Annotated in this window: 218 protein-coding genes, 2 pseudogenes and 1 riboswitch (1 of these 221 cut by a window edge); of the genes and pseudogenes, 116 read left to right on the top strand and 104 right to left on the bottom strand. The window is 74.0% G+C overall.

What is annotated here, in order from left to right:
* The 4 genes in view from OP18_RS04730 to OP18_RS04715 are tightly spaced (at most 9 nt apart) and all read right to left on the bottom strand, a layout consistent with a single transcriptional unit that may run on beyond the window.
* Positions 1 to 464, bottom strand: partial view of an oxygenase MpaB family protein gene (locus OP18_RS04730; RefSeq protein ID WP_033357445.1) — the 5' portion only. Its footprint begins 445 nt before the window's first position; only the first 464 of its 909 coding nucleotides appear in the window; it begins with the start codon at positions 462 to 464; its stop codon lies beyond the left edge, outside the window.
* Positions 464 to 1,597 carry an acyl-CoA dehydrogenase family protein gene (locus OP18_RS04725; protein WP_033357444.1) on the bottom strand — a complete coding sequence of 378 codons (1,134 nt, stop codon included), beginning with the start codon at positions 1,595 to 1,597 and terminating at the stop codon, positions 464 to 466. The genes OP18_RS04730 and OP18_RS04725 overlap by 1 nt, the downstream gene beginning before the upstream one ends.
* Before the next feature lie 9 nt (positions 1,598 to 1,606).
* Positions 1,607 to 2,635 carry an LLM class F420-dependent oxidoreductase gene (locus OP18_RS04720; protein WP_033357443.1) on the bottom strand — a complete coding sequence of 343 codons (1,029 nt, stop codon included), beginning with the start codon at positions 2,633 to 2,635 and terminating at the stop codon, positions 1,607 to 1,609.
* Positions 2,635 to 3,753 (bottom strand): CaiB/BaiF CoA transferase family protein, encoded by a 1,119-nt coding sequence (locus OP18_RS04715; RefSeq protein ID WP_033357442.1) that lies wholly within the window; start codon positions 3,751 to 3,753, stop codon positions 2,635 to 2,637. Before OP18_RS04715 ends, OP18_RS04720 begins: the two co-directional genes overlap by 1 nt.
* Positions 3,754 to 3,831: 78 nt before the next feature.
* Between OP18_RS04715 and OP18_RS04710 the strand changes: the two genes are divergently transcribed.
* Together OP18_RS04710 and OP18_RS04705 are read left to right on the top strand one after the other, a co-directional pair.
* Positions 3,832 to 4,494 carry a GntR family transcriptional regulator gene (locus OP18_RS04710; protein WP_033357441.1) on the top strand — a complete coding sequence of 221 codons (663 nt, stop codon included), beginning with the start codon at positions 3,832 to 3,834 and terminating at the stop codon, positions 4,492 to 4,494.
* 185 nt (positions 4,495 to 4,679) lie between these two features.
* On the top strand, positions 4,680 to 4,931 hold the full coding sequence (locus tag OP18_RS04705; protein WP_245635255.1) for an acyl-CoA dehydrogenase family protein: 252 nt from the start codon (positions 4,680 to 4,682) through the stop codon (positions 4,929 to 4,931).
* Between the two features lie 13 nt (positions 4,932 to 4,944).
* Here OP18_RS04705 and OP18_RS04700 read toward each other — a convergent pair whose 3' ends face one another.
* The 3 genes from OP18_RS04700 to OP18_RS04690 form a co-directional block, all read right to left on the bottom strand.
* Positions 4,945 to 5,670, bottom strand: a complete 726-nt coding sequence (locus tag OP18_RS04700; RefSeq protein ID WP_033357439.1) for a permease-like cell division protein FtsX — start codon at positions 5,668 to 5,670, stop codon at positions 4,945 to 4,947.
* 64 nt (positions 5,671 to 5,734) lie between these two features.
* The gene (locus OP18_RS04695; RefSeq protein ID WP_033357438.1) at positions 5,735 to 6,502 is read right to left on the bottom strand and encodes an SDR family oxidoreductase; all 768 of its coding nucleotides are present in this window, start codon (positions 6,500 to 6,502) and stop codon (positions 5,735 to 5,737) included.
* Positions 6,477 to 7,628, bottom strand: a complete 1,152-nt coding sequence (locus tag OP18_RS04690; protein WP_033357437.1) for an acetyl-CoA C-acetyltransferase — start codon at positions 7,626 to 7,628, stop codon at positions 6,477 to 6,479. Before OP18_RS04690 ends, OP18_RS04695 begins: the two co-directional genes overlap by 26 nt.
* Positions 7,629 to 7,674: 46 nt before the next feature.
* Here OP18_RS04690 and OP18_RS04685 point away from each other — a divergent pair, with 46 nt between their 5' ends.
* The 4 genes from OP18_RS04685 to OP18_RS04670 are packed head-to-tail and all read left to right on the top strand — an operon-like array spanning position 7,675 to position 11,909.
* A complete protein-coding gene (locus tag OP18_RS04685) occupies positions 7,675 to 9,165 on the top strand; it encodes a FadD3 family acyl-CoA ligase (protein ID WP_033357436.1) in 1,491 nt (496 codons plus the stop codon).
* A gap of 1 nt (position 9,166) precedes the next feature.
* On the top strand, positions 9,167 to 9,838 hold the full coding sequence (locus tag OP18_RS04680; RefSeq protein WP_033357435.1) for an SDR family NAD(P)-dependent oxidoreductase: 672 nt from the start codon (positions 9,167 to 9,169) through the stop codon (positions 9,836 to 9,838).
* Between the two features lie 14 nt (positions 9,839 to 9,852).
* Positions 9,853 to 11,055 (top strand): acetyl-CoA C-acetyltransferase, encoded by a 1,203-nt coding sequence (locus OP18_RS04675; RefSeq protein WP_033357434.1) that lies wholly within the window; start codon positions 9,853 to 9,855, stop codon positions 11,053 to 11,055.
* Positions 11,055 to 11,909, top strand: a complete 855-nt coding sequence (locus OP18_RS04670) for an SDR family NAD(P)-dependent oxidoreductase (RefSeq protein WP_033357433.1) — start codon at positions 11,055 to 11,057, stop codon at positions 11,907 to 11,909. The genes OP18_RS04675 and OP18_RS04670 overlap by 1 nt, the downstream gene beginning before the upstream one ends.
* A gap of 7 nt (positions 11,910 to 11,916) precedes the next feature.
* On the opposite strand, the gene OP18_RS04665 is transcribed toward OP18_RS04670, so the two are convergent.
* Entirely contained in the window at positions 11,917 to 12,639 is a 723-nt protein-coding gene (locus OP18_RS04665) for an SDR family NAD(P)-dependent oxidoreductase (RefSeq protein WP_033357432.1), read from the bottom strand.
* A gap of 93 nt (positions 12,640 to 12,732) precedes the next feature.
* Here OP18_RS04665 and OP18_RS04660 point away from each other — a divergent pair, with 93 nt between their 5' ends.
* Positions 12,733 to 13,581: a LysR family transcriptional regulator gene (locus tag OP18_RS04660; RefSeq protein ID WP_033357431.1), complete on the top strand. Its 849-nt coding sequence runs from the start codon at positions 12,733 to 12,735 to the stop codon at positions 13,579 to 13,581.
* Positions 13,582 to 13,594: 13 nt separating this feature from the next.
* Here the strand turns inward: OP18_RS04660 and OP18_RS04655 are convergent, their stop codons facing one another.
* Entirely contained in the window at positions 13,595 to 14,185 is a 591-nt protein-coding gene (locus OP18_RS04655) for a TetR/AcrR family transcriptional regulator (RefSeq protein WP_033357430.1), read from the bottom strand.
* 171 nt (positions 14,186 to 14,356) lie between these two features.
* On the opposite strand from OP18_RS04655, the gene OP18_RS04650 reads away from it, so the two are divergent.
* From OP18_RS04650 to OP18_RS04585, 14 genes are read left to right on the top strand one after another with little or no spacing between them, the layout of a single operon-like run.
* Positions 14,357 to 15,172: a CoA transferase subunit A gene (locus tag OP18_RS04650; protein WP_033357510.1), complete on the top strand. Its 816-nt coding sequence runs from the start codon at positions 14,357 to 14,359 to the stop codon at positions 15,170 to 15,172.
* An 8-nt stretch (positions 15,173 to 15,180) separates the two neighbouring features.
* Positions 15,181 to 15,957 carry a CoA-transferase subunit beta gene (locus tag OP18_RS04645; protein ID WP_033357509.1) on the top strand — a complete coding sequence of 259 codons (777 nt, stop codon included), beginning with the start codon at positions 15,181 to 15,183 and terminating at the stop codon, positions 15,955 to 15,957.
* The gene (locus tag OP18_RS04640; protein ID WP_211273444.1) at positions 15,954 to 17,003 is read left to right on the top strand and encodes an NAD(P)H-dependent flavin oxidoreductase; all 1,050 of its coding nucleotides are present in this window, start codon (positions 15,954 to 15,956) and stop codon (positions 17,001 to 17,003) included. The genes OP18_RS04645 and OP18_RS04640 overlap by 4 nt, the downstream gene beginning before the upstream one ends.
* Complete coding sequence (locus tag OP18_RS04635; RefSeq protein ID WP_211273443.1) at positions 17,003 to 17,644, top strand: gamma carbonic anhydrase family protein; 642 nt, start codon at positions 17,003 to 17,005, stop codon at positions 17,642 to 17,644. Before OP18_RS04640 ends, OP18_RS04635 begins: the two co-directional genes overlap by 1 nt.
* 2 nt (positions 17,645 to 17,646) lie before the next feature.
* Positions 17,647 to 18,420 (top strand): SDR family oxidoreductase, encoded by a 774-nt coding sequence (locus OP18_RS04630; protein WP_156089296.1) that lies wholly within the window; start codon positions 17,647 to 17,649, stop codon positions 18,418 to 18,420.
* Between the two features lie 9 nt (positions 18,421 to 18,429).
* Positions 18,430 to 18,855: an FAS1-like dehydratase domain-containing protein gene (locus OP18_RS04625; RefSeq protein ID WP_033357428.1), complete on the top strand. Its 426-nt coding sequence runs from the start codon at positions 18,430 to 18,432 to the stop codon at positions 18,853 to 18,855.
* Positions 18,852 to 19,223 (top strand): MaoC/PaaZ C-terminal domain-containing protein, encoded by a 372-nt coding sequence (locus OP18_RS04620; protein ID WP_033357427.1) that lies wholly within the window; start codon positions 18,852 to 18,854, stop codon positions 19,221 to 19,223. Before OP18_RS04625 ends, OP18_RS04620 begins: the two co-directional genes overlap by 4 nt.
* Before the next feature lie 11 nt (positions 19,224 to 19,234).
* A complete protein-coding gene (locus tag OP18_RS04615; RefSeq protein ID WP_033357506.1) occupies positions 19,235 to 19,951 on the top strand; it encodes an enoyl-CoA hydratase family protein in 717 nt (238 codons plus the stop codon).
* A complete protein-coding gene (locus OP18_RS04610) occupies positions 19,948 to 21,099 on the top strand; it encodes an acyl-CoA dehydrogenase family protein (protein WP_211273442.1) in 1,152 nt (383 codons plus the stop codon). Before OP18_RS04615 ends, OP18_RS04610 begins: the two co-directional genes overlap by 4 nt.
* 13 nt (positions 21,100 to 21,112) lie before the next feature.
* On the top strand, positions 21,113 to 22,003 hold the full coding sequence (locus tag OP18_RS04605; RefSeq protein ID WP_052386227.1) for an acyl-CoA dehydrogenase family protein: 891 nt from the start codon (positions 21,113 to 21,115) through the stop codon (positions 22,001 to 22,003).
* The gene (locus OP18_RS04600) at positions 22,000 to 22,845 is read left to right on the top strand and encodes an enoyl-CoA hydratase (protein WP_033357426.1); all 846 of its coding nucleotides are present in this window, start codon (positions 22,000 to 22,002) and stop codon (positions 22,843 to 22,845) included. The genes OP18_RS04605 and OP18_RS04600 overlap by 4 nt, the downstream gene beginning before the upstream one ends.
* Positions 22,845 to 23,570, top strand: coding sequence for an SDR family NAD(P)-dependent oxidoreductase (locus OP18_RS04595; protein ID WP_033357425.1), 726 nt, complete (start codon positions 22,845 to 22,847; stop codon positions 23,568 to 23,570). The genes OP18_RS04600 and OP18_RS04595 overlap by 1 nt, the downstream gene beginning before the upstream one ends.
* On the top strand, positions 23,563 to 25,113 hold the full coding sequence (locus OP18_RS04590; RefSeq protein ID WP_033357424.1) for a class I adenylate-forming enzyme family protein: 1,551 nt from the start codon (positions 23,563 to 23,565) through the stop codon (positions 25,111 to 25,113). Before OP18_RS04595 ends, OP18_RS04590 begins: the two co-directional genes overlap by 8 nt.
* A 10-nt stretch (positions 25,114 to 25,123) precedes the next feature.
* Complete coding sequence (locus OP18_RS04585; protein WP_033357503.1) at positions 25,124 to 26,476, top strand: lanthionine synthetase LanC family protein; 1,353 nt, start codon at positions 25,124 to 25,126, stop codon at positions 26,474 to 26,476.
* Here OP18_RS04585 and OP18_RS52040 read toward each other — a convergent pair.
* A complete protein-coding gene (locus OP18_RS52040; protein ID WP_052386226.1) occupies positions 26,463 to 27,080 on the bottom strand; it encodes a thioesterase family protein in 618 nt (205 codons plus the stop codon). The two genes, OP18_RS04585 and OP18_RS52040, sit on opposite strands and share 14 nt — an antisense overlap.
* Positions 27,081 to 27,156: 76 nt before the next feature.
* Here OP18_RS52040 and OP18_RS04575 point away from each other — a divergent pair, with 76 nt between their 5' ends.
* The 8 genes from OP18_RS04575 to fxsT all read left to right on the top strand — a co-directional run bounded on the left by OP18_RS04575 (position 27,157) and on the right by fxsT (position 39,721).
* The gene (locus tag OP18_RS04575; RefSeq protein WP_211273441.1) at positions 27,157 to 28,755 is read left to right on the top strand and encodes a class I adenylate-forming enzyme family protein; all 1,599 of its coding nucleotides are present in this window, start codon (positions 27,157 to 27,159) and stop codon (positions 28,753 to 28,755) included.
* 219 nt (positions 28,756 to 28,974) lie between these two features.
* Entirely contained in the window at positions 28,975 to 30,036 is a 1,062-nt protein-coding gene (locus OP18_RS04570) for a hypothetical protein (protein ID WP_156089295.1), read from the top strand.
* A gap of 274 nt (positions 30,037 to 30,310) precedes the next feature.
* Positions 30,311 to 31,183, top strand: coding sequence for an alpha/beta fold hydrolase (locus OP18_RS04565; protein WP_033357422.1), 873 nt, complete (start codon positions 30,311 to 30,313; stop codon positions 31,181 to 31,183).
* Between the two features lie 128 nt (positions 31,184 to 31,311).
* Positions 31,312 to 31,506 carry a hypothetical protein gene (locus OP18_RS04560; protein WP_156089294.1) on the top strand — a complete coding sequence of 65 codons (195 nt, stop codon included), beginning with the start codon at positions 31,312 to 31,314 and terminating at the stop codon, positions 31,504 to 31,506.
* A 14-nt stretch (positions 31,507 to 31,520) separates the two neighbouring features.
* The gene (locus OP18_RS04555) at positions 31,521 to 33,836 is read left to right on the top strand and encodes an FxsB family cyclophane-forming radical SAM/SPASM peptide maturase (RefSeq protein WP_033357420.1); all 2,316 of its coding nucleotides are present in this window, start codon (positions 31,521 to 31,523) and stop codon (positions 33,834 to 33,836) included.
* 136 nt (positions 33,837 to 33,972) lie between these two features.
* Entirely contained in the window at positions 33,973 to 34,629 is a 657-nt protein-coding gene (locus OP18_RS04550) for a TIR-like protein FxsC (protein ID WP_033357419.1), read from the top strand.
* Between the two features lie 9 nt (positions 34,630 to 34,638).
* The gene (locus tag OP18_RS04545; RefSeq protein ID WP_033357418.1) at positions 34,639 to 35,856 is read left to right on the top strand and encodes a TIR-like protein FxsC; all 1,218 of its coding nucleotides are present in this window, start codon (positions 34,639 to 34,641) and stop codon (positions 35,854 to 35,856) included.
* A gap of 16 nt (positions 35,857 to 35,872) precedes the next feature.
* A complete protein-coding gene (fxsT, locus tag OP18_RS04540) occupies positions 35,873 to 39,721 on the top strand; it encodes an FxSxx-COOH system tetratricopeptide repeat protein (protein WP_052386225.1) in 3,849 nt (1,282 codons plus the stop codon).
* Positions 39,722 to 39,745: 24 nt separating this feature from the next.
* Here the strand turns inward: fxsT and OP18_RS04535 are convergent, their stop codons facing one another.
* Positions 39,746 to 41,167, bottom strand: coding sequence for a class I adenylate-forming enzyme family protein (locus OP18_RS04535; protein ID WP_033357416.1), 1,422 nt, complete (start codon positions 41,165 to 41,167; stop codon positions 39,746 to 39,748).
* Positions 41,164 to 42,267, bottom strand: coding sequence for a zinc-dependent alcohol dehydrogenase (locus OP18_RS04530; RefSeq protein WP_081970350.1), 1,104 nt, complete (start codon positions 42,265 to 42,267; stop codon positions 41,164 to 41,166). The genes OP18_RS04535 and OP18_RS04530 overlap by 4 nt, the downstream gene beginning before the upstream one ends.
* A gap of 77 nt (positions 42,268 to 42,344) precedes the next feature.
* Between OP18_RS04530 and OP18_RS04525 the strand changes: the two genes are divergently transcribed.
* The 5 genes from OP18_RS04525 to OP18_RS04505 are packed head-to-tail and all read left to right on the top strand — an operon-like array spanning position 42,345 to position 45,682.
* A complete protein-coding gene (locus tag OP18_RS04525) occupies positions 42,345 to 42,896 on the top strand; it encodes a 2-oxoacid:ferredoxin oxidoreductase subunit gamma family protein (protein WP_033357415.1) in 552 nt (183 codons plus the stop codon).
* Positions 42,893 to 43,954: a hypothetical protein gene (locus tag OP18_RS04520; RefSeq protein ID WP_033357414.1), complete on the top strand. Its 1,062-nt coding sequence runs from the start codon at positions 42,893 to 42,895 to the stop codon at positions 43,952 to 43,954. Before OP18_RS04525 ends, OP18_RS04520 begins: the two co-directional genes overlap by 4 nt.
* Positions 43,951 to 44,721 (top strand): thiamine pyrophosphate-dependent enzyme, encoded by a 771-nt coding sequence (locus tag OP18_RS04515; protein WP_052386223.1) that lies wholly within the window; start codon positions 43,951 to 43,953, stop codon positions 44,719 to 44,721. The genes OP18_RS04520 and OP18_RS04515 overlap by 4 nt, the downstream gene beginning before the upstream one ends.
* The gene (locus OP18_RS04510) at positions 44,718 to 45,428 is read left to right on the top strand and encodes a GntR family transcriptional regulator (protein ID WP_052386222.1); all 711 of its coding nucleotides are present in this window, start codon (positions 44,718 to 44,720) and stop codon (positions 45,426 to 45,428) included. Before OP18_RS04515 ends, OP18_RS04510 begins: the two co-directional genes overlap by 4 nt.
* Positions 45,425 to 45,682 carry a 4Fe-4S dicluster domain-containing protein gene (locus OP18_RS04505; protein ID WP_245635254.1) on the top strand — a complete coding sequence of 86 codons (258 nt, stop codon included), beginning with the start codon at positions 45,425 to 45,427 and terminating at the stop codon, positions 45,680 to 45,682. The genes OP18_RS04510 and OP18_RS04505 overlap by 4 nt, the downstream gene beginning before the upstream one ends.
* A 23-nt stretch (positions 45,683 to 45,705) precedes the next feature.
* On the opposite strand, the gene OP18_RS04500 is transcribed toward OP18_RS04505, so the two are convergent.
* The gene (locus tag OP18_RS04500; protein WP_052386221.1) at positions 45,706 to 46,761 is read right to left on the bottom strand and encodes a hypothetical protein; all 1,056 of its coding nucleotides are present in this window, start codon (positions 46,759 to 46,761) and stop codon (positions 45,706 to 45,708) included.
* Positions 46,762 to 46,959: 198 nt separating this feature from the next.
* Between OP18_RS04500 and OP18_RS04495 the strand changes: the two genes are divergently transcribed.
* The 10 genes from OP18_RS04495 (at position 46,960) to OP18_RS04450 (ending at position 59,702) form a co-directional block, all read left to right on the top strand.
* Positions 46,960 to 47,778, top strand: coding sequence for a class II aldolase/adducin family protein (locus OP18_RS04495; protein ID WP_081970346.1), 819 nt, complete (start codon positions 46,960 to 46,962; stop codon positions 47,776 to 47,778).
* Between the two features lie 12 nt (positions 47,779 to 47,790).
* The gene (locus tag OP18_RS04490) at positions 47,791 to 49,041 is read left to right on the top strand and encodes an amidohydrolase family protein (RefSeq protein WP_033357412.1); all 1,251 of its coding nucleotides are present in this window, start codon (positions 47,791 to 47,793) and stop codon (positions 49,039 to 49,041) included.
* Positions 49,042 to 49,053: 12 nt separating this feature from the next.
* A complete protein-coding gene (locus OP18_RS04485) occupies positions 49,054 to 49,827 on the top strand; it encodes a FadR/GntR family transcriptional regulator (RefSeq protein WP_033357411.1) in 774 nt (257 codons plus the stop codon).
* Positions 49,828 to 49,915: 88 nt separating this feature from the next.
* On the top strand, positions 49,916 to 51,151 hold the full coding sequence (locus OP18_RS04480) for an ROK family transcriptional regulator (RefSeq protein ID WP_033357410.1): 1,236 nt from the start codon (positions 49,916 to 49,918) through the stop codon (positions 51,149 to 51,151).
* Positions 51,152 to 51,320: 169 nt separating this feature from the next.
* Positions 51,321 to 53,411 carry an Hsp70 family protein gene (locus OP18_RS52035; RefSeq protein ID WP_052386220.1) on the top strand — a complete coding sequence of 697 codons (2,091 nt, stop codon included), beginning with the start codon at positions 51,321 to 51,323 and terminating at the stop codon, positions 53,409 to 53,411.
* 173 nt (positions 53,412 to 53,584) lie between these two features.
* A complete protein-coding gene (locus tag OP18_RS52030; protein ID WP_162189744.1) occupies positions 53,585 to 55,498 on the top strand; it encodes a sensor histidine kinase in 1,914 nt (637 codons plus the stop codon).
* Between the two features lie 158 nt (positions 55,499 to 55,656).
* Positions 55,657 to 56,346, top strand: a complete 690-nt coding sequence (locus OP18_RS04465) for a hypothetical protein (RefSeq protein WP_052386218.1) — start codon at positions 55,657 to 55,659, stop codon at positions 56,344 to 56,346.
* 34 nt (positions 56,347 to 56,380) lie between these two features.
* On the top strand, positions 56,381 to 57,388 hold the full coding sequence (locus tag OP18_RS04460; protein ID WP_033357409.1) for an NAD-dependent epimerase/dehydratase family protein: 1,008 nt from the start codon (positions 56,381 to 56,383) through the stop codon (positions 57,386 to 57,388).
* A 71-nt stretch (positions 57,389 to 57,459) separates the two neighbouring features.
* Positions 57,460 to 58,464: a glycosyltransferase family 2 protein gene (locus tag OP18_RS04455; protein WP_211273440.1), complete on the top strand. Its 1,005-nt coding sequence runs from the start codon at positions 57,460 to 57,462 to the stop codon at positions 58,462 to 58,464.
* Complete coding sequence (locus OP18_RS04450) at positions 58,461 to 59,702, top strand: ATP-grasp domain-containing protein (RefSeq protein WP_033357408.1); 1,242 nt, start codon at positions 58,461 to 58,463, stop codon at positions 59,700 to 59,702. Before OP18_RS04455 ends, OP18_RS04450 begins: the two co-directional genes overlap by 4 nt.
* Here OP18_RS04450 and OP18_RS04445 read toward each other — a convergent pair.
* Positions 59,686 to 60,969: a phenylacetate--CoA ligase family protein gene (locus OP18_RS04445; RefSeq protein ID WP_033357407.1), complete on the bottom strand. Its 1,284-nt coding sequence runs from the start codon at positions 60,967 to 60,969 to the stop codon at positions 59,686 to 59,688. The genes OP18_RS04450 and OP18_RS04445 overlap by 17 nt on opposite strands.
* 58 nt (positions 60,970 to 61,027) lie before the next feature.
* A complete protein-coding gene (locus tag OP18_RS04440) occupies positions 61,028 to 63,823 on the bottom strand; it encodes an AfsR/SARP family transcriptional regulator (RefSeq protein WP_033357406.1) in 2,796 nt (931 codons plus the stop codon).
* A gap of 201 nt (positions 63,824 to 64,024) precedes the next feature.
* Between OP18_RS04440 and OP18_RS04435 the strand changes: the two genes are divergently transcribed.
* The 5 genes from OP18_RS04435 to OP18_RS04420 all read left to right on the top strand — a co-directional run bounded on the left by OP18_RS04435 (position 64,025) and on the right by OP18_RS04420 (position 67,514).
* Positions 64,025 to 64,480, top strand: a complete 456-nt coding sequence (locus OP18_RS04435; protein WP_033357405.1) for a hypothetical protein — start codon at positions 64,025 to 64,027, stop codon at positions 64,478 to 64,480.
* A gap of 142 nt (positions 64,481 to 64,622) precedes the next feature.
* Positions 64,623 to 65,351, top strand: a complete 729-nt coding sequence (locus tag OP18_RS04430) for a winged helix-turn-helix transcriptional regulator (RefSeq protein WP_052386217.1) — start codon at positions 64,623 to 64,625, stop codon at positions 65,349 to 65,351.
* Positions 65,352 to 65,637: 286 nt separating this feature from the next.
* A complete protein-coding gene (locus tag OP18_RS04425; RefSeq protein ID WP_033357404.1) occupies positions 65,638 to 66,567 on the top strand; it encodes a hypothetical protein in 930 nt (309 codons plus the stop codon).
* A gap of 80 nt (positions 66,568 to 66,647) precedes the next feature.
* Positions 66,648 to 66,809, top strand: a complete 162-nt coding sequence (locus OP18_RS56785; protein WP_156089291.1) for a hypothetical protein — start codon at positions 66,648 to 66,650, stop codon at positions 66,807 to 66,809.
* 36 nt (positions 66,810 to 66,845) lie between these two features.
* Positions 66,846 to 67,514: a class I SAM-dependent methyltransferase gene (locus OP18_RS04420; RefSeq protein ID WP_052386216.1), complete on the top strand. Its 669-nt coding sequence runs from the start codon at positions 66,846 to 66,848 to the stop codon at positions 67,512 to 67,514.
* A 202-nt stretch (positions 67,515 to 67,716) separates the two neighbouring features.
* Here OP18_RS04420 and OP18_RS04415 read toward each other — a convergent pair whose 3' ends face one another.
* On the bottom strand, positions 67,717 to 68,307 hold the full coding sequence (locus OP18_RS04415; protein WP_156089290.1) for a hypothetical protein: 591 nt from the start codon (positions 68,305 to 68,307) through the stop codon (positions 67,717 to 67,719).
* Between the two features lie 89 nt (positions 68,308 to 68,396).
* The gene (locus OP18_RS04410; RefSeq protein WP_033357402.1) at positions 68,397 to 68,747 is read right to left on the bottom strand and encodes a DoxX family protein; all 351 of its coding nucleotides are present in this window, start codon (positions 68,745 to 68,747) and stop codon (positions 68,397 to 68,399) included.
* 112 nt (positions 68,748 to 68,859) lie between these two features.
* Here OP18_RS04410 and OP18_RS62445 point away from each other — a divergent pair.
* The 5 genes and pseudogenes from OP18_RS62445 to OP18_RS60305 all read left to right on the top strand — a co-directional run.
* Positions 68,860 to 68,943: pseudogene (locus tag OP18_RS62445) on the top strand (LacI family DNA-binding transcriptional regulator); the annotation flags it as partial.
* A gap of 99 nt (positions 68,944 to 69,042) precedes the next feature.
* Positions 69,043 to 69,186, top strand: a complete 144-nt coding sequence (locus tag OP18_RS60315) for a hypothetical protein (protein WP_245635253.1) — start codon at positions 69,043 to 69,045, stop codon at positions 69,184 to 69,186.
* Positions 69,187 to 69,413: 227 nt separating this feature from the next.
* Entirely contained in the window at positions 69,414 to 70,019 is a 606-nt protein-coding gene (locus OP18_RS04405) for a VOC family protein (RefSeq protein ID WP_033357489.1), read from the top strand.
* Positions 69,965 to 70,546, top strand: a pseudogene (locus OP18_RS61750) (Hsp70 family protein); the annotation flags it as partial. The gene OP18_RS04405 and the pseudogene OP18_RS61750, both read left to right, overlap by 55 nt.
* Before the next feature lie 148 nt (positions 70,547 to 70,694).
* On the top strand, positions 70,695 to 71,180 hold the full coding sequence (locus tag OP18_RS60305; protein WP_033357401.1) for a WD40 repeat domain-containing protein: 486 nt from the start codon (positions 70,695 to 70,697) through the stop codon (positions 71,178 to 71,180).
* Positions 71,181 to 71,183: 3 nt separating this feature from the next.
* Here the strand turns inward: OP18_RS60305 and OP18_RS58540 are convergent, their stop codons facing one another.
* Positions 71,184 to 71,630: a hypothetical protein gene (locus tag OP18_RS58540; RefSeq protein WP_033357400.1), complete on the bottom strand. Its 447-nt coding sequence runs from the start codon at positions 71,628 to 71,630 to the stop codon at positions 71,184 to 71,186.
* 148 nt (positions 71,631 to 71,778) lie between these two features.
* Positions 71,779 to 72,126, bottom strand: coding sequence for a PadR family transcriptional regulator (locus tag OP18_RS04390; protein WP_052386231.1), 348 nt, complete (start codon positions 72,124 to 72,126; stop codon positions 71,779 to 71,781).
* A 108-nt stretch (positions 72,127 to 72,234) separates the two neighbouring features.
* Between OP18_RS04390 and OP18_RS04385 the strand changes: the two genes are divergently transcribed.
* Both OP18_RS04385 and OP18_RS04380 read left to right on the top strand, forming a co-directional pair.
* Complete coding sequence (locus OP18_RS04385) at positions 72,235 to 72,594, top strand: PadR family transcriptional regulator (protein ID WP_033357487.1); 360 nt, start codon at positions 72,235 to 72,237, stop codon at positions 72,592 to 72,594.
* On the top strand, positions 72,591 to 73,967 hold the full coding sequence (locus OP18_RS04380; RefSeq protein ID WP_033357399.1) for a permease prefix domain 1-containing protein: 1,377 nt from the start codon (positions 72,591 to 72,593) through the stop codon (positions 73,965 to 73,967). The genes OP18_RS04385 and OP18_RS04380 overlap by 4 nt, the downstream gene beginning before the upstream one ends.
* Positions 73,968 to 73,977: 10 nt before the next feature.
* On the opposite strand, the gene OP18_RS04375 is transcribed toward OP18_RS04380, so the two are convergent.
* The gene (locus OP18_RS04375) at positions 73,978 to 74,556 is read right to left on the bottom strand and encodes a DUF488 domain-containing protein (protein WP_033357398.1); all 579 of its coding nucleotides are present in this window, start codon (positions 74,554 to 74,556) and stop codon (positions 73,978 to 73,980) included.
* A gap of 57 nt (positions 74,557 to 74,613) precedes the next feature.
* Between OP18_RS04375 and OP18_RS04370 the strand changes: the two genes are divergently transcribed.
* The 3 genes from OP18_RS04370 (at position 74,614) to OP18_RS04360 (ending at position 76,464) form a co-directional block, all read left to right on the top strand.
* Positions 74,614 to 74,964, top strand: coding sequence for an ArsR/SmtB family transcription factor (locus OP18_RS04370; protein ID WP_211273439.1), 351 nt, complete (start codon positions 74,614 to 74,616; stop codon positions 74,962 to 74,964).
* Complete coding sequence (locus OP18_RS54380; RefSeq protein ID WP_081970340.1) at positions 74,957 to 75,988, top strand: TIGR03086 family metal-binding protein; 1,032 nt, start codon at positions 74,957 to 74,959, stop codon at positions 75,986 to 75,988. Before OP18_RS04370 ends, OP18_RS54380 begins: the two co-directional genes overlap by 8 nt.
* Before the next feature lie 167 nt (positions 75,989 to 76,155).
* The gene (locus OP18_RS04360) at positions 76,156 to 76,464 is read left to right on the top strand and encodes a hypothetical protein (RefSeq protein ID WP_156089289.1); all 309 of its coding nucleotides are present in this window, start codon (positions 76,156 to 76,158) and stop codon (positions 76,462 to 76,464) included.
* Between the two features lie 608 nt (positions 76,465 to 77,072).
* Here the strand turns inward: OP18_RS04360 and OP18_RS04355 are convergent.
* Complete coding sequence (locus OP18_RS04355) at positions 77,073 to 77,390, bottom strand: hypothetical protein (RefSeq protein WP_156089288.1); 318 nt, start codon at positions 77,388 to 77,390, stop codon at positions 77,073 to 77,075.
* A 417-nt stretch (positions 77,391 to 77,807) separates the two neighbouring features.
* On the opposite strand from OP18_RS04355, the gene OP18_RS04350 reads away from it, so the two are divergent.
* Positions 77,808 to 78,071, top strand: a complete 264-nt coding sequence (locus OP18_RS04350; RefSeq protein ID WP_033357394.1) for a hypothetical protein — start codon at positions 77,808 to 77,810, stop codon at positions 78,069 to 78,071.
* Positions 78,072 to 78,092: 21 nt separating this feature from the next.
* Here the strand turns inward: OP18_RS04350 and OP18_RS04345 are convergent, their stop codons facing one another.
* Positions 78,093 to 78,653 (bottom strand): hypothetical protein, encoded by a 561-nt coding sequence (locus OP18_RS04345; protein ID WP_033357393.1) that lies wholly within the window; start codon positions 78,651 to 78,653, stop codon positions 78,093 to 78,095.
* 183 nt (positions 78,654 to 78,836) lie between these two features.
* Between OP18_RS04345 and OP18_RS04340 the strand changes: the two genes are divergently transcribed.
* Positions 78,837 to 79,376 carry a hypothetical protein gene (locus OP18_RS04340; protein WP_033357392.1) on the top strand — a complete coding sequence of 180 codons (540 nt, stop codon included), beginning with the start codon at positions 78,837 to 78,839 and terminating at the stop codon, positions 79,374 to 79,376.
* Here the strand turns inward: OP18_RS04340 and OP18_RS51080 are convergent.
* Genes OP18_RS51080 through OP18_RS61745 form a run of 5 tightly spaced genes read right to left on the bottom strand, consistent with a single transcriptional unit; the run spans position 79,339 to position 84,850 of the window.
* Positions 79,339 to 81,957, bottom strand: a complete 2,619-nt coding sequence (locus tag OP18_RS51080; RefSeq protein ID WP_052386215.1) for a tetratricopeptide repeat protein — start codon at positions 81,955 to 81,957, stop codon at positions 79,339 to 79,341. The two genes, OP18_RS04340 and OP18_RS51080, sit on opposite strands and share 38 nt — an antisense overlap.
* Before the next feature lie 52 nt (positions 81,958 to 82,009).
* The gene (locus OP18_RS04330) at positions 82,010 to 82,450 is read right to left on the bottom strand and encodes a hypothetical protein (RefSeq protein ID WP_052386214.1); all 441 of its coding nucleotides are present in this window, start codon (positions 82,448 to 82,450) and stop codon (positions 82,010 to 82,012) included.
* Positions 82,447 to 82,758, bottom strand: coding sequence for a hypothetical protein (locus tag OP18_RS04325; RefSeq protein WP_033357391.1), 312 nt, complete (start codon positions 82,756 to 82,758; stop codon positions 82,447 to 82,449). Before OP18_RS04325 ends, OP18_RS04330 begins: the two co-directional genes overlap by 4 nt.
* A gap of 23 nt (positions 82,759 to 82,781) precedes the next feature.
* Positions 82,782 to 84,680, bottom strand: a complete 1,899-nt coding sequence (locus OP18_RS04320; protein ID WP_033357390.1) for a S8 family serine peptidase — start codon at positions 84,678 to 84,680, stop codon at positions 82,782 to 82,784.
* Positions 84,681 to 84,727: 47 nt separating this feature from the next.
* Positions 84,728 to 84,850: a hypothetical protein gene (locus OP18_RS61745; RefSeq protein ID WP_260709459.1), complete on the bottom strand. Its 123-nt coding sequence runs from the start codon at positions 84,848 to 84,850 to the stop codon at positions 84,728 to 84,730.
* 221 nt (positions 84,851 to 85,071) lie between these two features.
* Between OP18_RS61745 and OP18_RS04315 the strand changes: the two genes are divergently transcribed.
* Positions 85,072 to 85,272 carry a hypothetical protein gene (locus OP18_RS04315; protein ID WP_033357389.1) on the top strand — a complete coding sequence of 67 codons (201 nt, stop codon included), beginning with the start codon at positions 85,072 to 85,074 and terminating at the stop codon, positions 85,270 to 85,272.
* Positions 85,273 to 85,847: 575 nt separating this feature from the next.
* Positions 85,848 to 86,717, top strand: coding sequence for an AraC family transcriptional regulator (locus OP18_RS04310; protein ID WP_033357388.1), 870 nt, complete (start codon positions 85,848 to 85,850; stop codon positions 86,715 to 86,717).
* A gap of 19 nt (positions 86,718 to 86,736) precedes the next feature.
* On the opposite strand, the gene OP18_RS04305 is transcribed toward OP18_RS04310, so the two are convergent.
* Both OP18_RS04305 and OP18_RS04300 read right to left on the bottom strand, forming a co-directional pair.
* Positions 86,737 to 87,510, bottom strand: a complete 774-nt coding sequence (locus tag OP18_RS04305) for a hypothetical protein (protein ID WP_033357387.1) — start codon at positions 87,508 to 87,510, stop codon at positions 86,737 to 86,739.
* A 127-nt stretch (positions 87,511 to 87,637) separates the two neighbouring features.
* Positions 87,638 to 88,573 (bottom strand): helix-turn-helix transcriptional regulator, encoded by a 936-nt coding sequence (locus tag OP18_RS04300; protein WP_033357386.1) that lies wholly within the window; start codon positions 88,571 to 88,573, stop codon positions 87,638 to 87,640.
* A 64-nt stretch (positions 88,574 to 88,637) separates the two neighbouring features.
* Here OP18_RS04300 and OP18_RS58535 point away from each other — a divergent pair, with 64 nt between their 5' ends.
* The 5 genes from OP18_RS58535 to OP18_RS04275 all read left to right on the top strand — a co-directional run bounded on the left by OP18_RS58535 (position 88,638) and on the right by OP18_RS04275 (position 91,089).
* Positions 88,638 to 88,826 carry a hypothetical protein gene (locus tag OP18_RS58535; RefSeq protein ID WP_162189743.1) on the top strand — a complete coding sequence of 63 codons (189 nt, stop codon included), beginning with the start codon at positions 88,638 to 88,640 and terminating at the stop codon, positions 88,824 to 88,826.
* 132 nt (positions 88,827 to 88,958) lie between these two features.
* On the top strand, positions 88,959 to 89,501 hold the full coding sequence (locus tag OP18_RS04290) for a DNA-3-methyladenine glycosylase family protein (protein ID WP_052386213.1): 543 nt from the start codon (positions 88,959 to 88,961) through the stop codon (positions 89,499 to 89,501).
* Positions 89,502 to 89,533: 32 nt separating this feature from the next.
* The gene (locus OP18_RS04285; protein ID WP_033357384.1) at positions 89,534 to 89,848 is read left to right on the top strand and encodes a PadR family transcriptional regulator; all 315 of its coding nucleotides are present in this window, start codon (positions 89,534 to 89,536) and stop codon (positions 89,846 to 89,848) included.
* Positions 89,842 to 90,864: a hypothetical protein gene (locus OP18_RS04280; RefSeq protein ID WP_033357383.1), complete on the top strand. Its 1,023-nt coding sequence runs from the start codon at positions 89,842 to 89,844 to the stop codon at positions 90,862 to 90,864. Before OP18_RS04285 ends, OP18_RS04280 begins: the two co-directional genes overlap by 7 nt.
* A 9-nt stretch (positions 90,865 to 90,873) precedes the next feature.
* Positions 90,874 to 91,089 carry a zinc ribbon domain-containing protein gene (locus OP18_RS04275; protein ID WP_033357382.1) on the top strand — a complete coding sequence of 72 codons (216 nt, stop codon included), beginning with the start codon at positions 90,874 to 90,876 and terminating at the stop codon, positions 91,087 to 91,089.
* A 159-nt stretch (positions 91,090 to 91,248) separates the two neighbouring features.
* On the opposite strand, the gene OP18_RS04270 is transcribed toward OP18_RS04275, so the two are convergent.
* The 3 genes from OP18_RS04270 to OP18_RS04260 all read right to left on the bottom strand — a co-directional run bounded on the left by OP18_RS04270 (position 91,249) and on the right by OP18_RS04260 (position 93,528).
* Positions 91,249 to 91,980 (bottom strand): CbtA family protein, encoded by a 732-nt coding sequence (locus tag OP18_RS04270; protein WP_033357381.1) that lies wholly within the window; start codon positions 91,978 to 91,980, stop codon positions 91,249 to 91,251.
* A 15-nt stretch (positions 91,981 to 91,995) separates the two neighbouring features.
* Positions 91,996 to 92,211, bottom strand: coding sequence for a CbtB domain-containing protein (locus tag OP18_RS04265; RefSeq protein WP_033357380.1), 216 nt, complete (start codon positions 92,209 to 92,211; stop codon positions 91,996 to 91,998).
* Between the two features lie 279 nt (positions 92,212 to 92,490).
* On the bottom strand, positions 92,491 to 93,528 hold the full coding sequence (locus tag OP18_RS04260) for a type III secretion system chaperone family protein (protein WP_156089287.1): 1,038 nt from the start codon (positions 93,526 to 93,528) through the stop codon (positions 92,491 to 92,493).
* Between the two features lie 116 nt (positions 93,529 to 93,644).
* Between OP18_RS04260 and OP18_RS04255 the strand changes: the two genes are divergently transcribed.
* From OP18_RS04255 to OP18_RS04240, 4 genes are all read left to right on the top strand, one after another.
* The gene (locus tag OP18_RS04255; RefSeq protein WP_033357378.1) at positions 93,645 to 94,436 is read left to right on the top strand and encodes a YbaB/EbfC family nucleoid-associated protein; all 792 of its coding nucleotides are present in this window, start codon (positions 93,645 to 93,647) and stop codon (positions 94,434 to 94,436) included.
* A 4-nt stretch (positions 94,437 to 94,440) separates the two neighbouring features.
* Complete coding sequence (locus tag OP18_RS04250; RefSeq protein WP_033357377.1) at positions 94,441 to 94,773, top strand: cupin domain-containing protein; 333 nt, start codon at positions 94,441 to 94,443, stop codon at positions 94,771 to 94,773.
* A gap of 214 nt (positions 94,774 to 94,987) precedes the next feature.
* The gene (locus tag OP18_RS04245) at positions 94,988 to 99,184 is read left to right on the top strand and encodes an AAA family ATPase (RefSeq protein ID WP_162189742.1); all 4,197 of its coding nucleotides are present in this window, start codon (positions 94,988 to 94,990) and stop codon (positions 99,182 to 99,184) included.
* The gene (locus OP18_RS04240; RefSeq protein WP_052386212.1) at positions 99,181 to 99,693 is read left to right on the top strand and encodes a hypothetical protein; all 513 of its coding nucleotides are present in this window, start codon (positions 99,181 to 99,183) and stop codon (positions 99,691 to 99,693) included. The genes OP18_RS04245 and OP18_RS04240 overlap by 4 nt, the downstream gene beginning before the upstream one ends.
* Before the next feature lie 48 nt (positions 99,694 to 99,741).
* Here the strand turns inward: OP18_RS04240 and OP18_RS04235 are convergent, their stop codons facing one another.
* The 3 genes from OP18_RS04235 to OP18_RS04225 are packed head-to-tail and all read right to left on the bottom strand — an operon-like array spanning position 99,742 to position 101,593.
* Positions 99,742 to 100,581 (bottom strand): WXG100 family type VII secretion target, encoded by an 840-nt coding sequence (locus OP18_RS04235; RefSeq protein WP_033357375.1) that lies wholly within the window; start codon positions 100,579 to 100,581, stop codon positions 99,742 to 99,744.
* A 15-nt stretch (positions 100,582 to 100,596) separates the two neighbouring features.
* Positions 100,597 to 100,926 carry a hypothetical protein gene (locus OP18_RS04230; RefSeq protein ID WP_033357374.1) on the bottom strand — a complete coding sequence of 110 codons (330 nt, stop codon included), beginning with the start codon at positions 100,924 to 100,926 and terminating at the stop codon, positions 100,597 to 100,599.
* A 49-nt stretch (positions 100,927 to 100,975) separates the two neighbouring features.
* On the bottom strand, positions 100,976 to 101,593 hold the full coding sequence (locus OP18_RS04225) for a hypothetical protein (RefSeq protein WP_033357373.1): 618 nt from the start codon (positions 101,591 to 101,593) through the stop codon (positions 100,976 to 100,978).
* A 72-nt stretch (positions 101,594 to 101,665) separates the two neighbouring features.
* On the opposite strand from OP18_RS04225, the gene OP18_RS04220 reads away from it, so the two are divergent.
* Entirely contained in the window at positions 101,666 to 102,073 is a 408-nt protein-coding gene (locus OP18_RS04220) for a hypothetical protein (protein ID WP_156089285.1), read from the top strand.
* Here OP18_RS04220 and OP18_RS04215 read toward each other — a convergent pair.
* The 6 genes from OP18_RS04215 to OP18_RS04195 all read right to left on the bottom strand — a co-directional run bounded on the left by OP18_RS04215 (position 102,052) and on the right by OP18_RS04195 (position 105,822).
* Complete coding sequence (locus tag OP18_RS04215) at positions 102,052 to 102,837, bottom strand: pentapeptide repeat-containing protein (protein WP_156089284.1); 786 nt, start codon at positions 102,835 to 102,837, stop codon at positions 102,052 to 102,054. The genes OP18_RS04220 and OP18_RS04215 overlap by 22 nt on opposite strands.
* 12 nt (positions 102,838 to 102,849) lie before the next feature.
* Positions 102,850 to 103,089 (bottom strand): hypothetical protein, encoded by a 240-nt coding sequence (locus OP18_RS56765; RefSeq protein ID WP_156089283.1) that lies wholly within the window; start codon positions 103,087 to 103,089, stop codon positions 102,850 to 102,852.
* A 59-nt stretch (positions 103,090 to 103,148) separates the two neighbouring features.
* The gene (locus OP18_RS04210; protein WP_033357370.1) at positions 103,149 to 103,904 is read right to left on the bottom strand and encodes a DUF899 domain-containing protein; all 756 of its coding nucleotides are present in this window, start codon (positions 103,902 to 103,904) and stop codon (positions 103,149 to 103,151) included.
* A complete protein-coding gene (locus tag OP18_RS04205) occupies positions 103,897 to 104,850 on the bottom strand; it encodes a sigma-70 family RNA polymerase sigma factor (RefSeq protein ID WP_033357369.1) in 954 nt (317 codons plus the stop codon). The genes OP18_RS04210 and OP18_RS04205 overlap by 8 nt, the downstream gene beginning before the upstream one ends.
* Positions 104,851 to 104,914: 64 nt before the next feature.
* Positions 104,915 to 105,151 carry a hypothetical protein gene (locus tag OP18_RS04200; protein WP_033357368.1) on the bottom strand — a complete coding sequence of 79 codons (237 nt, stop codon included), beginning with the start codon at positions 105,149 to 105,151 and terminating at the stop codon, positions 104,915 to 104,917.
* 146 nt (positions 105,152 to 105,297) lie between these two features.
* Positions 105,298 to 105,822, bottom strand: coding sequence for a GrpB family protein (locus tag OP18_RS04195; protein ID WP_033357367.1), 525 nt, complete (start codon positions 105,820 to 105,822; stop codon positions 105,298 to 105,300).
* A 34-nt stretch (positions 105,823 to 105,856) separates the two neighbouring features.
* On the opposite strand from OP18_RS04195, the gene OP18_RS52025 reads away from it, so the two are divergent.
* Positions 105,857 to 106,894 (top strand): hypothetical protein, encoded by a 1,038-nt coding sequence (locus OP18_RS52025; protein ID WP_156089282.1) that lies wholly within the window; start codon positions 105,857 to 105,859, stop codon positions 106,892 to 106,894.
* A 25-nt stretch (positions 106,895 to 106,919) separates the two neighbouring features.
* On the opposite strand, the gene OP18_RS04185 is transcribed toward OP18_RS52025, so the two are convergent.
* From OP18_RS04185 to OP18_RS04175, 3 genes are all read right to left on the bottom strand, one after another.
* Positions 106,920 to 107,501, bottom strand: a complete 582-nt coding sequence (locus OP18_RS04185; RefSeq protein WP_033357366.1) for a hypothetical protein — start codon at positions 107,499 to 107,501, stop codon at positions 106,920 to 106,922.
* A 62-nt stretch (positions 107,502 to 107,563) separates the two neighbouring features.
* Positions 107,564 to 108,307, bottom strand: a complete 744-nt coding sequence (locus OP18_RS04180) for a maleate cis-trans isomerase family protein (RefSeq protein ID WP_033357365.1) — start codon at positions 108,305 to 108,307, stop codon at positions 107,564 to 107,566.
* A complete protein-coding gene (locus OP18_RS04175) occupies positions 108,304 to 108,882 on the bottom strand; it encodes a TetR/AcrR family transcriptional regulator (RefSeq protein ID WP_033357364.1) in 579 nt (192 codons plus the stop codon). The genes OP18_RS04180 and OP18_RS04175 overlap by 4 nt, the downstream gene beginning before the upstream one ends.
* Positions 108,883 to 108,971: 89 nt before the next feature.
* Between OP18_RS04175 and OP18_RS04170 the strand changes: the two genes are divergently transcribed.
* From OP18_RS04170 to OP18_RS04145, 6 genes are all read left to right on the top strand, one after another.
* Complete coding sequence (locus OP18_RS04170) at positions 108,972 to 109,865, top strand: DUF4437 domain-containing protein (RefSeq protein ID WP_033357363.1); 894 nt, start codon at positions 108,972 to 108,974, stop codon at positions 109,863 to 109,865.
* Between the two features lie 186 nt (positions 109,866 to 110,051).
* Positions 110,052 to 111,527, top strand: coding sequence for a DUF1996 domain-containing protein (locus tag OP18_RS04165; protein ID WP_033357362.1), 1,476 nt, complete (start codon positions 110,052 to 110,054; stop codon positions 111,525 to 111,527).
* 171 nt (positions 111,528 to 111,698) lie between these two features.
* A complete protein-coding gene (locus tag OP18_RS04160) occupies positions 111,699 to 112,991 on the top strand; it encodes a ferredoxin reductase family protein (protein WP_245635252.1) in 1,293 nt (430 codons plus the stop codon).
* A gap of 143 nt (positions 112,992 to 113,134) precedes the next feature.
* Positions 113,135 to 113,989 (top strand): LLM class flavin-dependent oxidoreductase, encoded by an 855-nt coding sequence (locus OP18_RS04155; RefSeq protein ID WP_052386210.1) that lies wholly within the window; start codon positions 113,135 to 113,137, stop codon positions 113,987 to 113,989.
* Positions 113,986 to 115,248: a cation:proton antiporter domain-containing protein gene (locus OP18_RS04150; RefSeq protein ID WP_052386209.1), complete on the top strand. Its 1,263-nt coding sequence runs from the start codon at positions 113,986 to 113,988 to the stop codon at positions 115,246 to 115,248. Before OP18_RS04155 ends, OP18_RS04150 begins: the two co-directional genes overlap by 4 nt.
* Complete coding sequence (locus OP18_RS04145; protein WP_052386208.1) at positions 115,235 to 116,869, top strand: NAD(P)/FAD-dependent oxidoreductase; 1,635 nt, start codon at positions 115,235 to 115,237, stop codon at positions 116,867 to 116,869. Before OP18_RS04150 ends, OP18_RS04145 begins: the two co-directional genes overlap by 14 nt.
* Before the next feature lie 5 nt (positions 116,870 to 116,874).
* Here the strand turns inward: OP18_RS04145 and OP18_RS04140 are convergent, their stop codons facing one another.
* The 4 genes from OP18_RS04140 to OP18_RS04125 form a co-directional block, all read right to left on the bottom strand.
* Positions 116,875 to 117,753 carry an LLM class flavin-dependent oxidoreductase gene (locus tag OP18_RS04140; protein ID WP_033357360.1) on the bottom strand — a complete coding sequence of 293 codons (879 nt, stop codon included), beginning with the start codon at positions 117,751 to 117,753 and terminating at the stop codon, positions 116,875 to 116,877.
* Positions 117,754 to 117,955: 202 nt separating this feature from the next.
* Positions 117,956 to 119,419, bottom strand: coding sequence for a hypothetical protein (locus tag OP18_RS52020; RefSeq protein WP_052386207.1), 1,464 nt, complete (start codon positions 119,417 to 119,419; stop codon positions 117,956 to 117,958).
* 183 nt (positions 119,420 to 119,602) lie between these two features.
* Positions 119,603 to 120,286: an SHOCT domain-containing protein gene (locus OP18_RS04130; RefSeq protein ID WP_033357359.1), complete on the bottom strand. Its 684-nt coding sequence runs from the start codon at positions 120,284 to 120,286 to the stop codon at positions 119,603 to 119,605.
* A 48-nt stretch (positions 120,287 to 120,334) separates the two neighbouring features.
* Positions 120,335 to 120,739, bottom strand: coding sequence for a GNAT family acetyltransferase (locus OP18_RS04125; protein ID WP_052386206.1), 405 nt, complete (start codon positions 120,737 to 120,739; stop codon positions 120,335 to 120,337).
* A 55-nt stretch (positions 120,740 to 120,794) separates the two neighbouring features.
* Here OP18_RS04125 and OP18_RS04120 point away from each other — a divergent pair, with 55 nt between their 5' ends.
* Positions 120,795 to 121,211, top strand: a complete 417-nt coding sequence (locus OP18_RS04120) for an SRPBCC family protein (protein ID WP_033357358.1) — start codon at positions 120,795 to 120,797, stop codon at positions 121,209 to 121,211.
* Here OP18_RS04120 and ahcY read toward each other — a convergent pair.
* From ahcY to OP18_RS59490, 4 genes are all read right to left on the bottom strand, one after another.
* Positions 121,205 to 122,665: an adenosylhomocysteinase gene (ahcY, locus tag OP18_RS04115; protein ID WP_033357357.1), complete on the bottom strand. Its 1,461-nt coding sequence runs from the start codon at positions 122,663 to 122,665 to the stop codon at positions 121,205 to 121,207. The two genes, OP18_RS04120 and ahcY, sit on opposite strands and share 7 nt — an antisense overlap.
* A gap of 119 nt (positions 122,666 to 122,784) precedes the next feature.
* Positions 122,785 to 123,567: an SWIM zinc finger family protein gene (locus OP18_RS04110; RefSeq protein ID WP_052386205.1), complete on the bottom strand. Its 783-nt coding sequence runs from the start codon at positions 123,565 to 123,567 to the stop codon at positions 122,785 to 122,787.
* A complete protein-coding gene (locus OP18_RS61740) occupies positions 123,560 to 127,402 on the bottom strand; it encodes an SNF2-related protein (protein ID WP_052386204.1) in 3,843 nt (1,280 codons plus the stop codon). Before OP18_RS61740 ends, OP18_RS04110 begins: the two co-directional genes overlap by 8 nt.
* Before the next feature lie 46 nt (positions 127,403 to 127,448).
* Positions 127,449 to 128,105, bottom strand: coding sequence for a hypothetical protein (locus OP18_RS59490; RefSeq protein ID WP_063745427.1), 657 nt, complete (start codon positions 128,103 to 128,105; stop codon positions 127,449 to 127,451).
* Between the two features lie 146 nt (positions 128,106 to 128,251).
* Between OP18_RS59490 and OP18_RS04095 the strand changes: the two genes are divergently transcribed.
* Positions 128,252 to 129,523: an MFS transporter gene (locus OP18_RS04095; protein ID WP_033357356.1), complete on the top strand. Its 1,272-nt coding sequence runs from the start codon at positions 128,252 to 128,254 to the stop codon at positions 129,521 to 129,523.
* Between the two features lie 76 nt (positions 129,524 to 129,599).
* Here OP18_RS04095 and OP18_RS61735 read toward each other — a convergent pair whose 3' ends face one another.
* The 3 genes from OP18_RS61735 to OP18_RS04080 form a co-directional block, all read right to left on the bottom strand.
* Positions 129,600 to 131,639 (bottom strand): prolyl oligopeptidase family serine peptidase, encoded by a 2,040-nt coding sequence (locus OP18_RS61735; RefSeq protein WP_156089281.1) that lies wholly within the window; start codon positions 131,637 to 131,639, stop codon positions 129,600 to 129,602.
* 4 nt (positions 131,640 to 131,643) lie between these two features.
* Positions 131,644 to 133,935, bottom strand: a complete 2,292-nt coding sequence (locus OP18_RS04085; protein ID WP_052386203.1) for a putative bifunctional diguanylate cyclase/phosphodiesterase — start codon at positions 133,933 to 133,935, stop codon at positions 131,644 to 131,646.
* An 81-nt stretch (positions 133,936 to 134,016) separates the two neighbouring features.
* Entirely contained in the window at positions 134,017 to 135,387 is a 1,371-nt protein-coding gene (locus OP18_RS04080; protein WP_033357355.1) for a dihydrolipoyl dehydrogenase family protein, read from the bottom strand.
* Between the two features lie 225 nt (positions 135,388 to 135,612).
* Here OP18_RS04080 and OP18_RS52010 point away from each other — a divergent pair, with 225 nt between their 5' ends.
* Positions 135,613 to 137,547 carry a S8 family serine peptidase gene (locus OP18_RS52010; protein WP_162189741.1) on the top strand — a complete coding sequence of 645 codons (1,935 nt, stop codon included), beginning with the start codon at positions 135,613 to 135,615 and terminating at the stop codon, positions 137,545 to 137,547.
* A 116-nt stretch (positions 137,548 to 137,663) separates the two neighbouring features.
* On the opposite strand, the gene OP18_RS61730 is transcribed toward OP18_RS52010, so the two are convergent.
* A complete protein-coding gene (locus OP18_RS61730; protein ID WP_260709457.1) occupies positions 137,664 to 137,798 on the bottom strand; it encodes a hypothetical protein in 135 nt (44 codons plus the stop codon).
* Between the two features lie 27 nt (positions 137,799 to 137,825).
* On the opposite strand from OP18_RS61730, the gene OP18_RS56760 reads away from it, so the two are divergent.
* Entirely contained in the window at positions 137,826 to 137,993 is a 168-nt protein-coding gene (locus OP18_RS56760; protein ID WP_156089280.1) for a hypothetical protein, read from the top strand.
* Between the two features lie 58 nt (positions 137,994 to 138,051).
* On the opposite strand, the gene OP18_RS04070 is transcribed toward OP18_RS56760, so the two are convergent.
* The gene (locus tag OP18_RS04070) at positions 138,052 to 138,858 is read right to left on the bottom strand and encodes a serine hydrolase domain-containing protein (RefSeq protein WP_033357354.1); all 807 of its coding nucleotides are present in this window, start codon (positions 138,856 to 138,858) and stop codon (positions 138,052 to 138,054) included.
* A gap of 10 nt (positions 138,859 to 138,868) precedes the next feature.
* Positions 138,869 to 140,488, bottom strand: a complete 1,620-nt coding sequence (locus OP18_RS04065; RefSeq protein ID WP_033357353.1) for a chitinase — start codon at positions 140,486 to 140,488, stop codon at positions 138,869 to 138,871.
* A gap of 130 nt (positions 140,489 to 140,618) precedes the next feature.
* Here OP18_RS04065 and OP18_RS04060 point away from each other — a divergent pair, with 130 nt between their 5' ends.
* The gene (locus OP18_RS04060; RefSeq protein ID WP_033357352.1) at positions 140,619 to 141,176 is read left to right on the top strand and encodes a hypothetical protein; all 558 of its coding nucleotides are present in this window, start codon (positions 140,619 to 140,621) and stop codon (positions 141,174 to 141,176) included.
* A gap of 183 nt (positions 141,177 to 141,359) precedes the next feature.
* Positions 141,360 to 142,208 (top strand): NAD(P)H-binding protein, encoded by an 849-nt coding sequence (locus tag OP18_RS04055; protein WP_033357351.1) that lies wholly within the window; start codon positions 141,360 to 141,362, stop codon positions 142,206 to 142,208.
* Here OP18_RS04055 and OP18_RS04050 read toward each other — a convergent pair.
* The 10 genes from OP18_RS04050 to OP18_RS04005 form a co-directional block, all read right to left on the bottom strand.
* The gene (locus OP18_RS04050; RefSeq protein ID WP_033357350.1) at positions 142,180 to 142,461 is read right to left on the bottom strand and encodes a hypothetical protein; all 282 of its coding nucleotides are present in this window, start codon (positions 142,459 to 142,461) and stop codon (positions 142,180 to 142,182) included. The two genes, OP18_RS04055 and OP18_RS04050, sit on opposite strands and share 29 nt — an antisense overlap.
* Before the next feature lie 102 nt (positions 142,462 to 142,563).
* Positions 142,564 to 144,741, bottom strand: coding sequence for an MMPL family transporter (locus OP18_RS04045; RefSeq protein WP_033357349.1), 2,178 nt, complete (start codon positions 144,739 to 144,741; stop codon positions 142,564 to 142,566).
* A gap of 48 nt (positions 144,742 to 144,789) precedes the next feature.
* The gene (locus OP18_RS04040) at positions 144,790 to 145,332 is read right to left on the bottom strand and encodes a TetR/AcrR family transcriptional regulator (RefSeq protein ID WP_033357348.1); all 543 of its coding nucleotides are present in this window, start codon (positions 145,330 to 145,332) and stop codon (positions 144,790 to 144,792) included.
* 151 nt (positions 145,333 to 145,483) lie between these two features.
* Positions 145,484 to 146,464 carry an N-acetylglucosamine kinase gene (locus tag OP18_RS04035; RefSeq protein ID WP_033357469.1) on the bottom strand — a complete coding sequence of 327 codons (981 nt, stop codon included), beginning with the start codon at positions 146,462 to 146,464 and terminating at the stop codon, positions 145,484 to 145,486.
* Positions 146,461 to 147,702: a 6-phospho-beta-glucosidase gene (locus OP18_RS04030; RefSeq protein WP_033357347.1), complete on the bottom strand. Its 1,242-nt coding sequence runs from the start codon at positions 147,700 to 147,702 to the stop codon at positions 146,461 to 146,463. Before OP18_RS04030 ends, OP18_RS04035 begins: the two co-directional genes overlap by 4 nt.
* Positions 147,699 to 148,520: a carbohydrate ABC transporter permease gene (locus OP18_RS04025; RefSeq protein WP_033357346.1), complete on the bottom strand. Its 822-nt coding sequence runs from the start codon at positions 148,518 to 148,520 to the stop codon at positions 147,699 to 147,701. The genes OP18_RS04030 and OP18_RS04025 overlap by 4 nt, the downstream gene beginning before the upstream one ends.
* Positions 148,517 to 149,428 carry a carbohydrate ABC transporter permease gene (locus tag OP18_RS04020; protein WP_245635251.1) on the bottom strand — a complete coding sequence of 304 codons (912 nt, stop codon included), beginning with the start codon at positions 149,426 to 149,428 and terminating at the stop codon, positions 148,517 to 148,519. The genes OP18_RS04025 and OP18_RS04020 overlap by 4 nt, the downstream gene beginning before the upstream one ends.
* Before the next feature lies 1 nt (position 149,429).
* Positions 149,430 to 150,731, bottom strand: coding sequence for an ABC transporter substrate-binding protein (locus tag OP18_RS04015; RefSeq protein ID WP_033357345.1), 1,302 nt, complete (start codon positions 150,729 to 150,731; stop codon positions 149,430 to 149,432).
* A 156-nt stretch (positions 150,732 to 150,887) separates the two neighbouring features.
* Positions 150,888 to 152,027 carry an ROK family transcriptional regulator gene (locus OP18_RS04010; protein ID WP_033357344.1) on the bottom strand — a complete coding sequence of 380 codons (1,140 nt, stop codon included), beginning with the start codon at positions 152,025 to 152,027 and terminating at the stop codon, positions 150,888 to 150,890.
* Positions 152,028 to 152,099: 72 nt separating this feature from the next.
* Complete coding sequence (locus OP18_RS04005; RefSeq protein ID WP_033357343.1) at positions 152,100 to 152,480, bottom strand: DnaJ family domain-containing protein; 381 nt, start codon at positions 152,478 to 152,480, stop codon at positions 152,100 to 152,102.
* A 14-nt stretch (positions 152,481 to 152,494) separates the two neighbouring features.
* On the opposite strand from OP18_RS04005, the gene OP18_RS04000 reads away from it, so the two are divergent.
* Positions 152,495 to 153,088, top strand: coding sequence for a DedA family protein (locus OP18_RS04000; protein WP_033357342.1), 594 nt, complete (start codon positions 152,495 to 152,497; stop codon positions 153,086 to 153,088).
* A 6-nt stretch (positions 153,089 to 153,094) separates the two neighbouring features.
* Here OP18_RS04000 and OP18_RS58530 read toward each other — a convergent pair whose 3' ends face one another.
* Positions 153,095 to 153,733 (bottom strand): hypothetical protein, encoded by a 639-nt coding sequence (locus tag OP18_RS58530; RefSeq protein WP_033357341.1) that lies wholly within the window; start codon positions 153,731 to 153,733, stop codon positions 153,095 to 153,097.
* 193 nt (positions 153,734 to 153,926) lie between these two features.
* Here OP18_RS58530 and OP18_RS58525 point away from each other — a divergent pair, with 193 nt between their 5' ends.
* Complete coding sequence (locus OP18_RS58525) at positions 153,927 to 154,520, top strand: chaplin family protein (protein WP_033357340.1); 594 nt, start codon at positions 153,927 to 153,929, stop codon at positions 154,518 to 154,520.
* Between the two features lie 120 nt (positions 154,521 to 154,640).
* On the opposite strand, the gene OP18_RS03985 is transcribed toward OP18_RS58525, so the two are convergent.
* The 3 genes from OP18_RS03985 to OP18_RS03975 all read right to left on the bottom strand — a co-directional run bounded on the left by OP18_RS03985 (position 154,641) and on the right by OP18_RS03975 (position 157,103).
* Positions 154,641 to 155,480 (bottom strand): PhzF family phenazine biosynthesis protein, encoded by an 840-nt coding sequence (locus tag OP18_RS03985; RefSeq protein WP_033357339.1) that lies wholly within the window; start codon positions 155,478 to 155,480, stop codon positions 154,641 to 154,643.
* Positions 155,481 to 155,630: 150 nt separating this feature from the next.
* The gene (locus OP18_RS03980; RefSeq protein ID WP_033357338.1) at positions 155,631 to 156,038 is read right to left on the bottom strand and encodes a hypothetical protein; all 408 of its coding nucleotides are present in this window, start codon (positions 156,036 to 156,038) and stop codon (positions 155,631 to 155,633) included.
* Positions 156,039 to 156,218: 180 nt separating this feature from the next.
* Positions 156,219 to 157,103 (bottom strand): dihydrodipicolinate synthase family protein, encoded by an 885-nt coding sequence (locus OP18_RS03975; protein WP_033357337.1) that lies wholly within the window; start codon positions 157,101 to 157,103, stop codon positions 156,219 to 156,221.
* A 72-nt stretch (positions 157,104 to 157,175) separates the two neighbouring features.
* On the opposite strand from OP18_RS03975, the gene OP18_RS03970 reads away from it, so the two are divergent.
* The 3 genes from OP18_RS03970 (at position 157,176) to OP18_RS03960 (ending at position 160,862) form a co-directional block, all read left to right on the top strand.
* Positions 157,176 to 158,051, top strand: coding sequence for a LysR family transcriptional regulator (locus OP18_RS03970; protein WP_033357336.1), 876 nt, complete (start codon positions 157,176 to 157,178; stop codon positions 158,049 to 158,051).
* Positions 158,052 to 158,154: 103 nt separating this feature from the next.
* Positions 158,155 to 159,585 (top strand): DUF1800 domain-containing protein, encoded by a 1,431-nt coding sequence (locus OP18_RS03965; RefSeq protein WP_052386201.1) that lies wholly within the window; start codon positions 158,155 to 158,157, stop codon positions 159,583 to 159,585.
* A gap of 5 nt (positions 159,586 to 159,590) precedes the next feature.
* On the top strand, positions 159,591 to 160,862 hold the full coding sequence (locus OP18_RS03960) for a DUF1501 domain-containing protein (protein ID WP_052386200.1): 1,272 nt from the start codon (positions 159,591 to 159,593) through the stop codon (positions 160,860 to 160,862).
* Positions 160,863 to 160,865: 3 nt separating this feature from the next.
* Here OP18_RS03960 and OP18_RS03955 read toward each other — a convergent pair whose 3' ends face one another.
* Positions 160,866 to 161,864: a protein kinase family protein gene (locus OP18_RS03955; protein ID WP_033357335.1), complete on the bottom strand. Its 999-nt coding sequence runs from the start codon at positions 161,862 to 161,864 to the stop codon at positions 160,866 to 160,868.
* 110 nt (positions 161,865 to 161,974) lie between these two features.
* On the opposite strand from OP18_RS03955, the gene OP18_RS03950 reads away from it, so the two are divergent.
* Positions 161,975 to 163,027, top strand: coding sequence for a hypothetical protein (locus tag OP18_RS03950; protein ID WP_156089278.1), 1,053 nt, complete (start codon positions 161,975 to 161,977; stop codon positions 163,025 to 163,027).
* A 101-nt stretch (positions 163,028 to 163,128) separates the two neighbouring features.
* Positions 163,129 to 163,223: riboswitch (glycine riboswitch) on the top strand.
* Between the two features lie 71 nt (positions 163,224 to 163,294).
* Positions 163,295 to 166,123: an aminomethyl-transferring glycine dehydrogenase gene (gcvP, locus tag OP18_RS03945; protein WP_033357334.1), complete on the top strand. Its 2,829-nt coding sequence runs from the start codon at positions 163,295 to 163,297 to the stop codon at positions 166,121 to 166,123.
* A gap of 21 nt (positions 166,124 to 166,144) precedes the next feature.
* On the opposite strand, the gene OP18_RS03940 is transcribed toward gcvP, so the two are convergent.
* Positions 166,145 to 166,354 carry a DUF5999 family protein gene (locus tag OP18_RS03940; protein ID WP_033357333.1) on the bottom strand — a complete coding sequence of 70 codons (210 nt, stop codon included), beginning with the start codon at positions 166,352 to 166,354 and terminating at the stop codon, positions 166,145 to 166,147.
* A gap of 132 nt (positions 166,355 to 166,486) precedes the next feature.
* Here OP18_RS03940 and OP18_RS03935 point away from each other — a divergent pair, with 132 nt between their 5' ends.
* Positions 166,487 to 167,701, top strand: coding sequence for a chorismate-binding protein (locus OP18_RS03935; RefSeq protein ID WP_033357332.1), 1,215 nt, complete (start codon positions 166,487 to 166,489; stop codon positions 167,699 to 167,701).
* Positions 167,702 to 167,740: 39 nt separating this feature from the next.
* On the opposite strand, the gene OP18_RS03930 is transcribed toward OP18_RS03935, so the two are convergent.
* The gene (locus OP18_RS03930) at positions 167,741 to 169,459 is read right to left on the bottom strand and encodes a substrate-binding and VWA domain-containing protein (RefSeq protein ID WP_033357331.1); all 1,719 of its coding nucleotides are present in this window, start codon (positions 169,457 to 169,459) and stop codon (positions 167,741 to 167,743) included.
* Between the two features lie 163 nt (positions 169,460 to 169,622).
* Here OP18_RS03930 and def point away from each other — a divergent pair, with 163 nt between their 5' ends.
* Entirely contained in the window at positions 169,623 to 170,120 is a 498-nt protein-coding gene (gene def, locus OP18_RS03925) for a peptide deformylase (RefSeq protein ID WP_033357330.1), read from the top strand.
* On the opposite strand, the gene OP18_RS03920 is transcribed toward def, so the two are convergent.
* A complete protein-coding gene (locus OP18_RS03920; RefSeq protein ID WP_245635249.1) occupies positions 170,107 to 171,267 on the bottom strand; it encodes a type III PLP-dependent enzyme domain-containing protein in 1,161 nt (386 codons plus the stop codon). The genes def and OP18_RS03920 overlap by 14 nt on opposite strands.
* A gap of 21 nt (positions 171,268 to 171,288) precedes the next feature.
* Between OP18_RS03920 and OP18_RS03915 the strand changes: the two genes are divergently transcribed.
* Positions 171,289 to 172,485: a hypothetical protein gene (locus OP18_RS03915; RefSeq protein ID WP_033357328.1), complete on the top strand. Its 1,197-nt coding sequence runs from the start codon at positions 171,289 to 171,291 to the stop codon at positions 172,483 to 172,485.
* 346 nt (positions 172,486 to 172,831) lie between these two features.
* Here the strand turns inward: OP18_RS03915 and OP18_RS03910 are convergent, their stop codons facing one another.
* Positions 172,832 to 174,298, bottom strand: coding sequence for an IucA/IucC family protein (locus OP18_RS03910; protein WP_052386199.1), 1,467 nt, complete (start codon positions 174,296 to 174,298; stop codon positions 172,832 to 172,834).
* Positions 174,299 to 174,532: 234 nt separating this feature from the next.
* Between OP18_RS03910 and OP18_RS03905 the strand changes: the two genes are divergently transcribed.
* From OP18_RS03905 to OP18_RS03880, 6 genes are all read left to right on the top strand, one after another.
* On the top strand, positions 174,533 to 174,862 hold the full coding sequence (locus tag OP18_RS03905; RefSeq protein ID WP_156089277.1) for a hypothetical protein: 330 nt from the start codon (positions 174,533 to 174,535) through the stop codon (positions 174,860 to 174,862).
* A gap of 336 nt (positions 174,863 to 175,198) precedes the next feature.
* Complete coding sequence (locus OP18_RS52005; protein ID WP_052386198.1) at positions 175,199 to 175,972, top strand: dihydrodipicolinate synthase family protein; 774 nt, start codon at positions 175,199 to 175,201, stop codon at positions 175,970 to 175,972.
* Between the two features lie 81 nt (positions 175,973 to 176,053).
* Positions 176,054 to 176,425: a nuclear transport factor 2 family protein gene (locus OP18_RS03895; protein ID WP_052386197.1), complete on the top strand. Its 372-nt coding sequence runs from the start codon at positions 176,054 to 176,056 to the stop codon at positions 176,423 to 176,425.
* A 106-nt stretch (positions 176,426 to 176,531) separates the two neighbouring features.
* Entirely contained in the window at positions 176,532 to 176,858 is a 327-nt protein-coding gene (locus OP18_RS03890) for a PadR family transcriptional regulator (protein ID WP_033357326.1), read from the top strand.
* Entirely contained in the window at positions 176,855 to 177,211 is a 357-nt protein-coding gene (locus OP18_RS03885) for a DUF1048 domain-containing protein (RefSeq protein WP_033357325.1), read from the top strand. Before OP18_RS03890 ends, OP18_RS03885 begins: the two co-directional genes overlap by 4 nt.
* Position 177,212: 1 nt before the next feature.
* Entirely contained in the window at positions 177,213 to 177,521 is a 309-nt protein-coding gene (locus OP18_RS03880) for a DUF1048 domain-containing protein (protein ID WP_033357324.1), read from the top strand.
* A 9-nt stretch (positions 177,522 to 177,530) separates the two neighbouring features.
* Here OP18_RS03880 and OP18_RS03875 read toward each other — a convergent pair whose 3' ends face one another.
* The 5 genes from OP18_RS03875 to OP18_RS03855 form a co-directional block, all read right to left on the bottom strand.
* Positions 177,531 to 178,478, bottom strand: coding sequence for a pyridoxal-phosphate dependent enzyme (locus tag OP18_RS03875; protein ID WP_245635248.1), 948 nt, complete (start codon positions 178,476 to 178,478; stop codon positions 177,531 to 177,533).
* Positions 178,479 to 178,507: 29 nt separating this feature from the next.
* The gene (locus OP18_RS03870) at positions 178,508 to 178,780 is read right to left on the bottom strand and encodes a hypothetical protein (RefSeq protein ID WP_033357322.1); all 273 of its coding nucleotides are present in this window, start codon (positions 178,778 to 178,780) and stop codon (positions 178,508 to 178,510) included.
* 86 nt (positions 178,781 to 178,866) lie between these two features.
* Positions 178,867 to 181,098: an ATP-binding cassette domain-containing protein gene (locus tag OP18_RS03865; RefSeq protein ID WP_033357321.1), complete on the bottom strand. Its 2,232-nt coding sequence runs from the start codon at positions 181,096 to 181,098 to the stop codon at positions 178,867 to 178,869.
* Positions 181,095 to 182,093 carry an endonuclease/exonuclease/phosphatase family protein gene (locus tag OP18_RS03860; RefSeq protein WP_052386196.1) on the bottom strand — a complete coding sequence of 333 codons (999 nt, stop codon included), beginning with the start codon at positions 182,091 to 182,093 and terminating at the stop codon, positions 181,095 to 181,097. The genes OP18_RS03865 and OP18_RS03860 overlap by 4 nt, the downstream gene beginning before the upstream one ends.
* 10 nt (positions 182,094 to 182,103) lie before the next feature.
* Positions 182,104 to 183,279, bottom strand: a complete 1,176-nt coding sequence (locus tag OP18_RS03855; RefSeq protein ID WP_033357320.1) for a winged helix DNA-binding domain-containing protein — start codon at positions 183,277 to 183,279, stop codon at positions 182,104 to 182,106.
* A gap of 257 nt (positions 183,280 to 183,536) precedes the next feature.
* On the opposite strand from OP18_RS03855, the gene OP18_RS03850 reads away from it, so the two are divergent.
* Genes OP18_RS03850 through OP18_RS03840 form a run of 3 tightly spaced genes read left to right on the top strand, consistent with a single transcriptional unit; the run spans position 183,537 to position 185,659 of the window.
* Entirely contained in the window at positions 183,537 to 184,178 is a 642-nt protein-coding gene (locus tag OP18_RS03850) for a class I SAM-dependent methyltransferase (protein ID WP_033357319.1), read from the top strand.
* 12 nt (positions 184,179 to 184,190) lie between these two features.
* Positions 184,191 to 185,147: a tyrosine-type recombinase/integrase gene (locus tag OP18_RS03845; protein ID WP_033357318.1), complete on the top strand. Its 957-nt coding sequence runs from the start codon at positions 184,191 to 184,193 to the stop codon at positions 185,145 to 185,147.
* Positions 185,144 to 185,659, top strand: coding sequence for a GNAT family N-acetyltransferase (locus OP18_RS03840; protein WP_033357317.1), 516 nt, complete (start codon positions 185,144 to 185,146; stop codon positions 185,657 to 185,659). Before OP18_RS03845 ends, OP18_RS03840 begins: the two co-directional genes overlap by 4 nt.
* Here OP18_RS03840 and OP18_RS03835 read toward each other — a convergent pair.
* From OP18_RS03835 to OP18_RS03815, 5 genes are all read right to left on the bottom strand, one after another.
* Complete coding sequence (locus tag OP18_RS03835) at positions 185,652 to 187,313, bottom strand: acyl-CoA dehydrogenase family protein (RefSeq protein ID WP_033357316.1); 1,662 nt, start codon at positions 187,311 to 187,313, stop codon at positions 185,652 to 185,654. The two genes, OP18_RS03840 and OP18_RS03835, sit on opposite strands and share 8 nt — an antisense overlap.
* Positions 187,314 to 187,342: 29 nt before the next feature.
* Positions 187,343 to 187,987 carry a thymidine kinase gene (locus OP18_RS03830; protein ID WP_052386228.1) on the bottom strand — a complete coding sequence of 215 codons (645 nt, stop codon included), beginning with the start codon at positions 187,985 to 187,987 and terminating at the stop codon, positions 187,343 to 187,345.
* Between the two features lie 95 nt (positions 187,988 to 188,082).
* Positions 188,083 to 191,052 carry an AfsR/SARP family transcriptional regulator gene (locus OP18_RS03825; protein WP_033357315.1) on the bottom strand — a complete coding sequence of 990 codons (2,970 nt, stop codon included), beginning with the start codon at positions 191,050 to 191,052 and terminating at the stop codon, positions 188,083 to 188,085.
* Positions 191,053 to 191,097: 45 nt separating this feature from the next.
* On the bottom strand, positions 191,098 to 192,486 hold the full coding sequence (locus OP18_RS03820) for an MFS transporter (RefSeq protein WP_033357314.1): 1,389 nt from the start codon (positions 192,484 to 192,486) through the stop codon (positions 191,098 to 191,100).
* A 48-nt stretch (positions 192,487 to 192,534) separates the two neighbouring features.
* Entirely contained in the window at positions 192,535 to 193,293 is a 759-nt protein-coding gene (locus tag OP18_RS03815; protein ID WP_033357313.1) for a glycerophosphodiester phosphodiesterase family protein, read from the bottom strand.
* A gap of 137 nt (positions 193,294 to 193,430) precedes the next feature.
* Between OP18_RS03815 and OP18_RS03810 the strand changes: the two genes are divergently transcribed.
* On the top strand, positions 193,431 to 195,020 hold the full coding sequence (locus OP18_RS03810; protein WP_052386195.1) for an Hsp70 family protein: 1,590 nt from the start codon (positions 193,431 to 193,433) through the stop codon (positions 195,018 to 195,020).
* Positions 195,021 to 195,129: 109 nt separating this feature from the next.
* On the opposite strand, the gene OP18_RS03805 is transcribed toward OP18_RS03810, so the two are convergent.
* The 4 genes from OP18_RS03805 to OP18_RS03790 are packed head-to-tail and all read right to left on the bottom strand — an operon-like array spanning position 195,130 to position 200,181.
* Positions 195,130 to 195,882 (bottom strand): hypothetical protein, encoded by a 753-nt coding sequence (locus OP18_RS03805; protein ID WP_033357312.1) that lies wholly within the window; start codon positions 195,880 to 195,882, stop codon positions 195,130 to 195,132.
* Between the two features lie 12 nt (positions 195,883 to 195,894).
* Positions 195,895 to 197,811: a dynamin family protein gene (locus OP18_RS03800; RefSeq protein WP_052386194.1), complete on the bottom strand. Its 1,917-nt coding sequence runs from the start codon at positions 197,809 to 197,811 to the stop codon at positions 195,895 to 195,897.
* Positions 197,808 to 198,644 (bottom strand): nucleotide exchange factor GrpE, encoded by an 837-nt coding sequence (locus OP18_RS59485; protein WP_063745426.1) that lies wholly within the window; start codon positions 198,642 to 198,644, stop codon positions 197,808 to 197,810. Before OP18_RS59485 ends, OP18_RS03800 begins: the two co-directional genes overlap by 4 nt.
* 25 nt (positions 198,645 to 198,669) lie before the next feature.
* Positions 198,670 to 200,181: a dynamin family protein gene (locus tag OP18_RS03790; RefSeq protein WP_033357311.1), complete on the bottom strand. Its 1,512-nt coding sequence runs from the start codon at positions 200,179 to 200,181 to the stop codon at positions 198,670 to 198,672.
* 242 nt (positions 200,182 to 200,423) lie between these two features.
* Between OP18_RS03790 and OP18_RS03785 the strand changes: the two genes are divergently transcribed.
* The 3 genes from OP18_RS03785 (at position 200,424) to OP18_RS03775 (ending at position 204,208) form a co-directional block, all read left to right on the top strand.
* The gene (locus OP18_RS03785; protein WP_245635247.1) at positions 200,424 to 202,952 is read left to right on the top strand and encodes a helix-turn-helix transcriptional regulator; all 2,529 of its coding nucleotides are present in this window, start codon (positions 200,424 to 200,426) and stop codon (positions 202,950 to 202,952) included.
* A gap of 118 nt (positions 202,953 to 203,070) precedes the next feature.
* Positions 203,071 to 203,622 (top strand): helix-turn-helix transcriptional regulator, encoded by a 552-nt coding sequence (locus OP18_RS03780; RefSeq protein WP_033357310.1) that lies wholly within the window; start codon positions 203,071 to 203,073, stop codon positions 203,620 to 203,622.
* Positions 203,623 to 203,716: 94 nt separating this feature from the next.
* Entirely contained in the window at positions 203,717 to 204,208 is a 492-nt protein-coding gene (locus OP18_RS03775) for a GNAT family N-acetyltransferase (protein ID WP_033357309.1), read from the top strand.
* On the opposite strand, the gene OP18_RS03770 is transcribed toward OP18_RS03775, so the two are convergent.
* The 5 genes from OP18_RS03770 to OP18_RS59480 form a co-directional block, all read right to left on the bottom strand.
* Positions 204,165 to 204,977, bottom strand: a complete 813-nt coding sequence (locus OP18_RS03770) for a lysophospholipid acyltransferase family protein (RefSeq protein WP_081970360.1) — start codon at positions 204,975 to 204,977, stop codon at positions 204,165 to 204,167. The two genes, OP18_RS03775 and OP18_RS03770, sit on opposite strands and share 44 nt — an antisense overlap.
* A gap of 675 nt (positions 204,978 to 205,652) precedes the next feature.
* Positions 205,653 to 206,486 carry a hypothetical protein gene (locus OP18_RS03765; protein WP_033357308.1) on the bottom strand — a complete coding sequence of 278 codons (834 nt, stop codon included), beginning with the start codon at positions 206,484 to 206,486 and terminating at the stop codon, positions 205,653 to 205,655.
* 93 nt (positions 206,487 to 206,579) lie between these two features.
* Positions 206,580 to 206,972, bottom strand: a complete 393-nt coding sequence (locus tag OP18_RS03760; protein ID WP_033357454.1) for a hypothetical protein — start codon at positions 206,970 to 206,972, stop codon at positions 206,580 to 206,582.
* Between the two features lie 5 nt (positions 206,973 to 206,977).
* The gene (locus tag OP18_RS03755) at positions 206,978 to 207,238 is read right to left on the bottom strand and encodes a ribbon-helix-helix domain-containing protein (protein ID WP_033357307.1); all 261 of its coding nucleotides are present in this window, start codon (positions 207,236 to 207,238) and stop codon (positions 206,978 to 206,980) included.
* A gap of 107 nt (positions 207,239 to 207,345) precedes the next feature.
* A complete protein-coding gene (locus OP18_RS59480) occupies positions 207,346 to 208,149 on the bottom strand; it encodes a hypothetical protein (RefSeq protein WP_052386192.1) in 804 nt (267 codons plus the stop codon).
* 104 nt (positions 208,150 to 208,253) lie between these two features.
* Between OP18_RS59480 and OP18_RS59475 the strand changes: the two genes are divergently transcribed.
* The 4 genes from OP18_RS59475 to OP18_RS03735 all read left to right on the top strand — a co-directional run bounded on the left by OP18_RS59475 (position 208,254) and on the right by OP18_RS03735 (position 210,321).
* Positions 208,254 to 208,769 (top strand): transglutaminase-like domain-containing protein, encoded by a 516-nt coding sequence (locus OP18_RS59475; RefSeq protein WP_211273438.1) that lies wholly within the window; start codon positions 208,254 to 208,256, stop codon positions 208,767 to 208,769.
* A gap of 90 nt (positions 208,770 to 208,859) precedes the next feature.
* The gene (locus tag OP18_RS59470; RefSeq protein WP_211273437.1) at positions 208,860 to 209,069 is read left to right on the top strand and encodes a hypothetical protein; all 210 of its coding nucleotides are present in this window, start codon (positions 208,860 to 208,862) and stop codon (positions 209,067 to 209,069) included.
* Between the two features lie 323 nt (positions 209,070 to 209,392).
* The gene (locus OP18_RS03740) at positions 209,393 to 209,611 is read left to right on the top strand and encodes a nuclear transport factor 2 family protein (RefSeq protein WP_033357306.1); all 219 of its coding nucleotides are present in this window, start codon (positions 209,393 to 209,395) and stop codon (positions 209,609 to 209,611) included.
* Between the two features lie 41 nt (positions 209,612 to 209,652).
* The gene (locus OP18_RS03735; protein WP_033357452.1) at positions 209,653 to 210,321 is read left to right on the top strand and encodes a class I SAM-dependent methyltransferase; all 669 of its coding nucleotides are present in this window, start codon (positions 209,653 to 209,655) and stop codon (positions 210,319 to 210,321) included.
* A gap of 256 nt (positions 210,322 to 210,577) precedes the next feature.
* Here OP18_RS03735 and OP18_RS03730 read toward each other — a convergent pair whose 3' ends face one another.
* From OP18_RS03730 to OP18_RS03720, 3 genes are all read right to left on the bottom strand, one after another.
* Positions 210,578 to 212,878 (bottom strand): HelD family protein, encoded by a 2,301-nt coding sequence (locus OP18_RS03730; protein WP_081970313.1) that lies wholly within the window; start codon positions 212,876 to 212,878, stop codon positions 210,578 to 210,580.
* Positions 212,879 to 213,014: 136 nt separating this feature from the next.
* Positions 213,015 to 213,803 (bottom strand): ABC transporter permease, encoded by a 789-nt coding sequence (locus OP18_RS03725; RefSeq protein WP_033357305.1) that lies wholly within the window; start codon positions 213,801 to 213,803, stop codon positions 213,015 to 213,017.
* Between the two features lie 85 nt (positions 213,804 to 213,888).
* Positions 213,889 to 214,770: an ABC transporter ATP-binding protein gene (locus OP18_RS03720; protein ID WP_033357304.1), complete on the bottom strand. Its 882-nt coding sequence runs from the start codon at positions 214,768 to 214,770 to the stop codon at positions 213,889 to 213,891.
* Positions 214,771 to 214,917: 147 nt separating this feature from the next.
* Here OP18_RS03720 and OP18_RS03715 point away from each other — a divergent pair, with 147 nt between their 5' ends.
* From OP18_RS03715 to OP18_RS03705, 3 genes are all read left to right on the top strand, one after another.
* Complete coding sequence (locus tag OP18_RS03715; RefSeq protein ID WP_156089276.1) at positions 214,918 to 216,096, top strand: sensor histidine kinase; 1,179 nt, start codon at positions 214,918 to 214,920, stop codon at positions 216,094 to 216,096.
* Entirely contained in the window at positions 216,093 to 216,791 is a 699-nt protein-coding gene (locus tag OP18_RS03710; protein WP_033357303.1) for a response regulator, read from the top strand. The genes OP18_RS03715 and OP18_RS03710 overlap by 4 nt, the downstream gene beginning before the upstream one ends.
* A gap of 66 nt (positions 216,792 to 216,857) precedes the next feature.
* The gene (locus OP18_RS03705; protein ID WP_033357302.1) at positions 216,858 to 217,544 is read left to right on the top strand and encodes a DUF4386 family protein; all 687 of its coding nucleotides are present in this window, start codon (positions 216,858 to 216,860) and stop codon (positions 217,542 to 217,544) included.
* Here OP18_RS03705 and OP18_RS03700 read toward each other — a convergent pair.
* The 5 genes from OP18_RS03700 to OP18_RS54755 all read right to left on the bottom strand — a co-directional run bounded on the left by OP18_RS03700 (position 217,507) and on the right by OP18_RS54755 (position 224,574).
* The gene (locus OP18_RS03700; protein ID WP_063745425.1) at positions 217,507 to 219,036 is read right to left on the bottom strand and encodes an MFS transporter; all 1,530 of its coding nucleotides are present in this window, start codon (positions 219,034 to 219,036) and stop codon (positions 217,507 to 217,509) included. The two genes, OP18_RS03705 and OP18_RS03700, sit on opposite strands and share 38 nt — an antisense overlap.
* Positions 219,037 to 219,083: 47 nt before the next feature.
* The gene (locus OP18_RS03695; protein WP_033357301.1) at positions 219,084 to 219,554 is read right to left on the bottom strand and encodes a MarR family winged helix-turn-helix transcriptional regulator; all 471 of its coding nucleotides are present in this window, start codon (positions 219,552 to 219,554) and stop codon (positions 219,084 to 219,086) included.
* A 73-nt stretch (positions 219,555 to 219,627) separates the two neighbouring features.
* Positions 219,628 to 222,213, bottom strand: coding sequence for a hypothetical protein (locus OP18_RS03690; protein ID WP_033357300.1), 2,586 nt, complete (start codon positions 222,211 to 222,213; stop codon positions 219,628 to 219,630).
* Between the two features lie 127 nt (positions 222,214 to 222,340).
* Entirely contained in the window at positions 222,341 to 224,443 is a 2,103-nt protein-coding gene (locus OP18_RS03685) for a 3-hydroxyacyl-CoA dehydrogenase NAD-binding domain-containing protein (RefSeq protein WP_033357299.1), read from the bottom strand.
* 17 nt (positions 224,444 to 224,460) lie between these two features.
* Positions 224,461 to 224,574: a hypothetical protein gene (locus tag OP18_RS54755; RefSeq protein WP_245635256.1), complete on the bottom strand. Its 114-nt coding sequence runs from the start codon at positions 224,572 to 224,574 to the stop codon at positions 224,461 to 224,463.
* Positions 224,575 to 224,578 lie beyond the last annotated feature (4 nt).

Here is a 224,578-nt window from a genome sequence, read left to right as displayed (position 1 = left end):
TCCCGGATGCCCATGCGCCGGCCGACCGCCCGGTAGAACTCGAACGCCGCGACCCGCTCGTGGTCGGTGAGGGGGCGCCAGCCGAACCGGTCGATCCAGTCGATCGGGTCGTACACGAACGTCGACAGCACGTAGCGCAGGTCGTCGTTGCCGATCGCGTAGCGGCCGTGCGCCCGGTTGATGACCCGCAGCGCCTCGCGGCCGCGCGGCGAGTCGTAGCCGTGCGCGGCCAGCTCCGCCATGAGCAGGGCGGTGTCGTCGTAGCGGCGCTGCGGCCGGTCCCGGAACTCGCCGGTCGCGTCCAGCAGCGCCGAGATGCTCGGCACGCAGTACGTGCGCAGCAGCGCGAGCTCCAGTGCCCGCTGGTAGTCCCAGGGAAACTCGTAGCCGGCCGAGATCCGGTAGATCTCGGCGTGGTCGGCGACGGGGTCGAGCTGCAGGATCCGGCGGGTCCAGCGGCGCATCACAGCTCCAGCGATCGGCCGACGACTTCCTTCATGATCTCGGTGGTGCCGCCGTAGATGGTCTGCACCCGCGCGTCGAGGTAGGCGCGGGCGACCGGGTACTCCAGCATGTACCCGTAGCCGCCGTGCAGCTGCAGGCACCGGTCGACGACCCGCAGCTGCAGCTCGGTGCACCACCACTTGGCCATCGCGGCGTCCTCGACGCTCAGCCGCGGCTCGGTGAGGCACCGGTCGACGAAGACCCGGCCCAGCTGCAGCTCGGTGCGCAGCTCCGCCAGCACGAACCGGTTGTGCTGGAACCGGCCGATCGGCTGGCCGAACGCGGTGCGGCTGCGGCAGTGCTCCAGCGTCAGCTCGAACACCGCCTCGGCGGCGGCCATCGCCGCGACCGCGATCGACAGCCGCTCCAGCGGCAGGTTGCGCATGAGGTACTGGAACCCCTTGCCCTCCTCGCCGAGCAGGTTCGCGGCCGGGACCCGCACGTCGGTGAAGAACAGCTCGGCGGTGTCCTGCGCCTTCTGGCCGATCTTCTCCAGGTTGCGGCCGCGCTCGAAGCCCGGCATGCCGCGCTCGACCGCCAGCAGGCTGAAGCCGCGGTGCCCGGCGGACGGGTCGGTGCGGGCCACGACGATCACCAGGTCGGCGAGGATGCCGTTGCTGATGAACGTCTTCTGCCCGTTGAGCACGTAGTGCTCGCCGTCGCGCACGGCGGTGGTGCGCAGCCCCTGCAGGTCGCTGCCGGCGCCCGGCTCCGTCATGGCGATCGCGGTGATCAGCTCGCCGCGGCAGAACCCGGGCAGCCAGCGCTCCCGCTGCGCGTCGTCGGCCAGGCCGGTGAGGTACGGCCCGATGATGTCGTTGTGCAGGCCGAACGCGGGGCCGGTCGCGCCGGCGCGGGCCAGCTCCTCGGTGAGGATCGCGTGGTAGCGCAGGTCCCGCACGCCGGCGCCGCCGTGCGCCTCGTCCACGAAGAAGCCGAGCAGCCCGGCCCGGCCGGCGGCCAGCCACACGTCGCGGTCGACGACCCCGGCGGCCTCCCAGCGCGCGTGGTGCGGGGTGACCTCCTTGGCGATGAAGGTGCGCACCAGGTCGCGGAACGCGTCGTGCTCGGCGGTGAAGATGTCGCGCCGCATCGGTCCTCCTCAGTCCAGCATGGCTTTGACGGCGGCGAGCTGCCGCTGCGGGTCGGGCCCCAGCGGGGTCACCGCGAGCGTCGTGACACCGGCGTCCTTGAAGGCCGCGATCCGGTCCTTGACGTAGCCCTCCGGCCCGATGAGGCCCGACAGCTCCAGCAGCTCGTCGGGGACCGCGGCGGCCGCGGCGTCCTTGTGCCCGGCCAGGTACAGGTCCTGGATGCGGTCGGCCGCCGCGCCGAAGCCGTAGCGGGTGACGACGTCGTGGTAGAAGTTGCGGCCGCGGGCGCCCATCCCGCCGACGTACAGCGCGATCGTGGGGCGGGCCAGCTCGCGCAGGTGGGTGACGTCCTCGCCGATCGCCAGAGGCCCGCCGGCCACGACGTCGAGCGGGCCGAGGGCCGGGTCCCGCTTGGCGGTGCCGGCGGCGATGGCGTCGCCCCACACCTGCGCGGCGCGCTCCGGCAGGTACAGGAACGGCAACCAGCCCTCGGCGAGCTCGGCGGTCATCGTCACGTTGCGGTCGCCGAGCGCGGCGAGGTAGATCGGGATGCGGTCGCGGACCGGGCGGGTGAGCAGCTTGAGCGGCTTGCCGAGGCCGGTGCCCAGCTCGGGCGGCAGCGGCAGGCGGTAGGCGCCGTCGTGCACGAGCGGCTCGCGGCGCCAGACCTGCCGGCAGATGTCGATGATCTCGCGGGTGCGCACCAGCGGCCGGTCGTAGGGCACGCCGTGCCAGCCCTCGACGACCTGCGGGCCGGACGCGCCGAGGCCGAGCATGGCCCGCCCGCCGGACAGCGCGTCCAGCCCGGCGGCGGTCTGGGCGATCAGCGCCGGGGTGCGCGAGTAGATCGGCAGGATCGCCGAGCCGATCGCGAGCCGCTCGGTGCGGGCGGCGAGGAAGCCCATGATGGTCGGGGCGTCGAACCCGTACGCCTCGGCGACCCAGACGGCGTCGAGCCCGGCCGCCTCCCAGCTCGCGGCCTGCTCGGCGGCGGCGCGCGGGTCGGCGGCGTACTGCAGGTGCGTGGCGAGTCGCATCAGTGGACCTCCAACGGGGGGACGCCCCAGTCCTCGAGGATGTCCCGGCCGTGCTGGCCGGGCAGTGGCGGTGGGCCGGACAGCTGTGCGGGGGTGGCGGAGAACCGCGGGGCGGGCGCGGGCTGGACCGTGCCGTGGTGCTCGACGAACGTCCCGCGGGCGGTCAGGTGCGCGTCGGTGGCGGCCTCGCCGAGCGTGTGGACCGCGGTGACGCACGCGTCGCTGCCGGCGAAGTGCGCGGTCCACTCGGCGCGGGTCCGGGTGGCGAAGCGCTCGGCGAACCGGTCGCGCAGCCGCGGCCAGCGGGCCACGTCGTACTGGGCGGGCAGATCGGGGTCGCCGTCGAGGTCCAGACGGCGCAGCAGCTCGGCGTAGAACTGCGGCTCGAGCGCGCCGACCGCCATGTGCCCGCCGTCGGCGGTCTCGTAGACGGCGTAGAAGGGCGCGCCGCCGTCGAGCAGGTTCGCGCCGCGGCGGTCCTGCCACAGCCCGGCGGCGCGCAGGCCGTGCAGCAGCGTGGTGAGGTGCGCGGCGCCGTCGACGATCGCGGCGTCCACGACCTGGCCGCGGCCGGTCCGGTCGGCCTCGCGCAGCGCGGCGAGGATGCCCACGACGAGGTACAGGGAGCCGCCGCCGAAGTCGCCGACGAGGTTGATCGGGACCTGCGGCGGGCCGCCGGCCGGGCCGATCGGGTCGAGCGCGCCGGCCAGGGCGATGTAGTCGATGTCGTGCCCGGCCCGGGCGGCGAGCGGGCCGTCCTGGCCCCAGCCGGTCATCCGGCCGTAGACCAGCGCCGGGTTGCGGGCCAGGACCGCGTCGGGGCCGACGCCGAGCCGCTCGGCGACGCCCGGCCGCCAGCCCTCGATGAGCGCGTGCGCCCGGCCGGCGAGGGCGAGCACCGTCCGCACCCCGGCGGGCTGCTTGAGGTCGACCGCGATCGAGCGCTTGCCGCGGTTGAGCAGGTCACCGGCGGGGTCGGCGGCGATCGGTGAGCCGCCGCCGGTCCGGTCGACCCGGACCACGTCCGCGCCGAGGTCGGCGAGCAGCATCGCGGCGAACGGTCCGGGGCCGATGCCGGCCAGCTCGACGACGCGCAATCCCTGCAGGGGCCCAGCCATACGATCTCCCGCCGCTTCCGGGCCTGCGCCCGATAGTTTGATATTTGATACAGTAAGCCGCTTTCGGGAGGAGGCACCATGGCCGTCGAGCGGCCGCAGCTGTCCGACGAGGTCGTCGCGCACCTGCGGGACCGGATCATGTCGGGCGAGCTGCGCCCCGGCGAGCGGATCCGCCTCGAGGACGTCGCCGAGCAGCTCGGGGTCAGCATCACCCCGGTGCGGGAGGCGCTGCTGACCCTGCGCGGCTACGACATGGTCGAGCTGCAGCCGCGCCGGGGCTACGTGGTGGCGCCGCTGTCCCGGCAGGACATCCTCGACGTCTTCGCGTTGCAGGCGCACATCGCCGGCGACCTGGCCGAGCGGATCGCCGAGCGGGTGACACCGGGGGAGCTGGCGGAGCTGACCGCGACGCACCGGGCGCTGCGGCGCGCCGCGCAGGGCAAGCGGCCGGAGATCGCCGAGCTGGAGCGGCTGGAGTTCGAGTTCCACCGGGCCGGCAACCGGGTCGCCGGGGCGCGCAAGCTGTCGTGGCTGCTGCACTGGGCGACGCGGTACACCCCGGCCCGGTTCCTCGCCACGGACCCGGCCTGGCGGTCCGGGATGCTCACCGACCACGAGGCGCTGCTCGCCGCGCTGGCCGGGCACGACGCGCAGGCCGCCCGCGCGGCGATGGCCCGGCACTTCACCGACGGCGCGGACCGGCTCGTCAAGCACCTGGACGACCTGGGTATCTGGGCCTGAGCGGCTCCTCATCCGCGCCCGTGCGCTTCCAGGCGAGCGGGGTCCGGCGCCGGCCGTCCCAGCCGAGCCGGGCCCACCAGCCGGCCGCGGCCCGAGCCGTGTCGACCGCGTCCTGCACACCCCGCTGGTCCGCAACGGTCCGCGTCGGCATGCGCACCTCCGTCGCGCCAGATTTGATATTTGATATGCTACGGTCGCTGTCAATCCCCGGGCAGGACCCCGGCACGGTGCTGCCCCGCGAGACGTCGATGGTGAAGCTCACGGCCACCGAGACCGCCCGCCGGGTCGCCCTCGACGCGATGCAGATGATGGGCGGCTACGGCTACGCCACCGAGTACGACATGGAGCGGCTCGTGCGCGCCACCGTCGTGTCCACGGTGTACGGCGGCACCAGCGAGATCCAGCGCGAGATCATCGGCAAGACCTACGGCCTGTGACGGCCCCGGCGGGTCACAGCAGCTCGACGGGGACGAACACCATCGACGCGACCCCGTCGAGGCGCTGAAGGTCCGCCAGCTGCGGGATCTTGCCGCCGTGCAGGCCGACGCGGAACCGGAACGAGGCGGGGACGGCGTGCGCCGGGACCGCGTCCAGCGACGTGGCCAGTGCCGCCGTGGCGTCCTTGGCCTTGCACCGCTGCAGCAGCCGGGCCTTGGTCCGCTCGCCGGTCTCGTACCGGACCGACTCCGTGCGCGGCAGTCCCTTGATCAGCCGCTCGATCGCGCCGCGCGGCTCGTCGCCCACCCCGGACTCCAGCCGCACGAGGACCCCGGCCTGCTCCTGCTTCGTGACGTCGCCGCCGCCGACGGCAAGGGTGGTCCGGCTGACCCCGTCGAACGCGTCGATGACCAGCTGCACCGCCTCGGCGACCGGCGCGTCGGCGACCAGCACCTCGAAGTACTCCGGCGCGGTCTGCGGTGTCACGCCGCCGGCCAGCGCCGGGTCGCTCTGGAGGCTCTTGGCGAGGCGCTCGTACGCCTCCTGCCGGCTGACGAACGCGACGCTGGTCACCGCCGGCAGCCCCCGGACGCGCGCCTCGAGCGCCGGCCGGTCCGCCTCGGGCCTCAGGAAGGCGGAGATCCTGACCGGCAACGGGTCGGTGTCGCCGCCGGTGCACCCGGACAGGGGCACGGCGAGCAGGGTGAGCACCAGCACGGTCGCGAGGTTGCGCAGCACCGGTGCACTGTAGACAGCCGGCACCGTGGCCCGCTGTCCCGTGGCGGGGCGAGGTGAGGGATGGTCAGGTGGCTCCCGGGCGGGCGGTGTCGGCGTACCGGGGCAGCTGCCCGCCGCCGTCGACGAGGAGGCTCGCCCCGGTGAGGTACGCCGCGAGCGGCGAGGCCAGCAGCAGCACCGCGTCGGCGATGTCGGCGGGGGTGGCCATGCGCCCCATCGGGACGGTCGCGGCGACCGCGGCGAGGGCGGCCTCGTCGCCGTAGTGGGCGGTGTTGTCCTCGGTGCGGACCACGCCGGCGGTGACGGTGTTGACCCGGACCTTCGGCGCCCACTCCAGGGCCAGGGCGCGGGTGAGGGTCTCCAGGCCGGCCTTGGCCGCGGCGTAGGCGGCGGTGCCCGGGGCCGGGCGCAGCGCGGAGACGCTGCCGATGTTGACGATCAGCCCGCCGTCCGGCTGGCCCTGCATGACCGTGTTGGCCGCTTGCGCGACGAAGAACGGGGCGAGCAGGTTGAGCCGCACGACCGCGGTGACCAGGTTCGGTGACGCCGTGGCGGCCGGGGCCGCGGGGGAGCCGCCGGCGTTGTTGACCACCAGGTCGAGCCGGCCGAACCGGTCCACGGCGGCCGCCACGAGCTGCCCGGCCGCCTCGGGCTCGCGCACGTCGGCGGCGGTGAAGGCGACGCCGTCGGGCAGGTCGGCGGGGGCGCGCCGGCCGCAGGTCAGGACCCGGTAGCCGGCGGCGGCCAGGCGGGCGGCGATCTCCCGGCCGATGCCGCGGGTGCCGCCGGTGACGATCGCCGCGGGGTCAGAGCCGCTCGATGATGGTGACATTCGCCGTGCCTCCGCCCTCGCACATGGTCTGCAGCCCGTACCGGCCGCCGGTGTCCTCCAGGGTGTGCAGCAGCGTCGTCATCAGCCGGGCGCCGGTCGCGCCGAGCGGGTGGCCGAGCGCGACGGCGCCGCCGTTGACGTTGACCCGGGACAGGTCGGCGCCGGTCTCCCGCTGCCAGGCCAGGACGACCGGCACGAACGCCTCGTTGATCTCGACCAGGTCGATGTCGTCGATGGTGAGGCCGCTGCGCCGCAGCGCGTGCGCGGTCGCCGGGATCGGGCCGGTGAGCATGTACACGGGGTCGTCGGCGCGCACGCTCAGGTGGTGCACGCGGGCGCGGGGGCGCAGGCCGTGGGTGCGCACCGCGGCCTCGGAGGCGACCAGCAGCGCCGCGGCACCGTCGGAGATCTGGCTGGCCAGGGCGGCGGTGACCACCCCGCCGGGGGTGAGCGTGGGCAGCCCGGCCATCTTCTCCAACGAGGTGTCCGGGCGGGGGCCCTCGTCCGCCGTCACGTCGCCAAGGGGGACGATCTCGCGGGTGAACCGGCCGGCGGCCCGGGCGGCGACGGCCCGGCGGTGGCTGTCCAGCGCGTACCGCTCCATCTCGGCCCGCTCCAGCGACCACTTCGCGGCGATCAGCTCGGCCGCGCGGAACTGGCCGATCTCCTGGTCGCCGTAGCGGGCCTGCCAGCCGGCGCTGCCGCGGAACGGGTCGTCGAAGCCGTACGCGCGGCCGGCCAGCATCGCCGCGGAGATCGGGATGGCGCTCATGTTCTGCACCCCGCCGGCCACCACCAGGTCGGCGGTGCCGGACATGACGGCCTGGGCGGCGAAGTGCAGCGCCTGCTGGGAGGAGCCGCACTGCCGGTCGACGGTGACGCCGGGGACGGCCTCGGGCAGGCCGGCGGCGAGCCACGAGGTGCGGGCGATGTTGCCGGCCTGCGGGCCGATGGCGTCGACGCAGCCGAAGATGACATCGTCGACGGCGGCGGGGTCGACGCCGCCGCGGTCCATGAGCGCGGTCAGCACGTGCGCGCCGAGGTCGGCGGGGTGCACGCCGGCGAGTCCGCCGCCCCGCCGGCCGACCGGGGTGCGCACCGCTTCGACCAGGTAAGCCTCCGTCATGCCAGGCACCTTACCAAGCGAGCGCTTGGTTGGTAAGGTGCCTGGCATGGAACCGTTGCGGGCTCGGACGCTGCCGGAGCTGGTGCGGGCCGGTGCCGAGCACCACGGCGACCGCGAGGCGATCGTCGACGGGCCGGTCCGGCTCACCTACGCCGGGCTGGCCGAGGAGGTGGCCCGCTTCGCCGGGGCCCTTGCCGCCAGGGGTGTCGGCAAGGGCGACCGGGTCGCGCTGTGGGCGCCGAACTCGTGGCGGTGGATCGTCGCCGCGCTCGGCGTCGTCACCGCCGGGGGCGTCCTCGTGCCGCTCAACACCCGGTTCAAGGGCCCGGAGGCCGGCTACGTCCTCCAGCGCAGCGGCGCCCGGCTGCTGCTGGTCGACGACGGCTTCCTCGGCAACCGCTACGTGGACTCCCTGGCCTCGGAGGATCTTCCGGATTTGTCCGATATCGTACCGCTGGCCGAGTGGGACGCGTTCGTCAGCCGTACCGCCGACGTCACCGCGACCGTGGACCCGGACGACCTGTCGGACCTCTTCTTCACCTCCGGCACGACCGGGCGGCCGAAGGGTGCCATGCTCACCCACCGGCAGAGCACCCAGGTCTACGTCGCCTGGAGCGAGCTGGCCGGCCTGCGCGCCGGGGACCGCTACCTGCTGGTCAACCCGTGCTTCAACACGTTCGGCTACAAGGCCGGCGTCATCGCCTGCCTGCTGCGCGGCGCCACCATCGTGCCGCAGCCCGTCTTCGACGTCGCGGCCTCGCTGCGGCTCATCGAGCAGGAGCGCATCACGGTGCTGCCCGGGCCGCCCACGCTGTACACCTCGATGCTGGACCACCCCGACCGGCACCGGCACGACCTGTCCAGCCTGCGGGTCGCGGTCACCGGCGCCACGACCGTGCCAGTGGTCATGATCGAACGGCTCCGGGATGAGCTGCGGCTGGCCACCGTGCTCACCGCCTACGGCCTCACCGAGTCGTGCGGCACGGCGACCATGTGCCGCCCCGACGACGACCCCGTCACCGTGTCGACCACCTGCGGCGCCGCGATCGACGGCGTCGAGGTGACCGTCGACCCGGACAGCCGCGAGGTCCTCGTCCGCGGCTACAACGTGATGCGCGGCTACTGGCAGGACCCGGCGGCGACCGCCGACGCGATCGACGCCGACGGCTGGCTGCACACCGGCGACGTCGGCGCCCTCGACGAGCGCGGCTACCTGCGCATCACCGACCGGCTCAAGGACATGGTCATCGTCGGCGGGTTCAACGTGTACCCGGCCGAGATCGAGCAGGTCCTGGCCCGGCACGACGGCGTCGCCGAGGTCGCCGTCATCGGCGTGCCCGACGCGCGCCTGGGCGAGGTCACCCGCGCCTACGTCGTGCCCCGGCCGGACCGCGCCCCGACCCAGGAGGAGCTCACCGTGTACTGCCGCGACCGCCTCGCCAACTTCAAGGTGCCCCGCTCCTACGTATTCCTGGACGCGCTGCCGCGCAACGCCAGCGGCAAGGTGCTCAAGACGACCCTGCGCGGGCAGGCCTGACATGCACACCGGCACCGACACCGTCATCGTCACCGGCGGCGCCAGCGGCATCGGCGCCGCGGTCGTCCGCCTCGCCGCCGAGCAGGGCCTGCGCCCGGTCGTGTGGGACCTGGCGGCGACCGACGGCGGCCTCGTCGTGGACGTGCGCGACCCCGCCGCCCTCGCGGCCGCCCTCGCGGCCACCGGCCCGGCGCGGTACCTGGTCAACAACGCCGGACCGGCCAGCGGCGGCGCACCGCTGGACTTCGGCGCCGGGCTGCTCGGCACCGCCGGCAGCGTCGAGGCCGTCACCACCGCCTGGCTGCGCACCGGACCGCCCGAGGGCGCCGCGGTGGTGAACGTGGCCTCCGTCGCCGGCAACCTCGTCGGCACCGACTCCGCGTGGTACAGCGCCGGGAAGGCCGCCATCGCCGGGTACACCCGGCACCTCGCCACCCGCCTCGCACCCGCCGTCCGCGCGAACGCCGTCGCGCCCGGCTTCATCGACACCCCGCGGATGGCGGGCTTCGCCGACACGCCGCTCGGCCGGGACCTCATCGCCCGCAACCCGATGCGTCGCGCCGGGCGCCCCGAGGACGTCGCCGCCGCCGTGCTCTTCCTGCTGTCCCCGTCCGCCGCCTACATCAACGGTGTCCTGCTGCCGGTCGACGGCGGCTGGACGGTCACTCAATGAAAGGGGCTGCGCAGATGCCCGAAGCCGTCATCGTCTCGGCCGTGCGCTCGCCGATCGGCCGCGCCCACAAGGGCTCCCTCACCGGCGTGCGCGCCGACGACCTCGCCGCGCAGATCGTGCGCCTCGCCCTCGACCGGGTCCCGGCGCTGGATCCGCGGACCCTCGACGACCTCATGCTCGGCTGCGCCCAGCCGGCCGGCGAGCAGGGGTACAACCTCGGCCGGCAGGTCGCCATGCAGCTCGGGTACGACATGGTGCCGGGCACCACCGTCAACCGCTACTGCGCGTCGTCGCTGCAGGCGATCCGGATGGCGTTCCACGCGATCAAGGCCGGCGAGGGGCACGCGTTCGTCGCCGCCGGCGTGGAGGTCGTCTCGCACTACGCGGCGGGCAAGGCCGACGGCATGCCCGGCACCCGCAACCCGCGCTTCGACGGCGCCGGCGGGGCCCGGCCGGGCGTACCGTGGTCGGACCCGCGCGAGCGCGGCGAGCTGCCCGACGTGTACATCGCCATGGGTGAGACCGCCGAGAACGTCGCCGAGCTGTGCGGCATCAGCCGGCGCGAGCAGGACGAGTTCGCGGTGCGCAGCCAGAACAACGCGGAGAAGGCCCTCGCCGACGGCTTCTGGGAGCGCGACATCACCCCCGTCACGCTGCCCGACGGCACCGTGCTGCGCGCCGACGACGGCCCGCGCGCCGGGGTCACCCTCGACAAGGTCGCCGCCCTGCAGCCGGCGTTCCGGCCCGACGGCACCGTCACCGCCGGCAACTGCTGCCCGCTCAACGACGGCGCCGCCGCGCTGGTCGTGCTCAGCGACACCCGCGCCCGCGAGCTGGGGCTGACCCCGCTCGCCAGGATCGTCAGCACCGGGGTGTCCGCGCTCAGCCCCGAAATCATGGGCCTCGGCCCGGTCGAGGCGTCCCGCCGCGCCCTGGCCAACGCGGGCATGGCGATCGGCGACATCGACCTGGTGGAGATCAACGAGGCGTTCGCCGCGCAGGTGATCCCGGCGTACCGGCAGATCGGTGCCGACCTGGACCGGGTCAACGTGCACGGCGGCGCGATCGCGGTCGGCCACCCGTTCGGGATGACCGGCGCGAGGATCGCCACCACCCTGCTCAACGGCCTGGTGCACCGCGACGCCCAGTTCGGCCTGGAGACCATGTGCACCGCCGGCGGGCAGGGCATGGCCATGATCGTCGAGCGGCTGAGCTGATGGCGGCGCTGGAGGGCAAGGCGGTCGTCGTCACCGGCGCGGGCCGGGGCCTCGGCGCCGCCTACGCCCGGCTCGCCGCGGCCGAGGGCGCGGCGGTCCTGGTCAACGACGTCGACGCCGGTCTCGCCGAGGCGGTCGCGGCGGACATCACCGCGGCCGGCGGCCGGGCCCTCGCCGCCGCCGGCACGATCAGCACCTGGGACGGCGCCGGCGCCGTCGTCGCCCGGTGCGTCGAGGCGTTCGGCGCGATCGACGGCCTGGTCAACAACGCCGGGATCTTCCGCCTCGCCCACCCGGCCGAGCAGGACCCCGACGAGTTCCGCGCGGTCGTCGAGGTGAACCTGCTCGGCACCGCGTACTGCGGGCTGCACGCGATCCGGGCGATGCTCGCCCGGGGCGGCGGCTCGGTGGTGAACGTGACGTCCGGCGCGCACGCCGGCTCCGCCGCGATGGGCGCGTACGGCGCCAGCAAGGGCGGCGTCGCCTCGCTCACCTACTGCTGGGCCGCCGACCTGATCGGCACCGGCGTGCGGGTCAACGCCGTCTCCCCGAACGCGCACACCCGCATGGCGGACGCGTTCGAGGCGTACCTCGGCGCCGCCGCCCAGGGGCAGAACGTCCACAAGCCGCCGGAGCAGAACGCCCCGGCCGTGATCTACCTGTTGTCCGACGCCGCCGCGGCCGTGCACGGCCAGGTGGTCCGCATCGACGGCGACGAGCTGTCGATGATCGCCCACCCGGTCGTGCAGGGTGACGGCGCCCGCGACCCGCAGTGGTCCGTGGCGAAGGTGGCGGCGGCGTTCGCGGCCGGCACGGTCGGCCCGGTCAGCCCCGTCGGGCTGCACCGCGCCTGAGCCCGGCTCACCAGGGCACGGGACCCTCGTCGTTGAAGAACCCGCCGGTCGGGCCGCCGTCGGGCAGCGTGGCCAGGCGGACCGCGGTCGCCGCGGCCTGCTGCGGCGGGCGGCCCTGGAAGCCGGTGAAGTCGGTCGCGACCAGCCCCGGGCAGACCGCGTTGACCAGGACGCCGGTGCCGGCGAGCTGCCGCGCGTAGTGCACGGTGACGGCGTTGAGGTACGACTTCGTCGGCGAGTACGCCGCCATCACCGGGCCGACGTCCACGGCCGGGTCGCTCTGCCAGGTCAGCGACCCGACGCTGCTGGAGACGTTGACGACGCGCGGCGCCGGCGAGCGCCGCAGCAGCGGCAGCAGCGCGTTGGTCACCCGGATCACCCCGTAGACGTTGACGTCCACGACCGCCCGCACCACGTCCAGGTCGAGGGCGGTCGGGTCCTGCACCCAGCCCGGCCCGGTCGGTCCGGAGACGCCGGCGTTGTTCACCAGCACGTCCAGCCGCTGCAAAAGGCCGGCCGCCTCGGTGACGCTGCGGTCGCTGGTGACGTCCAGCGGGACCAGGAACGCGTCCACCCCGGCGGCGCGGAGGGTCTCCACCGCCGCCTCGCCACGGGCCTCGTCGCGGGCCCCCACCGCCACCCGGTGTCCGTGCGCGCCCAGGCCGGCCGCGATCTGGTACCCGAGTCCCTTGTTCGCGCCGGTGACCAGCGCGATCTTCGTGTCGTTCATGCCGGCGATCCTGGCTCGGCGGGTGGGTCCGTCGTGACACCGGTTCGGTGCCGTGCTCATACCCCGGCGGTATCACCGCAGTATCGTCGGACGGTGGACACGCTCGAACTGCGCGAGCTGCGCTACTTCGTCGCCGTCGCCGAGGAGCTGCACTTCGGCCGCGCGGCGCGCCGGCTCGGCATCGCGCAGCCGCCGCTATCGCGGGCCGTACGGCAGCTGGAGCGGCGCATCGGCGTGACCCTGCTGGACCGCGACCGGCACGGCGTCGCGCTCACCGCCGCGGGCGGGGTGCTGCTCGACGAGGCCCGCGCCATCCTCGACGCGACGGCCGCCGCGGCCCGCCGCACCCGCCGTGCCGCGGCGGCCACCGGCCGGCTGATCCTCGCCACGAAGGCCGGCGCCAACCACGAGCTGCTGCGCAAGCTCCTCGACGCGCACGCCGCCGAGCCGGACGCGGCGGCGGTCGAGGTGGTGCTGTGCGGGCTGGGGGAGCAGGCGCGGATGCTGCGCGACGGCCGCGCCGACGTGGCGCTCATGCAGCGGCCCTTCGACGCGCTCACCGGGTTCGACACCGAGGACCTGCTGACCGAGCAGCAGATCGCGATCCTGCCCGCCGGGCACCCCCTCGCCGCCCGCCCGGCGCTGTCCATGGCCGACATCAGCGACCTGCCGGACCTGCCGCTGGCCCGCTGGCCCCGCCCGGACGGCACCTACGCGCCGGGCCCGGGCCCGCAGATCCGCGACCAGTCGCAGCTGGCGCAGCTCATCGCGCTCGGGCACACCGCGGCGGTGCTGTGCGCGTCGTCGCGGGCCTGGCTTTGGAACGCGCACGCCGCCGTGCCGCTGACCGACGCGCCGCACGTCACCACCGTGCTCGCCTGGCCCGCGCACAGCCGCTCCCTGGCCGTGGCCGGGCTGGCGCGCACCGCGGCGCGCCTCTGAGACGTCCCCGCGCTCAGCGGGTCTTCGCCAGGCCGTCCAGGAACAGCGACGTGCAGTCCTCGGCGAGGCGGGTGATCGGGTACGCCGCCGTCGGCTTGAACCAGCGCACCGACAGCCACACGGCGTCACGCATCAGCCGGTAGAGGATCTTGGGGTCCAGGTCGTCGCGGATGACGCCCTCGGCGATGCCCGCCTCGATCACCGACAGCCAGGTCTGCTGGACCTCCTTGCCGGCGGTGCGCAGGTATCCGAACCGTTCGATCTGGGTCAGGTAGTTGACGTCGTTCTGGTAGATCTCGGTGGCGTGCGGGTGCGCCTCGACGACCTCGAGCGAGGCGACGATCAGATCGTGCAGGCGGGTCCTGGGGTGGCTGTCGCCGTCCAGCACGCGCTTGTACCGGGTGCGCAGGTCTTCCAGGTAGGAGGTCACGATCTCGTCGACCATGGCCTCCTTGGACTCGAAGTGGTGATACAGGCTGCCGGACAGGATGCCGGCCTCGTCGGCGATCTCCCGCACCGTCGTGGCCGAGACGCCCTTCCGGGCGAACAGCGCCGCGGCGCTGGCGAGAATGCGCTCGCGTCGGTCCCCAGGCTCTCGCGCCATCCTGCTCTTCCTCACCCGTGTCGTGATGCAGCTTCGTCTATCCCGTTCGCCACAGGAGTGTACGTGTGCCGCGGCCGTGAGATACGGCTCGCCAGCGAGTGTAGCGTAATCAAGCAAGCGCTTGGTACGTTCACCGGGCAAGGTCCAGCCGGCGCGGTGAAGAAGGCGGCGATGGCGAACAAGCAGATGACCGAAGACGAGGTCGTGGCACAGCTGCGCTCCGGCATGACGATCGGGATCGGCGGCTGGGGTTCCAGACGCAAGCCGATGTCACTGGTGCGCGCGATCCTGCGCTCCGACCTCACGGACCTGACCGTTGTCAGCTACGGCGGCCCCGACGTGGGGCTGCTGCTGGCCGCGAAGAAGGTCCGCCACCTGGTGTACGGGTTCGTCTCCCTGGACACGATCCCGCTCGAGCCGCACTTCCGGGCCGCCCGGCAGTCCGGGGCGGTGGAGGTGACCGAGTACGACGAGGGCATGCTGCGCTGGGCGCTGTACGCCGGCGCCTGCCGGCTGCCGTTCATGCCCAGCCGGGCCGGGCTCGGCTCCGACGTGCTGCGGGTCAACCCCGGCCTGCGCACCGTCGCCTCGCCGTACGGCGAGGAGGAGCTGCTGGCGATCCCGGCGGTGCGCCTGGACGCGGCCCTGGTCCACCTCAACCGGGCCGACGTGCACGGCAACGCCCAGTACCTGGGCCCGGATCCGTACTTCGACGACCTCTTCTGCTCCGCCGCGGACCGCGCGTACGTGTCGTGCGAGCGCGTCGTCGACACCGCCGAGCTGACCCGCGACGCGCCGGTGCAGTCGCTGCTGCTGCAGCGGTGGATGGTGCACGGCGTCGTCGAGGCGCCCCGCGGCGCGCACTTCACCTCCTGCGACCCCGACTACGGCCGGGACGAGGCGTTCCAGCGCGAGTACGCCACCGCCGCCGCCGACCCGCAGGCGTGGGCCGCGTTCTACGACCGGTACCTGGGGGCCCTGACATGAGCACCGACATGAGCACCGACACGGGCAGCGACACACCCACCGTGACCCGCGCCGAGATCTGCGTGGTGGCCTGCGCCGAGGTGTGGCGCGGAGACGGGGAGATCCTGGCCAGCCCGATCGGCGTCGTGCCGAGCATCGCCGCCCGGCTGGCCCGTGCCACGTTCGCCCCCGACCTGCTGCTGTCCGACGGCGAGGCGTACCTGACCCAGGGCACCTGGGCGATCGGCGGCACCCCGCCGGTCATCGAGGGCTGGATCCCGTTCCGGGCCGTGTTCGACCTGCTGTACACCGGCCGCCGGCACGTGATGATGGGCCCCAGCCAGATCGACCGCTACGGCAACGCGAACATCTCGGCCATCGGCGACTTCACCCGCCCCACCCGGGCGCTGCTCGGCGTGCGCGGCGCGCCCGGCAACACCGTCAACCACCCGACCAGCTACTGGGTGCCCCGGCACGGGCCGCGCACGTTCGTCGCCGCCGTCGACATGGTCAGCGGCGTCGGCTACGACCGGGCCGCCGCGAACCCCGCCGCCGGCCGCTTCCACGAGATCCGCCGGGTGGTCAGCAACCTCGGCGTGTTCGACTTCGGTACCGACGACCACCGCATGCGCCTGGTCTCGGTGCACCCCGGCGTCACGGTGGACGAGGTGACCGCCGCGACCGGCTTCGATCTGGCGATCCCGGACGACGTGCCGCTGACCCGGCTGCCGACCGACGCCGAGCTGGCCCTGATCCGCGACGTGATCGACCCCGGGTCGGTGCGCTCTCGCGAGGTGGACGGATGACGGCGCTGGTCACGCCGATCTGCGAGCTGTTCGGCGTGCGGTACCCGATCGTGCAGACCGGCATGGGCTGGGTCTCCGACGCGCGGCTCACCGCGGCCACCGCGAACGCCGGCGGGCTGGGCATCCTCGCCAGCGCCACGCTGTCGTACGAGGACCTGGCCACCGCGATCGCCGACGTGCGCCGGCTGACCGACGCGCCGTTCGGGGTCAACCTGCGCGCCGACGCCCCCGACGCGGCGAAGCGGGCCGACCTGCTGATCCGGGAAGGGGTACGGGTCGCCTCGTTCGCCCTCGCGCCGAAGCCCGAGCTCATCGAGCGGCTCAAGGCCGCCGGCGTGGTGGTCGTGCCGTCCGTCGGCGCCCGCCGGCACGCGGAGAAGGTCGCCGCCTGGGGTGCCGACGCGGTCGTCGTGCAGGGCGGCGAGGGCGGCGGGCACACCGGCCCGGTCCCCACCACCCTGCTGCTGCCGCAGGTCGTCGACGCCGTCGACATCCCGGTCATCGCCGCCGGCGGCTTCTACGACGGCCGCGGCCTGGTCGCCGCGCTCGCCTACGGCGCCGCCGGGATCGCCATGGGCACCCGCTTCCTGCTCACCAGCGACAGCCCGGTCAGCGCCGCGGTCAAGCAGCGCTACCTCGACGCCACCGTCACCGACACCGTGGTCACCGCCGCCCTCGACGGCGTGCCGCAGCGGGTGCTGCGCACCCCGTTCGTCGACGGCCTCGGCGACACCGGCGCGCTGCGCAGGCTGCCCCGCGCGGTGCGCAACGCGCGGGAGCTGCGCCGGCTGTCCGGCCGGTCGTGGCTGGGCATGCTGCGCGAGGGGCGGGCCATGCGCGGCAGCCACGACCTCAGCCTCGGCCAGCTCGTGCTCGCGGCCAACACGCCGATGCTGATCCGCGCCGCGATGGTCGAGGGCCGGGCCGACGCCGGCGTCATGGCCACCGGCCAGGTCGCCGGCCTCATCGACGACCTGCCCAGCTGCGCGGAGCTCATCGAGCGGATCATGGCCGAGGCCGCGGACGCGCTGAAGCGGCTCGCCTGATGCCCGCCTACGCGATCGAGGGTGTCGTGCCGGTCGTGCACCCCACCGCGTACGTGCACCCCACCGCCGTGCTCATCGGCGACGTGCACGTCGGCGCCGGCTGCTACGTCGGCCCGCTCGCCAGCCTGCGCGGCGACTTCGGCCGGATCGTGCTGGGGGCCGGCGCCAACGTCCAGGACTGCTGCGTGCTGCACACCTTCCCCGGCACGGTCCTCACGCTCGGTCCCGACGGGCACGTCGGGCACGGCGCGGTCCTGCACGGCTGCCGGGTCGGCGCCGGCGCCCTCATCGGCATCAACGCCGTCGTGCTCGACGACGCGGTCGTCGGCGAGTACGCGTTCGTCGGCGCCCATTCCCTGGTCCGGGCCGAATTCGTGGTGCCGCCGCGCACCCTCGCGGCCGGGTCGCCCGCCAGGGTCGTGCGAGACCTCACCGAGGTCGAGCTGGCCTGGAAGGCCCACGGGACCGGGGTATACCAGGCTCTGGCGGTGCGCAGCCGGGAGTCGCTGCGTCCGGTCGAGCCCCTCGCGGCGGCGGAGCCGGACCGGCCGCGCCTGTCCACGTCGGCGGCCACCGCGGTCCCGATCGACCGGGCCCGGCGCGCCTCTAGCGAACCAAGCAAGCGCTTGGTAGAGTCGTGAGCATGCCGAACTCGCCGACCGTCCCGCCCAGGACCGAGGGCCACGGCCTGCTCGCCGGGCGCACCGTGCTGGTCACCGCCGCCGCGGGCACCGGCATCGGGTTCGCCACCGCCCAGCGGTGCGTCGAGGAGGGCGCCACGGTCGTCATCTCCGACCGGCACGAGCGCCGCCTCGCCGAGGCCGCCGACCGCCTCGGCGTGCCCGGGGTGCCGTGCGACGTCACCGACCAGGCGCAGGTGGAGCACCTGTTCGCCGCCGCCGTCGAGCTCCTCGGCGGCGGGCTCGACGTCCTGGTCAACAACGCCGGGCTCGGCGGCACCGCCACGGTCGTCGACATGACCGACGAGCAGTGGAGCACCGTGCTGGACGTGACGCTCACCGGCACCTTCCGCTGCACCCGGGCGGCGCTGCGGCACATGATCCCGCGCGGCACCGGCGTCATCGTCAACAACGCCTCCGTCATCGGCTGGCGCGCCCAGGAGGGTCAGGCGCACTACGCGGCGGCGAAGGCCGGTGTCATGGCGCTCACCCGCTGCAGCGCCCTCGAGGCGGCGCCGGCCGGGGTCCGGGTCAACGCCGTCGCCCCCAGCCTCGCCATGCACCCGCACCTGGCCAAGGTCACCACCGACGAGCTGCTCGCCGAGCTGTCGACCCGGGAGGCGTTCGGCCGGCCCGCCGAGCCGTGGGAGGTCGCCAACGTGATCGTCTTCCTGGCCAGCGGATACAGCTCGTACATGACCGGCGAGGTCGTCTCCGTCAGCAGCCAGCACCCCTAGGAGGCCCGCATGGTCGACGACAGCGCCGTCGGGGTCACCGGCGCGCCGTTCACCCTCGACGTCGAACGCGGCAAGATCCGCGAGTTCGCCCGCGCCACCGGCTCGGCGAACCCCGCGTACCTCGACGACGAGCACCCGGTGATCCCGCCGACGTTCCTCACCACCGCGTTCTTCTGGCAGTCCGGCGACGCCGACCCCTGGCAGGCGGTCGCCATGGACCAGCGCAAGGGCCTGCACGCCGAGCAGGAGTTCGTGTTCCACGGCCCGCCGCCGCGCGCCGGCGACCGGCTCACCGGGGTGTCCCGGATCGAGTCGGTCACCCGCAAGGAGGGCCGCAGCGGCACCCTCACCTTCGCGGTGATGGTCACCGAGTTCCACGACCAGACCGGCCGGCACGTGGCCACCGCCCGCCTCACGGGAGTCGAGACGGCATGAGCGTATTCACCTACGGGCCGCTGACCCGCACCGACCTGGTCCGCTACCAGGGGGCGTCCGGGGACTTCAACCCGATCCACCACGACGAGCCGTTCGCCCGCTCGGCCGGCATGCCGGCGCCGCTGTCGCTGGGCATGCTGCAGGCCGGGTTCCTGGCGACCTGGGCGACCGACACGTTCGGCGCCGCGGCGATCCGCTCCTTCCGGGTCCGCTTCGCCGCCCAGGTGTTCCCCGGCGACACCGTCACCTGCGACGGCCGCGTCGTGCGGCGCGACGAGGACGGCTTCGACGTCGAGATGACCTGCACCACCCAGGACGGCACCGTCGCCGTGTACGGCTGGGCCACCTTCAGTTTGGAGACACCGTGATCGAGTCCACGATGGACGACTTCGGGGTGGCCGAGATCGTCATGGCCAACCCGCCGGTGAACGCGCTGCCGGTCGCCGGCTGGTTCGCCCTCGCCGCGGCCCTGGACGCCGCCGGCGCCGATCCCGCGGTGCGGGCCGTCGTGCTGCGCGCCGAGGGCCGCGGCTTCAACGCCGGCGTCGACATCAAGGAGCTGCAGGCGGCCACCGGCTACGGCGCCCTGGTCGGGGTCAACCGTGGCTGTGCCGCCGCGTTCAGTGCCGTCTACGACTGCCCGGTGCCGGTCATCGCCGCCGTGCACGGCTTCTGTCTCGGCGGCGGCATCGGCCTGGTCGGCAACGCCGACGTCATCGTGGCGGCCGACGACGCCACGTTCGGCCTGCCCGAGGTCGACCGGGGCGCCCTGGGCGCCGCCACCCACCTGTCCCGGCTGGTGCCGCAGCACAAGATGCGGGCCATGATGTACACCTCGGCCACCGCGACCGCCGCCGAGCTGCACGCCTTCGGCTCCGTGCTCACCGTGGTGCCCCGCGACGAGCTGCGCGCCGCCGCGTTCGCCGTCGCCCACGACATCGCCACCAAGAACCCGGCCGTCATCCGCGCCGCGAAGGAGTCCCTCAACGGCATCGACCCGTGGGACCCCAAACGCAGCTACCGCTACGAGCAGGGCTTCACCTTCGAGCTGAACCTCACCGGCGTCGCCGACCAGGTGCGGGACGAGTTCCGGTGACCGGCATCGACCTCACCGACACCCCGCAGGAGGCGGCGTTCCGCGCCGAGGCCCGGGACTGGCTGCGGGCCAACGTCCCCGGCCCGCTGCCCTCCGGCGACACCCGCGACGGCTTCGCCGCCCACCTGCACTGGGAGCGCGCGCTGTTCGACGCCGGCTGGGCGGTCGTGTCCTGGCCGCGCCGGTACGGCGGCCGCGACGCCACCCTGTGGCAGTGGCTGATCTTCGAGGAGGAGTACTACGCCGCCGGGGCGCCGCAGCGCGTCACCCAGAACGGCATCTTCCTGCTCGCCCCGACGCTGTTCGAGTTCGGTACCCCCGAGCAGCAGGACACGCTGCTGCCCCGGATGGCCGCCGCGCGGGACCTGTGGTGCCAGGGCTGGTCCGAGCCCGGCGCCGGCAGCGACCTCGCCGCCATCAGCAGCCGCGCCGAGCCGGTCGCCGCCGACGCCGGCGGCGGCTGGCGGCTCAACGGCCAGAAGACGTGGACGACCCGCGGCGCGTTCAGCACCCACCTGTTCGGGCTGTTCCGCACCGACCCGGCCGCCGCCCGCCACCGCGGCCTCACCTACTTCCTCGTGCCGCTGGACGCCCCCGGCGTCACCGTGCGCGGCTTCGGCCGCCTCGACGGCGACGAGGGCTTCGCCGAGGTGTTCTTCGACGACGTGCACGTGCCGGACAGCGCGGTCCTCGGCGAGGTCGGCAAGGGCTGGCAGGTCGCGATGTCGACGACCGGCTCCGAACGCGGCCTCACGCTGCGCTCCCCGGGCCGGTTCCTGCACACCGCGCAGCGGCTCGTCGCGCTCGCCGCCGCCCAAGGCGACCGGCTGCGGCCCGCCCTCCGGGAGCGGGCCACCCGGGCCTGGCTGCACGCCCGCGCCTACCAGCTGTTCACCCTCAACCAGGTCACCGACCTCGTCGAAGGGCGGGCACCCGGCGCCCGGTCCAGCCTCAACAAGCTGTACTGGTCCCAGCTGGACATCGAGCTGCACGAGCTGGCCCTGGAGCTGCTCGGCGGCGACGCCGCGCTCGACTCGCCGTGGACGCGCGGCTTCCAGTTCTCGCTCGCCGGCCCGATCTACGCCGGCACCAACGAGATCCAGCGCAACATCGTCGCCGAGCGGGTGCTCGGCCTGCCGCGGGCGTGAAAGGGGAGCCACCGTGCGGTTCGCGTTGACCGAGGACCAGGCCGCCCTGCGCGACGCGGTGCGGGCGCCGCTGGCCGCCGCCGACTGGGACGCCCTGGCCGGCATGGGCGTGTTCGCCGCCATGACCGACCTCGGCCTGGACGAGACCGACCTGGTGCCGGTGCTGGAGGAGGTCGGCGCCGCCGCCGTCGCGCTGCCGGTGACCGCGACCGCGTTCGTCGCCGCGCCGCTGCTGCTGGCGCTCGGCGACGACCGGGCCGCCGCCGGGTCGCTGCGGGTCGCCGTTGCCGGGCCGGGCGGCCTGACCCCGTTCGGCGCGCACGCCGGCCTGGTGCTGCACCTCGACGGCGATGCCGTGCGCGCCGGCGCCGCGACCGCCCCGGCGTCCACTGTGGACACCAGCCTCGACGCGGTCGTGTCCACCCCCGGCGAGGTGCTCACCGACGACCCGGCGCTCGTCGCGGCCGCCGCCGCCCGCGCCGCTCTCGGCCACGCCGCCGAGCTGGTCGGCCTGGGCCGGCGGATGCTCGACCTCACGGTCGGCTACGTACGGCAGCGCCACCAGTTCGGGGCGCCCGTCGGCAGCTTCCAGGCCGTCAAGCACCAGCTCGCCGACGCCTACCTCGGCCTGGAGTTCGCCCGCCCGGCCGTGCTCGCCGCCGCCTGGGCGCTGCGGGAGGGCGCCGAGGCCGGCGCGGGCGTCGACGGCGCGGTCGTGCTCGCCGCCGAGGCGGCGCACGCCGCCAGCCGCACCGCCATCCAGTGCCACGGCGCGATCGGCTACACCGTCGAGTACGAGCTGCACCGCTACGCCAAACGCGCCTGGGCCCTCGCCGCCCTGGCCACCCCCGGCGACCGCCTCGACGCGCTCGCCGCCACCATCGGCCTGCAGGAGCGATCATGAACGAAGAGGACGAGGTCGTCCGGTACCGCACCGAGGGCCCGGTCGCGGTCGTGACGATGCACCGGCCGCAGTACCGCAACGCGCAGAACTCCGCGATGACCTACGCGCTCGACGACGCGCTGTACCGCGCCGCCGACGACGACGAGGTCAAGGTGATCATCCTGGCGGGGGAGGGCAAGCACTTCTCCGCCGGGCACGACATCGGCACCCCGGGCCGGGACGTCGACACCACCTTCCCGCGCCGCGCCGGCCTGTGGTGGGACCACGTCGGCAAGCCCGGCGCGGAGAGCCGCTACGCCCGCGAGTCCGAGGTGTACCTCGGCATGTGCCGGCGCTGGCGGGAGCTGCCGAAGCCGACGATCGCCGCGGTGCAGGGCGCCTGCATCGCCGGCGGGCTCATGCTCGCCTGGTGCTGCGACCTCGTCGTCGCCGCCGACGACGCGTTCTTCGCCGACCCGGTCGTGCGCATGGGCATCCCCGGCGTCGAGTACTTCGCCCACCCGTGGGTGATGGGGCCCCGGCACGCCAAGGAGTTCCTGTTCCTCGGCGAGCGCGTGTACGCCGACCGGGCCCTGCAGCTCGGCATGGTCAACCGGGTCGTGCCCCGCGCCGAGCTGGAGACGGCGACGATGGACCTGGCGGTGCGCATCGCGCAGATGCCCCGCCTGGGCCTCGCCCTGGCGAAGAAGGCCGTGAACCAGGCCGAGGACCTCATGGGGCTGCGCGCCGGGATGGACTCGGTGTTCGGCCTGCACCACGTCGCCCATGCGCACAACGCCGAGGTCGGCCAGGACGCCCTCGGCGGGCACGACGCGCGCTCCATGCGCGACGGCGGTCGCTGATGCCGCACCGGTACGACGGCCGCGTCGCCCTCGTCACCGGCGCCGCCTCCGGCATCGGGCGGGCCACCGCGGCCCGGCTGCGCGACGAGGGCGCCCGCGTCGCCGGCCTGGACACCGCACCCGTCGACCTCGACGGCGTGCACGGCATCCGCTGCGACCTGCGCGACGAGGAGCAGGTCACCGCCGCCGTCGCCGCCGCCGTGGCCCGGTTCGGCCGGCTGGACCTGCTCGCCAACGTCGCCGGGGTCGCCGCCGCCGCGCGGACCACCGACGTCACCCTCGCCGAGTGGGACCGGATCCTGGCGGTGAACCTCACCGGCACGTTCCTGGCCTGCCGGTCCGCGCTGCCGCACCTGGTCGCCACCAGGGGCGCCGTGGTCAACGTCGCCTCCCTCGCGGGGGTGCGCGGCTGGCGGTACAGCGCCGCCTACTCCGCCGCGAAGGGCGGGGTCGTCGCCCTCACCCGGGCCCTGGCCGTGGAGTACGCGCCGGACGGGGTGCGGGTCGCCTGCGTCTGCCCGGGATCGGTGGACACCCCGCTGCGGCGCGGCATCGTGCCGGTGCCGGACCAGGACCCACGGCTGGCCGGGCACGCCCGGGCGCTGCTCGACCCGCCGGTCGCCGAGCCCGATGAGGTCGCCGCCGCGATCGCCTACCTCGGCTCCGCGGAGGCCCGCTTCGCCACCGGCGCCGTGCTGCGCCTCGACGGGGGCGCCGGTGTCTGAGTACCCGCCGGACGTCGTCGCCGCGCACCACGCCACCGGCGAATGGACCGCCGAGACGATCGCCGCCATGGTCGCCCGCAACGACCGGGACCGCGTCGCGTTCGTCGCCCCCGAGGGCACCGTCACCTGGGGCGAGTACGACACCCTGTCCTCCCGCCTGGCCCGGGCCTACCTGGACGCCGGGTTCGCGCCGGGGGACCGGCTCGCGGTCCTGCTCACCGGCGGGGCGCTGACCCACGTCGCGTACCTCGCCGCGCAGAAGGCCGGCCTGGTCACCGTCGGCATCGGCCCGCGCGCCGGCGACGCCGAGATCACCCACATCCTGGCCAGGAGCGGCGCCGCCGGCCTCGCCACCCGCGCCACGCACCGCGGCCGGCCCGGCGCCGACATCGCCGCCCGCTGCGGCGCGCCCCGGCACGTGCTGCTCGACCTGGACACCCTGCCGGCGGGCGGGCACGCCGGCCCCGGGCTCGGCGCCGACGAGCTGTTCTTCGTCAACTCCACGTCCGGCACCACCGGGCTGCCCAAGTGCGTGCGGCAGACGATGAACAACCGCAAGTACTTCGGCCCGCTCGCGCACGCCGCCGGCCGGTTCGGCCCCGACGAGGTGTTCGCCAGCGTGCTGCCGGCCCCCTACGGCTTCGGCCTGTGGAGCGCCCACGTCGTGCCCGCCATGTACGGCTACCCGACCGTGCTGACCGCCGAGTTCGACGCCGCCGCTACGCTGCGCCTCATCGAGCGGCACCGGGTCACCGTCCTGTGCGCCGTCACCGCCCAGTTCATCATGCTGCTCAACGACCCGGCCTTCGCCGGCACCGACCTGTCGTCGCTGCGGGTCATGTTCACCGGCGGCGAGCGCGTCCCGGTCGCCCGGGCCCGCGAGTTCGAGGAGCGCACCGGCTGCGCGGTGCTGCAGTTCTACGGCTCCAACGAGGCCGGACCGCTGTCGGTGACCACCGTCGACGACCCGCGGACCGCCCGGCTCACCACCGCCGGCCGGCCGATCCCCGGCGCGCACCTGCGGTTCATCGCCGACGGCGCCGACGTCCCCGGCGGGCCGGGCCAGGTCGCGGCCAAGGGGCCCGGCTGCACCCCCGGCTACCTCGACGACGACGCCGCCAACGCCGCCCTGTTCCGCCCCGACGGCTGGCTGCTCACCGGCGACGTCGCCACCGTCGACGCGGACGGCTACCTCGCCATCACCGGCCGGATCGCCGACTTCATCATCCGCGGCGGCCACAACGTCAGCGCTCTCGTCGTGGAGGAGGCCGTCGGCGGCCACCCCGCGGTCGCGCAGACCGCCGTCGTCGCCGTCCCCGACCCCGTCCTCGGCGAACGGGTCTGCGCCTACGTCGTCACCCGCGCCCCGCTCACCCTCGACACGCTGCGCGTGCACCTGGACGCGGCCGGCGTGTCGAAGCAGAACTGGCCCGAGTACCTCGTCGCGCTGCCCGACCTGCCCCTCGGTACCGGCGGCAAGATCGACAAGGCGGCGCTGCGCCTCGACGCGGCCCGCCGGTTCGGTGACACCGTGACCCGATAGCGTGCACGGCATGGGCGATGCTGCGACGTACCGGGAGCTCGGCGAGGCGGCGTGGGCGTGGACGCTGCACCACGTGCGGCAGGACGACGGGCCCTGGCTGCCCGAGACCGTCACCGGCGGCGAACCGGAGCCGGCCGCCGACCGCGACTGCTTCTACGCCGGGATCGGCGGGCTGGCGCCGGTCCTCGCCGAGCTGCGCCTGCACCGGCCGCTGACGGACGCGGAGACCGCCCTCGCCGACGGCATCGTGGCGCGGCTGGCGGCCCAGGCCGCGACCCGCGTCGAGCCGTCCCTGTACGACGGCCTCGCCGGCGACGCCACCGCCCTGCGGCTGCTCGCCCCCGGCCGCGAACGGGTCGCCCTGGACCGCCTCGAGCGGCTGCGCACCCCGGACGGCTGGCCCACCACGTTCACCATCCGTCCGGACAGCAGCGCCCCGCTGACCGACGTCGTCATGGGCAGCGCCGGCATCGTGCACGCCGCCACCTGGACCGGTGACGCCGCGCTCATGACCACCGGCGGCGAGGCGCTGCTGCGCGCCGCCGAGCCCACCGCCGCCGGCCTGGACTGGCGGATGTGGCCCGGGTACCGCTCCAGCTCGCCGAACTTCTCGCACGGCACCGCCGGGGTGGCCGCCGCCCTCGCCGTCGCCGGGCACGCGCTCGGCCGGACCGACTTCGTCGACGCCGCCCGGCGGGGCGCCGAGCACGTGCTGTCGGTGGGCGACCTGTCCGGCGGCGGGTTCGTCGTGCCGCACACGATCCCGCCCTCGCAGCGGGAGGTCGAGCCGGTCACGTACAACTGGTGCCACGGCCCGGCCGGCACCTCGCAGCTGTTCCCCGCCCTCGCCCTCGCCGGCGTGCGGCAGGTCGGCGGCCTCGACGTCGCCGACCTGCGCCGCCGCTGCCTGCACTCGGTGCTCACCTGCGGCCTGCCGGCGCGGCTGCGCCCGGGCTTCTGGGACAACGACGGCCGCTGCTGCGGCACCGCCGGCGTCGGTGACATCCTGCTCGACGCCGCCCAGGACGCGGCCTGGTCCGCCGGACGGGCGCCGGACGGGTCACCGGCGGGCGGCGACCCGGAGGCGGCCGAGCCGTTGCTGGCCGGCGCGCGCACCATGGCCGGCGCCCTGGTCGAGCGGGCGCTGCACGACGGCACGGGCGCCTGCTGGCGCTTCATCGAGCACCGCGAGGACCCGCCGCTGCTGCCGCCCCGGACCAGCTGGATGCAGGGCACCGCGGGCATCGCCGCGTTCCTGCTGCGCCTGGCCCGCGTCGAGGAGGAGGGCCTCACCGCCCCGGTGGTGGACCGCCCCGACCAGTGGTGGACCGTGCCCGCCCCGCTGCGGCTCAGCGGCCGATGAGCGTCTGCGCGACCTGGCCGTCGCCGATCGGCCGGCCGGCGAGGGTGGCGCGGACGTCGAAGAGGTAGCGGCGGCCGCGGACGTCGGCGAGGACGGCGGTGACCTCGAACGCGTCGCCGGTGCGGGCGGGGCCGGTGTGCCGCACGCCGATCCAGGTGCCCAGCGACGCGGTCGCCGGGGCGAAGTGCGGGCGCAGCACGTCGGCGGCGGTGTCCTCGAGGCAGGCGATGAGCGCCGGGGTGCTCAGCACCGGCTCGGTGTCCGGCACGTGGTCGGTGGTCAGGTCGGCGGTGACCGTGAAGGTGCGGGTGCACGAGGCGCCGGGGCCCAGTCCGGTGCGCAGCAGCCCGTGCGGCGTCGGGTGCCGGGGCGCGCCACGGCGGACCCGCAGGTCGGCGAGGAGCCGGTCGCCGCGCAACAGCCGCAGGGTCGCCACCCGGCGGGACGGGTCGAGGTCCGTCTCGACCAGCCGCAGCGGGCCGTCGCCGGGCGCGTCGCCGTGCCAGGTGAGGTGCTCGACGTGGGCGTCCGGCGGGATCGGCAGCAGCGCCAGCAGGCGGAGGTCGGCCGGGGTGCCGGCGGGGGCTGTCCAGAGGTCCGGCACGCGACGCTCCCTACCTTGACATGCTCGAAGGGCCGGGAACAGAATGACACAACCAAGCGCTTGTTTGGTAGAGGTCTTGGGGGTCTTCGTGCACGACCTGTTCCCCGCCGGCGCCGCGCCGGCGCCCGGCAGCGTCCACGAGCGGTACGTCGCCGACCGCCTCGCCGGCGTGCGTGACGGCGAGACGCTGCCCGACGTGGTGCGCCGGCACGCCGTGCGGCAGCCCGACGGGATCGCCTTCGTGGCCGGCGACGCCCGGCTCACCTGGGCGCAGTTCGACGCCCGCTCCACCGCGTTCGCCCGGCGGCTGGCCGACGCCGGCCTGCCCCGTGGCGCCCGCGTCGGCGTGCTGCTGCCCGACGGCGTCGAGGTGCACGTGGTGTACCTCGCCGCGATGAAGGCCGGCATGATCGTGGTCGCGATCGGGCCGCGGGCGGCCCGCCTCGAGGTGCGCCACCTGCTCACCGTCGGCGGCGCCACCGCCCTGGTCAGCCGGGCGGAGCACCGGGGCGAGCCGGTCAGCGCGATGGTGGAGGGCCTCGGCATCGGCGTACACCTCGAGATCGACACGCTCACCGACGGCGTCGTGGCGCCGAAAGGGCCCCATGAGCTGGGCCGCGGCGAGATCCACCTGCTCAACTCGACGTCGGGCACGACCGGCATGCCCAAGTGCGTCGTGCACAACCAGGACCGCTGGTTCTACTACCACGAGCTGGCCCTGGAGTGCGGCGACCTGCGCCCCGACGACGTGTTCCTGACCCTGATCCCGGCGCCCTACGGCTTCGCCCAGTGGACCGCCAACTTCACCCCGACGATCCTCGGCGTGCCGACCGTGGTCATGCCCCGCTTCGACGCCGACGAGGCGCTGCGCCTCATCGAGCGCGAGCGGGTCACCGTCGTGTGCTGCGTCAGCACCCAGTTCATCATGATGCTCAACTCGCCGGTCGCGTCCACAGTGGACCTGTCCTCGCTGCGGGTCATGTTCACCGGCGGCGAGGCGGTGCCGTTCGAGCGGGCCGCCGAGTTCGAGCGCCGCACCGGCGCCAAGGTGCTGCAGTTCTTCGGCTCCAACGAGACCGGCGCCCTGTCGCGCACCTCGGTCACCGACACCACCGACCAGCGGCTGCGCACCGCCGGCAAGGTGATCGACGCGATGCGGGTGCGGCTGTTCGCCGAGGACGGCACCGATGTCACCGCGGCCGGCGGCCCCGGCCAGGCCGCCTGCGCCGGCCCCGCGACCTGCCTGGGCTACTTCGCCGACCCGGCGGCCAACGAGACCCTGTTCACCCCGGACGGCTGGATGCTCACCGGCGACATCTGCACGATCGACGCCGGCGGCTACCTGCGGGTCGTGGACCGCAAGTCCGACTTCATCATCCGCGGTGGCAAGAACATCAGCGCCGCCGCCGTCGAGGACCACGTGGGCTCCCACCCGTCGGTCGCCATGGTCGCCGCGGTGGCGGTGCCGGACCCGACGTTCGGCGAGCGCGTCTGCGCCTTCGTCGTGCTGCGCGAGGCGGCGACCCTGGACCTCGACGGGCTGCGCGAGCACCTGGACGCGCGGGGCGTGTCGCGCGACAACTGGCCGGAGCGGCTTGAGGTCGTGGCCGACCTGCCCCGCGGCTCGGGCGGCAAGATCGCCAAGGCCCAGCTCCGGCAGCGCCTGCGCAACTGAGCGGCCGCGCCGTTCGACAGGTCCGGCGCGCCGACGTAAGGTGATGCGGCCCGGGCGGCGCCACGGCGGCGGTCAATACGACAATCGGCCCACCGGTTGCGGCCGAACGCCCCGCAGAGCGGATCCGGCCCGCCGGTGGATACTGTCGCCGCACGCGCCGCAGCATTCGTCGACACAGGTTGGAAGATGGTCGGACCGACACGCAGGCCACTGATCGCCGTGGTCGGAAGCCTTGACCCGGCGCGGGACTACGACCAGCCGCTGCGCGGCGACCTGGCGGTAGCCCGGTCCGCCTGCGAGCAGATCGGCGGCGAGCTGCTGCGTCACGGGTTCGACCTGCTGGTGTTCTCCAGCGCGCCGCAGCACGCGGAAGGGTTGTTCGTGGCCGGCTACGTGGCTGCCGCCTCGCCCGGGACCCCGGGGCGGATCGTCGCGCGCCCGGCCCGGCACCAGGAGTTCGTGCCGGGCTCGCCCCACCACGCGTCGGTGGAGCTGCTGGTGCTGCGGGACCCCAGCGCCGAGTGGGAGGTCGCGTACTACCGCTCGGTGCTGTCGGCGGACGCGGTCGTGCTCGTCGGCGGCCGGCGCTCGACGCGCATCGCCGGCATCGTCGCGATCTCGCAGGGCGTGCCGGTGCTGCCGCTCGCCGCGTTCGGCGGCGGGGCGGAGCAGGTGTGGGACTACCTGGACCGGGACCGGCACGGGGTCGCCGAGAACGACGTGGCGATGCTGGGCGCCCCTTGGACCGACGGCTCCGCCGCGCGGCTGGCCGGCTACCTGCGCCGGGAGATCGACCGGCGGGAGCGGGAGCGGGCGCGGGAGCTGCGCGCCGCCACGCACCGCGCCCGGGCGGCCCGGCTGGGTCTGGCGGTCGCGGCCGCCGCGCTCGTCGGCGCGCTGGCCACGATCGCCCTGGCCGGCGGGCCCGGCCCGGCCGGGGCCAAGGCGGTCGGGCTGCTGCTCGCCGGGCCGATGCTCGCCGCGGTCGCCGGCGCCGTCATCCGCGACTCGCTCGCCGCCGAGCAGCGGTGGGGCCGGGCGGCGGTGCTCGGCCTCGGCGCCGGGGTCGTCGCGGTGCTGCTGTACGTGGCGTCGCAGCTGTTGACCGTCCCGGACCTGCTGGACCACCTGGACGCCCGGCGGCTGCTGTTCTTCGTGGTGCCGGTGGGTTTCGCCGCGGGCTTCACGTTCGATCTGGTGTACGAGCGGATCCGCGCCGGACAGGACCCGATGTCGGGTATCACGCCGCCGGCTGTGGCGCCGGACCGGCCCGTGCCATGATGCGGCCTCGCTCACCCGTGCGCGGTGAGGCCGCGCCGGCGGCCGGACCCTAGCGTGGTGCCCGAAGTGCGGGACGGCGATACCGCTGGGCAGGACGGCCGCACCCCTGAAGTGTTGTCGCACAAAAGGACGACAAACATCACATGATGCTCGTCGTTGTCTATGTATGGTGCCCGCCGGGCAATTGGCGTTATCGTGAGAAGCTGTTTGCGTTTTGACACGACAGGCAGCGGGATTCAGGGGGTGTCCGGTGCCGGAAGGGCCAGCGCCGCACATGACGGTGCGCCATGCCGGCCGCGAGCTTGCCGTGGACGTCTCCGGTGATCCCGACGGGGTCCCGATCCTGTTGATGCACGGCACCCCGGGCAGCAGGACCGGACCGAAGCCGCGCTCGATCGTGCTCTACCGCATGGGCATCCGGCTGATCACCTACGACAGACCGGGCTACGGCGGATCCGACCGGCACCCGGACCGGCGCGTCGTGGACGCCGCCGACGACGTCAAGGCCATCGCCGACGCGCTCGGCGTGGACCGGCTGGCCGTGGTCGGCCGCTCCGGCGGGGGGCCGCACGCGCTGGCCTGTGCCGCGTCGGACCAGCTCGCCGGACGGATCACCAAGGTCGGGGTGCTGGTGACCCTCGCCCCGCCGAACTCGGCGGGCCTGGACTGGTACCGGGGGATGGGCACGTCCAACCTGGAGGAGCACTCGTCCGACCCGGCGGCGCTCAGCGACGCGCTGATCGAGCGGGCCGAGCACACCCGCCGCGACCCGCAGAGCCTGCTGGACCGCCTCGCGCCCGATCTCACCCCGGCCGACCGCCGGGTCGTCGACGACGTCGCGATCGGCGCCCAGATCAGGGCGAGCTACGCCGAGGGCGTGCGGCCCGGCGCGTATGGCTGGATCGACGACGACCTGGCGTTCCGCTCGCACTGGGGCTTCGACCCGGCCTCGATCAAGCTGCCGGTCCGGCTGTGGCACGGTGCGAAGGACGCGTTCTCCCCGGCGTCGCACGCGCAGTGGCTGGCCAAGCAGATGCCCTTCGCCGAGGCGGTGGTGCAGCAGGACGCGGGGCACTTCAGCGCCGTGGAGATCCTGCCGACGATGCTGCGCTGGCTCGCCACCCCGGAGCATATCGAGGTTTGTTGAATATCGCGGATTTGTAAGGTGACATCACCGCGCGTGCTGCTTATGCTACCTACAACGACCGGCGTTGATATCATAGTCATGCACTTCTATGAGTATCGGCGTCTGTGCGCCGGGCCTGGGGGGACCACATGCAGCAGACCGAAACCGCGTCGAACGCGCCGACCGCCGCCGTCCGTGAGGATGTCGCGGCGCTCGCCGGCCTCCGGGAGACGCCGCTGTCCCAGCTCACGCCCGACCGTGTGAAGGCCGCCGCCGACCGGATCAAGCAGCTGCACCGGCGGCGGGCCGCGGTCCCCGTGGCGAAGTTCAACTCCGGCGTCTAACCACCCGCCGCGGTATGCCGCAGGCCGACGCGATCACCGAATACGTGCTGAAGGTGCACAGCCGGTGTGACCTTCGCTGCGACCACTGCTACGTGTACGTCCACCGGGACCAGACGTGGAGCGACCGGCCGAAGCTCATCGACCCGGCGGTCGCGCACCGGGTCGCCGAGCGCATCGCCGAGCACGCCCGCGCCCACCGGCTGCACCGGGTGCGGGTCGTGCTGCACGGCGGCGAGCCGCTGCTGCTCGGCCCGCGTCGGCTCGACGCGCTGCTCACCGACCTGCGCGAGACGGTCGGCCCGGTGGCCGCGCTCGACCTGGTGCTGCAGTCCAACGGCGTGCAGCTGACCGAGGAGCTGTGCGGCGTCTTCGTGCGGCACGGGGTGCGGGTCGGCATCTCCCTGGACGGCGACGCCGAGGCCAACGACCGCCACCGCCGGTTCGGCTCCGGCGCCAGCAGCCACGCCGCCGTCCTGCGTGCCCTGGAACTGTTGCGCAGGCCCGAGTTCCGGCCGGCGTACGGCGGGATCCTGTGCACCGTCGACGTCGCCAACGACCCCGACCGGGTCTACACCGCGCTGCTGGCCGAGCGACCGCCCCGCATCGACTTCCTCCTGCCGCACGCGACCTGGGACGACCCGCCGCCCCGTCCCGTGTCCACAGTGGATGGCGGCACCCCGTACGCCGACTGGCTGCTGCGCATCTACCACCGCTGGCTGCGCGACGGGCGCCCCGTGCCGGTGCGGCTGTTCGACTCGCTGCGCTCCACGGCCGTCGGCGGCCCCAGCCAGACCGAGTCGGTCGGCCTGGATCCGGTGGCGCTCGTCGTCATCGAGACCGACGGCGCGTGGGAGCAGGCCGACTCGCTCAAGACCGCCTTCCACGGCGCCGCGGGCACCGGCATGTCGGTGTGGACCCACTCGCTGGACGAGGTGGCCGCCCACCCCGACATCGCCGCCCGCCGCGACGGCGCCGCAGAGCTGTGCGCGACCTGCCGGGCCTGCCCGGTGCTGCGCCAGTGCGGTGGCGGGTTGCGGGCCCACCGGTTCCGCACCGGCAGCGGGTTCGACAATCCGTCCGTGTACTGCGCCGACCTCAAGGAGCTGATCCTGTCGATGCGAGCAGAACCTGAGGTCGGCACGGCCCCCGCGACCATGGAGCCGGGCCCGCGGCTCGACGCGCTGCTCGACGACCTCGCGTCCGGAGCGGGATCGGCGGGCACCACGTCGTGGCTGCTGGAGCAGGGGCAGCTGTACGCCAAGGCACTGCTGATGGACGTCGTGGGGTCGCTGTCGCTGCCGGCGCCGCTCGCCGAGGCGTGGCAACTGCTCAACCAGCTCGCCGAGACCGCGCCGGACGCGTTCGGCCGGGTGCTGCGGCAGCCGTGGCTGCGCCAGTGGCTGCTGTCCTGCCTGCCGGACGCGGAGGCGCCCGCCGACCTCGGCTACCTCGCGACCCTCACCGGCGCGGCCGCCGTGCACGCCGGCGCGGACGCGCGGCTGTGGGTGCCGGTCCGCGACGGCCGGGTCCACCTGCCGGGCCTCGGCAGCGCCGTGACCGGCCCGGCGCCCGGCGGCGCCACGCTGCGCGTCACCCCGGACGGCTTCACCGTCACCGCACCGGGCTCGCCGGCGGTCGCCGTGCGCCACGGCCGGGCCGGGGAGCCGCCCGGCTGGCTGCCGGCCCGGCACGCCGGACCCGACGACTGGCCGGTGCTGCTCGACGACCTCGACGCGCACCGCGACTGCCAGGAGTGGCCGGTCGCCGACCGGCTCGACGACGCGGCGGCCCGGGCCTGGGACGCCCGCCTGCGCGGGGCGTGGACCGTCCTGACCCGGGAGGCGCCGGACTACCTGCCGGCACTGCGCGGGGCGGTGCACACCGTCGTCCCGCTGCGCGACGACCCCGCCGGCGAGCAGCGCAGCTCCACGCGGCGCGAGGCGTTCGCCGCCGTCGGGCTCGCGGCGGCCGACGACGCCGCGACCGCCGTGCTGCTCGTCCACGAGCTGCAGCACGTCAAGCTCGGCGCGCTGCTGGACCTGTGCGAGCTCGGCGAGCCCGACAACCTCACCACCGTCACGGTGCCGTGGCGCGACGACGAACGGCCGGTGGAGGCCGCCCTGCAGGGGCTGTACGCGCACCTCGCGGTCGCCGACCTGTGGCGCCGCCGCACCGGTGCCGAGGCGGCCGGCAACTTCCGCCGGTACCGGACCTGGGTCTCGACGGCGGCCGCCGGCCTGCGGCGCACCTCGGCGCTGACCGGCGCGGGCACGCGGTTCGTCGCCGGGATCCAGGCGACCGTGGACGGCTGGCCCGCCCCGGACCCGTGAGACCGGTGCGGGCCGGCCGGGCCGGCCAGGCGCGCCCGGCTGGACGGCCCGCCGATCGCCGACCGAAGCGGGATGGCGGCGCGTCGATCGCTGTGCTTCTCTGGATCCACCAACCGATGACGGACAGGAGCGACGCGTGCCCGAGGTCGAGCCGGACCTGGATGCGACCGCGCCCCTGTTCTTCCTCAGCTACGCGCGGATGACCCGGCTGCGGCGGGGACCGATCGCGCAGCCGGATCCGAACCTGCGGGTCAAGCAGCTGTTCACCGACCTGTCCAGCCACCTCAACAACCTCGTCTACCGGGAGACCGGCGCGGATCCGGGGTTCATGGACCTGGCCATGACCGGTGGTGAGGAGTGGCGCCCGGAGCTGCTGCACGCGGTCGGCACCTGCCAGGTGTTCGTCGCGCTGCTCTCCCCGGCGTACATGAAGAGCGAGTACTGCGCCCTGGAGTGGAACGCGTTCACCGAGCGGCCGATCCACCGGCGGCCCGGCGCACCCGGCCACCACGAGACGTCGGTGATCCCCGTGGTGTGGCTGCCGTCCCAGTCCGGCACGGTCCCGGCGGCCATCAACAAGATCCAGCGGTTCACGCCGCAGCGGCTGCCCGACGAGAACCTCGCCCAGCAGTACGCCGACGAGGGGCTCTACGGCCTGCTCACACTCGGCGCGGAAGGCACCGACGGCATCATCCTGCGCCTCGCCCAGCAGATCCGTGACCTGTGCTGGAGCCACCAGGTGGAGCGGCGGGTCCTGCCGGACACCAAGAACATCTCCCGGACCTTCAGGTAAGGAGGGGCCGTGCATCCCGCGTACCAGGCCGGCGCCACGGGGCAACCCACCGGGCAGACGTACTTCTTCCTCAGCTACGCGCACCTCTCGCCGCTGCAGGGGCTCGCCCCCGACCCCGACCTCGAGGTGCAGCAGTTCTTCGGGGACCTGTCCGCCCAGCTGCGCCCGCTCGTCGGGGCCGCGCCCGAGCACCGGGTCGGCTTCCTGGACACCGAGCTGCCGCCGGGCACCGACTGGAACGAGGCCCGCACGCTGGCACTCAGCGCGGCGCACGTGTTCGTGCCGCTCTACTCCGCGACGTACTTCAAGAACGCGTGGACGCAGAGCGAGCTGGAGTCGTTCCGGGCCCGGCTCAAGGCCACGCCGGTCGCGGGCTCCCACCGGCACATCCAGCCGGTGCTGTGGGACCCGCTGCCGCCGTGGGAGCAGCGCCCGGAGGTCGCCGCGGCGCTCGCCGTCGCCCCGGAGATCGAGGCGTACCAGAAGGACGGGCTGCGCGCCCTGTCCCGCTTCTCGATGTACCGCGACGAGTACCGCAACGTCCTGGCCCGAGTCGCGGCGGAGATCGCCGACGTCGCCACGCACCACCCGCTGCCGCCGTCGCCGGCGCCGCCGCCGACCCCGGAGCCGATCCCCAGGGACCAGGCGCAGTTCGTGGTCGTGGTGGCCGCGCCGGTCCGCGCCGAGGTGTCCTCCGGCGCCGACCCCGAGGACTACACCGACGACGCGACCCAGTGGCGGCCGTTCCACGACGCGGACGCGCTGCCGGCCGCCGAGTACGTCGCGTCGTCAGCCGAACGGCTGAATCTGGCCACGTACGTCACGGACGTGCCGACCGTCGGCAACCTGCTGGACACCCGCCCGGCCGTGCTGCTCATCGACCCGTGGTACATCGACGGCGCGGGACTGGACCGTGAGCTGGCCGGCGTGCTGCGGGTCCTGCCACCGTGGGCGATCCCGGTGATCGCGTTCGACGCCGCGGACCGCCGCACCGCGGATCAGGGGGCCCGGTTGGCCGGGCGGGTGGAAGATATGCTGCAGCAGATGGATCGCCCGCCGGCCAGGCAGCTGCGCGGTCTGGCCGAGTTCGTGTCGGACATGCCCCGGCTGATCAGCGAGGCACGCCGGCAGTATCTGAAGAACGCACCGATGTTCCCCTCGCACCAGCTCCCGTCGCCGCGGCTGCGCCTGCCCACCGGCGACCAGTCGTCCGAGCCCACCTTCTGAGAGCGTGTCGATGATCATGGATCGCAACGGCCAGGTGATCACCTTCTACTCGTTCAAGGGCGGCACCGGCCGGACCATGGCCCTGGCCAACGTCGCCTGGATCCTCGCCGAGCGGGGCATGCGGGTGCTGGTGGCCGACTGGGACCTGGAGTCACCCGGCCTGCACCGGTTCTTCAACCCGTTCCTGGACGCCGCGGCGGTCCGTCAGCACGCCGGCGTCATCGACATGATCCGCGACTTCGAGAACAAGGGCATCAACGCCCAGCAGCCGCGGCAGCTGCCCGACGGCTGGGAGCGGCACTTCGCCAACACCCAGCGCTTCGCGTTCCCGATCCAGTACGACTTCGCCGAGGGCGGCAGCATCGACTTCCTGTCCGCCGGCCGGCAGAACCAGGACTACAAGCCGACCGTCGGCTCGCTGGACTGGGACGTCTTCTACGACAAGCTCGACGGCGGCAAGCTGTTCGACGCGCTGCGCGCCGACATGAAGGCCAACTACGACTACACCCTCATCGACAGCCGCACCGGCCTCAGCGACGTCGCCGACATCTGCACGATCCACCTGCCGGACGTCCTCGTCGACTGCTTCACCTTCAGCGAGCAGGGCATCGACGGCGCCGCGACGGTCGGCCAGGCCGTGAGCGGGCAGTACCAGAACCGCAAGATCCGGGTCCTGCCGGTGCCGATGCGGGTCGACCCCGCCGAGAAGGAGAAGGCCGAGGCCGGGCGCTCGCACGCGATGCTGCGCTTCGCCGGGCTGCCCAGCGGGCTGACCGAGGCCGAGCGCGACCGCTACTGGTTCGACGTCGAGGTGCCCTACCTGGCCTGGTACGCCTACGAGGAGACGCTCGCGACCTTCGGCGACCAGCGCGGGGCGAAGACGTCGCTGCTCACCGCGTACGAGAACATCACCGCGGCGATCACCGACGGCAAGGTCACCTCCATGCCGAAGCTCGACGACGCGCTGCGGATGCGCTGGCGCGAGCGGTTCCAGCGCAAGCAGGTCGTGCGCACCGCCGGGGTCGTGCTGCGGCACGCCCCGCGGGACCAGGTGTGGCACGAGTGGATGGAGCGGCTCCTCGCCGCGATCGGCGTCACCGTGCTCGACCCCGCGCAGGCGGAGCGGTCCGCCCGCCCGCCGCGCTCGCTGATCATCGCGTCGTCGTCCTACGTGGAGGCCGGCCTGCCGCTGGCCGAGGGGGCGCTCGCCGTCTACGTCGACGAGACCCCGCCGCTGCCCGGCATCGCCGCCGATTCCTCGGTGTTCCTGTCCGGCCTGCCGGCCCGGGAGGCCATCGCGAAGATCACCGCGCTGCTGGGCCGGCCGGCCCTGGACGCCGGCGCGAACCCCGACGGCGTCGCCGGCCGCTACCCGGGCCGCGGCCCGGACGTCACCAACGCGCCGGTCGCCAACGTCCAGTTCACCGGCCGCGACGCGACGCTCAACGCGCTGCGCGTGGCGCTGCGCCAGTCCCGTCCCGGGGCGCCGGCGCTGGCCGTGCTGTACGGGCTCGGCGGCGTCGGCAAGACCCAGGTGGCGCTGGAGTACGTGCACCGCTTCGGCGCCGCCTACGACCTCGTCTACTGGATCAACGCCGAGCCCAAGGTGCTCATCGACACCGCCTTCGCCGACCTCGGCGAGCGCATGGGCCTGCCCCGCCAGCAGAACGTGGAGCTGGGCATCCGCGCCGTGCAGGAGGCGCTGAGCCGCACCACCGAGTACGCCCGCTGGCTGATCGTCTTCGACAACGTCGACGAGTTCGCCGACATCGAGCGCTTCCTGCCCTCCGGCGGCCACGGCCACGTGATCGCCACGACCCGCAACCAGACCTGGGGCGACAGCGCCGAGGCGATCGCTGTCGACGTGTTCACCCGCGAGGAGAGCAAGGCGCACCTGCGCCGCCGCGTCAAGACCATCTCCGACGCGGAGGCCGGCCAGATCGCCGAGCTGCTCGGCGACCTGCCGATCGCGGTCGCGGTCGGCGGCGCGCTGCTGGCCTCCAGCGGCACGACCCCGGCGCAGTACCGCGAGCAGATCGCCGCCGGCGAGACCGACGCCACGGTCAACGCGGTGTGGGACGTGTCGCTCAACCAGCTCGAGGAGAGCTCGCCCGCCGCCTACCGGCTGCTGGAGATCTGCTCCGTGCTCGCCCCCGACATCGCCCTGGACCTGCTGAACAACAACGCGATGCTCGACCTGCTGCGCCGCGTCGACGCGACCCTGCTGCGCCGCCCCAGCGCCGCCAAGCTCATCCAGCAGCTCAACCGGCTGGCCCTGCTCAAGCTCGACAACGGCGCCCGCCGCATCCAGGTGCACCGGATCCTGCAGAACGTCGTGCGCGGCCGGATGTCGCCGGAGCGGGTCGAGGAGACGCAACGCGACGTGCTGCGGGTCTTCGTCGCCGTGCGGCCCGAGGACGACGTGGACAACGCGACCACCTGGGACCGGTACCGGATGCTCTGGCCGCACCTGGCGGAGTCGCGGACCGGGTCGCTGTTCGAGATCGCGCTGGCCTCCGACGAGCCGGCCGTGCTGGAGCTGATGGTCGACCGCATCCGGTACGTGTGGATCCGCGGCTCCGTCGACCAGAGCCACGCCCTGGCCAAGCGGATCGAGGCGGCGTGGCGGACCCGGCTGCAGGCCACCACGGACCCGGCGGCACGGGAGCGGCTGCTGGTGCCGCTGCTGCGGGCGCAGTTCAACCACGCCAACGCGCTGCGCGAGCTCGGCCGGGTCCAGGAGGCGCTCGCCCTGGACACCGAGACGCTGCGCCAGCAGACCGACCTGCTCGGCGAGGCCGGCGCCGACACCCTGATGACGGCCGGCGGCCTCGGTGCCGACCTGCGCGCCCTCGGCCACTACGGGCAGGCGATGGAGCGCGACCGCACCACGTTCGCGACCTGGTCGCAGGAGTACGGCGAGGAGTACCCGCGGACCCTGGCCGCGCAGCACAACCTGGCCTCGTCGCTGCGCCTCGCCGGGCACTTCGACCTCGCCCGGGAGCAGGACGAGCTGGTGATCCAGCGCCGCGAGCGGGTCCTGGGCCGCCGCACGTTCTTCACCCTGTTCTCGCAGGGCTCCCTCGCCCGGGACCTGCGCGAGCTCGGCGACTACGACCGGTCCATCGCGCTGCTCAACGAGGTCGTGGCCGGCTACACCGACATCCGGGGCACGGAGTCGGTGTGGACCCTCGGGGCCCGGGTCAACCTCGCCGTGTCGATCCGCAGCGCCGGCCGGGCCGGTGACGCCCAGCCGATCCTGGACGAGTGCTACGAGGCCCTGGATCGCCAGTTCGGCGCGGAGCACCCGGAGACCCTCGCCTGCCGGCTGAGCCGCGCGACCAACCTGCTGTCGGTGGGGCGGATCGACACGGCGCGGGCCGAGACGGAGGCGGTGCGCACCGAGTACACCCGGCTGCTCGGCTCCACGCATCCGCACACCCTCGTCTGCGACAACAACCTGTCCGCGATCGAGCGGGCGCGCGGCGACCTCGACGCCGCCCTGGCGGCCGCGGAGGCGGCCTGCGCCGGGCTCACCGACGCCCTCCACGACCGGCACCCGTTTCTCCTCGCGGCACGGATGAACCGGGCGATCATCCTGCACGAGCAGGACCGCGCCGAGGAGGCGGTGGCGATCGCCGGCCCGGTCGCGGCCCTGACCGCGGAGGTGCTCGGCGCCAGGCACCCCGACGCGCTGCGGGCCCGCGCGAACGCCACCCTGATGGAGCCGGCCGACGGCACCAGGGCCGCCGACCCGCAGGTCGTCGCCGACCTCGCCGCCGCCCTCGGCGAGGCGCACCCGGCGGTCAAGGCGCTGCAGGAGGGCCGGTTCCTGCACCGGGTCCTGGACCCGCACCCGATCTGACCCGCCGCGCCCGCCGGTCCGCGCTCAGCGGACCGGCGGGCCGGTGAGCAGCTCGCGCAGCCGGCCGCGCTGGATCTGGCCGGTCGCCGGGGTCCGCGGGATCGTCGCCGCCGTCGCGACCCGGCGGGGCACCTTGAACCCGGCGAGCCGGCCGTCCACATGGGAGCGGACCTGCGCCACCGTCGGCGGTGGGGCGCCGTCGGGCAGGACGAACACCGCGCACACGACCTCGCCCCAGGTGGCGTCGGGCAGGCCGACGACCGCGACGTCGAGGACGCCCGGCAGGTCACGCAGCGCGTGCTCGACCTCGGCGGGGCCGACGGACTCGCCGCCGGTGCGGATGACCTCGCGGGTGCGGCCGGTCAGGAACAGGTAGCCCTCCTCGTCGAGGTGGCCGAGGTCGCCGGAGCGGTACTCGCCGGTGAGCGGGGCGGCGCCGAGGTAGCCGTCCATGAGGGCGGGGCCCGCGACGCAGACCTCGCCGTCGGCGGCCAGCCACAGCGCGTTCGGGGTCGCGGGCCGCCCGACGCTGCCGGGCTTGCGGGCCAGGTCGTGGTCGTGCAGGGCGGCCATCCGCCCGGCCTCGGTGGAGCCGTACAGGATGGTCGTGGTCGTGCCGGGGAGCCGGGCCTTGATCCGCTCGACGAGGTCGGCCGCGACGGCGGAGGTGCCCGTGTCGGCGTGCAGCAGCGAGCGCAGGTCGGCGCGGTGGTGCTCGGGGTCCAGCAGCCGCTCCCAGACGGCCGGGATGCAGTACAGCGCCGAGGGGCGCCGCCGCTGGACCACGTCGATCACGGAGCCGGCGTCGGCGCGGGGGACCAGGTGCACGGCGGTGCGGTGCTGCCAGGCCTCCATCACGTAGTGCCAGCCGCCGTAGTGGTACAGGGGGAACGTGCACACCACGCCGCCGGGGCCGCGCAGGCCGCTGGTGAACGTGCCGCCGCCCGGTGCCGACCGCAGCCAGCTCGCCCGATGGCTGACCAGCGCGCCCTTCGGCGTGCCGGTGCTGCCGCTGGTGAGGTAGACGATGTGCGGGGCGCGGTCGTCGACCGGCCGGCGCGCGAAGGTGCTCGCGCCGCCGTCCAGCGTCGCGTGGTGTACGACGTCCGCCTCCCGCCACCGCTGGTCCGACAGCACGAGCCGCGGGTCCAGATACCGCCGGACGGCGTCGCGCTCGGGCTCCGGCAGCCCGGGGTTGAGCGGGGCGAACACGGCGCCGAGCCGGGCGCAGGCGACGAACACGTCCAGCGAGCGCAGGGTCAGCGCGGCGCACCACAGCACGACGTCACCGGCGCCGACGCCGTGCCCGGCGAGGGCGTTCGCGGTCCGGTTGGCGGCCGTGTCGAGCTCGGCGAACGTCAGCGCGTCGGGACCGAGGGTGGCGGCCGTCTGCCGGGGCACGGTCAGCGCGGCGAGGGTCACGATGTCCCCGATGAGCAGGCTCATGACCATCCCCACGGGCCGACGGTGACCTGGGCCGGGCCGGCCGCGCCGTGGGCGGCCTTGTCGCGGGTGATGTCCAGGGCCTTCGGCAGCGCGTCCACGCCGTCGAGGCGGTGGGTGACGAGGCGGTCGACGTCCACGTCGCCGCGGCGGATGAGCCGCAGCGCCTGCTCGAAGGCGCCACCGCCGGGGGAGTAGCCGCCCGCGCCGGAGCGCGGGTGCAGCAGCGCCACCGCCCGCTCCCGGAGCAGGCCCAGCGGCGCGGTCGCCCGCCGGGGCAGGACCGCGACCATGACGATCCGCCCGCCCCGGCGCACGCAGCGGGCGGCGAGCTCCAGCGTGGACGTGCCGGCCAGGCCCGCGCCCGGGGTGCCGCCGGCGGTCTCGAACACCACGTCGGCGCCGATGCCGCCGGTCGCGTCGAGGACCGCGGGGAGCACGTCGTCGGCCGCGTCGAGGACCAGGTCGGCGCCCGCCTCGAGGGCCAGGCGCCGCTTGGCGGGGCTGCGGCCGGTGACGATGATCTGGCCGGCGCCCCCGTGCCGGGCGACCTGCGTGTGCAGCACGCCCATGACGCCGGCGCCGAGGATCAGGACGCTGTCGCCGGGCCGGACCTCGGCGATCGCGTGCCCGTGCAGCGCCCCGGCGAGGGGTTGCACGGCGGCGGCCTGCGACGCGGTGACCCCGTCCGGCACCGCGACGAGCGACGTGGCGGGCACGGCGACCTTCTCGGCGAACGCGCCGGGCCGGGTGAAGCCGAGGACCGCCGGGGACGGGCAGGCGTCGGGCCGGTCCCGCCGGCAGGCGGCGCACGCCCGGCAGGCCGCGGTCTCCACGGCCGTCACCCGGGTCCCCGGCGGGAACGGTCCGGGACCGTTGACGACGCCGGCGAACTCGTGGCCGCCGAAGCGGGTCGGGCCGGCCGCGAGCCGGGCGGCGAGCACGTCGTGCATGGCGACCGGGTCGCCGGCGATCAGCATGCACTCCGTGACGCTCGGCTGGACGCAGGCGACGTCGACGACGACCTCGTCCGGCCCGGGGACCGGGTCCGGGACCTCCTCGACGGTGGCGTCGCCGAAGCCACGCAGTACCAAAGCCCGCATCTGCTGCTCTCCTCGACCGCTTGACGGTGCGATCAGATTTTGTATTCAATATTCAAATCTCGTCAAGGGAGGCACGGATGGAGCGGGAGCTCATCGTCACCGGGGTCGGCGGGCAGGGCATCCAGCTCCTCGCCAAGACCCTCGCCCTCGCCGCCACCCGGGAGGGCCGCTACGCGATGCTCGCCGCGGACTACGGCGGCGAGATGCGCGGCGGACCGTCCAAGGCCGGCGTCGTCGTCGGCGACGCGCCGCTGCGGGCCCTGCCGATCCTGCCGTCGGCCTGGTCGGCGATCTTCGCCCACCACCGCTTCGCCGAGGGCGTGCAGGACCGGGTGCGCACCGGCGGCATCGTCGTGGCCAACACCCCGCTCGTCGACCCCGACGGCTTCCGCGCCGACCTGCGCGTCTTCGAGGTCGACGCGATGGGCACCGCCAAGGCGGTCGAGGCGCCGCAGGCGTCCGGGTTCGTGCTGCTCGGTGCCTACAACGCCCTGACGGCGATGGTCGAGCCGGCGTCGCTGACCGCGGCGATGGAGGAGCTGCTGCCGCCGTACCGGCGCCAGCACGCGCCCGCGAACGCCCGGGCCATCGAGGCCGGCGCCGCGGCGGTGGCGGGGGTGGCCGCATGACGCTGCAGCTGCTGGAGGGCGGCGCCGCCATGGCCGAGGCCGCGATCGCCGCCGGGTGCCGGTTCTTCACCGGCTACCCGATGTCACCGTTCACCGGCCTGCTGGAGGAGATGTCCCGGCGGCTGCCGGCGGCCGGCGGGGTGTGCCTCAACGCCGAGAGCGAGATCGAGGGCGTCAACATGACCCTCGGCGCCGCCGCCGCCGGGGCACGCGCGGCGACCGGCTCGTGCGGGCAGGGCATCGCGCTCATGCAGGAGGCGATCGCCGAGGCCGCGCTCAACGAGACCCCGTTCGTGGTGTTCAACCTGGCCCGCAACCAGCAGGACTACTTCCAGGCCACCCGCGGCGGCGGGTGGGGCGACTACCGCACCATCACCCTCGCCCCGAAGGACATCCCGGAGGCGGTCGAGCACACCCAGCTGCTGTTCCACCTCGCCGACAAGCACCGTGCGCCGGTGATGCTGTACGGCGACCCGCTGCTCGCGCAGACCCGCGTCGGGGTCGACGTCCAGCCGCTGGACTTCGGCCCGCTGCCGGAGAAGAACTGGGCGCTGGACGGCACCGGTGGCGGCACCGGCCGCAGCCGCCAGATCTGGACCTGGGCCATGGGCAAGGCGAACGACCCCGGCCCCGGCCCCGACGGGCACTGGCGCGCCATCGCCGACAAGTTCGACCGGATCGCCGCGCTCGAGCAGCGCCACGAGGAGTCCATGGTGGACGACGCCGAGACCGTCGTGGTCGCGTTCGGCACCGCGGCGAAGTTCGTCGAGCACGTCGTGGAAGGGCTGCGCGCCGAGGGGCACCGCATCGGCTGGTTCCGCCCCGTCACGCTGTGGCCGTTCCCCGGCGCGGCACTGCGCCGGGCCACCACCGGCGCCCGCAACGTCCTGGTGTTCGAGCTCAACGCCGGGCAGATGCTCGACGACGTGCGCATCCACGCCGCCGACCGCGACGCCGTCCGGTTCGTCGGCGGGGTCAGCATCGCCGAGTCCGGCCTGTCCTACGGCCCGCTGCTCGACGCCCCCGTGATCCGCGAGCGAATCCTAGGTGCGACATGATCATCGACACGTCCGGCCCGCCGGTCGTCCCCGCGAAGCAGGTCGCCGACTTCAAGCCCAGCCTGCTGCTCGGCGAGCACTCGCTGTGCCCCGGCTGCGGTGAGCCGGTCGCCCTGCGCATCCTGCTGGAGGTGCTGCAGGAGCTGGACATTGTGCAGCGCAGCATCGGCGTCGTCGGGCACGGCTGCTACGGCAGCTTCGTGCGCATCATGGACGTCGACGTGCTGCAGTGCCTGCACGGCCGGGCGCCCGCCTGCGCCACCGGCATCAAGCGGGTCCGCCCAGGGGTCGCCGTGTTCACCCTGCAGGGCGACGGCGACATGGCCAACGAGGGCCTGCAGGAGGTGCTGCACGCCGCCGCCCGCGGTGAGAACATCACCTGCGTGATGCTCAACAACGGGGTCTTCGGCGACACCGGCGGCCAGCAGACCGCCACCACCGTGCTCGGCCAGCGCACCAAGACCAGCATCGACGGCCGCGACCCCGAGGCGCACGGCTACCCGATCCCGGTCGCCGACCTCGTCGCGTCGCTGCGCGGCACCGCCTACGTGGCGCGCGGCGCCGTGTCCACCGCCGCCGGCGTGCTGCAGGCCAAGCGGATGCTGCGCAAGGCGTTCCAGGCGCAGCTGGACGGCGCCGGCTTCAGCCTGGTGGAGATCCTCACCATGTGCCCCACCGGCTGGTTCGTCCCGACCGCCGAGGGCCCGGCCTACCAGCAGGGCACGATGGAGCAGACGTACGGCATCGGCGAGCTGGTGACCCGGTGAAGCTGCAGCGCGCCAACACCAGCGAGGCGGTCGCCGCGCACGTGCTGGACCTGCTGTTCGCCGGCGAGCTGCGCAGCGGCCAGCGCCTGGACCTCGACGAGATCGCCGAGACGCTCGGGGTCAGCCGGGTGCCGGTGCGCGAGGGCCTCATCCAGCTCGAACGCGACGGCCTGGTGGAGCGCGCCCACTACCGGCGGGCGTTCGTCGGCGAGTTCGACGACGCCACCGTGCGGGAGGCGTTCGAGCTGTACGGCATGCTCAGCGCGCTCACCAACCGCCGCGTCGCGGCCCGCCGCGACCCGGCGGTCCTGGAGGCCCTGGAGAAGCTCGACGAGCGGCTCGCCGGCTGCGACGACCCGGCCGAGTTCGAGTCCATCGCCCGCGAGTTCCGCCGGGTCGTCAACGTCGCCGGGGCGCGCAGCCACCTGCGGGCGCTGCTGCGCACGTTCAGCGGCCTGGTCCCGGCCGCGGCCCGCTTCTCCATCGACGACGCGCTGCCCGCCGAGCGGGCCGCGCTGCACGCCGAGTACGCCGCCATCCGCGACGGCGACGTCGAGGCCGCCGGCGCGGCCGCCCTGGCCCACCTGCGCCTCACCGCGGACAACGCCGTCGCCGCGCTGCGCCGCCGTGGGGTCTTCCCACCCTCCGATGAGGACAGTGCCGAGTGGACGGACGCGGCGGCCGTCCTGAAGGGAGCGCGGGCATGAGCGGGTCGCCGCGCGGCGAGGGGCCGCGAAGCATGAGCCGCGGCACGTTGGTCATCGACACGGAGCGTTGCAAGGGCTGCGAGCTGTGCCTTGCCGCCTGCCCGCCCGACGTGCTGAGCATGTCGGCGACGGTCAACGAGCAGGGCTACCGGTACCCGGAGCTGCACGACGGCTGCACCGGCTGCACCGCCTGCCAGATCGTGTGCCCCGACTTCGTCTTCGCGGTCTACCGGTTCACCCCGCCGCCGGCGTGACGGCGGGGTGAACCGGCGGACGGTCAGTTCGCGGAGTTGGCGCTGATCAGGAAGCCGGTGTCCACCCGGGCGCCGCCGCTGTCGTAGCAGGCGACGTCGCGCACGATGATGTCGGTCGGGGTGTGCGCCCACGGCGCGAGCAGGTTGCAGAAGGCCGACGTGCCGCCGGCCGCGGTCACCTGGATGTTGTCGGGCAGCACGGCCAGCCGCGGGAACGTGACGAGCGACAGACCCGTGCCCACGCCCAGGAGGGTGTTCGCGCCGAAGCCGAGCTGCGAGTTGAAGTTGGTGGTCGGCGGCCCCACCGGCGGGCGGAGCCACAGGTACCCGAAGTACTTCGGCGGCCACCCGGCGCCCCACAGCGACTGGTTGTACTGGTACGTCAGGGTGAACCGGGTCTTGAACGGCGCGCCGGTCGAGGTGAAGCAGGCGACGTAGGCGACCTGGCCGCCCGGGCCGGAGGTCCAGTTGCGCACCTTGCAGCGGGCGGGCGTGCCGTTGACCGCGGTCACCTGCAGGCCGCCGTCGATCGCGCCGGCGGTGCTCAGGCCGGGCAGCTTCACCTCGTACAGGCCGCCGCCGAGCGGGGTGACGCCGTTGAGCGCGCCGACGGAGTTGTACTGGTCGACCATCGTGCCGGTCGAGTCGTCGAAGTCGACGTAGCCGAACTCGCCGTTGATCGGGCCGGACGGGCCGGAGCTCGCCTCGAACACGGCGCTGAACGCGGTCGGCACGAGCGCGCCGCCGGGCTGCGAGCACAGCACGACGGCGATCTCGTCCAGCCCGGACGGACCCCACTTGACCGCCTGGCAGAAGCGCGGCCCCGAGTTGACGGCGGTCACGTGGACGACGCCGCCCTTGGCGGCCTGACCGGGGAACTTGATCGTGTAGACGCCGGCCGGGCCGGCGGCGACCGAGGTCGCGGCGGGCCAGGTCCCGGACGGGACGGTGGCGGCACCGTTCCACAGCACGAACCCGTGGGCGTCGGGCAGCGCAGCGGCGGCGGGCGAACCGGTCGCGGCGACGCCGGCGACCGTGACGAGCAACGCGGCGACCAGTACGCGGAGGAGTCTGCGCACGTGGGCCCCCCTTCTGGCGGAAAGGAGCGGACATGACCCCCGAAGACAATCACGCCCATCGATTGAGTGGCTCCGCTGCGACGCGATGCCGACAGTGCCGACCTCCCGCCCGGCCCGGGTCGCGCAAAAACAACCAAGCGATTGCTTGATTTGGTGGTGCCGGCGCGCTTAATCTTCTAAAAGATTTGGAGGTGAGCCGTGACACTCACGACAGCGCCGCCCGGCTCGACGGACGCGCCCCTGCGCGACGGCGGGACCGCCACCTGGTCGCCGCGGATCAGCCCGCCGATCGGGGTCGACCTCACCGAACGGCAGGCCCTGGCCTGTGCGTTCCGCATCCTCGGGCACAGCGGCTTCAGCGAGAACATCGCCGGGCACATCACCATGGTCAGAAGCGACGGCCCTGCCGACGGCCCCGACGGCGCCATGTGGGTCAACCCGTGGGGCCTGTGGTGGGAGGAGATCGCGGCGTCGGACCTGTGCGTGGTCGACCGGGACGGCACCGTCCTGGAGGGCCGGTGGGACGTCACCCCGGCCATCCACATCCACACCGAGCTGCACCGCGTGCGCCCCGACGCCCGGGTCGTCGTGCACAACCATCCCTACTACGTGACCGTGCTCGCCGCGATCGGTGTGCTGCCGCAGATCGTGCACCAGACCGGGTGCATGTACGACGGTGACCTCGCCCTCGTGCACGAGTACACCGGCGAGGTCGACGACGCCGCGCTCGGCGCCGACCTGGCCCGCCGCATCGGCGACAGCTCCGTGGTCATCCTCGCCAGCCACGGCATCATCGTCACCGCCCCGACGATCCAGGAGGCGACCTACCGCTCGGCGAGCATCGACCGGGCCTGCCGCCTCGCCTACGACGTGATGCTGCTGGGCCGTGACCCGCTGCAGATCGCTCCCGGGCTGCGGCACGGGATGAAGAAGTCGCTGCTGGAGCGCGGCACCGACGTGTTCTGGGCCGGCGCCGTGCGCTCCCTGCTGCGCCGCGAACCCGACGTACTCGACTGAAGGGCACCGCCAATGGCATCGATCGACGAGCTGCTGCAGAACACGGCGTTCACCGTCGCCGACCGGTCGAAGGTGACGTTCCTGCCGGACCCGCCCCGGCAGCCGCGCAAGTACACGTTCATCTCCGTCGACGACCACATCGTCGAGCCGCCCGACGCGTTCGACGGCCGGATGCCGGCGAAGTTCGCCGAGCAGACCCCGCGGGTCGTCGAGCGGGACGGCAGCCACGTGTGGATCTACGACGGCAAGGAGTTCCCGAACGTCGGCTTCAACGCCGTCGTCGGCCGGCCCGTCGACGAGTACAGCATGGAGCCGAGCCGCTTCGACGACATGCGCCGCGGCTCCTGGGACATCCACGAACGCATCAAGGACATGGACCTCAGCGGCGTGTACGCCTCGCTGTGCTTCCCGTCGTTCCTGCCGGGCTTCGCCGGGCAGCGGCTGCAACTGTCCACGAAGGACACCGAGCTGGCGCTGGCCGCGACCCGCGCCTGGAACGACTGGAACATCGAGGCGTGGTCCGGCGCGTACCCGGACCGGATGATCCCGTGCCAGCTGCCGTACTTCCTGGACCCCGAGGTCGGCGCGCGGGAGATCTACCGCAACGCCGAACGCGGCTTCAAGGCCGTCACCTTCACCGAGGCGCCGCACCTGCTGGGCATGCCGTCGCTGCACACCGGGCACTGGGACCCGATCATGCGCGCCTGCGAGGAGACCGGCGCCGTCATCAACCTGCACATCGGCTCGTCCGGCACGTCACCGTCGACGGCGCCGGACGCCCCGCCGGACGTCGTCGGCGTGCTGTTCTTCGGGTACTCGATGTTCTCCGCGGTGGACTGGCTGTACTCCCGCATCCCGGTCCGGTTCCCCGACATCAAGATCGTGCTGTCGGAGGGCGGCATCGGCTGGGTGCCCGGCCTCGTCGACCGGCTCAACCACATGCTCAGCTACCACCAGATGTACGGCACCTGGCAGGGCATCGAGCTCACCCCCGCCGAGGTGCTGCTGCGCAACTTCTACTTCTGCGCCGTGGAGGACCCGTCGTCGTTCGCGCTGCGCGACGTCATCGGCGTCGACCACATCTTCCTCGAGCAGGACTACCCGCACTGCGACTCGACCTGGCCGCACACCCAGCGCACCATCGAGGAGGAGATCGGCGGGCTGCCCGAGGCCGACGTGCGCAAGATGACCTGGGAGAACGCCTCCCGGGTGTACCGGCACCCGGTGCCACCCGCGGTCCAGGCCGACCCGGACGCTTACTAAACTGCCGGAGCCATGACCGATGCACCGCGGGGCGACCGGCTCGCCGAGCAGGTGGCCGATCACATCCGCGGGCAGATCCTGCGCGGTGAGCTCGCCGACGGCGCGCCGCTGCCCAAGTCCGAGGAGCTCATCCAGCGGTATCCGGTGAGCATGCCGACGTTCCGCGAGGCGATGCGCATCCTGGAGGCCGAAGGGCTCATCACGGTGCGCCGGGGGCGCCTCGGCGGGGCCGTGGTGCACCGCCCGTCGGCCGCCAACCTCGGCTACAACCTCGGCCTCGTCCTCGCCGCCCAGCACACGGACATCGACGACGTCGCCACCGCGCTGCGCCACGTCGAGCCGGCCTGCGCCGCCCTGTGCGCCGGCCGGCCCGACCGCGCCGAGACCGTCGTGCCGGCGCTGCGGGCGCTGCACGAGGAGTACCTCGCCCGCATCGACGACCTGGTCGAGGTCGTCGGCGTGTCCCGCCGCTTCCACGAGGCCCTGGTGAGCCTGTGCGGCAACCCGCCGCTCATCGTGCTCGCCGGGGCCCTGGAAGCGCTGTGGTCCAGCCACGAGCAGGACTGGGCCACCCGGATCCGGGAGACCACCGGGGTGCCGCTGCGCGTGCGCCGCGCCGCCGGCGAGACCCACGGGCGCATCCTCGCCCTCATCGAGCGCGGCGCCGCCGACGAGGTGCACCGGCTGGTCACCGAGCACCTCACCGACGCGCAGCGCAACCCCAGCCCGGCCGGCCCCTCGGCCGTGATCGACGCCGCCCTCATCCGCCGCCGGCCGCAGCCGTAGTCTTTCGAAAAGTGGTCCGATCCGCGGCCTCCGGCGCCACCATGCTGTGCGGAGGACGTGACGTCGGCTGGAGGCAACGATGGTGAGCATGACCGCGGCGGGACCGGTCCCGGAGCCGGTCGACCAGCTCGCCGTGCGCCGGATCAACCTGAGCCGCACCCTGCGCCACATCCGCGTCAACGGCCCGGGCTCCCGCGCCGCGATCGCCGCCGGCACCGGCCTGCACAAGACGACCGTGTCGAGCCTCGTCGAGGAGCTGCTCGCCCGCCGCCTGGTGCGCGAGACCGGCCTGGAGCGCTCCGGCACCGCCGGCCGCCCCGGCCGCGGCGTCGCACTGTCCCCGCAGCTCGGCGCCGTCGGCATCGAGATCAACGTCGACTACCTGGCGGTGCACGGCTGCGACCTGACCGGCCGCACGGTCGTGGAGCGCCGCCTCGCCTTCGACGTCCGGCGCCGCGACGTCGACGGCTGCCTGGCCGACCTGGCCGCCGCCGCGGACCGGGCGCTCACCGAGCTCGCCGGCCGTGGGGTCACCCCGGTCGGCCTCACCGTCGCCGTGCCGGGCCTCGTCGACGTCGCCCGCGGCGTGGTCGTCGTCGCCCCGAACCTCGGCTGGCGCGACGTGCCCGTCGTGTCCCGCCTCGCCGCCGGCCTGGACCCGGCGCTGCAGGTCGGCGTCGACAACGACGCGAACCTCGCCGCCCTCGCCGAGCACACCTGGGGCGTCGCCGCCGGCACCGACGACCTGGTGTACCTCACCGGCTCCGTCGGCGTCGGCGGCGGCGCCATCACCGGCGGCCGGCTGCTGCGCGGCGCCGACGGCTTCTCCGGCGAGATCGGCCACCTGCCGGTCGAGCCGGACGGCGACCCGTGCGGCTGCGGCCGGACCGGCTGCTGGGAGACCAAGGTCGGCCTCGCCGAGCTGGTCCGCCGGATCACCCCCGAGTTCGCGTACGGCCTCGGCGACGGCCCCGTCCCCGACCCGCGGGAACGCGTCGCGGAGGTCCGCCGCCGCCTCGACGCGCGGGACCCGGCGGCACTGGACGCGGTCGCCGGCATCGGCCGCTGGCTCGGCCACGGCGGCGCGATCCTGGTCAACCTGTTCAACCCGCGCGTCGTGGTGCTCGGCGGCTACTTCGCCGACCTCGCCGACCACCTGATCCCCGCCGCGCAGGCGCAGCTCACCCGCCTCGCCATGGCCTCACCCGCGGACCGCTGCCACTTCGTCGCCTCCGACCTCGGCTTCACCGCCGCCGCCCGGGGTGGCGCCGGCGCCGTGATCGAACGCATGATCGACGACCCGTCCGCGGTGCCGTCCGGATAGCGCCCTTTCAGGCAGCGCCCGTCCGCGGTGCCGTCCGGATGGTGACCTTTGGGCAGCGCCCGGCCGGGGTGCCGGCCGGACAGCGGCCGCCGCGGTGCCGAGTGGATGGCGGCGCGGTCGGCCGAACGGACCTTCAACGCCGTGGGCCGCCGCACCTAAACTTCGTGCCGTGACCGGGTCGGCAGTCCTCGGTGTCGACTTCGGCACATCCAACACCGTCGCCGCGCTGCGGACCCCGGCCGGTGAGGCGCGGCTGGTGCTCTTCGACGGCTCGCCGCTGCTGCCGTCGGCGGTCTTCGCCGACGCCGGCGGCCGGCTGATCGTCGGGCGGGACGCCCAGCAGCGGGCCGCGGCCCGGCCCGCCGCCTACGAGCCGAACCCCAAGCGGCACGTCGTGGACGGCTCTCTGCTGCTGGGCGAGGTGGAGGTGCCGGTCGTCGACGCGGTCACCGCCGTCCTGCGCCGGGTCGCCGTCGAGGCCGGGGGCACCGCGGACCGCACGGTGCTGACGTACCCGGTCGCCTGGGGCGCCAGCCGGCGGGCGGTGCTCGTCGACGCGGCCGCCGCCGCGGGACTGCCGGACGTGACGCTGGTGCCGGAGCCGGTCGCGGGCGCCGCCTACTTCCTCGCCAGCACGCCGGCCGGCCTGGTCGAGGGGCAGACCGCGCTGGTCTACGACTTCGGCGCCGGCACGTTCGACGCGTCCGTCGTGCGCCGCACCGACGGGCAGCTGCAGGTGCTCGCCTCGCACGGGCTCGCGGACGCCGGAGGGCTGGACATCGACGCGGCGCTCGTCGCGGCCATCCACGCCCAGCTGCGCCCCGCCGACCCGGCCTGGACCAGGCTGCACCACCCGCGCACCCCCGCCGACCTGCGGGCCCGCCTCCAACTGTGGGACAACGTGCGGGCGGCGAAGGAGTCACTGTCCCGCAACGGCGCGACCTTCGTGCACGTGCCGCTGCTGGACACCGAGGTGCCGCTCGGCCGGGAGCAGCTCGAGGCCCTGGCGATGCCGATCCTCGACCGGACCGTCGGCGCGGCCCGGGCGGCGCTGCGGGAGGCGGGGGTCACCGCGGACGCCCTGTACCGCGTCGGCGGCTCGAGCCGGGTCCCGCTCGTCGCGACGCTGCTGCACCGGCAGTTCGGGCTGCCCGCGGCACCGGTCGACCAGCCTGAGCTGGCGGTCGCCCTGGGCAGCCTCACCGCGCCGCACCCGCCGCCGCAGCCACCGGGCCCGATTGCCGCGCCGGCCACGGTGCCGGCGGACGCCGCCGTGCACCCGGTGCCCGCCGATCCGCTGCCGGAGCCGTCGGTGGCGCAGGAGTGGCCGGCGGCCCCGGCCTGGGCGATGGTGCCCCATGAGCCGGAGCCGGCACCACCCGGCCCGACGACCGGATCCGGACCCGCGGCGGCCGGACCCGCGGCGGGACCAGTCGTGGCCGGGCCCGGGACGGCCGGAGCGGCAGCCGGGCCGGCGGCAGTCGGAGCGGCAGGCGCGCCGGGGACGGTCGGAGCGGCAGCCGGGCCGGCGGCGGCCGGAGCGGCAGGCGCGCCCGGGACGGTCGGAGCGGCAGCCGGGCTCGTGGCGCGGCTGCGCGGACTGGCCCGGCCGGTCCCGGTCGCCGCGGCCGGTGGGCTGCTCGTCGTCGCCGCGCTCGTCGTGACGCTGGTCGCCAACGGTGCCGCCGACGCCGGCGACCGGGCGGCGGACGGCCGGTCGCCGTCGCCGGCCGTCACGTCGCGCAGCGCCTCACCGTCGCCCGGCCCGTCGCCCACGCGGGCGTCACCGACCCCCGCGGTGCCGACCGGCGACCTCGCCCTGGCGCTGGTCAAGACCGGCGCCCCGTGCCACGTCGGCACCTGGGACGACACCGCCCCGGGCGACGTGGTGATCTGGGTCGCGGTACGCGGCGTCGTCACCGGTGTGATCAAGTCCGGCAGCTCCGGCTTCGGGCTGCGGTTCGCCGCCGCCGGCATCGAGGGCGACGTACGGTACTTCGACGACGACGGCGACCTCAACGGCATCACGACGTCGTTCGACGACAACCCCGGGGTGTCCTACGGCTCGCTCCAGCTGCCCGCGGCCAAGGCACCGCAGGTGCTCGGCCGCAAGACCATCGTGACGATCGTCGCCGACCCGCTCAAGTTCGTCGCCGAGACCGACGAGACCAACAACATCCTGCAGGTCCAGGTCGACATGCCGGCGAAGGTCACCGACCACGGGTACGCCGAGGAAGCCGGCTGCCGCGTGTCGGCGTAGCGACCGGGACCGCCGCCATCGGCACCATCCCCGGCGTCACCCGCGGCGTCGGGCCGGTGCCGTCCGGCGACCCGGCGGCGCGCCAGGGGGAACCACCCACCCGGATGGCGCGAAGAGGCGTGAGCGGGACCGTCCGGGGCATGGGCGACTACCGAGGACGTCGGAGGTCACTGGTGAACGTGCGTGGTGGGCAGGGTGGGCTGATCCGCCGGATGGTGCTGGCCACCTGCGCGCTGCTGCTGTTCGTCGGCGGGGCCTTCGGCACGCTGTTCGTGTCGATCGGCGAGGACCGCGAGACGTCCCGGCTGTCGCGCCGCTCGCACGAGCTGTTCGCCGTCGCCGACGAGGTCCACCGGCACGTCATGGACCTGCAGGCGGCGCAGCAGGCGTACACCCTGTCGGGCGACAGCAGGTTCCTGGACCGGTGGCAGGCGGCGCAGAGCGCCCTGCTCGCCGCGAACGCGCAGCTGACCCGGCTCGCCACCACCGTCGCGCAGCGGCGGCAGGTCGCGCAGATCACGCACACCAGCACCGCGTACGTGCAGGAGTACTCGCGCCCCGCGCTGGACGCCGCCCTGCGCGGCGACCCGCAGCCCCGCAGCGTGGCCACGCTGCTGGACGGCGAGCGGCGCGTCGATCAGCTCCGCGAGGACCTGACCGAGTTCAGGATGTCCGAGCGCGACGTCATCATGGCCCGCGACAAGCACGCCGAGACGACGGGGAACCGGGAGATGACCGCGATCCTCGTCGGGCTGGCGGGATCGGCGATCATCATCGCGCTCGTCGGCGGCTACCAGACCAGGCTGCTGGTGCAGCCGATCCGCCGGGCCGCGACGATGGCCGACCGGCTCGCCCGCGGCGACCTCGGCACCCGCATGCCGGAGACGGGCAAGGCGGAGATCGGCCGGCTGGAGCGGTCGTTCAACGTGATGGGCGACTCCCTGCAGCGCAGCCACGACGAGGTCGGGCAGTTCGCCGAGACCCAGACGGCGCTGCGCCGGGTCGCCACCCTCGTCGCCCGGGGCGGCTCACCGAGCGAGGTGCTCGCCGCCGTCGTCGAGGAGCTCGGGCAGCTCATGGACGCGGGCGCGGCGCGGATCGTGCGGTTCAAGCCCGACGGCACCGGCACCGTCGTGGCCGCCTGGGGCACGCCCGACCTGGCCCTGCCGGTCGGCACCGTGGTACAGCTGCACGGCGACAACGTCACGGGCACGGTGCGGCGTACCAGTGCGGCGGCGCGGATGGACTCCTACGAGGGGGCGACCGGACCGCTCGCCGCGTACGTGCGCTCCCGCGGGGCGCGCGCGTCGGTCAGCGCGCCGATCCACGTCGAGGGCCGTCTCTGGGGCGCGGTCACCGTGTCGACGATGGGGGACCGGCAGATGCCGCCGGAGGCGCAGGCGCGGCTCGCGGAGGCCACCGACCTCATCGGCACCGCCGTGGCGAACGCGCAGGCCCGCGACGACCTCATCGCCTCCCGCGCCCGGGTGGTCCTCGCCACCGACCAGACCCGCCGCCGCATCGAGCGCAACCTGCACGACGGCGTGCAGCAGCGGCTGCTGTCGCTCGGGTTGGACGTGCGGCGCATCCAGCTGACCGTCCCGCCGCAGCTGCCGCAGCTGCGGGAGGAGCTGTCCGCGGTGGTCGCCGGGCTCAACGGCACGGTCGACGACGTGCGGGAGATCTCCCGCGGCGTGCACCCGGCGATCCTGACCGAGGGCGGTCTGCGGCCCGCGTTCAAGGCCCTGGCCCGCCGCTCGTCGGTGCCCGTGGAGCTCGACCTGGACCTGCCGGGCCGGCTGCCCGAGCCGGTCGAGGTCGCCGCCTACTACACGGTCGCCGAGGCGCTCGCCAACGCCACCAAGCACGCCAGGGCCAGCGTGGTGCGGGTGCGCGCGGCGGTGCGCGACGGGCACGTCGAGGTGTCCGTCAGCGACGACGGCGCCGGCGGCGCGGATCCCCGGCGCGGGTCCGGCCTCGTCGGCCTGACCGACCGCATCGAGGCGCTGGGCGGCACGATCCACCTGGAGAGCCCGACCGGCGGCGGCACCCACCTGGACGTCCGGCTGCCGGTGGACCGGGACTGACCCGCGCCCGCGCCCGGGGACCCCCTTGCATGACCCCTCGATCATTTGCTGGCGTCAATTGCATCCCGTGCTGACGCAGTGACGGACGCGTATGCTTCGGGCGGGTTCGCAGCCGTAGCGCCGTCGCGTTTCGGGCACCGACCGGAAGGGGGCAGCCGATGAGCCAGGTTCTGCGCCGGAATGCGGCGTTTCTCGTCCTGCTGGCACTGGCCGCCGGCACCGCCGCCGTGGTGTGGTTCGCCCTGCCGCACGACCGCGAGGTCAAGTCGCTGGGGATCTTCCTGTTCAAGCTGCTGCCGTTCGTCTTCGCCACCGAGGCGATCGCCCGCCTGGACGTGGAGCTGGCCCGGCGGCTGCACCTGGTGCGGATTCTGGTCCCGATCACGTTCTGCGTGTTCTTCCTGTACTTCGTGCCGAAGATCTTCTTTTTCCTGGACGATTTCCCGACCGTCTACTACCACATTCTCGTGCTGACCCCGATCGTCATCGTGTCGCTCACCCTCGCGTACCGGCTCGGTGGCGGCACACCCGGCAACGCCCGGCGGGTCGCCTACGCGATGCTGCTGATCATGGTGTCGGGTCTGGAGGACCTGGCGTTCCTCACGGTCAACGACCACACCGACCCGCGGTGGAGCACCATCCCGGACGTGTGGACCTGGGCGTCGCACATCAAGGTGTTCCTCGGCCACTACCCGAGCAAATACGAGGCGTACGCCTTCATCGCCGTGCACGTGGTGCTCGTCGTGCTGGTGCTGGCGGCGCCGACCCGGTGGTTCACGCTCCCGCGCTCCTGGCGCCGCGGCGACCCGGCCACCGCCCGGACGGAGCAAGTCGAGGCCCGGATCTGACACCGGCGCGGCGACCGGCGGAAGGAGACCTCATATGGCGACGGCGCTGGTCACCGGCGGTGCCGGGTTCATCGGGGCGAACGTGGCCCGCGCGCTGCTCGCCGACGGCCACCGGGTCGTCGTCCTGGACGACCTCAGCGGCGGCTCCCCGCACAACGTGCCCGACGGCGCGGTGTTCCGGCGGGGTGACGTGTGCGACGCGCCGGCCGTCGCCGCGCTGTTCGCGGAGTTCCGGTTCGACTACGTGTTCCACCTCGCCGCGTACGCCGCCGAAGGGCTGAGCCACTTCATCAAGCGGTACAACTACACCAACAACGTCATCGGCAGCGTCACCCTGATCAACGCCGCGGTCAACGCGGGCACCGTGCGCTGCTTCGTGTTCACCTCATCGATCGCCGTCTACGGCAGCAACCAGGTGCCGATGAGCGAGGACCTGGTGCCCGCGCCGGAGGACCCGTACGGCATCGCCAAGCTCACCGTCGAGCAGGAGCTGCGGGTCACCCACGAGATGTTCGGCCTGCCGTACGTCATCTTCCGCCCGCACAACGTCTACGGCGAGTACCAGAACATCGGCGACCGGTACCGCAACGTCATCGGCATCTTCATGAACCAGGCGCTGCGCGGCGAGCCGTTCACCGTGTTCGGCGACGGGGAGCAGGTCCGCGCGTTCACCCACATCGGCGACGTGGCACCGGTGCTGGCCCGGTCGGTGACGAACCCGGCCGCCTACAACGAGACGTTCAACATCGGCGGCGACACCGTCTACTCGCTCAACGAGCTGGCCCGCGCGACCGCCGACGCGATGGGCGTGCCGCTGCGGGTCACCCACCTGCCGGCCCGCAACGAGGTGCGGCAGGCGTACGCCGACCACGACAAGGTCCGCAAGTGCTTCGGGCTCACCGGCGAGACACCCCTGGCCGAAGGGCTCGCGGCGATGGCCGCCTGGGTGCGCCGGCACGGCCCGCGCGAGCCGTCGGTGTTCGACGCGATCGAGGTGCGCCGCAACCTGCCACCGTCGTGGCTGGCCGTGCTGCGCGACTGAAGTGCTGTCCGGAGTCGAGGAGGTCGCATGCGCCGCACATCCACCAGCGGTCCCCGCCCCTGGCCGCCCCGGTGACCGCCACCCGCCCGGCGGTGCCGAGCCAACGCACCGGCGGTGACCCGCCACGGCCGCCGTCGCTCACCGCGTTCATCCCCTGCTTCAACGAGGAGGGGCAGGTCGACGAGGTCCACGCGACCATCGACGCGGCCCTGTCCGGCTACCCGGACCTGGAGATCCTGTTCGTCGACGACGGCTCCACCGACGGCACCCTCGACAAGGTCAAGGCGCTCAGCGCCCGCGACCCCCGGGTGCGGTACGTGTCGTTCTCCCGCAACTTCGGCCTCGAGGCCGCCCACGGCGCCGGGTTCCGCTACGCCCGCGGCACCTGGGTGGTGCAGCTGGACGCCGACCTGCAGTCGCCGCCGGCCGAGGCGCCGAAGCTCATCGCCAAGGCCCTCGAAGGCTACGACGTGGTCTACGGCATCCGCCGGGAACGCCACGACCCGCTGTTCCGCCGCCTCGGCTCCGCCGTCCAGCAGCGCCTCGCGCAGCGGCTGTTCGGCGTCGACCTGGTCTACGGCTCGTCGGTGTTCCGCGTGGTCCGGGGCAGCGTCGCCCGCCGGGCCGTCGACCTGCGCCTGGCCACCCCGTACTTCGTCGCCACCATGCCGCTGCTCGGCGCCCGCTGGGCCACCGTGGACGTCGCGCACCGGCAGCGGCAGGACGGCGGGTCCCGGTGGGCCGTGTGGCGGCTGTTCGCGCACAGCGCCGAGCTGTTCTTCGGCTTCTCGCTGCGCCCTCTCGTCTGGGTGTACGCCGCGGTCACGCTCGCCGTCCTGGTCGTGCTCGCCGCCGGAGCCGCCGTTGCCGCCGGGGCCGGCGGGGCCTTGGCCGGTGCGCTCGCCGGCGAGGTCGTGCTGCTCGGCGCCGTGGGTGTCCTCGCCGCGTACGTGCACCGCTTGGTGCGTGGCTCGGTGCGCCCGGCGCTGTTCTACGTGCGGGAGGCGAACATCCCGATCGCGCCGGAGGACTCGCTGTACGCCGACGCGCCCGCCGTGCGGGAGCCGGCCCGATGATGCTCATCCTCGGGGCCAGCGAGGACCAGCTGCCGGTCTACCTCGAGGCCCGCCGCCGCGGCATCCCCACCATCGGCGTCGACGTGCGCCGCGACCGGCCCGCGTACCCGTACGCCGACGTGTGGCTGCCGGTCAGCATCAAGGACCACGAGGGCATCGTCGCCGCGCTCGACGGCCGCCGCCCCACCGCCGTCGTGGCCGCCGCCAGCGAGGCCGGGCTGTGGAGCTGGCACGAGCTGAGCCGGCGCTACGAGCTGCCGTACCGGTTCCCGGCCGGCGCCGCCCGCGCCTCGCTGGACAAGTCGGAGTTCCACCGGATCGTGCGCGCGACCGGGGTCCCCGGGTACCGGTGGCACGAGGGCGGCGACCGGGCCGCGCTGACCCGCGCCGCGCACGACATCGGGTTCCCCGTCGTGGTCAAGCCGCCGGACACCTCCGGCAGCAAGGGCATCAGCTTCGTCGAGGATCCGGCGGACCTGCCGGCGGCCCTGGACTACGCGGCCCGCTTCACCACCCCCGGCGGGCCACTGCTGGTGGAGGAGTTCCTCGCCGGGCGCAATCTCACCGTCGACGTGTTCATGCGCGCCGGGCAGGTCGCGTTCGCCGGCATCACCGAGAAGCGCCTCGTGCCCGGACCGCGCTTCGTGATCGGCGGGCACACCGGCCCGGCCGCCGTCGCCGCGGCCGTCCGCGACCGGCTCGTGCTGGCCGCCGGGCGGCTGTGCCGGGCGATCGACCTGACCGACGGCCCGGCCAACTTCGACGTCATCCTGCGCGCCGACGGCTCGTTCGCCGTGCTGGAGGCCAACGCCCGGCTGTGCGGCAACGCCTTCCCGCTGCTCATGCGGCACATGTACGGCGTGGACACCGTCGCCGCGCTGGTGTCGCTGGCCCTGGGTGAGCCGTTCGACCTCACCCCGTCGCGCGACGACGCCGGCATCATCCACGTGCTGGCCTCGCCGCTGCCCGGCGACGCGGTGCTGACCGCCGTCGATGGCGTGGCGCGGGCCCGCGCGCTGCCCGGCGTCGTGTGCTGCGAGGTGTACGCCGAGCCGGGCGCGGTCGTCCGCCCGTTCGACCAGTCCGCGAACAAGATCGGCTACCTGGTGGTGACCGGCCCCGACACGGCCACCGCGCAGGCGCGGCTCGCGGCGGCCCTGGACGTGCTCGTGCTGCGGTTCGCCCCGGCACCCGCCGAGCCCGCCGCCGAGCCCGCCGGGGTCAGTCTGCCCGGTTGACCGCCAGCGCCGGCGCGTACTCGCTGCGCACCAGCTGGCCCTTGCCGCCGGGGGTCAGCGGGATGCGGTCGCTGAGGTGCATCCGCAGCGGCACCGGCGCGCCGGCCCGCTCCTGCAGCGTCCGTTCGGTGCCGGCCAGCACCCGCTCGGCCGGCAGCGAGCCGTCCGGCACGACGTACACGCTGATCGTGCCGGCGGCGTCCTGCCGCACGTACATCTCCGCGACGCCCGGCTCGTACATCGCCACGCCCAGGAACACGTCGCCGAAGAGCTTCCGCCCGTCCGGCAGGACCACCGCGTCGTTCATCCGCCCGCTGGTCAGCGTCATCGTCCGGAACCGCCGCCCGCACCGGCACGGCTCCGGCGAGATCGTGCCGATGTCACCCAGCGCGTAGCGCACCAGCGGCATCGCCCGCTCCCAGAACGCGGTCACCACGATCTGTCCCTCGGTGCCGTCGGGCACGACGTCGCCGTGCTCGTCGAGGACCTCGACCCAGACCCGGTCCTCGGCGATGTGCCGCCCGCCGAGGTGGCACTCGAAGTAGATGTTCAGCGTCTCGTAGGCGGAGTACTCGTCGCGGACCGGCACCCCGAAGCCCTCCTCGAGCAGCGCCCGGCACGCCGGCACCAGCAGCTCCGACTCGGTCAGCACCAGCCGCAGGTCCTTGCGCAGCGCGGCCCGCTGGGCGGGGGTCATCGTGCGCACCAGCTCCCGCAGGTGCACCGGGTAGCCGATGAGCACCTTCGGGCGGTACGCGAGCAGGTCCGCGATCCACTCGGCGGGCGGCGCCGTGGTGAGGATGACGTGCCGGCGGAACAGGCCCACCTTCTCCACCAGCCGGCCCGGCATCGGGAACGGCTTGAGGTGCGCGAGCCGGTCCCACGGCAGGTACCGGCGGGTCGCGAAGAACCGCCGCACGCAGGCGGCCATGTGGTAGTCGTGGGCGTTCATGTCGTGCCAGCCGGTGACCCGGTGCCCGGTCGTGCCGCTACTGGACCACTCCAGGCAGGCGCCGGTGTCCACGCCGTCGGCGACGAACCGCCGGTTCGGGGTGGCGCGCATGACCGCCTTCGTCACCAGCGGCAGGCGGGCCAGGTCGGCGAGGGACTCCAGGCGCGGCAGGGTGCCGCGGTAGTAGGGCACGTGCGCGTTCGCGTGCGCCAGGAACCGGTTCAACCGGCGCAGCTGGAACCTGCGCAGCGCCGCGCGGCCGCCGTACTGCCGCAGCAGCGTCACCGGCACGTACGCCATCTCCCGCAGCAGCATGGCCGTCCTCCTCGACGCCGTCGACCACGTCCAGTCTGCCCAACCCATGCGCGTACGTCTATGCATGCGGCGGTGCCGGCGCGGGCGGCGCGGCCTTCGCCCGCACGGCGCCGGCGTCGGGGTGGCCGAGCGCCGCCAGCAGCCCGGCCGAGCGCCGCCACGCCGCGCGGGCCTGCGCCTGGTCGCCGAGCGCGGCGTACACGTCGCCGAGGTGCTCGGTCACCACCGCCTCCTGGTAGCGGTCGCCCTGCTCGCGCAGCAGCGCCGCGGCCCGCTCGTAGCAGCGCACCGCCTGCCCCGGCAGGCCGCTGCGGTGCCGGGAGTACGCCAGGGTGTCCCAGGTGAGCCCCTCACCGTGGCGGTCACCGAGGCGCTGCTGCAGCGCGATCGCCCGGGCGCAGCAGCGCACGGCGTCCTCGTGCGCGCCGAGGTGCGCCAGGTGCCAGCCCAGCGCGTTCAGCGTCTGCGCGCGACCGTGCTCGTGCCCGGCCGCGTCGAACATCGCCAGGGCCCGGCGGTCGTCGGTGAGCGCCCGGTCCGGCCGGCCCTGCCGGGCCGACACCCGCGCCAGGCTGCGGTACACGAACCCCTGCCCCGCCTCGTCGCCGAGCCGCCGGTACGCGGCCAGTGCGGCCGCCAGCTCGGCCCTCGCCTCGTCGAAGCGGCGCAGCCACGTGTACACCCGGGCGAGCCCCCGGTGCGCGTGCGCGAGCGCCGTGTCGTCACCGAGCCGCCGGGCCGAGCGCACCGCGGTCACGTGCACGTCCACCTGGCCGTGCCAGTCGCCGTGCTGGTCCAGCACGTACACCATCGCCCACGCCAGCTGCCACGCGTGCCGGTCGAAGCCGGCCCCGCCGGCGAGCCGCACGGCCGCCGGCAGCACCTGCTCGTGCGCCTCGAACCAGGCCGCGGCGGCCCGCCGGTCACCGAACGTCTCCGGCCGCACCCCCGGCAGCGGCGGCGGCAGCGGCAGCGGATCCCGCAGCGGCTCCAGCAGGCCGGCCGCCGCGCAGGCGCTGTGCACGTAGTGATCGAGCAGCCGCCGCACCGCACCCCGGGCACCGGCGCCGGCCAGCTCCATGCCGTACAGGCGGACCAGGTCGTGCATCCGGAACCGCCCCGGCGGGTCCTCGGCGACCAGCCCGGCGTCGAGCAGCTCGCGCAGCTCGGGCCAGCGCCCGGCCGCCGGGCGACCGGCCAGGCTCGCCGCCGCCGGCCCGCCGATGTCCGGGCCCGGCCCGAGACTGAGCAGCCCGAACAGCTCCGCGGCGGGGGCCGTCAGGTGACGCACCGAACCGGCCATGACCGTGCGCAGACTCATCGCCAGGTCACCGGCGTCCAGCGCGTCCAGCCGGGTCCGCCGCGCGGTCAGCTCCGCGACCAGGGTGCCCAGCCGGCCGTGCGGGTCGGTGGCGGCGCGGGCCGCGACGATGCCCAGCGCGAGCGGCAGGCCCGCGCACAGCGGCAGCAGCGCCGCGGCCGCCGCCGGCTCCGCCGCCAGCCGCGCCGCCCCCAGCCGGGCCCGCAGCAGCTCGGCGGCCTCCGCGGCGGTCATGCAGCCGAGCAGGACCGGGCGGGCGCCGTGCGCGGCGACCAGCCCGGTGAGCCGCCGCCGGCTGGTGACCAGCACGGTCACCGTCGGCGAACCCGGCAGCAGCGGCACCACCTGGGCGCTGTCGCGGGCGTCGTCGAGCACCACGAGCATCCGGCGGCCGGCGAGCAGCTGGCGCAGCAGCGCCTGGCGCTCGTCCGCGTCGGCCGGCAGCGCCTCCGCGGCGACGCCGAGCGCGGCCAGGAACCGCCGCGTCGCGGCCTGCGGGCACAGCGGCTCGGCGGCCGGGTCGAAGCCGCGCAGGTGCACGTACAGCCGGCCGTCCGGGAACCGGTCGCGGTACTCGTGCGCCCAGCGCAGCGCCAGCCACGTCTTGCCGACGCCGCCGGGACCGCCGATGACCACGACCGGTCCGGCCGCGGAACCCCCGCCGGTTGCTCGCACGGCCGCGGTCACCTCGGCGAGCTGGGCGGCCCGGCCGGTGAACGCGGCCGGCGGGGCCGGCACCTGCTGCGGCCCGCCGGCCGGCCGGGCCACCGCCGGCAGCTCCCCGGCGGGGCGCACCATCCGCCGGTGCAGGTCGCGCAGCTCGTCGCCGGGTTCGACGCCGAGCTGCTCCGCCAGCTGCCGGCGCAGCTCCGCGTAGCGGGCGAGGGCCTCCGACCGCCGGCCGCACCGGTGCAACGCCTGCAGCGCCGCCCCGGCCAGCCGCTCGTCCAGCGGGTCGGCGTCGGCGCGGGCCAGCAGCGCGTCCAGCACCTCGGCGTGCCGGTCCAGCCGCAGCGCCAGCTCGGCGTGCCAGTGCTGCGCGCCGCGCCGCCGGCGGTGCAGCTCCCGGCGGACCCCGTCGAGCCACGGCGTGTCGAGCCCGCCGAACGCGTCCCCGGTCCACAGGCCCAGCGCCGTGCCGAGCAGGTCGAAGGCGCCGCCGTCGGTGGCGGTACCGGCGCGGCGGACGAGATCGTCGAACAGGTGCAGGTCGACGTCGAGCGGGTCGACCTGCACCACGTAACCGGACGCCCGCCGCAGCACCGCACAGCCGCCGCCGGCCAGCGCCGCCCGCAGCCGCGACAGGTAGCTGTACAGGGTGTCGCGCGGATGCCGCGGCAGCCGCTCGCCCCAGGCGCGGTCCAGCAGCACGTCGGCGGGGACGGGCCGGCCGGGCTCCACCAGCAGCGCGGCCAGGACGCACCGCTGCCGCTCGTGGCCCAGATCGACGGCCACCTCGCCCTGTCCGTGGTCGATGCCCGCCGTGACGCCGCCCAGCAGCCGGATGCGTATCCGACCGGCCGAGTCCGCCATGGCAGTCACCCCCTCGGCAGCAGTGTCGCCCCGGCGGCGAGCCGCGGTCCAAGTCGTTTTGCCAGGACAACCGGCCTGTGTCGGCAAGCCGACGCGGCATCGACGGCCGTCGCAGGTCCGTCGCAAGGTCCGTCGCAAGGTCCGCCGAAGCCCGCCCCCGGATGGTGGCAGCACGAAACCCCGTCACCGGAAGGGAACACCATGATGATCGGAAGGCACCGGGTCCGGGCGTTGACCGCGACGCTCGGGCTGCTCGCCACCACCGCGCTCGCCCTCGTCGTGCCCGGCACCGCGCACGCGGGCTGTGTCGCCGGCACCGAGTTCACCCACTCGCTCACCGTCAACGGCACCGTCTACGTGACCGAGAACCCGGTCAACGGCACCTGCAACGACAACAACTACTACCAGACCTACTTCACCAGCCAGTTCGCCGGCTGGCGGGCCTCGGAGCACATCCAGAACGACGGCGAGTGGGAGAGCCACTACGGCGGCTACGACACGAACTCGTACTACCTGTCGTACACCGACAACAACTCCCACTCGCTCATCACGCTGTGCCTGGACAACGGCAGCGTCTGGTACTGCGGCTGGGGCAGCAACTACACGTACACCTCCGGCTTCGACCACACCTACAGCGGTGTGAACACCGGATTCTGACCCCGGGGCCCGGCCCGGCGGTGCGGTCACCGCCGGGCCACCGGCCGGTGTGGGCTTCGCCACGTGCGGCCCGCACGTTTCCGGAACCGAAACAATCGTCGTGAACGCTGACCGGCATCGGCAGGGCGAGAGGTGGGACGGCGTGGAGATCCTGGTAGTGACGGCCCAGTCCGCGGGCGGTCCGGCGAGCCGCGTCCTGCCGGCCCTGGACCTGCTGGCCCACGCGCGGCGCTTCGCCGGGTACGACGTGACCGCCTGCGCCACCGGCCCCGACCCGGACGTGGTCCTGGTCGACGCCCGGCACCGGCTCGCCGACGCCCGCGCCTTCTGCCGGCTGCTGCGCACGACCGGCCTGCGCGCCCCGGTGATCGCGGTCGTCGAGGAGTCCGGGCTGGTCGCGGTCTCCGCCGACTGGGGCATCAGCGACGTCGTGCTGGCCGGCGCCGGCCCCGCCGAGGTCGACGCCCGGCTGCGGCTGGCCACGCAGGCGGCGTTAGCGGCCGCCGGGGCGTCCAGCAACGTCATCACCGCCGGCGGGCTGCGCATCGACCCCGACACCTACGCCGCCAAGCTCAAGGGCCGCCCGCTCAACCTCACCTACAAGGAGTTCGAGCTGCTGCGGTACCTCGCCCAGCACCCCGGCCGGGTCTTCACCCGCGACCAGCTGCTGCGCGAGGTGTGGGGCTACGACTACTTCGGCGGTCACCGCACCGTCGACGTCCACGTGCGCCGGCTGCGCGCCAAGCTCGGCACCGAGCACGAGTCGATGATCGGCACCGTCCGCCAGGTCGGCTACACGCTGGTCCTGCCGCCCCGCACCGAGCAGCAGCCCGTCGTCGCCGAGGCCGAGGCCCTCCTGCAACCGGTGTGACCCGGCGCCGTCAGCGGCACGGCCGGTGCCGGGCGAACTCCTCCGGCGACATGAGGCCGCTCCAGTGCCGCACCCGGCCGCCGGTGGGCGACACCTGGGGTCCTGCCAGCCGCGCGCCCGCAGCGGAGTACCACGGCGAAACCCATGTCGATCCGACGCCTGGCGCGCGCCCGTAGTTCCACCGGCGCGGCCGGGTCCTCCTGGAAGCTGACGGCGGTCAGTCGCTGGGCGGACGACGGCGCGCCGGGCACGTCCTACGGTGCCGGGAACGGATCGGAAAGGTGCCATGGACGACGTGTCGCACGACCCGGCGCGCCCGGGGATCGTGGTGCGGGGGAGATACTCGCTGCTGTCCGCCGCACAGCAGGAGCTGCTGCGGGCGGTGAGCGTGTTCGCCGGCGGGTTCACCGGGCCAGCCGTGGACGGGCTGGTCGCCCGGCTCGACCCGCAGCGGCGGGCGCGGCTCGCGTCGCGGGGCGGGCGGGCCGGCCACCTCGGCGCACTGGAGGCGCGGTCGCTGGTCGTCCGGGAGGCCGGCGGGCGGCTGCGGCTGCCCGGGGCCGTGCGCCGGTTCGCCGCGGGGGAGCAGGGCAGCGTCGAGCGGGACGCGACCCGGCGCGCACACCTGCGGTGGCTGGTCGACCTGGCCGAGGAGGCGGCCACGGCCGGCTGGGACACCGGCCGGGACACGGGCTGGGACGCCTGCGGGGACGACCGGCTGGCGCACGAGGGCGACAACATCCGGGCCGCGTTCGACACCGCCCGCGCCGTCGGCGACCTCGAGTCGGGGCAGCGGCTGGGGGCGGCGCTGGTGCGGCACTGGCACCGGCACGGCGCCGTCGCCGAGGGCATCACGCTGCTGCGCGAGTTCCTCGCCCGGGCCGGCCGCGACGGCGTGCCCCTGACCGTCACCGCGCGGGCGTGGCTCGCCCTGGGGACCCTGCACCACCTGGCCGGCGACAACGGCGAGGCGCACCGGCTGACCACGCTCGCCGGGGACCTCGCGTCCCTCGCCGGTGACGTGGCCACCGAGGCCCGCAGCCTCGGCCGCGCCGCGCACCTGGCGGTCCTCGCCGGCGCCGACCGGCACCGGGCCGTCGCCGCCGCGGAGCGCGGCGCCCGGCTCGCCGCCACCCTCGGCGACGACCGGGTCCGGACCGAGTCGGCCGCGGCGCTACGGCTGGTGCGGGAGCTGGTCGCGGCCGCGCGGCCGTGAGGGGCGCCCGGCCGGGCCGCCACCACCGAGACGTTCGCCAGGCTGCTCGCCGGTGAGGTGGACGGCACCGACCTGTTCGAGTGCGACTTCTCCACCAGCACCGGCACGGCGGCGACCCGTCGCCCGGGCCGGTGCCGGACGGCGCCGTCGTCGTCGGCCTGTCCGTGCACGACGACACCGTCGAACGCCTCGAGTACGCCCTGCGGCCCGGCGGCGCCCTGCTCGCGGTCACCCCAGCCTGATTGCGCCGGCGGCCGCCCGCGGCGAGAATCAGGCGCGTGCCAGAACAGCGGCCCGGAGGCGGCGCGGGACAGGAACGCTTCGCGCGGGCGTTCGCCGCCGCGGTCCCGCGCATGGACGCCCGCGGTGCCGCCGCCCACCGCGCCCGCCTCGTCGCCGGGCTCAGCGGCACCGTCGTGGAGGTCGGCGCCGGCACCGGTGCCTGCTTCGCGCACTACCCCGCGCAGGTCACCGCGGTGCTGGCGGTGGAGCCCGACCCGTACCTGCGCGACCTCGCCACGAAGGCGGCCACCGGCGCGCCGGTCCCGGTCACCGTCGTGGCCGGCACCGCCGAGTGCCTGCCCGCGGAGCCCGGCACGTTCGACGCCGCCGTCTGCTCGCTCGTGCTGTGCAGCGTCGCGGACCCCGACGCCGCCCTGGCCGAGATCCGGCGGGTGCTGCGCCCCGGCGGGCAGCTGCGCTTCTACGAGCACGTGCGCTCCGAGCGGCGCCTGGTCGGGCTGCTCGAGGACGCCGCGACCCCGCTGTGGTCCCGCCTGGCCGGCGGCTGCCACCCCAACCGCGACACGGCCGCGACCATCGCCCGCGGCGGCTTCACCATCACCGACCTCGACCGGTTCGGGTTCGCGCCGGCCCCCCTCACCCCGAGGACCGCGCACCTGCTGGGCCGGGCCGAGCTCACCGCGGCCGGACCCGGCACGCCGTGAGCCGGCCCGGGCAGCCGCCTCCGCTGAGGCTGTCCGGTCCGGGAGCCGGGCCGGGCGGCCGCGGCTACTCCGGCCCGGACCGTGCGCCGGGCCCGGCCGCCCGCGCGAGCCGCCCTGAGCCGCCCACGCGAGTCGCTCCGAGCCGGCCGGCGCGCCGCTTCGGGCCGGTCCAGGCGCGCCGTCCCGCGCCGTCCCGGGCCGGTCAGGCGATCGCCATCGGGCCGGTCGTGCCGGTGACCTGCCAGCCGTCCCCGGCGGCCTGCTGCACCACGTAGGTCAGCCAGGTCGCGCCGAGGCAGGCGACGTAGCCGTACACACCGACCTCCACCCGGTCGGCGCCGCCGGTCACCGGCCCGAGCGTGACGAGGATGCCGCCGTCGCGCACGGTGGCGCAGCCGTCCTGCGCCACGAGCACCGACTCCCGGTCCGCGACGAACGCCACCGGCCCGACGTCGGCCAGCGCGTCGGCGACCGCCCGCTGCGTGCCGGCCGGGATCGGCTCGCCGGCCGCCTGTGCGGCCTGCGGGTCGCCGGCGCCCCGCACCGCCCGGTCCAGCACGTACACGTGCCGGAACGTGCGGTCCGGGAACGAGTTCTCGGCCGGCGTGCCCAGGTATCGGCGCAGCACCTGCGTGTAGACCGCGGCGTCCCGGTCCGGCCCGGCGGTCACCGGCGCGCCGGAACCCCCGGGCGCCGGGTCCCCGGCCATCGCCTGGCGCGCGCAGCCCGCCGCGGTGACCAGCACCAGTCCGGCCGTCAGGCCCGCGACGATCCGCCCGTATCTGCTTCGCACGCTGCACTCCATCCGGTAGGGGACGTTCGCCGGTTCGACGCACGCCGCCCGCCCCCGGATCCGCCCGGCCGGCGAAAACCCGCCGAGTTTCACCAGGTATGCGCGACGTTCACCCAGAGCGCCGCCACGGCGGTCACGAAGAACACCGCCCACCCGACGAGCTGCCGCGACCCGACCCGCAGGTGCGCGACGAGCGCGCCGGTGAAGTACAGCACCAGCCCCGTTGCGGCGAGCACGCCCAGCACCGGCACTGCGAACCCGGCCAGCAGCCCCACCGTGCCCGCCGCCAGCAGGGCGCCGAGCACCGGCACCCACGACCGCGGCACCCGCTTCATGTCGGCCTGCGCCTTCGGGTAGTCGTGCCCGATCAGGTACGTGCCGGCCGCACCCCCGTTGAACACCACGGCGACGGTGGTGACGATGACGTACGCAGCGAACATGGGCTCCCCTTCGACGATGTGTGCGGCAAGGACGCGCCGGCCCCGCGGAACGTGACAGCCGGCCGGCAGCGGGGGAAGTGCGGGGTGATCCGGTGGGCGCGTCGAGCCGACGATCGAGGGCGTCGCGCGGGCGGCGGGGATGTCCCGCGCGGCCGTGTCGCGGGTGATCAACAACGAGCCGGGCGCGTCGGCGCCGGTCCGGGCGCGGTCAACGAGGCGGTCGCCGCCCTCGGATTCCTGCCGAACCCGACGGCCAGGGCGCTGGCGTCCGGCCGGCAGCGGCGGTTCGCTCGGCATGGGCCTCACCGCGTGGAGCCCGGCTGCCCGCCGACGCTCGGCGGCCGCCTGGACGAGGCCGACGCTCGGCGGCCGCCTGGACGAGGCCGACGCCCGGCGCCGCCTGGACGAGGCCGGCGCGCCGCAGCCGGTGCCGCCGTAGGCGATGTTCGCCCCGCAGTACCAGTCGTGGCTGGTCGGCCCCGGCCTCGGCGTCGGTGACAAGCCCGCCGGCCACGCGCCGCCGGTGTTCAACGGCTGACCCGGGGCCGACCCGGGGACCGGCCAGGGAGCCGGCCAGGGACCTGCCCTGGGGCGAGCGCGGGCCGCTCGGACGACAGTCGGTGTCAGGTGCCGCACGGCATCGCTGGTACCACGAAGGAGCACACGATGACGGACTTCAAGCTCGAGGTGGTCGTCCTGCCGGTCTCGGACGTCGACCGGGCCAAGGACTTCTACACGAGGATCGGCTTCCGCGAGGACGTCGACTTCGCCGGTCCGGACGGCTTCCGGGTCGTGCACGTCACCCCGCCCGGGTCGGCGGCGTCGATCCTGTTCGGCTCGCGGGTCACCGACGCCGCGCCCGGCTCGGCGCAGGGCGTGCACTTCGTCGTCGACGACATCGTCGCCGCCCGGGAGCACCTGGTGGCCGCCGGCGTCGAGGTGAGCGAGGTGTTCCACGACGCCGGCGGGGTGTTCCACCACGCCGGCACCACCGGGCGGGTCGCCGGCCCACAGCCGGACCGGCGGTCCTACGGCTCGTTCGTGTCCTTCCAGGACCCGGACGGCAACGGGTTCGTGCTGCAGGAGGTGACCCGGCGGCTGCCCGGGCGGACCGGGCAGGTCGTGTACGGCTCCGTCGCCGAGGTCGAGCGGGCGCTGCGCGACGCGGCCGCCGCGCACGGAGAGTACGAACAGCGGCTCGGCCACGAGGACACGAACTGGCCGGCCTGGTACGCCGGGCACATGGCCCGGGCCGCGGGCCTGGACACCTGACCGGGCGGGTCGCCGGTGCGGCGCGCCGCACCGGGCGGCGGCCGGAGATCGCGGCCCGGCCGCGGCCGGACATCCAGGAGGAGCCGTTCACCCGCACGCTGACGAGCGAGGGCGCGCGGACCCGGGCGCGGATCGTCCTCGGCGGGGCCGAGGTCGCCGCCGTGGACCTCGTCGCGGCCGTGTTCGGCCGGGTCGCCGACGAGGCCGTCCGGGTCGCCGGCGGGCCGCTCGGCGACGTCACGGTCACCTGCCCGGTGGGGTGGGGCGCGAGCCGCCGCGCGCTGCCGACCCCCACCGCCGCCGCCACCGCCGCCGGGCTCGGCCCGGTCACCCTGGTCGCGGAGCCCGTCGCGGCCGCCCACGCGTTCGCCGGCGGTCTGGCCGTCGATGCCCATGTCGTGGTGTACGACTTCGGCGCCGGCACCTTCGACGCCTCCGTCGTGCGCCGCACTGCCGACGGGTTCGAGGTCCTCGCCGAGCGTGGTCTGGCCGACACCGGCGGGCTGGACGTGGACGCGGCCGTCGTGGCGTACCTCGGCACCGTCACCGCGGCCCGCGCTACCGTCCGCACCGCCGGCGACGCCCCGGAGCGGTCCGTGTTCCTGGCCGGCGGAGCGTCCCGGACCCCGCTCGCCGCGACGCTGCCGCACCAGGCGCTCGGCATCGTGCCCGGTCGTGCGGGAGGCCGCCGCGCCGGCCGTTTCGCCCGGGTTCCGGCAGGCCGCGGTGACCGACGACAACGACAGCTACGTGACCGGGGTCAGCTTCACCCCCGACGGGTCGCGGTACGTCACCGGCAGCCTCGACGGTCGGGTGCTGCTGCACCAGCAGGGCAGGGCCGGCGCGGAGCTGCTCCACCAGACCGGCAACGCCGTGGCGCTCAGCCCGAACGGCCAGGTGGTCGCGTTCGCGGTCGACGGCGGCGTGACCGTCAAGGACGTCGCGTCGAAGGCGCAGCTCGGCCGGATCAAGGGGGTACGCGGGCCGCAACGACTCGATCTGGTTCAGCCCCGACGGCACGACGCTCGCCGTCGCCCGCGCCGATGGCGGGGTGGCCCTGTTCGGCCCGACCGGCAGGGCGTTCGTCACGATCACGTACCGCGACAACAAGCTGCGGCTGTGGGACGCCAGGACGTACGCGCTGCTGGCGACCGGCTGTGACGGTCAGCGGTCGTTGCGCGCCTCGACGGCGGCGACCGTGCCGCGCAGTCCCTTGCGCAGCTGCCCCTTGGCGACGGTGCCGAGCAGCAGCCCGATGACCCGGCCCTTGAGGTTGCGGCCCTCGCGGACCACGACCGCGTCGATGAGGGTCGTGCCGTCCGGCCGGCGGGTGAAGGTGTACGTGTGCCCGGACGCGCCGCCCCACACGTTCGAGTCGACGGTCGTCATCACCACGCGGTGCGGGTCGGACCAGTCGTAGCGCAGCCGCTCCCAGACGCCGCCGGAGCCCTCCGTCACGTCCGCCCGGTCCGGACCGAGGTCGTGCACGGTGAGGTACTCGTCGCTGCTGTTGGCGAACAGCTTCGAGCGGCCCGGCCCGAAGTCGGTGAGGCTCGCGACGAACTGCGCCGGGGTCACCGTGGTCGTCGCGCTGAGGTGGATCGTGGGCATGTCGCGCTCCTGTACCGAGGTCTGCTGCTGACTGCCCACAGCGTGCCGGGCCGGGACCCGGGTCCGGACCCGTGGAACACCCGGGCCGGCACACTGGTGCGTCGTGGCGCAGCACGCGGGTGACCGCGACGACCGCAGCGACGCTGCCTCAGGCGCCGGCGCCCGCGGCGGTGCACCCGCCGTGGGCGCGCAGCCGGGCCGCGGCCATCGACGCGGCCGCGCGCATGCGCACCACCTCGGCGCCGAGGGCCGCCGAGCCCGCCTCGGTCAGCCGGTAGTAGCGGCGCAGCCGGCCCTGCAGCGCCTCCTCCCGGTCCACCGCGAGCAGACCCTCGGTGGTGAGCCGGTCCAGGGCCGCGTACAGCGTGCCGGGGCGCAGCGTCACGCGGTCCCCGGACAGCCGGGCGACGGTCTGCATGACGCCGTAGCCGTGCTGCGGGTGCTCGGCGAGGGCGGTGAGGATGTAGAAGGTCGGCTCGTGCATCGCCATGTCCACCACCCGTATCGGCCATCGGTACATGCGAACCATAGGTGGTCCGGCGGCCGATTGTGCGCCCCTATACCTAGCAGTACTATGCATCGTACTTCGAGGGGTGTGATGGTCGTGAAGGTCGCGAAGGACCTCGTCGCCGCGTCGGCCACGCCGATGGTGCTCGGCATCCTGGCCGAGGGCGAGAGCTACGGATACGCCATCCTCAAACGCATCCACGAGCTGTCCGGCGGCGAGCTCGACTGGACCGAGGGCCTGCTGTATCCGCTGCTGCACCGGCTGGAGCGGCTCGGCCACGTCGAGTCGACCTGGCACGCGGTGGCGGGGGAGCGGCGCCGCAAGTACTACCGCATCACCGAGCAGGGCCTCGGCGAGCTCGCCGAGCAGCGCCGCCAGTGGGACACCGTCGTGGGCACCCTCAAGGAGATCTGGCGCGCGCCGTTCACCGTCGTCCCCCAGGAGTGCCCGTCATGACCGCACCCGACAGCCAGGAGGGCCTCGAGGCCCAGATCGCCCAGTGGCGGCAGTACGTGCAGCGCCGCCGCGAGCTGCGCACCACCGACGCCGACGAGCTGGAGGACCACCTGCGCGGCTCGGTCGACGAGCTCGTCGCGGCCGGCCTGAGCCACGACGAGGCGTTCCTCGTCGCGGTCAAGCGGATGGGCAGCCTCGACGAGCTGTCCCGCGAGTTCGCCCGCGAGCACTCCGAGCGGCTGTGGAAGCAGCTGGTGCTCACCGGCGCCGGCGACACCGGTACCGTCGCCGACTCCCGCTCCCGCCGCACGCTGTGGGTGATGATCGGCTGCGCGGCCGGCGCCGCCGCCTCGATCAAGGTGCCGGAGCTGTTCGGGCAGCACCTCGGCGACGACGGCGTGTTCTACGCGACGAACATCGGCCTGTTCACGCTGCCCTGGCTGGCCGGGTTCCTCGCCTGGCGGCGGCAGGCGCCGCGGGTGGTGCTCGCGGTGCTGGCCGCCCTCTTCGCGCTCGGCGCGGTCGCCGCCAACGTCTACCCGCTGGGCGAGGAGTCGCAGTCGCTCGTCATCACCACCATCCACCTGCCGATCGCGCTGTGGCTGGTGGTGGGCGTGGCGTACGTTGCCGACGACTGGCGATCCCCGCGCCGGCACATGGACTTCATCCGCTTCACCGGCGAGGTCTTCGTCTACTTCGTGCTCATCGCCCTCGGCGGCGGCGTGCTCGTCGCGTTCATGTTCGGCACGTTCGAGGCCATCGGCGTCAAGCCCGACACGTTCATCGGGCAGTGGCTGCTGCCGTGCGGCGCGATGGCCGCGGTCGTCGTCGCGGGCTGGCTGGTGGAGGCCAAGCAGAGCGTGGTGGAGAACATCGCCCCGGTGCTGACCCGGCTGTTCACCCCGCTGTTCACCGCGGTGCTGCTGGCGTTCCTGGTCGCGGTCGGCGTCACCAGCTCCCGCATCGACGTCGAGCGCGAGGCGCTGATCCTGTTCGACCTGCTGCTCGTCGTGGTCCTCGGGCTGCTGCTGTACTCGATCTCCGCCCGCGACCCGTTCGCCCCGCCCGGCGGGTTCGACAAGCTGCAGCTCGCGCTCGTGCTCAGCGCGCTGGCGATCGACGCCCTGGTGCTGCTGGAGATCACCGGGCGGGTCACCGAGTACGGCACCACCCCCAACAAGGCCGCCGCCCTCGGCGAGAACGTGATCCTGCTGGTGAACCTCGCCGGCTCGGCGCTGCTGCTGTGGCAGTTCATCCGCCGGCGGCGCCGCTTCGCGGCCCTCGAGCGCTGGCAGACCGGGCACCTGCCGGTGTACGCCGCCTGGGCGTGGATCGTCGTGTTCGTCTTCCCGCCGGTGTTCGGCTACGTCTGACCGCGCCCGCTCACAGCCCGGGCAGGGCCGGCTGGGCCGGTTGGGCCGGCTGGGCGTCGTACACCGGCCAGCCGTCCGCGCCCCGGCGGACCCCCTGCGTCGGCCGGTGCGGCTGCCGGCTGCCGACCTCCAGCAGGTGCTCGACCCGCGCGCCCCGCATGGTCAGGGCGTCCGCGACGAGCATCCGGTGGCAGTGCCACCACAGCGTCTCGGCGCACAGCACGGCGGGCAGCGCGGTGCGGGCCTCGTCGATCAGCTGGTCGACGGCGGTGCGGAAGACGGGGGTGTCCATGTGGTCGGCGTACGCGGCGAACGCGGCGTTGCGCAGCGCGGTGTGCCGCGTGCCCGGGACGCCCCGCCGCCGCCCGCCGAGCGTCTCGCCCTGCCAGGTGTACCGCAGCCCGGCGCCGGTCACGGCGGCGGCCAGGGCGTCCCGGCCGTACTGCGGATGCCGCCGCGACCCGGGGAACCGCCGCACGTCGACCAGCACCTCGACGCCCGCGTCGAGCAGGACCCCGAGGAACGCCTCGATCGGCCGCGCGCCGTGCCCGACGGTGCAGATGCGCACCGCCGGCCTCTCCTCGTCCACTCCTGGCACGGTACCCGCGCTTGACCGGTAGGAAATTTCCTACCTATATTGGACCGCGTGCACCCCACCGATGATCCGGTGTTCGCGGCGCTGGCCAGCCCCGTGCGCCGGGAGACGCTGCGGCTGCTGCGCGTCCACGGCCCGCAGCCGGTCGCCGAGCTCGCCGGCCACTTCGCCATGTCCCGCCCCAGCTTCTCCGAGCACCTGCGGGTGCTGCGCGAGGCCGGCCTGGCCAGCGAGACCAGGGTCGGGCGGCAGCGGCTGTACCGCCTCGAGGCCGGCCCGCTGACCCAGGTCCGGGACTGGCTCGGCCCGTTCGAGCAGTTCTGGCGGGAGCGCCTCACCGACCTCGGCGCGGTCCTGGACACCCTGGACGACACCGGCGCCCCCGAGGACGACCGTGTCTGACTGCGTGCACGTCGACCAGTTCCTGCCGCACCCGCCGGGCAAGGTGTGGCGGGCGCTCACCGAGCCGGACCTGATCGCCCGGTGGCTCATGCCCGGCGACTTCCGCCTCGAGGTCGGCCACCGGTACACCATGCGCACCGCGCCACTGCCCGCCGCCGGCTTCTCCGGCACCGTCGACGCCGAGGTCCTCGCCTTCGAACCGGCCCGGATGCTGCGCGTGCGGTGGCGCGACGCGGCCGGGACCGGCGACGGGTGGACCATCACCTGGACGCTGCACCCCGAGGGCACCGGCACCCGGCTGTTCCTGCTGCAGGAGGGCTTCGACCCGGACAACCCGCTGCACCGGCGCGCCCGCGACGTCATGGCCGACGGTTGGCGCACCCGCACCGCCCGCCGCCTCGCCGACCTGCTGACCGAGACAGGACCCACCATGAACGACACCGCCACCAACTACCGCGTCCTCGCCGACGGCCTGCTCGCCCGGATCGAGGCCACCCCGCCCGCCCGCTGGGACGCCCCAAGCCCGTGCGACGGCTGGACCGCCCGCCAGGTCGTCGGCCACGTCGTCAACGGCCACCGCGGCATCCTCGCCATGGTCGACCGCCGCCCGCCCACCCCCGCCGACGGCGTCGGCATCGCCCCCATGGCCGACGCACCCCCGGTCGAGCCGACCGCCGACCTCGCCACCGCGTTCCGGCGCTGCCGCGACGACATGCTCGCCATGCTGCACGACCCCGCCCGCGCCGCCACCCCGCTGCCCGGCGGCCCGCTCGGCCCCGTCCCGGTCGAGCAGGCCGTCGCCGTCATCGGCAGCCTGGAGCTGCTCGTGCACACCTGGGACCTGGCCCGCGCCGTCGGCGCCGACGACGCCCTCGACCCCGCCCAGGTCACCCGCACCCACCAGGCGCTGCTGCCGCACGCCGAGGGCCTGCGCCGCACCGGCGCGTTCCGCCCCAGCGTGCCACCCCCGCCCGGCGCCGACCCGCAGACCGCCTTCCTCTGCTTCACCGGCCGCCACCCCTGACCAGCCGCCGCCGTGGCGTGCCTGGTCTGTCCGAGCGACCGCGGGCCGTCCGCCTCATTGCACCAGGCATGACCATTCCCGCCCGCGCGTCCGGCGGGCTGATCGTGCTCCTGGCCTACCGTCTCGCTTCCGGACCTGGACCCGTGTCGGCTGGTTCGCCCGCTGTCGTGCCCGCACCCGTGTCCGCCGCCGAGCCGTCCCGCCTGGCCCGCGCGTGGGTCGTCCTGGCCGGCGCCGTGGTCGCGGCCCTGCCGGTCCTGCTCGGCGCCTGGTCCGGCGCCACGCTCAGCGCCGTCGGCCAGTTCGCGATGTGGTGGTCGATCCCGTGGGGTCTGGGTATCGCTGGCGCGGGCGCCCTGCACACCGGCCAACCGGGGCACCGCGACCGCCGACCCGCCGGGTCGGCGGGCAAGCCGGTCGTAACCGCCGAACCCAGCCCGGGCGCGGCGTTGGTGACCGTGACGCCCGGGCATTGACGGCAGTGAAGGTGCCCGAGGACCCTGGAACACCCTCGGCCCGCGCGGTGGTGGTGGTGGTCAGCATCAGCACGGCCTGCAGTGCCCGCACGTCGCGCCCGCGACCGAGCGCATCGAGCACCGCCAAGGCCACCGGGGCCGGTGCGGACCTTCTACGCGGACGGGACGGGGCAGTACTTCGCGGCCTCCGTGGTGGCCCCTTGTCCAGCTCGGCATCGAAGGCCGGCGGGAGAAGCCACTCGTGGCCGCCGAACCCAACCGGGCCGGTCGTTGCGGCTGTGCTGGCGCCACGGTGGTGGTGCCCGGGAACGCGGAGCACCCTCGTCCCGCGCGATGACGGTGCTCAGCGTCAGCACCGCCGGTGGCCCAGGTGCTCAGCGTCAGCACCACCGGCGGCCCCGGTGCGGTGCCCCGGGACCCCGCAGCCTCGCGGCCGGTGCCCCATCGTGGTCCGCGCCGCCACGGGCCCGCGGTGCGGCCACCCGCCGGCAGCGACCAGCCCCGCGCACGTCGCGCACCCGGACGCGCTCGCGACCGAGCGCGGCGAGCACCGCCAAAGCCACCGCCCCCGGTGCAGGCGCCGGGGCCACCGCGGCCGGTGCGGGCGTCTATGCGGACAGGGCGGGGCAGTACTTCGCGGCCTCCGTGGTGGCCTTGTCCAGCTCGGCCTGGAAGGCCGGGTCGTCGAGGCTCTCGCCCTGCAGGACCTTCGCGAACGTCGCCACGAACTTCTGGATGGCCGCCTTCGCGGCGGGGTCGGTGGCCTTCGCCAGCTCGGCGTCGACGGCCTTCGTGAGGCGGGCCATCACGACCTGGCCCTTGGCCTTCGCGGCGGCGACGCCGGCCTTGTCGTCGCGGGCGCCGGCCGCCAGCATCTCGCCGAGGGCACCGACCAGCTCGCCCTTCTCCTGATCGTAGGCGGCCACCACGCCCTTGCACACGGCCTCGGTGTTGCCCGACCCGGCCCCGGAAGCGCCTCCGGAAGAACCTCCGGACGAGCCACCGGACGGGCCCGCAACGGAAGCACCGGCCGATGTACCGGCCGAAGCGCCAGCGGAGGCGGCGCCCGAAGCACCACCGGCCGTGGCGGTGGAGGACGCGCCGGCGGTGCCGGTCGGGTCATCGCCGCACGCCGCGGTCAGGCCGACCGCCGCGACCAGGGCGCATGCCAGAACGATCCGTCGCAGCCGCATCTCGTGCTCCCCGTGTGGTGTGACCAAGCGAGCCGAGCATAAAGACCCCCACCGACATTTTCCCCGCCGCCTGGCAGTGACGGATCCCTCAGCCGGCGCCGCACGGCTCCGCCGTGCCGGGTGGCAACCTTGCGCGTAGGCTCGCCGCTCGTGACCGTTGACATCGCAGCTGAGACCCCCGAAGCCGACGCCGAGGAAACCTTCGAGCCCGCCGGCGACGTCGCCGACGGGCCGTCGATCATCTACACCGCCTACTTCACGGCCGCCGAGGAACTGGTCGAGCACATCCGGGCCGCGGACGTGCTCAACCTCGGGTTCCGTGTCGAGTCGTACCTCGTCGCACCCGAGGAAGGGTCCGACCCGCCGCAGATCGAGTTCGAGTTCACGCTGCTCAGCGAGTTGCCCGAGCGCTGAGCGAACAGCCCCGTCCCCGGCTCAGCCGCCGCCGCCCGCGTCGGCCGGGCCGGGGCTGGACGGGAACTGCGGCTGCACCTGCGGGCTGGTCTCCACCACCGTCACGCACGCGTCGCAGCCCTCGATGAGCAGCGCCGCGGCGGCCAGTAGGAGCAGGGCGACGATGCCGCCGCCGGTGTCGTACGCCTGCCGCTCGGTCAGACCGATGCCCTGCAGCGCGCTCGCGGCCGAGCGGATGCCGTCGACGTCGGTCCGGCCGCCGGTGACCAGGTCGAGGGCCTGGGTGAGCACCTCGGGGTGCTTGCGGATCGCCTCGCGCAGCAGCTCGCAGTCGCGTTCGGCGCGGGCCAGGTCGACCGCGGAGGGCTGCACGGCGCCGAAGTCGAGCAGCGCGCGGTCCATCGCGAAGGCGGTGCCGATGGCCGTACGCCCACCGCCGCCATCCTCGTCGTGCCGCGACGCGGTCGGCGAGAACTGCATCTTGAACGCGTGCCGAAGTCCGGCGGCGGTGCCGTCGAAGACGCCCGGCGTGGACAGGAACACGCCGTCGGTGCTGACCTGGTCGCGTGGTTGCCTGGACATGGTGTGGGTCCCCCTTCTCCCGGGACCGGCTCGTCCGGCCCCGCAAGCAGTCTTCGACCGCCGCGGGAGGCGTTTACGACTCCGTACGGAACTGGCCAGGCGGGATCCGGCCAATTTCGTCAACCCCGCTCCCGCCGCCCCGAGAATGAAGCCATCGAGGCCGATGACGGGACGGAGCGCACGATGAGCCACAGCAAGGACGTCAGCACCGCGCACAGCGAGAACGTGGGCGCCGCGCACAGCAAGAACTTCGGCACCGGGCACAGCAAGGACCTGGCGGTCGTGCTGACCGCGCAGGAGCAGCAGGAGCTGGTCCGCGACGTCGTGGTCACCTGGGGTCAGGTGGAGGTCGCCACGCTGCGGGACGCCCCCCTCGCGGCGCTGGTGGGGATGGCGACCCGGGCGGTGATGGCGCTCGCCGACGCGAAGGTGCTCAGCACCGACCAGAGCGCCGAACTGCAGGGCAGGATCCAGGCGCTGCAGGCCCTGGCCGCGCCCGCGGAGTTCTCGATGCTGGTGACCGGCGCGCTGCCGACCACGGCGTTCGACGCGCTGTCCTCGACGCTGCCCGACGCGAGCCTGGTCACGTCGTGGAACGTGCTGCTGACCGCGGTCACCGCGTCCGCCGCCGTCCTCGGCGCCACCCTGACCGGCCGCGACGGCGCCGACACGGCCGCCGCGCACATCATGGTCGTCTGGCCGGCCTGGCTGGCCCCGCTGTGAGCAGCGCCGCCCGCACGGTGTCGGCCTCCGGTACGCCGAGCCGCTCGAACAGCGCCAGGGCGGCCCGCCAGTGCTCCGCCGCCCGCCCGGGCCGGCCGGCGTCCGCGGCGCAGCGGCCCAGCCCGTCCAGGGCCCTCGCCCGCTGGTACGGGTCGCCGGTGACCTCGGTGGTCGCCAGCGCCGCGCGGTAGCTGCCGGTGCCGTCCTTGCCGGCGTGCCGGTGCACGTGCCCGAGGTCGATGAGGGTGGCCGCCTCGATGTCCGTGTCGCCGACGCGCCGGCCGAGGCGCAGCGCGTCGTCGAGCAGCGCGAGGCCCTCGCCGGCCTCGCCGAGGTGCGCGAGGGCCAGCCCGAGGCCCCGGCGGGCGTCGGCGAGGCCGGCGAGGTACCCGACCTGTTCGCACGCGTCGACGGCCTGCCGGAAGTGTTCGGCCGCGTCCTGCCAGCGGCCGGCGCGGGCGGCGAGGTCGCCGAGGTTGGCCCGGGCGACCCCGACGCCGGCCCGGTTGCCGGTGGACCGCGCCAGCTCGAGGGCCTCGGCGAGCACGGCCGACGCCCGTTCGTGCGCGCCGAGCCGCACGCACAGCACGCCCATGTTGTTGGCGGCGCGCCCCATCGGCAGCCGCAGGCCGAGGTCCCGGTACCCGGTGTACGCCCGCTCGTGCTGCTCCAGCGCCTCGGTGAGCCGGCCCAGTTGCATGAGGGCGATCCCGCGGCGGTTCGCGGCGGCCGCCTCGCCGGCCCGGTCGCCGAGGTCGCGGAAGATGCCGGCGGCCCGGCCCAGCTCGTCGCTGCCGAGCTCGTTGTGGCCCTGCCGGACGTGCACCGCCGCCATCGCCTGCAGCGCACCGGCTATGCGGGACGGGTCGCCGAGCCGTTCCCCGATCGCCAGGGCCTCGGTGGCGGCGGCGAGGGAGTCGGTGAGGTCGCCGGCACGGCGCAGGACGTCGGCGAGCCGGCACAGGGCGGCGCACAGCGGCCCGTCGTCGCCGCGGCGGCGGGCGACGTCGATGGCGGTGCGCTGCACGGCGATCGCGTCGCTGTAGTGGCCGGCGCCCTCCAGGTACCCGTGCAGCAGCTCGGCCAGCTCCAGGCACGGCCCGGGATGGTCCTGCGCGGCGGAGCGGGCGACGGCGACCAGTGACGAGCGGTGCCGCCGCAGCCAGCCGGGGTCGCCGTCGGGTCCGGCGGCCCGCCGGCACGCGGTCACGTAGTGCTGGAAGAGCCGCAGCCGGGCGGCCCGGCGTTCGGTCTCGGGCCGCTGCGCGGCCAGCTCCACCACGTAGTCGCGGAGCAGGTCGTGCAGCCCGACCGTGTCGTCGCGGCGCTCGACGAGGTGGGCGCGCAGCAGCTCGGCGACGGCGGCGGCCCCGGCCGCGGGTCCCGCGCCGAGCAGCGCGGCCGCGGCGTCGTCGTCGAGGTGCCGGGCGGGGCTGAGCCCGAGCAGCTCGAACAGCGACCGGGCCGGCGCGCTGAGCCGGCGCAGCGACCAGGAGAAGACGCTGCGAACGGCGGTGCGTTCGTCGCCGCCGGCGTCGAGCAGGTCGAGCCGGGCGGCGCGCCGGTCGAAGCGGGCCACCTGCTCCGCGAGCGGCTGGCGGGGGTCCTGGGTGACGACCTCGGCGGCGACGCGCAGCGCCAGCGGCAGGTGCGCGCAGCGCGCGGCCAGTGCCCGTACCGCGGCAGGATCGGCGGCGGCGGGGGCACCGAGGAGCCTGGTCAGCAGCTCCGCGGCAGCGGCAGGGTCGAGCCGGTCGAGCAGGATCCGGCGGGCGCCGGTGCGGGCGACGAGCCCCGGGATGCTGTCGCGGCTGGTGATGACGACGAACGACGAGGCGGTGCCGGGCAGCAGCGGCCACACCTGGTCGGCGGAGTGGGCGTTGTCCAGGACCAGCAGCAGCCGGCGGCCGGCCAGGTGCGAGCGCAGCAGCGCCGACTTCTCGCTCAGCTCCCGGGGCAGCGCCGGGGCCTCGACGCCGAGGCGGCGCAGGACGGCGTCGGCGGCCGCGGACGGGGTACGGGGGCGGCTCACGTCATAGCCGCGCAGGTCGAGGTGCAGCTGGCCGTCCGGGTGCCGGTCAGCGACGGTGTGGCTCCATGCGACGGCGAGGGTGGTCTTGCCGACGCCGGGCGGGCCGGCGATGAGGACCACGTTGGACGCCTCCCCGGCGCCGGCGGCCGCGAACGCCTCGTCGAGCTGGGCGAGCTCGGCGGACCGGCCGATGAACGGCGCGGCCGGCGCCGGCAGGTCGCGCGGCGTGACGTACGTGAACGCCGGTGGTGCCGCGGGCGCCGCCGGTGCCGCGGCGGCCTCGTCGGGGTCGGCCTGGGTCGCGGCGATCCAGCCGGCGCGGAACTGCTCGGGGTCGCCGCCGAGCGCCTCGACGATCAGCTCCAGCAGCCCCCAGCGCGGTGGCCGGGGGCCGCTGAACGCGGTGGCGATGGTGGTGTGGCTGCACCCGACCTCGGCCGCCATCCGCCGCAGGCTCGGCCAGCCGGCCCGGTGGTGCAGCTGGTGCAGCTCGTCGAACAGGTCGGCGAGGGGTCCCGGGGGCAGCGTTGGCCGGGGCAGCGCGCGCACACGCGAAGTGTCCCCCGGCGGCCCGCCGCTTGGAAACCGGCCGGCCGGCCGCTCACCCGACCGGGTCGTCGGGCGCGGGGCGCCGACCGGCGGCGTCGTCGCGCCAGGTGTGCACGACGGCCGGGCAGATCCGGCAGGCGTCGGCGCCACGCTGCGCCCACCACCGGCACGTCGCCCGGATCGCGCACGGCGCGAGCCCCGCCGCGTCCGGGTCCGGCAGCGCCGCCGCGCGGTCGGCGATGAGGTCGGCGACGCCGCAGCGCTCGCCGGTCCACTGCCGGCACCGCGACGTCACGCACGGCCCGGCGAAGCGCATCCGCGCCTCCGGCACGCGGTCACCGGCCTGGGCTCGCCGCACGAACGTCTCGTCCACCTCCAGCGGCGGGCGCAGCTGCGCCATGGTGCCGTCGGGGCGCACGATGCCGAGCAGGAGGTTCCCCGGCGTGCACGAGCTGCTCGGGCACGTGCGCGCCGGGGGCGGCGTGGCGTTCATGCGACGATCGGCCCGTCGATGTCGGGCAGGTCCGGTACGTCCGGCACCTCCGGCAGCAGCGGCCCCTCGCCGGGCAGGAACCAGAAGCCGAGGATCGGCACCAGCGGCGGGATGAAGTCGGCCACGCCGACGTCCTCGCTCGACGGCGCCGCCGGCGGCTGCAGCGGCAGCTGCCGCAGGCGCGGGCCGAGGTCGACGTCGGCGAGCTCGTGCAGGACCGCCCGGCGGACGGCGGCCGCGATGCGCTGCATGATCTCGTCGGGCAGGTCGCCCTGGACCACGGCCCGCACGCCCTTGACCTGTTGCATGGTGGGTACCTCCTGGGTTCGGTTCAACTGGGTGCTGGTGCGAGGTCGCCGGTGACGGCGAGGGCGTAGCCCTGGCCGGGGTTGCCGACGTGCACGGCGGTCGCGGTCACGCGGACCGTCCACCGGCCGGGGACCGGCTGCCGGACCAGGACCCGCTGGACGGTGTCCGGCCGGGCCGGCGCCGGGCCGGGGGTGGAGAAGCCGCCGGCGAACACGTTGCCGGGCAGCGGCGGACGCCCGCCCGGCGGCACGACGGTGAGGCCGAGGGCGTTCACCGCGGGCGCGTCCGACCCGGCCATCCCGGGCGGGTCGGTCCACACGAGCGTGACGGTGAGGGGCCGGCCCCCGCCGGCGACGTCGACCTGGAGCTCGGCGCTCTCCCCGGTGTCGAGCCCGTCGGCGTGCCGGACGTCGCGGATGCGCAGCGGCCCGCGCAGCGTCTCCTCGACCCGCGCCACGCCCCAGCCGCCGGTGTCGCTCGGGTACTGCCCGCCGCCGTCCGGCAGGCAACCGGCGATGAGGGTGGCGCGCAGCAGCGCCCCGGACGGCACCAGCGGCCCGCCCGGGTGGTGGCCGTCGACGTAGTACTGGCGGACCAGCGCGGCGAGGCCGGCGACCGCCGGGGTGGCCCAGCTGCTCGCGCAGATCGGCGTGCGGCTGACGAAGACGTTGCGGTCGAGGTCGACGCCGGCCTGCGTGCCGACGACGGTGGAGCGGATCGAGCAGCCGGGCGCCATGAGCTCCGGTTTGTGCCGGCCGCCGGCGGCCGGGCCGGTCGCGCCGTCGCCGAAGCCGGCCGGGGCCGGTCCCCGCGAGGCCGCGACCGACAGGACGTTCTTCGCCGTGCCGGGCGGCCCCATCCGCTCGGTCCGGTTGCCGGCGGAGCCGAGGACCAGGTGGTCCTCCCGCTGCCAGGCGAACGTGTCGAGGTCCGCGGACAGCTGGTCGTACTGGATCTCGGGTTCGTCGTGCCAGCTGTTGCTGTGCACGTACGCGCCGTCGCCGGCCGCGGCCGCCAGGTACGCCAGCACGCCGGTGCGCTCCAGGTCGTCGGCGTTGCCGTAGGTGAGCCGAGCGGCCCACGCGACACCCCGGTCGGGGTGCCCGCCCGGCTGGTCCGGGTCGTCGCCGGCGGCGATTCCGGCGACGAACGTGCCGTGCCGGGCGGGCTGCTCCTCGAGGGCGTTGCGGTACCCGGTGACCTTGCGGTGCGCCGGGCCCACCGGGTGCCGCGGGTCGGCGAAGAACCGGTGGCCGAGGTCGATCGGGCTGTCCATGACCCCGATGACCTGGCCGGCGCCGGTGAGCCCCAGCGCCCAGATCGGCCCCGCCCAGGCGCGGGCGGTGGCCGGTGCCGCCGTCACCGGGCCCGTGTCGAGCTTCGGCTCGCCGACCTCGTCGACCCACCGCACGTCGTCGAGGGCCGCGATCGCCGCGAGGGCCGGCTCCGCCGGCTCCGGCAGGGCGAACCGGACCTTGACCGCCCCGCCGTGCGGCCGGTCGTCGACCACCACGGGCTCGCCGGCGCCGTGGCCCGCCAGCCCGGTGAGGACCGCGGGCAGGTCGGCGTCCGGGAAGAGGCTCACCTCGTACCGTGGAGACCGCCGCCGCACCAGGGTCCTGCGCCCACCCGTGGCGGACCGGCGCAGGTCCGCGCCGAACGCCATGACCGCCCGGACCAGCGGGTCGCCCTCGACGGCGGCGAGCCGCCACGACGGCAGCCGCTCGACGAACGCGTTGTCGGGCAGGTAGTCCGTCAGCGCCAGGCCGTGCTCGCGCCGCATCCGGTCCCGCTCCGCGCGGGTCAGCGGCCGGTGGAACTGCACGACGCCGCGCCCGCCCTGCCCGGTGGCCGGTTCGGTCCGCGGGTCCAGGCTGCGACCGGCGTGGCGGATCAGGGACGGCTGGTCGGGCTCGCTCATGGTGGCCTCCGGTGGGTCGTCGCGGGTGCGGGCCGGCTGGTGCCGTCTCAGCCTGACGTGCCGCCGTCGCCGGGGAATCCACCGTCCGGGGCACCCGCGTCGGGGACGCCCGGCGCGGGGTCCTCGCCGCCCTCGGACTGGTGCGTGACGTTCCGTTCGACGATCGTCATCAGGACCTCCACGTGCCCGATGGACCGCCACCGCGGCGGCCCCGTGCTACGAGCCTCGGCCCACCCCACCCGCCGTTAACGGAACTTGACACAACTGGCCACCCGAGCCGTTCATCCCTTCGGGTGAGCACGGCGGCGGCGCCGGTGGGCAACGGTTGCAGAATGGGGCGGTGCCTCCATCAACGCTCCGAGTCGGAAGCGGAGGAGCGATGAACACAGCGATGAACGCCTTGTACAGCGAGCCCACGTGCCTGCACGACCTCAAACACGTCGTCCTGGCCGAGCTGGTCATGGTCGGCCAGCCGGAGCGGACCGCCGGCGTGCCGCTGGAGGAGCTGCTCTTCGACCGGGTGGACGCCGACCGGTACGAGCTCGGCCTGCACTGCCTCCTCGACGCGGTCGTCGCACTCGAGCGAAGGTGAGCGTTCCCCCGGCAGACCTGTTCGGCCCAGAGGAACATCTGCGTCCCGGCACATCTGGCCGGCCTCGGCGGACGGCACGAACCAGCGGCCGCTGACCACCGCCGGCGTGCCGGACGGGGGGCCGGTGTGCTCACCGCACGGCGATCTCGTGCGGTTCGGCTCGGGGCCGGGATCCAGCGCGTCGACATCGCCACCGGGCAGGTCACCGACGTCCCCAGCACCTCCGCGACCCGCGGCACCGGGCCGCTGTTCATCACGCCCCGAAGTCCCTCGACCCGCGGACGAGGGCGGAGACCGACCGGGTCCTCGGCGGATCCGGCACCGTCCACCTGCCCGGCGACGCGGTCGCGGTGCCGGGACAAGGTGCCGGGACAATCGGTCTACCTGGAGTCGACGGCGACCTGGGAGCCGTCGCAGGCCGCCCGGTCGTCGCCGCGCCGCGCGGACCCGCCGCCGCGGCACGGCGACACCCGCCGCGTCACCCGGCCGCCGGCCGCCGGCCGATCGGATCGGGCCAGCACTGTCGGGCGCGGACGGCACCCCGTCGGCCAGGGTTGACGGTGGAAGGAGGCCCCATGATCTCGGCCCTCAACCGGCTGGTCGACCTCGTCGAGGAGCACCTCACGGAGGAGCTCGACGTGCCCGCGGTGGCCAGGGCGCTCGGCACGACCGAGTACCACCTGCGCCGGATGTTCTCGTCGCTGGCCGGCATGCCGCTGTCGGAGTACGTGCGCCGGCGGCGGATGACCGTCGCGGCCGGCGCGGTCGTGCGCGGCGAGGACGACCTGCTGGGCATCGCCGTCCGGTACGGGTACGGCTCGACGGAGGCGTTCGGCCGCGCGTTCCGGGCGGTCCACGGCGCCAACCCGGGCGACGTCCGCCGCGACGGGGGCCCCCTTCGCACACAACCACAGATCAGGTTCCGCCTGACCGTCGAAGGGAGCATCCCCATGGACACCCGCATCGTCGAGCGGCCCGCGTTCCGGCTCGTCGGACACGCCGCCCGGGTACCGCTGATCCACCACGGCGTCAACCCGCACATCCAGCACCTCATCACCGCGTTACCGCAGGAGGAGCACGTGCGGCTCAAAGCGCTCAGCGACACCGAGCCGGCGGGCCTGCTGCAGATCAGCGACGACGTCGACCCCGACAGCACCGAAGGCAGCGCCCTCACGTACGTGCACGGGGTCGCCGTCTCGCTGGACACGCCGGCCCCCGAGGACCTGCACGCCATCGAGGTGCCGGCCGGCATGTGGGCGGTCTTCCGCGTCGCCGGGTCGTACCCGCAGGCGCTGCAGCAGGCCTGGGCCGCGACCGCGACCGAGTGGTTCCCGTCCAACCCGTGGCGCCTGCGGCCGGCCCCGTCGATGGTCTCGGTCCTGGAGCGCGCCGCCGACTTCAGCACCGCGACCTGCGAGCTGTGGCTGCCCGTCGAGCCGACCTGACCGTGGTCCGCGGCCCGCGCTACCGGGCGAGGGAGGCGACGAGGAAGACCGTCCCGGCGATGACATTGCCGGGTGCCAGGTCGGCGGTGCCGGCGTCCACGGGCAGGCACACGTCGGCCTCGAACACGCCGCAGTGCACGCGGGCGGCGATGAACTGCTGCCCGGTCGCCGCGACGGTGCGCCGGGCCGCGGACCGGACGGTGCCGTTGAGCCGGGCGTACGCCTCGGCGCTGTCGGGATCGCCGAACAGGCCGTAGGAGATGAACGAGGTGGCCGCCATGCGTGGCGGCCACTGCCAGCCCTGCTCGACGTAGTGCGCGGGCGGCTCGTCCGGCTCGCCGGCCGACCGCGGGCTGAGCAGGCTGTCGTCGGACGCCGCGAACGCGTCGGCGTCCGCGTGGACCGTCACGTCGACGCCGAGGGCGACGACCGCGGCCCGGCCGGTCGCCGGCGTGGACGGCAGGAGGCGCCGCTGCTCGAACTCCGCGGCGAACCTCGCGACCGTGTCGCCGTCGTCGTCGACCACGTCGGCGATGGTGACCTGGTCGTTGACGTTCTGGACGTTGGCGAGCGACGGGCCGGGCTCGCCGGCGTAGGACGGCAGGAGCTCCACGATCCGCCCTCCCCGCGTGGCGACGACGATGCGGACCCCGCTCGGGTCCTGCCACCGGTGGACGGTCAGGTCGCCGTCGCGGCCCAGGACGTCGGCGGTGCGCAGCACCTCGGTGAGGAGACGCTGGACGTCGTCGGGGTCGTCCAGACCGAGCCCGACGCACTCGAGGTTCGATGCCACGCCCGGACCGTACCGGTGCCGTCGGCCGGCCCGCAGCCCGGTTTCCGGATCTTGCCGGCCGGCCCGCCGGGTTGCCTGCCCGCCGGCCGCTTTCCGGGTCTTGCCGGTGCGCCGCCCGCCACGGCCGTCAGGCGCCGTCGTACAGCGCGGCCACCGCCAGGGCCTCCGCGCGCAGCGCCGTGCGAACCTCCGGAGGGTCGGTGACCTCGACCCGGGTGCCGAGGCCGAGGAGGCTGCCGACCGCGTGCGGCACCCCGGCGAACGCGAGCCGTACCGTCGAGGACACTCCGTCGTCGTCGCGCAGGTGGCGGGCGAGCAGGCGGCGGGTCATCGCGGCCGCGTCGGGGGCCGCGGTGACGACCACGCGCAGGTCGCGGGGGCGCACCTCGACCCGGTCGCGCAGGCCGGCCCAGGCGGCCTCGAGGTCGAAGCCGGCGGGCAGGGCCGCGGGCTGCGGCAGCACCGTGCACGCCAGGACCCGCGACACCCGGACCAGCGAGGGCGCCGCCGTGACCAGGTACCAGGTGCCCGCCTTGGCGACCAGGCCGGCCGGTGCGACGGTCAGCGGCCGGCGGGCGCCGTCGCTGTCGCGGTAGTCCAGCTCCAGCAGCCGTCCGCGCAGCAGGCCGTCGTGGATGAGCGGCAGCAGCGGCACGGGCTCGCCGGCGCGCATCCACGGGTCGACGTCGACGATGACGTGCCGGCGGCCCTGGGCCAGGCCACCGCGGACGGCCTGGCCGCCGGCGCCGATGATCTTCTCGATGGCGGAGTCGAGGGCGTCGCCGAGGCCGAGGTCGCCGGCGAGCCGCGACTGGCCGACGGCCAGACCGGCACCCTCGGCGCGGCTGAGGTTCGCCAGGCCGGTCCGGTACGTGTCCAGCAGCCGGATCCCGCCGTACCGGCCGCGTTCGGTGTACACCGGGATGCCCGCGGCGCTCAGGGACTCCACGTCACGCAGGACGGTGCGCACGGAGACGCCGAGCCGGTCGGCGAGCTCCGGCGCGGCCGCGTCGGGACGGGCCTGCAGCAGCAGGACCAGCGACAGGAGTCGGTCGGCACGCACCTGCCGACAATAGTCCGCCAAACATGACAGAGGGTGTCGTGTTTGTACGCGGATGCTGGCGGGCATGGACGCACCCATCACCGGCCCGTTCGACCTGGCCCGGCAGAACGAGTACTTCGGCGGCTGGACCCAGCCGGTCGGCGACGCCCGCACGATCGTCATGGCGTTCCCGGTCGAGGGCTGGACCCACTCGGCCGCGGTCCTGCTGCGGCAGGACAGTCCCGGCACCGTCACCGGCGAAGTGCAGGGGTAGCAGCCCGCGGCGGCGTGGCGGCAGGCCCTCGAGGCGCTGTCGCTGGACGTCGACGGCAGCGGCTACCCGCAGGTCGGCGAGCGCGACCCGGTCATCGGGGCGCTGCAGCGGCGGCACGCGTACCTGCGCCCGGTGCTGTTCCATTCGCCGTACGAGGCGGCCTGCGCCTTCATCATCGGCCACCGGCTGCGCATCGAGCAGGGCCGCGCGATCCGGCAGCGGATGGCCCGCGCCCACGGCGAACGGTTCGAGGTCGCCGGCACCACCGTGCACGCGTTCCCGTCGCCGCAGGCGCTGCTGCGGCTCGGTGCGTTCCCGGGGGTCAACGACGAGAAGATCACCCGCCTGCACGGCGTCGCCGAGGCCGCCCTCGCCGGCCGTCTCGACCGGGCCCGGCTGCGCGGCCTGCCGCTGCCCGAGGCGCTCGCCGACGTCAAGCGGCTGCGCGGCGTCGGGGACTTCTTCGCCGTCGCGATCGTGATGCGCGGCGCCGGCCTCGTCGACTCGCTGCCCGGCGACGAGCTGACCAGGGCGGGCATCCAGCGCTGGTACGACCTGCCCGCCCCACCCTCCGACACCGGGGTCGCGCGGCTGACGCAGGCGTGGCGGCCGTTCCGGATGTGGTGCTCCGTGCTCGTCCACGCGGCCGAGCGCCGGGCCCGCGCCGCGGACTAGCGCCCGGTTCTCTATGTATATAGAGTTAGCCGGTGACCCGCGTCCGGCAACCGTCCCCGCAGACCGCGGCCGTCCTGCGCGCCCTGGCCGCGGACCCCGCACAGTGGCGCTACGGCTACGAGCTCGGCCAGCAGGTCGGGCTCAAGGCCGGCTCGCTCTACCCGATCCTCATCAGGCTCGCCGACCGTGGCCTGCTCGAGGCGTCCTGGGAGACCGATCCGCCCCAGGGCAGGCCGCCGCGTCACCTGTACCGGCTGACCGGCGCCGGACTGCAGGCGGCCCAGGCGCTCGCACCGGCGGCGACGCCCGCGCCCCGGACCCGGCCCGAGCCGAGGGGTGCATGGTGACCGACGCGCTGCTGGCCATCATCGTGCGGCTGCTGCCGGCCCGGCACCGCGACTGGGGCCTGGCCATGCGGGCCGAGACCGCCGCCCTGCCTTCCGGCCCCCGGCGCTGGGCGCACGCCGTCGGGTGCGCCGGCGCCGTCCTCGCCCAGCCGGCCGCGCTGCGCGCCGTCGGCTATCCGCTCGCCGCCCTGGCCGCGCTCGGCGCGGTGGTGCGCTGGTCCGCCGGCATCGGGCACGGGCCGCTGCGCTGGGCCGTCGTCGGCGCGATCGCGCTGCTGCTCGCCGTGGCGTCGGTCGGCAGGTTCCTCGCCCCCGTCGACGCCGGCGCCGCGGCCCGCGCCGTGCGCGCCGGCGGCTGCCTGCTGGTCGGCGCGATGACGGCCATGTTCGCCGCCGCCGCGGACGGCCACGGCCCGCCGGGCGAGCAGGCCCGCACCGGCGTGCCGATCCTGGCGGTGCTGCTGGCCGGCTACCTGGCCGGAGTCCTCGTCCTGACCGCCGACCGCACCGCGCTGAGCGCCCGGGCCCTGCTCACCGGCGTGGCGGTGTCCGTCGCCGCGGCCGGGATGTGGCTCGCCGCGCAGCTCGCGTTCCCGCCGCTGCCACCGCACGCCGGCGGCGCGATCGTCGCGGTCGGCTGCGGCGCCGCGGCGGTGGCGCTGCTGCGGCCCGGCCCCGCGCGCGACACCGGCCTCGCCGCGTGCTGCGTGGGCATGCTCGCGCCGCTGCTGGTGTTCGCCGGTGTCGTGGCCATGTCGGTGTACGGCCCGGCGTGGCTGATCCCGGACCTGGTGCCGGCCGCGCTGACCCCGGCCGACCGCCTGGCGAACAGCCGGATCGAGATCCAGGACCCGTACATGACGATGCTGCTGCTGGCCGGGCTCGCCGCGGTCGCCGTGACGGTCGCCGGTCTCGCGCCGACTTCCCCGGCGGAGGGGCACTGCGTGACGGATGCCGCCGCCGGCGGCGCGCCGCCCGCCCGGGGCACCGGCGGCCCGGCCCGGCCGGGCGGCTAGGCTGGCCCGGTGCTGATCTTCGGTTGGGGCTGGCGGGTGCAGCACCTGCGCACCCTGACCCTGCGCTGCCCGCACTGCGGCAACACGGTCGCCCACCCGCTGTACCGCCGGGTGCTGAAGCTGTCGCTGTTCTTCGTCCCCCTGATCCCGCTGCGGGTCAAGCACACCGTGCAGTGCACCGCCTGCGGCCTCCAGCGCGACGTCGACCCCGCCCACATCGGCTGACCCGGCCCGAGCCGCTCGGCCGCCGGAGCTCCGCCGGTGAGCTGCTCGCCCTGCTGTGCACCGGCGTCCCGGCACCGGCGAACGGCTCCTTCTCGCAGGCGGCCGGGAAACGCGACGTGCGGTGCCCGGCAGCGCCGGACACCGCACGACGGGCGTTGCTCAGACGGCGACGGGCTGCGCCCGCTGCACCGAGGCCATCCGCTCGCTGCGTTCGGTGAGGTACCCGAACAGCAGCCCGAGCGTTGCCCACATGACCGCCTGCGTGCCCAGCGACGCGAGCCGGAACCGCCACAGCAGCACCGGGGCGAACCCCTCGGGCACCTCGTTGACCGCCGGCAGCAGCGCGACCGCGACGCCGACGACCACGACGGCGCCCAGGACCCCGGCGATCGTCGCGTTCCAGGTGCCGAGGCGCGGCTGCAGCGACCGGCTGACGACGATCGCGCCGATCACCGCGGCGACCCCGATGACCAGCATCAGGAAGTACAGGCCGGTGCGCTGCTGCAGCGTGTCGCCGTTGCCGGTGGCCGGCGGGTTGGCCGGGTACTTCAGGAACGGCACGAGGGCCACCCCGACGAACCCGGCGAGCGCGACGATCCCGGCCGTGGCGCGGGCACTGATCCGGCCGATACGGCCGAGTGTGACCGCGACCGCGACGGCGAACAGGCCGCCGAGGGCGACCCCGTACACGATCGAGGCGGTGGCGAGGCCGAGGGTGCTCTGCACGGTCCGGCTGACCGGTCCGTGCTCGTGGTCGGCGACGTGGGCCTCCTCGAACGCGATCGCGTCGTTGATCGGGCCCTCACCGAACAGGTAGGCGAACAGGAACGCGGCGACACCGGCGGCGGCGCCGACGATCATCCCGCGGACCAGCAGGGTACGGGCGCTCATGCTGGGTGCCCCGCCTCAGTGGCAGGGGAAGCCGAGCAGGTGACGGCCGTCGTGGACGAACTCGTGCACGGTCTCGCCGGACACGAGCGAGGTGATGCCCTGCTCGGCGCCGACGAAGTACAGCAGCACGACGGCGAGCACGACGCCGAAGGTCGCCCACGGCAGGATCTGCCGCAGCGGGATCGGGGCCGGTGCGGTGGCCGGGGTGGGAAGAGCCGAGATCGTAGCCATGATGCTGCCTCCTGCGGGATTTCGCGTCCCATCGAGCGTTGTCGTGACGGCGACCGGGTCTGACTCCCACACCTCGTGGTTACAGCGGCGCGACCGTGCCGGGCTTGCACCGGCTTCCGTTCACCATCACGTTGATGTTTCGGACGGTACGGACGGCGTTCCAGCGTGTCAATCGACGCGCGGTGCCGCCACCCTCGCGTTGACCCCCTGCGCCGCAGGTCACGGCATCCGCGGTGATCGGGTCCGGAGTCGGGAAGGTGATCAAGTTCTCGGCGCCGGTCAGCCCGGCATGGCGGCCAGGGCCGTGCCGACCCGGTGCAGGCCGTCGAGGCGCCGCTGCAGCTTCTCGCCGCTCGGGCTGAGGACCTCGTCGTACTTCGCCCACAGGGTCGCGCCGTTGCCCTTGAACGCCCACGGGTAGTGCCGGTCGGCGGCCGCGACGACCTCCGTCGCGTGGTCCACCCAGTGCTGCGCGGTGCCGGTGAGCAGCCGCGGGCCGCCCTTCAGCTTCGCCTCCACGACCAGCGGCGGCAGCTCACCGGGCACCCCCATCACCAGCGCCGTGTGCCGGGCGTCCTTCTCCGCGTAGTCGAACACGAGGAATGCCCGGTCGCGGTGGGTACCGGTGACGACACCACCGGCGAACGGCAGCGCGTCACTCCAACCGAGCCGCTGCAGCAGGTCCTTGTCGCAACGCTCATAGGCGTGCCCGTGCGCCTTCGCCCAGCGGCGCCGGCCGACCCGCGTCCGGAACGCCGAGACCAGGCTCGCCAGCGCCGCCGCGGTCAACAGCACCCCGGCGACGGCCAGCAGCCACGACACGACGTTGCCGGATTCCCCGATCAGCAGCACCCCGACCGCCGCCATGGCACCGGCCACCGCGAGCCCGACCAGCCTGCGCTGGTAGGAGATCGTCGCGTCCTGCGGCTCGTCGGCGCCGAACCGGATCACCTCGACCAGCGACAGCAGGAAGCACAGCAGCGTCAGCGCGCCGATGCCCAGCGCGACGTAGCCGGCGACGCGCCAGCCCCGGTCCCGCTCGGCGAGCTCCCGCGGCGAGTTCGCCGCCGCGTACATGTCCATCATGTGCTGATAGGAGCCGCCCTCGTCGCCGCTGCCGCCGAAGACGAGGCACGTGTCGCGCGGCCGCATCGTCTTGCCGTCGCAGGTCGGGCGGTACTCCGCGATCCGCCGCGCCGATTCCTGCTGCCGCTGCGCGTCGGTCGTCGAGCCGCTGGCCAGCATCTGCCAGCCGAGCAGCACCAGCACGCCCGCCAGGACGAACCGGACGACCAGCCCCGTATGCCGTGATTTCACGGTGAGATGTATAGCAGCCGATGCCTGCACGTGGGGGCGCGGCAGCGGCGGGGCCCGCCCAGCCAGTAGGCTGGCCGGGCTTCGGTTCACGACTGGATTGGCACTGGGGGGCGTCGATGTATCCGGATCAGGAGTCGGTGGAGCGGATCACCGCGGAGTTCGAGCAGCGGCAGCGCAGGATCGACACGGCGACCGCCGACGCCCGCGCCGGGCGCACCGTCCACGAGGCCGAGGGCGGCAACATCCGGGTCACCGTCGACGGCCGGTTCCGGGTCGCCGACCTGTACCTCAGCGCGTACGCCGTCCGCGACCCCGACCTCGGCCAGCTGATCGTCACCGCGGTCCGCGACGCGATCGAGACCGCCGAGGGCGAGTTCCGCCGCACGCTGCTCGGCGAGCTCGACCCCGCCACGTCCGGCCTGCTGCAGTCGCTGGAGGACCTGGGCCGCATGCTGCAGGACGGCGGCGCGGCGAGCCTGTTCCCCCGCACACCCGTCGGCGGCGCGACCACCGCGGCCGGCGCCCGCCTCGAAAAGGTCCTCAACGAGCTGCCCGACCGGATGGCGCAGGCGCAGGAACGCGCCGGTGAGTTCGCGACCCGCCACTTCACCGGCGAGGCCGCCGACCAGTCGGTGCAGGCCACCGTCGACGGCGCCGGCCGCCTCACCGAAGTCCTGCTCTCCGCCGCCGCGACCCGGCGCCTGGACAACTTCACCCTCGGCGAGCGCACCGCCGAGGCGGTCAACGCCGCCCTCGACGCCCTCGACACGGCCCGCGCCGCCCTGCTGTCCGCCGACGGCGACGAACCCGACCTCCAGGGCGCCGAGGAGCTGTTCGCGTACCGCATGGACCAGCTGCAGCTGCGCCTGGACGCCATCGAGTCCAGCCTGCGCGGCATGGAGTTCTGACCCCGTGCACCTCATCGACGGCGCCGGCCGGTGGACGGCACCGCCCGGCGGGGCGGGCAACGACTGGGTGGAGCAGCTGCGGGTGCCGGACCTGTCCGTCGGCACGTACTGCATCCCGGCCGGCGGGGTCGACGACCAGAGCCCGCACACCGAGGACGAGATCTACGTCGTCACCTCGGGCCGCGCCCGCATCGTCACCCCGGACGCCTCGGCGGACGTGGCACCCGGGTCGGTCGTGTTCGTGCCGGCGGGGGAGCCGCACCACTTCACCGATGTGACCGAGGACCTGACCCTGCTCGTGGTGTTCGGCCCCGCGTACGGCAGCCGCACCGGTTGATCGTCGTCGTTGGGTGCCGTGCGGTCGGGTGGGTCTGCCCGTTCGACGGCTGATCCGCAGGGTGTTCTCCCGGTTACGGTCGGTCTTTGCGGCTGTCTCGGACCGGGGGTGTGTGGTGGGTCTGGTGTTGCGGGCGGTCGATGTGGTTCGGGGTGCCCGCTGGCGGTGGCTGTTGACCGACGCGCAGACTCAGGCGCCGCTGGCCGATCACGTGGTGGATTTCGAGGGGCTCGCCGGTGATCGGGAGGCGGAGGCGTTCCGGGATCTGTACCGGTTCCTGCGGTGGAATGCGGTGCCGGACCGTCGGGTGGAGTCGGAGGCGGAGTGGGTGGACCGTCTCGGCCGGTGGGTGGGTGAGCGGGTTCTCGGTGCTTCGGTGGGTGCGGCGATCGCCGCGGCGGCGCCGGTGACGGTGCGGGTGCAGGTCCCGGACGCGGTCGGGTTCCTGCTGTACGCGCCGCTGGAGTTGGCGCATGTCGGTGGGGTGCCCCTCGCCCGTCGGGGTGATGTGAGTCTGGTCTTCGACATCGGGCAGGCGCCGCCGTCCGGGGATGCTCGGGCGGACCGGTTGCGGATGCTGGCGGTGTTCAGCCTGCCGACGCAGAGCTCCGCGTTGGCGTTGCGGCGGGAGCGGTACGAGCTGGCCAGGCAGGTGCGGGCGTTGGCGGCGCGTGAGCGGCGGATGATCGAGCTGGAGGTGTTGCAGTACGGGGTGACCCGGCAGGTCCTCGGCGAGCGGGTGACGTTCGAGGGTGGGCCGGATGTGCTGCACCTGTCCGGGCACGGCGGCAGCGGGGTGATCCTGCTGGAAGCCGAGGACGGCAGCGCCGACACGGTCGAGGCCGCGGATCTGGTGCGGCTGCTGCGCCCGGCCCGGGGCCGGCTGCGCCTGGCGGTGCTGTCGGCGTGCCAGTCCGCGGCCGCGACGACCGCGGAGACGCTGCGCTGGCTGCGGCTGGACGACGCCGCCGACATGGCACAGGAGGTCGCCGACGCCGAGCTGACCGCGGCCGAGGAGGCGGTGACCGGTCTGGCCCGCCTCGTCGCGGACCAGGTGGGGTGCGCCGTGGTGGCGATGCGCTACCCGGTCGTCGACGACTTCGCCATCGCGTTGACCTCCGCGCTGTACGAGGGACTGTTCAAACTGAACCTGCCGGTCGATGCCGCGTTGCGGCGGGCGGTGCCCGTGGCGGCCGGTGAACGACCGTCGCCGGCCCGGCCGGCACTGTCGATCGCCACGCCGACGCTGCTGGGTCCGGCGGCCGGCCTGTTGCTGACCCCGCCGAGTGGGAAGCCCCGGATCGACCCGGCGGAGTCGCGGATGGCCGCGTTCCTGCCGGAGCCGGAGCGGTTCGTCGGCCGGACGGCGGTGATGATCCGGGCCAGCCGGGCCCTGGCCTCCGGCAGCGGGCGGGGTGGGGTGCTGCTGCACGGCATGGCCGGGGCTGGGAAGACGGCGTGTGCGTTGGAGCTGGCGTACCGGCACCAGGATCGGTTCGACCAGCCGGTGTGGTGGCAGGCCCCGCTGCGGGAAGAGGAGTGGCCCACCGCGCTGACCAGCCTCGCCCTGGCGCTGGAGGCACAGCTCGGCGACCGCGGCTTCACCATGGTCGACCAGATCGGTACAGCGGACGGGCTGCGCCGCTTCCTGCCCCAGCTGGCGGCGCTCCTGCGCGACAGCGGCCTGCTCATCGTGCTCGACAACCTGGAAACTCTGCTCACCGCGGATGGCGCGTGGCGGGACCCGCGCTGGGCCGACCTGATCACCACGCTCGCCGGACATGGCGGCGAATCCCGAGTCGTGCTCACCAGCCGCACCCCGCCGGCCGGGTTGCCGGCGGCGGTGCTGGTGGAGGCGGTGCACGCACTGTCGCGGGATGAAGGGGTGCTACTGGCCCGGGAACTGCCGAACCTGCGGCGGCTGCTGCACGCCGAACCCGGCCCCGAACGCACCGCCGCGGTGGAGGAGGACCGGGCGCGGGTACGGCGGGTCCTGCACCTCGTGCAAGGCCACCCGAAGCTGCTGGAGCTGGCAGACCGCGCCGCAGCGGACGACGTCACCCTGGCCCGGCACCTCGACGCCGTCGAACACGCCACCAGCGGCGACCAGACCCTGACAGCGTTCTTCGCCGAGGGTGAGTCAGCGCTGGGCGATGCCGGGTTCATGCAGGTGCTCGCCGGCTGGACCAGCACCACCATGCACACGCTGCCTGACGCGCCCAGGTTGCTGCTGCAGCTGCTGGCCGGCATCGAAGACGACGACCGGTTCTCGCTCATAGCCGAGCCCATCTGGCCCAACCTGCGCACGCGATTGGAGCTGGACGATCCCGCACCGGACTTCACCGACACGCTGGCGCCGCTGCTGACCGCCGCCCTGGTCGAACAGGACACCACCGGGCACGCCGACGGTGCACCGTCACGGCGGTTTCGCTTGCATCCCGGCGTGGCCGAGACGGTCCGCGTGGCCACACCGACCAACGTGCGTGTCGCCATCGACTTCGAACTCGCCGCCTTCTGGACCAGCCGCCTCGAGGCACAGCAGCGGCGACAGGGTGGCGAGCACACTCAGACGGTGGTGCGGGCCGGGCTGGCCGCCGCACCCTACCTGCTCCGGCTGGCCGAATGGGACGCCGCCGCGTGGACGGTCGAGCACGCCCTGATGCGCGACGTGACGGCAGGGGTCGCCCAGATCGCCGCCGCCCAGCTGCGCCGCATCGCCGCCGCCACCGGCAAACCCGAGCACCTTGCCACGCTCGGCCGTGCCGTCATGCGGGTGGACGCCGCGGAGGGAGAGCGGCTGCTGCGCACCGCCCTGGCCCGCGCCATTTCGGCCACCGACCACCGGCTCGCCGCCTCTGTCGCATGGGACATCGTCAACCTGTGTCGTCGCACGGGGCGGTTGCGCGAAGCGCTCGACCTGGCCGACCAGGCCGCCGAGCACACCCGCCAAGCCGGACACGGCCGCTTGACCCAACTGGCCGACCAGACCCGCCGGCTGCAAATCGTCTACCTCCTGGGCGAGCCGGACCAGGCACTGACCGAGGTGCGCCGACTCATCGCCGAGTTGGACCAACTCCCACCCACGCGCGGCCCGGAAGACGCGGTTGATCCGTTCAGCGTGCGGGAAGTCCTGCTCAACCTCGGGGTCCAAGCCGCGAGCGCCGTGGGGCTATGGCAGGAGGCATTGGACCTCAACGCCGAAAACCTGGCCAGCAAGCGAGCGCGGAACGCCGGCGATTACACCGTCGCCTTCGCCTTGTTCAGCGACTATGTCCCGCTGATCCGCCTAGGACGCCTCGGTGAGGCCGAGCAGCTGCTACTGGCCTGCCAGCAGGTGTTCGAAGAGCACCAGGACGTCTCCAGCCTGGCCAAGACCTTCAGCGCCCGTGCCGACCTGGCCGACAAACGCGGCCACCACGACGAGGCGATCGCCCTGACACATGCCGCGCTCCGCCTCAAATACGCCGACCCTGACCCGGACGCCCTTCTCGCCTCTCATCACAACCTGGCCAATTACCTGCGTCGGGCCGGCGTCGACCCCGCCGGCCAGCTCGCCCACCGCCTCGCCGCCGCCATCATCAGCCACCTCACCGGACAGATCCACGAGTTCGCCAGCACCGTCCGGACACTGTCCATGCAGCTGCGCGAACGCCCCGACATCCTGGCGCCCGCGACACTCGCTGACCTGACGGCCACAGTCGAACAGGTGGCCGGCGTCCGATTCGCCGGTCTGATCGGCGCGCTGGCCGGCGACCCGGACACCGCCCAGAACGCCCTCGACACCGTGCTGCACGCCGCCCGCGACCTGCCCACCGATCGGGCCTACGATCTGCAGCGGCACCTCAGCCGGTGGGAGCCGGTGCTCGCCGTGCTGGTCACCGCGGTCCGCGGCAACCAAGAGGCGGCCACCGCCCTCGATCAGGTGCTCACCCAGATCGGCAGCAGCGCAGACTGGGAAGCGCTCACCGCCGCGCTCCGTCGCATGCTCGCCGGCGACCGCGACCCCGACACCCTCACCGCCGGCCTCGACCCGATCGACACCGCCATCGTCATCCGTGCCCTGGACGCCGTCAACGGCCGCATCGCCCTCCAACCCGCCGAAGCCCCGCAGACCGACGTGGCGACTCGGCAACCCTGGCCGCCCATCATCACCGCGGTCGCCGCCGCCGCGAACGGCGACCAGACCGCCGCAACGGACATCGACCCGGTCCTGGACGAACTGGCCAGCCGTGACGAATGGGCGGCGCTCGCCGCCGCCCTGCGCCGCATCATCGCCGGCGAACGCGACCCGCATGCGCTGCAGGCCGGCCTGGACGCCACCGACACCGCCATCACCAACGCGGTCCTCGCCCAGCTCATGCATCCGACGAACCCGACCAACCCGACCACCACCGACCAGGAGACCCAGTGACCGCATCCCTGCCAGACGTCGCGGACCTCACCGACCCGGAGGCCGTCCGGCTGCTCACGCTGGTCGCCGACCACGGCACCGCGCTGCCCGACGCCGGCCAGCTCCGCCAGATCGGCAGCCGGCTCCGCGAGGCCGCCGCCGTCGACGAGCAGCCCGGCCCGGCAGCGCCGGTCACCGCCGGCGACCTCGCGCGGGCCGCTCTGGAGTACCTCGCCGGCTCGCCGGAGCACCGGCAGGTCGTGGCGCGGGCGGCGAGCATCCCCGCCGACGGGACCCGGTTCGAGCCGGCCACCCTCGCCGTCGGTGCGCTCGTCGTGATCGCCCTGCAGACCGAGGTGAAGTTCAGCCGCGACGAACGCGGGCGGTGGCGCCTCGAGGTTCACAAGCAGGCGATGCGCGACTCCACTCTGGTCAGCCTCATCACCAAGCTCCTCGACTTTTCCCGCCAACCGGCCGTGCCCCAGCAGTCCACGGACCGCCAGCTCCCGCCCGAAGACGCGGCACGATGACCTGGCCAGGGTCCGCGGGCGGTGCCGGCCGCCCGCGGACCCTCGGGGCTACTTGCCGGCCGCGTCCTCGGCGTCGCCCGCGTGCTCGGCGGCGTCCTGGGCGTCCAGGCCGGTCTTGAGCAGCGAGCCGCCCGGCAGCGGCACGTTGCCGCCGAGGATGGTCGCGTTGACGGTGGCGTAGGCGCCGGCACGGGCGGAGAACGCGCCGAGCTTCGCCATGCCCTTCGAGGCCTTGTTGAGCTTGTCGAGCATCTCCAGCAGGGTCTTCATCGCCTTGAGGAGGTTGGCGACGCCGCGCAGGATCTGGGCGATCTGCTTGAAGATCCGCGCGACCTGCATGAGGACCCGGGCGACCTGCATCGTGACGTTGAGGATGCGGGTCAGGGCCACGATCCCGGCGACGATCTGCTCGGCGACCCAGGCCAGCATGCTCGCCCCGAACGTCAGCGCGGCCAGGGCCAGCTTGACGATGAGCGTGCCGATGGCGAAGGCGACGAGCGTCACGATGATGTCGATGATGAGGTTGGCGCCCTCGACGCAGGCCTCGGCGGCCGCCTTCAGCACCTCGTCGGTCTTGCCGGTCGCCTCGCCGAGGGTCTTGAGCTTCTCCTCGATCTCCGCGGCCTTGTCGGTGAACGCCTGATACCCGTCGCCCTCCCAGGAGCCGGCGAGCCGCTGCCGGTCGGTGCGCTGCTGCTCCGCGATCGCCACGATCTCCCGGCCGACCTCGACGTAGCGCTGGCCGGCCCGGACCAGGTCCTGCGGGTCACCGGCGACGGCCTTGAGCATGTCGTTGGCCGGGTCGAACACGGGCCGCAGCACCTCCTGCACCGGCCCGGGCGCGGAACTGAACCACTGCTCCAGCTTGTTGGCGTACTCCGCGCTCATCGGATCCCCTCCATGTCAGTTGCCCAGCGCCCGGTTGATGGCGGCGAGGTCCTCGCCGATCTTCGCCTCGCCGTCGAGGTACGCGATGACCACGGCCCGGATGCCCGCGGCCACGGCGGCCATCGCGGTCGCCGCGGACGTCACCGCCTCCTCGCAGGACTCGACGTGCTCGTCGTAGGAGTCGTAGATCGAGCTGCCGAGGAACGGGATGTGCCCGAACGCGTCCCGGTTGACCCGGATGTCGGTCATCTTCTGCCGCAGTGCCTCGTAGGCGGCCCGCCGGTCGTCGGACGTGCCGGCGAACGACTCCAGCACCGGCGGATCGACCTTGAATCCTGGCGCCATGGATGCCTCCCCTTGTCGTCGCGGCCGTCCCCCAGGCCGCCCCGGCAGCCTACCGACCCGGCGCCGGCTTCGCGGCCCCGCCCAGCGCCGCGACGAGCACGTCGGCCCCGCCGGTGCCGAACACCCCGGTCATCAGCGCCAGCTCCGACAGGTCGACGAAGTCGACGACGACCCGGCCGCGCTGCAGGAGCTTGCCCTCCCGCCGGGCGCGCAGCACCGTGCCGATCGGCAGCTGCGCCAGCGGCGTGAACCCGACCGGATCGAGATCCATCGAGGCGAACAACAGCCGCCGGTCCGTCACGACGCAGTGCACCATGCTCGCGTCGCGGATGCCCTCGGCCAGCCGCGCCGCGCACGAGCCCACGTGCCCCGCCGCGGCGACGCCGCCGAGCGCCTGGTCGACGTCGAACCGGATCACCGAGTCCGCGCCGACGAGCACCCCGACGACCCGCTCCCACGCCTTCTCCGGCCGCGGCTCGGCGCGTAGCGCCGCCAGCGCCGAGTCGCGCAGCCCACCAGGCAGGAACCCGATCAGCCGCTCCATCTCGTCCGGCGAGCGCTCCAACCGGTCGCTGCCGAACGCCCGCTGGCAGTGCACGGCGGCCCGCAGCGTCTCACCGCCCACCAGCGCCTGAAGTTCCGTGCGGTACAGCTGCAGAGGATCCACGCCGCAATCTTGCCACCGGTACCGTCGCCGCGTGCGCTGCCGAGGGCGTACCGGCGCGATATGGTCAGCTGCGTGGGCGTGCTGATGGACTATTTCGCTGCCACCGACGCGGAGCTGGCGGCGATGGACCTCGATGTCGGTCCGGCCGGCAACAACTGGCCGCATGTCGACTGCAAGGGCTGGATCCTCGAGGTGGAGGAGTTCGCCGCGGAGATCGGCGGGCGGGACCCGTCGGAGTTCGGGGAGGACCGGCCGCTCGGGGACACCGCGGCCGACCCGGAGTTCGAGGGGCCGTGGACGGTGCGGGTGAACGCGCAGCTCGCCGACACCCTGGCGCGGCTGGAGCCGGCGCAGATCCGCGGGTACGCCGACCGGTTCCTGCTGGAGGAGTGGGAGGTCGAGCGCCTCATCGCCCTGGCCGAGCTGGCCCGGTCGGCGGCGGCGCAGGGGCGGGCGCTCTACTCCTGGTCGTCGCTGTAGACCAGGTCCGCGGCGGCGCCGTCACGGCCGGGGGCGGTCTTGCAGTCGTGGCCCGTGACGAGCAGCGCCCACAGCCGGTCGCGGGTCACGGGCCGCAGCCGGTGCCACAGCTCCCGCCGGCGCACCAGCACGAACCCGTGCGGGTCGCGCTCCACGCCGGTACGCAGGAAGTCGACGGCCTGCAGCGCCTGCGCCGGCTCGGCCCAGTCGCCCGGCGGCGCGGCGGTGATGGCCGCGGTCGCGGCGGCGGTGCGCTCGTCGATGCGGTCGATGAGGGCGTACTCGTCGCGGTCCTCCGGCCAGCGCTGCGCCCGCAGGTCGATGTCGCGGAAGTCGACGTCGACGAGGTCGGCCTTGCTGAAGTCGTTGCCGTGCCAGGCGTTGCCGGGCCGCTCGGGGTCCGCCGACCAGTGGCCGGGCACGCCGTAGAAGACGGTGTGCCAGATGCGGCCGCAGAAGACGTTGTCGACGAACTCGCTGCTGTCGATGCGCAGGTGGCGGAGCCTGGCGTTGTCGAAGACGCACCGTTCGAAGCGGGCGTTGCCGAGGTACGTGTTGCCGAGCGGGAACCGGGTGCGCCGGAACACGCACTCCACGAACCGGGTCTGACCCTGGTGCCCCACGCTGAACTTGCCGAAGGACGCCTCGGAGAAGTCGCACCGCACAAACGTTCCGCCGTAAGCGCCGAACGTGTCGAACGATTGACCTGAGAAGTCGACGTCGGCCAATTCTTCATGACGATGTTCCACGCGTACCAGATCCACAGATGGACGGTATCAGCCATCGGCACCGGCGGCCTGACTTGCGATGTCGTCCGTATAAATCCGCGAGGTTCGCAAATTCCGCGAGGTTTGCAGAGTCCGCGAGGTTTGCAAAGAAGCGCGTAGTTTGCGAGGTCCGCCGTTCCGGCCGGCGGTGAGGGCCCACGCCCGGCGCCAGCCACCGCGCGAATCCTCGGCGAGGAACGCGGCGGCGGCCCCGGCCCGCGCGGTCAGCGTCTTCAGAGCGTCGGTCATCGGGCCAACATGTTCAGGTGGCCGCCCGCCCCCGTCGGCCGGACGGCCACCGGGTGCCTTCAGCTGAAGTCGGGGACCGCGCCGCGGGACGCGCCGGAGCGGCCCTTCGGCTCCTCCCAGTCCTCCTGCCGGCCGAGCGCGGTCATGTCGAGGATGCCGTACGCCCCGCCGACCTGCTCCGTGCCGCGGGCGAACGTCGAGTACGTGTGGAACACCTCGCCGCCGTCGCGCAGGAAACAGCTCATCCCCGGCTGCTCCATCGGCTGGTCGTCCGGGTTGAGGACCCAGTCCAGCCCGGCCGCCCGCAGCTCGTCCGGGCCCCGGTAGTTGAACTGCACCGGCGCCACCGACGCGTCGAGCGTCACGTGGAAGTCGTAGTTGAAGTCGGACCCGAACGAGCTGTACATGGGGATCGTCCAGCCCCGCTTCGCCCGGTACCGGTCCAGCTTCGCCAACGGCGCCCGCGCGACGACGGCGTACACCGTGCCGCGCGCCCGCAGGTGCCGCAGCAGCCCGTCGGACAGCTCGTCCACCGCGGCCGTACAGCTGCCGCACCCGTCCTGCCAGTCCGGGTGGAACATGAAGTGCTGCACGACCAGCTGACGCTCGCCGTCGAACAGGTCCAGCAGCGTCACCGGCCCGTCCGGCCCCTCGAACCGGTACTCCTTGTCCACCCGCACCATCGGCAGCTCACGGCGCCGCCGGTTCAACGCGTCCTTGGCCCGGACCGCTTCCTTCTCGCTGATCAGCAGCGCGCGGCGGGCCGCCAGCCACTCCTCGCGGGACACCACATCTGGTCGGTTGCTTTCACCCATGCCTGTACGACGAACGGGCGCCCGCGAAATATACGGTCGGCAGCCCGAAGACCGGGAACAGATCGGGGTCCAGGAAGCAGTGCAGCCCCACGATCCGCCCGCCGTCGATCTCCACCACCTGCAAGGACCAGGGCAGATGCCGATCGCCGTGGTTGCGGTACTGCCCGAACGCCGCCACCCCGTTCGCGTGCGTCGGCACCAGCACCGACCCTTCGCACCCGGCGCCCGGGCCGCGGAAGAACCGCCCGATCTCCGCCGCGCCCCGCAGCCACTGCGTGAACGGCGGCATCTGCTGCACCGCGTCCTCGTGCAGCAACCCGACCAGCGCGTCGATGTCGTACCGCTGGAAAGCGTCCACGTACCGCGACAGCAGCCACCGGTCCTGCTCCGTGAGCGTGCGCGCCCGTGCCGCGCCCGGCCGCGCGGCGAGGGTCGCCCGGGCGCGCAGCAGCATCGCGTTGGCCGCGCCGACCGTGACCCCGAGCAGCCCGGCGGTGTCGGCCGCCGGCCACGACAGCACGTCACGCAGGATCAGCACCGCCCGCTGCCGTACCGGCAGGTGCTGCAGCGCCGCCACGAACGCCAGCCGCACCGTGTCCCGCGCGGCCACCACGTCACCGGGGTCCGTCGGCAGCGGCGTCAGCCACGGCTGGTCCGCCGAGCCGCTCGCCCCGACCACCGCGGCCGCCGGCGACGCCGGCCCCAGATCCATCGGCACCGCCCGCCGCCGCCGCTCCCGCAGCAGGTCAACGCACACGTTGGTGGCGATGCGGTACACCCAGGCCCGCGCGCTGGACCGCCCCTCGAACCGCTCGGCCCGCTTCCACGCCCGCACCATGGTCTCCTGCACGGCGTCGTCGGCCTCGAACACCGAGCCCAGCATGCGGTAGCAGTACCCGACCAGCTCGGCCCGCATCGACTCCAGCTCATCGACGCCCACACCCATGCCTCGATGCTATCCACGCGCACGTCGGCGGTGGCGTTGCGTGGTCGGGGAGTCGTCTAGTATCCTAGGAAGCCTGAGGGGAGGTGCCGCCGGCGACCGGGGCGGTGAACACCGGCCACGCGGCGGGGTCGGTGAAGCGGTCCAGGTAGGCGTCGAGGTCGGCCAGGTCGGCGTCGAACGCCTCGGGTGCCGTGGCGGCGGCGCCGGCGTGCAGCAGGAACGCCGGCCAGAACGGCGGGTCGGCGGTCCAGCCGGTGGCGTCGGTCAGCGGTGCGGTCGGTGGGTAGCCGGGGATGCGCATTCAGCGGCCCGGCACGGTGATGACGACGTTGTGGCCGCTGTCGACGTACCGGTCCGCCTCCACGATCTCCGACAGCGGTCCGTACGGTCGATCACGACCCGGAGGCCCTGCTCGGCGCGCAGGGCGGCGAGCTCGCGCACCGACGGTCAGTCCTCCCAGACGTCGACGAGCGGCAGGCCGCGCCGGGTGCGGGCGGCGTCGACCATCCGCTGGATGAGGTCGGTCTTGGCGCGGGTGTACGCCGCACCGTCGTGCCCGGCGGCGGCCAGGTCGCCTTTCAGGGCGCCGTAGGCGTCGCGGTCCTCGGGGTGGCGCAGCAGGTGGTCGCGCAGGAGGCGCTCGTTGCGGGTGTCCCAGCTGTCGGCGGTGACGACGTGCAGGTGGTAGGCGGGCTCGCCGTCGCGGCGGTAGAACAGCCGCTCCCGCATGCCGGTCTCGAGGCGCCGGTACCCGAGCCGCCGCAGCACCTCCTCGACGGCGACGACGGCGTCGAGGGCGGCGGTGGCCGCCATCAGGTCGATGACGGGTTTGGCGGCGAGTCCGGCGATCGCGGTGCTGCCGACGTGCTCGACGGCGGGGAACAGTCCGGGCAGCGCCGTGGTCAGCTCCTCGGCGGCGGTCTGTGCGGCGGCGGGCCAGCGGGGGTCGTGGTCGCGGAGCTCGATCGTCACGGCTGGACTCTATCCAGAGCCGTATGCTCGGCCGGTGCGACCGGAGGACGTCTTGGCGGGGACCGACTGGAGCGCGGTGCCGCACGCGTACGAGAACGACCCTGGCATGCCGTCGACGCCCGAGGTGCTCGCCGGGCTGCTGGACGGGTCCTTCGACCGGCGCGGCCGGGCGGTGTTCGACCTGCATCTGCTGGTGCACCATCAGGGTGGGCTGCACGCCGCGACGGCGCCGGCGGTGCGCTTCGCGGTCGCCGCGCTGGACGACCCGCGCGGGCTCGCGCCGGTGACGCCGCGGCACGGCCCCGGCCCGGTGCCGGTGCGGGCGGCGCTGCTGGACTGGTTGGCGTCGGTGATGGGAGCGGCCGCCGAGCCGGAGGAGCGCCGGCCCGGGTGGCCCGCGGACGTCGCCGCCTGCCGGGCGCTGCGTCCCCTGGTGCACGGCGCGGCGGCGCCGTGGCGCGCCGACCCGGACCCGGCTGTCGCGGCGGGGGCGTTGCGCGCGGTGCTGGCCTGCCTGCTCGACGCGCCGGAGCTCGCCGGGCACCGGCCCGCGGCGGCCGGCTGGCTGCGCGGCGCGTTCACCACGCTGGACCGGCGAAGCAGAGCCGTCGCGGTCCTCGCCCTGCAGGAGTGGGGCCACGACACGTCGCGGTTCGCCGGTTCGGATCCGGATCCGCTGGTGCGTGCCGCCGCCGCGATCCGCTCGGTGGATCCCGGCGGCGCTGACGCGTTGCGCGCGGTGCTGGTCGAGCCGGCGGCCCGCCTGTGGTGCACGCAGCTGTTGCCGCACTACGGCCCGATCATGCTGTGCCACGTCCTGCCGGCCGCCGTGGACCGGGTCCCGCTCGGCGAGCTGGCGCCGGCCCTGGACGTCTTCCTCGGCTCGGCGCCGCCGGTGGTGTACGTGGCCGACTGGGGTGCCCGGCTGCGCGCCCGGCTGGTGTCCGCCGCCGACGACGACCGGCGGGCGCTGCTGGCCGTGATCGGGCGGCGCTGCTTCGGCCCGGACGCGCCGCACCGGTGGACGGACTTCGACGCCCGGGCCGCCCTCGAGGACCTCGTCGCGGCCTGACGCGCGGCGTGGGGGTCCACTGTGGTCAGTCGGGCGCGGCGGCGAACCGTAGGGCCGCGCCGGGGTGGCCGGGGCGGAACGTGAGGCCGGTCGGGTCGGTGTGCGCGGCGAGCCGGTCGAGGGCGACGGCGGGGTCGCTCACCTGCGGCAGCTGTACCAGGATGCCGGTGAACGTGAGCCACGCGTCGGCGCGGACCGGATCGACGCCGAGCCGGTCGATGTCGCCGGCGACGGTGGCCACCGCCCGCAGCCGGTGGCCGTCCTGCTCGGCCAGGCGCAGGTCGATGCGGTCGAAGCGGTGGTGGATGTGGTGGTACACGCTGGCCTCCGCCGGCTCGGCGAAGCTGTCGCAGGTCACGTGGTGCCCGGCGAGGTGGCGCCAGCCCGTGGCCGGGACGGGCAGCCACTCGACGGTGAGCGCCGGCGCGGTCTCGTCGCCGTCGCGGACCACGTCCCGGAACGGGAACGTGAAGCTCCAGGTGAGCTGCGGCGGCAGGCCGACGACGGGGTTGGCGAACAGCAGTCCGTGCCACGTGCCGCCCTCGGCCGGGACGAAGTCGTCGGCGCTGAGCCCGTCCGCGGCCGCGTCCCGGTCGTCGTCGTCCATGCCGGACAGTGTCGCAGAGCCCGGAGGCGTCGCCGGCGTGCCGTCCTGCTCGGTGCGCAGCGTCAGTGGTCGCGCAGGAGGCGGCCGGCGCCCGGCAGCCGGTCGGTGATGCCGTGCGAGCGCAGGGCGTGCCACAGGGTGGCGGTGTTGATGGCGATGACCGGCTTGCCCAGCTCGTCCTCGAGGCGTTCGGCGAGCGCGACGAACGACAGGTTGGTGCCGACCTGCACGACCGCGTCGACGTCCGGGGCGTCGAGAGCGGCGACGACGCCGCGCAGCCGGTCGTCGGGGACGCGGGCGATGTCCATGGCGGTGGGGCAGCGCAGGCCGGTGATCGCGGCGACGTCGAAGCCGGCCTCGGTGAAGAAGCGGCCCACCTCGCGGTCGGCGATCGGCTGGTACGGCGAGAAGACCGCGATCCGCCGGCACCCGAGCTCACGCAGCGCGGCCCGGCAGGAGGCGGCGCCGGTGGTCACGGGCAGTCCGGTGCGCTCGTGCAGGCGCCGTTCGAAGGCGGCGTTGCCCTCGACGCCGCCCCAGAAGGTCTCCGCGGACATGCCCATGACGAGGCGGTCGGGTTCGGCGGTGAGGACGTCGCGCACGGCGGTGTCGATGGCGGCGCGGATCTGCCGCAGCAGTGCCTCGAACCCGGCGTCGTCGCTCATGGTGGGGTCGGGGATGTACATGGAGCCGGCCCGGTAGGCGACGCCGGGCACGCGGGCGGACCAGTAGTCGTGCTCGACGACGGTGTTGGTGCTGGGCACGACGACGCCGAAGACGGCGCGGGGCCCGACGGCGTTGGTCATGCGGGCTCAGCCTCCGAAGCGGGGTCCAGGCGGCGGGCGACGGTGTCGACGATGCGGTGCGCCCTGGTGCGGGCGGCGGGACGGTCCAGCAGCAGCGCGTCGAGCAGCAGCGGCGAGACGATCGCGGCGACGGCGTCCTCGCGGTCGGTGGCGGGGACGCCCGCGGTGCGCAGCACGGTGTGGAACGGGGTGAGCAGGTCGCCGACGTAGCGGTGCCGCAGCTGCGCCGTGGACGGGTCGGCGGCCGCGGCGACGATGAGCGCCTGCAGGAACGCGCCGACGGGCCGGTCGCGGAGCCGGTCGCACAGCTGGTCGACGGCGGCGTGCAGGTCGCGGGCGAGGTCGCCGGACGGTGGCGCCGGTGGGGTCGGTGCGACGTCGATGAGGGCGGCGAGCACGGCCGCGGGTGTCGGCCAGTGCCGGTAGACCGTCGAGCGGGACACGCCGGTGACCTGGTGCAGGCGTTGTGCGGTGAGCGCCGCGGCGCCCTCGGACAGCAGCAGGTCGAGGGCCGCGGTGAGCACGACGGTCTCGGTGTCGGTGGTGGGGCCGGCGGGGCGGCCTGGTCGCGTCACGAGGGTTGACGGTACACCTTGTACTCGAAACTAGTAAGCGATACATTCCGCACCGGAAACCATCCGAAGCCCGAGCCTGGAGGCAACGCATGCGCCCGCACGTGGAGATCGTCGATGAGCGCGACCTCATCTGGCACGTCGCCGAGTTCCAGCACGCCACCGGCGACGCCGAGCAGCGCAACCTCAGCTACGACGAGGAGGACGGCTCGGCCTCGCTGAAGGTCCACTTCACCGGCGACTGGTCCCGCCCCGGCGGGGTGCACCACGCCGACACCGAGTGGTTCGTGCTGTCCGGGCAGGTGACCATCGGCGGCACCACGCTCGGCCCGCAGGGCTACTGGGCCGCGCCCAAGGGCGTGTGGACGCCGCCGCTGACCGCCACCGCCGGCACGCAGATCCTGCTGTTCCGCGAGTACGGGGACTGGCACTTCGACCTCACCGACGCCGACCGCGACACGGTGCGCCCCGACCAGCGGCTCGTGGTCCTCGACAGCGCGGCCATGCCGTGGATCGACGTCAAGGACGGCAGCCCGATGCGCTTCGACCTGGGCGGCACGCCGGTCCCCGGGCTGTACATCAAGCTGCTGCACCGCGACGAGCGGACCGGCTTCTACACCCGTCTCATCAAGGCCAAGCCCGGCTGGCGGGAGGTCCCGCTCGCGCACCACCCGTGCTCGGAGGAGGCGTACTGCCTCGACGGCGGGTTCGACTACAACTTCGGGCAGATGTGGCCCGGCACCTACTTCTGGCGCCCGCCGCTGATCCGCCACGGCGACTTCACCGCCGACGCGCAGACCGGCTGCACCTGGATCGTGCGCTCGGACTCCGACCTGGTCGACTGGTACACCGACAACGCCAGCGTGCAGATGCTCGGCGACGCCACGAACTGGGGCCCCGGCCACCCGCACAGCGCCGCGCCGCGCTTCATCGAGCCGGTCCGCTCCCGCAGCGCCGGCCGCTGGGCCGACCCCACCCGCCAGTGACCGGCGAAATAAGCAAAACTTAAGCCAAAAACCGTAATCGACCGGCCTGGAACGGCGCACCTGCACAGTGTTTCCGGGCCTGTTCGAAATCTTCCTTTACGTCTTGAATTAAGTATCGCGACCGAACCATACTTGCCTGCGCAAGAGCCCAGACAATTGCAGCGCACGGCAAGCAAAAGGAACGGCATGCGTACTGAACCACCAGAGTCCAACGGTCCGCCGCGGCGCACCAACCGGCGGGGGAGGGTGGCCGTCGGCGCCGCCGTCGCCCTCGCGCTCGGCGCCACCGGCACCTACATCGCCACCGCCAGCGCCGAGGAGGTGACCGCCCCGGCCACCCGACTGGAGGCGGAGTCCTTCTCGGCACAGTCCGGGGCGCAGACGGAGAACACCGCCGACACCGGCGGCGGCAAGAACGTCGGCTGGCTGCGTGACGGCGACTGGCTGCAGTTCGACGACGTCACCATCGGCGGGCCCGACCTCACCGCCCGCATCGCCGCGCAGCACCGCGCCGGCGGCTCGATCGAGCTGCACCTCGGCAGCCCGACCGGCACCCTGCTGGCCACGTTCCCGGTCGCGTACACCGGCGGCTGGCAGCGGTGGACCACGGTCACCGCGACGGCGAGCACCGTCCCCACCGGCCGGCAGACCCTCGTCGCCGTGATGCGCAGCGCCCAGCCGGCCGACTTCGTCAACATCAACTACCTGACCCTCGGCCCGGCGTCGCGCCCACCGGCGACCGCGACCGTCGCACCCCCGGCCAGCAGCGCCCCGGCACCCACCGCGGCGCCGTCGTCCCAGGCCGGCGGCGCCGCCGGCTGGGTCCCGGTCGACGAGGCCGCCTGGCAGCGGGAGCTGGCCGCGTTCAACGCGATCAAGCAGCTGCCGGTGCCGGCGGGCACCACCAGGGTCGCGGAGTTCCACACCGACTGCGCGGTGGCCAACGAGGCCAAGGACGACCCGATCGTGCTGCCGGGCCTGGCCGGCGCCTCACACATGCACACCTTCTTCGGCCCCACCGTCGACGCCGCGACCAGGCCCGCGGACCTGTTCAACCGGCCGACGAACTGCAACGCCCCCGGCGACAACAGCGCCTACTGGGTGCCGCAGCTGACCCGCGACGGGCAGCCGGTGAAGCTCAAGAGCTTCCGGGTGTACTACGGCTCGCGGCTGGCCGACCCGTCGGTCACCGTGCCCTTCCCGCCCGGCCTGGTCATGGTCCACGGCGACGCGAAACGCCAGGTCGCCACCCCGAAGGGCGCCGGCGGGCAGTTCTGGTGCGCCGGCAGCGCCGAGACCGGCCGAAGCGCCGACGGCAACTGGCCCGTCTGCGCACCCGGCGGCAACCTCATCTTCCAGCTGGTCTTCCAGGACTGCTGGGACGGCAAGCACATCGACTCGCCGGACCACAAGTCGCACATGGGGCCCGCCCAGAACGGCAGGTGCACCGGCCAGTACCCGGTGGCCGTGCCCAACCTGTCGTTCATGGTCAACTACGAGTCGCTCGGCGGCAACGGCCTGGCCTTGTCCTCCGGCATGGCCTCCTCCATGCACGGCGACTTCGTCAACGCCTGGAAGCCGGAGAAGCTCGGCCCGCTGGTGAAGATCTGCCTCGACGCCAAGGCCAAGTGCGGCATCGAGCCGACGTTCGCCGGCGGCTGACCCGAACGCTCATAACGAAACCGACAGCCCCGCCTGCCAGGCGGGGCCGTCGGCATTTCCGTCGCATTGTCCGTCACGTGCGCGGCAATGGCCGATAACGCTTTTTCGAGATTCGTCGGCATGCTCACAAGCGGTGTCGCGGCACCACCGCGATTCCTACATTCGGACACTGTGCGAACGGCAGCGAGATTCGTCGCGGCGGCCAGCCTGGTGGTCGTCACCGCGCTGTGGCTGGCCGGCCGGGACGCGGCCCCGCAGGGCGTCGCCGCGGCCGGCCGGCTGGCCGGGCTGTGGTCCGCGGACCTGCTGCTGCTCCAGGTCGTGCTCATGGCCCGCATCCCGTGGCTGGAGCACACGTACGGCCGCGACACCCTGGCCCGCTGGCACCGCTGGACCGGGCACGCGTCGCTGCACCTGCTCCTCGCGCACGTCGGGCTCGCCCTCGCCGCCCGTCCCGCCCCGACCTGGTGGCCGCTGCTCACCGGGGACCTGAGCATGATCGTCGCGGTGCTCGGCCTGGCCGCCCTGATCCTCGTCGTCGGCACGTCCGTCCGGTCGGTGCGGCGGCGGCTGCGGTACGAGTCGTGGCACCTGCTGCACCTGTACGCGTACCTCGGCGTCGCCCTAGCGCTACCGCACGAGCTGGTCCTCGGCAGCGACTTGCAGTCAACGGCGGCGCGGGTGTACTGGTGGGGCGCCTACCTGCTCGCCGCCGGCGCGACCGTGCTGTTCCGGCTCGGCCTGCCCGTGTGGCGCACCCTGCGACACCGCCTCGCCGTCGACAAGGTCGTGCCCGAGGCGCCCGGCCTGGTCTCGGTGTACCTGACCGGCCGCCGGCTCGACCGGCTGCCGGCCCGCGCCGGGCAGTACTTCGTGTGGCGGTTCCTCGACGGGCGCGGCGCCCTGCGCGGCAACCCGTTCTCGCTGTCCGGCCCGCCGCGCGCCGACCGGCTGCGCATCACCGTGAAGACCGTCGGCGACGGCACCGCCCGCGTCGCCGCGCTGCGCGCCGGCACCCGGGTCCTCATCGAGGGGCCGTACGGGCGGATGACCGCCGACACGTACTCCGGCGGGCCCGTCACCATGCTCGCCTGCGGCGTCGGCGTCACCCCGCTGCTGGCGCTGCTGTGGGACCTGCCCTACGGCCACGCCAAGGCCACCCTCGTCTACCGCACCCGCCACCCCGCCGACGTCGCGTTCCTGCCCGAGCTGGAGTGGCTCGCCCGGCGGCGCGGGGTGCGCCTCGTGCCGCTCGTCGGTCCGCGCGCCGCACCGGGGTCCTGGCTGCCCGCCGGCTACGCCGACTACACCGACACCGAGGCGCTGCGCTCGCTCGCCCCGGACCTCGCCGAGCACGACGTGTACGTGTGCGGCCCCGACGCGTGGACCGACGCCGTGCTGCGCGCCGCCCGGGCGCTCGGCGTGCCGCCCGCGCGGCTGCACCGCGAACGGTTCGCCTGGTGACCGGCCCGGTGCAAAACGGCCCGAGAATAGTACGCCGCCAATGTGTCGTGGTCAGCACCATTGGTGGTCGACTATGACGCTTGGCGACCCCAAATTCAGCCGTTAGTGTGCAGGACAGTGGAGCGTGCCAACGGGGAGGACGCATGGGCCGCATCGGCTTCGGGGTGCTCATGTTCCCGATCCACCGCCCCACCCACAATCCGACCCTGCAGCTGGAAGGCGACCTCGACCTCGCCGTGCTCTGCGACCGGCTCGGCTTCGACGAGTTCTGGTTCGGCGAGCACCACTCCGGCGGCTGGCAGATCATCGGCGCGCCCGAGCTGATGATCGCCGCCGCGGCGCAGCGCACCAGCCGCATCCGGCTCGGCACCGGCGTCAGCACCCTGTCCTACCACCACCCGCTGACCCTGCTCGACCGCATCATCCAGCTCGACCACCTGACCCGCGGCCGGCTCGTCTTCGGCGTCGGCGCCGGCGCCCTCGCGCTGGACGCCACGATGATCGGCCACGACCCGATGCAGGCGCGGCGGATGATGGAGGAGTCCCTCGAGGTCATCACCGAGCTGCTGCGCTTCGACGGGCCGGTCACCCGCCGCACCGACTGGTTCGAGCTGCGCGACGCGTACCTGCACCTCGCCCCGTATCAGGAACGGCTCGACGTCCGGGTCGCCGTCTTCCGCTCCCCGTCCGGGCCGCGGCTCGCCGGCCGGTTCGGCGCCGGCATGCTGTCCTTCGGCGCGTCCGCCGCGCTGGGCCTCGGCTCGAAGCACCCGTTGACCACCGCGTGGCAGATGGCCGCCGCGCAGGCCAAGGCGGGCGTCGAGCATTCCCGCGAACGCGCCGCCCTGCGCATCCCCCAGCAGCGGCCGCCCGCGCACGACACGGCCCCGCCGGAGCGGCGCGCAGCGCCGGCTGTGCCCGTACAGGCGCCGCCGGACGAACACGCGGCACAGCCCGCGCCGGCCGGGCCCGCCGTCGCGGAGGCCGATCCGCGATGACCAGCGCCGCGCTCGCCCAGGTGTTCCTCAGCCTCGCCGTCGTCGTCGGGCTGGCCCGCCTCGGCGCGGTGCTCTTCGAGCGGCTCGGCCAGCCCGGCGTCGTCGGCGAGATCGTCGCCGGCATCGCCGCCGGACCGTCGCTGCTCGGCGCCGCCGCCCCCGGCGTCATGGACACCCTCATCCCGAAGTCGGTGCTGCCGTCGCTGCAGGTCGTCGCGCAGCTCGGCCTCATCGTCTTCATGCTCGTCGTCGGCGCCGAGGTCGAGACCATCGTCGCCGGGCGCAACGCGCGGCTCATCGGCACCGTCGCGGTCAGCGCCGCCGTGATCCCGTTCGGCCTCGGTGTGCTGCTCGCCGCCGGCATCTGGCCGCTGTACCGCACCCCGCCCGGCCTGATCGCGTTCCTGCTGTTCATCGGCACCGCCCTCGCCGTGACCGCGTTCCCGGTGCTGGCCCGCATCGTGCGCGACCGCGGCTTGGCCGGCACCACGATGGGCACCGTCGCGCTGGCCTGCGCCGCGTTCATCGACCTGGCCGCGTGGAGCGTGCTGTCGGTCGTCGTGTCGATCGCCGGCAAGGGCGGGCACGGCTGGACCCCGCTGCCGCTCGCCGTCGCGTTCGTGCTGGTGATGCTGTTCGCCGTCCGGCCGCTGCTGGCGTGGGCGCAGCGCAGCGGCCGGCTCGACCGCGCCTCACCGCAGGCGCTGCTGGTGCTCGTGCTCGTCGGTGCCGCGCTGAGCGCCTGGTACACCGAGACGATCGGGCTGCACAGCATCTTCGGGCCGTTCGTGCTCGGGTTGGCGCTGCCCCGGCACCGGCCGACCATCGAGCTCATCACCACCCGCCTCGCCGACACCAGCAGCGCGCTGCTGCTGCCGGCGTTCTTCGTCATCGCCGGCATGGGCGTCGACGTGCCGGGCCTCGACCCGGTCGACCTGCTGGTGCTGCTCGGCACCGTGGTCGCCGCGGCCGCCGGGAAGATCCTCGCCACGGCGCTGCCGGCCCGGCTGTGCGGCCTCGGCGCCCACGACAGCTGGACGCTCGGCGTGCTGCTCAACACCCGCGGCCTCACCGAGCTGGTGGTGCTCAGCGTCGGGCTGTCCCTCGGGCTGCTGCACCCGCACCTGTACACGATCCTCGTCGTCACGGCGGTGCTGACCACCGTGGCGACCGGGCCGCTGCTGGCCCTGCTCGACTCCCGCGGCGCGGCGGCCGCGGACCCCCGACCGCGAGAGGACGCACACGATGACGCACGTTGAGGTGATGGTGCTGGGCAGCGGCATCGGCGGCAGCACCGTCGCGGCCATCCTCGCCCGGCAGGGCGTGTCCGTCGGCATCGTCGACGCCGCCCGGCACCCGCGGTTCGCGCTGGGGGAGTCGACGATCGGCGAGACGTCGTTCCTGCTGCGGCTGCTCGCCGCCCGCTACGACGTGCCCGAGCTGGCCCAGGTGTCCACCAGCGGCGGCATCCGCGAGCACGCGAGCCGCCGGTGCGGGGTCAAGACCAACTTCGGGTTCGTCTACCACCGCCCCGGCGTCGAGCACGACCCGTACGAGGTCACCCAGTGCTCCGTCTCCGAGGGACCGTTCGGACCCGAGTCGCACCTGATGCGCGCCGACATCGACCAGTACCTGTTCGAGGCGGCGGTGCGCTACGGCGCGACCGCCCGCGAGGGCGTCCGGGTCCGCGCGATCGACATCACCGACGCCGGCGCCACCGTCGAGCTCGACAACGGCGAGGTGTTCACCGCCGACTACGTCGTCGACGCCACCGGCCGCACCTCCGTCCTCGCCGACCGGTACGGGCTGCGCGACGAGCCGTGCCGGTTCAGGACCGACTCCCGGACCATCTTCACCCACATGCGCGGCGTCACCCCGTACGACGCGGTCGAGGAGTCCAGCGGCCAACCGAACCCGTGGCACCAGGGCACCCTGCACCACCTGTTCGACGGCGGCTGGCTGTGGGTCATCCCGTTCGACAACCACGACGCGTCGGAGTCCGACCTCGTCAGCGTCGGGCTCAGCCTGGACACCAGGCGCTTCCCGAAGCGGGACGGGGTCACCCCCGAGCAGGAATGGGCGGACTTCCTGTCCCGCTACCCGACCATCGCCCGCCAGTTCGCCGGCGCCACGTCCGCGTTCCGCTGGATCTCCACCGGCCGCACCCAGTTCTCCTCCCGGCAGACCGTCGGCGACCGCTGGATCCTCATGAGCCACGCCGCCGGCGCGATCGACGCGCTGTTCAGCCGCGGCATGGCCAACACGATGGCGGTCATCGAGGCGTTCGTGCCCCGGTTGCTCGCCGCGCGCAAGGACCGCGACTTCACCGCCGCCCGGTTCGCGTACCTGGAGACGCTCAACCAGCGCATCCTGGAGAACAACGACAAGCTCATCGCCGGGTCCTACATCGCCTTCCGCGACTTCGACCTGTGGCGGGCCTGGTCGAAGATGTGGTACCTGGCGTGGAATTTCGGCGTCATCCGCATCGCCGGCACCTACTACCGCTACCTGGAGACCGGCGACGAGCGGGTGCTGGACCGCCTGCACGGCGGGGCACTACCGGGCTCGTTCTGCCCCGACCTGCCCGCGGCCCAGGTGCAGTTCGACGCCTGCTTCGACGTCATGACGCAGGTCGAGCGCGGCGAGCTCGACCCGGCCGAGGCGGTGACCCGGCTGGCGTACCTGCTCGGCGACGGCGAGGCGTCCCCGGAGCCGCTCAACCTGCACGACGTGCTGCGCCGCTGGCACGACGGGTCGGCGGAGACCCAGCGGCTCATCCACCAGTGGGGCCGCACCGTGGGGCCGGCGCCGCTGCGGCAGTTCTTCGAGTACGACCGGGCCACCATCCCGATCGCCGCGCAGCGGGTGCTGAGCGCCTGACCCGTTCAGTGCAGGAGGCGCCCGGCGATCGCGTCGACGATCGCCGGGTCCTCGGTCCACACCGGGTCGCCCGGGCGCGGGTCGTGGAACACGACGTCGGTGAAGCCGAGCGCCGCGTACCGGCCGACGAAGTCCTCGAACGCCGCGACGCTGGCCAGGGGCCGCTCCGCCGTGTTGCCGACCAGGTAGATCCGCTGCAGTGTCGCCGGGTCGCGGCCGAGCTCGGCGCAGCGCTCGTCGAGGATCGCGGCCTGCCGGCGCACCGCGGCCTCGATCGCGGCCGGTGACTGGTCCGCGGCGTCCGGCTCGCCGAAGGTGATCCACGCGTCGGCGAACCGCGCGGTGAGCGCGAGCGTCTTCGGCCCGGCCGCCGCGAGCGCCAGCGGCAGCCGCGGCCGCTGCACGCAGCCGGGCAGCATCCGGGCGTCGTCGACGACGTAGTGCTCGCCGCGGTGCGAGTACGCCGGCTCGCGCAGCAGCCCGTCGAGCACCTCGACGAACTCGGCGAGCCGCGCGGCCCGCTGCCGCGGCGTGCGCACCGCCTCACCCAGCACGGTCGCGTCGAAGCCGGTGCCGCCCGCGCCGACGCCGAGGGTGAGCCGCCCGCCGCTGACGTGGTCGAGGGTCATCGCCTCCTTCGCCAGCGACACCGGGTGCCGGAACGTCGGCGACGTCACCATCGTGCCGAGCCGCACCCGGTCGGTCACCCCGGCGAGGCCGGTCAGCCAGGGGATCGCCGCGTGCCACGGTTGCTCCCGGTACCGCCGCCACGACAGGTGGTCGTACGTCCACAGGTGCGCGTAGCCGAGCGCCTCGAGGTGCCGCGCCCGGGCCACCGTCTGCGGCCACGGGTCGGTCGGGAGCAGCAGCACGCCGATACGCATCCCGGAATCCTAGGTGCCGCGGCGACCGGCGGGTCCGCCGGTCGCCGCGCGCAACCGTCGCGCGGCGACCCGTGGTCGAAACGGGGACGGGGTGGAAGGTCTGTGAGCCACCCGCTCTGCCTGGCCGGAGCCTCCTCCGGCTCTCTGAGCTACCGCCGCGTCCGCCCAGCTTCGCCGATCCCGGCACCGCCCGCAACCCCGTTCACGCCTGGCCGGAGAAGATCCCGGCGCGACGCAGCACCGTGGCCAGCAGCGGCGAGGCGACGGCGACGCCGTGGACGAGGTCCGGCGCCGGCTCGGGCAGCTCGGTCAGGTCCTGCCGGAACGGCTGCGTCCAGCCGGACCGTTCGGGGTCCACGCCGTGCCGCTCGCACGCGTCGCGGACCAGGTCGGCGGGGCACTCGTCGTCGCCGAGCACGACGTCCCACGGCAGCGGCAGGTCGGCCCACACGCGCACGTCGACGTGCTGGTCGTGGCCCTCCCGGGCGTGCCAGGCGGCGACGTCCGCGGCGACGAGCGCGGGCACCTTGCCCGGGCAGGACGCCTCCGCCAGGTCGTCGTAGCCGAGGCCGCGGGTCAGGTTCAGCCAGCCGGTGCGGGCCTGGTTGAACGCGCGCGACGCGGCGTTCCACGTCGAGGAGTCGTCGCCCGCGCGCACGATCATGTGCCGCGGGTCGCGGCCCGGCTCGTACGAGGCGCGCAACGCCCGCGCGCACGCTGCCATCTGTTCGTAGTACCGGCCGAGCAGCGCGCCGCACTCGGCATCGCTGAGCAGGTCGAGGACCCGCCACCGGGTGAGCACCGCGGCGAGCACCGCCGGGCGGCAGGTCGGCGCGGCCAGCGCACCCTCCAGCAGCGCCTCGCCGAGGCTGTCCATCGGCCGGGTCTGCCGGCCGGAGGTGAACCGGGTCCGCAGGTTCAGCCGGGCCACGTAGTACGCGGTGAACGCGGCCGTCGCCGGGCACGCCACGAAGTCCTCCGCGGACACCAGGTGGGCGAGGCGGGCCTTGCCGAACGCCACCGCCGCCTCCCGGTCGCGCTCCGCGGCGAGGACCTCGGTGCGCTGCTGCAGGTGCAGCACGGCCCGCACGGCCCGGCGGTACGCGCGCACCGGCACCCCCGGCAGCCGCTCCCGCCGCGTCGCCGCGTCCATCCGGGCGCGGGCGTCGACGTGGCCGCCGCGGTCGCCGCGCGCGCCGGCCGGCTTCGGCAGCCGGTGATACGTCGTGCCGTTCCAGGTGCCGACGGGGACGGGCCGTCGCCGCGTGGTGGGGCGGGCCGCCGGCGGCGGGTCACCCGGCAGGCCCAGCACGCCGGTCGCCCAGCCCAGCCAGGTCCGCAACGCGGCCGGGTCCGACGGGTCGGCGTGCGGGGCGGGTGACGCGGTGACGGCGGCCATCGCGGTGCCGGCCGCGGCGTACGCGCGGGTCAGGCCGGGGTGGTGCCGCCACACCGACGGCATCGACCAGGCCGTCGGATCCGTCGCGCCCTGCCAGGCGTTGCGGCGGCGCATCAGGCCGTACAGGTCGCGGGCGCCGACGGCGCTCAGCCACCGCTCCGCCCGCAGCGCCACGAGGTCCACCGCGACGTCCTGCGGGGAGCGGCGTTCGCGCAGCCCGCGGTGCAGCCGTCGGAGGATCTCCTCGTCGGTGCGTTCGTCGGCCATCCGGCACCCCGTCCCGGTCGGCCCGCCGGTCCCGCGTGTCAGCGGCCGCCCGGGCGCCGACCGTACGGTCAGCCGCACAGTATGCGGCCGCCGGTGCGCGGCGGTACACCGGATTTCGCGGCCCTCAGCGGTGCCCGGCGCCCTTGAGCGGTGCCCGGCGCCCTTGAGCGGTGCTCGCCGCCCTTAGCGGTGCTCGCCTCGCAGGGTGGCGAGCTTCTTCGCCTCGAACTCCTCGGCGGTCAGTACCCCGGACGCCTTCAGCTCGGCGAGCTGCTGGATGAGGGCGAGCCGGTCGGCGGCGGTCGCCGGGTCGTGCTTGAGCCGGTCGAACTCGGCGCGGGTGAGGGCGCCCATGCTGCGCAGCCGGTGCAGGCGCTTCAGGTGCGGGTCACCGGCGGCAGTCGCGGGTTTGCGTCCGGTGGAACGCCCACGCGAGCGGGGGTCGCCGCGGCGGGCACGGACCAGCTGCACGATTCCGGTGACACCGAACGCCAGCCCCATCGGGATGAACACGGCGGCGACCACGTACAGGCCGGCCTTCGCGCCGGGCTCGATCGGCGAAGTGAGCACCTTGACCAGCAGCGCGACCCCGCCGCCGGTGAACCCGGCGGTCCACACGACCTGGCCGGTGCCGGGCTTCACCAGGCCCTCCTCGCTGAGGAACAGGCCGACCATCCAGATCACGAACCCGACCGGCAGCAGCAGCGACCACAGCGTGGTGCCTTCCGGGCACTGCCGCGCGATGACGGACGGGCCGCCCGACGCGCACGTGCCGATGTCCAGCAGCCGGTTCAGCCCGGCGCCGGCGACGACGATGCCGGTGAACCCCAGCAGCAGGCTCGCCCCTGCCCGCATGGTCAGTCGCATCCGCACAGCGTGGCACCGGCGTCGATGCGGCCGTGTCCGGAAACCGACTCACCCCAGCGGCTTGGTGCACAGCACATCGGGGCACGGCAGATAGCCCAGTGCCTGCCAGAACGCCAGCCCGGCCGCGTTGTCCGGCAGCACGAGCAGGTTCACCCGCGGGCAGCCCAGCGCGGCGAGGCGGCGCTCGACCTCCCGCACGAGCCGCGTCGCGATCCCTTGCCGCCGGTGCCGCGGATCCACGGCCAGTCGCAGGATCCAGCCTCGGCGGCCGTCGTACGTGCCCATCACGACCCCGCTGAGCGTGCCGTGCGTCTCGGCCACCACGAACAGCTCCGGGTCGCGGGCCAGCTTCGCCTCCAGCTCCGCCCGGGGCACCACGTCGCGGGCGGCCGCGGCCCAGACGGCCACGACGGCGTCGTAGTCGGTCCACTCGAACTGCCGCAGGTGCGTCACGACGAGGCTGCCCGTTTCTGCGCGTACGGTTGAAACTGCGAAGGGGGTGGTCCCCATGATTGTCACCCAGGACTCGATGCGGGTGGCGGTGCCGCCGATGTCCGCCTACGAGCACCTCGTGCGGTTCAGCGAATACTCCCGGTTCATGTCCGGGGTCCTCGGCGTCACGCCGGTCCACGACACCGCGGCGCACCTCGCGTTCGACATCGGCGGTCGGCGGGTCGAGGTCGACGCCGTGCTCAACGACGTCGAGCCGGGCCGGTTCGTCCGCTGGGACAGCGACGCGCTGGTGGAGTCGTTCTGGCTGGAGCCGCTCGGCGAGGACGCCACCAACGTGGTCGCGGTCGTGCAACTGGACGACAGCATGGTGCAGCTGCTCGAGCGGCAGCCGGACGCGGCACTGCACGCCCGGCTGCACATGGACCTCAAGGGATTCAAACGGTTCTGCGAGGAGAGCACCGACCGTCAGTAGCGGTAGTGCTCCGGCTTGTACGGACCGGCCACGTCCACGCCGATGTACTCCGCCTGCTCCTTGCTCAGCTCGGTGAGCCGCACGCCGAGCGCCTCGAGGTGCAGCTTCGCCACCTTCTCGTCGAGGTGCTTCGGCAGGCGGTACACCTGACGCTCGTAGGCGTCCGGCTTCGTGAACAGCTCGATCTGCGCGATCGTCTGGTTGGTGAAGCTGTTGGACATCACGAAGCTCGGGTGCCCGGTCGCGTTGCCGAGGTTGAGCAGCCGGCCCTCGGACAGCACGATGATCGCGTGGCCGTCGGGGAACGTCCACTCGTGCACCTGCGGCTTGATCTCGTTCTTCACGATGCCGGGGACCCGGGCCAGACCCGCCATGTCGATCTCGTTGTCGAAGTGGCCGACGTTGCCGACGATCGCGTTGTGCTTCATCCTGGCCAGGTCGGCGGCCATGATGATGTCCTTGTTGCCGGTCGTCGTGATGAACAGGTCGGCCGTCTCCACCACGTCGCCGAGGCGCACCACGGGCAGCCCGTGCATCGCCGCCTGCAGCGCGCAGATCGGGTCGATCTCGGTGACGACGACCCGGGCGCCCATGCCGCGCAGCGCCTCCGCCGCGCCCTTGCCCACGTCGCCGTAGCCGCAGACGACCGCCAGCTTCCCGGCGAGCATCACGTCCGTGGCCCGGTTGATGCCGTCCAGCAGCGAATGCCGGATGCCGTACGTGTTGTCGAACTTCGACTTGGTCACCGAGTCGTTCACGTTGATCGCCGGGAACAGCAGCTCACCGGCCTCGGCCAGCTTGTAGAGCCGCTTGACGCCGTTGGTGGTCTCCTCGGTGACGCCCCGGATGCCGGCGGCCAGCTTCGTGAACCGCCGGGCGTCCTTGGCGAGGCTGTCGCCGAGGGTACCGAGGACGAGCGCGTACTCCTCGGAGTCGGCGTCCGTGGGCTGCGGGACCCGCCCCGCGGCCTCGAACTCGACGCCCTTGTGCACCAGCAGCGTGGCGTCGCCGCCGTCGTCGACGATCATGTTCGGGCCCAGCCCGTCGCCGAAGTCGAACAGCTGGTCCGTGCACCACCAGTACTCGGCGAGGGTCTCGCCCTTCCACGCGAACACCGACGTGCCCTTCGGCGCCTCGACGGTGCCGTCGGGGCCGACGACCACCGCGGCGGCGGCCTCGTCCTGGGTGGAGAAGATGTTGCAGGAGACCCAGCGGACCTGCGCGCCGAGCGCGACCAGGGTCTCGATGAGCACCGCCGTCTGCACCGTCATGTGCAGCGAACCGGCGATCCGCGCGCCCCGCAGCGGCTGCGCGTCGGCGAACTCCCGGCGCGTCGCCATCAGGCCCGGCATCTCGTGCTCGGCGAGGCGGATCTGGGTGCGGCCGGCGGCCGCGAGGGAGAGATCGGCAACGGCGAACTCGATCCCGTTGCGCGTCTGCAGATACTTGTGCATAGCCTGAGGTCACCTCCCGGTGACAGGAGGCGCCCTTGGGTCAAGGGTAGTCATCGACCGAGCGTGGCGAACCCTGACGGGCCCGTCGCAGCGCCTCTCGGCCGTGACCGCGGCCTGCATCAGCCGCGATTGCCCTCGACGGTACCGGCTGGGTCTTTCGCTTCGCAACCCAGTGTGCGGTAAGCATCACGGAGCAGGTCGCCGACCTCGAACCGGCCGACGGTGAGCTCCAGCGCGTCGAGCTGGTCGAGGATCGCGTCGCTGCGCACGACCGTGCCGGGCAGCGGCTCCGGGGGCTTCGGCAGCCGCGGCCCGGCGGTCCAGAACCCGGCGGTCGGTTGCGCTTCGGTGCGCTCCGGTCGCGCCTCGGCGGCGATGTGGCTCAGTGCCGACACCCGGTGCCCGCGCAGCTGTTCGAGGAGCTCGTCGCGGCCCTTGCCGCGCCAGGCGAGGATGCCGAACGGGTCGTTGTCGAACGACTCGGCCAGCACGTAGCAGGCGGCGGTCAGGTGCCGGCACGGTTTCTGCCAGCCCGGGCAGTCGCAGTCCATCACCAGGTCCGCGAGGCTCTGCGGGAACAGTGACAGCCCGAACCCGCCGAGGATCCGGTCCAGGTCGTCGGGCAGCTGCCCGGCCAGCAGCTTCGCCGCGTGGATCGCCTCCTGCGCGAGGGCCCGCTCGATGCGTGACCAGTCCGCGGCGGAGAACGCCCGCGTCGCGATCCGGGACCGGTACGTCGCCCCGTCCTCGTCGAGCACCAGCGCGGTCACCACGCTGCTGGAGATGGTCAGCGACCGCACGTGCCCGGCGCGGGCGTAGCGGCGGCCGACGGAAAATGTCGTACCCATCCGCAAGGATTCCAGCATGGCGATGAACTGGTGGGACCACCTCGTGTCACGCATCGGTCGCCTCCGGCCGCAGCGTCATCAGGTCCAGCAGGTCGTCGGTCGACAGGCCGGTGAGCCACCCCTCGCCGCTGCCGACGGCGACCCCGGCGAGGGTGCGTTTCTCCGCCATCACCGCGTCGACGCGCTCCTCGATCGTGCCGACGCACACGAAGGTGTGCACCTGCACGTCCCGGCGCTGCCCGATGCGGAAGGCCCGGTCGGTCGCCTGCTGCTCGGTCGCCGGGTTCCACCACCGGTCCACGTGCACGACATGGTTCGCCGCGGTCAGATTCAGCCCCGTCCCGCCCGCCTTCAGCGACAGCAGCAGCACCCCCGGGCCGTCCCCGGACTGGAAACGCTGCACCATCGCGTCGCGGGCCCCCTTCGCCGTCCCCCCGTGCAGGAACTCGACCCCGGTGCCGAGCCGCGCCGCCAGGTAGGGCGTCAGCAGGTGGCCGAACTTGGCGAACTGGGTGAAGACCAGCGCCCGGTCGCCCGCGTCCAGCGCCGCGGCGAGGATCTCCTCCAGCCGCGCCAGCTTCCCCGACCGGCCCGCCAGCGGCGTGCCGTCACCCATCAGGTGCGCCGGATGGTTGCACACCTGCTTGAGCTTCGTCATCGCCGACAGCACCAGCCCCTTGCGCTGCTCACCGGCCCGCCCTTCGCGCAGCTTCACGAAGAGCTCGTCGACGACCGCCTTGTAGAGCGTCGCCTGTTCCAGGGTCAGGTTGCACCATTGCCGGCGCTCCAGCTTGTCCGGCAGGTCGGCGATGACGGCCCGGTCGGTCTTCACCCGCCGCAGCAGGAACGGGCGGGTGACCCGCCGCAGCCGGGCCGCCGCGTCGGCGTCGCCGTAGCGTTCGACCGGCACCGAGTAGCGGGCCCGGAAGATGCTCGCCGGCCCCAGGATGCCCGGGTTGAGGAAGTCCGCGATCGACCACAGCTCCGTCAGCCGGTTCTCCACCGGCGTGCCGGTCAGCGCCACCCGGTGCCGCGCCGGGATCCGCCGCACCGCCCTGGCCGCGGCGCTGGTGCTGTTCTTCACGTGCTGCGCCTCGTCGAGCACGATCCGGTCCCAGTCCCGCGCCGCGAGCCGGTCCGCGTCCCGGGTCGCGACCTGATAGGTGGTGAGGACCAGGTCGACGTCGTCGCGCAGCTGCCGCTCCGTGCCGTGGTGCACCGCGACCCGCAGCCCCGGGGTGAAGCGCCCGATCTCCCGCCGCCAGTTGCCCAGCACCGACAGCGGGCACACCACCAGCGTCGGCGGTCGCGGCCCGCGCTCGCGCAGCAGCGCCTCCAGCGCCAGCACCTGCACCGTCTTGCCCAGCCCCATGTCGTCGGCGAGCAGTGCCCCGACCCCGAGCCCGTCGAGGAAGGCCAGCCACGACAGGCCCTTGCGCTGGTAGGGCCGCAGCGTCGTGGCCAGCGACGCCGGCGCGTCCAGCAGCTCCAGGCGCTCCACCGCCCGCCCGGTCAGCAGGTCCGCGAGCCACCCGGTGCCGTCCACGCCGGTGACCGGCAGCGGCAGGTCACCCTCCGGCACCAGCCGCACCAGGCGCATCGCCTCACCGGCCGTCATGTGCCCCTGCCCGCCACGGGCGAGGAAGGCCAGGCCGGCCCGCAGCCGCTCCCGGTCCAGGTGCACCCACCTGCCCCGCAGCCGCACCAGCGGCACCTTCGCCCGGGCCAGCTCCTGCAGGTCCGCCTCGCTGAGGAACTCGTCACCGATCGCGAGCCCCCACCGGTAGCGCACGATCGCGTCCCGGTTGGCGGTCGTGTCCCGCAGCACCGGGCTCGCCGGCTGCACCGGGTGGGTCGTCAGCGTCAGCCCCAGATCCTGCCGCCGCTGCCACTGCGCCGGCAGCAGCACCCCGAAGCCCGCGTCGTGCAGCACCCCCGCGTGCCGCAGGAAGTCGTAGGCGCCGACCGTGTCCAGCCGCAGCTGCTCGGGCCGCGCCTGGTGCAGCGCCCCGTCCAGCTCCGCCCACAGCCGGCTGGCCCGCCCCAGGTCCTCCAGCAGCACGTCCTGCGGGTAGTCGACCCACCGGAAGAGCGGCGACGACGCGTCGCGCCACACGTCCCGCGCCGGCACCAGCAACCCGGGCTCGGCCACCGGCTGCAGGAGAAACTCCACCAGCCACCCTGACGTGTCCCGCCCGTCGTCCACGTGGCCCGGGCCGCGCTCGACCCGGGCGTCGCCCCGCCCGTGCCCGTGCCCATTCCCGGCGAGGTAAGGGTCTGCGGGCCCGTCCCCGTCCCCGGGGGTGTCGCTTTCCCCGCGGCGGAGGGAGGTGATGTGGCCCGCGGGCCCGTCCCCGTCCCCGGGGGTGTCGCTTTCCCGGCGGTGGGGAGCGGTGATGTGGCCTGCGGGCCGGTCCCCGTCCCCGAGGGTGTCGTTTCCGCCGCGGCGGGGGCCGGTGATGTGGCCTGCGGGCCCGTCTTCGGAGGCGTCCATTGCCCCGCGGCGGACGGCGGTGATGTGGCGGCCTGCGGGGCGGTGCGGGGTGATGTGGAGGTTCCGCCCGCCGTGCGCGGTGGTGTCGCGGGCGCCGCGGCCGTGCGCGGCGACCGCGTCGTCGGGCTCGTCGTCGAACTCCTCGACGAACGTCAGCCGGAAGCACAGCCGCACCGCTGAGGGCCGCCCGCTCGCCGCCCACCGCCTGACCGCGTCCCGGACCCGGCGCACGTCGGTGCTCTCCCGCACCGCCACCCCGACCCCGGCGCCTTCGTTCCGCCCCGCCCCGCCGCCGCCCGCTTTGCTGGTCGCGCCGCCGTCCACGGTCCCAGTCGCGTCGCCGTCCACGGTCGCGGTCCCGGTCGCAGTCCGGGTCGCGGTCCCCGCGGTGTTGGTTGCGGTGTTGGTTGCGGCGTTGGTCGCGTCAACGGCCGGGTGGCGGGATGCGTCGGCGGGCGCGTCGCTGGCGCGGTCCGGGGACGGGTCGCTGGCGCGGTGGTCGGTCGCGGCGGCGGTTACCGCATCGGGTCGGCGGCGGTTCTCCCGATCGCCATTGACGACGGCAGCGCCACCAGCAGCGGGCCGCTCGCGCAGGGTCGCGTCCGGGCCGGTGAGTGCCGCCAACCACGCGCGGACCGTACCGTCCTGGCGGATCTGCCCGTCGGCGACGATCGGCCGGTCGCCCAGCCGCGCCCGGACGAGCGCGTCGACCTGGTGGTCCAGCACCGCCCGGACGGCCTCCTCGGCGGTGAGGTCCCCGCCGGCGTACGCGACCCCCGGCATCGCCCGCCACAATGCCTCGAACGTCATCGCGTCGTCGCCCCACAGCACCGGACGCCAGCGGGCCTCGATCGGGTGGTCGAGGAGGTCGGGCAGCACCCGGCCGCGGCGCACCAGGTCGTCGGCGAACGTCACCAGATCCGTCAACGCCCCGATCGACGACCCGGCCCGCACCCCGCCCGCCGCCCTCACGCCCGTCCCCGCGTCCGCCGTGGCGGGCGCCGGCACGCCGGCGTTCGTCGTTCCGGAGGACTCCGCGGCGTCCCCGAGCGCGGCGTCCTCAACCAGGAGGTCGATGCCGGCGAGGAGCAGCGTCTCGAGGTCGGTGGCGGGGGGCACGTACACGATGGGCACGGTCCACAGCATCGTCCTGGTCGCGGCGGCAGGGCCGGCGGTCGCAGCGGCCAGCTCGGGGGACGGCGCCGGGCGTGAGCCGACCGTCGGCAGTGCCAGGTCCGCAGTCCCCACCTCGCCCGGCAGTGGGGGCAGCACGGCGAACGGGTGCGGCACCGCCCGCCGCGGCCGGCGCTGCACCCCGGACGCGGGGCCGGGCGTGGTCTCGGCCCAGCAGGCGAGCCGGCCCTCGGCGGTGATGACCCCGTGCACGACGTTCACCCGAAGACCCTACTGCCCGGCGGGGACGGCGGCCGGCACGCCGGGGTCAGTGGTGGTCGCGGCGCAGGGTGAGCCGGGAGGCGCGGGCCGACGGGGTGGCCTCGGTGCTGAACGACGACAGCAGCGTGCACGACAGCGGGGCGGCCGGGGCGGTGATCCGGTGGGCGGTCACGTGCGCGGAGTCCCAGTGGACGCGCGGCAGGTCGTCGCTCGGGCCGAAGCACGCGTCGAGCTCCGCCCGGGTCAGGGCCGGCTCGGTGAAGTGGATGACGACGGCGGACAGGCCGGCGTGGTTGTTCACGGACAGCTCCAGCCGGGCGGTGCCGGGCGGGCTGGGCTGCACGAAGAGCCGGCCGAACTCGTCCTGCGTCGGGGCGGGCAGGCCGAGCAGCGCGGCGACCTCGGCCGGGTGCTCGGTGGTGACCCCGCAGATCCGCTGCGCCCACGTCCACAGCAGGTCGGTGGTGATCGGCCGGGCGATCAGGTCGAGCAGGTGCGCCGGCACCGGCGGGCGGCGCCACACCGTGGGCCAGTCGTCGAGGTCGACCAGCTCGTCGCCGTCGACGATGAGCGTGTACAGCGGCTCCGCCGGGAAGTCGTTGACCCGGACGGTGAGCGTGCGGCCGTCGACCTGGGCGTGGTAGGGGAACTCGCCGTCGCCCGAGTGCTCCCACCGGATCGGGGTGGCGGTCAGGTCGCTCATGACACGAATCCCTCACAAGGGCCGACAGCTGGCGGGCGCGGGACGTACCGGACCCGGACAGCGTACGAGGTGTCTGCAAGCCCACACTTGAGCGCCGTCACAACCGGCCCCGCGACGCCTTGCCGGCGGCTACGGTCGCAGGTGCTATGCGTCGTCATCTCATGTGGGCGATCGGGCTCACCGCGTACATCATCGCCGTGTTCCACCGTTCTTCGCTCGGGGTCGCCGGGGTCGCCGCGGCGGACCGGTTCGGCGTCGGCACGTCGCTGCTGGCGATGCTGTCGGTGGCGCAGCTGGCCGTGTACGCCGGTATGCAGATCCCCGTCGGGGTGCTGCTGGACCGGTTCGGGTCGCGGCGGATGCTGGTCGGCGGTGGGTTGCTCATGGTGGTCGGGCAGCTGCTGTTCGCGTACGCCGGCGACATCGGCCCGGCGATCGCGGCGCGGGTGCTCATCGGGGTCGGCGACGCGATGACGTTCATCAGCGTGCTGCGGGTCGTGGCGATGTGGTATCCGCCGCGCCGCAATCCGTTGATGGTGCAGCTCACCGGGATGGTCGGGCAGCTCGGTGCGTTGTCGTCGGCGGTGCCGCTGGTGGTGCTGCTGCACGACGCGGGCTGGACCGCGACGTTCCTGGGCTCCGCGGCGCTCGGGGTCGCCGCGGTCGCGCTGGTGGCCGTCACGCTGAAGGACTCGCCGGAGCCGCGGCAGGCGAGACCGGCCAGGGCGCCCGACCTGGGGCTGAAGCGGTCGTGGGAGCACCCCGGCACCCGGCTCGGGTTGTGGACGCACTTCGTGGCGCAGTTCTCCGGCAGCGTGTTCGCGCTGCTGTGGGGCTACCCGTTCCTGACGCAGGGGGAGGGGCTGGCGCCGGCGACCGCGGCGCTGCTGCTGTCGCTGCTGACCGTCGGCGGCATCGTGCTGGGGCCGCTGATCGGACACTTCTGCGGGCGGTTGCCGTACCACCGCTCGACGCTGGTGCTCGGCATCGTGGCGAGCTCGGCGGCGGCGTGGGCGGTCGTGCTGCTGTGGCCGGGGCGCGCACCGGTCGCGGTGCTGACGGGCCTGATGGTGGTCCTGGCCGTGAACGGGCCCGGTTCGATGATCGGGTTCGACTACGCGCGGTCGTTCAATCCGGCGGCCCGCATCGGCGGGGCGACCGGCATCGTGAACGTCGGCGGGTTCGTCGCCTCGATCGTGGTGATCGTGGCGATCGGGGTGCTGCTGGACGTGCAGACGCCGGCCGGGGCCGCGCACCCGTCGCTGGGCGCGTTCAAGTGGGCGTTCGCGGTGCAGTACCTGCTGTGGGGGCTCGGCGCGGCGCAGGTGTGGCGCTACCGGCGCAGCACCCGCCGCAGCATGCCGCCGGAGCACCTCGCCGCGATCCGCCGCGGCGAGGCACTACCGGCCCTCGGCTGAGACGCGCCGGCGAGGCGCTGCCGGCCCTCGGCTGAGACCCGGCGAGGCGCTGCCGGCCCTGAGCCGAGACGCGGCGTCAGCGCGGAGGGGCGAGGGTCCGCCACAGGAACTCGAACGCCAGGGCCCACTTGAACGCCAGCTGCGCGTTGTCGGCTGCACCGCCGTGGCCGCCCTCGATGTTCTCGTAGTACGACACGTCGTGGCCGTGCTCGCGCAGCCGGGCGACCATCTTGCGGGCGTGCCCCGGGTGCACCCGGTCGTCGCGGGTCGACGTGGTGATGAGCGTCGGCGGGTACGGCACGCCGGACCGCACGTTCTGGTACGGGGAGAACAGCCGCAGGTAGGCCCAGTCGTCGGCGTCGTCGGGGTCGCCGTACTCGGCCATCCAGGACGCGCCGGCGAGCAGCAGGTGGTAGCGGCGCATGTCCAGCAGCGGCACCGCGCACACGATGGCGCCGAACAGGTCCGGGTAGCGGGTGAGCATGACGCCCATGAGCAGCCCGCCGTTGGACCCGCCCTCGATGCCGAGCTGGGCGCGGGTGGTGATGCCGCGCTCGACGAGGTCGGCGGCGACGGCGGAGAAGTCCTCGTAGGCGCGGGGGCGGTTCTCCCGCAGCGCGGAGCGGTGCCACTGGGGGCCGTACTCGCCGCCGCCGCGGATGTTGGCCACGACGTACGTGCCGCCACGGGCGAGCCAGCCGCGGCCGATGATGGAGTTGTACGACGGCACGCGGGAGACCTCGAAGCCGCCGTACCCGCTGAGCAGGGTGGGGCCGGGTCCGGCGGTCGGGTCGCCGACGACGAAGTAGGGCACCTGCGTGCCGTCGGCGGAGGTGGCGAAGAACTGCCGGGTGGTGAGCCCGTCGGCGGGGAAGTACGAGGGGCCCTGCTTGAGCACGGTGGGCGGGTCGCCGCCGAGGACGCCGTGGCGCAGCGTGGGCGGCAGGGTGAAGCCGCTGGACAGCAGCAGGTACTGCTCGTCGGTGTCGGCGTTGGTGTCCCAGACGTCGGTCTGGCCGAGCTCGGCGCCCAGGACGGTGCGCTGCCAGGCACCGTCGACGTGGCGCAGCAGCTCCAGGCGGCTCTGCACGTCGGCGAGCAGGACGAGGACGAGCCCGTCGCGGGTCCAGTCGCTGTAGGACAGCGAGGTGTGCGGGTCGGGGGTGAACAGGGTGGTCAGGTCGCGGCTGCCGGCGAGGAACGCGGCGAGGTCGACGATGAGCAGCGACCCGGCGGGGTGGGTGGCGCCGCCGACGCTCCAGTCGGTGCGGACCCGGATGAGCAGCCAGTCGCGGTGGACGTCGACGCCGGCGTCGTCGGGCACGTCGAGTTTGGTGAGGGTGCCGTCGGCGAGCAGGTGCCGTTCGGCGTGGAAGAAGTCCAGGGACCGGCGGATGAGGGCGCGTTCGCCGGCCGCGGACGGGTCGCTGGAGGCGCGGACGGACACGTCGTCGGCGGTGCCCTCGAAGACGACCGGCGCCTCGTGGACGGGGGTGCCGCGGCGCCACCGCCGGACCTGCCGCGGGTAGCCGGAGGACGTCATGGAGCCGGGACCGGTGTCGGTGCCGACGAAGATCTCGTCGATGGTGATCCAGCTGACGTCGCTCTTGGCCTCCGGCAGCGTGAACCCGTCGGCGACGAACTGCCCGGTGTCGAGGTCGAACTCGCGCACGACGGCGGCGTCGGCGCCGCCGCGGGACAGCGAGATGAGGGCGCGGTGGTCGCCGGCGAGGTCGCCGCGGCGCAGGTAGGTGGCGCCCTGCCAGACCCAGTTCTCGTCTTCGGCGGCGGCGAGCGCGTCGAGGTCCAGGACCGTCTCCCAGGCGGGTTCGGCGTTGCGGTAGTCCTCGAGCGTGGTGCGCCGCAGCAGGCCGCGCGGGTGGGTGGCGTCCTTCCACAGGTTGTAGACGCGTTCGCCGTGCCAGGCGATCGTGGGGATGCGGTCGTCGGCGTCCAGCACGGTGCGGATCTCGTCGCGCAGCTCGGCGAAGCGGGCGTCGCCGGTGAGCGCGGCGACGGTCTCGGCGTTGCGGTCCCGGACCCAGGCCATCGCGTCGGCGCCGTCGACCTCCTCCAGCCAGAGGTGGGCGTCCTCAGCGGTGATCGTGTCGGTCATCGGTTCAGTCTGCCGGAGCGGCGCCGGACAGTGCCACGCGGTCCGCCCAGGTGGCGGCGAAGGTCGCGGGGTCGACGGCCCGGCCCCACAGCCAGCCCTGCGCGAGCGGTACACCGAGCGCGATGAGGACGTCACGTTGGGCCGGGGTCTCGACACCCTCGGCGACGACGGTGAGGTGCAGGGCGCTGCTCATGGCGACGACGGCCCGCACGATCTCCTCGTCCTCCGCGCTGGTACCGAGGCCGTTGACGAACGACCGGTCGATCTTGACCCCGGTGACGGGGTGGCGGCGCAGGTAGCCGAGGGCGGAGAAGCCGGTGCCGAAGTCGTCGACGGAGATGCGGACGCCGAGCGCGCGCAGCTCCATGAGGACCCGTTCGGTGAGCCCGCTGCCCTCGACCATGACCGATTCGGTGATCTCCAGGACGAGGTTCGCCGCCGGTACGCCGGCCTGGCGCAGGGTGGCGCCGAGCCGTTCGGCGAATGCGGGGTCGCCGAGCTGCCGCGGTGACACGTTGACCGACATCCAGAAGTCGTCGTCGACGACGTGGTCGGCGCGCCAGCGGGCCAGCTGCTGCACGGACTCGCGCAGCACCCACGCGCCGAGGGCGGAGATGAGGTTGGAGTCCTCGGCGACGGCGATGAACATGTTGGGGCCGATCCAGCCGCGGACCGGGTGCTGCCACCGGCACAGCGCCTCGGCGCCGGCGGGTCGGCCGGAGTGCATCGCGACGATCGGCTGGTAGGCGATGCTGAGCTGTTCCTGGGCGACGGCGGCGCGCAGCGCGACCTCGATCTCGACGCGTTCCCGCACGGCGTCGCGCATCGAGGCGTCGAAGACGGTCCAGCGGTTGCGGCCGGCCGCCTTGGCCCGGTACATGGCGGTGTCGGCGTCGCGCATGAGGGCGTCGGCCTGCCCTTCCCGGTCGCCGGTGCGGTCGGTGCCCTTCGGGGCCTGCACGATGCCCATCGACGCGCCGACGACGACCTCGGCGGTGCCGCCGTCGGCGGTGACGACGGTGAGCGGCCGCTCGACGCACTCCATGATCCGCCGGGCGTTGGCCATCGCCTCCGGCTCGGTGCAGCACTGCACGACGACGAACTCGTCGCCGCCGACCCGGGCGACGGTCGCGGCGGGTGGCAGCGCGTGCCGCAGCCGGGCGCCGACGTCGGTGATGAGCTGGTCCCCGGCGGTGTGTCCCCATGAGTCGTTGACCAGCTTGAAGCCGTCGAGGTCGAGGTAGAACATCCACACGTTGACGGCCGGTCCGGTGCGGTCCCCGGCGAGGAGCCGCTCGACCATGATGCCGAGCATCCGGCGGTTGGGCAGGCCGGTGAGCGGGTCGTGGGTGGCCTGGTGCTCGAAGCGCCGCTGCGCGGCGGCGTGGCTGTGCACCGCGTCGGAGGCCCGCACGAGCAGCAGCGCGACGATCGCGGCGCCGCCGACGCCGAGCGCCCAGCGTTTGAACGGCGTGTCGGCGCCGAGGGCGACGGTCAGCACGAACGGGCCGGCGACCGCCGGGCCGATCAGCAGCATCCGCGGCAGCGACCAGGCCTGGATCGGCAGCGGGGTGGCCCGCGACAGCGCGCCGGCGGTCGGGTGCAGGGCGGCGGCCCCGCCGAGCGTGAACGCCAGCAGGAACGGCAGGTCCATCAGCCGCGGCCCGGTCACGTCGCCGTTGCGCCCGATGATCGCGTAGCCGAGGTCGCCGGCGAAGACCAGCACCATCATGGCGCCCATGAGCACGAACGCGGGCTGGCGCACCGCGGTGGTGAACGCCAGGTTGGCCACCAGCAGCACGGTGATCGTGTCCAGCAGCGGGTACAGCCCGGCGAGCAGGGTGACGACGAGCGGCCGGCCGGGGATCGACGCGGCCGGCAGCACGAACAGCAGGGTCGAGGCGAGCATCGCGCCGATGCACACGATGAGCCCGTCGAGCAGCGCGTGCCGGTCGATGCCCCACCGGCTCTGGAAGGTGACCAGGGAGGCGATGAAGCACCCGAACCCGCAGACGGTGAACGCGTCGCCGAGCTGCGCCACCGGCGCCGGCTGGTCGACGAGCAGCGCGCGGAGGATGATGCCGACGAGGAAGAACGACGAGGCGCCGGTCATCAGCCGCCACGGCCGGCGGGGCCGCACGTTGTGCAGGCGTGGACCGAACGCCCAGGCCAGCACGCACACACCGCCGATCACGGCGGAGGCCGGGCCGGCCGCCACGTCCAGGACGAACAGCGCGGTGCACGCCGCGCCGATCGCCAGGAGCGCCATCCAGAGCCGGTCGCGGCGCAGGGTCACCCGGCTACCTCCAGCTTGTCGTCGTGCGCATCCTATCGGCGCCGGTGCCGGCCGGCTGAGGACAAAACGCGTAGAGTGACGTCAGCCGTTCAGGTCACGAAGGGCGTCCTCGATGCCGCGGTGGAATGTCGGGTACGCGTAGATCATGTGCCGCAGGGTCTCCACCGGCACCTCGGCGTGCACGGCCACGGCGAGGGCGGACAGCACCTCGCCGCCGACGGGTCCGGCCGAGGTGGCGCCGACCAGGACGCCCCGGTCGGCGTCCTCGACGAGCTTGATGAAGCCCTCGTTGCCGGCCTTGTGGATCCAGCCGCGCGACGACGACGGGACCTGCCCGGTGCCGGTGCGCACCCGCAGCCCGGCCGCGCGGGCCTGGGCCTCGGTGAGGCCGACGGCGCCGATCTCCGGATCGGTGAACGTGACCCGCGGCGCCGCCCGGTAGTCCGCCGGCGGGCCGTCCTGGCCCAGGATGTCCCGCACCGCGATGCCCGCCTGGTACATCGCCATGTGGGTGAACGCGCCGTGCCCGGTGACGTCGCCGACGGCCCACACGCCGTCGGCGGCGCGCATCCGCTCGTCGACGGTGACGGCGCGGGCGGCCGGGTCCAGACCGACCCGGTCGACGCCGAGCTTGGACAGGTCGACCTTGCGGCCGGTGGCGACGAGGAGCCGCTCGGCGGTGACCGTGCCGCCGTCGGAGAGGCTGACGGTGAAGCAGTCGCCGTCGTGGTGTACCGCGGACGCCGTCACCCCGACGTGGACGGTGACGCCGTCGCGGGTGAGCGCGGCGCGGGCCAGGTCGGAGGACTCGGGCTCCTCGAGGGCGACGAGCCGGTCGGCGGCCTCCACGACGGTGACGGCGACGCCGAAGCGGGCGAACACCTGGGCCAGCTCGACGCCGATGGCGCCGCCGCCGAGCACGATCAGCGACGCGGGCAGGGTCTCGACCTCGATCGCCTCGCGGTTGGTCCACAGCGGGGTGCCGGCGAGCCCGTCGATCGGCGGGACGGCGGGCTCGGTGCCGGTGCCCAGCACGATCCCGCGGGTCGCCCGGAACACCCGGTCGCCGGCGGTGACCTCGCCGGGGCCGGTGATGCTCGCCCAGCCGCGCACGAACGTGACGCCCTTGCCGACCAGGCGGTCGACGGCGACCTTGTCGTCCCAGGAGTCGGTGGCCTCCTCGCGGATGCGGCGGGCGACGGGCGCCCAGTCGGACCGCACCTCGGCGGTGCCGGCCAGCTGCGGCACGCGGCGGGCCTCGGCCAAGGCGTTGCCGGCCCGGATCATCATCTTGCTCGGCACGCAGCCCCAGTACGGGCACTCGCCGCCGACGAGGCGGCCCTCGACGCCCACGACCCGCAGGCCCGCCTCGGCGAGCCGCCCGGCGACCTCCTCGCCGCCGACGCCCAGCCCGACCACCACGATGTCCACCGTGTCCACGTGTTCCGCCATGGGTCCCACCCTAGGGTGCGCCCGGGCCGCGAACCGTTACGGACCGGGAACGTCGGGTGATCCGGGGTGGCCGCCGGCGGGTGGTATGACAGCAGGTCAGAAACCCTGTCAGGTGTTCGGCGCATTCTGGTCACCGGCCCGTGACTTTCGGTGCATGACGCCGCATCGTGGTGACTCGAACGCACGGAGTGAGTGCGCTCGTGCTCCATGGATGGGGAGATGCGGATGAGGAAGCCGATGACGGGCCGTCGTCGACCGCGCGCTGGCGCGTCGGGGCTGGTCGCCGTCGCGACGTCGTTGGGGTTGCTCGCGTTCGGTGGTCCGGCCGCCGCCGTGACCAGCCCCGAGCCCACCGGCGGCAGCGGCCGCACGGGCGGCGGCTGGTCCGCCGACGAGTGGCCGGCGGGGGCCGGGACCACGCTCAAGACCGTGCGGTCGATCATCAAGGCCGACAGCGGCGCCGCGGCGACGCTCACCGGCCAGGGGGTCGGGATCGCGCTGGTCGACACCGGGGTCGCGCCGGTGGCCGGCCTGCCCGCCGGGCAGCTGGTCAACGGTCCGGACCTGTCGTTCGAGTCGCAGTCCGGCCAGCTGCGCTACCTGGACACGTTCGGCCACGGTACCCACATGGCCGGCATCATGGTCGGCAACGACGCCGCCACCGGCACGATCGGCCTCGCCCCGAAGGCGAAGGTGACCTCCGTCAAGGTCGGCACCGCCACCGGCGCCAACGACGTGTCGCAGATGATCGCCGCGATCGACTGGGTGGTGCAGAACCGCAACCACGACCCGGCCAACCCGATCCGGGTGATGAACCTGTCGTACGGCTCCAGCGGCATGTCGGCCTCCACCGTCGACCCGCTCATGTTCGCGGTCGAGCAGGCGTGGCAGGCCGGCATCGTGGTGGTCGTCGCCGCCGGCAACGACGGCAGCACGACCACGGCGCTGACCAACCCGGCGATGGACCCGTTCGTCATCGCCGTCGGCGCGTCGACCACGAACAACACGATCGCCACGACGGACGACGACCTCGCCTCGTACACCAACAACTCCACCGCGACCCGGAAGGTCGACATCCTGGCGCCCGGCACGTCGATCGTGTCGCTGCGCGACCCGGGCTCCAACGTCGACCAGCAGTACCCGACGGCCCGCGTCGGCGACACCGGCTTCAAGGGCAGCGGCACGTCGCAGGCCGCCGCGGTGACCGCCTCGGCGGTGGCCCTGCTGCTGCAGCAGCGCCCGTCGCTCACCCCGGACCAGGTCAAGAAGCTGCTGATGTCCGGCGCGACGACGCTGACCACCGGCACCGCCGCGCAGAAGGGCATGAAGGAGCTCAACGTCGCGGCGAGCGTCGCGCTGGCCACCCCGACGACCACGCAGACCGCCACGAAGGGCACCGGCACCGGTTCGGTGGAGACCGCCCGCGGCGGCAACCACCTGTCGTTCAACGGCGTCGAGCTCAAGGGTGAGCAGTCCATCTTCGGCCCGTTCAACGGCGCCGCCTGGGCCAACCAGGCCGGGCAGAGGACCAGCTGGAACGGTGGCATGTGGATGGGCTACCGGATGGCCGGCGACACGTGGACCGGCGCCGGCGGCACCGGCGGCACCGGCCAGGTCACCGGCTACGCCGGCAAGTGCGTCGACGTGATGAACCGGCTGAACAACAACGGCACGCCGATCCAGCTGTACGACTGCAACAACACCCCGGCGCAGTACTGGGTGCTCGCCGCCGACGGCACCGCGCAGGCCCTCGGCAAGTGCATGGACCTGGTCAACGGCGGCACCGCCAACGGCACCAAGGTCCACCTGTGGGACTGCAACGCGGGCGCCCAGACGCAGCAGTGGCGGGTCAACACCGCCCGGCAGCTGGTCAACGTCGCGGCCAGCAAGTGCCTCGACGTGACCGAGTGGAACTCCACGAACGGCACCCAGCTGCAGGTCTGGGACTGCGGCGACCAGGACAACCAGCGCTGGGTCCCGCCGTCGACGTCGCGCACCTGGGCCGCCGCCTCCTGGCAGGGCACCCCGTGGACCGGCACCGGCTCCTGGAGCGACCCGGAGTGGTCCGAGCAGTACTGGACCGGCCACTACTGGTCCGGCCACTACTGGAGCGGTCACTACTGGTCCGCCGACGACTGGTCGACCTCCAGCTGGTCCTGACCCCGACGACCTGACCCCGACGTCCTGACCCCGATGACCTGACCCCGACGACCTGATACCGGCACCGCACAGGCGGGGGGGCCCCCCCCCCCCGGGGGGCCCCCCCGCCGCCGGCGTCAGAAGAAGTCCTCGACCCGGCCCCGGTCGATGTACGTCCGGGCCCACCGGGCGATCCGCGCCCGGTACCTGTCGACCAGCGCGCCGCCCAGCTGGCTGACGGACTCCTCGAGCAGCGCGTCGTGGGTGAACACGTAGACGCGATGCGGGGGCGATACGCCGTGATCGGTGCGGCCGCAACCGTGCTCGGCACCTCGGCGGGCGAGATCGCCGATTCGGCGGTGGCCCATCTCGGCCACGGGCTCGTCGAACCGGGTCGCCTCGTCGCCGTGCTGATCGGGGTCTGGGTGTATCGGCAGCTGGACGAGGTGATCGAGCGCGACGCCTGAAGGGCCGGTGTCGGCGGTGCGCCGCGAGAGGTGCACCGCCGACGCGATCGTCCGCCTCCTACGCCGCGGCGCCCGCCAGGACGGCGTCGGACAGGATGGGCCAGACCTCGGCGGACCACTCGCCGAAGTCGCGGTCGGTGAGGCAGGCGCAGGCCAGGCCGGCGACCGGGTCGACCCACAGGAAGGTGCCGGAGCGGCCGAAGTGGCCGAACGTGGCGGGGGAGTTGCGTGACCCGGTCCAGTGCGGCGACTTGCCGTCGCGCAGCTCGAAGCCCAGACCCCAGTCGTTCGGGTCCTGGCGGCCGAAGCCCGGCAGTACTCCCGACACGCCGGGGAACTGGACGGTGACCGCCTCCGGCATGAGGTCGGGGGCGAGGGTCGGGTCGAGCAGCTCCTGGCCGAGCAGGGCCAGGTCGGACAGCGGGCCCCGGGCGCCCGCCGCCGGGGAGCCCTGCAGGGTGGTGCCGCCCATGCCCAGGGGCCGCAGCACGGACTCGGTCATGAGCTCGGCGAACGTGCCGCCGGTGCGGGTCAGGACGAAGTCGGCGAGCAGCTCGAAGCCGCGGTTGGAGTAGATCCGCTTGCGGCCGGGCGCGGCGACCTGCGTGTCGTCGTCGAACGCGACCCCGGACGTGTGTGCCAGCAGGTGCCGGACCGTGGCGCCCTCCGGGCCGGCGGGCTCGTCGAGCAGGACGTCGCCCTTGTCGACGGCGACGAGCAGGGTCAGTGCCGTCAGCAGCTTGGTGACGGACGCCCAGGGCAGGGGATCGTCCGGGCCGGTGCGGTCGCGGACCCCTTCGGGACCCACGACCGCGACCGACGCGGTGGTGACTGGCCAGGTGCTGACGAGATCAAGTGCGCTCACGCACTCGAACCTACGGCAGGGCGTTGAGGAACGGTTCCTGGGTGTTCATGAACTCCCAGTTGTAGTAGCGGTCCCAGTTGATCGACCAGGTCATGAGGCCGCGGAAGTCCGGCGAGGTGCCGCCGCGCAGCGTGTACGACCCGCAGCCGCTGCCCTTGACGAGGCAGTTGACGGCGGCCTGGACGACGGCCGGGGCGACGTAGCCGTTGCCGGCGCTGACCGCGGCCGGCACGCCGAACGCGATCTGGTCGGCGCGCAGCCCGGGGAACGTCTGACCGGTGTTCGCGACCGGGAAACCGGCCTTGAGCATGTCGGTCATCGCGATGTGGAAGTCGGCGCCGCCCATCTGGTGGTACTGGTTGTCCAGGCCGGTGATCGGGCCGGAGTTGTAGTCCTGGACGTGCAGGACGGTCAGCGAGTCGCGCAGCGCGTGGATGACCGGCAGGTAGGAGCCGGCCCGGTTGTCCCCGGCGCTGGTGCCGCCGTAGAACTGGTAGCCCAGCTGCACGAAGAACGTCTCGGGCGCCATGGTCAGCACGAACCGGGTGCCGTACTTCGCCTTGAGCGACTTGAGCGCGGCGATGAGGTTCACCACCACGGGGGTGGTCGGGTTGCGGAAGTCGCTGTCACCCGGGTTGAGGTACAGCGAGTGGCCCTCGAAGTCGATGTCGAGCCCGTCGAGGCCCCACCGGTCGATGATCGCGCTGACCGAGCTGACGAACGCGTCGCGGGCCGCGGCCGTGGTGAGCTGCACCTGGCCGTTCTGGCCGCCGATGGAGATCAGGACCTTCTTGCCCTGGGCCTGCTTGGCCTTGATCGCGGCGAGGAACTCAGCGTCGGACTCCACGCCTGCGCACTCGGCGGCCGAGCAGCGGTTGAACCGGATGTCGCCGGAGGTGACCGACGTCGGTTCGCCGAACGACAGGTTGATGATGTCCCAGGCGGCCGGCACGTCGGCCATCCGCACGTACCCGGAGCCGTTGGCGAAGCTGGCGTGCAGGTACCCGATGAGCGCGTGCTTCGGCAGCCCGGTCACCGGCGGCTGCGACGTGCTGGGCGAGGTGGACGGGGACTTCGACGGCGACGCCGACGGCGACTTCGACGGCGACGGCGACGCCGAGGGGCTGCGGGTCGGCGACGCGGTCGTCGGGCTGGGCTGCCCGCCGGGGCCGTCGAGGGAGATGTCGTCGGCGTTGTAGGCGCCGGTGCCGTACCAGCCGTGCAGGTAGACCTGGACGGAGGTCTGCCCGGCGGCGGTGGTGAACGGCACGGTCAGCTTCGTGTAGCCGGTCCCGCTGGTCCAGGTGGACGCGCCGCCGGTGACGCCGAGGTACACGTAGGAGCCGCGCACCCAGCCGGTGAGCGTGTACGCGGTGCTCGGCTGGACGGTCACGGTCTGCGTGCACTGGGCGGTGTCGGACGCGGTGGCGTTGCCGTTGAGGGCGTAGGAGCCGGAGTGCACGGGGGTGGTCACGACCCCTGAGCCGGTGCCGGTGCAGGACCAGCCGGACAGGGACCCGCTCTCGAACCCGGGGTTGGTCAACAGGTTGGCGGCGTACGCGTTCGTGGTCACGAGCAGACCGGTCACCAGCAGGATCGCGGCGCCGAGGATGAGCGCTGTGCGCTTCATGGGGGTGGACCTCCATCGACGGTGCTCGCCATTATTAAGTTTGTTAACTGTTCTTGTCCAGTCCACGTCGGGTGGAAGTCCGAGGGAAATCCGCTCGCCGCCGCCCGGCCCGCCCGGGAGGATGCGCGCCATGGACAGCGTGTTCGACGCCGCCATGCTGTGGCCGGTGCGGCTGGTGCTGCCGGACCGGGCCGGGTGGTCGCTGTGGGGCGGCAACGCCGACGACGGCCACGACTTCCTGCTGCCCGCCGGGCGGCGCTACGCGGTCTTCGACACCGTCGAGCAGCTGTGCGACCACGTGCGCCGGGACGGCGGCGACCACGTGCTGTCCCGTACGCCCGGCTGGGAAGCGCTGCGGCACGGGCTCCGGCAGGGCGCGCCGCCGCGCGCGTCGGACGCCTACGGCTACCGGTTCGACCGGTTCGCGCAGTGGACCCCGGCGATGCGCGACGGCTGGGTCGTCGACTGCATCGACCTCGTCTGGGACCTCGGCAGCCAGTTCGACGACGAGGTGCTCAACGGGCTGAGCCGCCGCGGCGGGGCGCTGCGGCAGCTGTATGACTCGCTGTGGGGCGAGGTCTCGGGCGAGGAGCACACGGTCAAGGCCGAGCGGGTGGCCAAGGCCGCGAAGCGGGCGGTGACGCGGCTCGCGGCGCTGGCGAGGTGGAACCCGGGCACGGTACGCTGACCGCTCCGGTGATCGGAAAGGACGTGGTCGCGAGGCACGACGTGCCGGAGACGGGGCCCCGGTCGGGAGCTGACCGAGGGTCGAGGTCTGTATCCTCGCCGTTCCCCGCGCGGGCGACGGCGCCGCTCCCTCGTGCCTTTCCGCCACGGCGTGCGACAACGCCGCGATCACCCTTGGAAGATCATGATTCTGGTCACCGGTGCCACCGGCACCATCGGTAGTGAGCTCGTCCCCCTGCTCGCGCGGCGCGCCGCCGTACGCGCCATGACCCGCCGCCCGTCGCTGCCCGGCGAGGTCTACGGCGACCTCGACCGGCCCGAGACGCTGCCCGCCGTCCTGGACGGCGTCACGTCCGTGTTCGTCCTCGTCCCCGGGTACGGCCCGGACGGGCCCGTGCAGGAGCGGGCCCTCGTCGCCGCCGCCCGCGCCGCCGGCGTTCGGCACCTCGTCAAGCTGTCCACCAGCGGCGTCACGTTCGGCGCCACCGACGGGATCTCCGCCGGGCACCGCGCCGGCGAGGAGGTCGTGCGGGGCAGCGGCATCCCGTGGACGATCCTGCGTCCCGGGACGTTCATGACGTACCTGGAGCAGTACGCGCACGGCATCGCCCACGACCGCACCATGACGGTCACCGAGACCGACCCGGTCTCGGCGATGGTGCACCCGCTGGACGTGGCCGCCGTCGCCGCGACCGTCCTGACCCGCTTCGGGCACTTCGGCAAGGAGTACACGATCACCGGGCCGGAGGCGCTGTCACCGGCGGCGCAGGCCCGCGCCGTCGGCGAGGTGATCGGCGCGCCGGTCCGGCTCGTCATGCGCACCGTGGCGCAGACCCGCGCGGAGTTCGCCGCGCGCGGCTGGGGCGGCGCGCGCCTGGAGGCGCTGCTGGAGCTCAAGCGGCAGTCGGCGGCGTGGGACCACCGGGTGTCCGACACCGTGCCGCGGCTGGCCGGGCGGCCGGCGCTGACGCTGCGCGACTGGCTGCGGGAGCACGCCGGGCTGTTCACCGGCGGCGGTAGCGCTCGTCCCTGACCAGCACGTCCATCTCGAGGTCGGCGCCGAGGGTGCCGTGCAGGCCGAGCAGCAGCGCCGCACCGTGCCGGCGCACGTCGCGCAGCTTCGGCACGTCGACGGTGGCGGCGGTGACCGCGTCGCCGAACTCGACCAGCCCGCCGCGGAACCCGGCGAACAGGCCGTCGCCGTCACGGGCGAGCGGGGAGCGGGCCGCCAGCTCCGGCAGCGGGGTGCGGGGGCGCAGCACCCGCCCGCCCGGGCCGCGGTGCACCCGGCGCGGTGCACCCGGGCCCGCAGCCGGACCGCGCCGTGTGTCACGACCACGCATGGTACTGGGGGCCCGAGGGCCCCCAGTACCGGAAAACGGCGGTGCTCAGACGCGGACCGGCTCGGGGTCCGGGTGCGCGGCGAGGTGCTCGCGCAGCTTCTCGCCCTCGATGTCGACGTTCGGCAGGAGCTTCGACAGCCAGCCGGGCAGCCACCACGCGGCGCGGCCCAGCAGCGACACGACCGCCGGCACGATCGTCATGCGCACGATGAACGCGTCGATGGCCACGCCGATGGCCAGGGCGAAGCCCATCGACTTGATCACCGGGTCGTCGAGCAGGATGAATCCGGCGAACACCGACGTCATGATCAGCGCCGCCGCGGTGACGACCCGGGCGCCGTGGCCCATGCCGCTGATCGTGGCCTCCTGCGGGCCGGCACCGTGCACGTAGTCCTCGCGCATGCGGGAGACCAGGAACACCTCGTAGTCCATGGCGAGGCCGAACAGGATGCCGATGAGCAGGATCGGCAGGAAGCTCACCAGCGGCCCGGGCGTGTCGAGGCCGACCAGCGAGGCCAGGTGCCCCTTCTGGAACACCAGCACGGTGATGCCGAAGGTCGCGCCGACGGTGAGCAGGAACCCGGCCGCGGCCTTGAGCGGCACGAGGATGGAGCGGAACACCAGCATCAGCAGCAGCACCGACAGCCCGACGACCAGCAGCAGGTAGCGCGGCATCGCGTCGGACAGCTTCTCCGACACGTCGATGCCGACGGCGGTCTGGCCGGTCAGCGCGATGTCGGCGCCCTGGACCTGGCGGACCTTGGCCCGCACGTCGTGCACCAGGGTCTCGGTGGCCTCGTCGGTCGGGCCGGTCTTCGGGATGACCGCCAGCAGCGCCGTCTTGCCGTCGCGGCTGAAGTTCGGCGGGGTCGCGGCGAGCAGGTTCGGGGTGCCCTGCAGCACGCCCAGAGCCTCCTGCGCCTTCGCCTTCGTGGTGTCGGCGGAGTCCGTCGACACCACCAGCGCGAGGCGGCCGTTGAAGCCGGGGCCGAAGCCCTGCTCGATGAGGTCGGCGGCCTTGCGGGCCGGGGAGTCGGTGGGGCCGGCGCTGGCGCCGGGCAGCGCGATGCGCATGTCGGCGGCCGGGATCGCCAGCGCGCCGAGGCCGATGACACCGACCAGCAGCACCGGCACCCGCAGGCGGGTGATCGCCCGCGCCCAGCGGAACCCGAACCCGGCGGCCTCCTTGGCCGCGGCGGCGTCGACCGCGCCGGCCTTGCGCAGCCGGCGCGGCAGGATCCGCAGGCCGGCGAAGCCGAGCAGGGCCGGCTGCAGGGTGATGGCGACGAGCACGGCGACCGCGACGGTGCCGGCGGCGGCCAGACCCATCACCGTCAGGAACGGGATGTTGACCACGGCGAGGCCGGCGAGGGCGATGACGACGGTGGCGCCGGCGAACACGACCGCGGAGCCGGCGGTGCCGACGGCCCGGCCGGCCGCCTCGTCCGGGGCGAGCCCGTCGACCAGGTTCTGCCGGTGCCGGGACGTGATGAACAGCGAGTAGTCGATGCCGACGGCGAGGCCGAGCATGAGGGCGAGCACCGGCGCGGTGCTGGTGAGCTGGACGGCGCCGCTGAGCGCGTACAGGCCGGCCATGCCGGCGCCGACGCCGATCAGCGCGTTGAGCATCGTCATGCCGGCCGCGACCAGCGCGCCGAACGTCACGACGAGCACGACCAGGGCGATGACCACGCCGATCGCCTCGGTGCCGCCGACCTCCGGCTCGCTGTTCATCACCTCGCCGCCGTGCTCGACGCGCAGCCCGGCCTGCCGGGCGGCGGCGCCGCTGGCCTCGTAGGCGTCGCGCTGCTCGTCGGTGACCTTGTCGGCGCGGTCGGCGAACTGGACGGTGATCAGCGCGTACTGCCCGTTCTGCGACACGGCGCCGGTCTGGAACGGGTCGAGCGCGCCGAGCACCCCGGGCAGCTTCGCCGCCTCGGCGACGAGGCCGTCCACGGCGGCCTTCGACGCGGTCAGCGGCTGGCCCTGCGGCGCGGCGACGACGATGGTGCCGGTCGCGCCGCTGGCCTCCGGGAACTGCGACTTGAGCGCGTCGATGGCGCGCTGCGACTCGGTGCCCGGCATGGTGAAGTCGCTGGAGGTGGGGCCGCGGAAGGCGGCCGCCGCGCCGCCGAGCCCGCCGAGGACCACCACCCAGATGATCAGCACGAGCCAGCGGTGGCGGAAGGAGGCCCGCCCCAGCCGGTAGAGCACGGTTGCCATGTCCGTCGTCCTTGTCCTCGGTTGTCGGTGTGCAGTGGTGAGCGGTCGTTACTGGAGGGGTTCCAGCGCCCGCGCGGCGGTCGCGATGAGGGCCGAGCGCAGGGTCGCGTCGTCGAACTCGGTGCAGGCGAAGACGACCGCGGGCAGCCCGGCGAGCACGAACTTCGCGGCCAGCCGGGACGCCGCGGTGCCGGAGCCGCCGGCGAGGGTCGCCAGCAGCTTCTCGGTCAGCTCGTTCACCGGTCGCAGGACCGGCTGCCGCAGCAGGTACGGCAGGTCGCCGTAGATGACCTGGATCTCCTTGCGGTAGCGCAGGGCCAGGTCGACGAAGCCCTCGACGCCGATCGTGCGGGCGGTGGCCGGGTCGGGCTCGGCGGCGACGCGGACGTCGAGGTCGGCCAGCTCGGCGAGGGCCGGCGCGCACAGCTCGGTGAGGATCGCGTCCTTGCTGTCGAAGTGGTACAGCAGGGTCGCCTTCGAGCAGCCCACCTCGGCGGCGATGTCCTGCAGCGACGTGCCCTTGTAGCCGGCCTCGGCGAACTGGCGGGTGGCGGCGGCCAGGATCTCGTCGCGGGTCTTGCTGCGGGCCATGGGTGGTTCACCTCCGACGGCCAGCATGCCTGACCGATCGGTCAGAACCTGACCGATCGGCCAGTTCTGTGCCTGACCTCACAACACCCCATCGGCGGACACCCGCCCGGTGTGAGCGCTCGACGCTCACCCGCCCACGGCCGGCAGACGGTCAGAGGCCGGCGCGGACGGCGGCCTCCACCGTGGCCGGGACCGGCCCGCCGTGCAGGGCGTCGAGGGCGAGCAGCGCCGCGCCCGCGACCGGCGGCGAGGACAGCACGGTCACCGACGCGTGCGGCGACAGCGCGGCCAGCCTGGCCACCACGTCGGTGTGCAGCTGCGGGTGCCGGGCGGTGAGCACGCCACCGCCGAGCACGACCGTGTACGCGGTGTCCAGCAGCGCCAGCCGGCCGGCGGCCACGCGGACCAGCGCCTCGATCTCCTCGGCGAGCCTGGCCACGACCCGCCCGGCGACCGCGTCACCGGCCGCGGCGACGGTGAACAGCACCTCGCACAGCTCGTCGAGGCGGCCCGCGGGTAGGTCGCCCAGGTGCATGGCGACGCTGACCGCCTCGGCGCTGGGCAGCCCGTACCGCTCGGTGACGGCACCGGTGAGCGCGGTGGGCCGCCCGCGGCCGTCCTCGCCGCGCACCGCGTAGTAGAGCGCGAGCGCGGCGAGGTGGTGCCCGCCGCCCCAGTCGCCGGACAGCTGGCCCAGCGACGGGAAGCGCGAGGTGTGCCCGTCGCGGCGGCGGCCGACGGCGTTGATCCCGGCGCCGCAGACGACCCCGACCGCGTCGGGCGCCGCGGTGCCGGCGCGCAGCAGCGCGAACAGGTCGTTGTCGACCTCGACCGCGTCCGCGAGGCCGAGACCGTCGATGCCGGCGGCGAGCCGCTCCACCTCGATCGGCAGGTCGGCGCCGGCCAGGTACGCCGACAGCCGGCTCAGCGGCAGCGCCGCCGGCAGCGCCGCGGCGGCCCGGGCCCGGGCGACCAGGTCGCCGAGCGCGGCCAGGCAGCCGGGCAGCCCGACCACGTGCGGGGAGATGGTCGGGCCCTGCACCCGGGCGAGGATCCGGCCGTCGGCGTCGCCGAGCACGACGTCGGTCTTGGAGTTGCCGCCGTCGACCGCGGCGAACACCTGTGCGGTCACGACAGCCACGCGAGGTGGTCGCGGTTGGCGGCCAGCAGGTCGTCGGTGAGCCGGGTCGCCTGCTCGTGCTGGCCGACCAGCGGGTGGGCCAGCAGCGCCTGGTACACCCGGTCCCGCCCGCCGCGCACGGCCGCGTCGACGGCGAGCTCCTCGTACGCGCTGACCGCGCCGACCAGCCCGCGCAGGTGCGGGGAGAGCGGCGACACCGGCAGCGGGGTGGCCCCGCCGGCGCCGATCCGGCAGGTGACCTCGATGACGGCGTCGTCGGGCAGGAACGGCATCGTGCCGGCGTTGCGGACGTTGACGGCGTGGATGCCGCCGTCGTCGTGCTGCAGGGAGGCGATCAGCCCGACGGCGGCCTCGGAGTAGAACGCGCCGCCGCGCTGCCCGAGCAGCTCCGGCTTGGCCGTCAGCGCCGGGTCGGCGTACATGCGCAGCAGCTGCGCCTCGATCCCGGCGACCGTCGCGCCGCGGGTCGGCCCGCCGCGCTCCTCCCGCACCACCAGGTCGTGGCAGTAGAAGTAGCGCAGGTAGTACGACGGCACGGTGCCCAGCGTCGCCAGCACCGGCGCCGGAATCCGCACCTCGGCGGCGACGTCGTCGAGGTGAGCCGACAGCAGCCGCGGCAGCTGGTCGACCCCGTCGACGTACACCGCGCGCTCCCAGGTGAGGTGGTTGAGCCCGACGTGGTCGAGCAGCACGGCGGCGGGGTCGACGCCGAGGGTGGCGGCGAAGCGGCGCTGGAAGCCGATCGCCACGTTGCACAGCCCGGCGGCCTTGAACCCGTGGTCCAGCAGCGCCCGGGTGACGATCCCGACCGGGTTGGTGAAGTTGACGATCCACGCGCCGGGGTCGGCACGCCGGGCGATGTCGAGCACGACCGGGACCGTGCGCAGCGCCTTCGCCAGGCCGCCGGCGCCGGTCGTCTCCTGCCCGACGCAGTCGCACGCGAGGGGGAACGTCTCGTCGCTGATGCGGGCCGCCTGCCCGCCGACCCTCAGCTGGATGACCACGGTCGCCGCGCCGGCGAGGGCGTCGTCGACGTCGGAGGTCCACCGCAGGGTGCCCGGATGCCCGTGCGCGGCCATCAGCCGCCGGGCGAAGGCGCCGACCACCTCGAGCCGCTCGTGGGCGGGGTCCAGCAGGACGATCTCCGAGGCGAACGGGGCGAGCCGCGCGAACCCGTCGATGAGCTCCGGGGTGTACGTGGAGCCACCCCCGACGACGGCGATTTTCAACCTTTGACTCCTGTCAACGTGACACCTTGCACGAAGGCGCGCTGGGCGAAGAAGAACAGCACCACGACGGGCACCATGGTGAGGATCGTGGCGGCGCTGACGAGGTTCCACTGCACATGATGCAGCGTCTTGAACGACGCCAGACCCAGCGACAACGTCCAGTTGTGCTCGTTCTCGCTGGTGTACAGCAGCGGTCCGTAGTAGTCGTTCCACGCGTAGAAGAACTGGAACAGCGCCGCGGCGGCGATGCCGGGCCGGGCCATCGGCAGCACCACCCGCAGCAGCGTGCGCCACTCGCCGCAGCCGTCGACGCGGGCCGCGTCGAGGTACTCGGTGGGGATGGTGAGCAGGAACTGCCGCAGCAGAAAGATGGAGAACGCGTCGCCGAGCAGCATCGGCAGCACCAGCGGCCACAGGGTGCCGGTGAGGCCCCAGTTCGCCCACATCAGGTACAGCGGCACCGTGGTCACCTGCGGCGGGATCATCATCATGCAGACGATGACGACGAGGTACGCGCCCTGCCCCCGCCAGCGCAGCTTGGCCAGCGCGTAGGCGGCCGGCACGCTGGCCAGCAGCATGAACGCGGTCGCCGCGACCGAGTACAGCACCGTGTTGAGCAGGTACCGCGGCAGCGGGGTCTTGCTGAACACGTCGGCGTAGTTGGCGAAGCGCCACTGCCGCGGCCAGTACGAGGCGGTGAGCGCCTGCGAGTCGGTCATCAGCGAGGTCAGCAGCAGGAACACCACGGGCGCGACGAACATGACGCACAGCGCGATCGTGAGGCTGTGCCGCGCGGTCCACACCAGCCAGCGGTTCATGACACCTTCAGGGATCGGCGCAGCAGCAGCAGCGAGACGGCGAACGCGACCAGGAACAGCACGACCGCCATCGCGTTGGCGTAGCCGAGGGCGCCGTACCGGAAGCCCACGACGTACAGCCACAGCGGGTAGGTGAACGTGGAGCCCTCCGGGTAGCCGAAGGTGGAGGAGATCCCGGCGCCGGTCGTGGCCTGCCCGCTGGCCGCGGACGCGGCGACCGCCGCCTGCGCGAAGTACTGCAGGGTGGTGATGACCCCGACGACGGCGGTGAACACCACGACCGGCGAGATGTGCGGCAGCGTCACGTGCCGGAAGCGGTGCCACGCGCCGGCGCCGTCGATCTGCGCCGCCTCGAGCTGCGCCTGCGGCACGTCCAGCAGCGCCGCCAGGTACAGCACCATGACGTCGCCGACGCCCCACAGGCCCAGCAGCACCAGCGACGGCTTGGACCAGTCGGGGGAGTTGAACCACAGCGGCCCGTCGACGCCGAGGTGCGCCAGGGCCGTGTCGACCGGGCCGACGCCGGGCTTGAGCAGGTACACGAACGCGAGGGTGGCGGCGACCGGTGGGGCGAGCGCCGGCAGGTAGAAGATCGTGCGGACGATCCCGCCGCCGCGCTTGACGGTGGTGAGCAGCGTCGCGGTGGCGAGGCCGCCGAGCATCCGGGCGGGCACCAGGACCGCGCACAGCCACAGCGTGTTGGTGGCGGCGCGGGTCAGGAACGGGTCGTCGAACAGGTGCCGGTAGTTGCGCAGCCCGACCCATTCCGGGGTGCTCAGCAGGTCGAACTTCGTGAAGGAGAAGTAGACGGCGCTGCTGAGCGGGTACAGGAAGAACACCACGATGCCGACCGTCGCCGGCGCCATGAACGAGGCGACGGTCAGCGCGTGGCGCAGCTTGTGCGGCACCCTACCCGCCCAGCTGCAGCAGCGAGTTGATCTGCTTGTCCACCTCGGACAGGCCCTTGCCGAGGTCGGTCGCGCCGCCGCTCTGCCAGGTGTCGCAGAACGTCTGGAACGTCTCCTGGTACGCGGGGCCGGCCGACGACGGCGGGGTGGTGGTCGTCCTCGGATGGTTGAAGATGTCCACGAACGTCTTGAACTCCGCGTCCAGGTGCAGGTCCGGCGAGGCGAGGGCGTCCTTCGTGGACGGGATGTTCTTGAGGCTGTTGGCCAGCTTGACGATCGCCTTGGTGTCGGTCGTCAGGTACTTGATGAGCTCCCACGCCGCCTCGGGGTTCTTCGCGGTGCGGGAGATGCCGATGACGTTGCCGGTGACGTAGCCGGCGCCGTAGCGCTCCGGGGTGGACGTCGGCATCGGCGCGACCCCGAACTGCAGGTCCGGCGCCTGGTCCTTGGCGAACGCGATGCGGTACTCCCCGTCGATGTTCATCGCGACCTGCCCCTTCTGGAAGGCGTTCGCGTCGGAGTACTCGTCGCCGAGGGAGGCGCGGAACGCCTCGAGCTTGTCGTAGCCGTACCAGTCGATCAGGTCCTTCTGCCACTTCAGCAGCGCCTGCCAGGCGGGGTCGCCGCCGATCGCCGACGTGCCGTCGCCCTTGAGCCACTGCCCGCCGACCATCGGCCCGAGGTGCGACGGGGAGTTCTCGTAGAAGCCCCACAGCGGCAGGAAACCGGCGGTGGTGATGGTGCCGTCGGCGGAGCGCTTGGTGAGCTTCTTCGCCGCGTCGGCGAACTCCTCGAGGGTCTTCGGCGGGCCGGCGATCCCGGCCTCGGCGAAGAGCTTCGTGTTGTAGTAGAGGCCGTAGGCGTCGGCGAGCACCGGCATCGCGCAGCGCTTGTTCTTATACTGGGTGTACTCCTTGACGGTCTGCGGGAAGCCGTCGAGGGAGACCTTGTCGCGGCTCAGGTACTGGCCCAGGTCCAGCCACGCGCCGCTGGCGCAGAACTGCCCGACGATGTCGGTGGAGTAGGACAGCCCGACGTCGGGGCCCTGCCCGCCGCCGATCGCCTGGGTCATCTTCGAGTCGTCCTGGCCGGACTTGACCACGACCTTGATCTTCGGGTGGCTGGCCTGGAAGTCCGCGACGACGCCGTCGATCGCGGTGGCCTCCCGGTCGGTGAAGAAGTGCCAGAACTCCACGGTGCCGGAGACGTCGGCGCCGGGGTCGGCGATCGGCTTGTCCTTCGGGCCCGGGGTGCAGGCGGTGGCCAGCAGAGCCACCGCGACGAGGGGGACGATGCGACGCAAGGGGTTCCTCCTGGGGGTCGGAACAGGCGTGCGGCAGCCGCCGGTCAACAGCATGTATTGACCAACGTCGTTTGCATGGGGGATGGTGGTGGTAGCGCGCGGACGTCGGTCGATGCCGCCAGATCGGCCGACGTCCGCGGTTCGGGGCGGGCGCGCTCAGGCGCCCGGTTGTCGCAGCCTGTCGAGCAGGACCCGCCGCACGGCCGACAGCGCGGCGTCCGCGGCGCCCAGCAGGGGAGCGTCGTCCTCGACGGTGCTCACGGCGATCTCGGTCTCCAGCGGCGCGGCCCGGGACATCGCCTTGGCGACCGCCTCGCCGAGCGCTGCCCCGCCGGCCCGGCCGATCTCCCCGCCGAGCACTACGAGGGGCGGGTCGAGCACCGCGACGACCGCGGCGAGGCCGAGCACGATGCGCCCGGCCAGCTCGGCCAGCAGGGCGTTGTCGGTGAGCCGGTCGGTGGGGTCCGTGCCGTGCTGGGCGGCCAGGGCCCGCACCGCCTCGCCGCTGACCAGGTCGTGCAGGTCCCGTGCGCCGTCGACGGTGACCGGCATGTAGCCGATCTCGCCGGCGCCGCCGCGGGCGCCGCGCAGCAGCCTGCCGCCGCCGAGGTCGATGGCCAGGCCGAGGCCGGCGTCGCCGAGCCACAGCAGCACGAACCCGTCGCCGTCCGGCAGGCCCTGCGCGGCGCCGTGCGCGCGTTCGGCGAGCGCGGCGAGGTTGACGTCGTTGTCGACCTCGACCGGCACGGCGGCCGCCGTGGTGAGGTCGTCGAGCAGGCCGCGCCGGCTCCAGCCCGGCACGTCGACGTGGTGGATGACCCGGTCCCGGGGGTCGACCGCGCCGGCGACGGCGAGCTGGACGTGCGCGACCGGGCCCCGGCCGACGCCCGCCGCCGCGCACAGCGCGTCGATGGTGGCGCTGACCGCGGTGGCCGGGTCGGTCCGGGTGAAGTCGGTCGGAACGGCGAGCCTGGCCCGCTGGACGCCGCGCAGGTCGTGCAGCGACGCGGTCAGCGACGGCGCGCCGTCGCGCACCGACATGGCGACGGCGTAGGCGGCGTCCGGATTGACCGCGTACACCTCCGCGTTGGGGCCGGGCCGGCCGGTCTCGTGCCCGGCGCCGACGACGAGATCGGCATCGGCGAGCCGCCTGACCGCCTCGGAGACGGTCGGCTTGGACAGGCCGGTCAGCGCGCGCAGCTCGGCCCGGGTGAGCTGGCCGTGGTCGAGCAGGTGCCCGAGCGCGGCCGCCTCGTTGAGGGCCTTGAGCAGCTTCGAGGATCCCCCGAGCGGCATTTGCTGCCTCCGGCAACTAATAGGCAAACTGACTAACAGTTGTGGAGAACGTAAGCGCCGCCACGCGTCATGTCAACGCCCGGCCCGCCACCGCCGCACGACCGCGTCGGGGTCCAGCGCGGGCAGCACGGTCGGCGGGCCGTCCATCAGCCCGCGCCGGGCCTGCTCGATGCGGGTGTTGAGCTCCTCGACGACCGCCCGCACCCGCTCCTCGGTGCGCAGCGACGCCAGCCGCTCCGGCAGGTCCTCGACCTCGCGGCGCAGCCGCAGCGTCGGCGGCACCCCGCCGGGCAGGCCCTCGCGCCGGGCGAGGTCGCGGATCCACCAGTCCTCGTCGTAGAGCTCGCCGTGATCGGGCAGTGGCTTGCCGGCACCCGGCAGGTTGTCGAACTGCCCCTGTTCCTGCGCCTCGCGGATCTGCCGGTCGATGTGGGACTCGTACCAACTGGACATGATCTCATTGTCCGGTGGAGACACTGGAGCGCTACGGCTATCCGGCCCTCGCCCTGCTGGTGCTGCTGGAGGGGATCGGCGTGCCGACCCCGGCGGTGAGCGTAGTGGTGGCCGCCGCGGTGCTCGCCGGGCACGGCCAGATGAGCCTGCCGCTGGTCGTCGCGATCACCTTCGGCGCGGCGGTGGCCGGCGACAACCTCGGCTTCTGGCTCGGCCGCCGGGCCGGCCGCCCGGTCATCCTGCGCTGGGGCCGGCGGGTCGGGCTGACCGAGCCGCGGCTGGCCCGCGCCGAGCGCTTCTTCGCCCGCCGCGGCCGCAACATCGTGGTGGTCGCCCGGTTCATCGACGGCCTGCGGCAGACCAACGGCCTCATCGCCGGCGCCATCGCGCTGCCGTGGCGCCAGTACACGATCCGCGACGCGATCGGCGGCGCCGCCTGGACCGCGCTGTGGGTCTCGGTCGGCGCCGTCGCCGGCGGCAACCTGGAGCGCCTCCGCGCCCTGCTGCACCGCTACGAGACGCCCGCACTGATCGTCGCCGCCGGACTGCTGGTGTCGGTGTCGCTGGTGTACGTGTGGCGCCGCCGCAGACGCGTCAAGGCCGAGTGAGCCCGCTCAGCAGGCGTCGTCGGCCTGCTCGCGGAACTGCTCGAGGGTCAGCGGCCGCGCCTCGCCGCCGTGCCCCTTGTGCCCCCAGACCTGGCCGTCGCCGAGCCGGTCCAGGTCTGCCAGGGTGAAGACGACGTCCCGCACGTGGGGCCGGTAGGTGAAGGCGTAGAGCCGGTACCGCCGCTCGGGCAGCAGTTGGACCGGCCCGGCCGGCACCGACGGGTCGGGCTCCTCGCGCCAGCCCGCGGGCGTGGTGCCGATCTCGATGGTCCAGGACCTGTCCGTGTCGGCGGCATTCCAGATCCGCCAGAGTGGACCGCCGCCGGCCGGGGTCGCGGGCAGACCGCGGCCGTTGTACGGCACCGCGGTGGCCGAGCCGCTCGGTGCCGCACCCGACGGCTGCAGACCCTCGTGGGCGGTGGGCATGGCGGTGCCGGCCGGCTCGGCCTCCGGGCCGCCCAGCGTGAGCGACACCCTGGCCACCGTGCCGGCGTCGCCGCATTGCCGCAGGTGTAGGACCGGCCGCCCGCTGCCGTCGCGGCCGACGGCCATCATCGGCTCCTCCGGCGGCGAGCAGGCGGCCAGCAGGCCGCCGGTGAGCAGTGCCGCGAGCAGGGCGGCAGCGGTGCGGGCGGGTGCGTGCATGGCCCGAGTATCGCCGGGATCGGCAAGTGTCATGGAGGCGTCGGCGCCACGCCGAAGGGCGCTACATTACGTAACCTTGCGGGTGCATTGCGTGACTGTTTTTCGTGAAATATCCGTCCAGGACTCGCATTTCGGGTTAAGTGGGGGTCGCGACGGACGTTCACCGTCGATCACTCGTCGAAAGGTCGTCATCATGAATCGCTGGCTCATCCGGTCGGTGCAGATCGCCGCGCTGTCCTTGGGTGGCCTCGCGCTCACCGGCACCGCCGCCCAAGCCGACTGGGTCAGCGGGCCCAACGTCGGGTTCTTCAACGGCAACCAGTCCTCGACCACGGTCCAGGTTCCGGTGAACATCTGCGGCAACGCCGTGGCGATCGTCGGCTTCGCGAACGCCAACTGCTCCGGCGGCGCCTACGCCTACAACGGCGACGGCGGCAGCGGAAGCGGTGCCGGCAACTCCAACGGCAACGGCAACGGCAACGGCAACGCGAACGCCACCAGCCACAAGAAGAAGCACAAGAAGCACCACGCCAACAGCAACTCGTCCGGCAACGGCAGCGGCAACTCGTACTACCACAACAACTCGTACGGCAACTCGTACGACGACGACAACGACGGCAACGGCAGCGGCAACGGCGGCGCGTACGCGTACAACAGCAACGGCGGCTGGACCACCGGCTACAACGCCGGCCTGTTCAACGGCAACCAGTCCTCGACCACCGTCCAGGTGCCGATCAACGTGTCGTGCAACTCGGTCGCCGTGATCGGCTTCGCGTCGAGCTGCTGACCGGGCAGGCGCACGGCGGAGGCACCGCCTGCCTCGCCCCGTAGAGCGTTGGCCGATGTCCGCGGCTGGATCAGCCCTCCCCGCGGTACACCGGCCAACGCTTCCGGCGTTACGGGCCGCTTACGGGATCGGCACGGCCGTGCCGGTGACCGCGACCCCGCTGCCGGGCCGCGCGTCCAGCTCGACCGTGACCAGGCTCGGCCGGCCCAGGTCGTGCCCCTGATGGATGCGCAGTGTCGCCGGTACGTCCACCAGCGCGAGCTCGCGCAGGTAACCGCCGAACGCCGCGGCGGCCGCCCCCGTCGCCGGGTCGTCGTAGACCCCGCCGGGCGGGAACGGGTTGCGGGCGTGGAACACCGCCGCCGACTCCCGCCACACCAGGTCGACCGTGGTCCAGTCGTGCCGGCGCATCAGCTCGGTCAGCGCGGGCACGTCGTAGTCGAGGTCGGCGAGCCGGGCCCGGGTCGCCGCGGCCACCACCGGGTGCCGGGCACCCGCGTACGCCACCCGCACCGGCAGCGCGGGGTCCAGGTCGGCGGCGTCCCACCGCAGCGCGCGCAGCAGCGCCTTGAGGACCGCCGCGTCGACCGGCTCGGTGTGCGGCGGCACGCTGCGCAGCGTCGCGGTCAGCCCGTCCACCCCGACCCGCGTCTCCACGTCGATCGGGCCGACCCGCGACTGCAGGCGCAGCGGGCCGAGACCGAAGCGCTCGGCGTACGCGGCGGCGGTCGCGATCGTCGCGTGGCCGCAGAACGGCACCTCGGCGAGCGGGCTGAAGTACCGCACCCCGATGCGCTCCCCGGAACGGTCACCGGACAGGAACGCGGTCTCGGAGTAGCCGACGTCCGCCGCGATGGCCTGCATCGCGGCGTCATCCAGGCCGGTGGCGTCGAGCACCACCCCGGCGGGGTTGCCGCCCTTGGGGTCGGTGGTGAACGCGCTGTACCGAAGGATTTCCATGCCCTCGACGCTAGGCGCGCACCCGGCCGCCGGCACGGTCCAATCCGCGCCGGGTGGTTGTGGGCGCCGCCACGTCAGCGGCGGGCCCGGAGCACGGCCGGAGCCGGCCAGCTGCGGGGCTGACCGGCTCCGGACCTACGCGGGTGAAGCTCAGTTGGAGGCGACGCCCAGCTCGCCCTGGCCGTCGGTGTGCAGCTCGGTGGCGGAGGCGAACGACGAGTCGAGCTGGTGCTGCAGCGCGTCGAGCTGCGCGAACGCCGACGAGCTGGAGGACTCGCTGCCCTCGGCCGCGAAGACGTGGTCGGACTCGGCCGCGGCGTGGTCGTACGACGTGAAGTCCTGCTCCGCGTAGTGCGAGCCGTCCGCGCCCGTGAACTCGACCTGGTGCCCCTGGTCGAACGAGGTCGACTCGGCGGAGGCGTGGTCCTGCTCGTAGACGCCGAACTGCGAGTCGTAGTTGTTCTCGTTGGCCTCGACCTGGTGGAGCTGGTCCAGCGACTCGCTCTCATGACCCGCCTCGACGTGGCCGTAGTCGGCGCCGGTGTCGAACTCGCTCATGGCGGTTCCCCTCAGTTGGTGACACTTGGTGACGACATCGACGGTACGGCCTGCGCAGCCGCCCGGAATCCCCCGAACGTGCCACCGAGATGAGCTGGTCGAACCGTCCGGTATGTGGTTTCGTGGGGCAGCCGGGCCATCCACGCCGATGGGTGACCGCCCGATGACGGTCCAACGAGATCACCGGGCGCCGGCGGCGAGCCCGGCGAGGGCGTCGCGCGCCGCGGCGAGCGCCGCCGCCGACGCCGGCAGCAGCGGCAGCCGCACGTGCGGTGTCGGGATGCGCCCCTCGGCGTGCAGGACGGCCTTGACGACCGCCGGGTTCGGCTCGGCGAACAGCGCCGCCGACACCGCCGCGAGCCGCGCGCCGAGGCGCCGCGCCCGGCGCACCTCGCCGTCGCGCCACGCCTCGTGCAGCGCCACGAACCGGCCCGTCGCCACGTGCGCCGAGGCGAGGATCCCGCCGGCGGCGCCGAGCGCCAGCAGCGGTCCGACGACCGTGTCGTCGCCGCCGAGCACCGCGAACCCCGGCGGCAGCGCACCCAGCAGCGCGACCGTGTCGCCGCTGACGGCGCCGTCGGACAGCTTCATGCCCACCACGTTCGGCACCGCCGCCAGCCGCAGCAGCGTCGCCACGTCGAGGGGCTGCCCGGTGCGGTACGGCACGTGGTACACCACGACCGGCACCGGCGAGGCCGCCGCCACCGCGCGTACGTGCGCCAGGACCCCGGCCGCGCCCGGCCGCGTGTACGGCGGCACGACCACCATCGCGGCGTCGCCGCGCACCGCCCGCACCGCCTCGACGGTCCCGGCGGTCGAGCTGCCGCCGGTGCCGACCAGCAGCGGCACCCCGTACCTCGCGCAGACCACCCGGCAGACGTCCACGACCGCGGCCCGCTCGGCCCCGCTCAGCGTCGCCGGCTCACCGGTCGTGCCGAGCGCGACGAGCCCCGCCGCTCCCTCCTCCAGCACCCGGCCGGCGAGCGCGGCGAGCGCGTCCAGCGCCACCGACCCGTCAGCGGCGAACGGCGTCACGAGCGGCACGAAGATCCCCGAAAGCTGCATGCCGTCCAGCCTCGCCCACCGCCGAGCGGAAGGTCCAGTTCACATTCGTTGCGACGAGCATAAGCTCAACTGATGCTCGACGTGCGCAAGCTGCGCCTCCTGCGCGACCTCGCCGGCCGGGGCACCATCGCCGCCGTCGCCGCCGCCCACAACTACACCCCGTCGGCCGTGTCGCAGCAGCTCGCCGCGCTGGAGCGGGAGGCCGGCACGGCGCTGCTGGCCCGCACCGGCCGCGGCGTCACGCTCACCCCGGCCGGCGCGGTCCTCGCCGCCCACGCCGAGGAGGTGCTCGCCGCCCTGGAACGCGCCACCGCCGCGCTCGCCGCGACCCGCACCGGCCTGTCCGGCCCGCTGCGCATCGGCGCGTTCCCGACCGCGGTGCGCACGCTGCTGCCGGCCGCCCTGGCCGCGCTCGCCCGCGAGCACCCGGCCCTGGACCTCACCGTCGACGAGCTCGACCCGGCCCTCGTCCCGGCCCGGCTGCGCGACGGCACCCTCGACGTGGCGCTCGTGCACGACTACGACCTGGTGCCGATCGCCCCCGACCCGGCGCTGGACACCGCGCCGCTGCTGGACGAGACGATGTACCTGGCCGCGACCCGCCCCCTGGACCTCGCCGGGTGCCGCGACGAACGGTGGATCCTCGCCGGGCCGGGCACCCTGTGCCACACGATGACGGTGCGCGCCTGCGAGGCCGAGGGGTTCCAGCCGCGGGCCCGCCACCACGCCGACGACTTCGTCACCGTGCTGACGCTCGTCGCCGCCGGGCAGGGCGTGGCGGTCGTGCCGGAGCTGGCGGTGCGCCCGCCGTCGGTGCCGGAGGGGGTGGTGCTGACCGCGCTGCCGACCCGGCGGCGGACCCGGTTCGCCTACCGGGCCGGGACGGCGGCGCACCCGTCGATCGCCGCGTTCGCCGGCGCGGTGCGCACGGCCGCCGCCGCGCGCTGACGCCACCCGACCGCCGCCGCGGGGTGGTGCGGAGTGGTTGCCGGGCAGGAGCGCGCCGGGCACCGTCGTCAGACCCGCCCTTCCCGGGCCGACGTGCAACGGCGTGACCGTCTTCACCCCCCAGGACCCGGTCCTGCACCTGCTGCGCCGCGCCACCTACGGACCGACCCCCGCCGCCGAGGCCGAGATCCGCGAGATCGGCACCGCGTCGTGGCTCAACCGGCAGCTGGCCCCGTCGACCATCGACGACTCCGCCTGCGACGCGCTGCTCACCCGGTACCCCCTGATCAGCGCCGACATCACCACGATCCGCGCGAAGGTCAAGGCCGGCACGCTCAAGTTCGGCGCCTGGGACGCCATGCAGCAGCTCGGCTCCGCGGCGGTCGCCCGCGCCGCGTGGAGCCGGCGGCAGCTGCTGGAAATCATGGTCGACGTGTGGTCGAACCTGCTCAATGTCACCTGCCCGATGGGGGAGGTGTGGGACAGCCGCACCGGCTACGACACGCTCATCCGCAAGCACGCCCTCGGCCGCTTCGCCGACCTGCTCAAGGCCACCGCCACCGCCCCGGCGATGCTGTCCTACCTGGACAACCGCAGCTCGACGAAGGCGAAACCCAATGAGAACTACGCCCGCGAGCTCATGGAGCTGCACACCGTCGGGCTCATCTACACCGAGGCCGACGTGAAGGACGCCGCGCGGCTGCTCACCGGCCTCACCGTCGACAAGACCACCGGCCTGTACAGGTTCGACGCCACCCAGCACGCGACCGGCGCCGTCACCATCCTCGGCTGGCGGCACGACAACGCGACCGCCGGCGGCGGCGAGGCGGCCGCGCTCGCGTTCGTGGAGATGCTCGCCCTGCACCCGGCCACCGCCGAGCGCGTCGCCCGCCGGCTCTGCGTCCGGTTCGTCGCCGACGACCCGCCACCGGCGCTCGTCAGCCGGTTGCAGCAGGTGTACGTGCAGCAGAAGTCCGCGATCGTCCCGGTCCTGCGGGCGCTGTTCGCCTCGCCGGAGTTCGCCGCGTCGACCGGGGCGAAGGTCCGCACCCCGTTCGAGGACCTCGTCGCGGCCGTGCGGGTCCTCGGCCTGCAGCCCGAGGCGAGCGGCACCGACGGCGTGCGCGGCCTGTACAACTACCTTGTCGACGCCGGTCACGCCCCGATGCGGTGGTCGCCGCCGAACGGCTACCCGGACGTCGCCGCCGCCTGGACCGCCCCGTCCGGGCTGCTCGTGCGCTGGAACGCGCACCTGAACCTGGCCGCCGGCTGGTACCCCAAGCAGCTGGTGCGGCCGGCGTCGATGCTCACGGCGCTGGTGCCGAAGCTGCCCGCCACGCACGGCGCGTTCCTCGACGCCCTCACGACCCGGCTGGTCGGCACCACCCTGCAGCCCGCGCACCGCGACGCGCTGCTGGCCTTCCTCGGCAAGACGGCGGCGAGCCCGCTGAAGGCGACCGACCCCGCCGCCGCGGGCCGCCTGCCGCACCTCATCGCCCTCGTCCTCGACTCGCCCTACTTCCTGGCCAGGTGACCGCAATGCCGCTCGTGAACCCCTGCTGCACACCCGCCGAGACCGCCGCGCCGGGACTGTCCCGCCGGGGGCTGCTCGGCCGGGCCGCCGCGGTCGGCGCCGGCGCCGCCCTCACCGGCCTGCTCGGCGACGGGCTCGCCACCCGGCTGGCGTTCGCCGGCACCCCGTACACCGGCGACACCATCGTCGTGCTGTCCCTGCGCGGCGGGTTCGACGGGCTGTCCGCCGTCGTGCCGATCGGCGACCCCGACTACTACACGGCCCGGCCGACGATCGCCGTGCCGAAGGCGTCGGTCATCGCCGGCGACGGCACCTTCGGCCTGCACCCGGCGTTCGCGCCGCTACTGGCCCGGTGGAACGCCGGCACGTTCGGCGCGGTCCACGCCGTCGGCCAGCCCAACCCGTCCCGCTCCCACTTCCAGGCGATGGAGGAGCTGGAGCGCGCGGCCGCCGGCACGTCGGTGCGCACCGGCTGGCTGGACCGCATGCTCGGCGTCGCCGGCGCGGCCGCGCCGACCGCGGGCGTCGCGATGGGCGCGACCGGCCCGGCCCGCGCGTTCGCCGGCCCGGCGCCGGACGTGTCGATGTCGTCGGTCGACGCGTTCAAGCTGGCCGGCAACGACGCGAAGACCCCGATGGCCGCGACCCTGGCCAAGCTGTTCGACGGCGCCCCGGCGGTCCTCGCCGACCCGGCCCGCGCGGTCAACGCGACCCTCGGCACGGTGGCCGCGCTCGGCGCGTACACCCCGGCCGCCACCTACCCGGCGACGGCGCTGGGCAAGGCGCTGCGCGACGTGGCCCGGCTGGTGAAGGCGAACGTCGGGCTGATGGCGGCGACGGTCGACTTCGGCGACTGGGACATGCACGAGGCGCTCGGCACCCCCGTCAAGGGCCAGCGGATGCACGACCACCTGACCGAGCTGGCGCTGGCGCTGGAGGCGTTCGCCGCCGACCTCGGCCCGGCGTTCGCCCGGGTCACGCTGCTCACGTTGAGCGAGTTCGGGCGGCGCGTCGCGGAGAACGGCTCCCGCGGCGTCGACCACGGCAACGGTAACGCCATGCTGCTGCTCGGCGGCGGTGTCCGCGGCGGCCGGGTCCACGGCACCTGGCCGGGGCTCGCCCCGGCGAAGCTCACCGCCGGCGACCTGACCGCCACCACCGACTACCGCTCGGTGATCGGCGAGATCCTGCAGCGCCGCTGCGGCCTGGGCGCCCTCGCCGACGTGTTCCCGAACGTCGCCCCGTCCTCGTACGGCCTGGTGGCGGCCCGCACCTGACGCCTACCGGTCCTGGTAGCGGGCGTGCGGGTCGCCGGCCCAGAGCCGCCGGTGGAAGTCGTTCATCCGGGCGGCCGCGGCGGCGTGCCGCCGCAGCACGCCCGCGACGGCCGGCGGCAGGCCCGCCGGGAGGTCGCCGGCCGCGCACCGGCGCACGACCGCGTCCCGGGCGTGCGCCTCGTCGTCCATCGTCGCCAGGCCCAGGCTGACGACGAGCCAGTTCACCAGCCGCGCCGCCGCGTAGTCCCGGTCGTGGCCGAGGTGCCGGGCGACGAACCCGCGCTCGGCGTCGCTGAGGTCGAACCGCGGCGACGTGGCGAGCCCGAAGTCGACGAGGTGGATGCGGCCGTCGCCGGCCCGCATGTTGCCGAAGTGCCCGTCCATGTGCAGCAGCCGCACGTCGCGCAGGAACGCCACGATCTCGAACAGTTGCCGCTCCACCGTCTGCGCCGCGGCGGGGTCGAGGGCGCCGGGCAGCGCGTGCGGGACGTGCTCGAGGAACAGCACCAGGCTCGCGCCGGCCCGGGCCAGCTCCTCGAGGCGGGTCCGCACCTGCGGTGCCCCGCCGTACTGCGCGACGAGGGCGTCGACGTCGCGGTGCTCGTCCGGGACCGGTGGCCGCCCCGGCAGCACCCGCCAGTGGTGCAGCACCGCGAACGCCCCGGTCGCGCCGGCGAGCACCCCCTCGGTGACGATGCGGTTGGCCGCGAGCTCCCGCCACGCCCCGAAGCCGGGCCCGCCGCGGCGGTGCATGCCGTACTGGCAGGTGAGCGGCAGGTCGAACAGGTTCGCGGTGCTGTGCGGGTGGGCGAGCTCCCGGTCGGTGATCGGGATCCGCTTGGCGAACACGGGTGCGCCGTCGACGTCCAGGACCGCCGACCCGCCGCCGACCCCGACCCCGACCGCGGCGGCGGTGCGCAGGGCCGCGAGCAGCTCGTCGTCGCCGGATGCGGCGAGGACGGCCGAGACACGGTCATGGCGGGCCCGCCGGCTGGGAAGCATCGCGGCCCATCATGCCAGCCGCACCGGTCGGGTGCGGGGCGGGACGCACAGCGGGTCCGGGTATCGTGCCGGCTGGTCCGCGAGGATCGGGGGCCGACCCGAGGAGGATCATGAGGCGCAGTGCCGCGCTGGCGGTCATGGTGGCGTTCGCGGTGAGTGTGAGCGGTTGCGGCTCGTCCGGCGAGCCGGCACGGACCGCCGCCGGCGGCTCGCCGTCCCCGTCGCCGTCGACCGCCGTGGACGGGCAGGGCCGGCTGTCGGCGCAGACGTCGCCGTCGGCCTCGGCACCGGCCGGGTGCACGATCTTCCCGGCGGACAACGTGTGGCACGCCGACGTGTCCAGGCTGCCGGTGCACCGGGACTCCGCCGCGTGGGTGGCGAGCATCGGCGCGTCCGCGCACGCCCACCCGGACTTCGGCGCGGGCCTCATCGACGGCGCGCCGTTCGGCATCCCGGTCACCACCCTCGGCGCCGGTCAGGCCGGCGTCAAGGTGACGTTCGAGTACGCCGACGAGAGCGACAAGGGCCCCTACCCGATCCCGCGCACCGCCCGCGTGGAGGGCGGCCCGAACGCCGACGGCGACCGTCACGTCATCGTCCACGACACCGCGGCGTGCAAGGCGTACGAGCTGTACGACGCGCACCCCGACGGCGACGGCTCGTGGCGGGCCGGCTCGGGCGCGGTGTTCGACCTGCGCCGCAACGACCTGCGCCGGGCCGGCTGGACGTCGGCGGATGCCGCGGGCCTGTCGGTGCTGGCCGGGCTGCCGCGCGCGGAGGAGGTGGCGGCCGGGCGGATCGACCACGCGATCCGGTTCACGGCGCCGCGCACCAGGAAGGCGTACGTGTGGCCGGCCCGGCACGCGGCGTCGTCGTCGACCGACGCGGCGCTGCCACCGATGGGGGCCCGGTTCCGCCTGAAGGCGTCGGTGGACATCTCGAAGTTCCCGGCGCAGGCGCGGGTGGTGGCGCAGGCGCTCAAGCAGTACGGCGCGATCCTCGCCGACAACGGCTCGCCCTGGTACTTCTCCGGTACGCAGGACGACCGCTGGAACAACGGTCAGCTCAACGCCCTGAAGGGCCTCACCGGCACGGACTTCGAGGCGGTGGACGGCTCGCTGCTCATGGTGGACGCCAACTCCGCCCGCTGCCGGCAGCCCTGACGACCCACCCCGGCTAGTGTCCTAGGATGCCCTAGCGGCTGTGGCGTCGGCCACGCGTTCGTGACCATGGTCAAAGAACCGGTAGATTGGGCAGCGCCGGCAATACCCGCGCGGGAGAGACCGTCTGCACCAACGACGGCGCCGAAGGGGCAAATCCTCCCCGGAACCTCTCAGGCAGAAGGACCGCGACGGGTTGGCACCTCTGGAGGCCACACGACAGAGGGGGAGGGACGTGCACCCCGACCCCGGATCGAAAGAGTGTGGCCAATGACCAACTTCGCCAGCCGGCACATCGGACCGTCGCCCGATGACCAGTCGCGGATGCTCAAGACCGTCGGCTACGACTCGGTCGAGGCGCTGATGACCGCCGCGATCCCCGGCTCGATCCGCTGGCACCAGCCCCTGGCGCTGCCCCTCGCCGCGTCCGAGGCCGAGGTGCTCGGCGAGCTGCGCGCCCTCGCGTCGGCCAACCGGACGCTGGTCAGCATGATCGGCCTCGGCTACTACGGCACCCACACGCCGCCGGTCATCCTGCGCAACGTCCTGGAGGACCCGTCCTGGTACACGGCGTACACGCCGTACCAGCCGGAGATCAGCCAGGGGCGCCTGGAGGCGCTGCTGAACTTCCAGACGGTGATCGCGGACCTGACCGGCCTGCCGGTCGCGGGGGCGTCGCTGCTGGACGAGGCGACCGCCGCCGCCGAGGCGATGACCCTCGCGCGCCGGTCCTCGAAGGTGAAGGCCGACGTGTACGTGGTCGACGCCGACGTGCTGCCGCAGACCCTGGCCGTGATCCGGACCCGGGCCGAGCCGCTCGGCATCACCGTCACCGTCGCCGACCTGGACGCCGGCGAGCTGCCCGAGGCGTACTTCGGCCTGCACGTGCAGTACCCGGGCGCGTCCGGTGCGGTGCGGGACCTGGAGGCGCTGACCGCGCGGGCGCACGAGCAGGGGGCGATCGTCACGTTCGCCGCGGACCTGCTGGCGCTGTGCCTGCTGCGGGAGCCGGGCGCGTTCGGCGCCGACGTCGCGGTGGGCAGCGCGCAGCGGTTCGGGGTGCCGATGGGCTTCGGCGGTCCGCACGCCGGGTACATGTCGGTCCGCAAGGGCCTGGAGCGCACGCTGCCGGGCCGGCTGGTCGGCGTGTCCAAGGACGCGGACGGCGCCCCGGCGTACCGGCTGGCGCTGCAGACCCGGGAGCAGCACATCCGCCGGGAGAAGGCGACCAGCAACATCTGCACCGCGCAGGTGCTGCTGGCGGTCACGGCCAGCATGTACGCGGTCTACCACGGCCCGGACGGGCTGCGCGGGATCGCGTCGCGCACGCACGACATGGCGGTGCGCCTGGCCGCGGGGTTGCGCGCCGGTGGGGTCGCCACGCAGCACGAGGCGTTCTTCGACACGGTGACGGCGGTCGTGCCGGGCGGGGCGGCGGCGGTGGTCGCGGCCGCCGCGGAGCGCGGGATCAACCTGCGGCAGGTGGACGCCGACCGGGTCGGCATCGCCTGCGACGAGACCACGACGTTCGGGCACCTGCGTGACGTGCTCGCCGCGTTCGGGCTGTCGCACGTGGACGTGACCGAGCTGGACACCGCGGACGTGGTGCCGGCGCAGCTGCGGCGCACGAGTGACTTCCTGACGCACCCGGTGTTCGGCACGCACCGCTCCGAGACGGCGATGCTGCGCTACCTCAAGCGCCTGTCCGACATGGACTATGCGCTGGACCGGGGGATGATCCCGCTCGGGTCGTGCACGATGAAGCTCAACGCCACGGTGGAGATGGAGCCGATCACCTGGCCCGAGTTCGCCGACGTGCACCCGTTCGCGCCGGCGGCGCAGACGCAGGGGTACCGCAGGCTGATCGGCGACCTGGAGCGGTGGCTGGCGGAGGTGACCGGCTACGACGCGGTGTCGTTGCAGCCCAACGCGGGTTCGCAGGGGGAGCTGGCCGGGTTGCTGGCGATCCGCGCGTACCACCACTCGCGGGGCGACACGGGGCGCGACATGTGCCTGATCCCGTCCAGCGCGCACGGCACGAACGCCGCGAGCGCGGTGATGGCCGGGATGCGGGTCGCGGTCGTGGCCTGCGACGAGCTGGGCAACGTCGACCTGGGCGACCTCGAGGCGAAGATCGAGCAGCACCGGGACCGGCTCGCCGCGATCATGGTGACGTACCCGTCGACGCACGGGGTGTACGAGACGGGCATCGCCGAGCTGTGCGCGAAGGTGCACGAGGCGGGCGGCCAGGTGTACGTGGACGGCGCGAACCTCAACGCGCTGCTGGGCTTCGCCAAGCCGGGGAAGTTCGGCGCGGACGTGTCGCACCTGAACCTGCACAAGACGTTCTGCATCCCGCACGGCGGCGGCGGTCCGGGCGTGGGTCCGGTCGCGGTCCGCGCGCACCTCGCGGCGTTCCTGCCGTCGCACCCGGTGTTCGAGGGCGGGGCGGCGGCGCCGGTGGGTCCGGTGTCGGCGGCGCCGTGGGGTTCGGCGGGGATCCTGCCGATCCCGTGGGCGTACCTGCGGCTGATGGGCCCCGACGGGCTGGCGAAGGCGACGGCGACGGCGGTGCTGGCGGCCAACTACGTCGCGGCGCGGCTGCGGGAGCACTACCCGGTGCTGTACAGCGGCAGCGAGGGTCTGGTCGCGCACGAGTGCATCCTGGACCTGCGCACGATCACGAAGGCGACCGGGGTGAGCGTCGCGGACGTCGCGAAGCGGCTCATCGACTACGGCTTCCACGCCCCGACGATGTCGTTCCCGGTGTCGGGGACGCTGATGGTGGAGCCGACCGAGAGTGAGGACCTCGCCGAGCTGGACCGGTTCTGTGACGCGATGATCGCGATCCGTGAGGAGATCGACCGGGTCGCGGCCGGCGAGTGGCCGGCGGGGGACAACCCGCTGGGCAACGCGCCGCACACCGCGGCGGTGGTGACCGCGGACGAGTGGGAGCACGCCTACCCGAGGTCGCTCGCCGCCTACCCGGCCGGGGTGTCGGCGGCGAAGTACTGGCCGCCGGTGCGGCGGATCGACGACAGCTTCGGCGACCGGAACCTGGTCTGCTCGTGTCCGCCGGCGTCCGCCTACGAGGAGTGAACCGTCACGGAGGGTGAGGGATCAGGCCGCTTTGACGAGGACGTGCGGGGCCGGGCCGCGGTGCGGTTCGATCACGCTGCAGTCAGGAAGCAGCTCTCCGGTGTCCTCGAAGACGATCACTCCGTTGCACAGGAGGCTCCAGCCCTGTTCGGGGTGGGAGGCCAGGATTCTGGCGGCTTCGTGGTCGGAGTCGGCGGCTGAGGGACACGATGGTTGGTGCTGGCAGAGCATCGGGGGTCTCCGATTGAGAGGTTCAGTTGGGGCCTGTGTGGTTCTTCACATGACCAGTGATGCACGCTACTACGGCCAACGACACGAATTCGCACACGTGACGGCACAACTTGGGGATAATCCGCCATTCGTATGAGCACATTAGGGCCGGTCGTCGGGTCTCGGCCCGGGTCGGTGGATCTTCACCCTCCCGGGTCGGTCCTGTCGTGCGCACCACACGTATGGGAGCGTTCCCGGCTGGAGTGGCATTCCGGCGACGGTGGTGACCCTCTGTCGATCCTGGCGGCGTTCCTCGCCGACGCCGGTCTTCCGGTCTCCGACGTGTCCGCGTCACCCAGGGTGACGGACACGGTGTGCGGCGCGGCGGTGCTCCTCGCCCCGCCGTCGGCGGTCGCCTCACCCGCGCCCGGGGTGCCGGACCTCGTCGCCGTCGTCTACGGGCACACGCCGGCGGACCGTCCGGCGGTGCCCGGGGTCGCGGGCGGGGTGCCGCCGTCGCGGCTGGGGGCCTGGACGCCGAGCTGGAGCCCGGCCGAGCACGCGGCGGCGGTCGGCGCGGTCCGCGACGCGATCGCCCGCGGCGACGTCTACCAGGCCAACGTCGTCGGCCACGCGAGCGCCCCGATGCGCGGTGATCCGCGCGGGGCGCTGCGCCGGGTGGCGGCCCTGCCCGGCGCCCGCTACGGCGGTGTGCTGTGCGGTGGCGGTACAGGTGCGGCGGCGCCGTCGTGGTGGGTGGCGTGCGCGTCGCCCGAGACGCTGGTCGAGGTCGCCGGCGGCCGGGCGGTGACCCGGCCGATCAAGGGCACCCGGCCGGCGACCGCCGAGGGCCGCGCGGAGCTGCTCGCGTCGGCGAAGGAACGCGCGGAGCACGTGATGATCGTCGACCTGGAGCGCAACGACCTGGGCCGGGTCGCCCGGACCGGGACCGTGCGGGTGGAGGAGCTGTTCGCGATCCGCCGCTGGTCGCGGCTGTGGCAGGCGGAGTCGACGGTGAGCGCGCAACTGGCCGCCGGGGTCGGCCTGGAGCGGCTGCTGGGTGCGGTGTGGCCGGGCGGCTCGGTGACGGGTGCGCCGAAGCTCGCCGCGATCGACGTGGTGAGCGCCCTGGAGCCGGTCGGGCGGGGTCCGAGCATGGGCGCGGCCGGCTGGATCGGCCACGGCCCCGACGGGCGGCTGCGCATCGACCTGGGGCTGACGATCCGGACCGTGGCGGTCGCCGACGGCCTGGCGCACGTGTGGGCGGGCGGCGGCATCGTGTGGGACAGCGACCCGGCCGCGGAGGTCGCGGAGGCGGCGGCGAAGACCGCCCCGATCAAGGCCGCCCTCGCGGGCCTCACGGGTTGACCGTCCCTGCCCGGCCGGCCGGGCAGGGACGCCCGTGGCTCAGCCGACCTTGCCGAAGATGGCGGTCAGCAGCACCTCGTTGATGTCGAACGCGGTCTTCGACGTGTACAGGGTGCCGCCGGTGACCCGGGAGATCTCCTGCAGGGACGCGAAGTCGGCGTCGTTGCCGTACCCGACGGTGACGATCGGGACCTTCTTGTCGCCGGCGGCGTTCGCCTCCAGCTTGGGCCGCAGCTGGTCGAGGGTGAGCCCGCCGGTCGGGTCGTCGTTCTTGCCGTCGGTCATGAGCACGACGAGGTTGGTCGCGCCGGGTTTGTACGCGTCGACGACGGCCTGCTGCGCGGCGGCGGCGGTGTCGTACAGGCCGGTGTCGCCGACCGGGGTGAGCTTGTCGATCGCGGTGATCATCTGCTCGCGGCGGGCCTTGCCGCTGACCTGGTCGCCGACCCGGCCGATCGGGATGAGCTGCTTGTAGTCCTGCTGGCCGTTCTGCCGGGTGGAGAAGACCCACAGGCCGGCGTCGACGTCGCCGTCGAAGAGCTGCACGGCCTCGCGGGCCGCCTCCTTCGCCAGCTGCATGCGGTTCTTGCCGGTGCCGGGGACCTGCTCGGCCATGGACCCGGAGATGTCCAGCACGAGCAGGACGTTGGTGGGGCGGGTCAGCGCGGTCCACGAGTCCATCGACTGCTTCACCGACTCGGGCAGCAGCACCGCCCGCGGCACGGTCTTGAGCTTGGCGCTGAAGGCGGCGTTGCCGGTGAGGGGCGCGCCCGCGTCGCGGTTCGGGTCGCGGAACCCGGCGTCGAGGAACACCTTGCGCCCCTCGGGTCCGCGCAGGTAGGCCAGGAACTGCCGGGCGACGTCCTGTTTGTCCTTCTCCGCCCAGGGCGCGTCCAGGATGAGGTACGGGTTGTCGGCGTCGGCGCTGCCGTTGGACGGGTACACCGCGACGAGCGGCACCTTCGGGTTGGTCTTGTTGTACGCCAGGACGTCCTGCTCGAGGGCCGGGAATGCCGAGACGTACTGCAGGGCCTTGGCGCCGTCCTGGTCGTCGGCCTTGCCGAGGTCGTCCATCAGCTGGGCGGTGGTGTTGGTGTAGACGGCGCGTTCCTGCTTGAGCTTGGCCAGGGTGGCCTGCTCCTCGGGGGTGACCTCGCCGTCGTCGTTGCCGTCCAGGATCGCCATCAGGGCCAGCAGCCCCGCGGTGGACTGCAGCGGGTCGCTCATCCCGAACTTGAACGGTCCCCAGTCGCCCTTGCCGTACTTCGCCCAGCCCTGCGGGTCGGCGGCGACCTTGTTGATGACGTCCTGCCAGGACAGCTCGCCGCCGGGCCAGCCGAGCGCCTCCGCCATCGGCTTGGGCATGGCCAGCACCGACGGGGTGCGGGCCAGCATCGGCTGCAGGTCCGGCATCATCCGCTCGGCGATCGCCGCGGTCGACGCCCGGCGCACCCAGGCGGTGGAGTCCGGCACCCACACGTCGGGCGGGGAGCCGGCCTTGCGGTCCCAGTCGGTGCCGAGGGCCTGCGCCATCGACGCGGTCTCCTGCCCGGCGACCTCGACGCGGGCGCAACGCCCCGCGACCGTGGGGTCGCTGTCGGTCCACGACTTGGCCAGGGACCGCAGCAGGCCCGCCGTGCTCGGCGACGCGACGACCTTCGCGGTGACGGTGCCGTCGCAGGACGCTGCGAGGAGCTGGTTGACGCCATACGCGGCGCCGCCGCCGACGAGCACGACGACGACCGCGCCGATGATCAACGACAGTCGTCGTGATCTGCGCTGAGCTGGGCTCTTGCGGTGTGACCGCACATCTGCCCTGTCGGCCTGGTAGGCCATGGGTGTGCCTCCGGGGGTGGGAAGTCGGCATAGTTTAGGCCCTCGTCAACCGGGGTTCACGGGGCCCCGAAGTAGCCTGTGACGGGTGACGATCCGACCGATCCGGGTGCTCGGCGACCCCGTGCTGCGCACCCCCTGTGAGACTGTGACCTCGTTCGATGCCGAGCTGCGCGCGCTGGTGCGGGACCTGCTGGACACCGTGACCGGCGAGCCGGGCCGCGCCGGCGTCGCCGCGCCCCAGATCGGGGTGGGGCTGCGGGTGTTCTCGTACGCGGCGAACCAGCAGGTCGGCTACCTGGTCAACCCGACGATCACGGCGCGGGACGGGGTGCAGGACGGCGACGAGGGCTGCCTGTCCATCCCTGGCCTGTGGTTCCCGACGCCGCGGGCGATGCACGCCACCGCGGAGGGCTTCGACGAGCACGGCGAGCCGGTGACGGTCACCGGCAGCGGCCTGCTCGCGCGGGCCCTGCAGCACGAGACGGACCACCTCGACGGCGTGCTGTACGTCGACACGCTCAAGGGCGAGACCCGCCGCCAGGCGCTGCGCGCCGTCCGCTCACAGTTCGCTAGACGACCATGAACTGCGGGTGGGCGTGGCGCAGGAAGTCGTGGTGTGCCACCTCCCACCCGTAGGCGCCGGTCCCGGCGAACACCAGCACGTCACCGGCCCGCACCAGGCCGACCGCCGCGTCGCGGGCCAGGACGTCGCGCGGGTTGCACTGCTCCCCGGCCACGTCGACCGTCGCGTCGCTGACCTGGGGCCGCTGGAACGGGTACGGCCACGCGTCCACGGGCAGCACCGTGAACGGGTGGCTGTACCCCCACGACGCCGGCAGCCGGAAGTGGTGGGTGCCGCCGCGCACGACCACGAACCACCGGCCGTGGGTCCGCTTCACGTCGAGGACCTCGGTGGCGTACCACCCGGCGGTCGCCGCCACGAACCGGCCCGGCTCCACCACCAGGCTCGCCCCGGGCGGCAGGACCAGGTCACCCAGGGCGGCGGCGAACGTGTCGAGGTCGAACCGGCCGCCGCCGGCGATGTCGACGCCGAACCCGCCGCCGACGTTGATGATCGGCGCCGGCACGCCCCACTGCTGCGCGGCCCGCCCGGCCCAGTCCACCGCGTCACGGATGTACGCGGCGTGCGCGGCCGCGTCCAGGTTGTTCGACACCGCGTGCAGGTGGAACCCGGCGATGTCCAGCCCGCCGGCGCGGGCGAGGCCGACCGCGTCGGGCAGCAGCCGCTCGTCGATGCCGAACGCGGTGGCCACCCCCGCCATCGCGTGGCTGCCCGGCAGCGCCGGGTGGGCCCGGTTCACCCGCAGGCAGACACGCGCGGGCCCGTACATCGTGAGCCGCCGCAGCTCGTGCAGGCTCTCCACGTTGAGCACCGCCCCGGCGGCGACCGCCGCGCGCAGGTCCGCGTCGGTCTTGGCGGGCCCGCTGAACAGGGTGAACCGCGACCCGGCGGCCACCGCCGCGGCGAGCTCCCCACCGGAGGCGACCTCGAGACCGTCGACGACCGGCAGCAGCGCGGCCAGGACCCGGTCGTCGCCGTTGGCCTTCATCGCGTACGCGACGCGGGTCCCCGCGGGCAGCGCCGCCCGCAGCGCCGCCACGTTGCGGTGCAGCACCCCGCGGTCGTACACGTAGACGCAGGTGGGCCGCTCGGCGGCGCGTATGGCGGCCGCCACGGCCGGGGGAACCACCACTCGTCTCCACTTCACGCACCGGTACGCTGGCCGGCGATGCTGTTCCATGCGCAGGACCCGATCGCCTTCTGGCAGTACGCGGAACGGTATCTCGGCGTCGGAACCCGGACCTACAGCCCCTACGCCGGCGACCTCGACATCGACGACGCCTATCACCCGCAGCGGGGGACCCCCACCTTCCAGCTGCCGACCTTCCAGCTGCCCGGCGCCGCGCACGTGACCTCGCCGGCGGTGCCGTCGCCGCTGCCGGACCTGTACCGGGGGCTGCTGCCGGTGCACCCCAACGCCCTGGACGCCGCGGACCTCGCCGGCCGCGACGAGCTGCTCGCCGCGCCGCCCGGCCCGGCCCTGACGGCGGTGCCGACGGCGAACGCCCGCACCGTGTTCGTCACCGCGATCGACGGCACCCCCGTCCCGCCGCACTTCGTGAAGCTGCACTACCCGCGGCGGCTGTCCCGCTTCACCCGCCGCCTGCGCCGGCCCGTGATCGAGCTGCAACTGTGGGTCTCCGACGACCTGGTCCGCGTCGGCGCGCCGGTCCTGCCCGAGGTCGGCGGCGGCTGGTTCGCCCCAGTCGGCGCCGACCCGGACGACGCCTGGGGCTTCCTGCTGCGCGCCGCCCACCCCCTCGACGCCGCCCCGGCGTGGACGGTGCCGCTGTTCGCCCTGTACGGCCGCGACCTGCACCACCCGTCGGACCCGACGCTGCTGGAGCAGCTCGTCACCGCCTACGGCGAGGACCCGGCGACGTTCGTCACCGAACGGATCGTCGTGCCGATGGTGCGGCTGTGGGCGTCGGTCGCCCGCGGCACCGGCTGCCCCCTGGAGACCCACGGGCAGAACACCCTGTTCGCCTTCGACCCGCGGGCCCGCACGTCGCGCGTGCTGTACCGCGACTGCGCCATCTACGTCGACGCCTCGCAGCGCGCCGCCCTGGGCCTCACCGGCCCCCTGCCCCCGGCGAACGTGATCCCGCGCGACGTGCCGATGGCCGCCGCCGAGGTGTTCAGCCTCACGTACGACAGCTTCATGGGCCACCACGCCCTGTCCTACGTGGCGGCCCTGGCCGAGTCCCGCTGGGGCGTGCCACCGTCGCACCTGCACGCGGCGGCGAGGGCCGCGTTCACCGCCCAGGACCTCCTCCCGGCCACGGTGTACTACTACGACAACATCCTGTACGACAACAACGACTGGAAGCTCGTCGACACCGGCGCCCCTCCGGTGTGGCGCTGATCCGCTCGCTCGGCGAACCCCCTGGCCTTCTCGGTGCCTGTTGCTCCGCTGTGGCGCCGGGTTTCGACGGTCCGGATGGTCGGTCATGCCGGCGCGTTGCCCTCGACCTTCCGAATGCCGCTACGGATCGAGTCCCGCTGCGGCAGCGCGTCGGACGCGGACCCGACGGCATCGGGCGATCCGCTTCGGTGTCCGCGCGGATGGCCGCGCACCGATGGTCGCCCACTTGCCGATCACCGCGCTTGGTCGTCGGGTCGTTGCCGCACCCGCGCACCGGAGTCGTTCATCTTCGCCTTCCGCCCGCGCGGCACCGTTCGCCTCCATGTGCACCGGCGGCGCCTGCCGGTCACCGCAGCGGGTTGGGGATCTGGCACCACAGGTCCTGCAGCGGGTCGTCGGCGAGGCGCATGGCAGTGGTCGCCTTCAGTGGCCATGTGTCGGCGAGACTTGCCTTGCGGTCGTCGGTGTCGGTGACCGTGTCACGGATGGTCGCCGCGACCACGTCCCACGCCGCCCGCTCCACGTCGGCGCCGAGCCGGCTGCCGAGGGCGTGGACGAGTTCGGTCAGCACGGTGGACAGCGCCGCGGCGAACAGCTTCGTGCGGAGTTCGTCCTCGTCGTCGGTGGGCAGCGCGCCGATGAGCGGCGGCATCTGCAGACCGGCGCGTCGCAGCCGGCCAGGGTGGACGTGCAGGCCGCCGAGGTCCCGGTACCAGATCCGAACGGGGTGGCCGTCGCGGAGCTCGACGAGGGTGTTCTGGCCGTGGGCCTCGAGGGCGACACCGTCGCGGAGCACGTCGAACAGGGCGGGCAGCAGCAGTCGGACGAGCTCGGCGAAGCACGCGGGGGTGAGCAGGTCTGGCCGGTGCGGCAGCAGCGCCAGCGGCACGACGAACGTGCCGGCGGGTGGCGCCTGCCGCCAGACGGCGCCGAGAGCGCGTTGCGGGTCGCCGCGCGTGTCCAGGACGGTGGCGGCGGTGGTCTCGCGGAGCACGCGCAGTCCGCGGGTGCGGGCGGCGAGGGTGGCGACGAGGTCGGAGGCGAGCGGCCCGTTGTGCACCGCGGCGGCGGACAGGGTCCGCACGGCGCTGGTCATCTGGACCTCGACGGCGGTCTTGATGTGCTGCGAGGGGTCGTCGACCGGGGCGAGGGTCCGCAGTGACATGAGCGGCCGCGCGGGCAGGTCACGACCGGTGTCGCGGACGAGGCCGGTGGCGAGGGCACGGTGCAGCTGCCAGGGGTGCACGGGCAGCAGCGGCGGGCGGGGCGCGCCGGTCGTCCGCCACCTGCCGGGGTCCACCTCGACGATCCGCAGCCGGACCTGGGGGTGGTGCTCGGGTGCGTACGCCAGGACGTCGGCGGTGCTCATCCCGATCCGGGTGCGGCAGCACGGATGCAGCGGGTGCCCATCCACGATGGACTGCTCCATGCCGACGAGGTCGTCGGCGGCGCCCGTGACGCCCGTGGCGGCGGCGAGGCCGAGTGCCAGATTGGCGACGCTGTTGTCCAGTTCGCGCACCAGCCGCTCGGCGTTCCCGCCGGGGCGCAGCGCCTCGATCAGCCGGGCCGGATGCGTGTGTGCGACGCCGTCGGCGACGACGGCGTCCGGGATCGGCCCGAACAGCGCCGGCGCCGGGGTGCCGAGCCGGTCGGTGTCCACCACCCCTTCCCGCCACAGCGCGCCCCAGAGCCGGCGCAGGATGCCGGCCCGGGCCTGCGGCAGCGCGCGCAGGTATGCCTTCGCCAGGTCGGGGTCCGAGGCCTGGAGCGCCTGCAGGGTCGCTTGCTCGTCTGGTGCCACCAGCGGTTCCACATCCAAATCCTAGCATCCTAGGACGCCTTAGACGACGTGCCTGACGGCACGCCTTTGAACCCCTGTCTACGACAGGGGAGGGCGAGGCCGGTGGGGCCGTTCGGCACTGGTGGGGATCGCGTCCGCCGATCGGCCAGACTTGTCGCTGCGGTCACCGGGCTGCCCGTTCACCTGCGCGAATGCTGTGATGTACGCGAGCATCAGCGTGGAGCACGGACGCTTCGGGAGGCACCCATGGAGATTCGCCAGTTGTCGTCGGCGGCGCACACCGCTGTGCCGGCCAAAACCAGTCCACCGGCCGTCGAGCCGGTCGCGCCGCCCCCGAAGGGTGGGCTGCCGGCATCGCAACAGGTGCTGAGCCAGCTGACCCCGGGTGACCGGGCGGCGATCTCGGGCCTGACCGGGTATCACCTGTCGCCGACGGGTGCGGTGACGAATGTCGGCGGGATGCCGCCGTGGTCGTTCATCATGGCGTTCGCGGCGTCGCGGACGGCCGCGGAGCCGGTCGAGGACTCCAGGTCGTCGGACGTGACCGCCGTCGAGCACGTCGACGTGACGGTGTAGGGCCGGGGCTCGGTTTTCCAGCACGTGTGAACGCTGGGCGCCTCGTCTTGCCGGGTGCAGGTGACAGGTGACGCGGTGGCGATGTCCGGTGTTCGCGGTGGCGCGGGCGCGATGGGCGTGGTGTTGAAGGCGCAGTGGGTGGCGCGGGAGACGGCCGGTCGCGAGCGGGTCACGATGCGGTGGGTTGCCGCTGGTGCCCGCCGGTGGGGTGCTCGCCCCTCATGAGTTTCGCGCGCCGCCGGCCGGGGTCCTGGTCGGCGGCGCGGTCGTGTGTTGGGTGGGTGCGCTGGCACGCCGACGGCCTGCGCACCCGGGATCCAGCTTAGGGTTCTGGGTATGACTCTGGAGCAGGTTCCGTTGTGGCGGGGTGTCGCGGTGGCGTTGGTGACGCTGTTCGCGGAGGACGGTTCGGTGGATGTGCGGGCGACCGCGCGGCATGCGGAGCGGTTGGTGGCGTCCGGTGTACGGGCGGTGCTGGTGGCCGGGTCGACCGGTGAGGCGGACGCGTTGAGTGATGGTGAGCGGGTGGCGCTGGTGTCGGCGGTGCGGCAGGCGTGTGCGGGGGTGCCGGTGATCGCGGGTGCGGGGGGTGCGTGGGCGGGGCCGGCGGCTGAGTTGACGGCGGCGTCGGTGGCGGTGGGTGCGGATGCGGTGCTGGTGCCGCCGCCGCGGCGGGCGGGGGATCTTCGGGTGTTCTACGAGCGGGTGGTGTCGGCGGCGGATGGCCGGCCGGTGTTGGCGTATCACTTTCCGGGGGTGGCGGGTGGTGCGGTGCCGTTGGAGGTGTTGCCGTCGTTGCCGGTGGCGGGGTTGAAGGATTCGACGGGGGATGCGGAGCGGTTGTTGCGGTTGTTGTCGGAGTGGGACGGTGCGGTGTATGTGGGGTCGTCGGCGTTGGTGTCGGCGGCGGGGTTGTTGGGTGCGGCGGGGGCGATTCTGGCGGTGGCGAATGTGGCGGCGGAGGATTGTGTGGCGGCGTGGGAGGGTGACGCGGCGGCGCAGTTGCGGTTGGTGGGGCCGCATGTGGCGGCGAAGTCGGGGTTTCCGCATGGGTTGAAGCGGTTGGTGGCGCAGCGGTATGGGACGTCTGTGGCGGCGCGGATGGGGTGATCGGGTTACGGTCCGGTTTCGGGGTGTAAGAAGCAGCTGCGGTGTGTTGACCGGGGGTGGTGGGCGGATTTCCATGGGTGTATGGCTGAGGATGCGCTGGTGGCGGAGCGGTCCGGGTTGGTCTCGTCGTTGCTGGCGGTGATCGATCGTCGGGAGTGGGGTGAGCTGGCGGGTCTGGTGACTGAGGATGTGGTGTATCACCGGCCTGGGTGTCCGCCGATTGAGGGGGTGGACGCGTTTGTGGCGTTCTACCGGCGGCGGTGCATCGTGGCGTCGGGTCGGCATGCGGTGGAGCGGTGGGTTGAGGGTGGTGGGCAGGTGTGTTGTTGGGGTCGGTTCGATGGGGTGTCGCATTCGGGTGTGCCGTTGAGTGAGATTTTCGCGGACTGGTTCGAGCTGCGTGGTGGTCGGGTGTCGCGGCGGCGGACGTTCTTCTACCGGCCGGCGGTCTGAGCGGTCTGATCGGCGGTATCTGGTACTACCGCATACCGGTATCTGGTGCTACTTTGTAGCGGTACCTAGTGCTACGGGGTACCAGGTGGGCCGGGGAGGAGCCGCGGTGGACGACCTGACGGAGATGTTGAAGGGCACGCTCGAAGGCTGCGTGCTCGAGATCATCGGCAGCGAGGAGACGTACGGCTACGCCATCACCCGCCGGCTGAACGAGCTCGGCTTCGCCGACGTCGTGGACGGCACGGTGTACACGATCCTGTTGCGCCTGGAGCGCAACGGCCTTGTCCAGGTGACGAAACGGCCGTCCGAGGTGGGGCCGCCGCGGAAGTTCTACGCGCTCAACGACGCGGGCCGCGCGGAGCTGGACCGGTTCTGGGCGAAGTGGCGGTATGTCTCCTCGCGCATCGACAGCCTGAAGGGAGGCGGCGGATGAGCTTCTGGGAGACGGTCACCGGCAGCGATCTGACCAGGGATTGGAAGGCGTTCGAGGCGAGGGCGGCGGTGTTGGCGCCGGACTACCGGTCGGTGTGGGAGCAGCTGCGGGCGCAGCTGATGCCGTACGGCGACTTCACGGGCCGCAACCTGACGCCGATCTTCGACGCGGCGCTGGGGTTGCTGGAGGAGGCGTCGGCGGACGGGCTGGACGTGCGTGAGGTGCTCGGCGATGACGTGCCCGGGTTCTGCGTGGCGTTGGCCGGTGGTGAGGGTGCCCGGACGTACCGCGACCGGTGGCGTGAGCAGTTGAACAGCACGGTCGCCCGGAAACTGGGCCGGTTGGGAGGTTGACGTGGGCATTCGGGACATCATCGAGGGCAAGCGGCAGTGGCGGGCGCATGTGGCGCGGGTGAAGGCGCTCCCGCCGGATTATCGGATCGTGTACAAGGAGCTGCAGCGGTACCTGTTCAAGGTGGGTCCGGTGGACCTGGCCGACGGGCGGCTGCTGTCGGGGATCGTGGACTTCTTCGAGGAGGGAGCGGCGTCCGGCAAGGGGGTGTTGCAGCTAATCGGCCCTGATGTGGCGGCGTTCTGTGACGACCTGATCAAGGATGTTCCGACGTACGCCGACGTGTACCAGGAGTCGCTGCGCGGGCGGTGACGGGCCGGTTCACGGCGCCGTGGTGTGGGTGATGCGGTGGGTCGCTTCGCTGTGGCCGAACAGGCCGGGCAGGCCGCCGGTGTGCAGTAGGACGGTGCGCTGTCCTGGTCTGATGGTGCCGTCGTGGACGGCGGCGATCAGGCCGGCGGCGGCGCGGCCGGTGTAGACGGGGTCGAGGATGACGCCTTCGGCGCGGGCGACGGTGGTGATCGCGTCGAGCACGGGTTCGTGGAGCGTGCCGTAGCCTGCGCCGATCTGGTCGTGGCGGACGCGGAGTCGTGCCGGGGTCACCGGGTTGCCGGTGAGCTCGGTGGCGTAGGTGGCGGCTGCCGCAGCGGGGTCGGGCAGGGCGCCGACGTCGATGCCCAGGACGCGTTCGGTGCCGAGGGCGGCGACCAGTCCGGCCATGGTGGCGCCGGAGCCGAGTGCGGTGACGACGTGCTGGATGGTGGGCTGCTGGTGGAGGATCTCGATGCCGGCGTCGTGGTATCCGCGGGCGCCGAGGGCGTTGGATCCGCCGAACGGCACCAGGTACGGTGTCGCGCCTTGGGCGCGGAGTTCGGTGCACACCTGCTGTGCGTGGGTGGTCAGGTCGGCGGGTCCGGTGGCGTCGGCCCAGATGATCCGGGCGCCGAGCGCGGCGTCGAGCAGCAGGTTGCCGGTCGGCTGTGGTGGGCGGGCGGCGGCGGGCATGACGAGCGTGACCCGCAGTCCGGTGCGGGCCGCGGCGGCGGCGGTCAGCCGGGCGTGGTTGCTCTGTGGCCCGCCGGTGGTGACGAGGGTGTCCGCCCCGTTGTGGAGCGCGTCGGCGACCAGCCATTCGAGTTTGCGGACCTTGTTGCCGCCGACGCCGAGCCCGGTGAGGTCGTCGCGTTTGATCCACAGGTCGTCCGGGGCGAGGCCGATGTGTGTCGCCAGTCGGGCGGCGGCCTCCATCGGTGTGGGCCATGCCGACAACGGCAGTTTGTGCACCGGACTCTCCAGGGTCATTGCGGGCGGTGACCGGTCGGGTCCGCGCGGTCGAGGTAGGCGAGCAGGTCCACGGCGTGTGGCAGCCGGATCGGTGGGGTCAGGTCCCGCATGGCGAGCAGGCCGGCGATCGCACCGTGCCGCGCGGCGGCGAGAATCGTCTGCTGGTCTTGCGTGGACAGGGATTCCCAGGTCTGGCCGGCCGCACACATGCTGCATGGCTCGCCGACGCGACGGGCGTCGCCGACCGAGATGAGCGTCCCGCAGCCGGGGCAGGTGTACTGGACCATGATCGGATGATGCGGTCGAGACGTCCGGCCCGGCAACCGGGTTGTCGCCCGGTCGGTGCCGCCGGATGCCGATGACAGCGGCGTGGTCACTGGGCGAGGTCGCGGCGGAGGGCGTCGGCGGTGTGGGAGCCGGTGGCGTGGGTGAGCTGTTGTGGGGTGCCTTCGAACACGACGGTGCCGCCGGCCGCGCCGGCGTCGGGGCCGAGGTCGATGATCCAGTCGGCGTTCTTGATGACGTCGAGGTGGTGTTCGATGACGATGACGGTGTTGGTGGCGGTGACGAGCCGGTCGATGATGCGCAGCAGGTGGGTGATGTCGGCCATGTGCAGGCCGGTGGTGGGTTCGTCGAGGACGTAGACGGTGCCGGTGCGGTGGAGTTGGGCGGCGAGTTTGAGGCGTTGGTGTTCGCCGCCGGAGAGGGTGTTGAGGGGTTGGCCGAGGGTGAGGTAGTGCAGGCCGACGTCGGTGAGGGTGTGCAGGACGGTCTGGATGTCGGGGTCGGGGAAGAAGGTGGTGGCTTCTTCGGTGGTCATGGCGAGGACGTCGGCGATGGTGTTGCCGCGGAGGCGGTGGCGGAGGGCGTCGGGGTGGTAGCGGCGGCCGTCGCAGTCGCGGCAGGTGGTTTTGAGGGTTTCCATGAAGGTGTGGTCGGTGTGGATGGTGCCGAGGCCGCGGCAGGTGGGGCAGGCGCCGGTGGAGTTGGCGCTGAACAGGGCGGGGTCGGTGTGGGTGGCGGCGGCGAACTGGGCGCGGATGGCGGTCATGATGCCGGTGTGGGTGGCGGGGGTGGCGCGGGGTGAGGCGGTGGGCGGGCTCTGGTCGACGACGACGGCGGTGGGGTGTTGGGTGAGGAAGTCGTGGTGGATGAGGGAGGTTTTGCCGGAGCCGGCGACGCCGGTGACGGCGGTGAGGACGCCGGTGGGGATGTCGACGGTGATGTGTTTGAGGTTGTGGGTGTGGGCGTCGTGGATGGTGAGGGTGCCGGTGGGGGTGCGGGGGTTGGTGTTGAGTGGGAGGCGTTGGGCGTAGTGGCGGCCGGTGGTGGTGCGGGCGTACGGGAGGGCTTCGAGGCCGCCTTCGTAGACGATGGTGCCGCCGTGGGTGCCGGCGGCGGGGCCGAGGTCGATGATGTGGTCGGCGGCGGCGATGACGTCGCGGTCGTGTTCGACGACGAGGACGGTGTTGCCGTTGTCGCGCAGCTGTCGTAGCAGGGTGGTGAGGCGGGTGACGTCGTGTGGGTGCAGGCCGATGCTGGGTTCGTCGAAGATGTAGAGCATGTCGACGAGGGCGCTGTTGAGGTGGCGGACGAGTTTGACGCGTTGGGATTCGCCGCCGGACAGGGTGTTGGTGTCGCGGTCGAGGGTGAGGTGGCCGAGGCCGATGTCGGTGAGGTGGTGCAGGCGGCGTAGGAGGGTGTCGATGATGGGTGCGGCGGTGTCGTCGGTGTTGAGGCGGAGGACGGCGGCGAGTTCGGCGGTTTCCATGGCGGTGAGGTCGGTGATGGCGTAGCCGTCGATGCGGCTGTCGCGGGCGGTGTCGTTGAGGCGGGTGCCGCGGCAGGCGGTGCAGGGTTGGTCGGTGACGTAGCGGCGGGTGCGGGTGGTGAGTGGGTCGCGGTGCAGGTGGAGGCGGGTGAAGAGGGCGATGGCGCCTTCGTAGGGGGTGCCGTCGGGCCGGGTGCCGGTGTGGTGGAGCAGGGTGTGGCGTTGTTCGGGGGTGTAGTCGGCGACGGGTGTGTCGGGGTTGAAGTAGCCGGGTGCGGTGAGTTGCTGCCAGTGGCGGGTGCCGGGGTGCAGGTCGGGGTGGCGTAGGGCGCCGTCGTTGAGTGAGCGGGTCGGGTCGAGGAACTGGTTGAGGTCGACGGTGGTGGTGCGGCCGGTGCCGCGGCAGGTGCGGCATTGGCCGTTGGGGTGGTTGAACGAGTAGTGGTTGGGGGCGCCGAGGTGTGGGTGGGCGGTGCGGGCGTAGAGCAGGCGCAGGATGGGGTTGATGTCGGTGGCGGTGCCGACGGTGGATCGGGGTCCGCCGCCGAGGCGGCGGTGGTCGACGATGACGGCGGCGCAGAGGTTGTCGATGCTGTCGAGGTCGGGGCGGTCGGGTCGGGGCAGGCGGGTGCGGGCGAACGCGGTGAAGGTGTCGTTGAGCTGGCGTTGGGCTTCGGCGGCGATCGTGTCGAACACGAGGGAGGTCTTGCCGGAGCCGGAGACGCCGGTGAAGACGGTGATGGCGTGTTTGGGGACCTGGACGGTGACGTTTTTCAGGTTGTGTTCGCGGGCGCCGGTGACGGTGATTCGGTCCCGTGCGGGGGTTGGGGTCATGCGGGGTCGGCTGTGGGGTGCTGGGCGGTGGGGTGGTCGGTGGTGGGCAGGCGCAGGTGGGCGAGGAGGGCGCGGTGGTCGCTGCCGGGGACGGTCCTGGTGGCGACGTCGCCGATGCCGATGCGCCGGTCGGTGAGGACGTGGTCGAGGGTGACGGGCGGGGCGACGGGCAGGCCGGGGCCGCGCCGGAACGGCCAGGTGGGTGCGAGGCCGCGGCCGCGGGTGCCGGCGGCGTCGCGGTAGCCGGTGCGGAGCAGCCGGCGCAGCGGCGCGTGGTCGAGGGTCGCGTTGAAGTCGCCGAGCAGGATGCGGGGCGGGTCGCCGCCGGCGGGTGGCTGGGCGGCGAGGTTGCGGGCCCAGCAGCGGGTCTGCCGTGGGCGTGGCGCGCACGGGTGGACGGATTCGACCTGGACGTCGCCGGCGCCGGGGACGTGGACGGTCGCGCCGGCCTGCCGCATGCCGCAGTCGTGGCGGCGGGCCAGGCCGTCGCCGCCGGTCGGGGTGAGCGGGTGCCGGCTGAACAGGGCGGATCCGGTGCCGCCGCGGCCCGGGTGGGCGACGCGGTGTGGCAGGAGCCCGTCGACGCCGGCGGTGTCGAGGGCGGCGAGGGCGGCCGGGGTGAGCTCCTGGACGGCGAGGACGTCGACGTCGTCGAGTTTCGCCTGTTGCAGCAGGGCGGGCATGTCGCCGTGGTCGAACAGGACGTTGGCGGTCATGACCCGCAGCGGCACGCCGGGGGCGGCGCCGGCCGGTGGGGCGGGCCGGGCGATGAGGCGTGGCACGACGGTCGCGGACAGGGCGGCCCAGGCGAGCAGGCACAGCAGCCAGGGGCCGGTGGCGCCGGCGATCGCGGCCCAGGCGGCGCACAGCAGCGCGAGGGGCGCCACGTAGGGGGTGAACGCGATGAGCTGGACCAGTGGCGTGCCACGTTCGAGGCCGCCGAGCCGGATGATCGTGTATGCGGCGAGGACCGCCGCGACCGCCCACAACACCATGCCGCTGAACCTACCCGCGAGGTGTGACAGATTCGGTCAGACGCCGCTCCAGTGGGGTGCGGAACCGTGGGGTGATCCGGATGTCGCCGATCCAGGTGGTGAGGTGCTCGGCGGTGGTGTCGACGGCGCGGCGGGTGGCCGGGTCGACGGGTTGGAGCAGTTCGGTGGTGACGTGGCCGGGGAGGTGGGCCCAGCCGCCGACGACGCGGCCGTCGGCCCAGATGGTGGGGCCGGGGTTGCCGGTGCGGTCGAACAGGGCGGGTGCGTGGGGGCCGAGGTACCAGTCGCGGGTGGCCCAGCCCATCATGGTCGGGTCGAGGGCGGGTAGCAGCGCCGCCCATGGTGGGGGTGGCGGGACGTCGTCGGTGTCGTCGGCGAGGACGACGCCGGTGCCGCCGCCGTCGAGGGTGACGGTGACGGTGGGCAGGGCGGCGAGGGCGGCGCGGGTCTGGGTGAGGGTCCACCCGGTCCACCATTTGAGGTCGTTGACGGTGCCGGGGCCGTAGCGGGCCAGCCACAGCCGGGCGAGGTCGGTGCGGGCGGCGGCCGGGTCGAGGTCAGGCAGCGGCGCGGGCAGCCACGGGTCGAGCAGGTGCCAGGTGTACTGGCTGCTGGTCCAGGTGCCGTTGGGGCGGCCGCGGACGATGTGGCCCTGCGCGGCGAGCAGCAGCAGGACGCGGCTGGTGGCGTACTGGCTGCCCTGCGGGAAGACGAGCTCGGTGCGTAGGCGGGGCACGTCGGTGGCCAGTTGCGCGGCGGTGGCGGCGCCGCCGCGGGCGTGCAGGGCGGCGATGGTGGCGGCTTCGACGTCGGTGAGCCAGGCGGCGTCGCCGGCGCCGCACTGCTGGAGGTGTTTGACGAGCAGCCGCCGCTGCTCGGCGGCGACGGCCGCGGCCGCCGCGGCGTGCACGACCCCGGCGGTGCCGGTCGGCACGACGAACATGGTGCGGCGCATGCCGAGCATCCGCAGCACGCTGCGCCGCGTGTACAGGGCGTCGTCGATGCTCGCGACGGTCGCGGTGGGTTGGCGGGCGGCGATGGACAGGTACACGGTGGCGGGGTCGGTGGCGTGTAGCGCGACCATGTCCGCCGCCGCGTGTTCGGGCCCGCCGGCGGTGGGTGCGGCCAGCCCGTGCCGCCACGCGAGGCGGGCCCGCCGCTGCGCGTCGCTGATGTGCGGGGTCACGCCGGCAACCCTAGCGGCCACGTGACGCGACCCTGGACCCGAGCGATCCAAGCGACTGGAGAGACCCAAGCGACCCGAGAGACCCGAGAGACCCGGGCGGCGCTAGCGGCGCAGCGAGTCGACGTAGAGCGTGATGAGGACGAGCACGACGACCGCCGTGCCGAGGATGAACCAGCTGCCCGCCCCCATGCATGGCACGGTACCGATGCGGGCCCCGGCGGGGCGTCGCACGCACGAGTGACATAGGGTCGCTGCCGATGTCCACCGCATTCGTCCTGGCGCACACCAGTCTCGTCCCGGTCCCGTTGGTGCCGGAGGTGCGGCTGCGGCTGGCGGACGAGGCGATCGAGCTGTGGCAGTACACGGAGAAGTTCGCCGGTGGGGTGCAGCTGCCGCCGCCGTTCTGGGCGTTCGCGTGGGCGGGTGGGCAGGCCCTCGCCCGGTACGTGCTGGACCATCCGCAGCTGGTGGCGGGGCGGCGGGTGCTGGATGTCGCGGCCGGTTCGGGGTTGGTGGCGATCGCGGCGGTGAAGGCCGGCGCGGCGCACGTGACCGCGGTGGAGATCGACCCCCTCGCCGTGACGGCGATGGCGGTGAACGCCGAAGCGAACGGGGTCAGCCTCGACGTGCGGCTGGAGGACGTGCTGCCCGGTGACGGTGGTGACGCTGAGGTGGTCCTCGCCGGTGACGTGTTCTACAGCCGGGAGATGACCGGTCAGGTGCTGCAGTTCCTGCGGCGGGTCACGGCGCGGGGCGCGGACAGTCTCGTCGGTGATCCGGGGCGGGCGTATCTGCCGAAGGAGCACCTGGAGTTCGTCGCCCGGTATGACGTGCCGGTGCCGCAGACGTTGGAGGACACGCCGGTGAAGCGGACCACCGTGTGGCGGCCGGTTCTCTAAACTGTCGCATCGATGGGTCCCCTGCAGAGCGTCCAGCATGCTTTGACCCCGGCGTCGGGTGACTTCACCGACGCGTGGCTGGCGAACCGGCGGTTGTCGGCGCACACCCGGGCGGCGTACCGGCGTGACGTGCATCAGTTCCTCGGCTGGTGCGCCGGTCGGGACCTGGATCCGTTGCGGGTGTCGTTCCTGCACGTGAACGCGTATGCGCGGGATCTGGAGTCGACGGTGGACGCGCGGACGGGGCGGGTGCTGGCGCCGGCGAGCGTGGCGCGGAAGCTGTCGGCGTTGTCGAGCTGGTATGCGTTTCTGCTGCGGTTGCAGGCGGTGCCGGCGAACCCGGTCGGTGGCGCGGACCGGCCGAGGGTGGACCGGGACTCCTCGGCGACGGTCGGGTTGAGCGCGGCGGAGGTCGACGCGATCCTCGCGGCGGCGGCGGCGCAGCGGGGGCCGACGGCGGCGCGGGACCGCGTGATTCTGGCGTTGCTGGCGGATCTGGGGTTGCGGGTCGGTGAGGTCGTCGCGTTGGACGTGGCGGACATCGGCACCGAGCGGGGGCATCGCACGGTGCGGTTCGTGGGCAAGGGCGGCAAGCCGCGGCGGCGGGCGTTGACCGCGCACGTGGTCGCCGCGTTGGAGGAGTACCTGCCGGTGCGTGGTGACGGTGACGGGCCGCTGTTCACCACGGCGACGGGTGGGCGGGTGGACCGGCATGCGGTGTTCCGGCTGGTGCGGCGGTTGGCGAAGCAGGCGGGGGTGCCGGCGTGGGCGCGGCTGTCGCCGCATTCGCTGCGGCACGCGTTCGCGACCGCGGCGCGGGACGAGGGTGTGCCGTTGGAGGATGTGCAGGACGCGATGGGGCACGCGGATCCGCGCACGACCCGCCGGTATGACCGGGACCGGCACAACCTGGACCGGGATCCGGCGTACACGATCGCGGCGGCGCGGGCCCGCAGGCGGCCGGCGTGATCCTGCGGCCGGCGGTGGTCGCGGACGCGGACGCGGTGGGGGCGTTGCACGCGGCGAGCTGGCGGGCGCATTACCGGGGTGCGTACGCCGACGCGTACCTCGACGGTGACCTGGTCGGTGAGCGGTGCGCGGTGTGGCGGGACCGGTTGGCGGACCCGCGGGCGGCGGTGACGGTCGTGGCGGAGGACGCCGGTGCCCTGGTCGGGTTCGTGCACGTGGTCGTCGATGACGACCCGCGGTGGGGCAGTCTCGTGGACAACCTGCACGTGACCGGTGGCCGCCGGCGCACCGGGATCGGCACGGCGTTGCACGCGGCCGCGGTCGCCGCGGTGCTGCGGTCGGCGGGGACGCCGCGGATGTACCTGTGGGTGCTGGAGCAGAATGTGGCGGCGCAGCGGTTCTACGCCGCGCGTGGCGGGCGGCACGTGCAGACGGTCCCGGTCGGTGGTGACCCGGCCCGGCTCAACGGTGTCCCGTACAAGCGGCGCATCGTGTGGGACCGGCTCAGATGAGCTGGTCGAAGTGGGTGTGCAGGTCGGCGGAGACGTCGGCGCCGCCGAGGCGGCGCAGGGTCCACAGTGAGGCGAGCAGCGCCGGGCGGTCGTCGCCGCGGTCGGCGGCCCACGCGGCGTGTTCCAGCAGCAGCGCCGCGGTGAGGGTGTTGCCGAGGCGCAGGGCGAGTTCGCGGGCGCCGGCGACGACGCGGGGGTTGCGGGGGTCGGCGGCGGCGGTTTCCGCGTCGGCGGCGAGGCGCCTGGTGGCGGCGATGAGCGCTTCGGCGACGCCGGGGAGGCGGGACACGGCGGCGTCGGCGGCGATCTCGGCGCGGTGCAGCAGCGGGCGGGCGCCGGCGCCGGTGGCGAGGGCGCGCAGCACGTCGACGGACAGGACGTTGGTGGTGCCTTCCCAGATGGGCAGGACCTGCGCGTCGCGGAGCAGCCGTGGGATGCCGGTGTCCTCGACGTAGCCGGCGCCGCCGAACGCTTCGAGGTATTCGCTGGCGGAGGCGACGGCGAGGCGGCCGGTGGTGAGTTTCGCCAGGGGTGCGACGAGGCGCAGCTCGTCGCCGGTGGGGTCGTCGCCGAGGAGGGTGAAGGCGTGCGCGGCGAGCGCGTAGGCGCCGGCGGCGTCGACGGCGAGGCCGCCGAGGGTGGCGCGGTGCAGCGGGTTGTCGGCGAGGAGGCCACCGGCGACCTGCCGGTTCGTGGCGTGGCTGAGGGCGTATTCGAGGCCGCGGCGCATGCCGCCGGCGGCGGCGGCCGCGTTGTGCAGGCGGGTGACGACGACGAGGGTCATCATGCGGGCCAGGCCGGGCACGGCGGGGTCGCCGATCGGGATGGCGGGCACGTCGTCGAGGCGGACCTCACCGGTCGGCACGGCGCGGGTGCCGAGTTTGTCCTTGAGGCGCAGCACCTGCAGGCCGGGGGCGGGGGTGACGCCGTCGGTGGTGTAGCGGGGCACGAGGAACGGGGCGAGGTTGCGGCTGCCGGGGCCGGCGCCTTCGGGGCGGGCGAGGGCGACGGCCATCGCGGAGTCGATCGCGGAGCAGAACCATTTGTCGCCGGTGAGCAGCCAGGTGCCGTCGGGGCCGGGGCGGGCGGTGGTGGTGGAGCGGGCGATGTCGGAGCCGCCCTGCGACTCGGTCATCCACTGGCCGCTGGTGACGGCGACGGCCGGGTCGGTGGCGGTGAGGCGGGTGAGCCACGGCGAGTCCGGCGCGGCCGCGGTGAGCAGCGCGGCCGCGCCGTCGGCCATGGCGACGGGGCAGGAGAACGTCGCGGACTCCGGCCCCCACAGGTGCAGCAGCGCGTGTTGGACGACGCGGGTGCGGGTGCCCCACAGGTCGTGGCTGTGGCGTTGGTACGGCAGGGCGACGACCGCGTGGCGGGCGGCGCTGGCCCGTTGCGTTTCCCAGCCGGCGGACACGTCGACGCGTTCGACGCGGTTGCCCCACGGGTCGAACCGGGTGAGGGTCGGCGGGTGGGTTTCGGCGTCGTGGTGGGCGGCGCGCAGCGGGCCGAGGACGTCGGCGGACAGGGCGGCGAGGCGGTCCTTGGCGGCGGCGTGCCCGGCGGGGCCGAGGAGCCGGTCGAGCCAGCCGTGCAGCTGCCAGTCGCTGGTGTACGGGTCACGCAACGCCGGCGCCGGCTGCACGAAACGCGTCATGCCCGCCAGGTTACCGTCAGGTAATGGGGTCAGACGAGTCGCAGCTGCCCTTCGGCGCGGGCGGTGGGGCCGAGGTCGCCGACGCGGTGGTGGCGGCGGCACAGCACCTGGTAGCGGACGTCGTCGGCGGTGGTGTCGCCGGCGGCGGGGTCGGCGTCGGTGTCGCCGATGACGACCTGGTCACCTTCGCGGGCGATACCGCCGTTGACGACCCGGGCGTTGAGCAGGCCCGGCCGGCCGCACCAGCACAGCACCTCCACCTGGACGCGGGTCACCTCGTCGGCGAGCTCGAACAGCCGCTGCGCCGCCGGGAACAGGCTGGTGCGGAAGTCGGTGGCCAGGCCGAACGCGTACACGTCGACGTCGGAGGTGTCGACGAGGTCGGCGAGCTGCTCGATCTGCGCGACCGTGTAGAAGCTGGCCTCGTCGCAGATGAGGTAGTCTACGCGGATGCCCTGCGCCCACCGCTGCCGGACCAGGCCGCGGATATCGAGGTCGGTGCCGACCTCGACGGCTTCCTTGCCGAGCCCGATGCGGGTCGACAGCCGGCCCGGGCCGGCCCGGTCGATGGTGGTCAGGACCAGGCCGCGGCGGCCCTGCCGGGCGTGGTTGTAGTCCATCTGCAGCGCCAGGGTCGACTTGCCGCAGTCCATCGGACCGTAGAAGAACTTCAGCGAGCCACCGCGGCGTAGCCGGCTGTCACCGGCGGCGACGCACGCGGACGGGTCTTCGTCGAGGGTGGGAACGGAGGACGTCACGACCGTGCAGCCTACTGTTCCGGCCGGTGCAGCAGCGTCCGCACCTCGTGCCGCTCCGGGGTGCCCATCGCGTCGAACAGTTCCAGGGCGGTGCGCAGCCGTTCCCGGGCCAGCCGCGGGTCGTCGGTGGTGACGCCGAGACCGCGGTAGGCGCGGGCCTGCTCGTACCGGTGACCGATGCGCATCGCCCGGTCCAGCACCTGCGCGTGGACGAGTTTCGCGTCCGCGGCGCGGCCGACGGTGGTGAGGGCCTCGCCGTACAGGTTCCCGGCCTGGCAGGCGACGGTCGGGTCGAGCTGCTGGCCGTCCTCGTACGCGGTGCGTAGCAGGTGCAGGCCGCGTTCGTGGGCGCCGAGGGTGAGCAGGGCGGCGCCGAGGTGGCTGCGGGCCTCCAGTTCGGCGGCGGGACCGACGTCACCGCCGAGCTGCCGGCGGGCCCAGCGCAGCAGCAGCGCCGCCTGCCGGTGCCGGCCGAGGCGGGCGCGGGCCTGGCCGAGCTCGACGGCGCCGACGGCGGCGGGCCACGGGTTGCCGGTGCGGCGGCCGTAGGCGACGATGCGTTGCGCGACGAGCGCCGACTCGGTGTACCGGCCGACGGCGCGCAGCATCCCGGCGAGGGCGGTCCATTGGACGCTGACGTGCCAGCCGTCGGCGCCGGTGATGAGGGACTGTTCCATCAGGTGCAGTGCCTCGTCGTAGCGGCCGACGTTGAGGTACACGTAGGCGAGGTTGGTGCGGGCCCGTACGCCCCAGGTGGGGTGGGTGACGAGCCGGGCGAGGTGCGCGGCGGCGGAGGCGAGGTCACCGCCGCGGGCGTGCGCGGACGCCAGGTAGTTGTGGGTCATCGCGATGAGGTCCGGGTCGTGCAGGGCGTGCGCGGCGGTGAGGGCGCGGCGGTGCAGGTCCAGGGACACGTCGTTCATCGAGTTGCGGAACAGGTACCCCCACAGGGCGCGGGGGAGCAGGACCGTGTGCCGGTGCCAGCCGAGCCGGTCGGCGAGGTGCGCGACGGCGACGACGTTGGCCCATTCCAGGTCCAGCCACCGCCGGGTGTCGATCATGTCGGTGAACGTGGGGACGTGCTCGCCGACGTCGGTGAAGTCGACCGGGTCGCGGTCGCGGTTGCTTTCCCAGACCTTGGTGGCGGCGGCGGTCGCGTGCAGGTAGAAGTCGAGCAGGCGGCGGGTCGCGGGTTCCCGGTCGGGGTCGCCGCCGGCTGGTTCGTCCAGCAGGTGGGTGGCGTATTCGCGGAGCAGGTCGTGCAGCCGGAACCGGCCGGCGACGGGTTCGTTGAGCAGGTGGCTGTCGACGAGCTGGCCGAGCAGCAGGTCGGTGTCGTCGGTGGGCAGGCCGGCGAGGGCGGCGGCGGCGCGGGTGGACAGGTCGCCGGCGGGGTGGACGCCGAGGAGCCGGAACAGTCGCTGGGCCGGTGCGGGCAGTTGCCGGTACGACAGGTCGAACGCGGCGTGTGGGGAACGGCCGTCGACGGCGAGGTCGACGGCGGCGGGGTGGGCGCTGCGCAGCCGGTCGGCGAGGTCGGCGACGCTCCACGACGGGCGGTGCGCCAGGCGGGCCGCGGCGAGGCGCAGCGCGAGCGGCAGGTGCCCGCAGAGGCGGGCGACCTCGGCGGTCGCGGCCGGGTCGGCGGCGGCGCGGGCACCGACGACGGCGGTGATGAGGCGGCGGGACTCGACGGCGGACAGCACGTCCAGCGACACCGGGCGGGCCCCGTCGAGGCCGGCGATGCGGCGGCGGCTGGTGACGATGATGAGGCTCGGCGACGATCCGGGCAGCAGCGGCAGGACCTGCCCGGCGTCGGCGGCGTTGTCGAGCACGACGAGGACGCGGCGGTCGGCGAGCTCGCTGCGCCAGCGGGCGACGCGTTCGTCGGGGTCGGCGGGGATGCGGGCCGGTGGGACGCCGAGGTGGCCGAGGAGGACGGCGAGGGCCTCGTGCGGTGGCAGCGGCGGCCGGTCGGAGTGGGCGTGCAGGTCCAGGAAGAGCCGCCCGTCGGGGTAGCGGGCGGCGACGCGGTGCGCGAGGTGCACGGCGAGGCTGGTCTTGCCGACGCCGGCCATCCCGTCGACGGTGAGGACCGCGGGGACCCCGCCGGGGTGCGGGTCGTCGTCGGCGACGGCGGTGATCAGGTCGGTGAGGAGGTGTTCCCGGCCGGAGTAGTCGGCGACGTCCCGGGGCAGCGTCCACGGCCGTGTCACCCGCTGCGGCGCGGCGGGCGCGGGGGTGGTGGGGGCGGGTTCGGCGGCGGGTTGCAGCAGGTCGTGGTGGAGGCGTTGCAACGCGTCACCGGGTGGCAGGCCGAGCTCGTCGTGCAGGGCCTTGCGCAGCCGCCGGTACACGGCGAGCGCGTCGGCGGTGCGGCCGGCGCGGGTGAGGGCCGTCATCAGCTGCCCGGTGAGCCGTTCCCGCAGCGGGTGCTGCTCCACGAGGGCGGTCAGCTGCCCGATCAGCTCCGCGTGCCGGCCGAGGCGCAGCTCCACGTCGATGCAGTCCTCCACGGCGGCGTCGCGGCGTTCCTCGAGGGCGACGGCGTGTGCCTGCACCGGTGGGCTGTCCAGGCCGGCGAGGGCCGGGCCGCGCCACAGCCGCAGCGCCGCCCGCAGCCGCGTGTGGGCGGTGTGCAGGTCACCGGCGGCGGCCGCGGCCCGCCCGGCGGTGACCAGGGCGGTGAACGTGAGGGTGTCGAGGTCGTCGTCGGCGACGGCGGCGCGGTACCCGGCGGTGTCGGTGCGGATCAGGTCCGGCAGGAGCCGGCGCAGCCGCGACACGCACGTGTGCAGCTGCGCGCGGGCGGTGGCGGGTGCGGCGTCGCCCCAGACGGCGTCGACGAGCCGGGCCACGGTCACGACCCGGTTCGGTTGCAGCAGCAGCATCGCCAGCAGGACCCGGTCGCGGGCCGCGGCGATGCGCACCGGCTGCCCGGCGACGTCGACCGTGAGGGGGCCCAGCAGCCGGTACCGCATGGATGGGTATCTCACCACGGCGGGGCCGCCGTGGCTACCGGGACTTCACAGGCGGCTGGGTGGGGTGTTGCCGGCCTGCTCGATCGCCTTGCGGATCGGCACGGCCAGCAGCGCCAGGAACCCGGCGACGAAGAACACCAGCAGGGAGATGATCGCGACCCGGTAGCTGCGGGTCGTGTCGTAGGCGAGGCCGAACAGCAGCGGCCCGAGCCAGCTGGTGCCCTTGTCGGAGATCTCGTAGATGCCGAAGTACTCCCCTTCGCGGCCCTTCGGGATCAGCTGCGAGAACAGCGACCGGGACAGGGCCTGGGAGCCGCCGAGGACCAGGCCGATCCCGCCGCCGAGCGCGACGAACAGCAGCGGCTCCTTCGCCGGCAGGAAGTACGCGATGACGATGATCACCGTCCACAGCACGAGGCTGCCGAGCAGGGTCTTCCACGCGCCGTACCGTTTCGCGAGCCACCCGAGCAGCAGCGCCCCGGCGAACGCGAGGAACTGCACCATGAGGATCGTCGGGACGAGCACGTCGTCGGACAGGCCGAGCTCTTTCGTGCCGTACTGGCTCGCGAGAGCGATCACGGTCTGGATGCCGTCGTTGTAGATGAGGTACGCGACGAGGAAGAACAGCGTCAGCGGGTACGCCTTGAGCGAGCGCAGCGTGTGCCACAGCTGCCGGAACCCGTCGATGAGGACGTTGACGCCGGCGGTCGGCGGCTCCAGCAGCGGCCGGTTGCGCAGCCGCAGCAGCGGGATGGTGGTGAACCCGGCCCACCACAGGCCCGCCGACACGATGCTGTACCGGGCGATGTCACCGGTGGACATGCCGAGGCTGTCCTTCATCAGCACCGCGGCGACGTTGAGCAGCAGCAGCAGGCCACCGCCGAGGTACCCGAACGCCCAGCCGAGGCTGGACACCCGGTCGCGGTCCTCCTCGGAGGAGATCTGCGGCAGGAACGAGTTGTACACCACGACCGACGCGCCGAACGCGACGTTGGCGAGCAGGAACAGGGCGGCGCCGAGCAGGTACCGGTCGCCGGTGAGGAACAGCATGCCGGTCGTCGCGGCCGCGCCGAGGTACGCGAACAGCGCCAGCAGCTGCTTCTTGCGGGGGGACCGGTCGGCGACGGCACCGACGACGGGCAGGACGAACACGGTGAGGAACACCGACAGGCTCACCGTGTACGGGAACAGGGCGCCGGGCGCGATCGCGATGCCGAGGGGGTGGATGACGGCGTCGTCGCAGGCGTCGCCGTCGCAGCCGGCGGCCTTCTCCGCGATCGACGTCAGGTACGGGCCGAGGAAGACGGTGACGACGGTGGTGGAGAACGCCGAGTTCGCCCAGTCGTAGAAGTACCAGCCGACCCGTTCACGTTTCGTGCTCAGCTGCGGCGACCCGGGCGTCTCGGGGGTCTGCGGCGTCTCGACAGCGGACACGGGCCGGCCTCTCCTGCATCGGTTCCTGCGGGGGTGGTGCGACGGTGCTCAGGCGGGGTTCCAGATGCCGCGGGCGTCGTAGACGTCGCGGAGCACCTCGATGTGATCGGTCATGATGCCATCAACACCGAGGTCCAGGAAGTGCCCGATCTGGTCGGCGTCGTCGATCGTCCACAGGTGCACGTGCAGGCCGAGCCGGTGCGCGTACCGGATGAACCGGGGCGAGGCGAGCGTGAGCCGCCCGTAGCGGGGCGGGACCTGCACGGCGACGACCCCGGCGGGCAGGGTGACGGGCCGGCCGGTGAGGCTGCCCGCGTACAGGGTGGCGACCTCCCGCATGCCCAGTGACGTCGCCACGTGCGGTCCGGTGAGGCGGCGGATGCGGGTGAGGCGGCGGGAGGAGAACGCGGCGAGCAGGACCCGGTCCTGGGCGGCGGTGCGGCGGATCACGTCGAGGGTCGGGTCGACGGCCGCGTCGGTCTTGCAGTCGATGTTGAACCGGACGTCCGGCCACGCGTCGAGGACCTCGTCGAGGCGGGGCACGGCCGCGGCCCCACCGACGCGGACGGTGGACAGGTCCGCCCACGTAACGTCGATCATCCGACCCGGACGCCCGAGCATCCGTTGCAGCGTGTCATCGTGGAACACGACCGCGACACCGTCGGCGGTGGCGTGCGTGTCGGTTTCGATGTACCGGTAGCCGAGCTCGACCGCGCGGGCGAACGCCGCTGTCGTGTTCTCGTCACCGGCCGACGCGCCGCCACGGTGCGCGAAACCCAGCGGTCCTGGCAGGTCAAGATAGGCCACGCCGACAGTATGTAGTGATCTTCGGTGGAGTTTGCGTAACGGCGGGTTACCTGTTGCTGTCTTCGGGCTTGCCCACAGCTTGCAGAGGGCTTGCCGGGCGACGCGGAGTGTGGATCGGCAAAGGTAGGGTGACGCACATGCGCGTGCTCGGCATCGACTTCGGCACGTCGAACACGGTCGCGATGGTCCGGACCCCGGACTCACGGATGCGGCCGCTGCTGTTCGACGGTTCCCCCTTGCTGCCCTCTGCTTTGTACTTCAACACCGACGGGAAGGTCCTCGTCGGGCGGGACGCCGAGCGCAACGCGCGGCTGGACCCGGCCCGGTTCGAACCGAACCCGAAACGTCGCATCGACGACGGCGAGGTGTTCATCGGTGACCACCCGATGCCGGTGCCGCGACTGTTCGCGCACGTGCTGTCGCTGGTCAACACCGAGGCCCGCCGGCAGCTCGGCGCCGCCCCGGACGAGGTGCGCATGACGCACCCGGCCCGGTGGGGTGAGCGGCGCCGCTCCGCGCTGGTCGAGGCGGCCCGCATCTCCGGGCTCGGCAACCCGCGGCTGATCGCCGAGCCGGTCGGTGCCGCGTCGTACTTCACCGCGGTCCTCGGCTCGGCGGTGCCGGTCGGGCGCAGCCTCGCCATCTACGACCTCGGCGGCGGCACGTTCGACGCGACCGTGGTGCGGCGCACCCAGTCCGGGTTCGAGGTCCTCGCCGAGGACGGCCTGCCCGACGTCGGTGGTCTCGACTTCGACCACGCGATCGTGGAGCATCTCGGCAAGGTGTACTCGCAGAGCCACGCGGAGAAGTGGTCGTCGATCGCGAACCCGGCCGACGCGAACGCCCGCCGGCAGCGGCGGCTGCTGTACGAGGACGTGCGCGGCGCGAAGGAGATGCTGTCGCGGACCGCGTCGACCGACATCCACCTGCCGGCGCTCGAGGTCGACGCGCACCTGACCCGGGAGGAGCTCGAGGGGCTCGTCAAGCCGTACCTGGAGCGGACCGTGTCGTGTCTGCGCCGCGCGATCGAGTCCGCGCGGCTGCAGCCGAAGGACCTCGTCGGGATCTTCCTCGTCGGTGGCTCGTCCCGCATCCCCCTGGCGGCGCACCTGATCCACACGGAGCTGGGGGTGGCGCCGACGACCCTGGAGCAGCCGGAGACCGTCGTGGTGGAGGGCGCCCTGTGCATCGGGTCGCCGTCGGCGCCGGTCCACGCGTCCGGGATGCCGCGCACGGTCACCCCGCCGCAGCCGCAGCAGCAGCGGCCGGTGTCGGCGGTGCCGGTGTCCCCGGCGATGAACCGGCCGGGGCCGATGCAGCAGCCCGTGCAGCAGCCGCCGATGCAGCAGCGTCCCCCGGTGCAGCTGGTGCGGCAGCAGCCGCCCGTCCAGCTGGTCCGGCAGCAGCCCCCGCCGCCGCAGCAGCCGCCGGTCCAGCTCGTGCGGCAGCAGCCGCCCCCACCGCAGCAGCCGCCCGTGCAGCTGGTGCGGCAGCAGCCGCCGGTCCAGCAGCCGCAGCAGCCGTACCGCCCGCCGGTGTCGCCGGCGCCGGTCGCGCAGCCGGCCCGGCCGGGCCCGTTCCCGCCGCAGCCGGCCCGGCCCGCGCCGCAGCCCGCCCAGCAGCAGACCGACGAGGGTGAACGCAACTGGGTCGCGGTCATCATCGTCGTGCTGGTGCTGGTCGCGGTGCTGTTCGTGATCCTGCTGATGACGGCGTTCAACGGCTGACGTCACCGACAACGAGGAGGGGGCCCGCCGTGGCGGGCCCCCTCCTCGTTTCGTCGTGCCGTCCTGCCGAGGCCCGCCACGCACGGTGCGTGGCGGGCCTCGGCAGGGCTCAGTTGAGCGGGGCCCAGAACCCGGCGAGGGAGCTCGTCGCCGGGTCGTCGGAGCTCAGCAGCTGCCCCCACGGGTCCGCGCCCGCCGGCACGTCCACACCGTCGTAGCCGGCGAGGTCGGCCGGGTCCGCCGGGTCGGTGTCGGCGACCGGGTCGAACGCCCCGGACACCGCGTGCGGGTCGCCGAGGACACCGGCGTCGCTCCACGGGAACCCGTCGACGGGCTCCGGCGGGCTGTCCAGGTGCAGCTGCTCCGGGAACTGCGGATCCGGCCAGCCGTCGTCGCCGTGCACGTCCGGGTCACTGCCGAACGACTCGACCTGCCCGACCGGGTCCACGTCGAGGTCGGCCTGCCCCGCATCACCCGGGTCACCCGCGTCGCCGGGGTCGCCGACGGCGGGGTCGAACTCGGCGTGCTGGGCCGGGTCACCGTCGGCCGGCTCGAACCCGTCCACGTGCCCGTCGGTGTGCCCGTCGGTGTCGCCGCCATGGACGGACTGATCGTAGGCCTCGGCGGCGTGCTCGGTGCCGAGCGGCTCCTCCAGGTCGTCGCCGCCGTGCGCGTCGCCGCCCAGCGGGTCACCGCCGAACTCGTCGTGCCCGCCGTCGAAACCCTGACCGAAACCCTGACCGTACCCCTGGCCGTAGCCGTGGTCGAAGGTCTGCTCGAACCCGTGGTCGCCGCCGAGGTCGGCGGTGTCACCGGTGTCGGGTTCGTCGCCCGACTCCGACCATTCCCAGTGCCCGTCCATGATCCAACCCCCTTACGCCTCGGCCGGCGCGTCGGCCGCGTCCGCGGGTGCGTTCGGTGCCAGTGCCCGTACCCGCACGAGGACCTCGTCAACCTGCTTGATGCGGGCGCGCAGACCTTCCCGTTCGGTGTTGAGCGCCGCCTTGCGCTTGGCCCGCTCCGCCTTGTCCTCCGCCAGGGACTTGTCGATGTTGGCGATGTGCGCGTCCAGCTGCTTGAGCCGCCGCTCGATCGCCTCGTCCAGGGCGAGGGTCAACGCGTACTGCAGGTCGGTGAACCGGTGCATGATCTCGTCGGAGAGCGCGGCGCGGGCCTCACCGAGGACCTCCCGCAGCCACGTGCGGGCCTGCACCTTGTCCGTCATGCTCTTCCGCTTGAAGATCATGTACGCGCCGGCGGCGAGACCGAGGCCGATACCGATGACCGGGATGACCAGCCCGGCACCGGCGACGCCGGCCAGACCGATCGCGCCGGCACCGGCCATCGCGCCACGACCGGCCATCATCGCCATACCGGCGGAGGACATGACGACCATCGCGCCGTCACCGTTGCCGCCGTCCCGGCGGGGTTTCGTGCCCAGCGCGTGGCGCAGCTTCGCGTTCAGGCCGCGCAGCACGTGCTGCAGCTCGTTGGGGTGGAACACCTGCGCCAGGACCCGCTCACCGACCTTGCGGAAGCGGAACTCCAGGTCGTGCGACAGGCGCACCGACAGCGCGTACAGGGCCTTGTCGACCTCGGCGGGCAGGTCGCTGATGTCGCCCCGGCCACCCTTGTCGATCTTCTCCATGAACTGTTCCTGCAGCTGCGTCATGTACGAACGCAGCCGCGTCGTGGCCTCGACCCGGGCCCGCTGGGTCTCGGTGGACAGCGCGAGGGACCACTGGCGGGACTCGGTGCGTTTGCGGGTGGCGACCTGCGCGCGTTCCTCCTTGGCGCGTTCGGCGTCCTTCGGGTCCGGGTCGGTGGCCTTCATCCGGTCGCCGAGCTCCTGGTCGATACGGATGTACTCCGACCGCACCGACCGCAGCACGTTCGCCTGCTGCAGCAGGTGACCCTTCTTCGCCAGGTCGATCAGGGCGTGCTGCAGCTCCGCGATGCGGGACTCGCGGATCAGCTCACCCGCGGCGTCCTTCGGCAGCGTCATCGCCAGCTCCGCCAGCCGCGCCGACACCGGGAACCACGGGGCGGAGCCGAACCGGGGCGCGTGCGTCTGCAGCTGCCCCTTGTTGTCGGCGAGGATGGTCCGCCAGCCCGGGTACGCGTCGACCTTCGTCAACGCGAACAGCACGAAGTTGACCTTCTTGCTGGCCTCGATGAGGAAGTTCATCTCCGGCTTGGAGAACGGTGAGGACGAGTCCACGACGAACAGCAGCGCCGTGGCCCGCTCGACGGCGTCCATCGCGACCTCGGCGTGCATCGAGTCCAGGCCGCCGGTGCCGGGGGTGTCGGTGAGGGTGAGGAACTGCAGCAGCGGCGCGGAGTGGTGCACCTCGATGCGCCGCGGCGGGCGCATCCCGTCCGGCAGCCGGCCCAGGACGGTGCCCCAGTCGCGCAGGTCGCCCAGGCCGAGCGGGATCGGGTCCTCCCGGCCGGGGACGTACGCGCGGGCGCCGTGCTGGGTGTTGTGGGTGAACTCCAGGTACGACGCGGTCGCCACCGCCGCGTCGACCGGTGACAGGTTCGGCACCCCCATCAGCATGTTCGTCAGGCTGCTCTTGCCGCGCTTCGTCTCACCGACCACGACGATGCGTGGCCGCTGCACCTCGCGGCGGCGTTCGGTGTCCACGTCCGCGGCCGCGTCCGGGTCGATCTTGCGCAGGTACGCGAGGGACCCGTCGACGCCGGCCTTGAGCAGTTTGCCGAGGGCCGCCTCGGGGCTCGGCGGCTTCTTGTTGTTCGCGGGTGGCGCCGCGTTCTCGGTCGAGGTCATCGGGGCTGCTCTCTGCGTGGTTGCTGGCTGGTCGTGTGCTGCTGGGGCTGCGCGACGGTCGGGTGGGCCCCGGTCGGCCCGCCCGGGTTGCGGGCGGCCTGGTACACGGTGACGATCGGGGCGCGCAGGACCCGCCCGTCACGGTCGAGGTAGCCGGGGACCTCCACGGCCGCGATCGACCCGATCAACGCCGGGTCGTTGGACGGTGCGGCGCCGCCGGCCTCGTGGTGCGCCGGGTCGAACCGGGCCCCGGTCGGCTCCAGGGTGGTGACCCCGGCCTCCTGCAGGGCGGTGCCGAGCCGGTCACCGAGGGCCTTGGACGTGACCCGGTCCCGCACGTAGATGCACGCCTGGACCAGGGCCCGCCGGTCCGCCTCGGCGGGGCCGGCGCCGTTGCCGCGGCCCGCGGCCGCCGGGACCTGCACCTGGCGGGGGGCGTTGCGGGACGACAGCAGCAGCAACAGCAGCAGGGCCGCGCCGACGAGCAGGGCACCGACGAACGCGGTCGCCGCCGCGGTCACCCCGAACGGCTGCTGCGCGGTGCACGCCGGCTGTGCCGCCCGCACGACCTGACCGGCCGGCTGCGCCTGGGTCTGCTGCGCCTTCGGCGGCTGCTCGGGGGCGCCGCCACCGCCGAGGGAGTCACCGATGCCGGCGCCGCCGGCCGGGGTCGTCGGCGCCGGCGCGGCGGTCGTGGCCGCGGTCGTGGCCGCCGGCACCGCCGGGCAGTCGGGGGCGCCGCTGATGAGGCCGGTGGCGACGCCGGTGAGCACGGCGACGATCAGAGCAACAGCCACGGCGACGAGACGCAGGCTGTTGGAGGACGAGAACATCGTCGGCTCCTGGGGGTGGGTGCCTTCAGTTGACACGGGCTTGGCCACGGATACGTTGGGACAGCAGGTAGAAGCCGCGGTGCGCGACGAGCGCGACCCGCGACTGGGACGGGCTGGCACCGGCGACGGCGTAGGCGCGCCACCGGGTCGCGGCGTCCAACGCGGCCCGGACCATCTGGTCACGGTCGGATCCCTGCAGGTTGAGGATCCAGCCGGGGTCGTTGGACAGCGCGAGCCGGGTCAGTTCGCCCTCCATCTGGTCGGGCAGGTCCACGGCGCCGGTCGTGACGAGCTGCGCGACCTCCAGCAGCCGCAGCCGGTGCGACTCCGGCTGCTGCAGGACCCGTTCGATCGCGTCGCGCAGCAGCTCCCGGTCGTGGGGGCGTTCGGCGTGGCTGGCGATCTTCTCCAGGCTCGACAGCGCCCACCCGGCCTTGATCGCGTCGGTGCGCCACCGGAACGCGTGGTCGAGGGTCTGCCGCAGCCGCGGGAACCCGGACGCCTGGAACAGCATCCGGACCAGCTCACCGGTGGCCAGGGTCGGCTTGTTGACCAGCTGGGCGATGGCGAAGCTGATGCCGTACAGGTCTAGCAGCCGCAGCAGCCGCTCCCGCGCCTCGCGGGTGATGCCGCACTCACGGGTCGTGAACAGGTCCACGGAGGCGAGCAGGACGGTGCGCTCACCCTGGGGGAGCGCGGCGAGCTGCCGCAGCGCCTCGCAGTCCGCCGCGGTGAGCCGGCCCGCCTCGGTGGTCTCGGCGAGCAGCCCGACGACCGGCACCACGTCGGACACCACCCGGCGCAGCACCTTCGACTGGTCACTGGCCAACGGCGCGACGATCGGCCACGGGTCCTGGCCGCCGCCGGCGAGCTTGTCGACCTTGTTGAACAGGCCGAGGGAGTTGATCGGGTTGCTCGACAGCCGCGCCGAGATCGACCGGAACGCCTCCAGGGCCTGCACGTCGTCCTCACGCACCGACTGCGTGAACACGTAGATGATCGCCTCGGCGCCGGACAGGGCGCCGGCGGAGTCGGAGTCCAGGTCGTCGTCGATCGGCGCCTCGGAGAACAGGAACCGGCGGGCCTGGTCGGACACCGACGTGTTCGCGCTGGACAGGCCGGGCGTGTCCACGACGGTGAGGTCGCGCAGGTGGTCACTGGTGAGGGTCACGTCGACGTAGGCGACGTCGTGCCGGGCGACGCCGAGCCGCTGCGGGATCATGCCCGCCTCGTCGAGCGGGAGGCTGACCCGGGCACCGTTGCGTTTCACGACGTCGACCCGGTCGGAGGTGCCGTACCGGAACTGGGTCACGATGCGGGTGCACTCACCGACCTCGGTCGGGGCGACCCGCCGGCCGATGAGCGCGTTGACGAGGGTCGACTTGCCGGACTTGAGCCGGCCGGCGATCGCGACACGCAGCGGCTCGCCGAGGCGCCGGCGCACGTCGACGACCTGTGCCTGGGCGCCGCCGCCGAGCCGGTTGCCGACCTCGGCGCACAGGTCGGCGACCCGGGAACTGAGTGGTCCTGGAGCCACGTCGTCAGCCCTGCACCGCGCTGGCCGCTGATACGTCCCCGGGGAGACTGATCACCGACACCGCGAGGCCGGTGTGTTCAGCCAGAATGCCGACGTACCCTCGGGGTTCCAAGGGGTGGTCCTCGCTCATTACTCGCTCCCGGGTGGAATCAGAACCGTCATGTCACGCACGTACGGCACACACATTACGAATATCCTGCGCGCGCAGGATCCCATGTTCGTGCCACGAATGGAGGCGAGAAGTGCCTGAGGCACCGACTGACGAGCCAGGCGCCGGGGCCGGGCCGGTCGCTGCGACGGTCGGCCGGGCGACGGTGGGCGCGGCCGCGTGGCCGCCCGCCGACCTGGTCGCCGCAGCGGTCGACGCCCTGCGTAACCCCGGTCTGGTGGTCATCGCGGGGGCGCCCGGCACGGGCCGCTCGACGGTGCTGAAACGGCTCGGCGAGACGTTCCGCGGGGCCGTGTTCGCCGGTGGTGCCCTGGCGATGTTGCGTGGCGTGCCGGCGTTGCCGCTGTCCCGGGCGGTGCGGGTGCGACTGCCGTCACATGAGGCGCCGCTGCTCGCCGAGGCCGTCAGGTCCCGCGTCCGTCACGGTCTGCTGCTCCTGGATGACCTGCAGTGGGCGGATCCGCTCACGATCGCCGCGTTGCCGGCCATCGCCGAGCACTGTCGGATAGCCGTCACGTTACGTACGCCGCACCGGCTGCCCGGCGACGCCGAACAGGTCCTGCGCGCCGCCGCCACGGCGTGGCTGAACGTGCCCGCGATGCCGGCCGACGCCGCGGCCGCGCTCGTGCGGCAGATCGCGCCCGGCGCGTCCACCACCGTCGTGGCCGACCTGGTCCGCCGCGCCGGGGGTGTCCCGCTCGCCGTGACCGCCCTGGCCAAGCACGTCGCGCAGGGCGGCACCCCGCAGGACTCCGATAAGGGCCTCGCCTACACCGTCGCCGGTGCCCTCGCCGACCTCAACCGGCCCGCACGCACCGCCATGGCCGCGCTGGGCCTGCTCGGCCGGCCCGTCACCGCGACCGTCCTCGGCGAAGGCATCACCGAGCTCACCGCGACCGGCCTGGTCGAGGTCGACGCCGCCGGGATCGCCGCGCCGGTGTCGCCGTACACCGCCGAGGTCGCCGCCGGCCTGCTCGAGCCCGCCGAACGGGTCGCGCTGCACCGGCGCCTCGCCGGTCTCGTCCCGCCCCGGGAAGCGGCCCGGCACCTCGCCGCCGCCGGCGCGTCCGGCGACGCCTACCAGGTCGCGGTCCGCGCCGCCCGTACCGCCGCATCGACCGGGGAACGCGCCGAGCTGCTGCTGCTCGCCTGTGACCTGCCCGGCGTCACCGCCGCCGCGGACGTGCGCCTCGAAGCGGCCCGCGCCGCCCTCGCCGCCGGCCGGCCCGGCTCCTGCCTGCGGGTGCTGGACGCGGACGCCGTCACCGACCCGGCCATCGGCGCCGTCGGCGCGGTCCTGCGCGGTGAGGCACTGTTGCAGCAGGGCAACGCGGCCGCCGCCGCCACCGCCGTCACCGACGTGCCGGACGACGCGCCCGCCGACGTCCTCGGCGCCCGCGACCGGGTCCGGCTGCTCGCGACCCTGTCCACCGACCCCGACGCCGCGCTCAGCCGCGCCGAGGAGCTCCTCGGCGTGCACGGCGACGCGCCCGCCCACCCTGGGCTGCGCGCCGCGATCGCCGCGGTCCGCGCCGGCACCCGGCGCCCCGGCTGGGAGTACGGCCTCGCGTCCGCCGCGTCCGCCGCCGGGCAGGCCGGTGACGTGCTCGCCGCCCGCTGGTCGGCATGGCTGCTGGTGGAGACCCTCACCGCCGACGCGCGGCTGGCCGAGGCGTCCAACGCCGCCGCCGCGGCCGCCGCCGCCTGCGCCGGTGACCTCGCCTACTCGTGGCAGACCCGGTTCATCGCCGCGCAACTGTGGTGCGACGCGCTGCGCGGCGAGGAGATCGACGAGGTGGTCCGCCGCGCCGGTGACCTCACCGACCGGACCCTGCCGGCCGTCGCCCGCGGCTACGCCGTCGCCGCCGCCAGCCTCGCCGAGGCCGACGGTGGGCTGCTCGCCCCGGCCCGGGCCCGCCTCGACGCGCTCGGCGGCCGGCCCTCCTCGACCGGACCGGTCCTGGACTGGGTCACCCGCGAGGCCGCCTGGCTGGACGGGCAGCCCGACCACGCCGCCGGACGCGCCGGTGACCTGCCCGCCCCGCCGCTCGTCGACGGGCTGCGCCGGATCACCGCCCGGTGGGCCGCCTACGACGCCGGGGACACCGCCCTGGCCGCCGGCGACGCCGGGGACCGGCCCCTCGCCGCGGTCGCCGCGACCCTCGACGCGTGGAAGGCCCCCGACCTGTTCGCCGCGGCCGCCGCCGCCTGGCACGACCTCGCCCGCCGCGAGGAGGTCCGCTGCCTGCTCGCCCAGGGGCTGCTGGAGGACGACGCCGAACTGGCCGTGCCGCCGCTGCTGGAGGCCGAACGCCTCGCCGAGGAGGCCGGGCTCGTCGTGCTGCTCGGCCGGGCCCGCCGCGCGCTGCGCCGGCACTCGATCCGCCGCGACACCCGCGGCCGGCGCGCCGGCGACGACCTCACCGACCGGGAACGCGACGTGCTGCGGCTCGTCGCCAACGGCGAACCGACCCGCCGCATCGCCGGGCAGCTCGGCATCTCCCGCGAAACGGTCGAGACCCACATCCGCTCCGGGATGCGCAAGCTCGGCGCCCGCACCCGCACCGAAGCCGCCGCGCTCGCAATCGAGGAACTTGGATGAGTAATGGTGTCCACTTGTGCGTGAGCACCCCAACACCGCATCGTTGGCGGATGACACCCGCTGAACCGCCCCGACCGACCGGCGACGCCACCGGTCAGACACCCGGTCAGGGCCGCTGATGGCGGGCGACCCCGCACACGCACCCCGCTACGTGGTCGCGTCCGGCGGCGACGCGACCACCGTGCTGCGCCGGCTCGCCCGCGCCGGCTGGACGACCCGCGAAGGGTTCGCCCTCACCGACCAGGCCTGGGACGTCTCCGACGCACGCCTCGCCCTCTACGGGCGGGTCGCCGAGGCCGACACCGCCGAGCTCGCCCTGCTCGCCGCCGCCCGCGGCGCCGGCATCGTCGCCATCTGCGACACCGGCGGCGACATCGGCCGGGCCCTGCTCGCCGACCTCGCCCGCATCGGCCCCGTCACCACCGACCCCGACACCGACCTCGGCACCGGACCCGAACCCGACGCCGGCGGCCCCCAACTCGCCCCCGAGCAACGCGCCCTGCTGGAACGCCTCGCCGGCGGCGAGACCATCGCCGCCGCGGCCGCCGCGGAGTTCCTGTCCCTGCGCACCGCGAACCGGCGCATCGCCGAGGCCCGCGAAGTCCTCGGCGTGCGCACCACCCGCGAGGCGGTCCTGGCCTACCTGCGGATGCGCCGCGAAGGCGGCTGACCGCGCGGGCCGGTCCCGGCCGGCCCACCCCTGCCATACTCCCGCCGTGAGCCCGCTCCGGACTCCTGGCATCACTCCGCCTCGGACTGCTGGCGTGGCCCCGCCCTGGACGACGCGCCCCGCCACCCCCGCCGACGTCACACCCATCGCCGAGCTGCGCGCCGCCGTCCTGCGCCCCGACCTGTCACGGCTCGGCCGGTACGACGAGCACCGCGTCCGGCAACGGCTGCGCGACACGTACGACCCGGACCACACCACCATCATCGAGACCGGCGGGGTGTTCGCCGGGTGCGTCGCGGTCCGCCCGGCATCCCCGCCGGCGGGGGAGTGCTGGTGGCTGGAGCACTTCTACCTCGCCACCCACGCCCAGGGCCACGGCATCGGCACCACCGTCCTGCGCGACATCCTGCGCCGCGGCGACGAAGCAGGGACGCCCGTGCGGCTCAACGTGCTGCAGGGCAGTCCCGCCCGGCGCCTGTACGCCCGGCACGGCTTCACCGTCGAAACCGAGGACCCGGTCGACGTCTTCATGCTGCGCCCGCCTACCGCTGGGGCCGGTGCCGCCGCTGCGTCGACAACGGCCTGACCGGGTCCACGTACCGCGGCAGCCGAGGCTCATCCACCCGCAGCTTCACCAGCTCCGCCGTGATCGCGTCGATGATCCGGTCCGTGGCCCGCTGCGCCGCCCCCGGCACCGCCGCGTCCAGATCCGACAGGTCCACCGGCGCCCCGAAATGCACCCGCACCACCGGCCGGCGCAGCAACGACCGCACCAACGTGCGCACCGTCGGCCCGAACCCACCCCACGCCGCGACCTCGTGCGCCCCCCACTGCGCCACCGGCACCACCGGCACCCCCGTGCGCAACGCCACCCGCGCCATCCCCGTCTTGCCCCGCTCCGGCCACATCCCCGGATCCAGCGTGATGCGCCCCTCCGGGTACCCCAGCACATGCGACCCCACCGCCAGCGCCCCGGCCACCACATCCACGGCGTCCCCGACGTCCGCCTGCCGCCGGTTGATCCGGATGTGCCCGGCGGCCCGCATCACCGCCCCCACCACCGGCGCCCGGAACAACCCACCCGTCGCCATCAACCGCGGCGCCAACCGCGCCACCCGACACGCCGCCGTCACCGCCACCGGATCGAACGGCCCGACATGGTTCGCCGCGAACATCACCGGCCCGTCCCGCAACGCCGCCGGCACGTCCCCGGTGACCCGCAACCGCGCCACCGGCATCACCACGATCCTGGCGAGGAACAGCAACACCCGCCACGTCAGCGGCACCCGCCACCGCCCACCACCCACCGCGGCGACGGCCGCTGCACCACCAGTGACCACACCGCCGGCGCCCATGCCGGCGCCCATGCCGGCGCCCATGCCGGCGCCGACCGAGCCGCCGGCCACGGTGTCCCGGCTGACGGCAGCGTTGGCCGCCGCGGCACCGCCGGCCGCGTCTCCGCCGACCTCAGCGCGGGCCACGTCGGCGGTGTTACTGCCGGCCGCCGCGGCACTGCCGGTCGCCTCCGCGGTTGCGTCGGCAGCACCGGCATCGGACCCGGTGGCAGTGCTGGCACCCGCGACGCCGACGGCGTCCACTGATCCAGCGGGGGAGAGGTCCACCCGAACGCCCGGCGCTCCACCATCCGCCACGGGGTCAGCCGCGCCCTGCTCCACGTCCGTCATGCCCCGCCACCGTTGAGTCCGAAATCGACCATGGAACGGTAACGCCGCCACGCGACAACGCAAATCCCTCTGCCGGACCGCCGACACCCGCCGACGACCCGGCACCACACCCGCCCACGGCAAGCGCCCGCCCCGGCGGACGGTGCTCGCCCTCGACCGCGACTCGACTTCCACCCGACCGCCGACCCGACCGCCGACCCGACCGCCGACCCGGCTGACCCGCTCCGTGCCCCGCCCGGCTGCCCTCCGACCGCCCGGCCGCCGGGACACCTTCAGGCAATGCATTCCGGCGCAGTCCGGGAGACGCAGGCCTGCCTCTGCGTCTCCCGGAGGACTCCCCGGCGCCTACTCCGCCTCGCGCAGCTCCGCGAGCCGGGCCTCGATCTCGGCCAGCTCCGCCCGCAGCCGCTCCGCCTGCGACTCCGCCTCGGCCCGGGCCGCGGACACGATCTCCTCGACCGCCTCGTGCACGCCCGGCACGTCGAGCATGCCGACCATCTTCAGCGCCTCGCTGGCCTTGATGACATACGGCTTCGCGAGGGCCTTCGAGCCCTGGTTGGCCGCGACCGTCCACTCGCCGTCGGCATACGCGAGCGTCACCGTCAGCCCGGCCGGCGCCTTCGGCTTCGCCGCGGCCTTCTTCGCCGGCGTCGCCCTCGGCGCGGGCACTCCAGCAGACTCCTTCACCGGCTCCTTCTCCTTGGCATCCGAGATGCTGTCCTTACCGGCGTCCTTCCCAGCCGCCGCCGCGTCCTTCCCAGCCGCCGCCGCGTCCTTCACCGCGCCGGTCGGCGCGTCGGCGGCGGGAGCGGGGGCGGGCTCAGCGGCACCGTCGACCGGCGGGGACACGGCAGGCTGCTCGACGGTGGACGGCGCGGCCACAGAGGTCTCCTCACGAGGGGCTGGAACGGTCGGGGTGCGACGCGCCGGCGCCGCCTTCGGAGCGATCTTCAAGTCGGCGGGGGAGAAGGGCAGCTCGTCACGGCCGAACCGGACGACGACCCACTCCTCGGACAGCTCAGGGTCGGTCAGCTGCACGACCTGGCCGAGCTGCCCGGCGATCTGGCCGGCAGACTCAGTGAACACGACCTTCGGCTTCCGGCCGGCCGCGAGGGTGTCCCGGATCTGCTCCAGCTCCACCGTCGACAAACCCCCGGCCGCGGTCCGCGCGGCAACCATCGCACCCTCCTCAATCGAACATGTGTCGGAATCGTTCTACCAGTCGGGTATGACATTTTCGAACGCGACACACCGTACGACAAGATCGAGTGCTCAGGGCAGCTCGTCGATCTCCGCGTGCGGATCGAGGGTGCGCAGCACCTCCGGGCGGTCCGTGACGATGGCCCAACCGGGTCGGGCCTGCGCGCGGCGTACCACATGAGCTGCGGCGATCAACGCGGGACCGCCGTCGCCGCCGAACAGCGCGCCACTGTCCACGGCGTCCGCGGCGGTCAGGTCGTCCACGACGACCACCGGCAGGCTGAGCAGCACCTTGATCACGTCATAGTCCTTGGGGGAGGTCTGCGCCCACGCCTCGGCCAGCGCCGCCGCCGGCACCGCGAGCACCACACCCTGGTCCACCGCGTGCCACACGATCGCCGAACTGTACGGCGTCCCGGCTACGAACCCCAGGATCGCCGAGCTGTCCAGGATGCGCCCGCCCACCGCGGTCACGACACCGGCCCGGCGGGTGCCACCCCCAGCACCTCACGCGCCCACGCGTGGTGCTCGGGATCCATGCGCACGCCCCGCCGCGCGAACAGCTCGTTCAACGCCAGCAGCGCCCGGTCCCTGGCCAACCGGCCCCGCACCGCCTCGGCGACATACGCCGACACCGACTCCGCGCCACCCGCGTCCACGAACCGCCGCACCGCAGCGGCCTCATCGGCGGGCATCGTCACCGTGACCCGCTCCTTGCGCACCTCACGCATACGCACAGGGTAGCGGCCGCATACGCCGATCACCTAGCGTCGCGTCACCCCTGCGGGGGATATTCGTGCCCACCTGCGAAGATCTGGCACGCCCGTCCGGTTTTCCGTCACTGTTCGTGACGGCGCAACAGCGCAGACGCTCGTTTCCGACGGGTCTGGTCGCCGCGCCGGACCGCCTGCAGGGCCGCCCGAAGCTCGCCGGACAGGGGATAGCCGCGCTCCAGCCAGTCCAGGGCGCACCAGCCCGGCCACGAGTCGAATGCCTCACTGATCGCGTGCCGGACGACGCCGTCCAGCGGCGGCGCGCCGTCGGGCCACTGGCACCGGGCCTCCCGCCAGGGTCTGGCCAGCACGTGCAGCAGCGCGTCCATCCGGTCCTCGACCGGCTCGGCGCGGCGGTGCGGGACACCGACGACCCAGGCACCGTCCGCAGTGCTGCGGCCGAGCCAGTTCCAGCGGTCGCCGAGGTACAGCAGCGGCGTCCACGACCCTGGCGGCGGGTCGTCGTCACGCGGCACCCGCTGCCAGGACGCGGTGAGGTCGGCGCACACGACGACGATGGTGCCGTTGAGGCCGGCGACCTCGTGCCGGCAGCCCTCCGGTGCGGGCAGCAGCTCGTCGAGCCTGATCGGCCCGATGTCGGCCAGGTCGACGCGTGTGACGCCGGTGTACCGCACGACCAGGTCCTCGTCGTGTTTCCACGGGTTGCCGGTGTACCGGATGTCGACGGTGCCGGCGGGCTCGTCGCGCCGCACGGCGCCGACGGTGAGGTCCTTGACGCACCGCAGGCCGGTGAAGTCGTAGTGCGCGGGGTCCGTCGCGAACGCCCGCGCACCCGGCGGCAGCTGCTCGGCGAGCCGTGGCAGGTTGTCGAGGTACGCGTCCGCGTCGAGATCGTCGACGTATCTCACGGGCGGGAGCCTATAACCTGCCGGTCTCGTAGATGGTCGATAATGCACATTATGTCAACCAGCACGGCGGGAAAGTGTCGTACCCCGGCGGTACGTTGCTGGGCATGACGGGGATCGACTACGCCACACCGGGACCGTTCACCGACCTGTCCTCCGTGCCGTCCGATGCGTTGGGTTCGGTGCCGTGCGACGCCGACGGCATCGTCCGGGTGGCGAGCACGCTCATCGTGCACCCGTTCGACACCGCGCGCCTCGAGCTGCCCGAGGCGCGGTTCGCCGACAACCAGCTGCGGCACGCGGCGCAGATCGTCGCCGCGGTGCTGCGCCTGGACGGCGCACCGCTGCACGTGCCCCGCCCGGCGGCACGGCGGGTCGTCGGCACGTGCCGGCACTTCACGGTGCTGACCGTCGCGCTGCTGCGCCTGCACGGCATCCCGGCCAGGGCGAGGTGCGGGTTCGGCACCTATTTCCAGCCCGGGTTCGGCATGGACCACTGGGTCGTCGAGCACCACCGCGACGGCCGCTGGGTGCGCACCGACGCGCAGTTCCTCGGCGGCACGGTCGTGCCGCACCCCGAGGACCTCGCCGACGGGCTGTTCCTGACCGGTGGTGAGGCGTAGACGGCGTGGCGGGAAGGCCGCATCGACGCGACCAGGTTCGGGGTCGCCGGCACCGACAACTTCGGCCCGGCGGAGATCCAGGGCAACGCGGTGCGTGACCTGGCCGCGCTCAACAAGGTGGAGACGCTGCCGTGGGACGAGTGGGGGCGGATGGACGCGGCGTACAAGGGCGAGACCGGCGCCGACTATAACGAGCTGCTGGACCGGGTGGCGGCGGTGACCGGAAGCGACGATCCCGCGGAGGTCGCGCACCTGTACGCCGAGCCGGACTTACGGGTGCCGGAGACGCTGCTGCGGTGAGCCCGCGCCACGCGCCGGTCCAACCGGTGGTCGGCCGCCAGCCGCACGGGCGCCGGGCGGTACGCGCCCGGCGGCGCGTCGCGCTGGATCTGTGGCTCGTCCGCGTGGCTCGTCCGCGTGGCTCGTCCGCGTGGCTCGTCCGCGTGGCTCGTCCGCGTGGCTCGTCCGCGTGGCTCGTCGTTGGGCGGTCGAGTTGTCGAGTTGTCGAGTTGTCGGGCGGGCGTGTCCGGGGAGTCGTAACGCTCTCCCCCGTCCGCCGCTCCCCCGCCCCTGGCTGGGCACCGGCTCGCCGCCATGAAGCCTGTCGATGCATGAGGACGCGCATGGATCAGATCGTCCGGGACGTGATCGACGCGGTGCGGCGGCAGGACTGGGACGTGGTGAAGGCGTTGCTGCATCCGTACCCGCACTGGAGCGAGCCGGGCACCGCGATCCGTGGCCGCCGGAACGTGCTGGCCAGGCTGGCCGCTGGGCCGGTGCCGGGCCCGCCCGACTTCCACGAGCTGCGTGACGGGCAGGTGTACCGGTGGACGTCGAGCTGACTTCCAGCCCGGGCCGGGTCGACACGCATAGACTGCCGGGCATGTCGGACGGGTTGGACGCGCTGCTGGACGGGCAGTTGGCGTACTACAGGGCGCGGGCGCCGGAGTACGACGAGGTGTACGCCGAGCGGGGGTTCCGGCACCTGACCGACCTGGTCGAGCGGCTGCCGGTGAGCGGGGACGTGTTGGAGCTGGCGTGCGGGACCGGGCAGTGGACGGTGCGGCTGGCGCAGCGGGCGACGCACGTGACCGCGGTCGACGGGGCGCCGGAGATGCTGGACATCGCGCGGCGGCGGGTCGAGGCGGCGGGGCTGGTGGCGACGTTCGAGCAGGCGGATCTGTTCGCGTGGCAGCCGCGGCGGCGGTACGACACGGTGTTCTTCGCGTTCTGGTTGTCGCATGTGCCGCCGCAGCGGTTCGCGGCGTTCTGGGCGACGGTGGCGCGGGCGGTGCGGCCGGGTGGGCGGGTGGTGTTCGTGGACACCGACGCGGCGGAGCGCGACACGGAGCGGGTGGTGCCCGGGGACCGGGCGACGGTGCTGCGCACGTTGAAGGACGGCAGTGAGCACGAGATCGTGAAACTGTTCCACGATGCCGGTGGGCTCGCGGCTGAACTGGGGAAACTCGGGTGGACCGCACAGGTGGACCCCGCCGACGGAGGCTTCATCCGGGGTGTTGCTAGGCTCACGGACAGGTCGGCACGGGACTAGGCATCCCGGGTCGGCGCCGGTTCGGTGAGCGTGCTGGAGTCCGACCCATCACGCTCCCACCGAGAAACCTCCCAGGCCCGGGATGCAGGCCGGGAAGCCCGCGCCGGGAAGCCGGGCGACGGGGATACCCCACTCCGAGAAGAGCCCGGACCGCGGGAACGCGGACTGCGGCGCGGAATCAGGTGCCCCGGGAACCGGACAGACCGGCCCCGGGGGCACCCGTCCGCGCGGCGGTGGGATCGCCGCGGTGGCACGGTCACATGCCGACGACCGCCAGCAGCGAATCCGGCAGCGTCCCCGGGTACAGGACGCCGAGCCGCTGGGTGGCTCTCGTCAGGGCCACGTAGAGGTCGTTCGCCCCGCGGGGTGACTCCTCCACGATCCGGTCCGGGTCCACGACGATGACGCCGTCGAACTCGAGGCCCTTGGCCTGTTTGACGGTGAGGACGACCACCTTCGCGGACAGCTCCGGCTCGTCGCCGACGGCGGCGTCCGGCAGGGCCTTCAGCACCGCCGGTACCAGATCCGCGAAGGACCCGGCCGGGAGGATGATGCCGAGCCGGCCGTCACCTGCCTCGGCGGCCTCGGCCAGGGCGGCCTCGGCGAGGGCGTCGGGCAGGCGGGCCGGGGTGACGCCACGGAACCACGGGTCGACGCCGGTGGCCCGCACGGAGCGGGGTGGCTCCAGGTCGGGGTCGATGCCGGCGAGGACGCCGGCGGCGACGGCCATGATCTCGGTGGGGGTGCGGTAGTTGACGGTGAGCTCGCGCAGGCGCCAGCGGCCGGGGACGTACGGGTCGAGGGCGGACGCCCAGGATGCGGCGCCGCCGAGGTCGCCGGTCTGGGCGACGTCGCCGACGACGGTCATGGAGCGCGACGGGCAGCGGCGCATGAGCAGCCGCCACGCCATGGGTGACAGCTCCTGCGCCTCGTCGACGATGACGTGCCCGAACGCCCACTTGCGGTCGGCGGCGGCGCGTTCGGCCGGGGTGAGGGCGGAGCTCTCGTCCTGGCGTTCGGCGAGGCGGTCGGCTTCGAGGAGGTCGGTGACGGACAGCAGCTCGGGGTCGTCCTCGTCCTCGACGTCGATGGAGCGGGAGCCGAACGCGATCTCCAGGGCGCCTTCGGCGTAGGCGATCTGCCGTTTGCGTTGCCGTTCGGCGATGATCTCGCGGATGGTGTCGTCCTCGCCGAGCAGTTCGGCGGCCTCGTCGAGCAGCGGCACGTCGGCGGGGGTCCAGCCGGACCGGGCGGAGCGCTGCAGCTGCAGGGGGGCGCCGGCGGCGGTGAGGCGGGCGGTCGAGGCGAAGAGGCCGGCGACGAGCTGCTGCGGGGTGAGGATGGGCCACAGCCAGTCGAGGGCGCCGAGGACCTCGGCCTCGCCGCGCAGCTCGCGGCGGATCTCGGCGAGGTCGGCCTCCTCGAGGATCTGCGGGTCGCCGGGGGCGTCGTCGCCGCCGAGGGGGTCGTCGGCGTACGGGTCGATGCCGATGGTGTCGGCGACGAGCAGGGACAGCGCGTGGATGATCTCGGTGTCGAAGATGGGTCGGGCGAGGTTGTGCAGCTTGCCGGAGTGGCGGGCGCGGTCGCGGGCGTCGGCGATGACCTCGGGGTCGAGCATGACGGCGGCGCCGTCGAGGATGTCGAGGTGGATGGGGATCGGCTCGTCGGGGACGCGCTGGCGGTCCTGGACGGCGGCGGCGAGGACGTCGACCATGGCGGCGCGGCCCTTGATCTCGGCGATCTCGGCGGGTTCGTCGGTGTGGGCGACGACGCCGGGGAACAGGTCGCCCATGGTGCCGAGCAGAACGCCGGTCTCGGCGAGGGACGGCAGGACCTGGCTGATGTAGCGCAGGAACGTCGGGTTCGGTCCGACGATGAGCACGACCCGGGAGGACAGCATCTGCCGGTGGGTGTAGAGCAGGTACGCGGCGCGGTGCAGCGCGACGGCGGTCTTGCCGGTGCCGGGGCCGCCCTGCACGACGAGGACGCCGTTCAGGTCGGCGCGGATGACGTGGTCCTGTTCGGCCTGGATGGTCTCGACGATGTCCTTCATCCGGCCGGTGCGTGACGCGTTCAGCGCCGACAGCAGGGCGGCTTCGCCGGCGACGCCGTCGTGGGCGCCGCGGCCGGTGTGGTGGGTCTCGTCGAGGTCGAGGACCTCGTCGTCGATGCCGGTGACGGTGCGCCGGTCGGTGCGGATGTGGCGGCGGCGGCGCACGCCCTCGGGGGCGGCGGCGGTGGCCAGGTAGAACGGGCGGGACGCGGGGGCGCGCCAGTCGATGAGCAGTGGCTCGTAGTCGTTGTCCTCGTCGAAGATGCCGATCCGGCCGATGTAGCGGACTTCCCCGCGGGAGCCGTTGTCGGGTTGGAAGTCGAGCCGGCCGAAGCACAGCCCGTGCTCCACGGCGCTGTACTGGCCGACCCGGTCGGTGTAGAGGGTGGTCTCGGAGTCGCGGTGGGAACGGTCGGCGGGGGTGCCCCCGGTGAAGCGCTGCGCCCGTTGCAGGTGCGCGGACGCGTCCTCCCGCAGTCTGTCGAGGTGCCCGTACAGCATCGTGAGATGCGCTTGCTCAGTTGCGAGCTCGGATGCGTCGGATGCGTTTGACAACCCGTCTCCAGTCGGCTAACATTTCCATCAGTCAGGCGCCCGAGGGCGCCTTTTTTGATGCCGGAACGCTCTAGTTTAGCGCCTACCGGGACAGCCGCCGGTACTGCCTGACGGACAGCGGCATGAACACGGCGGTGAGGATGGCCGGCCACAGCAGGGCGGGCCAGGTCGCGCCGCCGCCGGGGTTGCCGAAGAGGGCCCGGGTCGCGTCCGCGGTGGCCGACAGCGGGTTCCAGTGGGCCAGCGCGCCGAGCCAGGTGGGCATGTCCTGTGGTGCGGCGAGGGCGCTGGACAGGAACGCGACGGGCCAGACGAGGATCTGCACGGCGACGAGCAGGTGCGGGTTGCCGCTGAGCAGGCCGAGCCAGATGCCGATCCACAGTACGGCGAAGCGCAACCACAGCAGCAGCGCGACGGCGGTGAGCGCGGCGGCGGGGCCGTCGTGGAAGCGCCAGCCGACGGCGAGCCCGCAGCCGAGCATGACGAGCAGGCCGAGCGCGGAGGTGAGCAGGTCGGCGACGGCGCGGCCGGTGACCTGCGCGGAGGCGGCCATCGGCAGGGACCGGAACCGGTCGGTGACGCCGCGGCCGGTGTCGGTGGCGATCGCGGCGAACGTCGACTCGACGCCGAAGAGCATGGTCATGGCGTACATGCCGGGCAGCAGGTACTCGCGGTAGTCGCCGCCGGTGACCTGCATGCCGCCGCCGAGGACGTACGCGAACATGAGCACGAGCAGGACCGGGAACAGCAGGGTGAGGGCGAGCTGGCCGGGAGCGCGGCGCAGGTGGGCCAGCTCGCGGCCGGTCATGACCCACCCGTCATGCATGACCCAGCTCATGCCGTCACCTCCGCTGCGCTGCGGGCCGCTCATGCCGTCACCTCCGCTGCGCTCCGGCGCCGGCCTGAGCTCCACCCTGAGCTGCTGATTCGCAGCCCTCCGCTGCGCTGCGGGCCGCTCATGCCGCCACCAGGTGCAGGAACGCCTCGTCGAGGGTGGGGCGGCGCACGGTGATGTCGGCGACGTCGGGCAGGGTGGCGGCGAGGGTGAGGGCGGCGACCCGGTCGTGGACGGCGACGCTGACCTTGCGGCCGTCGACGGTGACGGGGCCGAGAGTGCCGAGGCGGGCCGCGGCGGTGGCGGGGTCGCCGGTGGTGAGCACGTCGAGCCGGTCGGGGCCCTTGAGCTCGGCGGGGGTGCCGGCGGCGATGACCCGGCCGTGGTGCATGACGCTGACGTGGTCGGCGAGCTGGTCGGCCTCGTCGAGGTACTGGGTGGTGAGCAGCACCGTGGTGCCGCCGGCGGCGAGGTGGCGCACGGCGGTCCACACCTCGGCGCGGGCGTGCGGGTCGAGGCCGGTGGTCGGCTCGTCGAGGAACAGCACGCGCGGGGTGAGGATCATGCCGGCGGCGAGGTCGAGGCGGCGGCGCGTCCCGCCGGAGAACCGGCCGGCCGGCTTCTCCCCCACGTCGGTGAGGCCGAACTGCTCGAGCAGCGCGTCGGCGCGGCGGCGTGCGGCGCGGTGGCCGAGGTGGCTGAGCCGGCCGAACATGACGAGGTTCTGCCGGGCGCTGAGCAGCTCGTCGACGGCGGCGTGCTGGCCGACGAGGCCGATCGCGGCGCGGACCCGCTCGGGGTGACGGTGCACGTCGTGGCCGGCGACGGTGGCGGTGCCGCTGTCCAGGTGCACGAGGGTGGCGAGGATCCGTACGAGGGTGGTCTTGCCGGCGCCGTTGGGGCCGAGCAGCCCGTGCACGGTGCCGGCGGCGACGGTGAGGTCGAGGCCGTCGAGGGCGGCGCTGCCGCCGTAGCGTTTGCGGAGGTCCCGGGCGTCAATCACGTTCTACAGTGTAGAGAGTTTCGCCGGATCGTGCCACCGCGCCCGGGTCCCGCACCGGACCCGCCGCCGCCGGTGCGGCCCGCGGGCCGCGCGGGCGGCGTGCGGCGGGCGCTGGCCACCGGGAAGCCGGATGCGTACGGTGGCCGCGTGACATGGGTGCGTCGGTGGGCAACCGATCTGGCCGTCGCCGCCGCGGTGCTGGCCGTCGCCGAGATCGCCATCAGCACCGGGCGGGAGCCGCACGCCGTCGCCCGGGACTGGCTGGCGTACACGCTCGGCGCCGCGATGGCCGGGCCGCTGCTGGCACGGCGGCGGTTCCCGCTGGCCACCCTGTATGTCGTCGCCGCGGTCCTGTTGGTGTACTACGCGCTGGGCTACCCCGGGTTCCCGCCGTCGCTCGTGCTCGTGGCCCCGCTGTACGGCGTCCTGCTGGCCGGCGGTCTGTGGTGGGCGCTGCCGGTGCCGGTGGCATTCCTGTCCATCGGGTTCGCGGTGTCGGTCCGCGACGGGCTGCGGCCCCTCGAAGCGGTCGCGGTGTTCCTGCCGCAGGTCGCGGTCGTCGCGGTCGCGATGCTGCTGGGCGCGCTGGTGCGCAGCCGGCGGGCGTACGCCGCGGAGGTGCGGCGGCGCCTGCGACTCGCCGAGGACGAGCGCCGGCACGAGACCGAACGCCGCGTCACCGAGGAACGGCTGCGCATCGCCCGGGAGCTGCACGACACGGTGGCCCACGCGATCGCCACCATCACCGTGCAGTCGGGGGCCGCGCTGCACCTGCTGGACCGGGAGCCGCACCGGGTCCGTGAGACGCTCACCGCCATCCGGCAGACCGGCAAAGCCGCGCTCGGGGAGATGCGCTCGACCCTGGACCTGCTGCGCAGTGACGGCGCGCCACCGGGCGACGCCGCCGGCCCGGGCCTCGACCGGGTCCCGGACCTGCTGGAGGCCGTCCGTGCGGCCGGGCTGGACGTCACCTTCGACAGCGAGCCGGCCGTCGCCGCACCGGCCGGACAGGTCGACCGGGCGGCGTACCGCATCCTGCAGGAGTCGTTGACGAACGTGCTGCGCCATGCCGGACCGTCCGCACGCGCCCGTGCCCGCCTCGCCTGGGGACCGGACCGGCTCATCGCCGAGGTGACCGACGACGGCGCCGGCGTCGACGGCCGCGCGAGCACCGGCGGTCACGGCCTGACGGGCATGCGGGAGCGGGTCGAGCGGCTCGGTGGGCAGTTCGAGGCCGGCCCCGGGGCAGGCGGCGGGTTCCGTGTCCGGGCCAGCCTGCCCCTGCACCCGGCGGGGCCCGCCGCGGACCACGGGGCGCCGGCGTGATCCGGGTCCTGCTCGCCGACGACCAGGCCCTGGTGCGGGCGGGCTTCCGGGTGCTGCTGGACAGCGCGGCCGACATCGAGGTCGTCGGCGAGGCCGCCAACGGCGGCCAGGCGATCGCGCTGACCCGCAGCCTGCTGCCCGACGTCGTGCTCATGGACCTGCGGATGCCCGAGGTCGACGGCGTGACGGCGACCCGACGGATCACCGACGACCCGTACCTGTCCGCGGTCCGGGTGGTCGCGCTCACCACGTTCGCCGAGGAGGAGCACGTCTTCGCGGCGCTGCGCTCGGGCGCGAGCGGGTTCCTCGTCAAGGACATCGAACCCGACGAGCTGCTGCAGGCGGTCCGCGTGATCGCGCGTGGCGACGCGCTGCTGTCACCGGCGGTCACCCGCATGGTGATCGCCCGCTCCGCGGGGGTGCCGCACGGGCCGGCCGGGCCGCGGCCGGAGCCGCCGGAGCTGGCGTTGCTGACCGTCCGGGAGAAGGAGGTGGTCCGGCTGGTCGCCGAGGGCCTGTCCAACGACGACATCGCGGGGCATCTGGTGCTGAGCCCGCTGACCGCCAAGACCCACGTGTCCCGGGCGATGGTCAAGCTCGGCGCCCGCGACCGCGCCCAGCTGGTCGTCTTCGCGTACCAGAGCGGGCTGATGACACCGGACAGGTACTCCCCCGGGAGTACGGCGCCGCGGTAGCGGCACCCCCGCGGTGTCTTCCCACGGCGGACGCCCCGACCCGCCGGCGCAGCGAGCATCATCGGCATGGCTCACTTCTCGCACCTGCGGACCGGCGGCATCTGCGTCGTCCTCGGCGCCGTCGCGTTCACCACGGCCCGCCTCCTGCACGGCGACACCCCGGCCGCCCACGCCGAGGCCGCGCTGCATTTCGTCGCTTCCCGTCCCTCGTACGCGGCGGTCCACCTGGTGGCCGTATTCGCCGCCGTACTGACCCTGGCCGGGCTGGTCGCCCTGGTGCGTTCCCTGACCCGGCCGTCCGCGGCGCTGCTGGGGCGTGCCGGGCTGGCGAGCTCGATGGTCGGGCTGGCCGTGTTCGCCGTGGAGAGCACCAGCGAAGGTCTGGCCCTGCCGGAGCTGTCCGCCGCCGCCGAGCACGCCACCCCGGAGGAGCGCGCCGACCTGATCGGCGCCGCGCACGCGGTGGCCGCGGCTACCCACGGCCCGTCGCTGATCGCGATGGCGCTGCTGTACGGGATCGGCCTGGCCCTGATCGGGGCGGCCCTGGTCCTGCACGACGCGCCGGCGTGGCTCGGCTGGGCCGGCGTAGCCGTCGGGACCGTCACGCTGCTCGCCGCGAGCGGCCTGTTCCTGTCGCCGTCGCTGTTCCCGGGTGCCTTGCTGTACGGCATCCTCGGCTCCGTGCTGGCGCAGCTGTGGCTGCTGGCGGCCGGGCTCACGATGCTGCGCCGGGCGTGGGCCGACCGCTCGTAGCGGGCCGGTCCTGCGGTGCGGACCCGGGGCCCGGGGCGGTCGAGCTGACGACCGGCGACGCTGCGAGCGCACCGGGCGCAGGGGCTTGGTCGGCGGCCTGGAATCGGCCGCCGGCGGTGTGTGCGGCCGCCGGTGGCCGCAGGATCAGCGCGGCGACCGCGATCGACGCCACCAGCAGCGCCGCGCTGACCGTGAACGCCAGCCGGTACCCGGCCGTCAACGCCACCGCCTCCGGCGCCCCGTCCGCGAGCCGCCCGGCGGTGCGGGCCGCCGCGACCGTCGACAGCGCGGCGACGCCGAGGGCCATGCCGAGCTGCTGCGTGGTGTTGAACAGCCCCGAGGCCAGTCCGGCGTCGTCGGCGCGGGCGCCGGACATGCCCAGGCCGGTGATCGCGGGCAGGGCGAGGCCGCCGCCGGCGATGAGCAGCATGACCGGCAGCAGGTCGGGGACGAAGCGGGCGTCGGCGGGCAGCCGGGTGAGCCACGCCATCGCCAGCACCAGCAGCGCCAGCCCGACGATGAGCGCCGCCCGTTCGCCGGCACGGGCGATCACGCGGGCCGACACGAGCAGCGACACCACCGCGATCGCCAGGGCGGCGGGCAGCATCGCCAGGCCGGTCTGCAGGGCGGTGTAGTGCAGGACGCGCTGCATGTACAGGGCGACCAGGATCTGGAATGAGAACATCGCGCCGATCATCAGGATCTGCAGGACGTTGGCGCCGGCGACCTGCCGGGAGCGCAGCACCCGCAGCGGCATCAGCGGGGTGCGGGCGGTGGTCTGCCGGGCGACGAACCCGGCCAGCAGCAGCACCGCGGCGACGGAGAACAGCAGCCGGCCGGCGGGCTGGACGACGGCGGCGATGCCGGTCATCAGCCCGGTGGTGACGAGGACCGCGCCGAGGACGTCGGCGCCGGCGCGCAGGCCGAGGCCGCGGTCGGCGGGCACGAACGGCACGGTCAGGGCGAGCGCGGCGACCCCGATCGGCACGTTGATCAGGAAGATCCAGTGCCAGCTGAGCAGGTCGGTGAGCACACCGCCGAGGACCTGGCCGATGGAGGCGCCGGCGGCGCCGGTGAACGCGAAGACCCCGAACGCCTTCGCCCGCTCGGCCGGGGCGGGGAACAGGGTGACGATGATGCCGAGGCTGACGGCGCTGGACATGGCGCTGCCGGCGCCCTGCAGGAAGCGGGCCGCGATGAGCGTCCCCGGGCCGGTCGCGAGGCCGGCGAGGGCGGAGGCGAGCACGAACACGGCGGTGCCGGCCAGCAGCATGCGGCGGCGGCCGAGCAGGTCACCGAGGCGCCCGGCGAGCAGCAGCAGGCTGCCGAACGCGATGAGGTACGCGTTGACGACCCAGGTCAGCCCGGCCGGGCTGAGGCCGAGGTCGGCCTGCATGACGGGCATGGCGACGGTGACGATGCTGCCGTCCAGGACGGTCATGAGCATGCCGGCGGCAAGGACGGCCAGGGCCGCCCCACGGTTGGTGTGCATGGTCCGACCGTAACAGATAGTCCGCTACGAAACCATCTCTTACGGGCTCACTGGCGGGCGCGGCGCACCCCGGGTGCCTCCACGGGCGTGGCGCAGTGCCCGGTCGCGAGCCGGTGCAGCGCTCGTACCAGCACCTCACGCTCGTCCGCGGGCAGCGAGCCGAGGGCGGCGGCGTGCACGCCGTCGGCGATCTCCTGGCTGCGCTCGGCGATGCGCGCCCCTTCGGGCGTCACCGCGATGATCCGGGCCCGGCGGTCGGTGCTGGACGGGCGGCGCTGCGCGTACCCGGCCTTCTCCAGCGCGTCCACGGTGACCACCATCGTGGTCTTGTCCATGCCGCCGATCTCGGCCAGCTGGATCTGCGTGCGCTCCGCGCCGACGGCGTGCACGAGCACGCAGTGCATCCGGGGGGTCAGGCCGATCTCGGCCAGCGCCGCGGCCATCTGCGTGCGCAGGACATGGCTGGTGTGGTCGAGCAGGAACGACAGGTCGGGCTCCGCCCGGGTCGGTGCGGTCATACCTCCGAGCGTAGCAATACGACTGCCGGCGGATGATCTGCCAACAAACTGTTTGTGCCCCTCCGGATGTCGGTCAGGTGAGGGCGTGCCGAGCCCGGTACGTCCACCGGTGCGGCCAGCCGCGCCGGCCGAGCAGCCGCAGGACGGTGCCGATGAGCACCGCCCAGGCGCCCAGGACCGCGAGGGTCCGCACCGGCCCGCCGGTGACCGGCAGCGCCGCCGCCGCGGCGGACACGGTGACCGGCGTGGACAGCAGCCGCAGCGTGTTGTCGGCGGCGAGCCCGGCGGCCAGCAGCGTGTGCCCGCCGCGGTCCAGCCCGGCGGGGACGACGACCAGCAGCGCGAACGTGCCGTCGGCGGCCGCGTACGTGGTGCCGAGCCGCTGCGGTGCGGAGTACATGACCACCTGCACGGCGCTGCCGGGTTTGAAGCCGCCCCCGTGCACCGTCACCGCCGCCCCGCCGACCGTGGCGCCACCCGCGGTGCTGCCCAGCCCGCCGGCGGCCGGTGGTGCGGCGGGGACGGTGACCGGCGGCGGGTCCCGCAGCACGGTGAGGGTGGCGGTGACGTCGGGCGCGGCCGCGAACCGGTGGTCGCCGTCCTGGTGCGCGACCAGCACGCACGCCCCGGCGGCCAGCGGCGTCACGGTGGCGCCGGCGACGGTGCACGCGTCACCGCCGGTGGTGTACGTGACGGGCAGCCCGGACGTGGCGGTCGCGGTGAGCGTGACCGTGCCGTCGGAGACCGCCGCCGCGGGCGGGGCCGGAAATGCGACGGTCTGCGCGGCGGGCGCGATCCGCACGGTCCGGCCGGCCCGGGGTGCGGGTGCCCACTGGTCGTTGCCGGGCTGGTCGGCGCGCACGATGCAGGCACCGGCGGCGACCGGCGTCACGGTGGTCCCGGCGACGGTGCACACGTGCGGGCTGCCGCTGCTGAGCACGACCGGCAGGTACGACGACGCGGTCGCCGCGACGGTGAACGGACCGTCCAGGACGTTCCGGGCGGGCGGCTGCGTGACGGTGATCCGTTGCGCGCCGCGGGTGACGGTGAACGTGTGCCGCACCGGCGGTGCCGCGGCGTGCCCCGCGTCGCCGGGCTGCGCCGCGGTGACCGTGCACCGGCCGGGGGTGCGCAGCGTGACGACGGCGCCCCGCGCGGTGCACACGTCGCGGGGTGCCGCGCTGAACCGGACCGGCAGCCCGGACGTGGCGGCCGCCCTGAGCGTTACGGTGCCGTCGGTGAGCCGGGTGTCGGGGACCGGTGCGAGCGTGACGGTCTGCGCGTCGCCGGTGACGGTGAACGTGGCGGTGGCGCGGGCGGCCGGCTCCCACGCCGCGTCGCCGGGCTGGTCGGCGTGCACGGTGCAGGTGCCGGCCCGCACGAGGGTGACGACGGCCCCGGCGACGGTGCACACCGCCGGGGTCGCGGCGGCGTAGGTGACCGGCAGCCCGGACGTGGCGGCCGCGGCGAGGGTGAGCGTGCCCGCGCCGGCCGCGGTCGGCGGCGGCGCCGGGAACGTGACCTGCTGCGCGCCCCGGCCGACGGTGAACCGGACCTCGACGTCCGGTGCCGCGGTCCAGTTCGCGGTCGCCGGGCGGGTCGCGCGCAGCACGCAGGTGCCGACGGCGTGCAGGGTGACGGTGCCGCCGGCGACGGTGCACACGGCCGGGGCGGCGCCGGCGACGGTGACCGGCAGTCCCGAGTTCGCGGCCGGCGCGATCGTGACGGTCCCGGCGGCGACGGCGGCCGGCCCGGGCACCGGGAACGTGATGTGCTGCCGGCCCCGGCCCACGGCGAACGCGCGCACGACCCGCGCCGCCGGCGAGTACCGGGCGTTGCCGGGCTGGTCGGCGCGCAGCACGCAGGTGCCGGCGCCGACGAGCGTCACCAGGTGCCGCCGCACGGTGCACACGTGCCGGTCGGCGCTGGTCACCGCGACCGGCAGCCCTGACGTGGCGGTCGCCGCGACGCGCACCGTACGGGTGGCCAGGGACGCGTCGTCGGGGCGGGTGAACGTGACCGCCTGCCCGGACCGGGCGACGTCGAAGGAGTCCTCGGCGTGGGGCGCGGGCGCGTACTCGTCGTCGCCGGGCTGCCCGGCGCGCACGGTACAGGTGCCGCCGCCGACGAGGGTGACGGTGCCGCCGCGGACCGTGCAGGTGCGGGGGGTGCCGCTGGTGTAGGCGACGGGCAGCCCGGAGCTGGCCGTCGCCGACACGCGGACGGTCCCGGCGGTGACCGGCGTGTCGGGGGTGCGGGCCCAGGTGATGCGCTGGGCGCGGCCGAGGACGGCGAAGGTGGTGCTGGCCGGTTCGGCGGCGGCGAAGGACGCGTTGCCGGGCTGGGTGCCGCGGATCGTGCAGCGGCCCTGCCGGTGCAGGGTGACCACGTCGCCGTCGACGGTGCAGACGTCGGTGCTGCTGCTCGTGTACCGCACGGGCAGGCCCGACGACGCGACCGCCGCGACGGAGACGGTACCGGCGGCCAGCGGCGTGTCGGGTACGTCGGTCCAGGTGACGTACTGGTCAGCGAGGCCGGGGTCGGCGGACGCGGCGACCGGCATCGACACCGTCGCGCCGATCGCGGTCAGCAGCGCCGCCGCCAGCGCCGCGCCGGTCCGGATCGGCCCATGTCGCAGTCGCACGCCGAGCGCCGCCATCACGGTCTCCCCCGTCCGTCTCCGATGCGGGGCGGCCGGCTGACCTGCCGCCCCGCAGTCGAAGACCGTAACGTAGAGTGATCGTGACGCTCCGCCGATTCAGGAGGACTGCTCCTGAAGCCCGGGCCTAGCTGAACTGCTCGCCCCGCTCCGCCTTGGCCAGCAGCAGCGCCGGCGGCTCGAAGCGGCTGCCGTAGCGGGCGGCAAGCTCGCGGCTGCGGGCGACGAAGCCCGGCAGGCCGCCCTGGTACTGGTTGACGTACTGCAGCACGCCGCCGGTCCAGCCGGGGAACCCGATGCCGAGGATCGAACCGACGTTGGCGTCCGCGACGCTGGTCAGCACCCCCTCGTCGAGGCACTTCACCGATTCGAGGGCCTCGGCGAACAGCATCCGCTCCTGCATGTCCACGAACGGCACGTCGACGTCGGGCTTCGCGAAGTGCTCGCGCAGCCCCGGCCACAACCGGTCGCGTTTGCCGTCGGTGTACTCGTAGAAGCCGGCGCCGCCGGAGCGTCCCGGCCGGCCGAACTCGTCGATCATCCGGTCGATGAGCGCGTCGGCGGGGGTCGGGGTCCACGCGTCGCCGTACGCCAGCCGGATCTTGCGGAGCAGGGTCAGGGTCAGCTCGTCCATCAGGGCGAGGACCGCGGCGGGGTACCCGGCCTGCAGGCTGGCCTGCTCGATCGACGGCGCGGCGACGCCCTCGGCGAGCATGAGCAGGCCCTCGCCGGTGAACGTGCCGATGACCCGGCTGGTGAAGAACCCGCGGCTGTCGTTCACCACGATCGGGGTCTTCTTCAGCTGCCGCACCACGCCCAGCGCCCGGTCCAGCGCCGCGTCGGACGTGGCCGCGCCCTTGATCACCTCGACGAGGGGCATCTTGTCCACGGGCGAGAAGAAGTGCAGCCCGACGAAGTCCTGCTGGCGGGTCACGCCGTCGGCGAGCAACGAGATCGGCAGCGTGGAGGTGTTGGAGCACAGCAGCGCGTCCGGGGCGACGACGTCCTGGATCTCGGCGAACACCTTGTGCTTGAGCGCCGGGTCCTCGAACACCGCCTCGATGACCAGGTCGCAGCCGGCGAGGTCGGCCGGGTCGGCGGTCGGGGTGATCCGGGCGAGGATCTCCTCCGCCGGCAGGAACGGCTTCTTGGCCAGCACCTTCACCGAGTACTGCTTGCCGCGTTCGGCGGCCTCGACCGTGACGTCCTTGAGCAGCACCCGCATGCCGGCCTTCGCGCACACGTACGCGATCGCCGCGCCCATCATCCCGGCGCCGAGCACGGCGACCTTCGTGAACGGTGCCGCGTTCGTGCCGCGCGCGTTGGCCTGCTGCAGGTCGAAGAAGAACGCCTTGATCATGTTCTTGGCGATCTGCCCGGTGGCCAGCTCGGCGAAGTAGCGGCCCTCGATCGCGAACGCGGTGTCGAGGTCGACCTGGGTGCCTTCGACGGCGGCGGCGAGGATGTTGCGCGGCGCCGGGTACGGGGCGCCCTTGAGCTCCTTGCGCAGCGTCGCCGGGAACGCGGGCAGGTTCGCCGCGAACGACGCCTGCGCGGGGGTGCCGCCGGGGATCCGGTAGCCCTTGACGTCGTACGGCTGCACGGCGGTGGGGTTCGCCGCGATCCACGCCTTCGCCCGGGCCAGCAGCTCGTCGCGGGGTGCCAGCTCGTGGACGAGGCCGTGTTCGAGGGCGGCGGCCGGGCGGTGCCGCTGGCCGCGCAGCAGCACGGTGAGCAGCGCCTGGGCGACGCCGAGCAGCCGCACGGTGCGTACGACCCCGCCGGCGCCGGGCAGCAGCCCGAGCGTCACCTCGGGGAAGCCGATCTCGATGCGGCCGTCGTCGGCGGCGATGCGGTGATGGCAGGCGAGCGCGATCTCCAGGCCGCCGCCGAGCGCGGAGCCGTTGATCGCGGCGACGACCGGCCGGCCGAGGGTCTCCAGCCGGCGCAGCAGGCCTTTGAGGTGCATCGATGAGGCGTAGACGTCGGCGGCCTGGTCGGGGCCGAGGCTGCCGAGCCGGTCCAGGTCACCGCCGGCGAAGAACGTCTTCTTCGCCGAGGTGACGATGACGCCGGTGATGTCGTCGCGTTCGGCGGTGAGCCGGTCCAGGACGGTTTCGAGGTCGGCGACGAACGCGGCGTTCATCGTGTTCGCGGAGCGGGCCGGGTCGTCGATGGTGAGCACGACGACGCCGTCGGCGTCACGGTCCCAGCGGATCGTGTCGGTCATGTGATTCCCTGTGCCCTTCAGATCCGCTCGATGATGGTCGCGATGCCCATGCCGCCGCCGATGCACAGCGTGGCGAGGCCGTAGCGTTGGCCGCGGCGTTCGAGCTCGTCGATGAGGGTGCCGAGCAGCATGCCA

This window comes from Dactylosporangium aurantiacum, from assembly GCF_000716715.1.
Classification (GTDB): Bacteria; Actinomycetota; Actinomycetes; order Mycobacteriales; family Micromonosporaceae; genus Dactylosporangium; species Dactylosporangium aurantiacum.
This window is presented reverse-complemented; position numbering and strand designations above follow the sequence as displayed.

Excerpts from the sequence above, each read along its gene's own strand:
- OP18_RS04615 (WP_033357506.1), top strand. The coding sequence starts at position 19,235 with ATGGACGACTTCGGGGTGGCCGAGATCGTCATGGCCAACCCGCCGGTG.
- OP18_RS03960 (WP_052386200.1), top strand. The coding sequence starts at position 159,591 with ATGCCGCTCGTGAACCCCTGCTGCACACCCGCCGAGACCGCCGCGCCG.
- OP18_RS04315 (WP_033357389.1), top strand. The coding sequence starts at position 85,072 with ATGAACGCCTTGTACAGCGAGCCCACGTGCCTGCACGACCTCAAACAC.
- OP18_RS58525 (WP_033357340.1), top strand. The coding sequence starts at position 153,927 with ATGAATCGCTGGCTCATCCGGTCGGTGCAGATCGCCGCGCTGTCCTTG.
- OP18_RS60315 (WP_245635253.1), top strand. The coding sequence starts at position 69,043 with ATGGGCCTCACCGCGTGGAGCCCGGCTGCCCGCCGACGCTCGGCGGCC.
- OP18_RS04725 (WP_033357444.1), bottom strand. The coding sequence starts at position 1,597 with ATGCGGCGCGACATCTTCACCGCCGAGCACGACGCGTTCCGCGACCTG.
- OP18_RS04630 (WP_156089296.1), top strand. The coding sequence starts at position 17,647 with ATGCCGAACTCGCCGACCGTCCCGCCCAGGACCGAGGGCCACGGCCTG.
- OP18_RS04345 (WP_033357393.1), bottom strand. The coding sequence starts at position 78,653 with ATGTCCAGGCAACCACGCGACCAGGTCAGCACCGACGGCGTGTTCCTG.
- OP18_RS04645 (WP_033357509.1), top strand. The coding sequence starts at position 15,181 with ATGAGCACCGACACGGGCAGCGACACACCCACCGTGACCCGCGCCGAG.
- OP18_RS04650 (WP_033357510.1), top strand. The coding sequence starts at position 14,357 with ATGGCGAACAAGCAGATGACCGAAGACGAGGTCGTGGCACAGCTGCGC.
- OP18_RS04445 (WP_033357407.1), bottom strand. The coding sequence starts at position 60,969 with ATGCTGCTGCGGGAGATGGCGTACGTGCCGGTGACGCTGCTGCGGCAG.
- OP18_RS04040 (WP_033357348.1), bottom strand. The coding sequence starts at position 145,332 with ATGGCCCGCAGCAAGACCCGCGACGAGATCCTGGCCGCCGCCACCCGC.
- OP18_RS04140 (WP_033357360.1), bottom strand. The coding sequence starts at position 117,753 with ATGCGTATCGGCGTGCTGCTGCTCCCGACCGACCCGTGGCCGCAGACG.
- OP18_RS54755 (WP_245635256.1), bottom strand. The coding sequence starts at position 224,574 with ATGCTGCTCGGCACCCTCATCGACGAGCTCGAACGCCGCGGCCAACGC.
- OP18_RS03780 (WP_033357310.1), top strand. The coding sequence starts at position 203,071 with ATGGCGGGCGACCCCGCACACGCACCCCGCTACGTGGTCGCGTCCGGC.
- OP18_RS04720 (WP_033357443.1), bottom strand. The coding sequence starts at position 2,635 with ATGCGACTCGCCACGCACCTGCAGTACGCCGCCGACCCGCGCGCCGCC.
- OP18_RS03980 (WP_033357338.1), bottom strand. The coding sequence starts at position 156,038 with ATGAGCGAGTTCGACACCGGCGCCGACTACGGCCACGTCGAGGCGGGT.
- OP18_RS04595 (WP_033357425.1), top strand. The coding sequence starts at position 22,845 with ATGCCGCACCGGTACGACGGCCGCGTCGCCCTCGTCACCGGCGCCGCC.
- OP18_RS03725 (WP_033357305.1), bottom strand. The coding sequence starts at position 213,803 with ATGAGCGGCCCGCAGCGCAGCGGAGGTGACGGCATGAGCTGGGTCATG.
- OP18_RS03685 (WP_033357299.1), bottom strand. The coding sequence starts at position 224,443 with ATGACCGACACGATCCGCTGGGACCGTGACGCCGACGGCGTCGTCGTG.
- OP18_RS04145 (WP_052386208.1), top strand. The coding sequence starts at position 115,235 with ATGACGCACGTTGAGGTGATGGTGCTGGGCAGCGGCATCGGCGGCAGC.
- OP18_RS04185 (WP_033357366.1), bottom strand. The coding sequence starts at position 107,501 with ATGGACGACGACGACCGGGACGCGGCCGCGGACGGGCTCAGCGCCGAC.
- OP18_RS03690 (WP_033357300.1), bottom strand. The coding sequence starts at position 222,213 with ATGGCGGCGCTCGGCGTGCGACTGCGACATGGGCCGATCCGGACCGGC.
- OP18_RS56765 (WP_156089283.1), bottom strand. The coding sequence starts at position 103,089 with ATGACCGACGCTCTGAAGACGCTGACCGCGCGGGCCGGGGCCGCCGCC.
- gcvP (WP_033357334.1), top strand. The coding sequence starts at position 163,295 with ATGACCAACTTCGCCAGCCGGCACATCGGACCGTCGCCCGATGACCAG.
- OP18_RS04525 (WP_033357415.1), top strand. The coding sequence starts at position 42,345 with ATGGAGCGGGAGCTCATCGTCACCGGGGTCGGCGGGCAGGGCATCCAG.
- OP18_RS59485 (WP_063745426.1), bottom strand. The coding sequence starts at position 198,644 with ATGTTCTCGTCCTCCAACAGCCTGCGTCTCGTCGCCGTGGCTGTTGCT.
- OP18_RS04230 (WP_033357374.1), bottom strand. The coding sequence starts at position 100,926 with ATGGCGCCAGGATTCAAGGTCGATCCGCCGGTGCTGGAGTCGTTCGCC.
- OP18_RS04530 (WP_081970350.1), bottom strand. The coding sequence starts at position 42,267 with ATGCGGGCTTTGGTACTGCGTGGCTTCGGCGACGCCACCGTCGAGGAG.
- OP18_RS04490 (WP_033357412.1), top strand. The coding sequence starts at position 47,791 with ATGGCATCGATCGACGAGCTGCTGCAGAACACGGCGTTCACCGTCGCC.
- OP18_RS03835 (WP_033357316.1), bottom strand. The coding sequence starts at position 187,313 with ATGACGCGTTTCGTGCAGCCGGCGCCGGCGTTGCGTGACCCGTACACC.
- OP18_RS04485 (WP_033357411.1), top strand. The coding sequence starts at position 49,054 with ATGACCGATGCACCGCGGGGCGACCGGCTCGCCGAGCAGGTGGCCGAT.
- OP18_RS04625 (WP_033357428.1), top strand. The coding sequence starts at position 18,430 with ATGGTCGACGACAGCGCCGTCGGGGTCACCGGCGCGCCGTTCACCCTC.
- OP18_RS04600 (WP_033357426.1), top strand. The coding sequence starts at position 22,000 with ATGAACGAAGAGGACGAGGTCGTCCGGTACCGCACCGAGGGCCCGGTC.
- OP18_RS03970 (WP_033357336.1), top strand. The coding sequence starts at position 157,176 with ATGCTCGACGTGCGCAAGCTGCGCCTCCTGCGCGACCTCGCCGGCCGG.
- OP18_RS04665 (WP_033357432.1), bottom strand. The coding sequence starts at position 12,639 with ATGAACGACACGAAGATCGCGCTGGTCACCGGCGCGAACAAGGGACTC.
- OP18_RS04585 (WP_033357503.1), top strand. The coding sequence starts at position 25,124 with ATGGGCGATGCTGCGACGTACCGGGAGCTCGGCGAGGCGGCGTGGGCG.
- OP18_RS61735 (WP_156089281.1), bottom strand. The coding sequence starts at position 131,639 with ATGACCGACACGATCACCGCTGAGGACGCCCACCTCTGGCTGGAGGAG.
- OP18_RS03975 (WP_033357337.1), bottom strand. The coding sequence starts at position 157,103 with ATGCAGCTTTCGGGGATCTTCGTGCCGCTCGTGACGCCGTTCGCCGCT.
- OP18_RS04685 (WP_033357436.1), top strand. The coding sequence starts at position 7,675 with ATGGAACCGTTGCGGGCTCGGACGCTGCCGGAGCTGGTGCGGGCCGGT.
- OP18_RS04520 (WP_033357414.1), top strand. The coding sequence starts at position 42,893 with ATGACGCTGCAGCTGCTGGAGGGCGGCGCCGCCATGGCCGAGGCCGCG.
- OP18_RS03705 (WP_033357302.1), top strand. The coding sequence starts at position 216,858 with ATGGCTCACTTCTCGCACCTGCGGACCGGCGGCATCTGCGTCGTCCTC.
- OP18_RS04340 (WP_033357392.1), top strand. The coding sequence starts at position 78,837 with ATGAGCCACAGCAAGGACGTCAGCACCGCGCACAGCGAGAACGTGGGC.
- OP18_RS04270 (WP_033357381.1), bottom strand. The coding sequence starts at position 91,980 with ATGAGCGCCCGTACCCTGCTGGTCCGCGGGATGATCGTCGGCGCCGCC.
- OP18_RS03950 (WP_156089278.1), top strand. The coding sequence starts at position 161,975 with ATGAGGCGCAGTGCCGCGCTGGCGGTCATGGTGGCGTTCGCGGTGAGT.
- OP18_RS04180 (WP_033357365.1), bottom strand. The coding sequence starts at position 108,307 with ATGACCAACGCCGTCGGGCCCCGCGCCGTCTTCGGCGTCGTCGTGCCC.
- OP18_RS03730 (WP_081970313.1), bottom strand. The coding sequence starts at position 212,878 with ATGCTGTACGGGCACCTCGACAGACTGCGGGAGGACGCGTCCGCGCAC.
- OP18_RS03810 (WP_052386195.1), top strand. The coding sequence starts at position 193,431 with ATGCGCGTGCTCGGCATCGACTTCGGCACGTCGAACACGGTCGCGATG.
- OP18_RS03740 (WP_033357306.1), top strand. The coding sequence starts at position 209,393 with ATGGATCAGATCGTCCGGGACGTGATCGACGCGGTGCGGCGGCAGGAC.
- OP18_RS04065 (WP_033357353.1), bottom strand. The coding sequence starts at position 140,488 with ATGAAGCGCACAGCGCTCATCCTCGGCGCCGCGATCCTGCTGGTGACC.
- OP18_RS04655 (WP_033357430.1), bottom strand. The coding sequence starts at position 14,185 with ATGGCGCGAGAGCCTGGGGACCGACGCGAGCGCATTCTCGCCAGCGCC.
- OP18_RS04480 (WP_033357410.1), top strand. The coding sequence starts at position 49,916 with ATGACCGCGGCGGGACCGGTCCCGGAGCCGGTCGACCAGCTCGCCGTG.
- OP18_RS03735 (WP_033357452.1), top strand. The coding sequence starts at position 209,653 with ATGTCGGACGGGTTGGACGCGCTGCTGGACGGGCAGTTGGCGTACTAC.
- OP18_RS03700 (WP_063745425.1), bottom strand. The coding sequence starts at position 219,036 with ATGCACACCAACCGTGGGGCGGCCCTGGCCGTCCTTGCCGCCGGCATG.
- OP18_RS04130 (WP_033357359.1), bottom strand. The coding sequence starts at position 120,286 with ATGCGACTGACCATGCGGGCAGGGGCGAGCCTGCTGCTGGGGTTCACC.
- OP18_RS04265 (WP_033357380.1), bottom strand. The coding sequence starts at position 92,211 with ATGGCTACGATCTCGGCTCTTCCCACCCCGGCCACCGCACCGGCCCCG.
- OP18_RS04310 (WP_033357388.1), top strand. The coding sequence starts at position 85,848 with ATGATCTCGGCCCTCAACCGGCTGGTCGACCTCGTCGAGGAGCACCTC.
- OP18_RS04060 (WP_033357352.1), top strand. The coding sequence starts at position 140,619 with ATGGACAGCGTGTTCGACGCCGCCATGCTGTGGCCGGTGCGGCTGGTG.
- OP18_RS04325 (WP_033357391.1), bottom strand. The coding sequence starts at position 82,758 with ATGCAACAGGTCAAGGGCGTGCGGGCCGTGGTCCAGGGCGACCTGCCC.
- OP18_RS04055 (WP_033357351.1), top strand. The coding sequence starts at position 141,360 with ATGATTCTGGTCACCGGTGCCACCGGCACCATCGGTAGTGAGCTCGTC.
- OP18_RS04425 (WP_033357404.1), top strand. The coding sequence starts at position 65,638 with ATGGACGACGTGTCGCACGACCCGGCGCGCCCGGGGATCGTGGTGCGG.
- OP18_RS03695 (WP_033357301.1), bottom strand. The coding sequence starts at position 219,554 with ATGACCGCACCGACCCGGGCGGAGCCCGACCTGTCGTTCCTGCTCGAC.
- OP18_RS04465 (WP_052386218.1), top strand. The coding sequence starts at position 55,657 with ATGAGCCAGGTTCTGCGCCGGAATGCGGCGTTTCTCGTCCTGCTGGCA.
- OP18_RS04025 (WP_033357346.1), bottom strand. The coding sequence starts at position 148,520 with ATGAACCGCTGGCTGGTGTGGACCGCGCGGCACAGCCTCACGATCGCG.
- OP18_RS04330 (WP_052386214.1), bottom strand. The coding sequence starts at position 82,450 with ATGAACGCCACGCCGCCCCCGGCGCGCACGTGCCCGAGCAGCTCGTGC.
- OP18_RS04165 (WP_033357362.1), top strand. The coding sequence starts at position 110,052 with ATGCGTACTGAACCACCAGAGTCCAACGGTCCGCCGCGGCGCACCAAC.
- OP18_RS04705 (WP_245635255.1), top strand. The coding sequence starts at position 4,680 with ATGCTACGGTCGCTGTCAATCCCCGGGCAGGACCCCGGCACGGTGCTG.
- OP18_RS04640 (WP_211273444.1), top strand. The coding sequence starts at position 15,954 with ATGACGGCGCTGGTCACGCCGATCTGCGAGCTGTTCGGCGTGCGGTAC.
- OP18_RS61745 (WP_260709459.1), bottom strand. The coding sequence starts at position 84,850 with ATGACGATCGTCGAACGGAACGTCACGCACCAGTCCGAGGGCGGCGAG.
- OP18_RS04155 (WP_052386210.1), top strand. The coding sequence starts at position 113,135 with ATGGGCCGCATCGGCTTCGGGGTGCTCATGTTCCCGATCCACCGCCCC.
- OP18_RS52005 (WP_052386198.1), top strand. The coding sequence starts at position 175,199 with ATGACTCTGGAGCAGGTTCCGTTGTGGCGGGGTGTCGCGGTGGCGTTG.
- OP18_RS52020 (WP_052386207.1), bottom strand. The coding sequence starts at position 119,419 with ATGGCCGACGAACGCACCGACGAGGAGATCCTCCGACGGCTGCACCGC.
- OP18_RS03845 (WP_033357318.1), top strand. The coding sequence starts at position 184,191 with ATGGGTCCCCTGCAGAGCGTCCAGCATGCTTTGACCCCGGCGTCGGGT.
- OP18_RS04120 (WP_033357358.1), top strand. The coding sequence starts at position 120,795 with ATGATTGTCACCCAGGACTCGATGCGGGTGGCGGTGCCGCCGATGTCC.
- OP18_RS04010 (WP_033357344.1), bottom strand. The coding sequence starts at position 152,027 with ATGCCGCTCGGGGGATCCTCGAAGCTGCTCAAGGCCCTCAACGAGGCG.
- OP18_RS04695 (WP_033357438.1), bottom strand. The coding sequence starts at position 6,502 with ATGTCACCATCATCGAGCGGCTCTGACCCCGCGGCGATCGTCACCGGC.
- OP18_RS03850 (WP_033357319.1), top strand. The coding sequence starts at position 183,537 with ATGTCCACCGCATTCGTCCTGGCGCACACCAGTCTCGTCCCGGTCCCG.
- OP18_RS03865 (WP_033357321.1), bottom strand. The coding sequence starts at position 181,098 with ATGACCCCAACCCCCGCACGGGACCGAATCACCGTCACCGGCGCCCGC.
- OP18_RS04170 (WP_033357363.1), top strand. The coding sequence starts at position 108,972 with ATGCGCCCGCACGTGGAGATCGTCGATGAGCGCGACCTCATCTGGCAC.
- OP18_RS03755 (WP_033357307.1), bottom strand. The coding sequence starts at position 207,238 with ATGCGTGAGGTGCGCAAGGAGCGGGTCACGGTGACGATGCCCGCCGAT.
- OP18_RS04200 (WP_033357368.1), bottom strand. The coding sequence starts at position 105,151 with ATGCGCATCCCCGGCTACCCACCGACCGCACCGCTGACCGACGCCACC.
- OP18_RS03915 (WP_033357328.1), top strand. The coding sequence starts at position 171,289 with ATGCTGTTCCATGCGCAGGACCCGATCGCCTTCTGGCAGTACGCGGAA.
- OP18_RS04690 (WP_033357437.1), bottom strand. The coding sequence starts at position 7,628 with ATGACGGAGGCTTACCTGGTCGAAGCGGTGCGCACCCCGGTCGGCCGG.
- OP18_RS04715 (WP_033357442.1), bottom strand. The coding sequence starts at position 3,753 with ATGGCTGGGCCCCTGCAGGGATTGCGCGTCGTCGAGCTGGCCGGCATC.
- OP18_RS03805 (WP_033357312.1), bottom strand. The coding sequence starts at position 195,882 with ATGGACGGGCACTGGGAATGGTCGGAGTCGGGCGACGAACCCGACACC.
- OP18_RS03800 (WP_052386194.1), bottom strand. The coding sequence starts at position 197,811 with ATGACCTCGACCGAGAACGCGGCGCCACCCGCGAACAACAAGAAGCCG.
- OP18_RS04635 (WP_211273443.1), top strand. The coding sequence starts at position 17,003 with ATGCCCGCCTACGCGATCGAGGGTGTCGTGCCGGTCGTGCACCCCACC.
- OP18_RS04565 (WP_033357422.1), top strand. The coding sequence starts at position 30,311 with ATGACGGTGCGCCATGCCGGCCGCGAGCTTGCCGTGGACGTCTCCGGT.
- OP18_RS04210 (WP_033357370.1), bottom strand. The coding sequence starts at position 103,904 with ATGGGTGAAAGCAACCGACCAGATGTGGTGTCCCGCGAGGAGTGGCTG.
- OP18_RS04460 (WP_033357409.1), top strand. The coding sequence starts at position 56,381 with ATGGCGACGGCGCTGGTCACCGGCGGTGCCGGGTTCATCGGGGCGAAC.
- OP18_RS04045 (WP_033357349.1), bottom strand. The coding sequence starts at position 144,741 with ATGGCAACCGTGCTCTACCGGCTGGGGCGGGCCTCCTTCCGCCACCGC.
- OP18_RS59475 (WP_211273438.1), top strand. The coding sequence starts at position 208,254 with ATGACGGGGATCGACTACGCCACACCGGGACCGTTCACCGACCTGTCC.
- OP18_RS04235 (WP_033357375.1), bottom strand. The coding sequence starts at position 100,581 with ATGAGCGCGGAGTACGCCAACAAGCTGGAGCAGTGGTTCAGTTCCGCG.
- OP18_RS58540 (WP_033357400.1), bottom strand. The coding sequence starts at position 71,630 with ATGCCCACGATCCACCTCAGCGCGACGACCACGGTGACCCCGGCGCAG.
- OP18_RS03895 (WP_052386197.1), top strand. The coding sequence starts at position 176,054 with ATGGCTGAGGATGCGCTGGTGGCGGAGCGGTCCGGGTTGGTCTCGTCG.
- OP18_RS52010 (WP_162189741.1), top strand. The coding sequence starts at position 135,613 with ATGAGGAAGCCGATGACGGGCCGTCGTCGACCGCGCGCTGGCGCGTCG.
- OP18_RS04255 (WP_033357378.1), top strand. The coding sequence starts at position 93,645 with ATGTATCCGGATCAGGAGTCGGTGGAGCGGATCACCGCGGAGTTCGAG.
- OP18_RS04110 (WP_052386205.1), bottom strand. The coding sequence starts at position 123,567 with ATGCGTGACACGAGGTGGTCCCACCAGTTCATCGCCATGCTGGAATCC.
- OP18_RS04320 (WP_033357390.1), bottom strand. The coding sequence starts at position 84,680 with ATGAGCGAGCCCGACCAGCCGTCCCTGATCCGCCACGCCGGTCGCAGC.
- OP18_RS03955 (WP_033357335.1), bottom strand. The coding sequence starts at position 161,864 with ATGCTTCCCAGCCGGCGGGCCCGCCATGACCGTGTCTCGGCCGTCCTC.
- OP18_RS04560 (WP_156089294.1), top strand. The coding sequence starts at position 31,312 with ATGCAGCAGACCGAAACCGCGTCGAACGCGCCGACCGCCGCCGTCCGT.
- OP18_RS04205 (WP_033357369.1), bottom strand. The coding sequence starts at position 104,850 with ATGGGTGTGGGCGTCGATGAGCTGGAGTCGATGCGGGCCGAGCTGGTC.
- OP18_RS04535 (WP_033357416.1), bottom strand. The coding sequence starts at position 41,167 with ATGAGCCTGCTCATCGGGGACATCGTGACCCTCGCCGCGCTGACCGTG.
- OP18_RS04440 (WP_033357406.1), bottom strand. The coding sequence starts at position 63,823 with ATGGCGGACTCGGCCGGTCGGATACGCATCCGGCTGCTGGGCGGCGTC.
- OP18_RS03940 (WP_033357333.1), bottom strand. The coding sequence starts at position 166,354 with ATGCTCTGCCAGCACCAACCATCGTGTCCCTCAGCCGCCGACTCCGAC.
- ahcY (WP_033357357.1), bottom strand. The coding sequence starts at position 122,665 with ATGCACAAGTATCTGCAGACGCGCAACGGGATCGAGTTCGCCGTTGCC.
- OP18_RS04280 (WP_033357383.1), top strand. The coding sequence starts at position 89,842 with ATGGTGACCGACGCGCTGCTGGCCATCATCGTGCGGCTGCTGCCGGCC.
- OP18_RS03770 (WP_081970360.1), bottom strand. The coding sequence starts at position 204,977 with ATGGGCGCCGGCGGTGTGGTCACTGGTGGTGCAGCGGCCGTCGCCGCG.
- OP18_RS03905 (WP_156089277.1), top strand. The coding sequence starts at position 174,533 with ATGGAGATTCGCCAGTTGTCGTCGGCGGCGCACACCGCTGTGCCGGCC.
- OP18_RS04620 (WP_033357427.1), top strand. The coding sequence starts at position 18,852 with ATGAGCGTATTCACCTACGGGCCGCTGACCCGCACCGACCTGGTCCGC.
- OP18_RS04555 (WP_033357420.1), top strand. The coding sequence starts at position 31,521 with ATGCCGCAGGCCGACGCGATCACCGAATACGTGCTGAAGGTGCACAGC.
- OP18_RS04675 (WP_033357434.1), top strand. The coding sequence starts at position 9,853 with ATGCCCGAAGCCGTCATCGTCTCGGCCGTGCGCTCGCCGATCGGCCGC.
- OP18_RS03870 (WP_033357322.1), bottom strand. The coding sequence starts at position 178,780 with ATGGTCCAGTACACCTGCCCCGGCTGCGGGACGCTCATCTCGGTCGGC.
- OP18_RS04005 (WP_033357343.1), bottom strand. The coding sequence starts at position 152,480 with ATGTCCAGTTGGTACGAGTCCCACATCGACCGGCAGATCCGCGAGGCG.
- OP18_RS04670 (WP_033357433.1), top strand. The coding sequence starts at position 11,055 with ATGGCGGCGCTGGAGGGCAAGGCGGTCGTCGTCACCGGCGCGGGCCGG.
- OP18_RS04095 (WP_033357356.1), top strand. The coding sequence starts at position 128,252 with ATGCGTCGTCATCTCATGTGGGCGATCGGGCTCACCGCGTACATCATC.
- OP18_RS04505 (WP_245635254.1), top strand. The coding sequence starts at position 45,425 with ATGAGCGGGTCGCCGCGCGGCGAGGGGCCGCGAAGCATGAGCCGCGGC.
- OP18_RS04410 (WP_033357402.1), bottom strand. The coding sequence starts at position 68,747 with ATGTTCGCTGCGTACGTCATCGTCACCACCGTCGCCGTGGTGTTCAAC.
- OP18_RS04435 (WP_033357405.1), top strand. The coding sequence starts at position 64,025 with ATGATGATCGGAAGGCACCGGGTCCGGGCGTTGACCGCGACGCTCGGG.
- OP18_RS04405 (WP_033357489.1), top strand. The coding sequence starts at position 69,414 with ATGACGGACTTCAAGCTCGAGGTGGTCGTCCTGCCGGTCTCGGACGTC.
- OP18_RS04150 (WP_052386209.1), top strand. The coding sequence starts at position 113,986 with ATGACCAGCGCCGCGCTCGCCCAGGTGTTCCTCAGCCTCGCCGTCGTC.
- OP18_RS58535 (WP_162189743.1), top strand. The coding sequence starts at position 88,638 with ATGGACGCACCCATCACCGGCCCGTTCGACCTGGCCCGGCAGAACGAG.
- OP18_RS04710 (WP_033357441.1), top strand. The coding sequence starts at position 3,832 with ATGGCCGTCGAGCGGCCGCAGCTGTCCGACGAGGTCGTCGCGCACCTG.
- OP18_RS03825 (WP_033357315.1), bottom strand. The coding sequence starts at position 191,052 with ATGCGGTACCGGCTGCTGGGCCCCCTCACGGTCGACGTCGCCGGGCAG.
- fxsT (WP_052386225.1), top strand. The coding sequence starts at position 35,873 with ATGGATCGCAACGGCCAGGTGATCACCTTCTACTCGTTCAAGGGCGGC.
- OP18_RS04680 (WP_033357435.1), top strand. The coding sequence starts at position 9,167 with ATGCACACCGGCACCGACACCGTCATCGTCACCGGCGGCGCCAGCGGC.
- OP18_RS03935 (WP_033357332.1), top strand. The coding sequence starts at position 166,487 with ATGAGCACATTAGGGCCGGTCGTCGGGTCTCGGCCCGGGTCGGTGGAT.
- OP18_RS58530 (WP_033357341.1), bottom strand. The coding sequence starts at position 153,733 with ATGCACGCACCCGCCCGCACCGCTGCCGCCCTGCTCGCGGCACTGCTC.
- OP18_RS04450 (WP_033357408.1), top strand. The coding sequence starts at position 58,461 with ATGATGCTCATCCTCGGGGCCAGCGAGGACCAGCTGCCGGTCTACCTC.
- OP18_RS03860 (WP_052386196.1), bottom strand. The coding sequence starts at position 182,093 with ATGGTGTTGTGGGCGGTCGCGGCGGTCCTCGCCGCATACACGATCATC.
- OP18_RS04080 (WP_033357355.1), bottom strand. The coding sequence starts at position 135,387 with ATGGCGGAACACGTGGACACGGTGGACATCGTGGTGGTCGGGCTGGGC.
- OP18_RS03985 (WP_033357339.1), bottom strand. The coding sequence starts at position 155,480 with ATGGAAATCCTTCGGTACAGCGCGTTCACCACCGACCCCAAGGGCGGC.
- OP18_RS04515 (WP_052386223.1), top strand. The coding sequence starts at position 43,951 with ATGATCATCGACACGTCCGGCCCGCCGGTCGTCCCCGCGAAGCAGGTC.
- OP18_RS59490 (WP_063745427.1), bottom strand. The coding sequence starts at position 128,105 with ATGAGCGACCTGACCGCCACCCCGATCCGGTGGGAGCACTCGGGCGAC.
- OP18_RS03885 (WP_033357325.1), top strand. The coding sequence starts at position 176,855 with ATGAGCTTCTGGGAGACGGTCACCGGCAGCGATCTGACCAGGGATTGG.
- OP18_RS04380 (WP_033357399.1), top strand. The coding sequence starts at position 72,591 with ATGACCGCACCCGACAGCCAGGAGGGCCTCGAGGCCCAGATCGCCCAG.
- OP18_RS03765 (WP_033357308.1), bottom strand. The coding sequence starts at position 206,486 with ATGGTTGCCGCGCGGACCGCGGCCGGGGGTTTGTCGACGGTGGAGCTG.